The following is a 230686-nucleotide window of genomic DNA, read 5'->3' as shown; positions in this document are numbered from 1 at the left end:
TGTAAAGGAGAAATTAACCTTCTTTAAAAAACCTGCAGACTTATTTACCTATAATCACCTTGCTATAGATTTTGATTTCAATTTGCTGACTGAAGGAAGAACTTCACAGGAACTTTCATCTACCAACGGATTTTTAGGTGATAAAAAAGACCTTTTCATTGAAGAAGGAGCTCAGATAGAATTTTCTACAATCAATACCAAAACAGGAAAAATCTATATCGGGAAAAATGCTGAGGTGATGGAAGGCTGTAATCTCCGTGGACCGATTTCACTGGGAGAAGATTCTAAATTTAACCTGGGATCAAAAATTTATGGAGCTACGACTGTTGGCCCGCATTGTAAAGTGGGCGGAGAGGTGAATAATATCATCATATTCGGGTACTCAAGTAAAGGGCACGAAGGTTTTGTAGGAAATTCTGTGATCGGCGAATGGTGTAATTTCGGAGCGGATACGAATTCTTCCAACCTTAAGAACAACTACAGCCAGGTCAAACTGTGGAGCTACAGAACGAAAGCTTTTGAAGACACAGGGCTTCAGTTTGCCGGACTGATCATGGGAGATCACTCTAAAACAGCAATCAATACCCAATTGAATACCGGAACAGTAATAGGGGTCGCTTCTAATATATTTAAGCCAGGTTTTCCGCCAAACCTTGTGGAGAATTTCTCATGGGGCGGAAGTAAAGATGATGAACGATTCAAGCTGGATAAAGCCTACGAAGTAGCAGAAAGAGCAATGGCAAGAAGAAAAGTTGCTTTAACAGATGAAGATAAAGCTATACTGAAACATATTTTTAATACATATTAATATTGAAAGCCTCCACGTCGGAGGCTTTTATGTTATCAGATACTCATGATGTGAGAACTTGTTTATTTTTACACAGATGGTTATGCTTTACTATTTATGTCTTAGCTCCATGGAATCTAAAAAATATGTGCCATCTGTGAAATCCGCGGGACAGCAAAAATGTCCTTTCAGTTGATCTCAAAGGTTTGATCTATTTGAGAATTCTAAATTTACTTTGTTGAAAAGCAGCAGAAAAGCTATAGGTTTTAAATTATCTTTCAGAAAAAAAGAAAAAAAATGTAATTTTATAAAAATCATATAAACTCCTTTGTAAATGGGTTTTATGAGTATACAGAAGACACAGAATTAGAAAAAACATCACTTTTTTTATAATCTAGTGTAATAAAATAAAGATTTTAATTGTCTTACTAATAGAAACAAAACTCATGACCCAAGAAACTTTCAAGAATACGGTGTTTATTCTCAAAGACGAGATGTATCGTTTTGCGAAAAGATTCGTTATGAGCAGTGATGAGGCAGAAGATGTGGTGCAGGATCTGATGATAAAATTCTGGCAGAAGAAAGAGGAACTGGAGAAGTTTGGAAATTTAAAGTCCTATGCTTTGAAATCTGTCCGGAATGAGTGTCTGAATCGGCTGAAGCACCATGATGTGAAGTTGGGATTTGCAGATTTGCAGCTTCACCGCTCAGAATTGTACAGCATGGACATCAATAATCTGAAGGAGCATATTATAGGGTTTATCAACCAGCTCCCGGAAAAACAGAAAATGGTGATCCATCTGAAAGATGTAGAAGAATATGAGGTCTCGGAAATTTCCGAAATGCTGGAAATGGAAGAAAACGCAGTAAGAGTAAACCTGATGCGGGCGAGACAAAAAGTAAAAGAACAAATATCACAACTGATGAGCTATGAACAAAGATCAATTTCAGAATAAATACGATGAGATCTTCCGTGAAATAAAGGAAGAGAAAATGGACTGGAGTTTTGAAGATTTTCTTCAGAAAGCAGAAGGTGGAGCTGATGACTCTGAAACCAACGAAGCATCTGTCATTCCGCTCCAAAAGAATAAGCCTTCTTTTCCGAAATGGTTCTGGATGGCAGCCGGATTAGTGCTTCTTTTCAGTATTGGTTTTTTCTTTAATGATTACCGTACAGGGGTTATAGAAAGAGAAAAGCTGGTGAAAGATGAGGTTTTGAAACAGAAATCTGAGTTTATTGAAGAAAATAATGACCATCAGGAGCAGGTAGCGGTTAACCATACCGATTCTATTTCCGGGGCCAGAAAAGATTCTATTTTCCAGGAGAATTCAGTAGCGGAAAAGGATGTGCTGGATGAGATATTGCCAAAAAGAGGAAGACTGAAAAAAGAAACAAAACCGAAGTTTGTTAGTAACTCTTCATTCAAAAATAATAAAGCTTTAAAAGATTCTACCGGATATAAGGATTCTTATGTCATAGTCAACGGTAAAAGGATTGATAATGTAGATGAAGCTATTAATGTAACTAAATATTCATTCCAGATATTTGCCAATAACGTTAGTGAAAAGTTAGCACAGCCTACAGTAGTAGACGACGATTATTAACAACAACAATAGATTATGCTCCTGATCAGGCAACAATAATCAGCTTAAGAAAATAAAAATTGACTCATGAAAAAAATATTTATAGTATTCGCACTCGCTTTTTCCCACTTCTTTACGGTGTATGGGCAACGGGATAAGTTCGACATGCTTTTTGACAGGTATCAGGAGGTAGAAGGAGTAACCTCTATTAAAATTGCAAAGCCAATGTTCAGTATGCTGAGCAGCCTTAATATTGATGATTCCCAGCTGGATCAGATCAAACCTCTGCTTTCGAAAATTAACGGATTGAAAATCCTTATTACAGAAAATCCGGAAAATATTAATACAACGGAAGGGCGCAAAGTTCAGGATAATCTTTCCAGGCTCAGCAAAGATGTTTCCGTGTATTTAAAAAACCTTAATTACAATGAGATCATGTCTGTCAATAATTCCGGATCAAAGATAAAATTTCTTTCTTCTGATGCAAAAGACGGAATGCTGAATGATCTCCTGCTTAGCATTGATGGAGGAAAAGGAGAAAATATCCTGGTTATGCTGGATGGAAAACTTTCTATGGATGATGTGAATAAGATTATTAATTCCAGTGAAACCCAAACCAATACCAGGACCAATACGAGGACCAGCCTTACCTCTGAAAACAATTCCTCTTATCTTAACGGGGAAGCAAGAAATGTAGGCGAGTTCTCAGGAATTCAGGTAAGTGACGGAGTGAATGTGGTTTTCAAACAGGAAAGTCCTACCAATGTAAAGGTAATCGCTGATTCCGATAAACTTCAATATATCATTACAAAAGTGGAAAATGGAGTTTTGAAAGTCTACGTAGACAATAAGAAAACAAAGAATTTAAAGTTTAAAAACCTAAGCGTTAACATTTCCTCTCCAAGAATGGACAATATTAAAGCTTCTTCAGGAGCTAACTTTAATGTAGTGAACGCCATAAAAGAAAATAACCTGGTTATTGATGCATCATCCGGAGCTAATGTGAAAGGTGACTTTAAAATCTCCAACACACTGGATGTTGGAACTTCATCAGGAGCAGTGATAAGAGCAGGAATTACAGCAGGAAATATCATGATAAAAGCATCCAGCGGCTCCAATACAGCCTTTGAAGGAAAAGCGGATTCCGGAATAATAGATATCAGCAGCGGTGCCCTTTGTAAAGCTGACGATCTGAGACTTGATAACCTTGAAGTGGAAGCTACGTCCGGGGCAAACCTTTCGGTAAATGTTTCCACAAAACTGAAAGTAAAAGCTTCTTCAGGAGGAATGGTTAAATATAGAGGGAGACCTGAAATAGAATCCAATATCAGTAAAATGACCGGAGGTAATCTGAAGCCTATCGATTAAAAAAATGATAACCATGAAAACTTTAAAAAACATTTTTTTAGGAATCTTTACATTGCTTATACTTCAGTCCTGTATTGTTTCAGGAAGACCCAATATGGATTTCTTTAAGCAGTCCGGGTATGATTTTAAAGGAGCAAAATTTGCGAGTTTCAACGTACCGGTATTTATGGCAAAACCTTTTATTAAAAAAGCTTTGAGAGAAGATGGTGAAAGTGAAGAAGTCATTGCTCTGGTTAAAAAGGTCTCAAAAATAAAAGTAATGACCGTAGATAACGGGAGTAAAGAAATGCTGAATGAATATTCCAGGTATCTGAATGACAATAACTTTGAAGAATGGGCAACCATAAAGCATAACGGTGAAAATGTCAATGTAAGGGTAAAACAGAATGGGGAAACCATTAAAAACATGATGATTACTGTCAATTCAGATAAAGAACTGGTTTTCGTGGATGTGAAGGGAAGCTTTACAGCAGACGACATTTCAAAAGTAATTAATGCCGCTACAGATAAGTAACCCCCTACTCATCAGTATGCATCATTAAAGATAAAAACAAGTAGTTTCATACTATACTAATTATTTTGTACAGGAAAGGCCGTTCTTAAAAAGAGCGGTTTTTTCATTTAAGTTATTGATTATTAAATTTTATTTAAACTATTGAAAAGGATTTTCATATCTCGTTAAAATAGCCTAATTTTGCAAAGAAAGTAAAGATGTCTATTCATAACAAAATTGTAGAGACAGCCATCACTTTCGATGACGTTCTTCTAGTCCCTTCTTATTCAGAAGTTTTACCTAACCAGGTATCCCTAAAATCAAGACTTACCGACAAAATCACGCTGAATGTTCCGATAGTTTCTGCTGCGATGGACACAGTTACCGAAGGAGATCTGGCTATTGCTTTGGCAAGAGTAGGAGGTTTGGGTTTTATCCACAAAAACATGACGATTGCTGAGCAGGCTGCACAGGTAAACCGTGTAAAACGTTCAGAAAACGGAATGATTTCTGATCCTGTTACCCTTTCAAAAGATCATACACTGGCTGAAGCTAAGGAAACTATGGCCAAATATAAAATTTCCGGCCTTCCTGTAGTAGATGCAGATAATGTACTGATCGGAATCATTACCAACAGAGATGTTAAATATCAGGAAAACCTTGACATGAAGGTTGAAGAGATCATGACCAAAGAAAATCTGATCACTTCTGATAAAAATACCAATCTTGAGCAGGCTAAAGAAATTCTTCTTAAGAGCAGAGTAGAGAAGCTTCCGATTGTAGATAAAGACAATAAGCTGGTAGGATTAATTACCATTAAAGATATTGACAACCAGCTGGAATATCCGAATTCCAATAAAGACCACAAAGGGCGTCTTATTGTAGGAGCAGGTGTTGGTGTTGGAGAAGATACAATGGACAGAATTGCAGCATTGGTAAAGGCCGGTGTGGATATCGTAGCTATTGACTCTGCCCACGGACACTCCAAAGGTGTTTTGGATAAAATATCAGAAATCAGAAAAGCATATCCGGATTTAGATATCGTAGGAGGAAATATCGTAACTGCGGAAGCGGCAAAAGATCTTATTGAAGCTGGAGCTAACATTCTTAAGGTAGGAGTAGGGCCCGGTTCCATCTGTACCACAAGAGTTGTAGCCGGAGTAGGGGTTCCCCAGTTATCTGCTATCTACAACGTATACGAATATGCAGCATCCAAAAACGTAACAGTAATTGCTGACGGAGGGATCAAACTTTCCGGGGATATTGTAAAGGCGATTGCAAGTGGAGCAGGAGCTGTGATGCTGGGATCTCTTTTAGCAGGAACTGATGAAGCTCCGGGAGAAGAAATTATTTTCCAGGGAAGAAAATTCAAATCTTACCAGGGAATGGGAAGTCTTTCTGCCATGAAGAGAGGAGGAAAAGAAAGATATTTCCAGAGTGAAGCTAAAAAGTTTGTTCCGGAAGGAATTGAAGGAAGAGTACCACACAAAGGTAAACTGGAAGATGTGATTTTCCAGCTTACCGGAGGCTTGAGAGCCGGTATGGGATACTGCGGAGCTAAGGATATCGAAGCTTTACAGAAAGACACCAAAATGGTTATGATCACAGGAAGCGGTTTGAAGGAATCTCACCCACATGATGTGATTATCACCCAGGAGGCTCCTAATTATTCTTTTTAGAATTATTTAATCTATATAAAATGCCATACAGACTGTATGGCATTTTTATTTTATGGCGAAGTGTGGAATTGTTTAGGCTTTTAAATATTATTATGAGTAGGTTGATAACAAAGATTATATTGTTTTATCATAATAAAAAAGGTGAAATAATATAGATTATTTTTTTTTTCTTGCAAATTTGAGAAAAATAAATAATTTCTGTAACAAATGTTTTTTATTGCTACTAATAGAAAACATTTGGGCTAATCTTTTTATTACAATAAAGAGATTGATAAAATTAAAATTAAAATATTTGAAGTTATGAAGAAAACTTTCCTTTATGGAGCAATGCTATTCTCACTTTCATTAACTGCACAACAACAGCAACAAGTGCAGAGAATCTGTGGTTTTGATCAGGAATTACAACTGCAGGAGAGAACGATTCCCGGGGTAAGACAGATTTTTGATAAAGTTATCAAAAATATCGAAGCCAAAAGAAAGGCAAATCCTTTATCAGCTGCTAAAGGAATGGTGAATGGTGCCTATGAAATACCTGTTGTAGTTCATGTGATTGAAGGTAATAATCCAACGTACACTAGAACGGACACTCAGATTCAGCAATGGCTGGATAAAGCTAACCAGATGTATGCAGGAACTTATGCCTGGCCCGCTAATGGAGTACCGGCAGATTTTGGAACATCAGCAGTGTTCCCTATCAGATTGGTATTGGCTAAAAGAGATCCGAACTGTAATGCGACTAATGGTATTGTGAGGTATAATGGAAGTACCTTAAGTGGATATAATACATCCGGAATGGCTTCTCAAACAGCGAATGGTGCTTCTAGAGCTGCCATTAAAGGTTTGGCTCCGCACTGGCCTGAAGCTTCTTATTTTAATATTTATTTAATTACCACATTTGATGGAAGCGCAACTCCTAACGCAGGCTTGATGGGATTTGCTGCATTCCCGAATAATCTTGATGCTAATTACGAATCATTTATGAAAACCGGGGTTGTAACTAACCCTCACGATACAACATTTGCTCATGAATTTGGACATGCAATGGGATTGTACCACACTTTCGAAGGTGGTAGATATGATGCTGTTCCTGCAGACTCGGATTATTGTCCACCTACTACCGGAGTTTGTGATGAGGATGATGATCAGGTTTGTGATACCGAAAGATCAGGAAGTGGTTATTCTGCATGGCCTGTTCCTTCTAATTCAGCAATTAATTCATGTACCGGTTCAAACTATCAAGGTGTACAGTATAATATGATGAATTATTCCAATTCTGTTGCTCAGAAATTTACAGCAGGGCAAGGGGATAGGATTAATGCTTCTTTTATGTTATTCAGAAGTAGTCTGACAACTTCAAAAGCGGGTACAGCTCTGCCTTCTACTCCTGCGCCGTCGGTTGTTCCCGTTGCAGCTTGTACACCGGCAGGTATAGCAAATCCAGGGGATTATTTAGCAGGTCCTGTTTCTGTTAAGTTAGGACAAATAGATAATGCATCTCCCGGATATTGGCAGGCACATGCATTGTATTATATAGATTATACTACAAAGGCATGCTCCATGAATATATACACACCATTGGTTGTTAATCAACAGCAGACTGTCAGTGTTGGAATTTTTGGAAACCCCCAGTCGGTACGTGTGTGGATAGACTATAATAATAATGGTACTTTTGAAGCCAATGAACTTGTGGCTTCTGGAGATGATGTGGCAATTGGTGCTGATGATAATGGTACATTTACAGGTACATTTACGCCTCCGGCTACTGCGACATTAAACACTCCATTAAGAATGAGAGTTATGGCAGATGCTGAAAGTACATTTACGCCGTGTGGCCAGCTTGGGTATGGTCAGGCAGAAGATTATTCTGTAATGTTGGTAACTAATCTTGCTACAAGTGAAGTTAAAGCAGACAATAATGATCTTGTGATCTATCCTAATCCGGTTGCAACGGGTGATAAAGTATTTATCAAAGCTAAAAATGGTAAGAATTTAAAAGTTTCTATTTCTGATATGTCAGGAAGATTGGTGGCAAGCCCATCTGTCTCTGACGAAGGAAACGGCATCTACAAAATCAACCAACAGCTTGAAAAAGGGGTTTATATGGTTCAGATTTCCAACGGGAAAGATAGCAAGACTTCTAAACTGATCATTAAATAAAATTTGATCATACAAAATATAAAATATAATGCCTCCGGTAATGGAGGCATTTTTTATTATGATTGGATCAGCTGATCTTAATATATTTAAACCTTCGCTTGATCACATTGTTCAGGAATCTTCCCTTCGATTGGGCTTCCCTGAATTTTTCAGAGATGGATAACGGAACCTTAAGATAATCATAAACAGCTCCGGACTGATACACAATTCTTAATGTCTCAGTCTCAGGAAAATAAATATAACTGTTGACCACACTCGAAGGCATGGAATACATCCTGCAAAAAATATTCCTAAAAAATAGCCCGCAGAGAGATTCCGAAGGCTATATCAATAATCAAGTAATGCTATAAGACATTATAATTTCTATTTTTTCACGAATTTAAATTCATGAAATTCAGAATTTCTAGTAATAATTTTTAAAACATATACCCCTGCAGCAAGTTCAGAAACATCAATTTTTTGATCAAATGGCTCAGATCTTACCAGCTGTCCATCCAAATTATAAATTTGTGTCGTCTGTCCGGAGTCTATTCCCGAAATACGTATAATATCTGAGACTGGGTTCGGGAAAATCTGAATTTTAGATTTTATGACGTCCGATGTTCCCAGTGGCGAACTCTGTACATCCCCTGTCATTGTGGAATTGGCGGCAGTAAGGTTGCCTCCGCATTGTCCAGCCGTTACAGCAGAATTTTCCACCCATGTTCCAAACGTGTTGCTTGGCGGTCTTATGCTGCTGCTGCTTCCTGTTGAATTATAATAAATCAGCGAAGGAGTGGTAAAGGTTCCGTTTCCTTCATCAGCCAAAAACTCCCATCTGGTAAGGGTATTATTCCATTGAATCTTAAATTCGCAAGTTCCCAGCCCTCCGCATGGCTGACCGTCAACTGGTGTTGTAATGTAAATGTTTTTGTTGAATGCATCAGTTCCGGTTTTCGTGAATATAAAATTCTGGTTGTCAAATAGATTATGACATCCATTGAAAGTAATGGTCTGTGCAGCCATCGTACTTCCAAGAGCTATAGCTAATAAGTATAAAATTCTCATAACTTATTAATTAAAAGATGGATAAATACCCTGTAAAGCTATGATGCATCTCATCGTAACAAAGGGAGGTCTGTTTTCATGAGGTTGAGATCCCCCGGCTGGATTCACCATGGTAGCCTTCATTGTTGTATTTGCATTGCTGTCAGAATATTCCTTGTCTAAAAGTTTAGTATCTGCAGGAAGATTCCCTGTAGGGGTATTCTGATTACCTTCTGCGGTTACAGCATTTACGGTATGACTATGAATAGGCATCTGTTGCTGTGTCAGTGTAACAGTTTCACTGCCACCAATTTCCCCTATTAAATAATTCTGCGAAATGCCTGGTCCCTGTCCTTGGGAAACTAAAACTCTTCCTCTCATATCAGGCAGCGCAAAATTAGTGGTTCCGTTTCCTCCATAAGTGGTTCCCAATAAGGAAAAAAGAGCCTGGTTTTGAGCTATAGGCAGAAGTTGTCCATTGCAGTCTGCCCATCCGTTTGGTGCCCTGTTGTAGGGTACAAAAACGATCTGTCCAAGGAAAGGTTCATACTGTGCCTTTAAAGTAGAAATGAATGCAACGCTTATGAAAAGCGTGAATGCTAAAATTGAGTTTTTCATGATGATTAGTTTAGTAGAGTAAAATTATAAAATATTCGGATAAAATAATCATATATAGAAAAAACCTCTCAGAATTGACTGAAAGGTAAGATGTTATTAATTTTAATTTATATTATTCTGGATTTTTTCTCTACTGGCCTAGCATCTTATGATATGCTGCAATATGCAGATGTCCTTCTTCTTTGATGCTTACCTCAAGTTTATGTTTTTTTGCGGTCAGGTAGATTTCTTTAGGCAGCATACTCCCTTTTTTGCTGAGTTCAATGCTCATATCTTTCAGAAGATCCAAATGAAGGAGCAAATCTTCCCTCGTTTTTGCAGCGAGATCCTGCATCAGCCTTTCAATTTTTTTATCCGTAATATCATGCTGCATACGATGTGGATAATCCTCCAGACTGTATGTTGCCTGATATTCTTCATCAAATCCGTATTTTCTGATATAATCGGTGGCCAGTACGGTAGCCTGTTCCCTGTCATGGCTTCTTCCTATACTTGCATTATTTTCTCCAAAGACAATTTCTTCGGCAATGCCACCGGCCAGATAGATTTTAATTCTGCCGAGAATACTTTCCTTCGTATCATGGATCTGGTGTGGAAAGGTAAATCCTGCAGCATAACTGCTGGCTACTTTGCTTTTCAGCTGCAATGGAGCAAAGCCTGTATAGAGCATATAAGAAACGGCATGGCCGCATTCATGAACACTGATGTTGGCTACTGCATCCTGCTGGCTGGATTGGCGTATACTGTCGATTCTTCCGGTATAAGGAATTTCAATAGTACGTTTTCCTATTTTACCTGTGATTGTTTTCTGCTTCGTCAGATAATCAATCTCAATAGTTTTGTCATCATTAATGATGGCTTCAAATAGAAATTTGCTGAGGTTTGTATCCAGAATATCGACTACACTGCTGAATACCGGACGTACTCCCTGCACAGGGAAAACGCCGTTTCTATAGATCAGCTCATTGATGCTTCTGCTGATTTTTAAGCTGATGCCAAATTTTGATTTAGTCTTGCTTTTAAGATTATTTATTTCCCTCTGGATAAGTTGTTCAAAATCTTCTGTCTTTAATGAAAAATAAATCAGATGTATATTTCCAAACCTGGCCACCTGCTCCGGGCGGAATTTCCTCGACAGGGCATTCTTTATATCAACAACAGTTATTTTCTTTGTGAATGCATGATATATATTTGCATCTATATCCGCTTCGCTGGTTTCACGGGACATCTGAAAAGCTTCATCCAGGTTACCGCTGATGATGATCAGCATTTTACTGTAATCCACCGGCTCATAGATCTTTTTCTCTTTCTGCTTCTTCAGAATCAGCTTAATCATATCTTCCTCTTTCATATCGATAATGCTCATCACATCATCTTCCATGCTGAGGTACTTTTTCAGTTCCTTGGCGTCCCAGAGGTTCAAATAAGGATTTTCATCCATTTCCGTTTCGCCGTTCATTTTTCGCCGTTCATTTTCTTTTTTACGCAAAAGGTAGGAGAACAGATAATGTTCAAGATCATCCCGTTCTCTTTTGCTTAATTTTCCGTCACTTAAAAGTTCCCAGAAATCGGTAAACTTTGTCTGTGGTACCGGAGTGCCGTCGGGATCGATCGTATTAAAACGCTGGATCTCATCAAAAAGAACAATGCTGGGTTTTTCATCACTGAGGCGGTTGCTCTGTAAAATATCGGATACGCTTTTGCTCCATGAAGTCTCATCACTGTTGCTGAGCTCTATTTCTACAAAACGGTTTTGAAACTCAAGGAACCGGACTGTCTTTCGCACAAGGTCCGTCTTTCCTACACCCGTCATTCCCCACAGATTGATCACTACGGGACGGGTTAAGATTTCAGGCATCAGATACCAGATCTGGATGTATTCCATTAAATCATCAATGATCTTATCAATTCCGATGAATTCTTTTTTCAGGAATGCTTTACAGCTATCCAGCTTTTTCTTTTTCTTTTTGATCTCTTCTTTATCAATAATCATGCGTGAAAAATACGCTATTTTTTTAAATTATCCTTAAAATCATCAATTCTGAAATCAGTCAGTGCATTTCCCTTCTCAATCTTTTCTTTAGAATAAAGCCTGAAATCATTTTCTGTTTTTTCTAACAGATAATCATAAGGTCCGACATGAGAAATCAGTTTTACCAGTACCGGAGAGATCTCAAGACAGATAAAAAGTCCCATGATAAAAGCTGCTGCCAGACCTATAATTGCTGAGTTTTTGCCCAATTCATCCAAAGCCTGGAGTCTTGCTGCAAAACCATTGAATTTATCCTCAAAAGTTTCAGAAGATTTTCTTTCTGTTTCCAGGTTGGTATAAACTTTAGAAATCTCTTTGTCTAAGTATTCCACTCTGGGTGCGTTTTGCTTCTGAAAATTCTCCAGATCCAGACGACGTTGTTCTTTCAGTTCCTGTTTACGCTTTGCGTTGGGGCCATAACCCTCTTTTCCACTTGTAAGTCCGGACTGTTTTCCAAGAATTTCTTTTTCAAGCTCTACAGCCGCTGAATCATAAGCTTTCTGATACTGTACGGTTTTTTCTGCAATCTGTTTTTTTTCAGTTTCAAAAGGGCCGCTCTGTTTCAGGATTCTGCCGCTCATTTCGCCCTCAAGCTGTTTTTTATTTCTTTGAATGATGGTATTGAGCTGCTTGTTGACCTCTTTTTCAAAAATTTTAAGCTCCAGAGGTTTAGAAATAATAATTCCTAGAAATGTTGCTAAAACAAGACGGGGAATAGCCATTAAAATCTGATTCCACCATGTTCCTGTTTTTTTGATTGATGAAACAATATAACGGTCCAGGTTGAAAATCATAAGTCCCCACAGGATTCCGAAACCCACTGAAGTCCATACATTATCAAATACAGTATACATGGCATAGCCTGCAGATAGGGTAGCAAAAACCGCAGTGAATAATACGATCCCTCCGATGCCTGAAAATTTATTCCATTCACTCGGAGTCTTTTTTAAAATATGAATGTTTCCTCCGGAGCATACCATCAGAAACTTCTGGAACCAGTTTATTTTATGATTCGCTTGATTTATAGTTTGTTGGTTTGTTTTCATTAGTGAAAATTTATACAAATGTAGCACTAAAAATCATACCAATGTAAAAGATAGTATTATGTTTTGCCAAGTAATTGGATGTTTTTGTTTAATTAATTGATTTACATTGTATTAATTGTTGTTAAATAAAAGCTTTTCAATAATCACTCTAAAATATCATCTCTATGATTTTAATACGTCACATTCTGTCGCTTTCCCGTAATATTTTTGCATTATACAAATGATAAAATTCACATTAAATCTCCGTAACGAGATTTGAAAGGCCGTTGAAAAATGTTAAATTCGCAGCCTCAATCAAACTAACCGTAAAACTCGATATACGAACAGATGAAGAAACTCTACTCCGGTGCATGCGTTCTATGCACTCTCTTTGGGTTGTCGGCCCAGGAAGTATTATGGCAAAAAGACATCAAATCCTCGACGCAGGATTTTCTAAGCCAGGTTACCACAACCATAGATCAACAGTATCTGATCACGGGAAGCAGTATTCAAAGCAGTATGCTTCAGGCTGAAGGCAGTAAGCAGAATAACGGCTACGATTTCCATTTAGTCAAATTAAGCCAACAAGGCGAAGAGGTTTGGGAGAAATACATTTCAGGAAATAACCACGACTATCTTTCCGCAACTGTTTCTACACAAGATGGTGGGTTTTTGATTTCAGGTACTTCTTATTCAGGAAAAGGTCTGGATAAAAAAGAAGACTCAAAAGGCGGCTCCGACATTTGGCTCATACGCCTCAATGAATTCGGAGACGAACTCTGGCAGAAAACTTTAGGATCAGCATCCGATGAAGAAGCAAGATCAGTTATTCAGACCACAGATCTTGGCTTTTTTGTAGCCGGGAATGTCACCCTTCGACAGGCTCAGGGTACTACTAAAGGCTATGGCTCCAAAGACGTTTGGGTTGTAAAACTCGATAAGAACGGGAAAGAACTTTCTCAGTCAATTTTAGGCGGAAAAGGACTGGATGAAGTGGAGAAAATGATTCCTACCAAAGACGGTGGAGCTTTGTTGGGAATCTATTCCAGAAGCAACTTAGGGGGTTCTAAGAAGACCGAAAATTTTGGCGAAGGAGATTATTGGGTGATCAAGCTTGACAAAACTGGAAAAGCAGAATGGGAAAAGAACTATGGAGGAAAAGGAGATGATCATTTGAGAACTCTTGCTTTAACTTCAAATGGATACGTCATTGGTGGCGAATCCAGATCCGAGAGATCAGGAAACAAAACGGTTGGAATACAAGAAGGAACCGATCTGTGGCTAATCTCTTTAAACGAAAGAGGTGAAGAAATCTGGCAGAAATCCTACAATTTCGGAAACCGTGATATTCTGATGGGAACAAGTGCTATTCAGAGTCAGGATCGGGGAGCCAGGAACCAAGATCTGACCAAAGGAATTTTACTTGGAGGTTACACTCAGGCAGAGGGAAGAATTGAGGCAGATGATGAAACCTTCTGGATGTTGTATCTGGATCAGGATGGCAATGAACAGTGGAGAAAATACGTGAAGGGAGACAAGAGGCAAAGAGAGGAGAGACTTTCAGATATTAAGCTGAACAGGGATGGCTCCATTATTCTGGCTGGAACCAGTGCAGAGGAACTTGGAAAAGAGAACTGGAAGATTGTAAAGCTGGGAGATAAGCAGCTTGATCAGCTCATAGAAAAGCAGGATATCAAGATTTATCCTAATCCAGTATCAGATTATGCTTATGTGGAAATAGGCTATGAGTTCAAAGAAGCGGATATTATGCTGTATGATATGGGAGGAAGACAGCTTCAATCCTTAAAAACTAAGAATAAGGTGACGAAGATTAATACTCAGAATTTAATTCAGGGGGCTTATCTGGTGACAATAAAAACGGATAACAATAAAACGGCCAATGCCAAATTAATAAAGAAATAGTATGAGAAAAATATACATATCATTAACATTACTTCAATTTTCAATAGCTTTCTCACAGCAAGCCTTGGACAAGGTACAGATAAAATCTCCTCAATCCTATGCATTTGAGAAATATGGTAATGTCCCGATTAATTTACACACAGGAACTTTAGATTTAAAGATTCCTCTCTATTCTATTCCTACAAATGGAGGGAAAAATATAGATGTTTTTGTTTCTTACGACTCATCAGGTTTTTTACCTCACAAGAAATCTGATTATGCAGGAATGGGCTGGTCATTGCTTGCCGGAGGAAGAATTACCCGGACATTAAACAGATTCCCCGACGAATATCAGGGAAATCCTACCTCGTTAAACACGGGACCTTTCGATACTGGTGCTGATTTACATGGTTTTTTAACTGGAGTCCGTCTAAATCCTTACAGCAATACACAAGTTTACAACCTTGACAGTGGAGCCGGTGGACTTAATGGATTAGATTGGAGACTAGGAACCTCTCAAAATGGTTACGAGGGTGAGCCTGATATTTTCAATTTTAATGCATTGGGCTTAAGTGGAAAATTTATAGTGGGAAATGATGGAAATGTATTGGTTGAATCCAATGATCCCAATATTAAAGTAGATTTGACAGGATTTGTTTCCTACGGAGGTAAAGAGTTTTGTAAACCACCGAACCAAACTATTACTATTACAGATGGGCAGGGAAACAAGTATTATTTCGGTGGTGACTTTTCGAAATACGAGATTAGTTACTCATTGTCCCATCCAGGGATGGATAAAGAAAACTGGTATCTTGGGTTTCCTTATATAAGTTCCTTTAGTCTCTCTAAAGTGGAACTTGTTAATGGACAAACGATTACCTTTGGTTATGTCCAGGACACATTAGTTAATGATTTTTGTAGTTTAACAACAGATGATTCCAATGTTTTGGCTAATTCCAAAGTATTAAACTTCGAAGGCTATTTTCAGGATGGAGCACGAAGTCTCGAATGGAAAAACTGCCCTGGCGGAATTGCAGGTTGTGGTTCTAACAATAGCAGTATGGAGTCTTATACAGAAAGCTTTGCTTTAACAAAACGTTCATTGCTTGAAAGCATAACATACGGAAGTCACCAGATAAAAATCAATTATAAGGATATTGGTTACCCAATTGAACATTATGACGGACCCTCCAATACACTTTATTTTAACGAATATGTAGTTGATAATATCCAGCTTTTTGATAATAGCCGCTTGATCAAGAATAATGTATTTGCTTATGATAATTTTGGGGGAGTAAATAAAAGACCTTTCTTAAAAACCATTACAGAGCCAACAAGTAGTATGGTATATAGTTTTGAATATTATAACACTGACAACCTGCCAAAATATGTTACAAAAGGACTAGACCACTGGGGATATTGGAATGGGAATGACAACAATATGAATTTGTCACCTTTTGATACATATAATGCCATCACAGGAGATTACACATTGAACAATACATATAGAGATACTAATATTCAGAAATATAATGTAGCATTATTAAGTAAAATTACATATCCCACAAAGGGCTATTCTGTATTTGAATATGAACCCAACTATTATGGGAAAAGAATAGAAAGAAACTCAGCAAGTGCTTTTTTACCCGCATTAACTAGTAATGCAGGGGTTAGCGGTGGGGCAAGAATTCATAGGCAATATGATTATTCTGAAAATGGAGGGATAGTCAACAATAAAGAGTACAGGTATACTACTGCATTAAATGGAAATGCTTCTTCAGGAATATTAACAAACTGGCCAAGATATATTTACTATATGGAGTTCACAAGCCCAACTTATACTGAAAAATTATATATCCGATCTAGTTCCAATGTACAACAAAACAGTTTAGATAGTTATAATGTAGGCTATCAAAGAGTTTTTGAAATAAATGCGGGCAAGGGCTATACAGAGTATAACTTTACCAATTATGAAGATTACCCAGATAGCTTAAATCCTGATGCTGGTAATTTAAAAAAATACAATACAATCAATCAGGTATCACCTGAAAATTTGTATAAAAATTTCAGGAATTTATATGGAATTGATCGAAGCATTTTAAGAGGTCAATTGAAAACCGAAACGATATATCCTGAGAGCTCTTTAAATCCTTTAAGAAAAACAGAATATGTTTATAATGATAATATTGATTATAATCCTAACAATATAAAGGATAATAACAACTATGTCACTTTTAACCATCTTTCTGGGGTTTGGGTACAGGGGTATAAAAAATATATGAATTCGTCAGCAATTAAAAAGAAAGTAGTTACTGATTTCCTAAATAATGTTCAGGTAAAAAGTACTACTGAATATTTTTATGATAGCGTTAAGCATTTAAACCGTACTAAAGAAAATAATATAACATCTGATAATACTGAAATATCCCAAAATTACTCGTATGCTCAAGATGTCAATAACAGCTTAATGGAATCTAGAAATATGACTGGAATTTCTGTAATTACAGAAACGAAAGAGAATAATAAAACTATTGGTAAAACTGAGACTATTTATCCTACTTCAATACCTACAACACAGGCTGGGAATTTAATGTTACCATTAGCTCAAAAAACATTTGATCTCCAAGCCATTACTAATATAGCTACTCAAGTTACTTATGACAGCTATGATTCTAAAGGAAATATACAGCAATATACCACTAAAGATGGCATTTCAACAACCATTATTTGGGGTTACAACAAAACCCAGCCTATTGCAAAAATAGTAGGAGCAACTTACAGTCAGGTAGAAAACTTGATCTCAGGTATTGTTACTGCTTCCGATACGGATGCCCAGGCAGCACCAAATAATGATGAAACATTGCTCTTATCTGCATTAGATGCCTTCAGAAATAATCCAGCTTTATCAGGTTACCAGATCAGTACCTATACTTACGATCCACTAATTGGGGTAAGAAGCATCACACCACCGTCTGGAATCAAAGAGTTTTACAAGTATGACACTGCTAACCGTTTGGAAAAAATGATTGATGTCAATGGAAAAGTATTGAAAGAATACAAATACAATTACAAAAACTAACACAGACATGAAAAAAATAATCATTCCCATCGGGCTGTTGCTGATCACTCATTCAGTGCAGGCCCAGCTTACCCAGGGAGAAAACTATATCCAATCCAAAACCTATTTGGACTACAACGGAACCACACCAACAAAGTCTTCCGAAACCGTCCAGTATTTTGATGGATTGGGAAGGCCCAAACAGATTGTTAACGTAAAAGCGTCGCCTCTTGGAAGAGATGTGGTTACCCATATTGAATACGATCAGTTTGGAAGACAGGTAAAAGACTACTTACCGGTTCCTCAAGCAGGCACCCTGAATGGTGCTATCGTTCCTACCCCTCTGGTCAATGCTGCCCAGCCCGGGATTTATGGATCAGAAAAGATCTATGCTGAGAAAATACTAGAAAACTCTCCATTAGATCGAATCCAGCAACAAGTTCAGGTGGGTAACGACTGGACCGCTAAACCTGTTAAATTTGATTATGATACCAATATTGGAGAAGATTATGTAAGAAAATACGAAACCTCGACCACGTGGGTTGAAGGCAGGACCCAAACTTCTGTTCAGCTCCTTCAATATTTCCAGCCTTCCCAATTATACAAAAACATGGTAACTGATGAAGACGGCAACAAAACCATAGAATTCAAAAACGGTAAAGGACAGGTTTTACTCGTTAGAAAAGTATTGAATGCTACACAGAACACAGACACCTATTATGTTTATAATGAGTATGATCAGCTGGCATTTGTGATACCTCCTTTGGCATCAGCTCCCACTGTAGAATCTGCTACAATGGAAAACCTGTACTATCAATACCGTTATGATGGCAAGGGCAGACTAGTAGAAAAAAAACTTCCAGGAAAGGGCTGGGAATATATGGTGTATGATAAAGCTGATAGATTGATTCTTACTCAGGATGCTGTAATGGATGCACAAAATAAGTGGCTCATGACCAAATATGATACATTTGGAAGAGTGATCCTTACAGGAATTATTTCAGCAGGAGAAAGAGCTGCTTTACAGAATTTAATTAAAGACTTAGTAATTATTGAATCCAGACATGCCACAGGTTTTGCTAAAAGTGGGATGACGGTTTACTACAGCAATAATTATTTTCCTTCAGATATCCAGTCTATATTGAGCGTTAATTATTATGATACCTATCCTCCCGGAGCCTCCGCAGTCACCAATGTATTTGCACAGGAGCTTTTGACTGATAACCCGGCCAATTCGCGAACGACTAAAGGAATGCTTACCGCTTCCTATGTCAAAAATATAGAAGATGACAAATGGACAAAGAACTTTATCTGGTATGATACCAAAGGAAGAAATATAGGCTCAAGAAGTAACAACCATTTGGGAGGATATACTGTCGTTAATCATAAGCTCGATTTTGCGGGAATCGTCCTTCAGACCAATACCTATCACAGAAGACTTATCACGGATCCTGAAAAGGGCATTGTGGAAAAATTCACTTATGATTCCCAGAACAGGCTTCTGACGCATACCCATCAGATAGGAAGCAACCCTGTTGAATATCTGGCTCAGAATAAGTATAATGAACTCTCTCAGCTGGAAAATAAAAAAGTCGGAGGTACAAATGTTGCATCACCACTTCAAAGTATAGATTACAAGTACAACATCAGAGGCTGGATGACTAAGATTAATGATCCAGCAAACTTGGGAACTGATATTTTTGGTTATAAAATCAAATACAATCAGGTTGAAGGATTGGAAACGCCCAATACCGATTTTCCTGATTTGAAAGTAATGCCGAGGTATAATGGGAATATCGCCGAGGTAGACTGGAGAACTGCTACTGCACCTAATGATCACCTGAGAAGATACGGCTATGTTTACGATAGCTTAAATAGGCTTTCAGCAGGTTTTTATCAGAAAGACAGCAATCCTTCTGCGAAAGAATATTTTGAGAAAATAGAATATGACCTGAACGGTAATATTACTAGTTTAAAAAGATCTTCTGAATTGATGGAGGGAAATACTGCCGCAAATTTTCTTAACAACCTTAATTACACCTATCAGGGAAATAGACTTACATCTGTTAAGGATCTTGTACCATCTATTGGCGGATATAAAGGAGGTACTATGCAGTATGATGCAAATGGAAATATGACGGGTAATCCCGATAAAAACAAAATGATTATTACGTATAATTTCCTAAATCTACCAAGCAGTATTACGGAAACAATATTTTTTAATTCTACCAATGACACCTATTATACTTATAGAGCTGACGGAACAAAAGTTTCGAAGAGATATATACAAATGGGTGCGGAAAAGAATACGGACTATTTAGATGGTTTTCAATATAATAATCTGGAATCATTTGGCTCAACAGTTCCTACGGTTCCAACATTAAAGTTTGTACCGACACCAGAGGGTTATTTTGATTTTGAAAAAAATAAGTATATTTATAATTATATTGATCATTTAGGAAATGTAAGATTGAGCTACTTTAATAATGGTACAGGCCTGGAAGTAGTTGAAGAGAACAATTACTATCCATTTGGATTAAAGCATAGCAGCTATAACAGTTTACCTGGGAATTACAGTTACCAGTATAAGTACAATGGCAAGGAGCTTCAGGAGACAGGAATGTATGATTATGGAGCGAGGTTTTATATGCCAGATCTTGGAAGATGGGGTGTTGTGGATCCGCTCGCGGAAAAGCATCCTGAACTCAATCCAATGATGTATGCTGCAAATAATCCTGTTAAATTTATAGATCCTGATGGTAGAGATTGGGGGATAAGAGTAGATCACGAAAAGCATACCATTACAATAGAAGGTAATTATTATTATCAAAATCAAGATAGTTATGATAAAAACAAAGGAGCTTTAGCTGAATGGAATAAATTAGGAGGAGCATATACTACAGCAGACGGCATAGAATATACAGTAAATTTTGATTTAAAAGGAAGTGTTGCTGATGAAGGTCAAAAAGCTGATGAATTAGCTGCTGCTGATCCTATAGGAAATTCAGTAAAAGAATTGTCTGATACTGGCTATAATAACTGGTTTAGCGCTATAGCTGGAGCTGACGCTGCTAAAGAACATGCAGAAAATCAGGGAGGTGGAGGAACGAAAGGTGGAAAATATATTGCTAATAAAAGTTCTGTTGCAAATAATAAAACTAGAGCTCACGAAATGGGGCATACCTTAGGACAGGGGGAGAATGATGGTGGTGTAATGAACTATGCCGATAGTTATGATAAAATGTCCAATCCTAACTATTCTAATACCAGTTCAATACTTAAAGACGCTTATAAGCAAGTTAAATCTGGGCATAATTTGAATGGTAATGGTGCTTCGGCTTCAGGAACGATAGGTAAATCTCAATTTAGGATAATTGTTACAGGAGATTATACTGGAAAAGGAAGTTTTTTAAAACCTAAAAGCTTAAAAGAAAAATAAAAATGTACAATAAAATTTATTTCATATTATCTCTATTCTGCTCAATTTTTTCTTTTGCACAGGATATAGAAGTTGTCAAAATAATATATAATGCTGATTTTAAATTTTTAAATATAAATCATAAAAAAACAGTAAATCATGATGAAATAGATACATCTAAAAATATATCATTAATTACATTAAATATTAATGTTAAAAATTTATCAAAATGTAGCAATAGTAAATGTTATACAAAGATAGTTAACGATACAATGGTCAGCGGTGATTTTATTTTGCCAAGTTCACTCGATATAAAAAACAAACTAGGAAATGTAAAACCTTATATGAATGATTATCTGAACAAGCTGGTTTTTAGTCAAGAAGTATTAAAGAAAAAATCAAACTATATTTTATATGAAAATAAGCTTAAAAATGTGATTATTATTGTTTTGCAAATGACAAAATCTTATTATAATGCCCATACAACTAATTTGGAATTATGTGGAAGTCCTAATGATAAGATTGTGTTATATAGGTATTTGAACGGAAATGATGAGTATGAAATTGAGAACGGAACATTGTGATTGAAAGCCTAAAAAACTAGCTGGCGCGAGCGAGATGTTCGCACCCATAAATAGCCACTGTGAAAACAGTGGTTTTATTTTAAAATTTACTTGCAAATACATGATTACTTCACCCTCCCCGGGTTCTGCTTCAAAAAACTGTCCCATCCGCTGTAGGATTTTGTATCCGCAATAGTTCCGGAGTTAAAATGGTGGCAGACTGCAACGGCTAAACCATCCGAGGCATCTAAATATTTGGTGGGAAATTCTTTCAGTTTTAAAAGATTCTGAAGCATTCCGGCTACCTGTTCTTTGCTGGCATTTCCGTTCCCGGTGATGGCCATCTTGATCTTTTTAGGAGAATATTCCGTGATGGGAATATTTCTGTACAGGCTTGCGGCCATTGCAACGCCTTGTGCGCGGCCGAGTTTAAGCATACTCTGTACGTTTTTCCCATAAAATGGGGCTTCCAGAGCTACTTCATCAGGATGATATTCATCGATCAGAGCCAATGTCTTATCAAAGATATATTTCAGTTTGGTTTCGTGGTTAGGATACTTTTTCAGGATCAGTTCGTGGATGGAAATCATTTCCATTTTACTTTTGGTCACGGAAATAATGCCGAAACCCATAATCGCTGTTCCGGGATCAATCCCTAAAATTATCTTCTCTGAAATCATGGTTCAAAGATAGGGTTTATAAATCTTTTTTACTGAATTGTGATAAAGTTTGATGGGTCCTTATTTTAATTGCTTCTCAGCAATAGGAATCCATTTTCCGTCATGACGGAGAAGCAGGATTTTTTCGACTAAGAATTTAGTTTTGTATTCTTTATTTTTATAAATCTCCCATGCTTTCAGATAGTTATCAAAACTAAGATTTCTGTAACCAACCGTCATGTGAGGGGTAAAAGATTTCTTACCAAAGCTGAAATGCTGCCTGATCCTCTGGTGGAGTAAATTTAAATTTTCGTTGGCTTCAGGCTGGACAAAAATGACCGCATTTTTTGGATTAGGAAAACTTCCGAAACCATTCAGTATGATTTCAAAGGGAGGAATGTCCGTATCTATCTTCTGAAAAGCAGCATGAATGTCACTTTCCAGCTCCTGATCTCTGTCAAAAGGTGATAATAAAGTAATATGTGCATCATTCGTTAATGCTTTTGAATTGTCGTAATTCATAGCAAGATCTTGTTTGAACACCTTTACTTCATCAATGGTATCCAGCGGAGGGTAGATAGCGATGAAATACATTTTTTTCATACAGCAAAATAAATATTTTTTAGCAAAATTTAATACATAAGAAAATTATGCATAAATTTGAAAGGTATAAAAACAAGATTTTTGAAAAAGAACAGTCTTTACAAAGGAACACTCCAAAACATTATTTTGAAACTGCTTTCGAAAGAAGTGAAAATGTATGGCTATCAGATAACCCAACGTGCAAAAGAACTTACAGAAGGTGAACTTGAGATGACCGAAGGTGCTTTGTATCCAATCCTTCACAAATTGGAAAATGAAGGGATGATCATCTCAGAAATCCAAAAGATCAACGGTAGAGACCGTAAATATTATCTCCTGACAGAAAAGGGAAAGAAACACCAGGCAGTTCAGGAAAACGAAATGAAAAGCTATTTGCTCAACCTCAATACCATTTTTAACATATGATGACCAAAACACAGGAAAATCAGGTGACAGATTATCTTATTTTTCAGCAGCTCCCGCTTGATATTTTAGTGGAAGTGAAAGACCATATGATCTCCCAGATTGCAGACATCCAGCTCCGTAAAAATCTGAATTTTGAGGATGCATTTCTGAGCGTAAAAAAATCATGGGACGGAGAATTTAAAATGGTAAGTTACTTTCTGTTTTCTCCTGTAGAGATTCCATTAATTGTAAAAAAGATCGTTAAAGAAAAATTTAATATACTCCTGAAAAAATCTCTTATAATAGGTCTTGTTTTCTTTGGAATTAACCTGCTGCTGATTTATTTTTCAAAAAATCAGGAAGAATACGCCATATTTTTCAGGCTGCTGAATGGACTGTTTTTATTGATGGTAGGGCTGGTATGGTTATTAAACATTAAAATCTGGAAATATATGCGGACGGATTTTAAATATAAAGGAAAATGTTTTTACACCTCATACCAGCAGAATACAGGTTTGATGGCAATATGTACAATTTCTATGTTGCAGATTGTTGGGAAAACCGGGCATTATGCTTACCAGTTTTTCAGAACGCAAAATACATCCGAAATAGCCGGAACAATTATTACACTGCTTATTCCCTTTGTCCTGCAGACCTTTGTAATTTTTACCCTATTCAATTTTTTTGAACATAAGAAGACCCTGAAAAGGATGCAGAATTTTCTTCAGCCCGCTGACAATTGATATTCGAGGCAGCTACCAGTCCAATAGTAACTTCCTGCCCCTCTTTCGGCTTCCGGTACCTCAATCTTAATTTTCTTATCCGAATTCTGGTTAAATAAATTAGTGTTTTGCTTTGAGCTGTAGCAAAGTATTCTCAAGATTGTCCGTAATCTTTTTAACTTCCACATGAGGCCTGAAAGTTGAACTTTTCCCCTTTTCTTCATCCGCAATATTGGATAAAATAATAACAGATGTTTTGGTTTGCGGGTAATAAATATTCAGAGAAGGAGAGCCCTTTACATAGCCGCTGTGAAAATAACTTTCAGGGCTTCCGATATTGATCATAATGCCATAGCCATAGCCCATCTTTCCTAAAATGGCATGATGCCTTTCCGAGCTTTTGGAAACAAACTGCTTTAAAGTTTCAGCTTTGAGGATTTTTCCGCTATAAATAGCATTATTCCAGAGGTGGAGATCCTCTATGGTTGAAAGAATGCCGCCCGCCGGAGTTCCTATATCTTTTCCTCCCAATCTTTTGGGCATATTCGGAACGGCCGCAGATTTTGCAGCATTTCCCAAATAAGCACCTGCAAAATTCTTACCCTCAAAGATATTTCCTGTGGAAGAATTTTTCATCCCCGCTTTTTTGAAAAGTTCCATAACATTTTCATCGTATGACTTTCCTGAAACAGCTTCTACAATTTGTCCAAGTGCATTAAAACCGTCATTGGAATAGAAAAAATCCGAACCGCTTTTAAACATCAGCTTTCCTCCGAAAGTATTTAATCCCGAAGTATGATTTAAAAGCTGATGAATAGTGATATTCTCATATTCTTTGGTCTGAAATGTTTTTAGATATTTGGATGCTTTATCACTAACATTCAGCTTTCCCTGTTCCATCTGGAGAAGAATAAGAGTAGCTGTAAACTGTTTGCTTACAGACCCAATAGCAAAAACCGTATTGCTGTCGATCTTTACTTTATTCCTGAAATCTGAATAGCCGTTTTCTTTCCTGTACAGCTGCAGCGAATCTTTAAATACGGCAATACTTCCGTTGAAATTATATTTTTTAAATACAGAATCAATCTGCTGCTCTAAAAGTGTTTTTTGAAAAACTGTGATTGTGGAATCAATAATTACATTTTTGTCAACCGGTTTTTTTAGAGTTTCAGTTTTGCATGAAAACAAAAAGCAGAAAAGCAGAAGGAAGGAAAAATTTTTTATCACAGGTGTTTTATATTAAAAGTTACTGACTAGGACTGATACATATTTAAATGTAAGAAAATCCTTTGAAGTCTCAAAGAGAAGCAAAATTTGTGCTAAGCTAAGGTCGTTCGTGGGCAATAGCTGTAATTTTATAATAATTACAAAAGATCAGAGCTTCTTTTGTCTCAGGAAACCACTGAAAAGATGTTGAAATGGTATAAATGTTAGAAAATAACAGGAAAATTAGGCCTGGGGATTAAATTGCAGGTATAAATAATATTCTATTTCAGAATCAGATCACAGAACCAGAAAACATATTCGCCGGCTTCCTCTTCCGGGCCGGCTTTCGGCTTAGGATAGGTTTTCTTTACAGTTTCGCCGATTTCAAAGGAAACAGGAGTTTTAAAGATAGGCCCATCAAAAGTAAACGTATGGAATTCTCCGTTTTCTCCACATGGATCAACATTTTCAGGAAGATTATTGATGAAATCCTGGTCGATAATTCTTCCTGCAAAACTTTTGTCCAGATAAGTTTCATTCACACATGTCACAATCGTTTTGAAGCCAAGATCAAGAAATTCGTGGATGAGGTCGGTTGTATTTTGCTTCCAAAGTGGAAATACAGCTTCCATTCCTATTGAATTCAGCTGGTCTTCACGGTATTTTCGGAGGTCTTCCAGGAAAATATCCCCAAAAACAGACTGCGTGATACCCATAGCCTGAATGTCTGACATCGTTTTACCCATAATTTCACGGTATTCTTCCATAGACGGCTCTTTGGGAAGCTCCATTTTAATCAAAGGCAGCCCTATACTTTCCGCCTGCTTTTCCAGAAGCGATACATGAACACCATGCATGGAAATTCTCTGGAATTCTTTATTAATGCTGGTCAGCAGTGTAGTGACTTCAGAACGGTTTTCCTGTAAGGTTTTATAAAGGGCAAGAGCAGAATCTTTTCCGCTGCTCCAGTTGAATACGGCTTTTGGCTTCATATCGCAAACATAGTAAATATTGAAGATAAAAACCTGTCGGAAATTATAAATGCAGTAGTAACTTCTTCTCCGATCCGGCTCCTGATCTTAATTTCTTCTGCGGTATGATAAGACAACTCCGTATTGAAGATTATAAGTTTTCCCAAGAAGTTCTTCAGCATAGGCTTCTGATAAAAAATAAGACTCTATATCGGAATCATTTTTATTTTTATCATAATCCTCATAAGAAATTTCCTCACCGTCTAAGAAATATAGGGTATTTCTCTTATCCGGGTCAAAATCTATATTTTGAGCTTTGTCAATATTTAAGTTTAATGGACTGTCTTCTTTTGAACGTCTGCTGTTGGCAAATAAAAACAGCTTACTTTTATTGGATTCATCCTCGAAAACATAGATGTTTTTGAAGCTGATGTCTTCTTCAGAAATTCCGATTTCACCGGAAAAATAGGAATAAGTGGAATATTTTTTTGAAAGAGTAAGAATACTTGTTTTTTTATACTTCCGTGCTATTTCTTTGTTTCCTGAAATGTTAAATTTCACTGTTTTTGTTTTAGGTCTGTAAAATTCTCTGTCTTTATCCGGAGTATCCTGTGAGTCGGATGGTGCGGCATAAATGATCACACCAATTTCTAATGTTCTAAGAGTGTCTCTTGTTTTGGATTGTCCATTGAGACTGGAAGTGAACATTGCGGCAATGAATATTCCGCTGGCAATTTTACGAAATGGAAGTTGAAAAAGCGGGTAATTTATTTTTGTTTTTTCTTCATCAATATATAATCTGCTCTTCTGTATTTTTCCACATACAGATGGATTGGAACTTAGTAATATATGGATTTCTTCATCCGTTTTGCCGGTAAGATCATACACTTTTTTTGAGCATAGGTCACAAAATTTCCCTCCCGGAGCCTGCTGCATTTTGTCCCAGTTTTCACTGCATGGATTTGAAATCTGAAATTCTTTTTTCATCATCGTCAACTTTAGATTAAAAATACAAAAAAACCTCAAAGAAATTTCCTTGAGGTTTAATTTATAATTTAAAACAGTAGTAAAAACTGTCTGCCCGACACGGGCCTACATATTTCTTCTGTACTTACCGCCCACTTCAAACAGAGCATTGGTAATCTGTCCGAGAGAACAGTATTTCACGGCATCCATCATTACGGCAAACAAGTTTTGCTGGTTGATGGCTGCATACTGCAATTGTTTTAAAGCTTCTGCAGATCTGTCTTCATTAGATTTCTGGAAATTATGTAAAGTTTCGATCTGAACCTGCTTTTCTTCCTCAGTAGAACGGATGACTTCTCCCGGACGAACCGTTGGAGAACCGTCTTTTCCTAAGAAAGTATTTACACCGATGATAGGGTATTCTCCGGTGTGCTTCAGCCACTCATAGTGCATCGATTCCTCCTGGATCTTGGAACGCTGGTACATAGTCTCCATGGCGCCAAGCACACCGCCTCTTTCCGTAATTCTGTCGAATTCCGCATAAACTGCTTCTTCCACAAGATCCGTCAGTTCTTCAATAATAAATGAACCCTGAAGTGGATTTTCATTTTTAGCCAATCCTAATTCTTTATTAATGATCAGCTGAATCGCCATTGCTCTTCTTACAGACTGCTCAGTCGGTGTTGTAATAGCCTCGTCGTAAGCGTTGGTGTGAAGAGAATTACAGTTATCATAGATTGCATAAAGTGCCTGAAGCGTTGTTCTGATATCATTGAAATCAATTTCCTGCGCGTGAAGCGAACGGCCTGAAGTCTGGATATGGTATTTCAGCATCTGGCTTCTTTCATCTGCACCGTATTTCAGCTTCATAGCTTTTGCCCAGATTCTTCTTGCTACACGGCCGATCACTGAATATTCAGGGTCGATACCGTTGGAGAAAAAGAATGATAAATTTGGGGCAAAATCATTGATATCCATTCCTCTTGACAAATAATATTCCACATACGTGAAACCGTTTGCCAACGTAAATGCCAGCTGGGAAACCGGATTCGCGCCTGCTTCTGCAATGTGATATCCTGAAATAGAAACAGAGTAGAAGTTTCTTACTTTTTCCGTGATAAAATATTCCTGAACATCACCCATCAAACGAAGGGCAAATTCAGTAGAGAAGATACAGGTGTTCTGAGCCTGATCTTCTTTTAAAATATCAGCCTGAACCGTTCCGCGAACTGTTGCGATCGTTTTAGCTTTAATTTCAGCATAAGCATCAGCTGGAATAACTTCATCTCCTGTGATCCCCAATAACTTTAATCCTAAACCATTGTTGGAAGGAGGAAGTTCTCCGTTATATTTTGGTCTTTCTAAACCTTTGTCATCAAATTTTGCCTTTAAAACAGCTTCTAGTTTAGATTCTAAACCCTTTTCAGCAATATATTTTTCAACATTCTGGTCAATGGCTGCATTCATAAAGAAAGCCAGCAGCATTGGAGCAGGACCGTTAATGGTCATGGAAACAGAAGTCATTGCATTCACCAGATCAAATCCGGAATACAATTTTTTAGCATCATCTAAAGTTGCGATAGAAACTCCCGCATTCCCGATTTTACCATAAATATCCGGTGGTAAAGCTGGATCCTGTCCATATAAAGTTACAGAGTCAAACGCTGTGGATAAACGTTTTGCATCCATTTCCGCAGAAACGTAATGGAATCGTCTGTTGGTTCTTTCAGGACCTCCTTCTCCGGCGAACATTCTTGTAGGATCTTCTCCGGTTCTTTTGAAAGGATAAATTCCTGCGGTGTAAGGGAATGCTCCCGGAAGATTTTCCTGTCCCTTCCATTGGATCAGATCACCCCAGTCCGTGTATTTGGGTAAAGCAATCTTCGGAATTCTTAAGTGAGATAAAGATTCCGTTGAAGTTTCCACCTTAATTTCCTTTCCTCTTACGAAATAAGAATAAAATTCTTCATGGAAAGCCTTTTTTGTATCATCCCAGGTTTTCAGGAAGTCAATGTTTTCCTGCTGAAGATCTTTTTCCGCTTTTTGGTATTCTGCATCTAAAGTTTCATTGCTAAGGAATTTTTTCACCCCTTCAATGTGATACATTTTTCTTGCTAATTCAGCCTGTTTCGCAACATTAGCATCGTATTGTCTGTTATTTTCAACAATTTCAGATAAATAACGAACTCTTTTTGGAGGAATGATCGTTACTTCGTCTGTAATTTCCTGCTCAATAAAACCTTGCAGGTTTAAACCTGAAAATTTATCATTTACTTTTTCAACCAACCTGTTGTATAGCTCAGTGGTTCCGTGGTCATTAAATTGGGATGCTTTTGTCGCATAAACCGGCATATCATCCAACGGACTTTCCCACAATAAATGGTTTCTCTGGAACTGTTTTCTAACTGCCTGAAGCGCATCTAAAGCGCCACGTTTGTCAGATTTATTTAAAGCCACCAAATCAGCATAATCCAACATGTCGATCTTTTCCAGCTGTGTAGACGCTCCATATTCAGGTGTCATCACGTACATTGAAACATCGGCAAAGTCAGAGACTTCCGAACCGGACTGTCCGATACCTGATGTTTCCAGAATGATCACATCAGGATGAGCCAGCTTCAAGACATTCAGTGCAGAATGAATGAACGGTGAAACGGAAACGTTGTTTTCTCTGGTCGCCATTGAACGCATATAAACTCTAGGGTCATTGATCGCATTCATACGGATTCTGTCTCCCAAAAGGGCGCCTCCTGTTTTCTTTTTAGAAGGGTCAATGGAAATAATGGCAATTTTTTTATCAGGATTTGAACGGATAAAACGTCTTACCAGTTCATCTGTTAATGAAGATTTTCCTGCTCCACCAGTACCTGTGATACCGATGATCGGGATATTTAGATCTTTTGATTTTTCGTCAATCGCTTTTACCAGCTCAGGTTTTTCCTCAGAAAAGTTTTCAACGGCAGAAATAACTTTAGCAATGCTTGTGGAATTTTCAAAACTGATTGAATCCAGATCACCGGCTGTTATATCTTTTCCTGTTGCGAAGTCAGACCTTTTCACCAGATCATCGATCATTCCCTGTAAGCCGAGTTCACGACCGTCATCCGGAGAATAAATTCTGTCGATTCCGTAAGACATAATATCTTCAATTTCTTCCGGCAGGATTACACCGCCACCGCCACCGAAAATTTTGATCTGCGGAGAGTTTTTTTCTCTTAAAAGGTCGTAGATATATTTAAAATATTCATTGTGTCCGCCTTGGTATGAGGTTAGTGCAATGGCATTGGCATCTTCCTGGATTGCTGTATTAACAACTTCCTCAGCTGATTTGTCGTGGCCAAGGTGAATCACTTCACATCCTGTTCCCTGGATCACACGGCGCATGATATTGATCGCAGCATCGTGTCCGTCAAATAATGACGCGGCTGTTACAATTCTCACTTTGTTGGTTGGAGTATATTTTTGGGTTTCCATAAAAAATCTAGAAAATTTCTGAATTTCCAAATATAATAATAAAATAAGAACCTTTTGGTTTTGTTTAATGATTTGATTTTAAGGAAGTTGTTTGTAAGTGGCAGGTTGTTATTTTCCCAACTTAACAATCATTCGTTTAATAATCACAAGTAAATTCTTTATTTTTGCACCATAATATATATAGTATGAAAAAGGCTTTGATGTACTTTGCTTTAGGAACTGTTCTTAGTTTCCTTATCAATTATTTTTTTTACAGTTCGGATAATATCGGTCTTGATATATATTATGCCCTGTCCTTTGGAATAGCATGGGGAATTGCTTATTACCTGGATACACCCAATTTTACACTGCCACAAAAATTAGGTATTTCCTTTGTTGCAATGGGCATTTTGGTGTTAATTGGAACATTCCTGTTCAATCTTGAGCTTGCCATTCCGTCTATCCTGAAGTTTTCTACGGTTTTTGTAGCATATTACTTAATTGCTAGTTTCAGAGCGAACAAATCTTTGCGCAGTTAATGCATTAGTAAGAAGCTGACAACTCCTAAGCCCATTAATAAGAACGTAAATAAAACGGTGTTGATAAAGAACAAAATGGCACCTACTAAAATAGTCAGGGCAGGATGCGTGCGGTAGGTCTTATAATGCGCGACAAAAAAATAACATCCTGCATAAACAATAGCACCTGTAGTGAGTAACCATTTCATAATAATGAGAAAGCTGTTTGTTTCATCAAAATAGCTGAACACCTTATTCAGTACAAAAAGAAGGAGGGTGAGCAGTAATAAAAAAGAAAAGTAATGGAGGGTAAAAACACCATGATCAAAATACCACCACTTTTTTTTACTGTGAAATATCCAAAGCAGAAAAGCAAACAAAGGAAGGTATATGAAGAGGGCTTTTGGCAGATTGTGAACTGAGCTCTTAATGAACATATTAGTAATCTCATTAGGAGAATGACCTTTTTCTTCCAGCTCAAAGATCTTAGCCACGAAAGGACGGAAAGTCTGATATTTGTGCCCGTTCTTTTGCTCTTTCTTATCAAAATCCTCCATAGACTGTAAGCCTAAAGATTTTGTAATGCTCTTATTCTCTTTAAATATATTTTCAACATCTACATCATCCTGAGCTGTACTTTTAACCTGGCTGGAATCTATTGCACGTGTCAGCATTCCACCGGTAAGGGAATCTGCCTTTATGATTTCCGGAGACTGTAAAGCCTCGTTTACAGCTTTATTCTTAGCGGCTTCTTTTTGAATCTCTTTATTGATTTCTTTTGCCTGGCGGGAATTTTCCTTTCCGAAGTTCAGATCTGTTATCTGAAATGAAATAAAGAGAAAGGTAACAAAACTGATAAAGATGTAAAGTTTTACCGGAGGGACAAACTGCTGTCTTTTTCCTTCCAGATAAATCTTTGTAAGTCTTCCCGGCTTAAAAAGCAGATTTTTCATGGTCCCCCAGAACTGGCCGTCATAATGTGTGAAATCTTCAAAAAAATGAGTGAATAAATAGTAAAAAGGATGGCGGCTTTCGATATTTTGCTGTCCGCAGTGTGGGCAGAATCTTTCTTCAACATGATGCCCGCAGTTGAGGCAGTTTTTGTCTTCTCTGATTTTTCCGTGGCTCATGGATACTAGGACTATGGTTTGGACGCAAATATAAATATTTCGCCACATAAAATAATCATATCAATAAGTTTTTAGGATAACCTTTAATATAAAATTAATAAAGTAAGAGTTTAATGAATAAACTCTTTACTTTATCATCAGTGTTTTTAGAATCTTCGAAATGTTTTTTTCATCGGCCAATCATTTTACAAGTTCTGTGCCAAATAAAGCAGTTTAATAATATGAATTCTGAGATAGGGCAGATTAAATAAAATATGTTTTTGGGTTACAAAAATAATTTGTACCTTTGCACACCCTTTTAGGGGAAAATTATGTTTAATCTTTAACTAAAACGTGTGAATACATTAAGTTACAAAACTGTTTCAGCGAACAAAGCTACTGCTAATAAAGAATGGGTTGTGGTAGACGCTGAAGGACAGCCGTTAGGAAGACTAGCTTCTACGGTTGCAAAGATTTTGAGAGGTAAGCACAAAACGAACTTTACACCTCACGTAGATTGTGGTGATAACGTGATCGTTTTGAATGCTGGGAAAATTACGCTTTCCGGAAATAAGTGGGCTGATAAGACTTACATCTGGCATACAGGTTACCCTGGTGGACAGAAGTCTATGACTGCGGCTGAACTTCAGAAGAAAGATTCTTTAAAAGTGTTGGAAAAATCTGTGAAAGGTATGTTGCCAAAGAACAGATTAGGATCTGCTTTATTGAAGAACCTTTATCTGTATGAAGGAACTGAGCACAAACATGAAGCTCAACAGCCTAAAACAATTAATGTTAACGAATTTAAATAATTAATTATGTCTATAGTTCACAAAATCGGAAGAAGAAAAACTTCTGTAGCAAGAGTTTATGTAAGACCAGGTTCTGGTGTTATTACAGTAAACGGTAAAGATGCTGCAACTTATTTCTCTACAGACGTGATGGTTTACAAGTTGAACCAACCGTTTATCCTTTCTGAAACTGTTGGTCAGTATGACGTTACCGTAAATGTTTTCGGTGGTGGTAATACAGGTCAGGCAGAAGCTATCAGATTAGGTATTTCAAGAGCTTTATGTGAAATCAATGCTGAATTCAGATTAGCTTTGAAGCCAGCTGGTTTACTTACAAGAGACGCAAGAATGGTGGAAAGAAAGAAGCCAGGTCAGAAAAAAGCAAGAAAGAGATTCCAGTTCTCAAAACGTTAAGAACTGCGGCAGGCTTAAAGCAATATGCAATAAGCTATTTGAAAAACTTATTAAACTTTTTAACTCGCTTGAAGCTTGCAGCTTAATGCCTAAAGCCTAAAGCAAATTGCCCGTTACGTTTAGCATCCAAACACTTCTCCCATCTAAAGAAGTTGTTGATTGTTTAAAAGACGGAAAGTAAACTAACAAAAACAGAAAACATGGCAAAAGCAAATGTAAAAGACCTTCTAGAGGCTGGCGTACACTTCGGTCACATGACCAGAAAGTGGAATCCAAATATGGCTCCATACATTTTTATGGAGAAAAACGGTATTCACATTGTAGACTTACATAAAACAGCAGTTAAATTAGACGAAGCTTGTAGTGCTTTAGAAAAATTAACTTCTGCAGGTAAAAAAGTTCTTTTCGTAGCTACTAAAAAGCAGGCGAAAGAAGTAGTTGCAAAACATGCTGCTGAACTTAATATGCCTTATATTACAGAAAGATGGCCTGGTGGTATGTTAACGAACTTCGTTACAATCAGAAAGGCTGTAAAGAAAATGAACCATATCGACAAAATGAAAAAAGACGGTACGTTCGAAACTTTATCTAAAAAAGAAAGATTACAGGTTGACAGACAAAGAGCTAACCTAGAGAAAAACTTAGGTTCTATCTCTGACATGGTTCGTCTTCCTTCTGCGATCTTCGTTGTAGATATCATGAGAGAACATATCGCTGTAACTGAAGCTAAGAAATTAGGTATTCCAGTTTTCGGTATTGTTGATACAAACTCTGATCCTAGAAAAGTAGACTTCGTTATCCCAGGAAACGATGATGCTTCTAAATCTATCGATATGATCTTGAACATTGTTTCTGATTCTATCAAAGAAGGACAGTCTCAAAGAAAAGCTGATAAAGAAAAATCTAAAGAAGAAGGAGAAAAAGTGTCTGCTGAAACAGATACTGATTTCGATGCTGAATAATTAAAGATTTTCTTTAATATAGGAAAAACGCTGGATTTTTGTCCAGCGTTTTTTTTCATATCTCGATATAATAAAACCCCGCTCAATTGAACGGGGTTTATTTAATTGCTGATCTTTATAGCGTAAGAAGTTGTGATGTACTTTGTAGAATCATAAGAGGAATTACAGAGCATTCCGGAGAGTCTGTAATTTTTGTTTTTAGGGACCATTGTGTAGCCCACTTTACCTGAACCTATCGGAATCTTTTTAAAGAAGCCACTGCTGCTTACAGTAAGAACCATATTGCAGGGTGATTTATTTTCTACTGAAATAGAAGTGCTGGGGTTGGAAGGAGAATCCTCATTAAGAAGATCATTTAAAACGGCTGCCGTTTCAGGTTTATAGGTTTTAATCAGCTCAGCATATTCCCTTTCTGTATTTACTGCGGAATTCCCAATGCTTCCGGAGGCTGACGGATAAGAGGTTCTTATAGGATAGCTGCTATAACTTGAACTACAGCTTACAAGGCTCAGTGAAATGATGGAGAAAGCGGCTAGCTTTTTCATACAGTTTAATTTTTTTGTCTTTTCTTTTTTGAAGGTTTTGCCGGTGCTGCTTCCATTTGATCTTTTGCTGTATCTTTATTTACATCAGATCTGGGTGTACCAGGATTTTCAATTACTACAAATATACTTTTTTTTATGTCTTTCTGAGAGGAGTATCTTACATCACAGACATTACTGTTCAAGGTATAAGAACCCTTATTGAGAATGATAAAATTCTCACCATGTGCAGGAACTGCCAGGTTATAGAAATTTTTCCCTTCGATTCTCAGGATGATATTGCAGTCCGAATTATTTCTAAACAGAAGTACAGCCTCTTTACTGGTAATATCTTCATCAAACATAGCATTCAGAAGCTTTACCGTTTTGTCTTTGTGCTGATCGGAGGTTTCGGCGATGAGCCTTTTAAACTCTTCCGCGTCATTAGAGTTTGAATTTCTCAAAAACCTGTTCGGGATATCAGTCATTATTGGCCTTGCTTCCATAGGTTTTGCGGTTTTAGCACCTTTTGTCCATTCCGAATTCTTTAAGGCAATAAGTTTAGGCTTCAGCACAGCTCTTTTAGGATCATCAGGGTGTGCATTCTTAAGATACTCTTCAATTTCCTTGATGTTTACGCTTTTTAAGACGTCTTTGTGTTTTTTCTGCGCCGAAACAGTGCCCGAAGCAAGGATCAGGAAGATGAGGGTCGTTAAAATTTTTTTCATCAATTTGTTGTGTTATTCCATTAGCTTATGCGGAATTTTATATAGGTTATTGTTTTGCCTTTAGCTGAGAAAAGCTCTTCGTAATAGGTTTTTATGTCTCTGAGATGTTCCGTGTTCGGATCATATTCAGGAGCACCATAAATGTCGTGGTGGGCTGTAATGATTTCATAGCCGGCGCCCTGCAAATAGCCCAGTGTATAGCCATGCAGGAATTCCGAATCCGTTTTCAGATGGATAATTCCACCAGGTTTCAGGAATTTTTTGTAGCGTTCTAAAAAGTCGGGATGAGTAAGCCTGTGCTTTGTACGTTTGTATTTAATCTGAGGATCAGGGAACGTGATCCAGATTTCATCAACTTCATTTTCTGCAAAAAAATGATCTACAAGTTCAATCTGTGTTCTGAGAAAAGCTACATTATTCATTCCGCTATCCACAGCTTCCTTGGCTCCGAACCAGAACCTCGCTCCTTTAATATCTATCCCGATAAAATTTTTCTCAGGGAAAGTTTTAGCAAGTCCTACAGAATATTCTCCTTTTCCACAGCCCAATTCAAGTACAATCGGATGATCATTCTTAAAGAAATCCTTTCTCCAGTTTCCTTTAAGCGGAAAACCGTTGAGTGCATCCTCTCTTGTAGGTTGGATAACATTTGGTAAAATCTTGTTTTCAGCGAATCTTGCTAATTTATTTTTGCCCATCGAGTTATTTATAAAATCCTGCAAAAATAGCAATTTTTACATAGATTACCTTGCCTTTTAGACATAAAGACAGGTTTCGACAGATTTTGGAAATGCTTACTGGGTTGCAGAACTTCCCAAAGTAACCATTATAGCCTTTTCGATTGTTTTTTGAGATGCATACTGGGCACCACAAACGAGACTTGTGAAAAGATACTGGCCCTTATCTATAACAATTGTACTGTCGTCATGGGCAGGAACAGCGAGCCTGTATTTGGTGGTTCCAACGCCGTCCATTCTTACAATGATATTACAGTCAGAATTGTTTTTGATCAGAACTATACTTGTTTTGCTGTTTGGATCGTTGTCGAACAGTGAGTTTAATATTTTTACCGTTTTATTTTTATGCTCCACAGGATTTACAGCCATCAACATATTAAATTCCTCTGCTTCGGCGTTCGGGACCGCAACATTCGCGGATGTATTAACAACGAAAGCATTTTGAGTAGTACTTGGTGTATAGACCACTGTAGACTGTTTGGCTGCAAGTTCTGCCTTATATTTGGCGATCTGTTTCTGCTTGATAATGGCGTTCATTTCGTCAAAACTGATCTTTGTAGACGGTCTTCTTTTCAGCAGGGCAAGCATTTCCTGCATGTCTTTTACTTTTTGGTCTGCAGGATGGGCATCTTTAATGTATTGCGTCATCATTTCCATCACCCTGGGTTTCAGTACAGACCGGCGGGGATCATCAGGATGGGCATCTCTGAGAAAAGCATTGATCTCATAGATATTTTTACTTTTTAAAATATTGGAATAGTCTTTCCCTCTTTTCTGGGCAGACAGGTTAAAAAACAGAACAGAAACAAATAGTAAAAGTAATTTTTTCATTAACAAATATTAAGTTAAAAGCTGATGTTCTTTCTTAATTTGTGTTTCGGTCAATTAGTTTATTACAATAACGGGATACTGTTGTTTTTATTTTAGACGCGTCATTGTGAGATAAAATTAAACATATTTTTAAATAAAAAAAGAAATGTATACCATAAATTATAAAACAGTAAACATTTCTTAAAATTTAAACACCTATTTAATTACTTCCTGAAGATTAGAAGTCTTAAGTCTTTTCTGATAAATAGGCAGATATTTTTCGATAGGAATTTTTACCGCTTCAAAATTACCGGAAAGGACATACGCTTCAATATTTTCTGAAGTATAAACAAACTGAAGGAAATTATCGATAAGGTTGTCAGGAATTTTGAATTTGGCAAAATAATCTTTACCAAGATAATTCTTAATCTGAGCCACAGAATTATTCATCCTTTCATAGGCCATATAACGCTGTTTTTTCTTTCTGTCTCCCGAAAGAATATCATAGATGCTTTCCAGGCTGAAAGTGAGTCCGCCGTCTCTTAATCCGGCAACCGGAAGTTCAGGAGAGGTTCCGTCCCCTTTTGGCTCAGGCAGGCCAATCACTTTTTTGATGGCCAGTCCTTTATCTTCTTTTCTTATGGAATTTACGTCATATCTAAGATTCCCCGTAGGCTTGAATCTGCTCAGTACAATCTCCTGAATCTCGTAATAAGCAATTTTTAATTCAATTAAATTTTTCTGCTGAATCATCTGGGGGGTAAGCTTTACATCCTTTCGTTCTGTAACGATAGAGGTGAAACGGATCACATCTCCCGGAACGGCAGGTATATTATAAGTACCGTTATAATCGGTAAGTACCGTTTTCTGAGTATTCAGATTGGTTACGTAAACCTGGTTGAGATACAAGATTGAGTTGTCTCTTAAAAATACCTCTCCGGAATATATCTGTGCATTGATTTTTGCCAGAAAAACCAGCAGCAAAAGGGTAATTAGCTTCTTCATATAATTAGGGCAAAATTACGTAGAAATACAGCAATTTATACCTATTAAGATAGTGATTACAGGTTAAAGTTATATTAAACTTTAATCCTTAATTGTTAATGAATGTTATAAATGAGCGTGAATCAAAACGATATCATGAAATTTAAACTGAAATCATTTTCATTACTTACGTTTTAACAGCAGCCAGCTCGTGTATTTTATAGGAATAGAGGTTCCAAATTCCGTCCAGGATATAAAATACCAGTAGGTAGCTGTTGGTACGGGCCTTCCGCCCATGTTTCCGTCCCAGGTATACCGGTTGCTCGGGCTTCCTCTGAATATTTCGGCCCCGTAGCGGTCAAATATCCTGAATTCCAGGTTTGTGTTGCTCATTAAAGCAGAATAGTTTATTTCATCATTGTGTCCGTCACCGTTAGGAGTAATGGTATTGATGAGATTGATGATGGCAAATGCCTTGTCTACTTCACCACACAGCTTAGAGTCTCTTACGAAGACTTTATGGGCTCCTCTTGTTACGTTGTTGAAAACATTTGAGCTCTGCCAGCTTACTCCGTCCAGAGAATATTCATATGGAGGGACACCGCCGCTTACGCCAACCGTTACTGTAGATCCGTTGATTTCAAGAGAGGTAATAACCGGAAGAGGTGATTCTATAACGTTGACAAATTGTTTGTAAACACAACCATTGAATGTAAGCTCTACCCAGTAGTTTCCCACAGAAACATTGGAAATAGAAGGAGAAGTCGCTCCCGTACTCCAGAGGTACTTTTCAAATCCGGGACCTGCATCTAATGTAGTAGTAGCTTTTATGCAGATAATCTTGTCTTTTAAGATATCAGATTTCTTAGGGGCTTTGATGGTGATTTTAATAGATCCTACTTCAGGACAGACTCCATTTTTCTCAAATCTGATATAAAAGGTCTGGGTACCTGTAGTATTAACGGTTGCTGATATAGGATTAGTGTCATTCTGGGCATCAGCTAAACTTCCATGGAAAGTATAGGTCACATTCGGGTCTGCTGTAAACTGCGGAATAAACTGTGCGAGATCAATCACTTTTGTGCCGTCAAGATCATCATCACAAATGCTTGTTACGGCTGTATGTGTTAATAAAGGAATACGGGCTCCTATGCTAAACTGTAAGGGTTTTACAACGACAGCACAGCCGTCCGGAGATTCCACTCTGATGTAAATGGTTGTTGTAGCTGTATAGCTCCAGTTATTAGGAAGGGTATTGTTGTTACCTGCATTAGCGTCAGCAAGAGATGCATAATATCTTACATTGGTAAAGTAGCCGGGATTATTCAGTACAATACCGGTTATGCTGGATAAGGTAACAGTGACGGTTCCGTCCATATTGTCATCACAGAAAACACCGTTATAATTGTTCGGTACAATAGCTACGTTATATAAAGAAAGGGTGATCTGGGCAATACTTTTACATCCCAGGTTATTTTTTACCACAGCGTATACAATGGTGCCGTCCGGGGCGGTATAGGCATTCGGCGAGGTGATAAGAGCTCCCGGGTTTTCTGTCTGCGCATCAGCCAGGGTAGGGTAATAGGTAATAGTTACCGGTGAGTTGTTGGTTACATTGGCGGAAGTAAGATTAAAAGTTCCCTGATTATTAATATTACAGGCGTGTAATGTAGCATTTGTTACGATAAGAGCCAGAACATTAACGGTGACGGTTACTGTTTCACAGTCCGTAAACACAGGATCATTTCCGCAGAAAGTATAGGTAAAAGTATCTGTCCCCGTACTTCCGGGAGTATTGACAGTATAGGTAATGATACCGGTTACAGGATCAATTACGGCTGTTCCCAGTGTAGGCGCATTCACAATGGCGACTGTAGAAGGTACAGGTGTCTGTGCAGAGCTGCTGAAGGTAGGGGTTATCGTTTTTGTGCTGCAGACATTGTAGGTTGCTGTGCTTAGTTTGGTGCAGTTCAGTACTTTAAACTGTTCTGTCACCAGGGGTGCACATTTTCCCATTGTCACAGAACAGGTGTAATAGCCAGACTGTGTGGGGCTAATGGATGCTCCCGTAGCTCCGGGAATAAGAGTTCCGTTTACATACCACTGATAAGTATCATAAATTACAGGATCCACTGTAAGCACGATGCCTGGAGCACAGGTTCCTCCCGAGCTTAAAATAACAGGCTGTGTAGGAAAGCCTGCAAAAAAACCTCCATAGCCTACAGCATTACTTCCTGCATTAATTCCCGCGGTGATTGCCTTGTCTGAAACTATCGTGATTGTCCCGGTAACATTGGGAATGCCATATGTAACCCAGTTGGCTGTGCCTGTCATGTTGAATGGCCCTGTTGTTGCCGGTGGAACAGCACCGTTTACCGTGACATTGGCTCCTTTTTCTGTAATAAGATTCAGCTTTGTGGGAATATTAAGGATTCCCGAAGGGTTGGCCGTTGAATGAACGAAGTTCTCATCAATAAACCCCAATTCATTAATCTGTTTGGGAAGATAGCAGTTGAGTGCCGGAATAAAATTGAATCCGCCGGTAGCTACTTCGCTTCCTGAAACAGAATCCCCGGCAAGTATCTGGTAGACATAGGCATTTTTGGATGTTTTAAGGTAAAGGTTATAATGGACGCCTGCCTGTAGCTTAAACTTTGAATCGGGAATAATAAAATACTGTCCTGCATTTATAGTAGCAAGGGGAGGAATTTCATCGTTGACAAAAATCTGCGTATTGTTCTCAGTAGCAATGACAATGGCTCCTTCCATATTGGACCCAATTCTGCCGTTTCCTTTTACCAAAGCAAACTCAGTTCCAAGCCTTTCGACAGGAACGGCCTGATCCATTAAAATATCAGAGCTTGAAGGGTAGTTTCCGGCATACTGACCGTTGAAATTTCCATTGGTCATATTGACGGGTTTATTGGAAGTGATCTTAGCTCCAATGAAACCGTCAGTATTTATTGTACCTACCCCGTCTATAATGTATGACTGCCCTTTATTAAGGGTAAAGGTCATTGTAGGATTTGTGACTCCGGTGGTGCCGTTCGAAAACTGTACCGTTGGTTTATATCCACTGACTGTAACTGTTGTATTGTCCTCTGTAGCAAGAACGCTGGCCATAAAATTTAAGATAGGATTACTGACCGTAATAGGAGCGTTTGCAACATAAAAGTTTTTTCCTGTAGAAGGTATTCCTTTCGAAGTAATAATTTCAGCATGGTTGAACACGGAAAACCTGAGGTTGGCATAAAAAGGAAATTCTGCTTTTAGATATAGTCCTTTCGTAGTAGGAGTAAACAGATCTGCCTGAAGGGTAGTGATGATGTATTTCCTTAGTACGTCAAATTTCTGGGGATTGTTTTTACTGATGGTTACCGTACCGATAAGTACATTGTTATTGTAAATCTCTACCGGGAAAGGAGTTGTTCTGTTTGTAGATAAATATATTTTCTGATATGGATTAGGACCTATACTTCTATCCATCATTGGTGCAAACCAATGTTCCCTGTCCAACTGTGCGAAGGCAAAGGCGAAAAAGTAAAATATAAACAAAAAAGATAAATTTTTTTTCATTCAGCAGAGGGAGTTTAACACAAATTTAATAATAAAATGGATTTATACGTCGAAAAAGTAATAAAAAAACCGCAGTGCTAAAACTGCGGTTTAAAAAGTTATATTTTTTAGTGATTACTCTCTGCTTTTAACAAGAATCCAGCCTGTGTATTTTACAGCGGTTTGCTTACCTGCAGGCTCATTCCAGTGAATTTCAAACCAATAGTTTCCGGTAGGAACTCTTTTGCTTCCTCCCAAAGTTCCGTTCCATTTATAACCGTTTGATTTATCTCCCTGGAATATTTTACTTCCATACCGGTCAAAAATTGTGAACTCCAGATTCTTTTTGCCTGATAATAATGAATAATCGAGAACGTCATTTACTCCGTCTTCATTAGGAGTAATGGCATTAATCAGATTAGGAATCGTAATTTCTACTTTTATAGGATCACAGTTATAGCTGTCTTTTACATATACTGCAGGTGTTCCTCTTGCCACATCTGTGAATATATTGGAATCCTGCCATTGGATATTATCCAGAGAGTACTGATAGGGAGGGGTTCCCCCTATTGCATACACAGTAACTGTGGTATTTGAAATATCAATGTTGGAAACGACCGGCTGTTCGGAAGCATATACCTTCACAGTCTGAAGCGTTACACAGTCACCCGTTTTCAATTTCACCCAATACGTTCCTACACCGACATTCTGGATAGCCTGTGTTGTAGCACCTGTACTCCATTCGTAACCATTGAAACCAGGACCGGCATCCAGCGTGGTTTTGTCTTCTATACAAATAATCTTATCAGCAAGAACAGTTGATTTTACAGGGGGAAGGACGGTAAGTGAAACCTCTGCAATTCTGTAGCAGCCGTTTGCATTGATTACTTTTACGTAGGCAACTCCGGTAGGAGCGATATAGTTGGCCGGGTTTAAGATTTCATTTGTACTGTTATCAGCATCTGTAGGAGAAGGATAATATTTCTTGGTCACTCCAAGCTGTACAGTTACTGAAGCATTAGTAAGGTTAAATAATCCTGTCGCTGGATTTGCTTCCAGATAGCATGTTCTTAAAGAAGCATTATTGACAACAGGGCTCTCAGAAACTGTTAAGTTTAATGTTACCTCCTCGCAGTCTGTAAAGTCAGGGTTGTTCCCACAAAATTTGTAAACGAATGAGTCCGGTCCTACATACGTATAGGCAGGAGCATAGCTGATGACCCCTGTGGCAGGATCAACTACTGCGTTTCCATTAGTTGGTGGTGTAACGATCATTACACTACCCGGAACTACAGACTGAGTAGAATTTGTAAATGTTGGAACAATCAGCTTAACACCGTCGCACACCGTTTCGTTCAGTGTAGTTTCCGTAAGGCATGTGAAAACTTTATACACGGGAGTGGTTATGGGAGGACATGAGCCCACTGTGATTTTTACAGTATAATTACCTGATTGTGTCGGAATATAAGAATTGGATACCGCTCCGGTAATCGGAGTATTATTCCTGTACCACTGATAAGAATCAAAGCTGTCATCCACTTCCAGTACAATTCCCGGAATACAGTCACCGGTCTGTTTGGCAATAACCGGAATAGAGGAGAATCCTGCAAAATATCCACCATAGCCTACCACGCCACTACCTCCGGAGATTCCCGCCGTTACAGCTTTTGAAGAGGTGATTGTTACATTTCCTGTAACATTAGGCACGGAATAAGATACCCATGATGAAGTTCCTGATACCGGATATGGTCCCTGGGCAGCAGGAGGCGTAGCTCCGTTCACAGTAACTGCAGCCCCTGTTTCTGTCAGGATATTTAATTTAACATTATTGGTTGTAGGCGGAAGGATATTAATATTTCCTATTTCATCAATTTTTCTCGGAAGGTAGCAGTTCAAAGGTGGAATATAATTGAACCCGATTGTTGCGTTACTCGTTGCAACACCTGCCAATAGCTGGTATACATAAACATTTTTCGTTGTTTTAATGTACATATTGTAGTGGTTATTACCCTGATTGATATAATTGGTATTGGATAACTTATTCACTCTGTAGCTTTCCCCTTCACTCAGTGTGATTACCGGTGTTGCGCCATTGTTGATGAACACCTGTGTACCGCCTTCTGTAGCAACAATCAGGGCATCTTCCATTCTTTCACTGATATCTCCGTTTCCTTTTACAAGAACGAATTCATTTCCCAGTCTGTCTGTAGGAACGGATTGGTCCATAACGATATCTGCCCCATCAAAAAAGCCTCCCGGCGGAATAATGGCAAACTGTCCGTTGAAATTACCGTTGGTTACAGAAATAGGTTTATCCGCCTCTATTTTGGCACCGATAAAACCTTCTTTATTCCCGGCCTTATCACCAATACCTTCAATAATATAGGACTGGCCTTTATTGAGGGTGAATGTCAGAGTAGGGTTGGTTACACCTGTCCATCCATTGGTAAATATAACGTCGGGGGAGTAGTCCGAAACAGTAACCGTAGTATTATCCTCTGTAGCCATCACACCGGTAGTGAAATTCAGTGCAACTATAGGGTTTTCTATGGGCGAAACTACCGCATAAAACTTTTTACCGATCCCTGCTTTTCCTTTAGATGTAAGGATTTCGCCATGACTGCTTACTGAAAATCTTAAGGTGGCAAAATAAGGTTTGGTTCCTTTTGTATATATTCCTTTGCTTACCGGAACGAAAAGCTCAGAAGTATTACTGGTAATAATGCTGCCTAAAGGAATGATAAATGTCTGGGGAGCTCCTTTGGAAACCGTTACTGTTCCCAGCAGGGTATTATTACTGTAGATTTCCACAGGAAATGGAGTGGTAGAATCTGTGGAGAAATATAAAGCCTGCTGCGGGCTGACAACGTTTGTACTCCGTGCCGCCATCGGGGCAAACCAATGCTCCGTATCTCTTTGCGCAAAAAGTGAATTAGCTGTTATACACAGCAATAGAAAAGTTAGTAAAAATTTTTTCATGTATATGGGAATTAGGATTGCCGCAAAAATAAGAGAATATTCCAAGTGGAATTATATAATATGTAAAAAATATTCATTTTTAATCAAAAAAAACCGCGATTTGACTCGCGGTTAATTATTTATTGTTTAAAAATGGTCTATTCTATGTTTTTAACTAAAATCCATCCTGTATAGTGGATAGGAGTTTTTTCTTTATTGGTTTCATTCCAGTTGATATGATACCAATAGGTTCCTGTTACCAGTTTTTTGTCATAATGTTTTCCATCCCATTTGTAATTATTGAATTTGTTTCCGGTAAATATCATATTTCCGTATCGGTCATAAATTACAAAAGAGAGGTTCTCCTTATAAGCTAAATCGCTATAGTCAATAAAGTCATTTTTATTGTCACCGTTAGGCGTAATGGCATTTAATAAATTAGGAACCGTTACTTCCACTGATGTAGGATCACAATTGTAAGTATCTTTCACATAGAAAGTATGCTGCCCTCTTGTAAGTCCCGTGAATACGTTAGAATCCTGCCAGTTAGTTGGCGAATCTACCGCATATTTATATGGAGCTTTTCCTCCGTTTACTACTACTGTTGCTGTAGTGTTAGAAATTTCGATCTTGGTAATTACCGGATCTTCAGCTTTTCTCACTCTTACAACCTGTGGCAGTAAGCATCCGTTTTTGCCCAGAACTACAGTATATTCTCCAATACCTACATTTTGAATAGAAGGTGTTGTAGCTCCTGTACTCCATAGATAAGAGTCATATCCAGGACCTGCATCCAGATTTGTTTTGCCGTCTGCACAGATATACTGGTCAACAAGAATTGGTGATTTTTTTATAGGAAGAGCTATCAGCTGAATTTTTGCATTCGCTGTACATCCTTCGTTAGTGGTAACTTTTACATATACAAATCCTCCGGCAGACGGATAGTTCTGAGGGAGTGTGATCTCGTTAGTTCCTGCAGTAAGATCGGCCAATGTAGGATAGTATTTTTTAACGACTGCATTATAGTCAGTAACGCTGGCTTTTGTAAGATCAAAATAAGCATATGGATCTACATCATATTGGCATGCCTTAAGTATTGCATCTCTCACTACGAATGGGACTACAGTAAGGTTTAAGGTAACCTGCTCACAGTCTATAAATTCAGTAGCATTACCACAGAATTTATAAACGATCTGATCTGCACCATAATAGTTGGCGGTAGGAGTATAGGTGATCGTTCCGTTTGAATTTACTACAGCTGTACCATGTGCCGGTGGAGTAATAATTACCAGTGTGCCTGGTACAGGCGTCTGTGTTGAAGATGTGAACGCCGGTGTAATTACCTTTGTAGAACATGCATTCAGTGTTTGTGTAGTCAGTTTTAAACAGGTAAATACCTTATAAATTGGGGTAGTAACAGGGGGACATGTACCCATTGTTACTTTTACCGTATAGTTTCCGGAAGTTGTAGGGGAGAATGTATTGCTTGTTGCCCCCGCGATAGCTGTTCCGTTCAGGAACCACTGGTAGCCTTCATAAGTATCATCCACTTCAAGTACAATACCGGGAGCACATTCTCCGGAACGCTTGGTAATTACCGGGATTGAAGAGAATCCCGCAAAATATCCGCCATATCCTACAGCTCCACTTCCTGCAGAAATACCTGCGGTAACTGCTTTTGTGGAAATAACGGTAACGTTCCCTGAAATATTTGGAATAGAATAAGATACCCATGCTGTAGTCCCTGTTGCAGGGAAAGGGCCTTGTGTAGTTGGAGGGACAGTTCCATTTACGGTTACAGTTGCTCCGGTCTCAGTAAGTATGTTCAGTTTCACGTTTTTCGTGCCACTGGAAAAAGTTTCAGGGAGTTCGTTGATTAATCCTATTTCATCGATTTTTTTTGGCAGGAAACAGTTCAAAGGCGGGATATAATTGAATCCTTCTGTGGCCGTACTGTTTGGAAGACCAGCCAGAAGCTGATAAACATATGCATTTTTAGAGGTTTTGATGTGCATATTGAAATGGGAACTTCCCTGATCAATGTATGGGAATACATAGGTATTGTTTGGTCCCTGGCCTACTCTTACCCATTCTCCTTCATTCAGGGTTTGGATAGGAGTGGTAGATCCGTTAAGAAAAACCTGAGTGTCATTTTCAGTTGCAATAATCATTGCATCTTCATCCCCGTCATTGTTATCTCCGTTTCCTTTTACAAGAACGAATTCATTTCCCAGTCTGTCTACAGGAACGGATTGGTCCATAATAATATCAGAACCGCCGGAACCCGCACTTGGAGGCAGTGCAAACTGACCATTAAAATTTCCGTTTGTAAGTGATATAGGTTTGTCGGATTCTATTTTGGCACCGATAAAGCCAGTGGCATTAGCACCCGTATTGTCCCGGCCTTCGATGATATATGCCTGTCCTTTATTAAGGGTAAATGTCATTGTTGGATTTGTGGTTCCGGTAGTACCGTTGGTAAACTGAAGGCCTGCATTATAGCCTGAAACTGTAACGTGAGTATTGTCTTCAGTCGCTAAAACCCCTGCAGTGAAATTTACATATGTAATAGACTGACCGGTCATTGGGGTAGAAGCAGCATAGAATTTCTTACCGATTCCTGCTTTTCCCTTTGAAGTTAATATTTCTCCATGGCTGGTAACACTAAATCTGAAATTTACATAATATGGTTTTGTTCCTTTAGTATAAATTCCTTTACCAATGGGGGTGAACATTTCAGTTGGAGCCGAAGTGATCATTTTATCCGTTTCAAGCTCATATGTTTTAGGATCACCTTTCATGATGGTTACTGTTCCAAGCAGTGCCCCATTGCTGTAAATTTCTACAGGGAAAGGCGTTACAGAGTCTGTAGAAAAATATAAAGCCTGTTTAGGACTGAGCAAAGCGGAGGGTTTTGCTGCCATAGGCGCAAACCAATGCTCCGTGTCTCTTTGTGCAAAGAGCGTGTTAACTGATAAAAGAACTAATACTAAGCTGAGTAGAAATCTTTTCATGTGTCTGGAATTAGGATTTCTACAAATTTAAAATAATATTTGAAATAGTGTTAAATAAATATAACAAAAGTTAAAAATTAATCATGATTTTTAATTAAAAGCTATCCGCAATATAAAACTGGTAATTTTGTATCAGCCCCTGTCCAGGTGATCACATACCAATAATTTGTGAAAGATTTCTTGTGTTTACTTTCCGTTTCCTATATAGCTCTTATCAGCTGATCTGGTATGAATACATAAAAAAGACCGGTGAAATTCACCGGTTTTTTTTATGTGTTTGAAAGATGATTAAGTTAAACTTACTCTTACAAATCCTGTTACTTTAAGGTCTGAGTTTACAGACTTTACATAGTCAGCCACAGAAATACTTCCGTCTTTAATGAAAGACTGGTGTACCAATGTGTTGTCTTTGTAGAATTTCTGCATTTTACCTTTAAGGATATTGTCGATGATGTTCTCCGGCTTACCTTCTTTTACAAGAAGTTCTCTTTCGATTTCTAATTCTTTATCGATAGTCTCTTGAGAAACTCTCGTTTCGTCCAAAGCGATAGGGTTCATCGCAGCAACCTGCATAGAAACAGCTTTAGCAACTTCGTCAGCTCCGTCTACTTTAGCAGAAAGTGCAGTGATAGCAGCAATTTTGTTTCCAGCGTGGATGTAAGCTCCTAAGAATGGTCCTTCGATTCTTTCGAAAGCTCCGATCTCAATCTTCTCACCGATAACACCTGTCTGCTCAATTAATTTTTCAGCAACAGTCATTCCGTGGAAATCTGTAGCTAAAAGCTCTTCTTTAGTAGCTGCGAAGATAGCCATTTCAGCAAATTCGTAAGCCAGCTCAATGAAAGCTTCATTTTTTGCAACGAAGTCAGTTTCGCAGTTTAGAGAGATTACTACACCTAAAGTGTTGTCCTCATTTACTCTAGCGATTACCGCACCTTCAGAAGATTCTCTGTCAGCTCTGTTAGCAGCGACTTTCTGTCCTTTTTTTCTAAGGATATCTACCGCTTTTTCGAAGTCTCCTTCTGCTTCAACTAGAGCTTTCTTGCAGTCCATCATACCTGCACCTGTTTGGTTTCTTAATTTCGCTACGTCTGCAGCAACTGGTGTATAAGACATAATATCTATTATTTTTTTATTTAAGATTAGTATTAATTTTTAGCTTAATTTTAAAGCAGTGCAAAGATAATGATTTTAATGATAAACTAAAAAATGACTTTTCACGTTATTGATATATTTAATATTATTTTAAAGACTTGATTAATGAAAAAAATCCTTCTACTTATATTTTTATGCATTTTTACCTTAGGTTTCTCCCAAAAAAAGAAGAAATCGAAATCCAAAGCAGTTGTAGAAAAAGAAACGGTAATTATCTACACAGAGCAGGATGCCGAAGCTTCTAAAGAGGCAAGAGTGATCGCCGGTTTCCTGAAGCAGAATCCCGGGCACGCCAAAACAGATTATTTTAAAAGAAAACTGATTGAAATGATTATGGCCGATAATTCTCCTGAAGCCAAGCCTACCATTAAACCGATCAGTAAAGAGAAAATAGAAAAAATTGTTCAGAATAATGAGCTCAACAGTGGTAAGGTGATAGCCACCAATAAAACATCTGCTGAAAATAAGAACACGGATAAGGTAAATGATGCTATAAATGCTTTGAAAGAAGAGAGACTGGCAAGCGTTGGTTCCACAAGTTCTGCCAAAACTGCAGGGGTTGCCAAATCGGAACCTAGTGAAGCCCATAAAAAAACAGCAGCAATGCTTACCCACATTTTTAATAATGATATGAATAAGAATGAGGCTTATGTCAATATCAAGAACAGATCAAGCTGTAACCTGATCGTAAAGATAAGCGGGAAAAAATATTATAATCTGACAGTTCCGGCAAAAGGACAGAATTTTATTCTGATAGATAAAGGAGAATATGTACTGACTACCATGGTGTGTGATGCAAAATATTCTTCGATCAAGAAGGTAACACAGGATATTGAAATTGCCCTTAATGTAGCTGATTAATAAGTAAAAAAGAAACTAAACTATAAACAAAAACGGTTAAGAAATTTCTTAACCGTTTTTTTATTTTATCCTTTAAACTGTCCCATCGCAATGAATTTCTCCTGCCTTTGGGTTTCAAGCTCCTGTCCTGAGAATTTTGAAAAAGCTTTGATATTCTGTAAAATCGAATGTTTCAGATTCAGATAAGCTGTTTCCGGATCATATTGAGCTCCACCAAGGGGTTCTTCAATAATACCGTCAATGAATTTTTCTCTTAAAGCATCTTTCGGGGTAAGATTCAGTGCGTTGGCCGCATCTTCTTTGTGATCCCAGTTTCTCCATAAGATAGAAGAACAGCTTTCGGGTGCAATTACGGTGTACCAGGTATTTTCAAGCATGTATACTTTGTTTCCGACACCTATTCCCAAAGCTCCGCCACTTGCTCCTTCACCGATGATGTAAGTGAAAATAGGAGTTTTAAGCTGAACCATTTCGAAAATGTTTCTGGCAATTGCTTCACCCTGTCCTCTTTCTTCAGCTTCTAATCCTGGATAAGCACCCGGTGTATCTACTAAAGTCACTACAGGGATTTTGAATTTTTCAGCAAGCTTCATCAGTCGTAAAGCTTTTCTGTATCCTTCAGGATTCGGCATTCCGAATCTTCTGTACTGTCTTTCTTTGGTGGTTCTCCCTTTCTGGGTTCCTATGATCATTACTCTCTGACCATCCAATGTAGCTAAACCGCCAATCATTGCAGGGTCGTCTGCGAAATTTCTGTCTCCGTGAAGTTCCAGAAAACTTCCTTTATCTACCATTCCGTTGATATAGTCAATTGTATAGGGACGATCCGGATGACGGGATAATTGTACTCTCTGCCAAGGGGTAAGATTTTCGTAGATTTCTTTTTTCTTTTCCAAAATCTTATCCTCAATCTGGCTGCATGCTAATTTTACATCAACACCACTTTCTTCTCCTACTAAAGAACAGGTCTGAAGTTGATCCATCAGATCTTTTATAGGAAGTTCGAAACTTAAATATTCCATTTCTTGAAGTAAATTAAATCTTTCAAATTTATGAAAAATTATGAAAAACTATTTAAAATTATTGATAGCATTGTTTATTCGGGAGATACTTTCCTCTTTTCCAATCAGTTCCATGATATCCGGAACATCAGGACCTTTCAGTTCTCCTACCAGTGCCAAACGCAGCGGCATCATCACTTTTCCCATCCCCAGGCCTTTATTTTCCACGAAATCGTGGACTGCCTGCTTCAGGATTTCCGAGCTAAATTCAGTAGCAGCAAGATTTTCTGCTAATTCACCTAAAACAGCTGATGTTTCTTCGTTCCAGGCTTTTTTTGATGCTTTTTCCTCATAAGAAACCGGAGCTTCGAAGAAAAATTTTCCGTTTTCATAAATATCTTTAGGGAAGGTAGCTCTTTCTTTCATCAAACCGATGATCTTTACTAATTTTTCATCAGAAACACCGGACAGGTTACAATCTGTATCCTTTAGCATCTGAAGAAGCTCATGGTCAGATTTCATCTGGATATACTGATGATTAAACCATTCGGATTTTTCTTTGCTGAATCTGGCACCAGCCTTATGTACCTTATGCAGATCGAATTCTTTGCCCATTTCTTCCAGTGACAGGATTTCTTTATCATCTGCAGGAGACCAGCCCAGTAATGCCACCATATTGATGAATGCATCGGGAAGATATCCGTTTTCTCTGTATCCTTTGGAAATGGCTCCTGTTGAAGGATCTTTGAAGTCCAGCGGGAATACAGGAAATCCAAACTTGTCGCCGTCTCTTTTGCTTAATTTTCCGGAAAGCCCTTTCTTTAAAAACTGTTTTACAGAAGCAGTTAATGGACTGTCTTTATCGTTCTCGCCCAGCATTGATTTAAATCTCGGGCTTTTTACTTCTGCAAAGTATGATTTAATAAGTTCCGCTGATTCATCAAAAGAAAACTGGCTGTTTTTCAAGACGAATTCTTCTGCAAAAGATTTTGTGATGCTGTCAATATTATCTTTATTGATTAAAGTCGATACATCAGGCTTCAGAATTAGGGACAGGTGGGCAAACTGAGGTGCTTCCCAGCCCATAGCCTCGTATAATAAAGTGTGAAGACCTAAAGACGGCAGCCATTCTTCACCACGGATGACGTGGGAAATTTCCATTTCGTGGTCATCGATGATGTTGGCAAAATGGTAAGTCGGCATTCCGTCATTCTTCACAAGAACTTTATCGTCCAGTGTATTGGTATTCACAGCAGAATTCCCACGGATGATGTCCTGAAGGTTTAACGTTCTGTCAACCGGCATTTTGAATCTTACCACATAAGGTGTTTTTTCGTCCAGTAATTTCTGAACTTCCTCTTCAGAAAGGGCGATACTGTTTCTCAGCCGGTTCCTGGTTTTGTTGTCGTAAGAGAAAACATCTCCTTTAGCTTCAAACTCTGTACGGATGGCATCCAGTTCTTCAGGAGTGTCAAAAGCGATATAGGCATAATCTGTTTTCAGGATCTGCTCTGTGTACCTGTCATAGATATCCCTTCTTTCAGACTGTCTGTAAGGTGCAAATTTTCCTCCTTTCTTAGGGCTTTCATCTGGAATGATTCCGCACCATTCTAACGCTTCTTCGATATAGTCTTCAGCTCCTTCCACATATCTGGCCGTATCTGTATCTTCGATCCGAAGGACAAATTCGCCACCCTGGTTTTTAGCAAAAAGATAATCATATAATGCGGTTCTTACGCCTCCCAAATGCAAAGGTCCGGTAGGACTTGGAGCAAAACGAACTCTTACTTTCTCCATTTCAATAAAAATTTTGGTGCAAATTTACTTAAAATTACCTGAGTTAGGGTTAAGAAAATTAAGATTAAAGGACTGGAAGCAGGAAGAGGGAGGCCAGAAGTTATTATAAGTGAATAATTTCTTACAGTTATTGTAAAATTCGATTAAATAATTTAACAAAATAGTGTACCATGTTCTTTGGGAGTATCAATAACTCCAATTTTCCAGCTTCAGGCTTCATTCTCTTTATTTATTTTTTAGCATCAGGAGTTTGAAGAATAAGACAGGATTTTTGTACTTAATTCTGTACTTTTCTTTTTTCCATTCCGTTTGCAGTCTTTCTTTCTCAGTTTCAGAATCTGTCTCTGATAAAAGGATTTCGTATTTGAAATGAATAAGCTTAAGCCTGTATTTTTTATAAAGCTTCTGATCTGCTTTTATGTAATCAATGTATTTATGGGTCACTTTTTCATAAGAGTCTTTCATCAGCTTCCAGTTTCTGGAAAGGCTGGTGGAAAGTATTCTGTAGTAGAATAGTTTCTTGTCGATAAACCCGATTTTATAGCCTTTGGATGTCAGCCTCAGATTCATATCCCAGTCTTCAGTATTGATGTTTTCATCAAACGGATATTCCACGAGAAGGTTTCTTTTTGCAAATGTTCCCACGTTGGCCGTTTTATTTTCCGAAACATTTTCATGGAAAAAGTTATTGAGGGTATCTCTGATCTGCTTTTTCTCTTTCGGAGTATAGGCATCTGTCATTTTCTCTTCCGACTGGTAATATTTATAACCGTCCGAAAGGATAAAGTCTACCGGGTTTTTCTCGATATATGATACTTTTTCTGCAAGATGATCTTCAGTAAACCAGTCATCTCCCGAAAGTATGGAGATATACTCTCCTGAAGCATGGGAAATTGCTGTATTAATGTTTTTTGCTACGCCGAAGCTTTCCGTATTTCTGATGGTTTTGTAAGGCTTGTCAAACGTTGAAAGTGCCTGTTCTGCATTGTGAAATGTTTTGTCTTTCGAAGCATTATCCAAAAGAATAATTTCATAATTGGGGTAGGTCTGCGAAATGGCGGACAAGCATGCCTGTTCTATGAACTTTTCATGGTTCATGGTGATGATGATAAGGCTTACAAGCGGCGGATTATTCATTGTTTAAAGATACTGATTTTAGATAGGATGAGTTTAATTACCGTAAATGGTAAAATATTTTGTCTTTTTGATTGCTTTTTTTTGCTTCATAAGTTCAAGGGTTATTGAACTGACGAAAAAGCCCTCTTTATAGTAATGCAGGAGATTATTATCTACTGCTACTGTGTTTGTTTTTAATTTTTGAAGATCTGTTTTCCAGCTCGGGTATTCAATATCCATTTCCCATGACGCACGGTTTGGAAAACTTGCGTTGATAATATCCAAAAGAGGAGAGGCGGGTAAGAATATAACATCTTTATGTACTTTATGTATTTGCTGTGCTTCCAAAATATAGGAATATTCTTTTTCAGAAACCAACAGCCCTGAAACTGCCGGAACGTTTTTAATAAAAACATGTTTAGATGTAAGACTTTCCGAATGATAAGGGTATTTGCCTCGATATATTGAAAAAACCATTAATACGATTCCCCATAAAAGCATGAAAAACCTGTCTTGCTTTTCTATGAACTTGTAAAGAAGAATTAAAATAAAAAAAACAGGGGTATTATATCCCCAGGATATAGAAGAACACCAACCGAGAAACAGTAATAAAAATATCAATTTATTGTGCCGTTCATACTTTAGGAATAAGATAAATAAGATGACATACAAAACATAAGTTCCCTTGAACTGTCCGTCATTAAAAAAAGGATATATGATAAAGACAGGCAATAGAACCACCAATGCTATTTCATACACTTTTCTATTAATGTTTATAAAATAGATCAGAACCAGTGAAAGGATATAAAGTATGGTGTGAAATTTTTTTTCAAAAGAAAAGTAAGGAGCTATACAGCCTTCATAAATATAAGATGGTGATGCCGGTTGTAAAACCTGTTCTATAAATAAGTTGAAATTTTCAATAATCCGATACTGAAACAGTACCGCAATTAAGAATAAAAAAGAAGGAATAAAGACGTATAGATCTTTTTTTGTAATCACAAATTTTTTAAACAGATCAAAAAGGATAATGACTGATGCACCCAGTCCGAAAATAACAAAAGATTGCTTGGTAAGTGAAGCGAATGCAATAAAAAGGAGTGAGCTCAGATACCATTTTTTTTTATAAAACAGCAAAGCAAGCACAGCAAATAAAATTCCATCTATAGTATGCCACGGCATGATAGGGAAGGTGTGAAGAAAACATAACACCAAAAATACGGTAGTCAGTAAATTCTTCTTGTCAAAGATAAGCTTCTGTATGATATAGCAGATGATAAAGCTTTCTATAATAACAAGAATTCTGGAAATTAAAATTAAATAATCAAACTGTAGCGGAATAAACTTGAGAAGGTAATCCCAAAAGATAACTCCGAAAAAGGGACGGATAAAATCGTAGTCTTTATAAATAATCTGCCCTGTTTTTAATCTTCCCACTGCAGATAACTGAAATCCCAAATCAGCCTGATTGATAGAGTAAACACTTATGAAAGCAAAGTACAGACCTGATAAAAATAACATTCCATAAAAGAAAATCTGATTTTTATTAAAATTAGGTACCGAATCCATATTTGTCACATATTTTAGTTGCAATAAGTACTTTTATTTATTTCATGAATTCAGTTTAAATACAGTATTTCCCAATGGTCGAGAGTATACTTATTATAAACTTTTTCAGGTGGTTTTTCGTATGGAGTATGAAAAAATATTTTTATGTTACTGAATCTTTTATTCACCACCGGAATATTGTGAGGATTATGAAATCGCAGGCTTTGATGGTTGGATCATCCGTGATGATTTTTTTGCCATGACTTCAAAATATCCTTAAATTACGTCTGGTCAGAGAACCTCGGGTAAAAAATAACTTCACTAGTCTTGTACTAGGCATTCAGCACATGATGAGGTGATTTTTTCTTCCGAACTTTAAAGCTTAATGTTTTGTTTTTTTGCAGGGTTTCCAAACCAGGTTTCTCCGGCAGGTACATCCTTTGTTACAACACTTCCTGCACCTATGATTGCATTCTCATGAATGGTAATTCCTGGAAGTATTGTTGCATTTGCTCCAATAGAGGCTCCTTTTTTGACAATGGTTTTCAGTAAAGTGAAATTTTTATTTTTTGATACAGGGTGTTTATCATTGGTGAAAGTAACATTAGGTCCAATAAAAACATCATCCTCAATAGAAATTCCATCCCATATTTGTACTCCCGGCTTTATAGTGACATTATTTCCAATATAAACATTGTTTTCTATGAAAACATTATAGTTGATATTGCAATTTTCACCTATTACGGCATCGGCAAGCACAACGCAATATTGCCATATCATTGTATTTTTACCAATAGATTTGCTTAGTACTTCTGCAGTAGGATGTATATTTATCATGAGTCTAACATTTGTTTTAATTCATTTGAGAAAATTTCGGGATCCAACTTATAATCTTCATGAAAATCTTTACTGGTCTGAGGATAGATATAAAAGTGTAAATCGAGTCCTATTTCTTTTGCTAATGTAGAGAAAATAGCGAAATCTCCCCATACGGAACTAATCCAAAGTAATCCTTTGGCTCCAGGATTTGCAAAAAGTATATTGGTCCATGCTGCTCCTGTTGGCCCTATGATATAATCAGCGTTGTTTACCAGGTAGATCTGCTCGTGAATATTAAGGTCTTCAAAGAAAACTTCTTCAAACCCATATTTTTTTGCTGTTTCGAAAATTTCATGATCATTATATTTTCTATACTGAGATTTTCTTGAAATAAATACCTTCTTAATAGGTTCGATACCGACTTTGCTCAGATCCAGATTATCAAAGGCTATTTTTCTAAGATACTGCAGGGAAGATTTTGATAATTTTGCAAATCCGGCTTCATACTTTTCGCCCGGCATAATATTCGGGATGGCATAATTGATGCTCGTGATATGCCACAGCTTTTTGAACTGGTAATAATTTTTATTGTTGCTTAGAAATACAATTTTATAATCCTTAAGGAAGAACATAAGCAGCTCTTTCAGGTTTTCAACCTTCTGAACATCTTCGTCTATGATAATAAGTTTATTCTTTGCATCAGGAATATACTGGAAAAACTCAACTTTGGACAGGATATCTACCAGAAAATGATAATAATTAAACGTAAAAGTTCCACCCAGGAAAATAGCCTCTTCATCATAATACACATTCTTATAATTCTTTACTTTTGCAAGAGTCATAGAGTGTTGTATTAAATTGGTGGTATTGTATACGTACGTAATCCTGTCATCATCATGCCATCTTTCGTAAAAGATTTTATCTTTTTTCAGGTTTAAAAAATAGGTGGAATTAGGAATACAAAGTACATTTTGAAGGGCAAAAATCTCTATGGTATTTTTAGGTGCTTTTACAGAAGCCTGAGGAGCATAAAAGGTTTTAGGGAGAAAAATTTCTACCTCTTGTTTCTCACTGATCTTAATTCTTTCCGTACAGTATTCAGACGGGATAGAATCCAGCGGCAAAAAATCGGTAACAAGCCTTTTTGCTTTTCTGAAAAAAGACTTGATATAATATTTTTTTCTAAGTGCTTTAAGCTGTTCTTCTAAATTTTCAATTTGTTCCTTCGCATTCATATTAAAACTTGGCTCTTTCGTTATTTCAGAGATTACAGTTCGTATTTTTCTATAATTTCTGTATAATAACTTATGGTTTCATCCACCATCATATCAATGCCGAATTTAGATTCTATTAGCTTCCGTGCATTGACTGATATTTTGTTTCTCAGCTCATCGTCTTCAAAAATAAGACTTATCTTTTTGTAGAAGTTTCCTTCCTCAGCAATCAGACCATTTACCGGCTCCTCTATAATTTCTTTAAAGGAATCTATTGCAGAACAGACAACAGGTTTCTGCATGGCCATTACCTCGAGCAAAGATAAGCTAAAATTTTCACCTTTGGAGGGGAAGCACACTACCTCTGCTTTGCTGATAAGCTGTACAATTTCCTTACCCGATTTATTGCCATAGAAATGAACCGAATTCCGGGTCTCAGCATCAGGAATGTTCTCATTAATATACACAGGATAATGATTAGGTTTCCCTATAAAATGAAGCGATGCTTCCGGATGATCTTTTTTAAGCCTGACAAAAGAATTAATCAGAGTTTCTGCACCTTTTTCAAAAGAAACATTTCCTAAAAAGAATACAGATTTGGGAATAATTTCTGCATTTTCTACAGGTTTGTAAAATGCTTCATCGATGCCGTTGTAAATAAGTTTAGGATTTTTTATGCCGAACAGGTTCTTATTGATCTTCTCATTATACCTGGATATCGTAATAATGTTTTCCGAGCTTTTAAAAGCTGCTTTTTCACAGAAGATTCTTCCTTTATGTACTTTTTTGTAGCCGAAGTATTTTTCCAGAACAGACCATGAACCGTGGCATCTGATCACATAAGGAATTTCTTTAGGGATAGAAAGGGCGAGGCCGTCAAAGTCATGAGTTTCTGCAATATCAAAATGAAGGTTATTCTTTGTGATCCAGGCATTTATCTGATCAGAAATGTTTTTTTTCTCAGATAGATAGAGTTTAAAATGAATCTGCTCAAGAATTTTCAGTTTTCCGGTAAAAGACCTTAATAGTTCAAGAAGAGGATTGGCTTTGAAAATATCTTTTATTGAATGGACCTTTACACCGTCTTCCTCTACATCAAATGCATATTTTGAGATCAAAAAAACATGTACTGAGATTCCTCTCTTAACAAGTTCTGTACATAAATTTTTATAAAAAGTGCCTGTCCCGCCTACTTTTGGGGTGTGGGAAGATTTGTATTCCCGGGTTACAATAAGTACATTTTTTAATTCTTTCATGAATTCAGTTTAAATACAGTGTTTACCCAATGGTCAAGAGTATACTTATTATAAACTTCTTCAGGCAGCTTTTCGTATGGTGTAGTGAAAAAATCTTTTTTCAGATTACTGAACTTCTTATCCAGTACCAGAATATTATTGGGATTATAAAAATCATACGTTTTAATCGTAGGATTATCCGTAATAATTTTCTTTTCCAGAGCCATGGCTTCAAATATTCTGAAGCTGAGTCCGGTCTGGTCGGCCCGCATCAGGTCGAGGATCGCTTTAGTGTTCTTATAATAGGCAGGAAGTACGTGATGAGGGATCTTTTTTCTGCCGAATTTTAAGATATCAATATTCTTCTTATCAATGATCTGGTTCAGTTTATTCTTCCAGCCCTTTTTACCGACCATATAGACCTCGAATTTTATTTTCAGCGGATGTATGCGGTTGATTAAAAGATTCAGGGCAGAAAGCCTTTTTTGATCATAAGACGTGATGTAGAACAGATCCAGCTTCGGTCGCTGTTTGGCTGCCGGGATATGGTCCAGGTAATTATAATTGGTAATCTTTTCGAATCCGAAGTTTTTTACATCTTCATCATCAAAAGAAAATATCGTGTCAAAATAATGCAGAAGATGGGTAGCCGGATTTCGCGCCATGCTGTCATACAGATAGGCAATGTTCCGGTCGGTATATTCCCTGATCTTCTGATGGATACTTTCGTCAATAGCCTCAGGATTGATGACCAGGATCTGGTCCTGTCTTCCTATTTTTTCCAGAGACTCCAGTATGAAACTTTGTCTTTTGTGATATTTCGGGTTTTTACCCAGAAAAATCTTGCTGAACGTGTTTTTTATACGCTCTCCGGTATTTTTGTGGGTAAAGGCTCCGATGTTGATGTGGCATGCTTCAATGCCTTTAGCACTCAGTTTTTCCACTATGTGCTCATCATAATTCCAGAAATCGAAGCTGATTAAACAAATTTTCATACTGCAAAAATAAAAATTTCATATTTAAATTTATATTTTTGATGAAAAGCCTGACCAGAATGCAAAAGAAAATTCTTATTGATGTCGAAAGATTAAAGTACCCGAAGTCGGGAATTGCCAACGTATGTGTTTCATTAATAAGGGGTCTGGATGAGAAAACCTCTGATTTTGAGTATACCTTTTACGGTCCAAAAAAAAATATTCCGCAGACGAAAAAAAACTTTAATATTATCGACTGGAAGTTCTGGCAGAAGAAATTTTCTATAAATACCCGATCTTTCTCCCTGATCCATACCACTCACCAGCTTTCCAAGTATTTTCATGCCGTAAAAAAAGAGCAGAAAAAAGTAGTAACGCTTCACGATCTTAATTTTCTTCACGATGGAAGCCTCGAAAGAAAAGTGAAAAAAGATACAAAACTGGTTCAGAAAAATATAGGTAATGCAGATGCCATCGTTTGTATCTCAGAATTTGTAAAAGAAGATTTTCTTAAGAACAGGAAACTTTTTACTTTAAAAAATGAGGTTAAAATAAAAGTGATTTATAACGGACTGATTTTTCCCGGAACAACAGAATTTTACTCTAAGAACAGCTATCGTTTCATCGGGAAGAAATATATTTTAAATATAGGAGTACTTTTCCCTAAAAAAAATCAGGATGTACTTCTGGATCTTGTTTCAAAAAATGACAGAGACCTTGTATTGGTAACTTCATCTGCAAAATCTGCCTACAAAGAGAAGTTTTTAGAGAAAATAAAAACTCTGGGACTGGAAGATAAAGTGCACATTCTGGAAAATGTAGATAATAACGAAAAATATTTTCTTCTTCAGCATTGCGAATCGTATTGTCATCCCTCATTGGCAGAAGGTTTTGGCATTCCTCCCGTTGAAGCTATGTATTTTGGAAAGCCTGTTTTTTTAAGCAAATTAACGAGTCTGCCTGAAATAGGAGGAGATCTGGCTTTTTATTTTGATGACTTTTCAGCGGAGCATATGCAGCAGGTTTATGCATCCGGAATGCAGGCTTACGGCTCCGGCACGGATGAATATGCTTTACAGCTAAAGCAGAGAGCCCTAAAATTCGGATATCTTGAAATGGCAGGAGCTTATGATAAGCTTTACAGTGAACTTCTGAATTAAAGTTTAATTTTTCCTAATCTTAATTTCCACTTAAATACATCGAAACTGTCACCTCCTTTGATATCAATCCTTTTGATCTCAAATTTATTTTTCCATGGATAGTAGTCGATATTGTTACCTATACGTACAGCAGAAATAATTCCTGCCTTTTCGAGTATGGAGAAAAATTCTTTTTTTTGTGCTCCTTTCTTAGGAAATTTCCCGTAAGGGTAGGCGAGTACCTTGGTAAAAGGGATTGCTTTTTCCTCCAGGGTACGGATGTTTTCATGAATATCATCCGCTGCTTCCTGTAGTGAGATCTCAGAAAAGTTCTTATGGGAGTGGCTGTGAAGTGCAATTTCAACGATTCCGGGATTCAGGGACCTGATCTCATCAAATGTCATGAGCTGACGGTTTTCATCCGTTTCACTTTCCTGGATAAGTTTGGTTGGAATGAAGATGGTAGCTTTCAAGCAGTATTTTTCCAGCAGAGGAACCAGATATTGAAGATTGTTGAGGTAGCCATCATCAAAAGTGAGAATGAGCTTGTGTTTCAGCTGACTGTTAGCCTTCAGGTCATTAAAAAATAAAGTGTTATAATTATTTTTAATGTACTTAAACTGCTTTTCCAGATCTTCTGCTGAAACGGTCAGCAAATCTTTGCCGGAAATTTTTTTCTCCGGAAGAACTTTATGATACATAAGAATGCGAACACTTTCTGTTCCTGAGAATCCGAATGTTCTTTTGATAAATCTGAGCATGGCTATTGTCTATAAACCGTATGTCTTTTTGTGATGATGTTATAAAATTATTTTACGGGTTATATAATTCTATTGTTTATTAACTGACTAACTGAATAATGTATAAGTCTACAAAAACAGATATCTGTTACCAAAATTTAAAATTAATTAAATATTGAACGCATTAGCTTAAAAATACATTAAAATAAAATTTAAACTGCCGGATAATTAAACATAAAATTAAGCAAGAAATATCAGATAAACATAGTAAGTGGATAAATAGGGAATATCCGGCTATTTATAACCAAAGTATACCAAAAGAACAGCCGGCTGCAATACAATTGAGCCGGCTGTTTTTTATTAATCCGAAGAAATTATTTGAATTTATGGATCTCGTTAATTTTTATGTACTTAAGAAAGGTGTAAAATGCACCGGTGATCGAGATATAAAATCCGGCAACACCATCCAGAAAGCCCAGCTTAAAAAAATAGGTTTTCATAAAGTCATAAAATGGGGAAAATATGATTTTAAAAAGGGATACTGATTTTCCGTTCAACACTTTTTTTTCAGCCATCAGCTGTGTGTAATTATTGATTTTTTCAATATGATGGGCAATGCTTTTATACGTGTAGTGATTGATATTTCCGGGGAGTTTTCCCTTTTTATCCTGTGTAATAAAGCATTCATGCACCAGATCATCAGAATATTTTCCGTGTCCTTTTTTAAAGAATCTTTCTCTCCACACATTACCCCAGCCGCCATATTGTATGGTTTTCTTCAGCAGAATGTTGTTGAAATGAATCTCATAGACGTTATAGGAAGGATTGGAATTTGTCAAAATTTCTTTAATAGCATTTACAGCCGTTTCATCCGGAACTTCATCGGAATCCAAAAACAGGATCCATTCTCCGGAAGCTTCGGACAGGGTATAGTTTTTCTGACAGCCGAAGCCATAGAATTTTTTTCTGATAAATTTTACCTTCGGAAACCCGGTACAGATTTCCTCAGTTTTGTCTGTGGAAAAAGAATCAACGACTATTATCTCATCAGCGATCTCGTAGACGCTGCTGATACTTTTTTCAATGACTCTTTCCCCATTTAAAACAATATAACAGACTGATAACTTCATTAATGAAATTCTGTAATAGTTTTTTCAATGATTTTTACGCAGTCTAAAAGCTGCTCTTCTGTAATAACCAAAGGTGGTGCCAGTCTGATGATATTTCCGTGGGTAGGTTTGGCCAGAAGTCCATTTTCCTTTAACTGGAGACAAAGGTTCCATGCAGTGGAGCTGTCCGGAGTATCATTAATTAAAATGGCATTCAAAAGGCCTTTTCCTCTTACTTTGGTGATAAGACTGTTTTTTTCGATGATCTTTTCAATCTCGGTTCTGAAAAGTTGCCCCAGCTGTTCCGCTCTTTCGGAAAGTTTCTCATCGGCAACCACATCCAGTGCTGCTACGGCCACGGCACATGCGATAGGATTTCCTCCGAATGTGGAACCATGCTGTCCCGGTTTGATAACATTCATGATGCTCTCATTGGCCAATACTGCAGAAACAGGATACATTCCTCCGGAAAGGGCTTTTCCTAAGATAAGGATATCAGGCTGTACATTTTCATGGTGGCAGGCAATCAGCTGTCCTGTTCTTGCGATACCGGTCTGTACTTCATCTGCAATGAACAGTACATTATGTTTTTTACATAATTCAGAAGCGTTTTTCAGGAAACCTTCATCCGGAACATAGACACCGGCTTCACCCTGGATAGGTTCCACTAAAAATGCAGCGATATTTCCTGCTTCCCTGTTCAGTACTTCTTCTAATGCTGCAGTATCATTATAAGGGATTTTTATGAATCCTGGTGTGAAAGGTCCATAGTTCTGGTTGGCATCAGGATCATTGGAGAAAGAAACAATTGTAGTTGTTCTTCCGTGGAAATTATTTTCGCATACAATGATCTTGGCTGCATTTTCTGAAATTCCTTTTACTTCATAGCTCCATTTTCTGGCTAATTTTACGGCAGTTTCTACAGCTTCAGCCCCGGAATTCATAGGAAGCACCTTATCAAATCCGAAAAGGGAAGTGATTTTTTGCTCATACTCGCCTAATTTTGAATTATAAAATGCTCTTGATGTCAGAGCCAGTTTCTGAGCCTGATCTACTAAAGCTGCTACAATTTTAGGGTGGGAATGTCCTTGGTTCACAGCAGAATATGCCGAAAGAAAATCATAATATTTCTTGCCTTCCACGTCCCATACAAAAACACCTTCGCCACGGTCAAGAACCACTGGAAGAGGGTGATAGTTATGGGCTCCATGCTTGTCTTCAAGGTCAATAAAATACTGTGAGTTTTTTGCTGTTGCTGCTGTTGACATATGTTTCGGTTTTCGACAAATTTAAGCATTATTAATGAGATGCATCAACAAAAACGCAATACAGTATACCTGAGGATTTAAAGTGTATTTTAAGACTATTCTGTGCTGTTTCAGAGAATATTTCTTTTTCTGTTCAGGTCGTGTAGGTTTTATATCTTTCAGGAATGATTTGCATTATTTTTAGAATGCTGCTTTTATCATACTTCCACTATTATACATATTGCAATCTTTTTACAGAGACATTCCGGACTAACAAAATTCTGCTTTTAAATCACCTGCTCCAAATCCTGTGTAAGAAGAGAAGCAGCAAAAAAAGACAGAACAGTATCCCTTATTTAGGTTACCATTCTGTCTGATGTTTTTTTGATGTAGAAATTATATTCTTAAGAAGTAGGCCATTCTGCTCTGTAAGAAGAATTACCCAGATCAATATGCTCAGCACTTACTACGAAGCTGATATACATACTGTTTTCATCTACCGCGTCAAAATCTACTTCGTGCTGGATTACATATCCGTTTTCCCATTTCAAAGTAGTCAGTGTTCCTTCTTCGTGAGACTTGTTGAATGTAACCTCTCCAGTTGTAGGCTTGTATTTTCCGTTAAGAAGACTTTCCAGAATATCTGATTTTTCTGTAGCCTCCACTGTAATTTTGATAAGTGCATTAGAAGGATCTGATGCCACTCTTCCTGATACGTCTGTAGAACGGGATACACTGTAGTTAAGTTTTAATAACTTCTGTCCTTCACCGCCGTTGAATTTTAGAATTCCTCTTGAATTTCTTTCTGCCATGATTAATAAATTTTAAATGTTAATATTGTGTGATTGGATATCTTATGTCACCAAATTTAGAAGTAATTATATTATCAGGAAAAAAATTTTGAAAGAATCTTAAAAAGTGTCGTAATTCTTCGACTAACAACTGTTAGGTAAATTTGTTTATTGGTAATCAGCGGCTTATTAATTTTCAATAAGCAGAAGGGTTGAAAGGGTTTTTGAAATGCAGATCAATATTTTTTCAAAAAAATGAGGTTTGCAAAATCAGATATAAAAAAACTGCCTCAAAAATGAGGCAGTTAAAAATTTATATATCAATAATCTTAGTGATTATCATATTTTCTGTCCATTACAAAATCTTCCATGAATTTTGTCGTATAGTTTCCGGACAGATAATCTTCATTATCCATCAGCTGTCTGTGGAACGGAATAGTTGTTTTTACTCCTTCAATATAGAATTCTTCCAGGGCACGCTTCATTTTAGCGATAGCTTCCTCACGGGTCTGAGCCGTAGTGATAAGCTTTGCGATCATTGAGTCATAGTTGGAAGGAATTGTGTATCCTGAATATACGTGAGTATCTACCCTGATTCCGTGTCCTCCAGGAATATTTAAGCCTGTGATTTTTCCCGGAGAAGGTCTGAAGTCTGCATAAGGATCTTCAGCATTGATTCTGCACTCAATTGAGTGTAATTTCGGGTAGTAATTGATTCCTGAAATAGGCGTTCCTGCAGCAAGAAGGATCTGCTCCCTGATCAGGTCATAATCAATTACCTGCTCAGTGATAGGATGCTCTACCTGGATTCTTGTATTCATCTCCATGAAATAGAAGTTTCTGTGCTTGTCTACAAGGAATTCAATAGTTCCAACTCCCTCATATCCAATGAATTCTGCCGCTTTTACAGCAGCTTCACCCATTTTCTCACGAAGTTCGTCTGTCATGAACGGAGAAGGAGTTTCTTCGGTCAGTTTCTGATTTCTTCTCTGTACAGAGCAGTCTCTTTCAGAAAGGTGACATGCCTTTCCGTACTGATCACCGGCTACCTGGATTTCAATGTGTCTTGGCTCTTCAATCAGTTTTTCCATATACATTCCTCCGTTTCCAAAGGCTGCTACAGCTTCCTGAATGGCAGATTCCCAGTGATCTTTAAGGTCTTCAGCTTTCCATACGGCTCTCATTCCTTTTCCACCACCACCTGCAGTAGCCTTGATCATCACAGGATATCCTGTTTCTTCAGCCACTTTTACAGCATGCTCGTAAGATTCAATTAATCCGTCAGAACCAGGTACACATGGTACTCCTGCTGCTTTCATCGTTGCTTTGGCATTGGCTTTGTCACCCATTCTTTCAATCTGTTCAGGAGAAGCACCAATAAACTTGATGTTGTTTTTCTGGCAGATTCTGGAGAAATTGGCATTTTCAGACAGGAATCCGTAACCTGGGTGAATGGCGTCAGCATTAGTAATTTCTGCTGCAGCAATAATGTTAGGGATTTTAAGGTAAGAGTCCTTACTCATAGCAGGACCTATACAAACCGCTTCATCAGCGAATCTTACGTGAAGACTGTCTTTGTCAGCAGTAGAGTATACTGCAACGGTTTTGATCCCCATTTCTTTGCATGTACGTAAAATACGCATTGCAATTTCGCCACGATTGGCTATTAATATTTTTTTGAACATCTTCTTCAATTTGAAAATTAGATAATTTGAAAATTAGATAATGTTATTTTGAATGCAGAATTAAGTCTAACATCTAATGTCTAACATCTAACTTCTAAATTAAGATGGATCTACTAAGAATAAAGGCTGGTCATATTCTACCGGAGTAGCATCGTCTACCAGGATTTTCACGATTTTTCCGCTGATCTCAGAATCGATCTGGTTGAATAACTTCATTGCTTCGATTACGCAAACTACTTTTCCTGCAGAAACTTCGTCACCAACATTGACAAATACATCTTTATCCGGTGAAGGTTTTCTGTAGAAAGTACCGATCATAGGAGATTTGATAGCCACATATTTGCTGTCATCAGATGCCACTTCTGCTTTTTCAGCAGGAGCCGCTGCCGGAGCTGCTACAGGAGCAGGAGCCGCTGCAGCCTGAGGAGCTGTATGGTAAACTGCAGGTTGTGCATAAACCGCATCGCTACCAGCTAATGGAGTTTTAATAGTGATTTCGAAATCTTTAGTTTTGTATTTTACTTCTGAAACTTCAGCTTTAGATACAAACTTGATAAGATTTTGTATGTCTTTAATGTCCATAAATTTGATATTTGATTTTGTCCCAAAGATACCAAAAAAACACAAAAAACAACAAAAAACCGCCTAATTTTATCAAAATTGGGCGGTTTTTGTATTAAAATGAGGCTTTTTCAGTGAAAAGCGACTCTTAGTTTTCTTCTGTAGTTGCTACTTCTTTTTCCAATACTACTTTACCTCTGTAGTAAAGTTTTCCTTCATGCCAGTGAGCTCTGTGGTAAAGGTGAAGTTCACCAGTTGTTGCATCTTTCGCTAATTGAGGAACTACTGCTTTATAATGAGTTCTTCTCTTATCTCTTCTTGTGGACGACTGTCTTCTCTTAGGATGTGCCATTTTGAATAACTTTTTTAATTGATGAGCGATGAGATTCATCATCTCATCATATTTAAATTATTTTATTTAATTATTGTCTTTTAACTTTCTCAAAGCGTCCCATCTGGGGTCGCTTCCATGATCTTCCTCTTCGGGTTCCTCAATATCTTTTGGACTGAACCTGTTCAGAATTTCCAGATCTTCATCGCTCACATTCGGTGAAATTTTTTTCATCGGTATAGAAAGCTGTACATTTTCATAGATCAGCTGTGCTACATTGAAAGCGTGATCTGAGGCTGGGATGGTAATGACGTCTTCATTGCTGTCATCATATTCTTCACCAAAATGTACTAAAATTCCGATCTCGTTTTCAATAGGGTAGTCGAATTCATCATTTGTGATATCACAAATAAGCTCTACTGTTCCATGTACTCTGATCTCAAATTCTAAAAATGTAGTATGCTTTTCAAGAAAGACATCAGCTACTATTTTAGGATTTGTAAATTCCTGTTCAGTGTCAAATAATTGAAAGAACGTTTTATCTATCTCAAATTTGAACACGTGCTTCCCGTTTTTAAGTCCGGAAAAGCTTACGTCATAGTTTCTTAACTTGTCCATAAAATGAGTGTGCAAAAATATGCAATTTTTTTATAATAACAAATAAAATCCATAACAAATTAATTTAAAATTTGTTTTAACAATTTATCCTTCGTTTTCATCAGGAAGATCCTCATCTACCCCGTTATCAACAACCATTTTTCTCGGCTGCATACGGTTGCTCATCAGGTCGTTATATTCACTTCTGTTCTTGAAAATTTTAATAGCAGTGAAGATCGCTTCCGTAAAGCTCTGCTCATCTGCAATGTTTTTTCCGGCAATATCATAGGCAACTCCGTGGTCCGGTGAAGTCCTGATAAACGGAAGTCCTGCTGTATAATTCACACCCTCCTCATAGGCTAATGTTTTGAACGGGGCCAGTCCCTGGTCGTGGTACATGGCTAAAACAGCATCAAAACTTTTATATTTATTTGGCTGGAAAAAGCTGTCTGCGGGATAAGGTCCAAACGCTAATATTCCATTATCGGAAAGTTCTTTTATCGCCGGCTCTATGATCTCGACCTCTTCTTTTCCGATCAGGCCTCCGTCTCCTGCATGAGGGTTCAGTCCCAGTACTGCAATTTTCGGTTTCTGTATGCAGAAATCTTCTATGAGTGTCTGGTTCAGGGCTCTGATCTGTTTTTTTATTTTTTCTTTTGAAATATTTTCTGCAACGCTCACAATCGGGATATGATGGGTGGAGACAGCTACTTTCAGATCTTCTGTAATGAGGAACATCAGTCCTTTTTTACTGAATTTTTCCTCAAAATATCCTGTGTGTCCTGCGTGTTTAAAACCCATTTTTACCATTTCATCCTTATTGATAGGAGCCGTAACAAGAACGTCAATTTCTCCTTTCATTAAGGCTTCGGTAGCCTGTTCCAGAGAATCAATAGCCATTTTGGTAGATTCTTCTGTAGGAACACCCAATTCAACATTCACATTGTCCTTGGTGAGGTTCACCATATTCAGTTTTCCTGCCTGAGCCTGCGATGCTTCATTGATGTAGTTGAAATTCAGATTCAGCTTGAAAATATTTTTCTGGAAGGTAAATAACTTTCCCGAGCCAAAAATCACCGGCGTGAAAAAATCCGTAATGGTTTTGTCACTCAGGGACTTCATGATGATCTCCGGACCGATGCCGTTAAAATCACCGATTGAAATTCCTACTCGTACTTTATGGTTTTTTGGGCTCATTTTGATTATCTTTGAAGATTATAATTTACAAATTTAGCAAAAAATAATATGTTCACAGGAATTATTGAAGCAGTTGGCGTTATTGAAAAGATTGAAGAAAAAGGAAGTAACATAGATTTTACATTATCATGCCCTTTTACAGGCGAACTGAAAATAGACCAAAGCCTTGCCCATAACGGGTGCTGCCTTACAGTTGTTGAAATTAAAGATGATCAATATGTGGTAACGGCAATCAACGAAACACTGGAAAAAACCAATCTCGGAAAATGGAATGTAGGTACCGTGGTAAATCTGGAGCGGTGCATGAAGATGGATGGAAGGTTAGATGGGCATATTGTGCAGGGACACGTTGACAAAACAGGTGAAGTTGCAGGAATTGAAAATAAAGACGGGAGCTATTTCATTACCATTAAATATGAAGATGACGGTAGTTTTGTAACGGTTCCGCAGGGTTCTATTACGGTGAACGGGATAAGCCTTACGGTAGCAAAAAGTGAAGATACACAGTTTTCCGTAGCGATTATTCCATATACCTGGGAGTTTACCAATATGCAGTATTTGAAAATCGGAGATAAAGTTAATTTAGAATTTGACATTATTGGTAAGTATATTGCTAGGTTAATTAAAAAGTAGGATGCCAGTAAGTAAATACAGAGGATACAGCTTAAGGAACCGGGTGTTTTTCGGATTCTTACTCGTATGTTTTTTAAGTGTTGTTGCTACATCACTGGTTCCCTATTTTGTATTGAGGAATAATTCCCTGCAGCAGAGTAATATTGATATGCAGGAGAAGACCAATGCGGTGATGAGATATCTGGACTATGCAGTCAGCCGTACCCTTGTGGAAACAGAAGATCTGCCACAGGTCCTGGGAAATAAGATTTTTGAAATAGCAGATATCAATCAGCACGATATTGTGATCTATGATCTGAAGGGAAGTTATCTTCTCTCCAATAAAGATGAAAGTCTTATTGACCAGAAAACCATCCCGCTTAATATTGTCAATAAAATCCTGGCCACCGATTCCAGAGTTGACATTAAGGGCTATGATAAAACAAAAGATGCAGGGCGTACTTCGTCTTATCTCCTGTTAAAAAATAATGAGCTCGAACCTATAGGGATTGTATACATTCCTTTGTATCACAACGAATCTGCTTATCTTGATGTTCTTCATCAATACGTAAAATATATCTTATTGGTGGATATTTTCCTGATCCTGTTCAGTATCTGGATAAGCTGGGTAACATCTAACAGCCTGGCAAAAAATATCACTAAATTTTCTGATATGATCACCCGTATTACATTATTTGAAAATGAAATGCGGCCTATCAGGTACTATAAAAACGATGAGCTTAATGCCTTGGCAAGAGCTTACAACAGAATGATCCTGCAGATTCAGGACCAGAAAGAAAGGTTGCGTTTCAAGGCCTCTGAAGAAGCCTGGAGAGAAATGGCCAAACAGGTTGCGCATGAGGTGAAAAACCCTCTTACCCCAATGAAGCTTACCATTCAGAATTTTGAGAGAAAATTTGATCCTGAAGATCCGAACATTAGAGAAAGAGTAAAGCAGATGAGTAAAACCATGGTAGATCAAATCGATCTGATTGCTACGGTGGCCTCAGCTTTCTCAGAATTTGCAAAACTTCCTGAAAAAAATAACGAGGTCATCAATCTTAATACCGAAGTAGAAGATATTCTGCGTGTTTTCAATGATGACAGTATTTTTATGCACTCCAATAAAGGGAATATTATGATCAATATGGACAGGATTTACCTTTCCAGGATCATTACCAATCTTGTCACCAATGCAAAACAGGCCCAAAGCGATGAACGTAAACTGATCATTAATGTAGATGTGGAACAGCATCAGAGAAGGGTCATGATTTCCGTGCAGGATAACGGAATCGGAATTCCTGAAAATATGTATGAAAGAATATTTGAGCCTAATTTTACTTCTAAAAACAGCGGGATGGGGCTTGGGCTTTCTATGGTAAGAAAAATGATCGAAGACTACAAAGGGGAGATTGCGGTGAAATCAGAAGTAGGAAAAGGATCTACCTTTACCATTACACTACCTACGAACTTATAGTGAGGCCTTTTAAATTTAAATATTTTGAAATTCAACAGTCAAAAGAAGTCTTCCGTGTCGGAACAGACGGGGTTTTGCTGGGGATTTTGGCTGATGTGGAGAATGCTTTGGAAGTATTGGAGGTGGGAACCGGAACCGGCCTGATTTCTTTAATGCTTGCCCAGAGAAATGATCATGCCTCTTTTCTTGGACTCGATATCAATGCAGACGCAGCTTTGCTGACTAAAACGAATTTTGAACATTCTCCTTTTCATTCAAGGCTGAAGAATATCCATCAGGATCTTAAAACCTTTGAAACAGAAAATAAATTTGATCTTATTGTTTCAAATCCTCCTTACTTCGAAGAATCCGGATCTGACAAAGATAAAATAGCGCGTCAGACTGTAGAGCTGAATTTCCAGCAGCTTGTTTCTGCTTCTGCAAAACTTCTGTCTGATCACGGTGTTTTATCGGTTATCATTCCTGTTGAGTCCGGCAACATTTTTATTGAGGTAGCAGCTGAAAATCAACTGTTCTTAAAACGGAAAGTTGCTATTAAAGGGATTGAAAATTCAAAAACGAAAAGATTAGTTCTTGAATTTTCATTTGCAGAGAAGGTGATCGAGGAATCTGATTTTGTCATAGAAAAAAGTCCGAGACAATACTCGGACCAATATCTTGAACTCACGAAGGAGTTTCATGTCTTTAAAAATAGAAGTTAGAAGCTGGAGATTAGAAGTTAGATAATCCAGATCAGCAATCTTTCGATCTCTATTTTTATAACTTAATTTACTCAAATAGTTCTGCAGTATCCAGTACAGAAACTTTTCCGTCTTCACATCTGATCGCTTCTCCAGGGAAATTCTGGATCATATGGTAATCATGGGTTGCCATAACTACAGCAGCTCCGTTTTCAAGGGCTACCTGCTTCAGAAGTGTCATGATTTCATTGGATGTTTCCGGATCAAGATTTCCTGTAGGCTCATCTGCTAAGATAAGATCCGGATGATTCAGCAGAGCTCTTGCAATAGCAATACGTTGCTGCTCTCCCCCTGAAAGTTCATGCGGCATTTTGTGCTTCTTGCTTTTCATGTTTACACTTCCCAAAACTTCGTTGATGCGGTCTTCCATTTTTATTTTATCGCTCCATCCTGTTGCTTCAAGAACGAATTTTAGGTTTTTCTCAACCGTTCTGTCAGAAAGAAGCTGGAAATCCTGGAAGACAATTCCTAGTTTTCTTCTCAGGTTAGGAATGTCTGATGGCTTCAGTTTGGCAAGTTCAAAACCTACCACAGCTCCATGCCCTGATGCTAAAGGAATGTGTCCGTAAAGCGTTTTAAGAAGTGAGCTTTTTCCGGAACCTGTTTTTCCGATAAGGTAACAGAATCTGCCTTTTTTGATGTTAAGATTTACATCAGAAAGAACAGTGAAGTTTTTTTGCGCAATTTTTGCGTGCTGTAAGCTTATAATATTATCTCCGGAGATATGTGTATGCGGCATAATTCAATTTTATGGTGCTATTTCTAAAATATTTTTTCAGATCTTAAAAATAGAAAAAAGAAGCTTAAAAACCCTAAACTTTAGGAAATTTTAACAACAAAAAATGCCTGAAAAACTTCTTTTCAAGCATGATCTGTATATGATAATTCGAGATATTATCTCTTAGCGCGGGCTGCACTAACAGTTAAACTCTTTCTGCCTTTAGCTCTTCTTGCTGCCAAAACTCTTCTTCCATTTGGCGTAGACATTCTTTCTCTGAAACCGTGTTTGTTTCTTTTCTTTCTTTCTGATGGCTGGAATGTTCTTTTACTCATTACTATATATTTAAATCGTAATTAATCTATTAATTTTCAGGTTGCAAAGATATAGAAATTTTTAAAAGTTACAAATTTTACTCATCTTTTTTTAGAAATTATTTGAAATGTTTTTTATTCCAATATTGACAAACATCGCTAAGAAACGAAATTTCGTGCAAAGAAATAATATTGAGATGATTTATTTAAAAGCTCTATCTTTGAAAACTCAAATTTAAAGAAAAATAAACACACGATGTTTACACCAGCAGAACTTTTAGATATCAGTACATTACTTACGCCTGAAAACAAAATAATTATTCTTACCCACTATAACCCGGATGGCGATGCCATAGGATCCAGTCTGGGGTTAAAGCATTATCTTGGGGCTAAAGGAATTCCGGCTGAAGTAATTGTTCCCAATGATTTTCCGAAATTTCTGAAATGGATGCCGGAATCTAAAAAGGTGGTTATCGGGGAATATAAAAGGAAGTATGCATTTGATCTGATCAGTGGTGCAGACGTTATTTTCTGTCTTGACTTTAATTCTCCTTCAAGAATAGGACTGCTGGGCGAATGGCTGATTAAATCCAAGGCTAAGAAGATCCTCATCGATCATCACCAGCAACCGGAAAACTTTGATTTTGTGTATTCCGATACAGTAATTCCTGCTACTTCACAGATGATTTATCATTTTATTGAAGCAATGGAAGATGAAAAGCTGGTCAACCAGGATATTGCAGAATGCCTTTACACTGGGATCATGACAGATACAGGCGGTTTCCGTTTCCGTTCCACAAGCGCAACGACACACAGGATTATTGCCAATCTGATAGAAAAAGGAGCTGATCCGTCCATAATAACTTCAAATACATGGGATACCAACACCGTTTCCCGTCTTCATCTGCTTGCTCTTGTGCTGGGAAGAATAGAAGTGGTGAATGATGGCAAAGTAGCAGTGCTTTCCCTTACAAGAAACGAGTTGAAGGAATTTGGTTTCCAGAAAGGAGATACGGAAGGTTTTGTAAACTATGGACTGAGCATTGCAGGAGTAAAAATGGCAGCTTTCTTTATGGAAGACCTGTATGATGATTTTATCAAGATCTCTTTCAGAAGTAAGGATGATGTGGATGTGAATCAGTTTTCCAGAAAATATTTCAGTGGCGGCGGACACATCAATGCAGCAGGTGGAAAATCTAATGAATCTCTCCCGGATACCATTGAAACATTTAAGAAAAGACTGGAGCAGGAGGAAATGTAAGCAAATTAGTATACAGCATTGATTCAGTAAGTAAACTCTGCTACGCTCAAACCCTAAAACTCCTATACTCTTATATACTCAAACCTTTAGTATATCCCTTGCTTCGAGTTCTTCACAGGTATACTCGTAAACTTCCTGAAACATAACATCGAGGTTTTTCTTACTGAATAAGCTGAATTTCGTCATTTTAGGAGGGTCTAAGAAAATGTCACAGGATTTTGCCTTGGAGTAGACCGATTTTGCAATCGCTAAGTGGAGGATCCTGTCAAATTCCTTCATAAGGCTCATTTTCTTTAATGCATCGTAGCTTATTGAATTGACATGGGAGGCAATTAAAAAATCACATTTGTCAATAATAGGTTCTATAGGAAGATTGTCTAAAACACCTCCGTCAACATATATTTTTTCTCCTATTCTTACGGGAGGCAAAATGAATGGGACGCTTGATGAGGCCAGGAGCGGTCCGAAAAGCTCACCTTCCGAAAAGAAATCCACAATTCCGTGGGTCATTTCCGTAGCAGTAACGTAAACAGGGATTTTTAAGATTTTAAAATCATTTTCAGGAAAATGATCATAAAAAAGTTTTAAGATGAAACTTGAGCTGAAAATACCGTTTTTAGAAAGTTTCAGGTAAGACCTTGAAAAGAATGTCGTATGTTTTACAATATCCATCATCTCATCCGGTGACTTTCCAAAGGAATAAAATGCTCCCACAATAGATCCGGCACTGGTTCCTGAAATGATTTGTGGCTTCAGATTATATTCTTCCAGCGCTTTCAGTACTGCGATATGGGCAATTCCACGCATTCCTCCACCGGAAAGCGTAAGGCCGATGACCGGCGGTTTCTTTTTTTTGAAGGAGAATAAACCCATTGAAAATAATTATTCCTTACTAAGATACAAGAAATTTGAATATAAACCGGTTAAGGCAATCATTGCAGGACTATTTACAGGACTAATTTTTTGGGAAGGTTATGAAGAAGTTCCGTATTGATAATTTCTGCGCAGATACCGGGTTTTTCCCAGTGCCCGTTGTGTCCGCAGTCCAGGATATAGGATTTAATATTGGTTCTGTCCGGAAGATGCCTGATCATCGTATCTGTTTTCACAGCGTTGTCGTGTTTTCCTGCCAATACCAGTATTTTTGCTTCCAGGTTTTCCATGACACTTTTTTTGTCCGTTCTTTCCACCATGCCTTTTACACAGGCAAGGGCTCCTATATTGTTGGTAGAAAGCGCAGTTTCGAGCGCGGTTTCAATTTTGCCTTCCAGGATATCTCTTTCATTGGGATTGAAAAGATTCGGAATTCCGGCCCGTGCATAATGGGCAAAAGCATCTTTTATGATTCTGTAGCTTTTAATCCGCTGCTGTTTTTTTTCTTCATCGTCAGGAAAATAAGTGGAAAAGAATAAGGTCAGGCTTTTAAGAGTCTCAGGATATTTTTCGGCAAAAGCCAGTGAAGTATATCCTCCCATGGAATGTCCCAGAAGATGTACTTTATCCAGCTTCTCATGATCCAAAACTTTTTTCACTTCATCAGCCATCAGCTCCATAGTGTGAACTTCGGCCAGGATATCAGATTGTCCATGGCCCGGCAGATCTATTTTCAACAGTGAAAAACCTCTGGAAAGATGCGGCTCCATATCACTCCATATAGAAAGGTTTTCCATAAAGCCGTGAAGCAGTACCAGAATCTCTTTTCCATTTCCTTTTCTTTCAAAGTTCAGCATAATCTTAGTTGTTTCTTCAAATTTAAATAAAAAGAGCATTATAAAAATGCTCTTCTATTCTATTGGGTTAATTCGGTATAAATTTTCTTCTCCCATGGTTTTATATCTGTAATACCGTATCTTTCTTTTTTAGAAATCGCGATATTATCCAGAATATCTACGAAGTTTTTATAGTTGGCTTCATCGGTGGGTTTTACAATGACTGTAAAGTTTTCAGGCACCGGAGCGTTTTTATAAGCTTCAGAAATGATCTTGGAAATTTTTACCCCGCTGAAATCGGTTTCTTTCAGGTTTGCTGTATTCAGATCCTTGTCATTGCTTTGGTGATAAAATACCCTGTTGTTTTTCCCGAGAATAAAGGTAACCTGGTTTTTATCTCCAATATGAGGAATGTTTATTGGATTTGGATTGGGATCTTTCGCCGGAAGTCCCAGATCCATTACATTGGGTTTTGTAAAATTGGTGGTAAACATAAAGAAGGTGATCAATAGAAATCCTAAGTCTACCATCGGAGTCATATCCACCCGGATTAATTTTTTTCTTTGTTTGCTTCCTCCCTGCTTTTCTTGTGCAATTACTTCAGCCATAATTAATATTTTTAAATGTTAAACGGTTTTGGTGAAAAAGTAAAGTGTTGATACTTATTTGGAGGAATCTATACAAAGTTTATACCTAAAATTAATAAATAGCAATAAAATTTAAAATTTACAGGTTATTTGATATAGAAAAAGCTTGAAGTGTTTTATCTTGATAATGATTTGTGATTTTTTAAGATAATGATTGCTAAGTATTGTATACAAAAAAGCCTTATCAATTTTTTGATAAGGCTTTTGTTATGTTTAGATAAATATTACTTCGTCGTTTTGTAATAATTAACCCCGCATTCTAAGAATTTTTTGAAATCCTCTTTCGGCATATATCCTGATACCGGAGTGTTGATCACTTTTCCGTCCGGTGTTATCAGAACATAATGCGGCTGGGAATTGTTGTTGAAATTCACCTGCTGGAATAAGCTCCATCGGTCACCGATCGTTTTTACTTTTTTGATTTGTCCGTCTCCAAGATCAATTTTTGTTTTCTGATCTTCAGGAAGCTCTTCCTTATCATCTACATACAGAGAAGCTAGTACAACATCATTTTGTAAAATAGGAAGGATATCCGGTTCGCTCCAAACGAATTCCTCCATTTTTCGGCAGTTTTCACAGCCATAACCGGTGAAGTCGATCAGGATTGGTTTGTTTTCCTTTTTAGCCAGTTCAATAGCATTAAAGAAATCATGCTCTGGGTGCATTCCCAGAATGCCGTCTTTTTCGTCATGAAGATAACTTACATTCAATGGAGGCAGAATTCCGCTTAACAGCTGTAGTTTTGGACGTTCCGCCGGAATTAATCCCTGGATCAGATAGATCACAAAACCTATTCCTAAAGCACCCAATATCTTTCTTGTAATGGAAATTTTCGGTTTTTTATCATCGTGCGGAAATCTTATGATCCCGAATAAATAAAGGGCCAGTCCCAATGCAATTACGATCCAGATGGCAATGAAAAGCTCTCTTTTTAATAAGAATGTTTTGGAAACCAAATCTGCCTTGGATAGGAATTTTAAAGCCAAAGCCAATTCTACAAAACCAAGAACTACTTTCACGGTATTCATCCATCCTCCTGATTTTGGAAGACTCTGTAAAGCCTGCGGGAATAAAGCCAGCAATCCAAAAACGATGGCCCATGCCAGTCCGAATCCTGCCAGTGCAAAGGTAAGCAGCATAGGAACGTTGGTAGATCCTGTCACTGCACTTCCCAGTAAGCTTCCCAGAATAGGTCCGGTACATGAGAAAGAAACGATAACCAGTGTGAGTGCCATAAAGAAAATACCGATGATTCCTCCTGCTTCTTCTGCTTTCGAAGATTTATTGGCAATTGAGCTCGGAAGCGTGATATCATAATATCCGAAGAAACTTCCTGCGAAGAAGATGAATATGATAAAGAAGGCAATATTCAGCCATACGCTTGTAGATATTTCATTGAAGATATTCCCGGCAATTCCGTCGATCAGATGGAAAGGAAGGCTCAGAAGAACAAAGATAAGAAGAATGAAAAATCCGTAAATCAGGGCATCTCTTTTCCCTTTTGCCTTATTCTTATTCCCTTTCGTAAAGAAAGAAACCGTCAGCGGGATCATAGGGAAAACACATGGTGTCAATAAGGCTATTAAGCCACCTACAAATCCTAAGAACAAATAGGTCCAGTAATTTTCACCAACCTGTTCCACAGCAGTTCCGCAATCCGTCAAAGGTTTCTGGAAATCAATTGTTGCTATTTTTAACTGTTTTGGGTCCAGTTTTGAAGCTTCTGCTACTGTTACTTCTCCTTTTACAGGAGCTGCAGCAACTGTTTCTATGGCTTTTACCGAATCTTTTGTAGCTTCAGTTTTTTCCTCCACCGTTTCTTCGGTAGCTCCTTTTGGTGTTACTTTCTGATTGAATTCTAAAGTATTCGGTGCCAGACAAACCCTGTCGTCACAAGTCTGATAAGTAATCTCAGAAGTAACGTCTGCAGGTTTTGTGGGATCTTTTAATTTAAATTTCTGCTTGAAACCGGCTGAATTGGAGTAAAAAACAATCGTCCCTCCAAAAGCTTCTGAAAATTCCTCGTGCTTTTTGCCGACTTCAGTAAACTTTCCGATCAGTTCAATGTTTTTCCCTGAAACTTTATATTCAGTAGGAATTCCCGTGTCTTCAGGAAGATCTTTGGAATAAATATGCCAGCCGCTTTCCATTGTAGCATTTAAAACTGCTTCGTATTGGTTGTTCCCTAAGTCGTTCACAGTGAACTTGAACTTTACAGGGTTTTTGATCTGTGCATTAATTCCTGCCGCTAAAAAAAGCAGCACTACTAAAAACCAGTTTCTAAATTTCATTTTTCTTTTCATTAAAAATTTTGAGAATACTTTCCGCTTTCTCATCACTTGCATATCGTCTGTCCTGTCTGAGGGGTACAATTCCAAGTACGGAATTGTTGCTGTCACACAGTATCCAAATTTTTGGCCTCGCTAAAATAGATAATTTTTCGTCCCTAAAAAACTTAGAAACTTTCTTTTTGCCTGAAAAACCGGCCGGGTAGAATTCATCGCCATCCTGTTGTTTTCTTAAACGCAATGGAAACTGAAGTTTTGCAGCATTAAAATTCCACTCAAAACTGTTATTGATTCCGTCAATATTTTCAATTGTGTCTTCAAGGCAGATGCTCATCAGGTCTCCTGAGAAATCAAAACTTTCAATCAAAAGGATTTCATCTTTTGTGTCCTTCTCCTTGTTCTTATTTACGAGAATTAGCTCATTCCGGTTGATGATGAGGTGATAATTTTTTGAAAAAAAAGAGCTTCCGTTTTCTGCAGTGAAAATCTTCGAAATTTCTTCCTCTTGATCAAATCCGTACTTCTTTAAAATTTCAAACTGTACAAAAGTGCTTTCCTGACCCAGCTTTTCTTTGGATAAGATTTTGTGTTCAGGGTTAAATACCGTAAGTTTATTTTCGATTTCCCCGATCTGTTTTTCTGCAAAATCTCTGGTTTGATTCAGATAAGAAGAACTTTTTTTGAAATTTTCCAGGAAATGTTCATTCGTTTCTAAAAGCCTGGGAACGATCTCATTTCTGATCTTGTTTCTTAGATAATCACTTTTTTTATTCGAAAGATCTTCCCGGAAATCAATTCTGTTTTCCTCAGCATACTCATAAATTTCTTTTTTTGAAAAGTTGAGAAGAGGCCGGATTATATTGTTTTTATTTGCCGGAATTCCACTCATTCCACTGATGCCGGCAGCTTTGGAAAGATTAATGATAAAAGTTTCCAGCTGGTCATTCAGATGATGGGCGGTAACAAGAAATTCAAGATTTTCTTGTGCCTGAATTTCCCTGAAAAAGCGATAACGGATTTCCCTTGCCCAAAGCTGGATAGAATTTTCAGGTTTATTGTCTTTTTCCGAAACTTCATACAGGTGAAAACGAATATGATTTTTCTCACAAAAATCCTGAACCGTTTTTTGATCCAGATATGAATCCTCACCCCGGAGTTTATAGTTGATATGAGCAATCTGGAAATTAAGCCCCAAACCCTTAAAAAGAGAGGCCAGGACCATGGAATCAGCACCCCCGCTTACAGCCAGGAGATAGCTGTGAGTTTCCGGATTCCGGACAAGGTTTTCAAGCTGATTTTTAAAACTAAATTTTTCCAAAAGGTATGTTGAAGATTTCTTTTATGCAAAGATAATCCATAAAATTCAATTCAATTTTCCTAACTTTGATTCGTCTAAAAATGATTACATATGAAGATTATTAAAATTTTAGGAGTAACTGTAATGGCGTTGGGACTGACCTCTTGTGTCAGCAAAAAGCAGTATGATGCATTAAGCTCCAATTATAAGCAGTGTATTGAAAATATCGGGGAAAGACAAAGAGAGATCCAGGATTTGAAGTCTCAGAATTCTGCATTGTCAGGTGAGAATAATCTTTTAAAAAGCCAGCATGACGCTTTGAAATCCTCTCTGGATGCATGTCTTTCAAATACGGGGAAAAGCTCAGCTAATATTGATAAACTGGTTGGTGAGATCAATGCTTCCAATTCATATATCAAACAGCTGATCTCAAACAATGCTAAAAATGACAGTCTGAATATGGCATTGTCCAACAAGCTTAAAAGATCTCTTGATAATGTTGCGGATGATGATGTGCAGGTGAAAGTGCTGAAAGGAGTGGTAATGATCTCACTTTCTGATAAAATGTTATACAAAACAGGAGATTACAACGTACTGCCTGCTGCTCAGGAAGTATTAGGAAAAGTAGCTAAAGTAATTAATGATTATGATAAATATTCTGTATTGATTGAAGGTAATACAGATAATGCACCTTTAAGCTCACCAAACCTGCCAAGAGACAACTGGGATCTTTCTGCATTGAGAGGTACGGCAGTTGCGAAGGTTCTTCAGACGCAGTTCGGGGTAGATCCGGCAAGAATTACTGCGGGAGGACGTTCCGAATATAATCCTAAAGCAACCAATATGAGTGTTTCTGGACGAGCGGAAAACAGAAGAACGGAAATCATCATTATGCCTAAGCTTGATGAATTCATGAAATTAATGGATATTGCTCCTAAGAAGTAATTGAAACATACCCATAAAAAAATCCCGAAGTCATTCGGGATTTTTTTTTAATCAAATTAATTCTTCTTTTTTCAATAATGAAATAATTCGTTGAAAAAATGAATTGGATATTTCTGTTTTAGTTTTTTTGGACGAAGAATCCGCACTGCCATTTGGCCTTGCGGTCTTCCGATTCTCTGTGTTAATTAGTTTTTCCCCTGCATTCATTGTTTTGCCTTAGTGTTTTTACCCCTTGTTCTCTGCAAATGTAAAACTATCTTTCAGGCAAACATATCCGTATTTTCACGGTATTTTTAATGGGTTTTTTACGGAGGGACGGATGAAAAAATGCCGGTCAGTAATAATTTTTTCTTTATATTTAAGTACTTTTGAATAATATAAAAGAATTGCAGTATGAGCTTTTTTGAAGAAAAAAATCCTGAAATGGACAGGTATCTGGAAACACATGCTTCCTCGGAACCTGAAATTCTGAAAAAACTGAGAAGAGAGACCTATCAGAAAACCACACAGCCGCATATGATATCAGGTTATCAGCAGGGAAGGCTTTTAACCATTATCTCCCAAATGATCCAGCCGAAAAATGTACTGGAAATAGGAACTTTTACAGGATATGCCACACTCTGCCTGACAGCAGGACTTGCTGAAGATGGGAAAATTACCACACTGGATGTGAATAAAGACCTCGCTTATCTCCCGAAAAAATATTTTGAAGAAAGTGAATATGCCGGACAGATCGATTTTAAGCTTCAGGATGCCAAAGAATTCCTAAGAGAGACGGATGAGATTTTTGATCTTGTCTTTATAGATGCTGATAAAGAAAATTACGCAGAATATTTCAGACTGATCAAGCCCAGAACAAAAACAGGTTCGGTAGTGATGTTTGATAACGTTTTATGGTACGGAAAAGTACTGGAGGAGAATCCGAAACAGAGATCTACACAGGTTATCAAAGAACTCAATGATTTGATCGCAAAAGACGATGATTTTGAAAATCTTATTTTACCTTTGCGTGACGGAGTAAACTTCCTGCGAAGAAAATAATTAAAAAAATAATTAAAGATTAAGAAATTTAGAGATCATGTAATTTCTAAATCTCTGAATTTCCTAATTTCTAAATTAATAAAATGAATAAAGGAATTTGTAATGTTACTGTAGCACCGGTTCGTGCAGAGAATTCTGACAAAGCGGAAATTGTTACGGAAATACTGTTTGGAGAAAGTGCTGATATCCTGGAAGTAAATAAAAACTGGACCAGAATAAAAATGCACTATGACGACTATGAAGGATGGATGGATACCAAACAGCTGAGACCTGTAACAGAGGAAGAACTGGCAAAAAGAAAGGTTACCGTAGTGACTGAAGATTTTTCTTCGGTGCTGATGAATGACGGAAAAACCCTTCTCTCGATGGGTTCCGAGGTAGAATTTCCTGTAGTGGCTTCAAGAAGAAGCCATGACCTTCGTGAAAGTATAGCTTTAGCTGCCAGGGAATTTCTTAACGTACCTTATTTATGGGGTGGAAAGAGCTTTTTTGCTGTAGACTGTTCCGGTTTTACACAGCTTGTCTATAAAATTCATGATATTAAACTGCCGAGAGACACCTATCAGCAGGCAGAAGTAGGTGAACCTTTGAGTTTTGTGGAAGAGAGCCAGCCTGGTGATTTAGCTTTCTTTGAAAACCCTGAAGGTAAAATTATTCACGTAGGAATTATGCTTGAGAATCAGAAGATTATTCATGCTTCGGGAAAAGTAAGAATCGATATCCTGGATTCTACGGGGATCTTTAATAAAGAAATGAATAAGCATACCCATAAGCTGAGAGTGATTAAAAATGTACTTTAATCTTAAATACAGTCTGAATGGAGAATATTATTTTCACAGCTTTTGATATTTTTAATTTCGGATTGGTGGTTTTTTTCTGGTGGTTTACCCTGAAACATTACAAAACACTTCCTAAAAGAATTCCCGTACATTTCGATTTTGACGGAAAGGCTGATAATTTTGGCCATAAAGCCTATTCTTTTTTTACACCGCTACTGGGAACGTTTTTCTATTTCCTGTTTGCCTATACCTTAAGGCATCCTGAAACAGCCAATTTTCCTGTAGAAATCACAGACCAGAATAAAGATGTCCAGTTCCTGATTATGGAAACATTTTTGAGGTGGTTGTTCGCACTGATCATGCTTATTTTCATGAATGGGCAGGATTATATGTTCAGATATGCTTTTGATGAAAATGTAAAGCCAAAAGTACCGTTATCTACAGCTATTTTATCAGTAATAGGAAGCTTAATCATTGTTTTAATTTTTGTAGGAATATCCAAATGATACAATCTAAACAGAATTCGGAACATTATATCTGGGGAAATGGCTGTGACAGCTGGGTCCTGAATGATTCCCACAATCTTTCCGTAAAACAGGAAAAAATGCCCGCCGGAACTGCTGAAAAACTCCATCTGCATAAAACAGCAGAGCAGGTCTTTTACATTCTGAAAGGTGAAGCCGTGCTCTACATCAATAATAAAAAGTTTCCGGTAAAGGCAGGAGAAAGTATTTCCATTCAGCCTGAATCAGAACATTTTATTTCCAATGAATCCGATGATGAAGTGGAGTTTCTTGTCATCTCCAGTCCCTCTACCCATAACGACCGAATTGAAATTGAAAAATAATTAAATGTCTTTCCTATACAATATATTTATCAGCCTGCTCATCTTCGGAATGAAAGTTTTTTCTTGGTTTAATGATAAAACTAAAAAAGGAGTTGAAGGGAGAAAACAATCTTTAGACAAAGTAAAAAAGGTATTTTCACCTTCAGATAAGGTGATTTGGATGCATGCGGCCAGCCTTGGTGAATATGAACAGGGGCTTCCTGTTTTGGAAAAGCTCAAAGAGAATTTTCCCGGTCATAAAATTCTTATTACTTTCTTTTCGCCTTCAGGCTATGAAAATGTTGTAAAAAGAAAACATATTGCAGATGTAGTCTGCTATCTTCCGTTTGATAAAAAAAGTACGGTAAAAGAGTTCATTTCCCAATTTGATACAAAATTATTTTTTACGGTCAAGTATGACTACTGGTATCACCTTCTGGCAGAGCTTAAAGAGCATGGAGCTAAGATTTATGTGATTTCTGCCTTGTTTTATGAAAGCCAGGCTTTCTTCACATCTTATGGAAAATGGTTTGTAAAGCAGCTCAAAAAAGATGTGGACTGGTTTTTCCACCAGACCACCTTTTCTTTTGCACTAGCCAAGAGTATTGGATTGGTTAATTCTTCAGTAACAGGAGATACAAGATTTGACAGGGTAAAACAGCTCCGGACAAGGGATAATCATGTTGAATTCATTGCGGATTTTATAGGCGAACATCAATCTGTTGTATTCGGAAGCTCATGGCATGCTGAAGAAAAGATTGCCGCCACAGTTTTCAGAATGAATGCCGGTTTGAAACTGATTATTGCCCCTCATGATCTGAAAAGAGTGGAGCATTTAAAAAAACTTTTCCCTGAAGCATTATTATACAGTGAAATACGGAATTCAGTGCTTCCGGTTCCCAAATATCAGATTTTAATCATCGACAGCATCGGTTTGTTGTCAAAACTATATTCTTATGCAGATGTGGCAGTGGTAGGCGGAGGTTTTCATGATGCCGGTCTGCATAATATTTTGGAAGCAGCTACGTTTGGGACTCCTGTGATTTTTGGAGACCATTATAAAAAGAATCCTGAGGCAGACGATCTTATTGCAGCCGGCGGAGGAAAATCTTTTTCAGAAGAATATGCGGCAGCGGATTTTGTATTGTTTCTTCTTAATAATGAAGAAGAGTTACGGGAAATGTCCGGAAATGCAAGGAAATTTATAAAAGAAAAACCTGATGCAACAAATCTTATTCTGCAGAAGATTTTATCTTAATCTTGATTCAGGTTTGAGGGCTGGAGTGTTGTAGAGTTTGAGGGGCGGAGTGTTTGGAAGTGTTGTTGATCCCAAATCTCATATCTACCCAAAATTTACCATTTAACTTACTTAGGAAGTTGACTATTGAGATTTCCTAATTTTAATCTTAAGAATAGTCTCGTGTCTGATGTCTGAAATCATTATTTCTCACATTATCTTAAAAATCCCTGGCTTTTAATATCTTTCATAATCTGCTCTATGTTTTCCGGAATTTTTTCGGCCTCAAGCCAGTTGATGTCCAAACCATTGTTGATACAAAGCTTCTGCAGATAATGATTTTCTGAAATTTTACTTTGTGTTTCTCTCAGAAGCTCCTCAATTTCCATCCAGTAATCTTCATCCAGCTTTTTTGTTAGCACCAATGCCTTGAATACTTTATTAATGATATAAATATACAGCTTGTAAACATTATCAAACCGCTGTCTGCTGAAATCACTGTTAGAATCCAGGATTCTGTTCACCAATAAAAGATTCAGCGAAACTTCCCCGAATTTATCCGTTGTAATTTTAATGTGTTCCGTTATTTCTGCACTCAGCTTTCGGATAATGGTAAGGAAATATTTGGCATTTCCAACATATTTTGAGGCCAGAAGAACCTGTTCTGCAACATTCACTTCCATTGCATTTCTCTTATCATCTGTAGTTTCCTGATCGATCAGTTCAAAATACAGCTTTTTAGACAAAAGCTTATCCTTTCTCAGCAATCGAAAAATAAGCCGGTCTTTTTCCACGTTGGAAAAAGCACTTAAGGCAGCTTTAAACTCTTTTGAATATTCCATTAATTGAAAATTTTAGAATATTTCAGAAATCCGTTTATGGCCCAATTGGCTGTATAGTAGAAAGATTTTACAGTAGAAAACCCCATAAAGTCTTTGTAGACCAGATACTGGTCCTTAATGATATTTTTTTTCTTTCGGGAAACACTGTTCTCACGCATCCTGTACTTAGCGAGTGTTTTATTGATAGGCATTCCTTCAGGAATTACTTTTAACAGATTCAGCCACATTACGTGATCTTCACGCTTGCTTTTTATTGGAAATAAAAATTTCCCGACCCTTTTGGTGTCGTACATGGTAGAAACCGGGGCCAGCCTGCAGGTTTTCAGAAGATTGGAGAAGGTTACCACCTTATCTGCCATAAAGTCTTTTAAAACAGGTTGTAACTGCTCATTACACCTTGAATAATTGCAGTAGACCAGTTCTGCATTGTTTTCCTGCATATAATCTGTCATCGTCTCCAGATATTCAGGATACCAGAAATCATCAGAATCCAGAAAAGCAATATACCGCCCTGTAGCCCTTTCCAGGCTATTGTTCCTGGCATTTCCGGCACCGCCGTTTTTCCCGAGGACCTGTAATTTTATCCTGGGATCATTATATTTTCTTATGATTTCTACGGTATTGTCTTTGGAAAGATCATCCGTGATCAGCCATTCCCAGTTGTCATAGGTCTGGTTTAAAACAGATTGTATCGTTTCTTCGATGAATTCGGCAGAATTGTAACAGGGAGTGATGATGGAGACCAGGTCTTTCATTTGCATTTTTACTGGGGTAAAATTATAAAAATTTTTTCTCATAAAGATGCCACGATGCAATTCCTACTCCGATAACGACCAGCATGCACAAAAAGCTCATGAAAAAAGGATTGTAGTTGGCAAACAGTCCAAGCGTAGCAAATACCCTGATAATAGGAAAGTGGAAGATATAAATACCATAAGTGAAATCTCCATATTTACCAAAATTGTTCAGAAATTTGAATGAATAGGCGATATACAGTACAATAATACTGATCATAATAGGGGAGAACAGCTTGATATGAAGGATAAGATCTATCCAAACCGTAATGATCGCAATAATGAACAGTACGTTTTTATATTGAATGAATTTCTCAAAATGAAAATAAATCAGCATTCCTCCAATGAAATAGCAAAGTGATCCGGGCAATTGTCTGGATATGGCTGCTCTACCCGTCATTTCAAAATAATTGAGGAATATCAGAGAAAGAAAGTACAGTACAATTAAACTTACATTCCTGTATTTATTGTTTTTTCCGAATAATAAGAAGATCAGCGGGACTGCAAAGTAAAAAGCCATTTCAATCTTAAGGGTCCATAAAGCTCCGTTTACAGCTTCGTTACCAAACACGCCCGGAAGGGAAGGGGCCATGAAGTTCATGAATATAGAATTCCAGAAGAAATATTTATAGACCTGTATATTGCCGAAGTAATCAGAAAAAGACAGGGTGCTTACAAGGCTCAGAAGGGTGGTGCAAAGAAATACAACCAGTAAATAGGCAGGAACAATCCTGTTGAATCTTTTTTTGGCGTAGCTTTTCAGGCTGGAAGACCTCTCGTAGCTCCTGGCGATAAGGAATCCACTGACAATGAAAAACGAAAAAACGGCAACTTCTACAGGACTGTGTGTTAAAAAAGTAAGCTGACTGGAGTCACTAAGAGCTCCCAAATGTCCTACAAAGACAATGAAAGCAAGGAGAACACGGATGAAGTCAAAATTATTTTTCGTTATACTCTGCATTTTTGTTTCTTTCTGCAAAAATAGTTTTTTTAATAGATAGAGGGAAACTGAGATTCAATATTTGTTAAATAATGGCTGTTTCAAGGGTTAAGACTCTAAATTTTTCAGAAATATACTTTATCGAAATTATTTTTCACAAAAAATGAGGTTATAAATCAAAAAAATTATAATTTTAGCCCTTGAAAATTTTATATATGAAGAAATTAGCATTACTATTTGCAGGTTTATCATTATTTGTAGCTACAGGATGTAATGATGATGGCGATAATGAGATGGAATATCCTCTTGTAGGTGTCTGGCAGCCGCTGAAAGAAGTGGTTACCACAGTAGAAACCGGTGAGGACCCTGTTTCAGACCTTATTACCTATACCGATTGCCAGAAAGAAGGCAGATGGAGATTCAATTCTGAAGCGACAGGAAAAGTAACCACGAATGGAGAGATCGGTACTACACCGCAGTGTACTATTTTATCTGATCAGAATTTTACTTATACGTATGATAGAAGTGCGAAAACAATAGTGATCAAATTCCAGGGAATTGTGGAACCGTCCAACGGAAAAATAATTACCCTCGATGATACAACCCTGAACTTATCCCTAAGAGAAGAGACGCAGGATCCAACTGTATATAAAACAAGGACGTATACCATGAGAAGAATTCCTCAGTAAATATACTTCCATACCTAAATATAGATCTCATCCCCGGATGGGATTTTTTGTTGAAGGAAATTCTTGAATTGATCAAAAATTAAAATTTTCATTTCTTTTAAAATCATTATTTTTGTGAAAATTAGAATGGGAGCTGGAAAAAATCTAACATCTAATATCTAACATCTAATATCTATAATAAAGTGTTTTACGATCATCAGCAGATAGAAAAAAAGTGGCAGAAGTACTGGGAGGACAATCAGACCTACAAAACCTCTAATAACACAGACAAACCTAAATTTTATGTTCTCGATATGTTTCCGTATCCATCCGGGGCAGGGCTTCACGTGGGGCATCCGCTTGGATATATCGCATCAGATATTTATGCGAGATATAAAAGACATCAGGGGTTTAATGTTCTCCATCCGGTAGGGTACGATAGCTTCGGTCTTCCTGCTGAGCAGTATGCAATCCAGACGGGACAGCATCCGGCGATTACAACTGAGGAGAATATCAACAGATATGAAGAGCAGCTGAAAAAGATCGGTTTTTCATTCGACTGGAGCAGGGAAGTGAGAACTTCAGATGCATCCTATTATAAATGGACGCAGTGGATCTTTATCGAGCTGTATCATTCATGGTACAATAAGAATACAGATAAAGCAGAGCCTATCCGGACTTTAATTCAGCATTTTGAAGAAAAAGGAACCGAAGGATTAAATGCCAATCAAAACGACGAATTAAATTTCACGGCAGAAGAATGGAAAGATTCTTCAGACCTGGATAAAGAAGATATTTTACTTAACTACCGTTTGGCTTACAGAGCAGAGACTACCGTAAACTGGTGTCCGGCATTAGGAACCGTATTGGCGAATGATGAGGTAAAAGACGGAAAATCTGAAAGAGGAGGATTCCCTGTATTCCAAAAGAAAATGATGCAGTGGAGCATGAGAATTTCTGCCTACTCTGAAAGGTTGTTGCAGGGGCTTCAGACATTAGACTGGCCGCAGCCTCTTAAAGATGCCCAGGAATACTGGATCGGAAAATCCCAGGGAGCACAGGTTCAGTTTCAGGTAGAAGGTCATGACGAAATCGTTGAGGTATTTACAACAAGACCTGACACTATTTTCGGAGCTACATTTATGGTGCTGGCTCCTGAAAATCCTTTGGTAGATACTATTACTACAGCAGCTCAGAAAATAGAAGTAGATACTTATATAGAAGAAACTTCCAAAAAAACTGAAAGAGACAGGATGTCTGACGTGAAGAATGTAAGCGGGGCCTTTACGGGAGCTTATGCCATCAATCCTTTCAGTGGCGAGAAAATGCCGGTTTATATTTCAGATTACGTATTGATGGGTTACGGAACAGGTGCTGTAATGGCTGTTCCTGCGCATGACGAACGTGATCACAGATTCGCAAAGAAATTCAACCTTGCTATTAAAAAGGTAGTGGATACCGATGAAGATGTTCAGGAGAAATCTTTCGATTCTAAAGATTCAGTTTGTGTGAATTCTGATTTCTTGAACGGATTGAATTATAATGACGCCAAATCAAAAATAATTTCTGAAATCGAAAACAAAGGAATTGGTCACGGAACGACAAATTACAGACAACGTGACGCCATTTTCTCAAGACAGCGTTATTGGGGTGAGCCGGTTCCTGTATATTATAAGGATGGAATGCCTTACACACTTCCCGTTTCTGCTTTACCGCTGGAACTTCCGGAGGTTGAAAAATATTTGCCGACTGAAGACGGAGATCCCCCATTAGGAAATGCAAAAGAATTTGCCTGGGACGAAGCCAATCAGAAAGTGGTTTCTACAGATCTTATCGATGATACAACCATTTTCCCTTTGGAATTATCTACTATGCCAGGCTGGGCGGGAAGCTCATGGTATTTCCTTAGATATATGGATCCGAATGATCAGGAGGTTTTTGTTAAAAAAGAACTGGCAGATTATTGGGGACAGGTAGATTTATACATCGGAGGTAGCGAGCATGCAACCGGCCACTTATTATATTCCCGTTTTTGGAACATGTTCCTAAAAGACAGAGGATATATTAATCAGGATGAGCCTTTCCAGAAACTGATCAATCAGGGGATGATTTTGGGGATGAGTGCATTTGTAAATTGGCAAAAAGTAGAATTTGAATTTGATATTAATTATAAGGATATTAATGGAGAAATTATTTCAACTGAAAATATTAGTATTGATAAAATATTTGTAATAGAAACAGATTTAATTCACGACGAAGTTTCTTTTGATAAAGAATTGAGAAAGTTTAATTCTGAAGTCATGGATAAATTAATTTCTTCTAGAGAGACAAATTCCTTCGATTTAGTTTGTACTAAACAAATAAATGGAAATATAATGACGACACATGTTGATATTTCTTTATTAAAAGGGACAACAAATGAATTAGATATTGAAAAATTTAAGAATTGGAGAGGAATGTTTGATGATGCCTCTTTTGTAACTGGCGAAGAAGGAAAGTATATATGTGTTCGTGAAGTTGAAAAAATGTCCAAGTCAAAATACAATGTTGTAAACCCTGACGATATCTGTGAAGAATACGGAGCAGACGGATTAAGATTATATGAAATGTTCTTAGGTCCTTTGGAGCAGTCCAAGCCTTGGAATACACAAGGCTTAAGTGGAGTCTACGGTTTCCTTAAGAAATTCTGGAACCTGTATTTCAACGGTGACACATTTGAAGTTTCCGATGAAGAGCCTACAAAAGCAGAATACAAAGTTTTACATACCTTAATAAAGAAGGTGGTTTATGATATTGAGAACTTCTCATTCAATACCTCCGTGTCTTCATTTATGATTGCTGTAAATGAGCTGCAAAAAATAAAATGCAACAAACGCAATATTTTAGAACCATTAGCCGTTATCATCTCTCCGTACGCCCCGCACATCTGTGAAGAGCTTTGGAGTTTATTAGGGAATAAGGAATCTGTGGAATTTGAAAAATTCCCTATATTGAACGAAGAATACCTGGTAGAAGATGAAATTGAATATCCGGTAAGTGTAAATGGTAGAATGAAGTTCAAAATTTCACTTTCTGCTCAGTTATCAGCGAAGGAAGTAGAAGATTTGGTGATTTCGGATGAAAGGATGCAACCGATTTTGGAAGGTAAAACTCCTAAAAAAATCATCGTCGTGCATCACCGTATTGTGAATATCGTAATTTAAAAAAAAGTTAACATTGGCAAATTAAAAAAAATGCGGGTCTTATTTTTTTAAATTTCTAACTCAAATGTTAAAATTGAGGAAAATAAATAAAATAATTTAAAATAATTATTATATCGAAATCGTATTAAATTTTCTTTATCAGAAAAATGCAAAATGTTTATTTAAGACTCTTGCATTTTAATTAATTTTGCCTTTAATTTACACCCTGTAAAATTTTAAAACAATATAATTTAGTTAAATATGGAAATGAATGTTTCAAAAAATGATGAGCAAGTAGTTGCTAGAAAAGCAGGAGGTTTAAACCCGGCTGTTATTATTCCTATTTTATTCGTTATAGGAGTTTGTATTTATTTATTTGTTCTTGGGAACCCAGGAAACTTTAAAGACGCAGAAAAGCTAGGTAGCGGATCTGTAGCTTTCTCAAGTGTTGAAGGAAAAGACATTCACCCGGAATCGTTTTTAGGTATTATCTACAAAGGAGGGGTTATCGTACCAATCTTGATTACTTTCATGATTACAGTAATCGTTTTCTCTTTTGAAAGATATTTCGTACTAGGTAAAGCTGCTGGAAAAGGAAACTTAGACAACTTCGTAGTACAGGTAAGAAGCTTATTGAATCAAAACAAAATTGATGAAGCTTTAGAAGAGTGTGACAGACAGCAAGGATCTGTAGGTAACGTAGTGAAAGAAGGTCTTACTACTTACAAAGCACTTTCTCACGATACTACTTTAAATAAAGAGCAAAAAATGGTAGCTCTTAACAAAGCTATCGAAGAGGCTACAACTCTTGAAATGCCAATGCTTGAAAAGAACATGATGATTCTTTCTACTTTAGGTACTGTAGCAACACTAATCGCACTTTTAGGAACTGTAATCGGGATGATCAAAGCATTCTTCGCATTAGGTTCAGGTGGTGGTACTCCGGATGCTGCTGCACTTTCTACAGGTATCTCTGAAGCCTTGATCAACACGGCATTAGGTATTGGTACTTCAGCTATCGCGATTATCCTTTATAACTTCTTTACATCTAAAATTGACGGATTAACTTATAAGATCGACGAGATCGCTATGAGCATCCAGCAGTCTTTCGCTGAATTCAACTAATAATTGAATTTGTAGCAAGGAATTTGCATTCCAATTAAAAGAAGTTTAATTTAAAATAATTCAAAAACAATGGCGAGAGTCAAACCAAAAAGACATGGTGTAGTGACGGATATGACGGCAATGTGCGACGTTGCCTTCCTGCTACTTACATTCTTTATCTTGACCACTCAGTTTAAAAAACCTGACGTGGAGCAGATTAAACCGCCATCTTCAATATCAGAGAAGTTACTTCCTGATGCAAGTTTGATGACCATCAACGCTACTCCGGACGGAAAATTCTATTTCCAGCCCGTAGACAACGCATCAGAGAGATTACAGCTTTTAGACAAAATGGGGCAAAAGTATAATATGACTTTTAGCAACCAGCAAAAAGCGTCATTTCAGAAAGTACAAGCAATTGGGGTTCCTATGAGCCAACTGAAAGGCTATCTCGATATGTCAGATGAGGAACAGAAAAGTTTCAAGAGTCCTACAGGGATTCCTATGGACAGTACAAATAAGCAGTTAGTAGACTGGGTACAGCAGAGTTTAAGCGTAAATCCTGATTACAAATTAGCAATCAAGGGTGATGTTACTACTGAGTATCCTAAAGTTAAAAGCCTATTTGAAGGTTTAAGAGATATTGATTTTCTTAAATTCTGGTTGATTACATCACAAGAAGGTAAACCATAATAATATCATTTAGAAATGGCAGAAGTACAAGTACAGGAAAAAGGCGGCAAGGGCGGCAAGGTCCGTTCCAAGAAGCAGAATACCAGAGTAGATATGACTCCGATGGTGGACTTGGGTTTTCTATTGATTACCTTCTTTATGTTCACAACCACATTTAGTAAACCGAACGTTATGGATTTGGGTCTTCCGGCTAAGCCGAAAGAAAAACAAACACCACCTCCAACAGAAATTAAACTTTCTAACTCAATTTCTGTCTTATTAGGAAAGAACAATAGAGTTTTTTGGCACCAGCAGGATGCTACTTCCTTGAATGACCAGACTCTTATGGAAACTACTCTTGATAGAGAAGGAATTAGAAAAGTAATTCAGCAGGCAAAATCTAGAGCTGCAGATCAAACGAAATTTACCGTGATCATTAAGCCGACTGACGATGCTGTATATAAGAACTTTGTAGATATTCTTGACGAAATGGCCATTACCAAAAGCGAGCAGTACGGGGTAACCGATGTGAAGCCTTGGGAAAAAGCCATCTATAACAAGAAAGTTGGAAATAATGGAGCTGCGGCTGCACCGGCTACAAAGTAATTTAACCATAAAATTGTATATCTATGGCAGATGAAAATGTATACAATCAGAATCTTACTTTAGACGAGATTGTATTTGAAAATAGAAACAAGGAATATGGTGCCTATGATCTTAGACATCAGTATCCAAGACTTCTGACAAAATCTTTTATTGTCGGAACGGCATTATTCCTGGTTGCGGCTTTATCTCCTTTTATTTATCTTACCATTAAGAGACTTACTGCACCACCTAAACAAGAAGTGAAGGCGGATTTAGTAAACATTATTGAAGATGAGCCAATTATTGAGCAGCCAAAAGAAGAAGAACCACCTCCACCACCTCCTCCAAAAGAGGAAGAGAAAATTGAGGTGATTCAGAACGTGGTTCCGGAGCCTGTAAAAGCTCCAAAGATTGAAACACCACCGCCGCCAATTTCTAAGCAGTTAGAAACAACGACGGGTCTGAACAATCAGGAGGGGGTAAAAGCTCCGGCTTATACACCACCGCCACCGCCACCATCTACAGGTACTAAAGCTAGTACAGCGGAAGTAAAAACAAATAACCCTAATGAGATCTACAAAGATGTAGACCAGTCTGCAGAATATCCTGGAGGTATGGGAGCATTAAGAAAGTTCCTTGGGGAAAATTTTGATACTTCTTTAATGGAAGGAGGTGAAGGTACACTTAAAGCCAAACTGAAATTCGTTGTAGAAAAGGACGGAACTGTTTCTGCTGTTACTATTGAAGAGAAATCTCCAAATAGCGACTTCAACAATGAAGCAATTCGTGTAGTTAAGAAACTTAAAAAATGGACTCCTGCGAAAAGAAACGGGGAGAGCGTAAGATCTTACTATAGCGTACCATTTACTATGAACTTTGAATAGGACTTATTTATTCAACTTATAAATAAAAAGAGAAGCATATGCTTCTCTTTTTATTTTTTTTGGTATTTTTGTTACATGATGTTCAACTGGTTGTCCTTAGTTACAGGATTATTTTATATCGTATTGGGAATTGTAGTTATTGTCTACAAATTTTTCTTCACGGTTTTAGAGCCTGCCATTGCCTATGCAATGGGTGCAGTGCTTATTCTTTATGGAATTTTCAGAATCTATAGAGCAATTTCAAGAATTAAAGATTCAGGAAATGAGAAATAATTTAAAAATTGTGTTGCTTTCTATGATGAGCATCGCTGCTGTGAGCTGCAAAAAAGAGGATAAATCTCCTTCCTATCATAAAGGAGATCTTACCATACTTACGGATGAATCTTTTAAAAGCGTTACCGAAGCATTGGCAGACGGATATATGATTAATTATCCGGAAACCCATATTAAGATTGTAACTCAGAAAGAAGACTTGGCCTTCCTTGATCTGTTAAAAGATAAGGCAAGAATAACCGTAATGTCCAGAGATCTGTCTCCTGAAGAGAAAAAAGCTTATGAAGAGCAGGTAGATCTGAAGTTTCTTCCTGCCAGATTCGCTGCAGATGCAGTGGTATTTGTTGTTCCCAAAGATTCTCCGAAGGAGAGTATTTCAATGGATGAAATCAAAAGTGGATTAGAATCTGATGCTAAAAATTTCGTTTTTGACGGAACCAATTCAAGCAACCTGAACTTTGTTGCACAGAAACTGAAAAAACAGCCGAAAGACCTGAAGTTTTCCATTATTCCCGGAAACCAGAATATTGTAGAAGAATTGGGGAAATATCCGGACAAAATTGGAGTTATAGGACTAAATACTTTCAGTCGTCCTTATGATAAAACTTCTGAAAAGTTAAGAGATATGGTGAAAATCCTTCCCATAGAGGATAAAGGAAAACTGTACTCTGCTGATAATGAAGGCCTTAGAGAAATGAAATATCCTTTTACACGTGTTCTTTATTTTTTAACAAACGAGGGTAACTTTAATATAGCTAACGGATTTATAAGATATTCATGCACACAGCTTGGCCAGATGATTGTAGAAAAAGAAGGTCTGCAGCCCTATAATATATACAAAAGGGAGGTACAGATGCGTTAAAAAATATTAAATAATATGATCCCCTCAATAAAAATATTATTTTGGTCTGAAAATTGTGGAGCTTAAACTCAAAATATAGAAAATATAAAAATGAAAGATATAATGATTATGAATGTAAAGAAAATTGCTTTTGGAGCTGCCGTAGTATTTTTTTCCGGTTTAGCCACTGCACAGACATTGCAGGATGGTATCAACAGTATAGACAGTGATAAATACGCACAGGCTAAAACCAATTTTACAGAAATGGTTGCCAAAGCACCAACAGCAGAAAATTACTTCTATTTAGGAAATACTTACTTAAAGCAGGGAGAACCTGATTATGCTAAAGCAATTGAAAGCTTTAACAAAGGTTTAGCTGCTGATAACAAAAGTTACCTTAACAAAATCGGTTTGGCTACTGTAAAGCTGGGTAAAGGAGATAAAAGTGCAATTGCAGAAATTCAGAAAATTGTAGCGGATTCAAGAGAGAAAGATGCTGAAGTATTATTCAGAGCGGCAGAAGCTTTAACTTTGTTCGAGAAAAACAATGCTCCTGATGCAGCAATTCAGTTCCTGACAAAGGCAGTTGAAAAAGCAGAGAAAAAAGGAGTTCCTGCTCACTACTATTATACCCTTGGAGATGCCTACAGAATAAAAAGAGCTCCGGGTGAAGCTATGTCGGCTTACGATAAAGCTCTTCCTTTAGCTAAAAACAAAGCATCTGTTTATACAAGAATGGCTACGTTATGGATGGCTGCACAGCAATGGCAGCAAGCTAAGCAGAGTATTGACAAAGCAATAGGTGTAGATCCTACTTATGCTCCTGCATACAAAGCTTTAGCTTCTTACGATATCAGATATCAGCAAAATGCAAAAGCAACACAAGACCTTATCAATTATACAAAATATGCTGATGAGGATCCATATACACAGTTAGAAATTGCTAAATTATATTTCACAAACGAAGATTATGCAAACTCTAAAACAGTTTTAGATAAGATTTTTGATAAAATTGATGACCCGATCAAATTTAAATTAAGAGCTTATCAGTCTTATGCAGATGGAAATTATACTGAAGCAAAACAGAACATGGATACTTTTGTATCTCAGGCTGAAAAAACAAGAGTACAGCCGGCTGACCAGGGTCTTCAGGGACTTATCGCAGCTGGATTGGCAAAAACTGAAAAAGATGCAGCTAAAAAATCAGCTTTAACTACAGAAGCACAGCAAAAAATTGCTATTGCCAAAGCAGCTAAGGATGAAACAATGAAGTGGGATATGGAACTTGCAAACATTGTCGGAGGAGGAGCTTCTCAGGCTGAAGCAGAAAAAGGACCTACGACTCCTGAAATTGAAGCATTGAAGAAAAAAGTTGCGGCCAATAAAGAAGATTCAGATTCTCTGTTTAAGTTGGCAACAGCTTACCAGGATGCTAAAAACTGGAATGGGGCCATACTTACATGGCAAAAAATGAGTACCCTTCTTCCTGATTGGGCTCCGGCTTATTACAGTCAGGGGTATTCCTATCAGCAGGCAGGAAATAACGATGCTGCGAAAATTGCATATGAAAAATTCATCAGCACAGTAAAACCTGCAGATCAGGAAGCCAACAAGCAGACTTTAGCCTATGCTTACTTTGCAGTAGCATATATGAATAAAGATACTGATGTTGCAAAAGCTAAAGATTATATAGCTAAATCTTTACAGCTTGATCCTACTTACCAGGATGCTGTAAAATTAAATGCAGAAATCAATAAGTAATTTAAAATTTAAATTATACATATTAAAACTTCCCATTCTCAATGTTTGGGAAGTTTTTATTTTAAATCTTATCTTTGAAAATATGAAACGCCCGGGTTAAAAATTCGAAAATGCGAGTAAAATTATTGGGCGTTCCATCTGACAGATTAAAAAATAAAAGAACAGATGAAAACAGATATACTTGCTTTTGGAGCACACCCTGATGATGTAGAGCTGGGATGTGGCGGAACTATTGCCAAAATGATTTCGGAAGGTAAAACATGTGCCATTGTAGATCTTACAAGAGGAGAACTTGGTACCCGGGGAACTGATGAAACCCGGAAAATAGAAGCCGGAAACTCTGCCAGGATCCTTGGAGTGTCCGCCAGAGAAAATCTGGGCATGAAAGATGGCTTTTTAGTGAACTCTGAAGAATATCAGATAGAGATCGTAAAAATGATCCGCAAATACCGCCCTGAAATCGTCTTAGCCAATGCTATTGATGACAGACATCCGGATCATGCAAAAGGAGCGAAATTAGTATCCGATGCGTGCTTTTTATCCGGCTTAAGAAAAATTGAAACTGTTTTAGAAGGAGAAAATCAGGAAGTATGGAGACCAAAGCATATTTTTCATTATATCCAGTGGAAAGATATCAAGCCGGAGTTTGTAATTGATATATCAGAACACCTTGATAAAAAAATTGAAGCTTGTATGGCCTTCAAGACTCAGTTCTATGATCCTGCTTCCAATGAACCGGTTACCCCGATTGCAACAAAAGATTTTTTTGAAAGTCTGACCTACCGTGCTCAGGATTTGGGACGTTTATCGGGAGTAGCTTATGCTGAGGGATTTACGTCTGAGAAGCTTATTGCGATGAAAAATTTTGACGGAATTGTTTGGTAATTAAAAAATCTTCCCTATATTTGCACTCACAAAACGGTGATTGTAGCTCAGTTGGTTAGAGCGTCGGATTGTGGTTCCGAAGGTCGGGGGTTCGAGACCCCTCATTCACCCAAGAAAAGTACACTTTTTGAAGTGTACTTTTTTATTTTATACTATTTTGGTCACCAATTTTAGTCTTTAAAAATGGCGAAATGCTTCTTATTTATTTTAAGATTTTGGAGTGTGTTTAAGCCTAAGGTTATTTATCGGGGAAATTTATAGTTTGGATATAAAAAAAGCATCTTTTTCAGATGCTTGTGTTTTTAGAATATTCTTTTTTTTAAACTTCGTCGTCAGAATCAATTGTGAATGATTTGCTTTTGAAGTCTTTGTCATGCTTTTCTGATATTACATCCTCACCCTTTTCATTAATGATGAAATCTGTGGATTCATTAAACATCTCCTGGAAACTTTTGAAATCCTCTTTATAAAGATAAATTTTGTGTTTCTCGAATGTAGCTTCTCCATTCTCCCCGAAATTCTTTTTACTTTCGGTAATCGTAAGATAATAATCTCCTGCTTTCGTCTCGCGCACATCAAAGAAATAAGTTCTTCTTCCTGCTTTTAACACCTTCGTGAAAATTTCATTTTCATGGCGTTCCTTGTATTCACTCATTGTTAGATATTTTTTAATCTTGTTAAGAACAAATATAAAAGAATTCTTTTAATCACAAAATTTTTTTTATGATTTATTTAACAATTGAGAACGAAACCGCTATGCGGTTACAGAATTGGTAATTTCGGTGAGGTTGATGATTTTATCTGCTCTCTGAGCGCTAGACTCTCTGTGTGTGATAATTATGGATGTAGCATTACTGATTTTCTTATCGATATTTTCAAGGATATTCTGCTCGGTTTCCGTGTCCAGAGCAGACAGAGAATCATCAAAAATAATGATATTTGGGTCCTTAATTAAGGCTCTGGCAATACATATTCTTTGCTTCTGACCTCCCGAAAGCATCACACCGCGTTCACCTACAAGTGTTTTATACTGTTCTTTAAATCCAACAATATTTTTATCAACGTCTGCAATTTTAGCATATTCCACCACTTTTTCATGGGATGGATGATCGATGGCAAAACCTATATTGTTTTCTATAGAATCGGAGAACAAATAGCTTTCCTGAGGAATATATCCAATAAAGTTTCTGTAATTGGTAAGATTATGCTCCTTCAGGTTTTTACCGTCAACTAAAATTTCTCCTTCAGTAGGATCAATCAGTCGACAAAGCAGAAGGGCAATGGTAGATTTTCCGCTTCCTGTTTTACCCATAATAGCAAGAGATTCTCCGGCTTTGATCTTAAAGCTTAAGTTATCTAATGCTTTAATCCCTGTATTCGGATAAACATACGAAACATTTCTGAACTCGATATCCCCTTTAATAGGATAGTTCTCAAAGTTGGTATTAATGACTTCAGATTTTTTATCCAGAAATTCATTAATTCTCTGCATCGAAGCTTCAGCTCTCTGGTTGACGGAAGTAACCCAGCCTACCATTGAGAATGGCCAGATCAGAATATTGATGTACATAAAGAAATCAGCAATTTTACCGACACTTAGTTGTCCTGCAATGTATTTCTGTCCACCAATTAAAATAACGGCCACATTCAGCAATCCGATTACAAATAAAATAATGGTAAAGAAATAAGCTTCTGTTTTTGCTAAGTCGAGTGCTTTATTTTGATAGTCCGTTACTTTTATACCGTAGTTTTTCTTAATGTAGCTTTCTTTGGCAAAAAACTTCACCACCCGGATTCCTGAAAAGCTATCCTGCACGAAAGTGGAAATCGCAGATTGGCTTTTCTGCATAATCTTCGACTTCTGATTGATAATCGAGCTTACCTTAAATATAATATAAGATAAAATGGGTAGCGGCAATAACGTCCATAACGTCATGGAAGCATCCGTTTTCACCATATAGATGCTGGTGATTAAAAGAAGGATGATAAGATTGACCACATACATAACACCCGGACCAAGATACATTCTTACTGCAACAACATCTTCACTTAACCGGTTCATAAGGTCTCCGATGGTGGTCTGTTTGTAATCCGTAAGAGAAAGGTCCTGATAATGTCTGTAAATCTTATTTTTCAGTTCATATTCAATTCTTCTTGAAGCTACAATGATCGTCTGACGCATCATGAAGGTGAAAAAACCTGTCAAAAGTGAGCAGCCCACAATAATGGCAACATACACCAAAACCTGCTTATTGAAGCCGAGATTTCCGCCTTTTGTAAGTTCGTCTACAGATTTCCCTACAAACTGGACTTTATAGATATTGAAGAAATTACTGGCAATGATAAATAACAACCCCCAAAACAATAATATTTTGTGCTTCCAAAAGTAAGGGTTTAATGTTTTAAGCGCTTTCATAAAGTTTTACAAATTTACAAAAATGTAGGCACACTACGAATTTCATCAATTTTAATTTTTGTATCTTTGCACCCATAAAAAGCTCTTTGAATGTTAGGAAGACGACAAATCCGTGAAAAAGTAGTACAGACAGTGTATTCATACTATCAGAATCCTTTAAAATTTGATGTTTTAGAGAAAAACATGTTCTCTGGAATAGAGAAAATCTATAATCTCTATATTTATCAGCTTAATTTTTTGGTTGCTCTGAAAGAATTGGCAGAAACCCAGATCGAAATTGGGAAGAACAAATATCTTAAAACTGATGCTGAAATTAACCCTAACCAGAAATTCATCAATAATCAGGTACTGATCAAACTGGAGGAAAATCCTGAGAGATTATTTTTCACAGGTCAGCACAAACAGTTGAAATGGGATATGCATGATGATATATTGGTGAAAACTTTTCAGAGAATTACAGCAGGAAAACGTTATCAGGATTTCATGAAAGAAGAAGGATATTCTTTTGAAGAAGATCAGAAGTTTATCGGGAAACTGTTTTTAAGATATATCGCTGAGAATGATGATTTTCAGGAATACCTTAGTGATAAAGAACTTTCATGGTATGATGATATTCACATCGCCAATTCAATGGTACAGAAAACGATCGGTTTCCTGAAAGAAGATGAAGAAAGCAGAACTTTAATTAAAATGATTAAAGATGAAGAGGATAAAATTTTCGCCGGAAAACTTCTCAGAGATACCCTGAACAACTGGGAAGCTAATGAGAAAACATTAAGCGAAAGGTTGGAAAACTGGGATCTGGAAAGAGTTTCTTTAATGGATAAAGTAATTTTGTCGACTGCTATTTCGGAACTGGATAATTTTCCTTTTACACCTTCAAGAGTTATTATCAATGAATATATTGAAATTGCAAAAGTATTTGCAACAGACCGTTCCAATATCTTCATTAATGGAATTTTGGATAAATATTGTAAAGATCAAAATAGAATTTAACATGAAAAAGACGTTATCAATTATCGCTTTGTCTATTATAGGCCTTGGTTTGGTTTCCTGCAAAAAAGAAAACCAGCAAGCTGCTGCCGGTGCAGAAGCTGCTAATATTACAGATTCTACAGCTGGTGCAACGAATTTGGCTCCTACCAATTCAGCGACAGCTCCTGCAGCAGTGAATACAGCAGATGCAGCCCCGGTTTCTAACCAGCCATTAACATCAGTTGCCCTATCTGAAAACAACTTCGATTTTGGAAAAATCAAAAAAGGAGATAAAGTAGAGCACGTTTACGAAATTACCAATACGGGAAAAAATCCTTTGGTGATCTCTGAAGTAAAACCTGGATGCGGATGTACAGCTCCTGATTTTACAAAAGAACCTATTCTTCCTGGTAAGAAAGGAAAAATCACTTTGCATTTTGATTCTTCAAGCTTTGACGGAAACGTTCAGAAGTATGCAGATGTATTTGCAAACGTAGATAAGGCTCCTATCAAATTAACGTTCACAGCGAACATTCAACCGTAATTATAAAATATGTTGACAATCTTTTTACAGGCACAGCCACAAGGATCTTCATCAATGATGCTGATCATGATGGGGGTGATGTTTGTGGGGTTTTATTTCTTAATGATAAGACCACAGATGAGAAAACAGAAGCAGGAGAAAAGCTTTCAGGAAACTTTAAAAGTGGGAACGAGAGTAGTTCTTACTTCAGGTCTTCACGGAAGAATTGCTCAGGTTCAGGATGACGGATTCGTTATCGAAACTTTATCCGGAAAACTGAAATTCGAAAAAGCTGCTGTTTCCAGAGAATTTACTGAAGCACGTTTTGGAGACAAAGCGAAAGCTGCTGCTGAGAAAACGGCGGAGAAAAAAGAAATCGATACTGAAAAGAAATAATTTTTTTAGTTTGAAAATATCGCTCGGCGCGGTGAACAAAGTTCACCGCGCCGAGTTTTTTATAGAGATACCTAAATCATAAGCTTAATCAGTGGCGCAGCCACATCTCTTTGTCCACCTCAAAACTATTGTATGTCACTTGGAAACTTACTTTTAAGATTTATCTCTCGCAGATTACACTGATTGCGCCATTATATTCATTAGACTATAATGCATGCTAAGAATAAGCTTTAAATGAAAAAAACAGGTTTAACCGTTCAAATTAGCGATATCTGTGAAGTCATTTGTGCAATTAGTGTTTAAAAAAATCCCCAGTCATTAAAATTGATTTTTCAAACTCCCAAAATAAAATATCTTTGCAGAATGAATCAAAACACAAATAAAACCGTTCTCATTTTAGGTGCCAATTCAGATGTAGCCAAGCAATGTATCAAACAGTACACAGAAAAAGGATTTTCTGTAATCGCAGCTTCGCGGGATATGGTTTCACTGGAAAGGTTTGTTTCAGATAACCAGATTCATCCTTCAAAAGTCACCATTCTTTATTTTGATGCGGTAGATTTTAATTCCCACCAGAAATTCTATGATGAACTTCCGGTAAAACCTCATATTGCAGTGTATGCAGCAGGTTTTTTGGTGGACAATCAGAAAGCCCTGAAAGATTTTAAAGGGACACAGCAAATGATGATGGTCAATTATATGGGAGCTGTTTCCATTCTGAATATTATTGCGATGGACCGGAGCAATACCAATCTGGAAAGAATCATCGGATTATCTTCACTGTCGGGTGTAAGAGGCAGGAAGAGTAATTTTGTGTATGGAAGTACAAAAGCTGCTTTTACCCAATATTTAGCGGGATTACGCCAGGAATTGGCATCAAGAAAGGTTATTGTTAATGCTTTGGTGATTGGTTATATCAGAACTAAGATCAATGAAGGTCTTCAGCTCAATGAATCTCTGATCATGGAGCCGGATTATGTGGCAAAACATATTGTGAATGCCGGAAATTATTTCACCATTGTCCCGAATTTTAAATGGAAGATGATTTATATTATTTTGAAAATATTGCCGGAGAGTTTGGTGGCGAAACTTCCATAGATTATTTATTTTCAATAATCACCTTTGAAAGGCCTAGGCTTTTCATTAAACTATTGTAATTATTAAGTAATTGAATATTATTCCCATATTGGGAAAGCCTTAATTTTCCTCTATTATCTTCGATTAAAAAAGAATTGCCACTATTACCAAATTCTTTATCAATGAATTTAAATTTCATTAAATTATTGAAGTAAGTTATTAAACTTAATTGTTGTGAATCTGATAAAATAAAATTACGGGTCGTATTTTTAGTTTGGATAAGTGAGCCTGAGCTATCCATATTACCACAAGTGACTTTATATTTTATATAGGTTAATCCAATTTTTCTTTCTAAACGATAGACTTTGATGAATTCTTCATGGCCTCCCCATTCACCACAATCTGTAAATCGAGATTTTATAAATATTGTATCCTCATTATTGTAACTAAATATATTTTCAAATGAATATTTAGATTGTCCCGAATTATTTTTTTCAGAAATTTCTTTATTAGTACAACCTATAAAAGATAGCAGACAAATTAAATAAATGATTTTCATTGGCCTTAGTTAATACTCAAAATTAATCATTATTTTGAAGTAATTCCAACGCCTTCATCATATCAATTCCTTTCCCCAAAACAGGTTTAAATAAATCATCTTTTTCTTTAATTCTATCCAAAGCATTATGAATAGTAAAATCCGTCGGTTTCATACCGGGCTTCACTTCCTCCCAATCCAAAGGCATTGAGACAGAAGCTCCTTCTTTAGGACGTAAGCTGTAAGCACTTGCCAATGTCTGTCCAGTCCTGTTCTGCAGATAATCCAGATATATTTTATTGTCATCCCTTTTCTGTAAGCTTCTTTCTAATGTGGTGATTTCCGGAAGCTGTGTATGAACCTGCTTCATCAAAATATGGGCAAAATCTTTCACCTGGTCAAAATCATATTTTCCGCCCATCGGGATATAGACGTGAATTCCTGTGCTTCCCGAAGTTTTGCAATATCCTTTGATTTTAACTGAATTTAAAACCTCGTTCACCTGAAGAGCCGTTTCAATGACATCATCAAATGTATTTTTCTTTGACGGATCCAGATCCAGCACCAAATAATCAGGATGTTCAAGATCGGGGAGGGCACTGTTCCACGGGTTTAAATCAATACAGCCTAAATTATTCAGGTAAGCTAACGTAGCTTTATCATTACAGTATACATAATCAATATACTTATCATTGGATTCCGAATAAACTTCCGTGGTTTTGATCCAGTCCGGCATATTGTCCCCTGCATCTTTCTGATAAAAGCCCTGTTCTTCAATTCCGTTGGGAAAGCGATTAAGAGATAAGGGGCGGTTTTTCAGATAAGGAAGAATATATTCCGCGACCGACTGATAATATTCTATCACATCACCTTTCGTAATGTCATCTTTCGGAAAATAAATTTTATCCTGATTGGTCAGTTTTACTGTATGTCTGTTTAAAGTAATCTCCTTTTCCTTTTCAGTGGATTTGGTACTCTTTTTAGGCGTAACTTTAGCTTTCATTTCTTTAGGATTTTCATTAATCTGACTTATTTTATTGGTCGAATCACTTATTTCTTCGGGGTTTTTGTCCTCACGGAGGGCAATAAAAACAGGATGCCGGTAAATGCCGTCTTTGGTAATTTCAGAGAATTTTATTTCACAGACCAATTCAGGTTTTGTCCAGGTGACGGGCATATTTGTTTTAGGTTTCTTATCAAACGGGGACGTTTTTACAATCAGTTTTTTTAATTTTTCATGCATCTGGCTTAAGGATTCTTTATTAAAACCTGTTCCTGTATGTCCGCAATACACCAAATTCCCATCCATATATTTTCCAAGGATCAGTGCTCCGAAGCTTTTCCTGGATCCTCTGGGTTCCGTAAATCCACAAATAATGGCTTCCTCCGTATTGGTGAATTTTATTTTAAGCCAGTCATTGGTTCTGTGATTTTCAGTATATAAACTGTTGGCTTTTTTTGCAATCATTCCTTCTAGCTGCATTTTCTTCATCTGGTTGAAAAAATCAACACCTTTTTCGGGAATATGATCACAATATTTGATCACATCGGTTTCAGCTAAGGCTTCTTTTAAAAGTTCTTTTCTCTGTAAAAGCGGAAGTTCTTCTGTAGAATGGCCGTTCAGCCACAAAAGGTCAAATACCTGATAGGTTAAAGCAAGATTAGGATTATCGCCAATTTGCTGTAAGAGTTGGAAGCTTGGCTTTCCATGCTCATCATAGGCTACAATTTCTCCGTCAAGAATCATTTTGTACTTCTGATGTTCAAAATCTTTTGAAACTTTTTCAAACTTTGATAAAAAAGAAATTCCATTCCGGGAATAAAACAGGGGAGATTTATCGCTGAGATCAGCAATTGCTCTGTAGCCGTCCCATTTTATTTCAAAAACCCAACCTTCATCATCAAAGGCACTTTCAAAAGATTTTGCCAGCATAGGTCTGATGAAATTCTCTAATTTTTTTTCGTCAACTAAAGAATTAAATCTTTGAAATCTTGGCTTACTTTCAGAAGTTATGACTTCCTTTTGTTGCTTTTTAGGCTTTTTTTTTCCTCTAAAAATTTTGTTACCGCAGAGTTTTTAGATGTATTTTCTTCTGCATCATAATCTTCTTCTGCAAATTCATCTTTATGTTTAATTAAAAGCCAGGCGTTATTTTCAGCATTTTTCATTTTAACCAAGGCAAATTCGCCTTTCAGTTTTTTTCCGTGCAGAATAAATTTTATTGAACCGGCTTTTAACTCCTTTAATAATTCTTTTTCGTCAGAAAGTTTGCTTGTGTCATCCAACGGTTCATAGGTTCCGCTGTCCCAGACTTCAACCTGTCCGGCCCCATAATTTCCTTCGGGAATGTTGCCTTCAAAATCTTTATAATCGTAAGGATGATCTTCAACTTCCATGGCCAGGCGTTTGTCTTTTGGATCCAGTGACGGGCCCTTTGGAACTGCCCAACTTTTCAGAACGCCTTCCATTTCTAAACGGAAATCATAATGAAGACGGGATGCAGCATGCCTTTGAACCACAAAAATAAGCTTGTCTTTACTCTTTTTTGTTTTGCCTTTAGGTTCGCTGGTTTCATCGAATCTGCGTTTGTCGTTGTAATCTTTCAGAGCCATTATGATGCGTTTTTAGATTTGGAATTTTGTAAACTGGCTTTTAACTGAGCCATGAGATCAATGACCTTACCTTCTTTTGCAGGTTCTGCTTTTTTGGCTTTTACACCTTTACCTTTTGCTTTCTGCTTAATAATTTTCAGTAAGGATTCAGAATAAGTATCCTCATACATTTGGGGATCAAATTCTTGTGAAAGCTGTTCTATAAGACTTACTGCCATTTTTAATTCGGCAGGTTTCGGAGCTTTTTTGGCCGGAATTTTTAAATCTTTATAATCCCTGATTTCCTGGGCAAAACGTAATCGGTTTAAAACCAAAACCTCACCATTGTAAGGCCGGATCATTCCGATTGCTTCACTTTCGCGGAGTACAAAAGTACCCACACCCACCATTTTTGTTTGTGATAAAGCTTTTAATAGAAGCCTGTAAGCATTTTCCCCGTTTTTTTGAGGTTCAAGAAAATAAGGATTTTCAAAATAAACGCTGTCAACCTCAACTTCTTTTACGAATTGATCTATAGAAAGTATTTTGCTCTTTTCAGGGCTTGCCGCTTCGTAATCTTCATCTTCGAGAATGATGTATTGATCATCCAGGAGATAACCTTTTACGATGTTTTCCCACTTGACTTCTTTGCCTGTTTTTTCATTAACTCTTTTGAATTTGATGTTCGAAAAATCAGTTTTATCGAGCATATCCAAATCCAGTTTGCTGGTTTCTGTGGCGGAGTAGATTTTAACTGGGATATTGACTAAACCGAATCCAATGGCGCCGTTCCAAATTGCTTTCATTGTCTTACGTTTTTAAAAATCAATCAATTAACATGCCGAGGAACCGTGATGTGGTACATTTTACAGGCTTTGTTACCAAATATCAGCGGGTTGTAATGATCATTTCTGTACCCTTATACTTTTCCAAAATAGCACTCCTGTACTTATCTTCTACCGGACCGGGAAGAGGTCAGATATTGAAAGTAAAAGAATTAGAGTTTGTGAAATAAAAAAGGTGAAGAAAATTTCTCCACCCTTTTTAGTATTAATTAATGTAGAATTTTTCTACTTGATTATTTTCCATATTTAAAATAAGAAGCCCTTTATTTTCACGATTGAGCTGTCCGAGTAAACTTCCGTTATTATTCCATACAGTAGATTTTCCGGCACATTCATAACCGCCTGATTCCCCGGTAAAATTTGCCATCAAAACATGCATATGATATTTTTTTGCGATATTGGAAAGCTTAACAAGATCATCATCGATGCCATTTACAGAATTAAGGACACTCGCAGTATATACATTCGATCCGGCCTGATAAGCTTCCTGGGAATGCTCCGGATCAGATAGATCATAGCATATGGCTAAAGAAATCTTATTCTGCAATATATTCAGCTGGCAGAAACCTTCACTTCGTGAAAAAATACTTGTCTCCGTTGAAAAAAGATTGCGTTTTGAATAAATATCTCTTCTTTTTCCCGGCTGGAATATGATAGAGCTAATCAATAATTTGTCATCTGCTTTCGTGGGCATGCCGACAATTATGGTGATGTTATTTTCATCTGCCGTTTTCTGAAAAATATCTAAAACAGGATCTTCATAATGAATTGAAAGCTGTTGTGCCAATTCAGGCTCGTAGCCGGTAACTGAAATTTCAGGAAAGATGATCAGATCAACATCATTATTAATAGCAAGGTTAATTAGTGTTTTATGATTTTCGATATTAGCATTAATATCTCCTTTGATTGGTTTGATTTGGGCAGCTGCGATTTTCATTTTTTTCTCGTTAAAGATGATTTTACCTATTTAAACCCGAAACAGGCATTTTTTTACAAATTCTACGATCATGGGATTGGGTTCATTTTCTGTAGAAGTAAGTGCCGGTTGAAATAATGTTCCTACAAAAAAAGGATGGGACTTTATTTCAAATGAACGATAATTCCCATCTTCAGAAATTGAAGTTAAAGACAATCCTTTGTCTTTTAATATATTAACATATTTTTCATTAATGCCGTAACTACAGTTGTATTTACCAATAATAGTATCCTGGTTAATTGTTCGATAAAGAAAACTATTTGTATCAATAATTTTCAGATTCTCCTGTTCGCCTCTTAACGAACATGAAAGTTTTTTAATCAATGAGTCTTTTGCATCCGGATTTGTTTCTTCATGATCTGCATTTTCAATATCGCAGACGTTTCTGGCAAACTCAATAATCATATGTTGGAATCCTCCACAATTGCCAAAAGTAGGAATACTGTTTTCCCGGGTAAACTGTATGGCATTCAGGACATTTTCCATATCGCGGTATGGGCTTCCCGGAGCAATCCATAACCCTAAATACCTGTGCTTTTCAAAAACGGTTTGAATATTGAAAATATCAGTAGGAATCCAATCAAACTGAATTTCTTGATTTAGTTTTTTTTGAATACTTCTTGTACTATCATTAAGTGCATTAAGTGTGAAATGGGAAGGGTTAAAGTCTCCCAGAATAGCAATTTTTGGTATCATAAGTGTGTATATTAATAAAAAAGCAGAGACAAAATCTCTGCTTTACATTATGCTTTTAAATTCAACTGTATTTCCAGTTCATCCAGCTGTGCCTCAGCGATGGATGCAGGGGCATCAATCATCACGTCGCGGCCTGAATTATTTTTAGGGAATGCGATATAATCCCTGATGACTTCGTTTCCGTCAAGAATCGCCACCAAACGGTCAAATCCGAAAGCCAGACCACCATGAGGCGGAGCTCCGTATCTGAAGGCGTTCATTAAGAATCCAAACTGAGCTTCTGCTTCTTCTTTTGAGAATCCTAAAAGGTCAAACATTTTTGACTGTAAATCTTTATCAAAAATTCTGATAGAACCGCCACCGATTTCGTTTCCGTTCAAAACCATATCATAGGCATTCGCTCTTGTTTTTCCAGGATCAGTTTCCAATAAATGAATATCTTCCGGCTTAGGAGAAGTGAAAGGGTGGTGCATCGCATGATAGCGTCCGCTTTCTTCGTCAAATTCCAATAACGGGAAATCAACAACCCAAAGTGGCGCGAATACGTTTCCTTTTCTTAGTCCCAAACGGTTTCCAAGCTCCATTCTCAAAGCAGAAAGCTGTGCTCTTACCTTATTCTCATTTCCGGATAAGATCAGCATTAGGTCACCTTCTTTAGCTCCGAATTTTTCGATGATCTTTGCCAGATCTTCCTCATTGTAGAATTTGTTGACAGAAGATGTTTTTACGCCGTCATTCTGGAATTTAGCCCAAACCATTCCGGATGCTCCGATCTGTGGACGTTTTACCCAGTCTACCAGTTCATCGATCTGCTTTCTTGTATAGTCAGCACATCCTTCAACATTAATCCCTACAACCAATTCAGCGTCATCAAATATTTTGAAATCTTTTCCTTTTACAAGTTCATTAAGTTCCACGAACTCCATTCCGAAACGGATATCCGGTTTATCGTTTCCGTATTTTCTCATCGCATCTGCGAACGTCATTCTCGGGAACGCTCCGAATTCCTGTCCTGTAATATCTTTGATCAATGTTTTTGTCATTCCTTCAAAGACATTCATGATATCTTCCTGTTCTACAAAAGCCATCTCACAGTCGATTTGTGTAAATTCCGGCTGTCTGTCCGCTCTTAAATCTTCGTCACGGAAACATTTTACGATCTGGAAGTACTTATCCATTCCACCTACCATCAAAAGCTGCTTGAACGTCTGTGGTGATTGTGGAAGGGCATAAAACTGCCCCGGATTCATCCTGCTCGGAACGACAAAGTCTCTTGCACCTTCCGGAGTAGATTTGATTAAAACCGGAGTTTCAACCTCAATGAATCCTTCGTCTGAAAGATAGTTTCTTACCTTCTGCGCCATTTTGTGACGGAAGATCAGTTTATCTCTTACGGGAGCTCTTCTGATATCCAGGTAACGGTATTTCATTCTTAATTCTTCACCGCCATCCGTTTCATCTTCAATAGTGAAAGGCGGAAGCTGGGATTCATTAAGAACCACTAATTTTTCAACCAAAATTTCAATTTCTCCTGTTGGAATATTGGGGTTTTTACTTACTCTTTCTATTACTTTTCCTGTAACCTGAATGACGAATTCACGTCCCAGCTTTTTAGCATTTTCCATCAATTCCGCTGTAGAACGGTCCTGGTCAAAAACCAATTGGGTAATTCCGTAACGATCTCGAAGATCTATCCAAATCATAAATCCTTTGTCACGGATAGTCTGTACCCATCCGGAAAGTGTAACTTCTTCATTAAGATTTTTCAGAGATAATTCTCCGTTCGTGTGTGATCGAAACATAATTATTTGTTTAAGGTTCAATGTTTAAGGTATATGGTTTAGCTTTCTGATCATGAAGTTTTCTACCATAATTTCCGGATGCAAAGATAAGATTTTTTGCAGGTTCTCTAAACAAAAAAAACTTCCTTTCGGAAGTCTTGTATATTATTTGAGGGCTTTGTAATTAATTATTGGCAGCTCCTTTCTGTATCAACAGCTGTACGGTTTGCTCTTTGTTTCCTAATTTAGCTAAAGCAAGAGGCGTTTTTCCGTTACATTCTTTATTAATATCTGCCTGGTTGTCCAAAAGGAATTTAACAATATTATTTCTGCCGTAAAGCGAACTGAAACCTAATGCGCTGAAAGTCTCATCTTTAAGCGGAAAGCATTTGTTATAATCTGCTTTTGAAAAATTCTTTTTAAATGAAGCAACATTATCAGATTGAATAGACTGCATCTGAGCTTTGCTGAGTGTCTGAGTCTGAGCGGAAAGCATATTGGCAGACGCTGAGATTACAAGTAGAAAAGCAGTAGAGATTATTTTTTTCATAAGATTCATTTTAAGAATATACAAATCTAAATTATTTTTTTGATATAGGTAACTAAATTTTTATAAGAATTGAATTTGTATTTTTGGAAATCAGATAATTATTGATTAGAAAATGACAAAATATATAGACTTTTTGAAAAAAGCCTTTAGTGGCGAAGAAGTGGATTACACAAAAATAACGATAAGAAGTGCTGTGCTTTTACTGGCTGTTCCTATGATGTTGGAAATGGCTATGGAATCTGTTTTTGCCTTAGTGGATCTGTACTTTGTGGGACATTTGAAAGAAAGCGGTTATGCCATCCAGAGTGTTGGTTTAACGGAATCTGTGCTTTCAGTAATGTATTCTATTGCCATAGGAATGAGTATGGCTGCAACAGCTTTGGTGGCCCGGAGAATCGGAGAAAAAAATCCGGAACAGGCTTCCAGAAGTGCAGCGCAGGTTTTATTCGTTTCATTTATTATTACTGCGATCCTCAGTTTGTTTGGAGTAATATATGCAGAGGAAATTTTGATTCTCATGGGTTCAAAGCCTGAAGCAGCGGCTTATGGAAAAGATTTTACCAGGATCATGATGGGAAGCAGTGTGATCATTATGCTTTTGTTTTTGATCAACGGGATTTTCAGGGGAGCAGGAAATGCAGCTATTGCCATGAAATCGCTGTGGATCGCCAATATTGTGAATATTATTCTCTGTCCTGTTCTTATTAAAGGTTTTGGGCCTGTTCCTGCGATGGGGCTCACCGGAGCGGCTTTAGCAACTACGATAGGTAGAAGCATCGGGGTGGTTTATCAATTGTACCATCTTCTGGTTGCTGATACCCAGATCCGTATCGTACTGTCTTATTTTACTCCTGATTTTAAGCAGATAAAATCCATTGTGAAAATTGCTACTCCCGGGATTTTCCAGTTTGTGATTGCTTCGTGCAGCTGGATCTTCCTTGCCCAGTTAGTTGCCACTACGGGAGGAGAGAATGCTTCTGCAGGATATCAGACGGCTCTGAGGCTGATGATGTTTTTTATGCTTCCCGCCTGGGGACTGAGTAACGCAGCCTCTACGCTGGTGGGACAGAATATGGGTGCCAATGAAATGCTGAGAGCGGAACAGTCTGTGATGAAAACCGTAAAATATAATGTGATCTTTATGCTGGCAGTAAGTCTGATATTTTTCCTCCTTGGAGATTTTCTTGTGGGATTTTTTACACAGGAGACAGAGATTAAGGATTTTGCCAAAAATGCATTACACATTATGAGTGTCGGGTTTATCTTTTATGGAATTGGAATGGTACTCATCAATGCTTTTAATGGAGCCGGTGATACATGGACACCCACTTGGGTAAACTTTTTCGGATTCTGGCTGTTTCAGATTCCGCTGGCCTATTTTCTTTCCAAACATTTCGGGATGGGTCCTAAAGGGGTATTCATCTCTATTCCTGTTGCAGAAACATTAATTACCATTGTTGCTTTTATTTTGTTTAAAAAAGGAAAATGGAAGATGGTGAAAGTATAAATTTTTGATTTTCCTTTCCGGAAACGAAATTTGCTTGTCTTATGTTAGATTTATAAAAATTTTAACAGCCTTAATTTTTTGATGTATACCATATTTTCTAATTTAGTATCTACCAAAAAATATTTATCACTATGGGAAAAGGAGACAAAAAATCAAGAAGAGGGAAGATCAATGCCGGAAGCTATGGTAAAAGAAGACCCAGAAAAGCTTCAAAGTCCATTGGTTCTTCTGAAACTAAAGCGAAGAGCTGAAAAAATAAAAAGGCTGAAGATTAATCTTCAGCCTTTTTTCAATATACAAAATTAAATTATTTTCCTCCTAAAAGGTTACCAAGAATGTTTCCTAGTCCGCCTCCTTGCTGTTGCTGTCCGCCACCGCCAAGTACGCTTCCTAAGATATCATTAAGTGGATTTCCTCCGGACTGAGCTTGTCCACCACCCAGAACGCTTCCCAAAATGTCATTCAAAGGACTGGATTGCTGAGTCTGAGCCTGGTTAGATGCATTTCCAAGAATTCCGCCTAAAAGATCTCCTAAACCTCCGGCGCCTACATTATTCTGCTGTTTCTCTTTACCGATATACCCCATAATTACCGGAGCAAGCATCGCTAAAATAGGTCCGATTTTATCAATTGAGATTCCTGTATTTTGAGAAAGCTGGTTTTCGACAGTGCTTTTTTGCCCGCCAAAAACATGATCAAGGATAGATCCTCCTTCAGCCTGTCTGGCTTCAGCTTGTGAAGCATCGTCTAGAATACTTCCGTCGTGGTCTTTATCTAATGCATTATTTAAAGCTTCTGCTTCGTTAGCGTCCTGCGATTTGTTTCTAAGGTAAGAAATAACCAAAGGTGCAGCTACTGCCAGTAAAGCGATAATCTGATTTCTGCTGATCCCGAATTTGTTTTCTGCCTGTTCAGCAACCTGATTGCTGGTGCTACCTGTAAGTAGGTCAATTAAACTCATGTTTGTGTTTATTTTAAAATATTAAGTAAATCAAAGATATCAAAAAATGTGATTCACGAGATTTTTTAGCTCACAATTATTGTTAAAGTTTTTTGATCTCTTCCTCCGTATATCCTTTGCTTTTCATCAGTTTAATATATTCAATGGCGCTTAAAGTCATCCAGTTAATAGGTTCCGGAGCTGTCTTTTTATCAATGGTGAATTCAAGAATGCCGACATTGTCATTCATCCATGGAAGCATATAGTAATCCAGGCCGCCTTTATACTTTTTGAAGTTGTGGAAGGTCTTTCCTTTTTCTGTCTGGAAAATGGCTTTATAAGTAAGCAGATATCCTAAGGGAATAAGCAGGCAGACCCATGACATTTTTTTGAGAGCAGCATATTTCGGATGCGACAGTCCGTAGCCCACAGACAGTGCAAAAATAATATTGAAAGGAAGGAAGAAGACATAATTATCCGAAACTGCATAAAAAGTTGCAAAGCCATATACACACAACGATCCCGCAAGAAAAACAAAGAACATTTTTCTATCAGATTTGTATAAAAACACAGCACCCATTACTCCGAAAAAAGTAAATACATTGAAATTATAGATGAGGTAAGCAAAAGACTGGAAAAAATCTTTAACATACTGCAAAAAGGTTTTGCTGAAAGATTCTTCCACCCAGTTGCCCTGATCCGAGCTATATGGTGATTTGAAAGAAAGTCCCTGAGATATGTTCAGAATAAATAATGAAGCGAACAACAGTGCAAACACCAACAGGGAAGGATAGAAATATTTTTTTTCACTTTTAAAATAAAAAAGGAAAAGCAAAAAAGCAGGGATCAGTAAAATATTCTGGATATGTACCCAAAGACTGATGCCTAGAAATATACCCGCCCATAGAATATATTGTTTTTTGTTTTCTATAAAAGTCTTGATAATCGAGAAGAAAAAAAGACCTATCCATAAGGTGTTGTACGTATATACTTCTACAATCTCTGCATTTCGCCAGAATGAGAAGCTAAAACCAAAAACAAAAGCTGCCGTAAGAGAAGCCCATTCTGTTTTCGTAATACTTTTAACGGTAAGATAGATCACGGAAACGGTTGCAGCTCCGGAAAGAACCACCAATAAACGGCTTGCCCCGATTCCATTAAGACCGGTTATATTTTTAATTAAAATGACCGTATTAATATATAAAAAATGAGTGGTTGCCGTAGCAGTTGTCATGAATTTACCCTTCTCGGCATCCAGCACAAAACCAACGCAATCTGCAAAAGGAATTTTTGTAAAGCTTCCGGAGTAGTAAATTACCAGAAAAATAAAGAATAAAAATAAGGCAGATAAATATTTCCTCATGTTAATTCTTTACAATAGGAACATTGGAACAGGCTTCACCGAACATCAGGGATTTAACCATGGGTTTCAGTTGTTCAACCAGTTCTATGTATGCATTTTCAGGAATTTCTTTATCAGAGCAGCCCTTTACCAGAACTCTTTTACCTCTCATATCTTCAAAATCGTAAGTCTGGACAGCATTGTGCATCAAAATCACTTCCAGATCTTCACGGTTTCCGAAGACGATCTTTTTAGCAACATCTGTAAGTTTAGCGGTTAACACGAAATAAGCCCACAGCGGTACAATAGTATCTACAGAATTGTAAATATATATATAAGCGTCTTTATACTCATCAGTATTGATGGCATCTACCTTTTCTCTGAAATCTTTTTCTTTCAGAATCATTTCCTGGAAAAGGAAATCTTTAAGGTCAATACCCTTTCTTATTCCCTTAGGAACCAGAGTAGATAGGTCGAAATTCACAAGGCCGCTTTCAGCAACTTTATTTCGGATTTCAAATTCTTCTGACATTTTTTATCATTATCTTTGGACAAATTTACAAATTAAGATCAAGCAAAACTTAATTTGTTCTCTATCCTTACTATAGAAATGAAGTATTATATTATTGCAGGAGAAGCGTCCGGCGATCTGCATGGAAGCAACTTAATGAAAGCTCTTAAACAGAAAGATCCGCAGGCAGAAATACGTTTCTGGGGAGGCGATCTCATGAAAGCACAGGGAGGAACATTGGTAAAACATTACCGTGACCTGGCATTTATGGGTTTTCTGGAAGTTGCTATGAATTTAAAAACCATCCTCAACAATATCAAATTCTGTAAAGAAGATATCAGAAAAAACAAACCTGATATCCTTATTCTGATTGACTATCCCGGATTTAATTTAAGAATTGCAAAATTTGCAAAAGAACTCGGGATCAAAGTGGGCTATTATATTTCTCCACAACTCTGGGCATGGAAAGAAGGCAGGGTAGAGATCATTAAAAAATATGTAGACGAAATGATGGTTATCCTTCCTTTTGAAGAGGATTTTTACAAAGGGCATGGTGTTCATTCCCACTTTGTAGGGCATCCGCTTCTTGATGCAATAGAAGGATTAGATGATATTAATGTTGAAAAATTTAAAAAAGAAAATGATCTTAATGATAAAGAAATCATTGCACTTCTTCCCGGTTCCAGGAAACAGGAAGTGGAAAAAATGCTTGAAAAAATGCTTTCCGTGAGACCGTATTTCAAAAATTACCAGTTTGTGATTGCCGGTGCACCAAGCCTTCCGAAAGAATTCTATCAAAAATATGTGGATGATAATGTTCATTTTGTTTCCAACAGAACATACGATCTGCTGAGATGCTCGAAAGCCGCCCTGGTAACTTCGGGAACAGCAACACTGGAAACAGCTTTGCTTAATGTTCCGGAAGTGGTGTGCTACCGCGGAAGCAAAATCTCTTACGCCATTGCAAAGAGACTCGTTAAAAACATTAAATATATTTCTCTGGTTAATCTGATCATGGATAGAGAAGTTGTAAAGGAGTTAATCCAGGCCGATCTCAATACCAAAAACCTTGTAGAAGAGCTCAATAAAATGATAGAAGGTGAAAAAAGAAACCAGGTTTTGGCAGATTACAGTCTTTTACGAGAAAAGCTAGGCGGAAAAGGAGCCAGTGAAAAAGCTGCTGAGGTAATTTTAAGTATTTAATAGCTCTTCTAATTTTATAGATTTAAATTTTTATCAAATGAATTTTTTTAAAAGCATTCTGGTTTTAATTTTATTGACCTGCATTTCACCGAAAAGTTTTGCTCAGGACAGCAAGTCCAGAGATAAATTTCAGATTTTCTATTATGGATGGTACGGAAATCCTGAAATAGATGGAAAGTATTCTCATTGGAATCATGATATCTTACCCCACTGGAGCAATCCCAAATGGAACAACTTAGGAAACTACAAAGGCGCAGACGATATTGGCGCTAATTTCTATCCCGCTTTGGGAAATTACAGCTCCAATGATCCGGCCATTATTAAAAAGCACATGAAAATGATCCAGGACTCCGGTGTTGGAGTGGTTGTTTTAAGCTGGCTGGGAAAAGATTCATTTGTTGATAAAAGTATTGCCCAATATCTGGACATAGCTGACCAGTTTAATCTGAAGGTTGCTTTTCATATAGAGCCGTTTTATAAAAATGTAACCGAGCTTAGAGAACAGCTTTCTTATCTGGTGAAGACCTATTCCCATCATCATGCCTTTTACAGAAAAGATGGAAAGCCATTGTACTATGTTTACGACAGTTATAAAATTTCACCGTCAGAATGGTCAGAACTTCTTTCTGAAAATGGCAGAAAGACAGTTCGGAACACAGAGTTGGATGGACTTTATATAGGTTTATGGGTTGAGAAAGAACATTCAGATTTTTTTGACAAAGCCGGCTTTGATGGCTTTTATACTTATTTTGCCAGCGAAGGTTTTGTTTTCGGAAGCACAACTTCCAACTGGAGCTATCTTTCCCAATTTGCAAAGGACCACAGCCTTATTTTTATCCCATGTGTAGGCCCGGGGTATTCCGACACCAGAATAAGGCCCTGGAATGAAGCCAATTTCAAAAGCAGGGGAAATGGAAAATATTATGAAAGAATGTTCGATGCTGCCAAAAAAGTAAATCCGGACTTTATCGGGATCACTTCTTTCAACGAATGGCATGAAGGAACGCAGATAGAACCTGCAATTCCTAAAAAATCAGAAAATTTCAAATATGAAGACTATGGAAAAGATTCCTGGTTCTATATAAAAGAAACCAAACGGTTGACGGACCATTTTTTTAACGGAAAATAATTCGGAAAATTACATTTTTACGAAACTATTTATTTACAAAAGAAAATAGGGCGTTGAAAATTTAAATTAAAAATAAAAACTGCTGTCATATGCAGTTTTTTTATTACAAAGCTATCTTTTGCAGATGGCTTTTATTTTTTCATTTAAAACCTGAATTTATAGTAAATAATCAAGCCGTATATTGTTCATTTAATGGGAAGTAAGGTCTTGGTTCTGCAAAATTTGTGTTATGTAATAATCAAATAAATTAATTACTTTTTGATTGTAAATATCGTACAGTTGAATAAGCAGCCACTTCTCATTTTATCCGTCTGTTTTATCCTTGGAATCTTTCTTCAGGATAAAGTGGGGCTGGATAAAACTATAATTTATGTGGTTTCCGCGAGCTGTTTATCAATTTTCCTTTTGTGTTTTCTGAATTTTTATTTTCTCCATAAAATAAAAGCAATACTGCTGGGATTGATGTTTTTCGGAGCCGGGATAATCCTTCATTTTTTCAATACTTTTTCGTCCGGTAACCTCTCTGTTCCTCAAAACACAACAGTATTCTTTAAGATCTCCAAAAAACTGAATTCTACAGAAAAGAATAAAAAATATGAAGCCGTTATCCGTGCCGGAAAAGAAAATTTCAATGCCATTGTGTATATTCCGAAAACAAATAAAGAACTTGATTTTAAGCACTACTATAAAGCCGATGCTTACCTATCGAAACCAAGATCTCCGGAGTACGATTTTCAGTTTGATTATGCAAAGTATTTAAAAAGGAAAAATATTGAATATCAGTGCTCTATTTCCAAAAATATTTATTCGGCAGAGAGAACAGATTTAAGTCTCAATGAACAGATTCAGCAGCGCAGATTAGCAACACTCCAAAAGATTGACAATGTTGAAATGTCTTCCAGGACCCGGGAATTCTTAAAAGGAATTATTCTGGCAGACAGAACAGAAATGGATCCTGAGACGGTAGAGGATTTCAACAGGTCCGGAATGGTTCATTTACTGGCTATTTCAGGAACACATATTGTCGTCATTTTCGGGATGTTCTACTTTTTATTGATGCGGTTCAGCCCGTTACGGTTCAGGAAGTATGCTATAATGTCCAGTATTGCCTTTATCTGGATGTTTGCTGTATTTATTAGTTTCGGAAATTCTGTGATACGGTCGTGCATTATGCTGACGGTATATTTTGTTTATGTCCTTCTTCAGAGAAAACCGGATTTGCTTCATTCCCTTTCTTTATCAGCAATGATTATTTTAGTTGTTGATACACAGCAGCTTTTCGACGTCGGTTTTCAGCTCAGCTTTCTGGCTGTGTTGGGGATTTTTTGGCTGAATCAGCCACTTTTGAAATATTTTCCACGGCAGAATGGTTATTTTAAAAAGTTAATCTGCAATACCATTACCATTTCTCTTTCTGCACAACTGGCGACACTTCCGCTGGTTCTCTATTATTTTCATCAGTTCTCATTGGTTTCTGTTCCTGCCAATATTCTGATCGTTCCGTTTTCAGAAATATTAATTGTATTTTCTTTTTTAATGACGGTATTCGTGGGACTGAAGATCGATTTTACGTGGATCAATTTTATATATGACGGATCTATCCAGATTTTATTGAACCTTATTCACTGGTTTTCAGATATGGATATGTTATTTTACTCCAATATAGCGATGAATATTGCTGAAGCTTTAACTTTATTCCTTGTTGTGTATATGCTGAGACCAATGCTTTTAAATATCAATCTTAAAAATTTAATCAGGGTAGCCGCGGTGATTTTAGCTTTTTTTATAATCAGAACAGGGTTTAGTATTTTTTATAATCAGAAAGAAGAAATACTCCTTCATAATTTTAATAAAACTAAAGTATTATCAGTAAAGAAAGGAAATAAGGCGTGTTTCTGGATAGCAGAAAGTTCCGACAAAAAGAAAATTTTTAAATTTATAGCCGGCCCTTACTGTTCTTCCAGACGCATTCAGACTCTGCAAATAAAAACCTTTCCCGAAACGGCAGAAAAGGTAGTTTATAATGGCAAAATTTATGATTTGAAATAATAAACAGCACTTTTCGTTTTTTCCTTTAAATAATGTGATAGAATCTTATTTAGAAAGATTACAAACTGTCTAATTGTGAGATTTCTCACTTTTTGATATAGTTAACATTTCTTAATTTTGTGGAAAATCAAATGTAAACTTATATGGCAGGTTTAACGAGTTCTACGATAGGTAGAAAATATGCAATGGCATTGTCGGCTATGTTTTTGCTGATATTTCTGGTGATGCACCTTTCTGTAAACCTTTTGTCGGTTTTTGGTGAGGATGCGTACAACAATGCTTCGCAATTCATGGGGTACAATCCTCTTATTCAATTTGTAATGCAGCCAATTTTGATATTTGCTGTCGTTTTCCATTTTGTAATGGGATTTGTTTTGGAAATTAAAAACCAAAAAGCACGCCCTGTGAAATACAATTCAAACAATCCTTCTCACAATTCTACGTGGATGTCCAGAAATATGATTATTTCCGGTGCTGTGATTCTGGCTTTTGTTTTTCTTCATTTGTATGACTTTTGGCTTCACGAAATGAATTACAAATATGTTGACGGACTGCCGATCGAGGAAACACGTTTCTGGGGAGACCTGCACGCCAAGTTTGCAGATCTTTGGAGAGTAGTTTTATATGTAATTTCTTTTATTTTACTGGGATTGCATTTAGCTCACGGTTTCCAGTCTTCTTTCCAGTCTATTGGTGCAAGACATCCGAAATATACTCCGGTAATCAAAGCTTTTGGAAAATGGTACTCAATCCTTATTCCTGTAGGCTTTATTTTTATTGCAATTTATCACTTCGTAACTCAATAATATCAGTATACCAATTATGAGTAAATTAGATTCAAAAATTCCGGCTGGTCCTTTAAAGGATAAATGGAAGCATCATAAAGACCATATGAACCTTGTTGCACCCAACAACAGAGATAAAATTGATATTATAGTTGTAGGTACAGGTTTGGCAGGTGGTTCTGCAGCAGCTACTTTAGCTGAGCAGGGATATAATGTAAAAGCGTTCTGCTACCAGGATTCTCCAAGAAGAGCACACTCAATTGCAGCTCAGGGAGGTATCAATGCCGCTAAAAACTATCAGGGTGATGGTGACTCTACCTACAGATTATTCTATGACACCATCAAAGGTGGTGACTACAGAGCAAGAGAGGCCAACGTTTACAGATTAGCTGAGGTTTCTGCCAATATTATCGACCAGTGCGTTTCGCAGGGTGTTCCTTTCGGGAGAGATTACGGCGGCCAGTTAGATAACCGTTCATTTGGTGGGGTTCAGGTAAAAAGAACATTCTACGCAAAAGGACAAACGGGGCAGCAGTTATTGTTAGGTGCCTATTCTGCAATGAGCCGTCAGATCGGTAAAGGGAGAATCAAGATGTACAACCGTCATGAAATGATGGAGTTGGTAATTGTAGATGGAAAGGCGAGAGGAATTATCGCAAGAAACCTTGTAACGGGAGAGATTGAAAGACATTCTGCTCACGCGGTTGTTATTGCATCAGGAGGTTACGGAAACGTCTATTTCCTTTCTACCAACGCAATGGGATCCAACGTTTCTGCGGCTTGGAAAATCCACAAAAAAGGAGCATACTTTGCCAACCCTTGCTATGTACAGATCCACCCGACTTGTATTCCGGTTCACGGAACACAGCAGTCTAAACTGACTCTGATGTCTGAATCATTAAGAAACTCAGGAAGAATCTGGGTTCCTAAGAAAATTGAAGATTCAGTAGCCATCAGAGAAGGTAAATTAAGACCGGAAAATATTAAAGAAGAAGATAGAGACTATTATTTAGAGAGAAGGTATCCTGCATTTGGAAACTTAGTGCCTAGAGACGTTGCGTCCAGAGCTGGTAAAGAAAGATGTGATGCTGGTTTCGGAATCGAGAATAATGATACTAAAGAAGGTGTTTACTTAGATTTCTCTACAGAGATCATCAAAAAAGGTAAAGAGGCTGCTATTGAAAAGCATATTCACAATCCTACAGATCAGCAGATCTATGATTTAGGAAAAGCTTGGATTGAGGAGAAATACGGTAACCTTTTCGTGATGTATGAAAAAATTACGGCTGATGATCCTTACAAAACTCCAATGAAGATTTATCCTGCTGTTCACTACACAATGGGTGGGGTTTGGGTTGATTATAACCTTCAGTCTACTATTCCCGGATGTTTCGTAATCGGTGAAGCTAACTTCTCAGATCACGGAGCTAACAGGTTGGGAGCTTCTGCTTTGATGCAAGGCTTGGCAGACGGATATTTCGTACTTCCTTACACCATTGCAGATTATCTTTCTGCAGATATCAGAACAGGGACAATTCCTACAACTTCTGGTGAATTTGATCAGGCTGAAAAAGAAATTAAAGACAAAGTAAACTTCTTCTTAAATAATAAAGGAACCCATTCAGTAGATCATTTCCACAAAAAATTAGGACACATCATGTGGAATAAGGTGGGAATGGGAAGAACTCCTGAGGGTTTGAAAGAAGCTATCGATGAAATTGCTCAGGTGAAAAAAGAATTCTGGAGCGATGTAAAGGTTCCTGGTGATGCTGATGGAATGAACACTGAACTTGAAAAAGCTTTCAGAGTGGCAGATTTCATCGAATTAGGACAATTAATGGCAATCGATGCATTACACAGAAACGAATCTTGTGGAGGACATTTCAGAGAAGACCATGCTACTCCTGAAGGTGAAGCTGAAAGAGATGATGTTAACTTCAAATATGTAGCAGCTTGGGAATATCAAACAGATGATATCACAACTGAAGTTCTGCATAAAGAAGATCTGATCTACGAAAACATTGAAGTTAAAGCAAGAAGTTACAAATAATCTCCAACCTATAAATATAACATTATGAGTGCAAAAAAAGGCCTTCATCTTACCTTAAAAATTTGGAGACAAAAAAATAGCAAAACGAAAGGTCAGTTCGAGACCTATAAAATATCGGATGTTTCTACAGATTCTTCTTTCTTGGAAATGTTAGATATTTTGAACGAGAATATTATTAACGAGGGAAAAGAACCCATCGCTTTCGACCACGATTGTCGTGAAGGAATCTGCGGTATGTGCTCTCTTTACATCAATGGTAGAGCTCACGGTCCGGATACAGGAATTACAACGTGTCAGCTTCACATGAGAATGTTCAAAGACGGTGAAACCATCGTTATTGAACCTTGGAGAAGTGCAGCTTTCCCAGTGATCAAAGACTTAATGGTAGACAGAAGCGCATTCGACAGAGTAATGGCTGCCGGAGGATTTATTTCTGTGAACACTTCAGGTAATACATTAGATGCGAATGCTATTCCGGTTCCTAAAGAAGATGCAGACAAAGCAATGGATGCTGCAGCATGTATCGGATGCGGAGCTTGTGTGGCTACCTGTAAAAACGGATCTGCAATGCTATTCGTTGGAGCTAAAGTTTCTCAGTATGCTCTTTTACCTCAAGGTAGAGTAGAAGCGAAGCGAAGAGTTCTGAACATGGTGAAAGCTATGGACGAAGAAGGATTCGGGAACTGTTCAAATACTGGAGCTTGCGAAGTTGAATGTCCGAAAGGAATTTCTCTTGAAAACATTGCCAGAATGAACAGAGAATATATGGCTGCTATGGTAGATCAGGGATAGAACCTATTCAAATACATAAAAAAATCGTCTTCGCTATGGAGACGATTTTTTTTTATACCTATACTTTAGCTGTTAAAATTTGTTAAGGTGTAGATAGGATCAGATATTCTTTAATTTAATAAGTCTATATTTGGTGAGCACTTGGTGTATGGGAAAGGATTGTTTCTTTTCCGGGAAAATTTTACAGAACCAAAAGGGCCTTAAGTATCCATTTTACAGGTTCTCATAAAATTTTCAAAAAAAATAAATAGTGTTAATTAACAAACCGTAAAAAACGTATTTTTGCGTAATATTAAAATCGAAATGAAAAAATATCTTTTATTGTTTATCATCACAGCCTTTGTGATGTCTTGTTCAAAAAAAGTTGAAGTTAAAGGAAAAATTACCGGAAGTTCACCACTCGAAAGAATTGAATTTGTTGAAGCTTCAGGTGTGGCAACCCTTCCACTTGTTAATATTGGTTTAGATAAAAATGGAAACTTTACAGGAAGCTTCGAAGCTCCTAAAGATGGGATGTACGTAATCAACTATGCAGGGAGACAGAACCTGATTTATCTTGAAGGCGGACAGAACCTGAATATTTCCGGAAATGCAATGACCTTTCCAAATGAGTTCGTCGTTACAGGAGATGCTAAGAAAAATAATGATTTCCTTCAGGCCAGCCAAAAGTTCTTGGGTGAGTATGGAAGCAAAATCAATATCCAGCAGCTAATGTCAGGAGACGAAAAAACATTCTTAAAAGGAGCTCAGAAAATTGAAGCAGACATCAATAAAAATGTAGAAGATCTTGCTCAGAAAAATAATCCAAGCAAAGGTATCTTGGAATGGAAAAAGAATGATGTGAAAGTAACTATCCTTAACCTTCTTGCCAACTACGAAATGTCACAGCGCCAGATGTCGGGAAATCCATCATTTAAAGTATCAAAAGCATTCCAGGATTATGAAATAAAACTGGAAGGCAATAAAGATGTAATGGTGAAGACTATTCCATTATACAGACAGTATCTTCTTGTAAAAATGAGCCCTGACTTTCAGAAATATGCTGAAGCAAAGACCAAAGGAAAAACAGACCTTATTACTTCTGAAGTATTCGCACAGTTCCTGAAAGACAGAAAAGAAGTTTCGCAGACTGCTAAGGATTATCTGTTAGCGTTTGTAGTAGCTCAGGATATTCATCCGGGCGCTCCTGCAAAGAATACAGAAAAAGTTAAGAAAATCATTGATACAGATATTACAGATGCCGGTATCAAAGCAGATTTAGTTAAAATGCAGGTGGCAATCAATGGAGTTAAAATAGGAGAGGCTGCACCGGAAGCGTCACTGGTAAAAGCAGACGGCAAATCTTATCAGCTTTCTGAAAATAAAGGAAAACCATACATGCTGTTCTTCTATGCATCGTGGAATCCTTATATCAGTGAAGGTACAGTGCCGGTACTAAAAGAAGTTGTGAATTTCTATAAATCTAAAATGAACTTTGTTTTTGTAAATGTAGATGATACCAAAGACCAGTTTGTAAAAACCAGCAGTTCATTATTAAAAGGGATTCCGGGAACAAATGTTTATGGAGAAAAAGGTTTGGAATCCGATATTGCTAAAAAATATGGAGTTTACGGATTTAAACTGCCTTGCTTTGTGATCGTGGATAAAGACGGTAAAATTGCAAGCAGATCTTTTGTAAACCTTGGCGAACAGGAAGTAGTAACGGTCCTGGATAAACTTACAGGTCTTTCTGCACCAAAAGTGCAGCCTAATATTCAGATGCAGCCGGGAGCGATGGATCCTTCAGCGCAGCCTGTAAATCCTCAGCCTGCCCCAACAAAATAATAAACTTTAATATAGATGGAAACCTTATCTTCGGATAAGGTTTTTTTTATTGTATTTTTGCGGAATCAAACCGGAAGATTGTTTTCGGTGTATTAGAAAAAATAGAAATAGAATTTAGGATGAGTCGGAGGGTTCGTCCGGCCATAAAAGAAATTGAGTTTTAGGGATGAGAAAGAAGAAAGATATAATTCTTGAAAATATTAAACTGTTTGGTGCGGGAGCAAAAGGTGTTGCCATAGGAAAAACCGAAGAAGGAAAAACCGTACTGATTTCCGGAGCAGTTCCCGGAGATGTAGTCAATGCCAGAGTAAAAAAATCTAAATCCAAATACTATGAGGCTGAAACCATAGAAATTCTGGAGAAGTCTCCATTCAGAGTAGATCCCAAATGTATTCATTTCGGAACATGCGGCGGATGCAAGTGGCAGAACATGAGTTACGAAAAACAGCTCGATTTCAAGCAGCAGGAAGTCTATAATAATATTAAAAGAATCGGCGGAATTGATGATTTTGAAACCGTTCCGATCTTAGGCGCGGAAGAACAGTATTTCTACAGAAATAAAATGGAGTTTTCCTTTTCCAATGCGAGATGGCTTACCCAATACGAAATAAGTTCTGAAGAGAACTTTGGGAGCAAGGACGCATTAGGTTTCCATATTCCCGGAATGTGGAGTAAGATTCTGGATCTTAAAGAATGTTTCCTGCAGGAAGATCCGTCCAATGCCATACGTCTGGCTGTAAAAAATTATGGTGTAGACAACGGGTTAGCCTTTTTTGATGTAAGAAATCAGGAAGGCTTTTTGAGGACCTTAATGATGAGGCAGAACTCTAAAGGTGAATGGATGGTACTATTCCAGCTTTACAGAGAAGAAAAAGAAAACAGAGAAAAGCTTTTTCAGTTCTTGCTGGAGAAATTCCCACAGATCAAAACCTTGGTGTATGCCATCAACCCAAAGCAGAATGATTCTATTTACGATCTGGATATCAATATTTATTCCGGAGAAGGCTTCCTGATGGAAGAAATGGATGGACTGAAGTTTAAAATAGGTCCTAAATCATTCTTTCAGACCAATTACAAACAAGCTTTGGAGCTTTACAGAAAAACATTAGAATTTGCGGATTTAAAAGGTGATGAAGTAGTGTATGATTTGTACACAGGAACAGGAACTATCGCTCAATATGTTGCCAGAAATGCAAAACACGTTATAGGCATAGAATCTGTTCAGGAGGCCATTGATGCAGCCATTGAGCATGCCGAATTAAATGGTCTTACCAATACAACATTCTATTGTGGAGATATGAAAAATGTCTTTAACGATGAATTTTTAGAAAATCATCCGAAAGCAGATGTTTTAATTACCGATCCGCCAAGAGACGGGATGCACCAGAAAGTGGTAGAACAGATATTGAAACTTGCTCCGGAAAAAGTAGTCTATGTAAGCTGTAACTCAGCAACACAGGCAAGAGACCTTGCTCTGATGAAAGAACACTATACTTTGGTGAAAATCCTGCCGGTAGATATGTTCCCGCAAACCCACCACGTAGAAAACATAGCGTTGCTGATTAAAAAATAAATTTATTTAAATTTGATTTCAAATCTTAATATGAAACGTAAGTTCCATCTGACCAAAATAAAAAATAAAAATATGCAGATGAAATATTTTAAATTTCTCATCATGATCTGCTTCGTTGGAATGCTCTTTTCCTGTGGTGGAGATGACGATATCTGCGAAAGCGGTGAAGGGACACCCAGGATAAAAGTGGCATTCAAGTCTCTTGAGTCTGGTAAAGCAGTTATTTTGGATTCATTATATGTAGCCGTAGATTACGGTTCCGGTAAAGTACAGCTGGGTAAAGCTGAGAAAATAGATTCAAGGCTTATCCCGTTAAGAGTGGATGATTCACCTTATACAGATGTTTATTTCAGGCTTGCAGATAAAGGGACAGAATCTCACGTTCGCGTTAAGTATACCACGAAAAGTACATACGTTTCTCCGGGTTGCGGAATCAAAAAAACGTATGAGAATTTAAACTCAGAATTAATACAATCCAATCCTGTACAAAAGCTCGAAGCAGGACAAAACCAAATTGAGAATGAAGACAAGACTAATCTTTTCCTTCTTTTTTAGCATAATAGGAATAGCCGGGTTCGCCCAGGAAAAAAAGGAAACCCAGGAAGCCAAAAAAGTTCAGGAGAAATACAAACCGAATTTTATGGTGGGTTTTGATGTTCTTAATACAGGTATTTCCTTTTTCTCGGATAGAATGCTTTACCAGGGTTTTATTTCATCAAAAGTGAAAGGAAATATTCATGCAATTGCAGAAGCCGGTTTTGAGAAAAATGTATATCAAAAAAATGGTTACGATGCCAAGGCAAGCGGTCCCTTTGTAAAGCTCGGCGCTTTTTACATGCTGGCAAAAGACCTTGAAAATGAATTCAACGGTTTTTATGCAGGAGGTAAAATAGGAGGGGCGTTCTACAATCAGGAGTATATGGCAGTTCCGGTCCGCGGATTTGGTGGCAGTGCTTCATCTGTGTCATTTCCTTCTTCATCACAAACCTCTGCATGGGTAGAAGGAACTTTGGGAGGAAGAGTACAGCTGTTTGAATCTAATTTTTATATAGATATCAATCTTCAGCCGAGATATTTGGTATACACTTCCAAACAGGATGATATTACCCCGATGATCGTTCCCGGATTTGGTAAAAGTTCGGCTAAATTCAATATGGGCTTTGCCTGGAATATTGCCTATAAATTTTAGAATAAAACAAGTTTATTAATGTTTGTAAAGACCTTGTATAAATGATACTTTCTAAAATATTGAATTTGTATAAAAGTGGAGTAAATTAGTTATAATTCCTATATAATTATAAAAAGCACCAGAGATATCTCTGGTGCTTTTTTTATTCCTTTTTTATGTTTTTACACCCTATGTTTTAAATGAGTTTTGAAAAAAAATAAAATAAATCAATTATTTTTTGGTTTATTTGTTAATGTATGGTTATTTTTGAGAAATTTAAAAAATAATCTTTTTTATGAAAAAAATCATTACTGCTTTATTTTGTAGCTTGATAGGCGGGTCTGCTTTGGCACAGTGGACACCCACCAGCTATGAGAGAGGAAAGGAAAAGTTCTCTCTGGTACGTAATTATTATAAGTTAGATCTTAATAAGATTAAGGGCCAGCTTAAAAACGCTCAGGAAACAGGCCCAAATGCAAAACCTGTCGAAATTTCTTTACCAACACTGAATGGTAAAATTGAAAAATTTGCAGTATACAGCTCCCCGGTTGTTGTACCATCACTAGCTGATAAATATCAACTGGGATCTTATGTGGGAGTTGGTATTAATGATCCTTCTAAATACCTGAGATTCTCTTTATCAAACAATGACTTCCAGTCGATGATTATAAAAGATGGAAATTATGAGTTTATAGAGCCACAAAATGCAGATAAAACGGTATATGGAGTTCATCCTAAGACAAAACCAACAGCAGGAAAGAGTTTTGTTTGTAGTACTGAAGAGGGTTCAGCTGCTATAAATCAAATCAACCAGATGTATGAAAATGGTAAAACATTTACCAATCAGCCAACTGATTTCTCAAAAATGTCCGATAAGAAGTACAGAACTATGAGACTGGTAATGTCGGTAACGGGTGAGTATACTGCTTTTCACGGAGGAACTGTTGCTGGTGCACTTACGGCTATTAACGCAACATTAACGAGAGTGAATGGTGTGTTTGAAAAAGATTTTGCACTCCATCTGATTTTACAGGAATTTCCAAATGTAATTTATACTGATGCGGCTACGGACCCTTATTCGGTAGCATCCACTGGAGCAGGCGGTGCCTGGAATTTGGAATTACAGCAAACATTAACAGCAAACGTAGGAAATGCTGCTTATGATATCGGACACTTATTCGGAGCTTCTGGTGGTGGCGGTAATGCAGGATGTATTGGTTGTGTTTGTGTAAACCCTGCAACAAATACTACTAAAGCTAAAGGTTCAGGATATACGTCACCTGCAGATGGTATTCCTCAAGGTGATAATTTTGACATTGATTATGTAGCTCACGAGATGGGTCACCAATTAGGGGCTAACCATACATTCTCTCATACTCTTGAAGGATCTGGGGTAAATGTTGAGCCAGGATCAGGATCTACCATTATGGGATATGCGGGTATTACAGGAGCAAATACTGATGTTCAGCCACACTCTGATGCTTATTTCCATATTGCAAGTATCAAGCAGGTTCAGGCAAATCTGATTAGTAAAACTTGTGATATAGAAACATCTATTGCAAACAATGCACCGGTAATTGCTGCCTTACCTACATATAACATTCCTAAAGGAACTGCATTCGTATTAACAGCTTCCGCTACAGACGCTGAAAACAATCCTATGACTTATACATGGGAAGAGGTTGATAATGCAAGTACTACGATTAATAAAACTAATTTGGGGACTACCACTACTGGGGCTTCATTCAGATCTCTATCACCAACAACAAACCCAACAAGATATTTCCCTAAATTGTCTTCCGTATTGGCAGGAGTTTTAAATAACTCAAATAATGGATGGGAGTCGGTTTCTATGGTTCCTAGAACTAGTAAATATGCTGTGACGGTAAGAGATAATAATCCTGATCCTGCTCAGCAGCAAACTCAGTTTGCAGAACAAACTATTGTTGTAGGCAATGACGGACCGTTTAAAATCAATACTCAATATGCCGCATCTAATGCAGCTACTACAGTTGAATGGGATGTAGCAAATACTACAGCTGCACCATACAGTGTAGCAAATGTGAAAATCGATTACACTACAGACCCTAATGGTGCAACGTGGACAACATTATTAGCTACTACTGCTAATGATGGCTCCGAAAGTATAACTTTCCCTTCTGCATTGAACGGGCAGACAATTAAATTAAGAATCTCTTCTATTGGGAATGTATTCTATGCTATTAAATCAGTTTTGGTTACTACTTTTGCTGCATGTGATGGTTCTGCTCCGACTGGAGTTGCTGTTAGCAATGTGACTACAAGTGCTGCAAGTGTAAGCTGGGCTCCTATTACTGGTGCAACTTATATTGTTCGTTATAAAAAAGTATCAGAAGCTACCTGGCAACAAACCACAACGTCAAGCAGCAATATAACGTTATCGAATCTTCTTGATGGTACCGCTTATGAAGTTCAGGTAGCTGCTGTTTGTTCAGGAACTCCTGGAGCTTACTCTGCTTCATCAAACTTTACAACACCTGGGCTTACTTATTGTACAGTATCTTCTGATGATGACACTGACGATCATATTGCAAACGTTACTCTGGCAAACTTAAATAATACTTCTTCTGCTAGTTTATACACGGATTATTCTACTAACCCGTCATTACAGGTAAATTTAGTAGCAGGTACTTCATATACTCTGTCAGTGGCGAAAGGATGGTTAAGCGGTACCGGACCATATCCTGGGGTAACTTCAGCTTGGATTGACTTTAACAGAAATGGAAATTTTGAAGATTCAGAAAGAATTCTGACTTCTACAACAACTAGTGCAAGTCCTGTTACGGCTACATTCACGGTGCCTGCAACCGCAGTTACAGGTTTAGGCCTTAGGATGCGTGTGGGAATGTTGTATACTTCTACAGCCAATCAATATATTGCAAATGCTTGTGGTGCATATGGTACCTATGGAGAGTTTGAAGATTATAATGTTGTAGTTACAGCTGTTTTAGGGACAAAAGATATTGCTAATCCTCAGGACGGGATTCAATTATATCCTAACCCAGCCAGCGACATTTTGAATGTAACTAAAGTTTCAGATAAAGCGGCCTATAAAATTTACAATACTGCCGGTCAACTGGTAGGAAGTGGAAATATTAATGATGGAAAAATCAATGTTTCATCTTTAGTAAAAGGAGGATATGTCATTACAATTGATCAAAAAGAAAAAGATCAGTTCAGGTCCAAATTTATTAAGAAATAACAGTAATTAATCATAATATAAAATCCTCAGGCTCTCCTGAGGATTTTATGTTTTTATAGGCAGAATGTATTATTATTGTGAAATTTTTACAAAAAAATATTTGAATGAATACATTAATAATGAAAAAATTATTAGATTTGTGTAATTGTTAAAAATATTAGCGTATGAATTAAAAAACTATTTTTTTTCAATACAGATTATCTGTAAATGGATGTTTCAAAAGCACATTTGAACACCAACAATACGAAACCCTATACTTATTACTATTGTTATTATAACTAAATTTAAAAAATATGAGTGGATTTTTACTCTGTAAAATGGGCAGGCCTTTTAGGCTGCTCATAACATTGCTTTGTATGGTCTTCGGACTGTTTTCACAGGCACAAACAATTACCATTGGTGCAGGAACAGCTACTCAGAGATATCCTTTGGGAGTTTACTATGGGTATCAAAGAGATGCATCACTTTATACTGCAACAGAAATTAACCTGCCTGCGGGCGGAAATGTACAGACAGTTGCATGGAATGCTACAACAGCAACAACAGCAACTTTCCCGGTAAAGATTTATTTAAAATCTGTTCCGGCTGCTACAACCACTATTACATCACAAACTTGGTCTGCAACAACTGCCGGCGCTACTTTAGTGTATAGCGGAACGATCAATAATATTACTGCAGGATGGAATACATTCACCCTACAGTCTCCTTTTTATTATAACGGTACCGAAAATCTGATGGTATTGGTTGAGACCGATTATGGCGGTACAGGTACTGGAAGTACATCAGGAAGTGCTTTTGCTTATTCCAGTGCTACGTCAAGACACATGTATATTGAAACGGATAATTCACCTCCTGCAACTGATACAGGAAATGTTAACTCCAACAGGCCTAATGTTCGATTGACTTTTGGAGCTCCTCCTTCGTGTTTGCCTCCTTCCGGACTAACTTTAGGAACGGTAACACCAACAAGTGCAGCAATCAGCTGGACTGCTCCTTCATCTGTACCTGCAGGAGGATATGATGTATACTACAGTACATCTCCTACAGCCCCAACGGCTGCAACTGTGCCTTCGCAGACGATTACTACAGGAACAAGCGCAACACTTTCCCCATTAACAGCCAATACTGCTTATTATGTGTGGGTTAGATCAAGATGTAGTACATCAGACCAGAGTTCATGGATAGGACCTGTGAATGTGTTTACAGGATATTGTACGCCTTCAGGGGGTTCTAGTTCAACTTCATATTACCTGAAAACGATTACCACAACAGGAGGAATTACGAATTTAAATTATTCTGCTAATTCCTATACAGCGTATGTTAATAATTCAGCCACAGTTTTTTCAGGGTTACCAACCAATACGATAACCATGAATCTGAACAGTGGAACCAGCACTTATAATTATTATGTTTGGGTTGACTGGAATAATAATATGAACTTTAATGATCCAGGTGAAACCATTCTGGCAACTCCTGGTTATGTTACAAACGGAACAGCATCAATTGTAATACCCGGAACACAGGCTCCCGGTAATTACAGAGTAAGAACATCAACATCGTTTATTGGAGCCAATACTTCATGTGGACCTGCAGCGTGGGGTAATTTTGTAGACTTTACATTAAACGTTATCGCTTTACAACCATGTACTACTTCGCCTCCAGCTAATATTGCAGTGTCCAATGTTACACCAACTACGGCTCTTGTAAGCTGGTTACCTTCAATAGGTGCTACTTATGTGCTAAGATATAAAGCTGTAACTGCACCAACATGGAATACAGTAAATATTACTACTCCTCTTGCGAGCAGCTATCCGATAAACAATCTTACAGAACAGACTCAATATGAAGTTCAGATTGCTACAATCTGTGGCGGAACACAAGGACCATTCTCTACGAGTACTACCTTTACGACTCCTGCTATTTCTTATTGTGCTTCGAATTCTACAAGTACCACTATTGATGGTTATATCAGTAAAGTTGTTGTTACTCCGAATGCTGCAATACCAATGACCAGTACTTCAGATTTCAGTAATTATACAGATTACACTACAGATCCTGCGAGACTTATTACTTTAGTAAGAGGCTTAGGAGCTAATACGGTTACTATTGAAAAAACCTGGCCGGGAACGCAATGGTCGTTCGGAACAGGAGTATGGATTGACTTTAACAGAAACGGTGTGTTTGAAACCTCAGAACAGGTATTGAATTCACCTAGTAGCACGACCACTCCTGTTACTGCAACTTTCACTGTACCGAATGTTGCTGGGGGAGTTTACACGGGAAATCTTAATACACGTATGCGTGTAGCATTAAGAGAAAGCGCTACAGCTGCTCCTTGTGGAACTTTCACCTGGGGTGAAGTAGAAGATTATGCTGTGAAACTTATTGATCAGCCTCCTTGTACTACTGCGCCGCCTACCAACATTACCGTTACAAACCTTACCGCTTCTACAGCTACGGTTTATTGGATGGGTGCTGCGAATGCTACTTATACCATCAGATGGAAGTTAGCTACTGCGGGAACATTTACAATTCCACCTGTAACTTTGGCACCTGGAGTAAATAGTTATACTATTCCTGGTCTTGCTGAACAGACTAAATATGATGTACAGGTTTCTACTACATGTGGAACTTCTACAGGACCATATTCTACAACAGTACAGTTTACAACACCACCGCTTTCATACTGTCCGATGACAGGTACAGGAACTAACGACCACATTTCTAATGTAACCGTTACATCTTCTAATCTTGGAGTTCCGGTGATGAGTAATACTACTGTACAGAATAACTATACAAGCTATACAACACCTGCAACATTAATTACTCTTGATGCAGGATCTGCAAATAATAAAATCTCTGTAGCAAAAGGATGGACAGGCTCAACAAGCAATGATGCAGTATCGGTTTGGATAGACTACAACAGAAACGGAGTTTTTGAAGCCTCAGAACAGATCATAAGCTCTGTAGCAAGTACTGCGACTCCTATTACCGCAACCTTTGCTGTTCCGGCAGCAGCTTATACAGGTCCGCTTACAACTACCATGAGAGTAGTGCTTAAACGTACCAGTGCTCCGGTACTGTGTCAAAATGCAGTCAATGGGGAGGTTGAAGACTATGCGGTAAGAATAAGACCATGTAGTAATGGTATTCCTAATCAGCCTGGAATTACAGCGACTCATAATTCTGCTACACTTACTTTCTCAGGAGTACCGAATACCGTTACTTATCTTGTAAGATATAGAACTCAGGGACCTCCTCCGGGAGCGTGGACAGAAGTATATGCTTCAACATTGTTAAATAATATTCCACTTGTATTGAACGGTTTAACTCCGGCTACAATCTATGAAGTGCAGGTAGCTGCTGTTTGTGGAGATGTCGCAGGTACATTTACACCGATCAAAACATTCGTAACAAGATGTGATCCTACACCTCCGAACGTTACAGTGAGCAATATTACAACTAACTCTGCATTGATCGCGTGGGCGCCACTTGCAGCGAGCTCTACGTATACATTGGAATGGAGAAAAGTAGGAGCTCCTACCTGGAACCAGGTTCCAAACATTGCTCCTCCTACGAACACTTATTTGCTGACAAATTTAGATCCATATACAAAATATGAAGTAAGAGTTGCAAATAAATGTGTTGGAGAAAATACTCTTAACCCGTATTCAAATCCGAAAGTATTTACTACGGAAAGAACATGCGAGCTTCCTCCTCCGGGATTAACTATAACTCAGCTTACCCCTACATCGGCTGAGGTTACATGGGAAGGTTTCCCTGGAGCAACTTATGTCCTGAGATATAGAAAAGTAGGTATTCCGAGCTGGACAAATGTTCCTTTAACAACGAATACTTATACTATAACAGGATTACTGGAAGAAACGAAATATGAAATGCAGGTTGTAAACATTTGTAGCGGTACGCCGGGTACATACACGCCTCCATACTATTTCACGACACCTACAGTGACTTACTGCCAGATGGGTTCTCAAAATGCTGTTAATGAACATATTTCCAAAGTTACGGTAGTTCCGAATGGAAGACCTAAAATGGAAAATGCTTCAGGACCTTCTAGCTATACAAATTATACAGGAGTACCTGATACATTCATAGAAATGGTTCAGGGATCTACAGGAAATCAGATCACGATTGAGAAAAAATGGAACGGAACCAACCATGATGAAGGAATCGCAGTATGGATCGATTTCAACAGAAACGGATACTTTGATCTTGATGAGAGAGTATTTACATCACCTCCGAATACTACAAGTCCTGTGACAGGAACATTCAGCGTACCTGTAGATGCCTATATAAGCATGACAAACTATAAGTACGTAGTAATGAGAGTGGCAATGATGAGAGACGGAATTCCTGTGAACTGTACTAATTTTGCCAACGGGGAAGTAGAAGATTACTCTGTAAGAATCTCTAAACCGGGAGTGCCGAATTCTCTTAACCAGACTGATATCATGATTTACCCTAACCCGGTAAGCTCAGTATTGCATGTGAAAAATATAAGCAAGAAAGCTAAATATAAGATCTACAATTCTGCAGGACAGGTTATCGGCGACGGTATTCTGCTTAACAACCAGGTTAATGTCGGTAAGTTGATCAACGGTATTTATGTAATAGATATCGAAGACAATGGAGTAACAGTTCAAAAGAAATTTATTAAAGAATAATTATTTAAATTTCAAATATAAATAAGCCCTCAGAAATGAGGGCTTATTTTATTGATCAGGGTGGTGATTTTATCAGATCTATTAACTAACCAGATTCGTGATTTGTGTTTTCTTTATTGTTAAAATATCATCAGAGATTTCTTTCAGATCCTCCAAATAATGGCTGATGATAAAAATTATCTTTTCAGATTTTAGCTTTTGAATTAATTCATAAATAAATTTCCTGTTTTCCTTATCCAAAGAAGAAGTGGGCTCATCCAGGATTAAAAACTGCGGATCATGATATAAAGCACGCATCCAGCCAAGTAATTGTTTCTGTCCGCCAGACAAATTTATCCCTTCTTCACCTACTAAAGTTAAAAGAGCCTGAGGTAAAGAGTTAATAAAATGATCAAAACCAAGAGAAATTAATTTCCTTAGCTTATGCTCGTCAACTTGTTCTTCAAGAATAATGTTTTCCAAAATGTTCCCATTGAAAAGTTGTATGTTTTGTGGGACAATGCCGGTTAAACTCCGCCAATTAGTTATAGAAATATCTTTTAAACAGATGTTTTTATTGATAATAATCTCTCCATTTTCAGGGAGATAATTTTTTTGTAATATTTCTGTCAGTGTGGTTTTTCCGCTTCCACTTTCTCCGAGAAGACACGTTATATTTCCCTTTTGAAGAGAAAAAGAGATTTGATTTAAGAGCCTGCTTCTTCCATTAAACCTGAAGTCCATATGGTCAATGTCAATCGATTTAATCTCTGTAATTTCCAGACCTTCCATTTTTTCTTTTTCTAATGAAGAATATTCAAACATTCTGTCAAAGGCTACTTTGGCTTCCTGTATTGGAATGGTTATCAATGCCAGATTAGTGATTGAAGAGAGCAGTGAACTGGAAATTCCTATAACTGCCATTAATTCTCCGGTTTTAATTTCCCCTTTCAAAACATTATAGGAAGAAAAACCAAGAATGATAATAAGAAAAGAAACCAAAACCACTCCTGAATATAATGCAATGGTTAAGTTAAGTTTTCCAAGCTCAAAAATCTTTGCCTGGAAAAAACCAAATAGAGTTTCATTTCTCTTGATGAACATATGCTGCTTGGAGAAGCCTTTAATAACTTCTATTCCTCTTATACTGTCAATATAATTTGCCTCGTTTATACTATAGGACTGCATAACGTTCCTTTGGGCATCAATAATTTTTTTATTAAAACTGAAGATGATATAGAAGATTACAGGTGAAATAATGATGCATACCATAGCCAGTTTCCAGGAATAGAAGAAAAGAAAGCCTGTAGATATTAAAATGCCCAGAACATCGACGGCAGTATTGGTAATAAGCTGTTTTATGACAGTTTGTATTCTTTGTGTATCATTAAGCCTTGCGACAAAATCACCCACCTTCCTGCTGTCGAAAAACATTTTTGGAAGATAAAGAAGAGAAGAGTAGAAGTTTTTATTAATCCTTTCATTAAATGATTTACTTTGCTTAATAATATATAGTTCCCTCAACGCCTGAATAATTACCTTCGCAAAAAGGAGAAATCCGAGGAATGAAATACTTAACAATAAAACGGATATTTTTTTCTTTGGCAGGATATCGTCAATTAATTTCTGTGAAAAAATAGACATTGACATACCCAATAGTGAGAAAATAAGACCTAGAAAAATAATGGTATAAATGGCCTCTTGATCTTCTTTGATAAGATTTTTGAGCCATTTTTTTTTCTCTGTATCGGTTTGTTCTTTTTTTTGAAACTGTGTATTAGGCTTTAGAGTAAGGCAGGTTTTAGACTGCCATACTTCTTCCAGATATTCCCTTGTCCAGTATTCTAAACCTTTTGCAGGATCTCCGATAAGAAATTGATGATTTTCAGAAAGATTGTAGTAATAGCATATAACATAATGTTCAAATTTTTGATCTATAATAGTATGTAAAATAACAGGTTCTCCATGTTCAATAAGGGCATCTATATCGGCTTCACATCCTTCTGCCTCAAAACCTATAGAATTAGCACATTGATGCAATCCTAAAAGTGTAGTTCCTGTTTTGCCTGTTCCGCTTTTTTCACGGAGAGTTTCTAATGAAATATGGCCCCCATAATACTGGACCAGGGATTGTAAACATCCAACTCCGCAATCGGTTAAGTCCTTTTGGAGAGAGAATGTTTTTTTTATGTGTCTATTTTCTTTCATCAGGATTGGTTATGATTTTTTCTAGTTTTATGGCTCCCGAATTTCTTCTAATAAGATGGTTGTTTTTGTCATATACTAAGAAATAAGGGACACTGTTCATCCCCAGTCTTTGATAAAGTATTGCCATTTCATCATGACACCAAATGATATTTCCCTGACTGCTCAAATTATATTTTTCTGCAAATTCTTTGATCTCATTTAATGGTTCACTGGCAACCCAAATCCACTGTATGTTTTTATAAATGTGATAATTTTTAGATAACTCATCTGCTTCTGCCTGACAAAAATGACAGCCGGGATTGAAATATATTATGACTTTGGTCTGTCCACTGGCCAAATTGTGTTGGTTGAAAGAATTCCCAGCAATAGTTTTAAGACTAAATGCCGGAACATTCTTCAATGCATCTATTTTTTCTTTCTTTTTCTGAAAGTTTAAAAATAAATATGCCATTATCCCAATCAGCAGAATTGGAAAAATAACAGCTGATATTTTTAAAAGTTTATTGTTTTTCATATATTAATACTGGGCGTTTAGGATAAAAAATGAAACCACACCCATCCAGAGGAGCAGGCCAATCCCATACGTAATTGTTGTTAAACCGAAAGATTTTGGAAAACTGATTTTTTGTTCTGAAAATTCCCAAATTCCCCAGGCGAGAATTCCCCAATAGAATAACTCAAATAGATTAACTAATTGTAAAGGATAAGCCAACCATTTCTCAGTTGAAATGTATTCTTTTACATTTAATAAAGAGATAGGATAATAAGTTTGCAGATTTTCCAGAGTATAATTTGTATCGATCCAATAAAAATTAACAAACTTATAAAACCCTGCTATGATAAATACAACTTCTGCTATTAAAACAAGGGTTATTAAATCTGAAAATTTTACTTTTTCTAGTCCAGGTAAATCAAAGAGTTTAATAAAATTAAGGCAGAAAGCAACCAGTAAAACTTTAACTCCGATAAGTAAAGGAATCAGTACGTAAGATAGCCACCACCATTTTTTTTGACTTTCCATATAGTTTTGCACAGCTTCGTTGGGATAGCCCTTGGCAAGAAAATCTATGATTTTGGAATTTGTTGTAATGAAACTCTTGTCTAAAAAAGTCAGTAGAAAATAGCATAAGACAATGCTTATGAAAAGTATGAGATTTTTCATTCAATTATGTTTGGGGTTAAAAATATTGATAAAAAAGCTTGAGGAATTTTGTAAATGAAAGAATATTAATTTATCGCTCATGCTAATTCTTTGCATTTCAGATAAAACTAAAGGAAATCAAAAAATCTAGATTCTTCGCTTTGATAAATTTCAGCCTTTAAATAAATTAAATTTTTAATGACTTTGATACTGTTATTATTGAAAAAGGATTATATTTTCTTTGAAAATCTGTGGAGAAATATTATCGTATAAAGTAAGAGATATTAGAAAAGATAATGTTACAACGATATTGAAATTACTTTTATAAAAACCGTAAAAACAAAAAAGGGAAATTAAAAAAGTAACAAATAAAATTTCTTCATTTGTAGAAAATGGAAGAGAATATCTACCAAAAATGATTTTGGGTTTTTATTTTAATCTTTACTATAAAATTCATCCTACTTTAATCTTAAAACTAGGAGGATATTCCTCCTAGTTAAGTTTTAATTATACAGTTTTTGTAACTGCCACAGCATTAGTTTTATATTTTTCAAATTTTATCATTATTATTTCTTTTAGTCAGTACTTCTATTAAAATTACCAGAAAAAATAATATTACACCTATTAGCTTTTCAATAGAATTAAATTTCATTTCAAAGAAAAAATACTTAAATATCAAATAGATAATTACGATTAATAAAATAAAATTTGCGAATGTTTTGTATTTTGTTTCTTTAATAATTTTATTCATAATAACTAAAATTTTAGATTCATAATAAAAATTGACATGATATAAAAACATGTATTAAAACTAATTAATCTTTGTGACATTCATTTTCAAAGAACATTGCTCCTGCTGCCGCTGTTAAATACCATTGACCTGACGCAATACTAGCGCCAATAGCTGCTGCATTTAAAGCACAAGACCATCGGAATTCTCCGCCCTGCAAATTTTCCATTTGCGAAACATTTAATTTTTTCATTTGTTAAATTTTAAATTTAGTAAATGTTTTTTGTCATATAAACCCTGACATGGGCTTTTTTGCTGATCAGCGGGTATTTTTATTTTTTATACTGTACACATACAAAAAATAAAACTTTTGTGTTTTTACCTGAAGCAAAGATGCAAAATGACAAAACACCAAAAAAGTAAATGAATCTTAGATTTATAAATTTATAGCTATAGATTTATAAATGTTTGGATTTTAATCTTTTGATAATGAGTTAATTATGTGTTATTGTAGGGTGTTTGACTTCTCAATTTCTTTGATGTAAACGGATAGCGTGATGCCCGTTTTTTTCTTAAAAGCCAAAGAAAAAGACTGCTCATTATTATAACCTAATTCTTCTGCAATAGCCAATAATTTATAAGAACGGAATTTTTTATCTTTTATAAGCCTGTTTAGAGCATAGTCAATACGCAGATCGTTGATATAAGCTGCAAAGTTTTTCCCTTTCTGGCTGTTGATGACCTCTGATAAATAGGTAGTATTGGTTTTTATACTTTTTGCTAAGCTGGAAGATGTAATACCTTTCTTTAAAAAAAGCTCTTTAGCTTCGAAAATTTCCAGTTCTTTTAAAATAAATTGTGTGATATCTTCTGGAGTTGTTTTAGCTGTTTTATCTTCAGTTGCTTTATCTCCAGTTTCGACTTGTACAATAGCAGGAGATGGACTTGTAATTAGTTGAGTTACCGGAGGTGTTTCAATATTTTTCATCTCAATGGAATTGATGAGGTCCTGCGCAATTTTTCTATGCTGCTTCTCTGTTTTCTTAGATCTGTAATATAAGAATGAGAGTAGCAGAAGTATTATCAATAGAAAACCAACAGATACATTTAGAATTGTTTTTCTGTTCTTTAACTCATTGATAATGCTTTCTTTTTCCTGCAAAAGATTGGGCGTATCATATTTCTTAGGAAGCTCTGTGGATAAATATTGGAACTGTTCATCAAGTTTTTTGTCAACTTTTAAAAATCTATCAATGTAATAGATTTGTTTTTCCTTATCGTTTTTTTCTTTATAATAGTCTATAAGATAGGTGTATACTTCACGGAGTTCAGGAAATGTAATATTAGTTTTTTTTACATTAGAATCTAAAACGACAAAATATTCGACTGCTTTTTCCTTGTTCGCCAATCCGTCAAAAGCTTTACCTAAATTAAAAAGTGTATAATTTGCATTCTCATCATTGATATTGGAGAAATATTTATAAGCTTTTGATAATTCCGCTATGGCAGCTTTATATTTTTTTTGTTTAAGATTAGAATACCCAGAATAATAAGAATATTGGCTAACTATATATTGGTTTTTGTCTGTGAATGGTGATCTTTGACCTTCTTCAATTAAAATATTGGCAGAATCCAATTTATTAAGTTCAATATAGCAATATATAAGACTTATACGCATTTGATTATGTTGAGATTCATCCGTAATGTTGTTACCATTGTATAAATAATATCTGAACGTTTTAGCAGCTTCTGCATTTTTACCTATATAACTATTTAAATATGCAATATTTATATTAGCATATGCGGCAAGCTTTTGATCTTTCTGCTCTTTGGCATATTGTAATCCTAAAATATAATTATCTAAAGCAATTTTTAGATTGTCATATTTATAATAAAGGTTTCCTTTCATTAAATAAGTCTGAGAGGGATATATTGTTCCTTTTAGATTTTTCGTAATTGTAGCTGCACTATCCAGGTATTTTAGTGCATTGGAAAAATTTTCATTAAAATGAACAAGGATATAGCCGTCAGCTATTTGAAGAGTGTTTTTTTCATTTTTAGCCTTCTGCAGATAATATTGAGCTAGAATTTTAGCTTTATTGGTTTTAATATTATCATTATAGTTGTAAAATTTGTTTTTCAGTTCCGAGTAACTGAATTTATTTAAGGTGTCAACCTTATCTTGAGCAAAAAAATAATTGGTAAATAAAAAAATAATAGAAAATATAAATCTCATCATTTGTAAATAAACTACAAAAATATCATTTCTGTAAGAATATTTTATAAAATAATAATTGCTCCCATAAAGAGAGCAATTATTTAACGATTTATCGTCATCAAAGTTTCTTCTGAAACTTTATATTCACCTTTTTGGTATGTATCTTTACTTGATAGTAAAACTTCATAAGTATAAATTCCTTTTGGTAAATTAAATGTACACTCTTTCTCGTCTTTTTGTATTACGAGTTCTTTTTTTATTTCCTCATCTTCTATTTTTCCATTAAATTTTACGGTAATTTTCTCATCCATTTTATTTTTGAAACAAAAACTGTCTACAGTTTTGGCATTAGGATCTGCTTGTTTTGTACCATTTCCTCTTAAAGCCATATAACCTTGCACGAGAATATTACCTATTGCTAACCCTTTATCTAAACCTGACATTGTGGTTTGAGATTTTAATTGTGAAGAAAAAAGAATGATGAAGAAAACAAGGATATGTCTAAACTTCACATTTTTAATTATTTGAATGAGTTTATTTTTTTTGAAAATTCTTGATAATCAATTTTCCCTACCTTTTTATACACTATCTTACTACTTTTAATGATGTATGTTATTGGAATTTCAGTAGAGGATACATTAATAAATGAGGCATTCATATCATTTTCATTTACATTCAGACTAGTGAGTATAGAGTTTTTATATAAATAATTCTCAAGTGTAACGTCTTTAAAATCAAATTTTTGTGAGTCAATAAATTTTTTAAGTTTTATAGAATCGTTATCTAATGAAAAGGATAAGAAAGCAATTGAAGAGCTATTATCGATTTGACTTTTAATTTCATTGAGTTGAGGCATTTCTTCTAGACAAGGTTTACACCAAGTTGCCCAAATATTAAGAACAATTAATTTTTTATTTGAGTAATAATTTTTATAAAAAGGGCTGTTTTGAAATGAATATTCTATTTTTTCTTTTTTTATTTCATGTATTGTCTTCACCTTCATATTTTTAATTATGTTAGTGTTTTTGTTTATTAAAAAAATTCCACTAACTATACAAATTAAAACTATTGTTATTATAAAAATCTTTTTTCTCATAAGTCTTTTTTTTAAAGAAAGTGTGTAGCACACACTTTCTTATTGAAATTCTATTTTACTTGCTCCAAATTAACTATAGTTCCATAGCCATTTTCATCCTTTACTATTTTGTAAGTTCCTCTTGTAGCGGTTAATTTTATATCGTCATATGCTTCACTACTTGATTCAAGTATTGTTATTTCTTCTGCATCTGCAAATCTTTTATCTTTCATTAATGCATTAAGATCCATTCCACCAAAACTAAGATCTTCTTGACTATTCTTACTTATTGATCCACCACATACCATAGCAATGTAATGTGTACATCCTGCACATATAGTCACATCTGTTTCAATTTCTAACAACTTTATAGAAACTTTTACATGAAAAGTTTTGCAGCCATATTTCAATACAAAGGGAAATAACGAATTTTGGTTACTCGTTAATAAATTTTGCATTGCAAAATTTGGAGACGGATTTCTTTCATCTAACCTATTAGTGGTTTTTAAATTAGCAAAGCTAAAACTTCCAATTAACATAGCTAATACACATACGAATTTAAATAAATTTTTCATAAATTTTTCATTTTTTAAAAATTGTCAATTATTTTTTACACTTAAGTTTCTCGAGAACTTGATAGCAAAGATGTAGATGATAAATTATTGTACAAAACATTAGCTCCATAGATTTATAAATCTATAGTATAAATTTATAAAAATATAGCACTTATAATATTGATATTGTATTACTTATGGTTAATTGAGGATTGATGTGTTTTTTTCGATTTCTTTAATGTAAATAGAAAGAGTAATACCTGTTTTTTTCTTAAATGCCAGAGAAAATGCCTGATCATTATTATATCCTAATTCTTCTGAAATCACTGACAATTTGTAGGAACGGAATTTTTTATCTTTTACCAATCGGTTTAATGCATAGTTAATACGCAAATCGTTGATATAAGCTGCAAAGTTTTTCCCTTTCTGGGTATTGATGACCTCTGATAGATAGGTAGTATTGGTTTTTATACTTTTTGCCAAGCTGGAAGATGTAATGCCTTTCTTTAAAAAAAGCTCTTTAGCTTCGAAAATTTCCAGTTCTTTTAAAATAAATTGTGTGATATCTTCTGGAGTTGTTTTAGCTGTTTTATCTTCTGTTGTCTTATCCTCTGTTTCGATTTGTACAATAGCAGGAGATGGACTTGTAATTAATTGAGCTACCGGAGGCGTTTCAAGATTTTTCATCTCAATGGAATTGATTAGGTCCTGCGCAATTTTTCTGTGTTTCTTTTCCGCTTTTTTATATTTAAGATAAATATTTATGAATAACAAAAGAACTATTATTAAAATACCGAGAGAAATGTAAAAAAGCATTTTTTTCTTTTTTAATTCATTGGTAATATCTTGTTTTTCTTGTAACAATTTAGGCGTGTCATATCTTCTAGGGAGTTCTCGGGAAATATATCTAAACTGAGAATCTAATGTATGATCGACTTTTAAAAGTCTTTCAACATAATATAATTGTTTTTCTTTATCCTTTGTTCCTCTATAGTAATCAATAAGATAGGTGTATACTTCTCTAAGTTCTGGAAAAACATAATTTGTTTTGAGAACCATAGAATCAATTTTAGTGAAATTTTCTATTGCTTTATTCTTTTCTTGTAATCCAGCATAGGCCTTTCCTAGATTTAAAAGTGTGTAGTTTTGATTTCTTTTGCTTGGGTCATTTGTTGAAAAAAAATACTTTTTGCAATTCAGCAAATTTTCGACAGATTCCTTATATTTTTTTAATTTTAAATCATAATAGCCCAATAAGCTTAGGTTTTGGTGGTAGACATAAGCATCCTTGCTTTTTTTAGAAGATTGTAAACCTTCTTGTATTAGTGTGTATGCAGAATCCATTTTATTAATTTCTATATAAGCATCTGCCAGATTTAATTTAAGATTATTACGCTCATCCTCATTGAGATAATCAACATTATATAAATAATATTTAAGAGTTTTGGCCGTTTCTCCATGTTTCCCAATATAATTATTCAAATAGGCAATGCTAATATCAGCAATGGCAATTTGTCTTTTATTTCTTTTCTCTTTTGCATATTTTAAACCTAATACATAATTATTCAATGCTGCTTGAAGATTGTCAGATTTAAAATATAGGTTTCCTCTTAATAGATAAGTTCGGGCAGGATAATAATCTTCTTTGGAGTTTTTTGTGATAACCTGTAAGCTATCAAGATACTTTAATGCATTCGGTAAAGTTTCATCAAAGTGTAGCATCACATAACCTTCAGCTATTTGAACATTATTTTTTTCGGATTTAGCTTTTTGCAGATAATGTTTTGCAATATTTCTTTTAAGATTGATATCTCCGTTATTACTGTTGTAGAATTCGCTTTCCAATTCCTCGTAAGTATTTTCTTTTAAAATACTTTTTTTGATATTTTCAGCATAATTTGTTTGTGAGCAAAACAAATTATATCCAATAATTGTAAACAGCAAAAGATATTTTATTTTCATTGTATTGTAAATAAACTACAAAAATATCATTTCTGTAAGAATATTTATAAAATAATAATTGCTCCCATAAAGAGAACAATTTTTAGATTTTATTCAGTCAGAAGAATCTTCGGAAGAGAGAAAGGCTATTATTTCCAATATTGAGGAAAGCAGTGCTATTTTTCAAAATATCATATCCTATAATGAAAATGATTCCTTAGGAATATCTTTACAGGATTTTTTTCAAAGTATTTTTCATATGAATATCAACAGGCTTTTTGTTTCCAATCAAAGACTATTTGAAATGATAATGTATGATTATTTGCTAAGATACTATAAAACCTGTGTCTATAGGGATTAGTTAGAATACCTTCACTAAAATATAGCAAGCAGTTATTTTAAACTTAAAAAAGCCTCGTTAGAATTTTTCTAACGAGGCTTTTTTTATTCAATACTAAAGATGACCTGTTCGGTCTGTTCTTTAAGATCCTCCAGATTGGTGTTGTTATAGATAATGCAGTCTGCGAGTTTTATCTTATCTTTTTCAGGCATCTGCTTTTCCATGACAGATTCTACTTCACGGTAGGTTTTTCCATCCCTGTCCATTACTCTTTTGGCTCTGATATTATCTTCAGCAGTGACCAGAAGAGATTTGTAACACTGCCGGTTCAGCTTTAATTCAAATAATAAGGCCGTTTCTTTAAAAACCAGATATTTAGTCTGTTTCTTAAGCCATTCTTCAAAATCAATACGTACCGCAGGATGAATAATCTCATTTAACTCATGAAGCAGTTCCTTATTACTGAAAACCTTTTCTGCGACAAATTTTCTGTCATACAGTCCGTTCACATCATAAGCTTCATTGCCCAGTAAATCTATTATTTTTACCTTTAAATCCTCACTTTCATTCACAATGGCTTTCGCTCTATCATCGGAATAGTAAACCGGAAATCCAAAGTCTTCTATAAAATGGGCAACAGTAGTTTTTCCTGAGCCTATACCACCGGTAAGTCCGATCACCTTGGGTACCGGTGCCGGTTCCGGTTCTGCTTTCTGTGTTTCTGAATGTAAATCCTCCATAATCAAAAATTAATATCCAAAAACATCATTAAAACTGTGAATCTCGTCTAATCTCACTCCTTTTTCAGTCATTTTAAGACTTGCCAGTTCATTATGGGCATCATGCTCAAAGAACAGAAGATATTCATTATCTACACACTGCTTCAGGAACTTTCCTTTCTCTTCCAATGTCAGAAGAGGCCTTGTGTCGTATCCCATTACATAAACCTGGTTAATGTGTCCTGCAGTAGGAATAAGATCCGCCGCAAAAACAATTGTTTTTTCCTGATATTGAATCACCGGAAGCATCTGTTTTTCCGTATGTCCGTCTACAAAGATCACATCCATTTTCAGATCAGGAGCAAAACCGTAATTTCCTGTAGCAGGAAGGGGCAAAAAGTTAAGCTGTCCGCTTTCCTGCATCGGAAGAATATTCTCCTTCAGAAAGCTGGCTTTTTCTCTTGCGTTCGGTTCTGTAGCCCATTGCCAGTGGTTTTCATTCGTCCAGAACTGAGCGTTTTTAAAAGCCGGTCTGTATCCCGTTCTGTCATCATTCCATTCAATAGCCCCTCCGCAATGATCAAAGTGCAGATGCGTAAGGAATACATCCGTAATATCCTCTTTTACAAAACCGAATTTCTTTAAATTCTTATCAAGATTATCATCTCCCCAAAGCGAATAATGGCCGAAGAATTTATCATCTTGTTTATTTCCGAGACCGCAGTCTACAAGAATCAGTTTCTTGCCGTCTTCTATAAGCAGGGATCTTGTCCCCAGTTCAATCAGGTTTTTTTCGTCTGCAGGATTGGTTTTTTCCCACAGACTCTTTGGGACGACTCCAAACATGGCACCGCCGTCCAGTTTAAATTTTCCACATTGTATTGGATATAGCTTCATATATATTTTTGATTATTATTTCTTTATTAATTTCATTTTCTCAGCAATTTTTCTTCCATTCTCATCCGAGTGTTCAAGTTCAGAGATAATATTCTGATAATCATGATCCTTTCTGTTCTGAGAAAGCTTTTGTTTGATAAATATTTCTGTCGGAATTATTTTCAGCCCGAAGGCACCCTTCATTTCCTTTTCCACAAATTCCCTTCCCATATCCTTTACCATGACAGGACACTTCTGGAAACTTTCATATTTTGAGGTTAATTTGTCAAAATGCCGGTAAAGCTCGTCATGATTCATAAGCTGTACTTTTCCATAGATCTGAACAGCTTCATAATTCCATGTTGAAACGTTCATATGATCATACCAGCTGCTCGAAATATAAGTATGGGCACCCAGGAAGTCACAGAGAACTTCATCCCCGTCCTTTAATATTTTTGCCTGAGGGTTGGCTCTTGATATATGAGTTTCCACATATACATTTTCAGGATCATTCTCATTCAGCATCATTATAGAATGCGTAGCTCTTATTTTTTCAACGGAAGAAATAAGTAAGGCAAACGCATTGTCCCTGATGATTTCCCTCATCAGATTATGATCTTCGCTTCTGTATAATTTTGGAATAAACATAGACTTTTAAAATAATTCTCCCGGATTTTTCGGACGTGATATTTTTAAATGCTGATAAGCTTTGTCGGTGACTTCTCTTCCTCTTGGTGTTCTGATGATAAATCCTTCCTGGATCAGAAAAGGCTCATACACCTCTTCCAGGGTTTCCGGATTTTCAGCAATTGAAGTAGCAAGAGCGGAAATTCCAACAGGTTTTCCCTTAAAATTTTCGATCATAACCCGCATGATCTTGTTATCCATTTCATCAAGGCCAAACTCGTCTACATTAAGAGAATTCAATGCGTACTTTGTAATATTGATTTCAATTTCTCCGTTTCCTTTGATTTCGGCAAAATCACGTACCCTTCTTAGCAAAGCATTGGCAATCCTTGGTGTTCCGCGACTTCTTCTGGCAATCTCTATCGCTGCATCTTCATAAATCTTACTTCCCAAAACCCTTGAGCTTCGCTGAATAATCATCGATAAAAGTTCAACCGAATAATATTCAAGCCTGCTTTGAATTCCAAATCTTGCCAGCATTGGCTTCGTCAGCATTCCGCTTCTTGTGGTTGCTCCTACCAGCGTGAAAGGATTAAGACTGATCTGGACACTTCTTGCATTGGGCCCGCTTTCCAGCATAATATCTATCTTATAATCTTCCATGGCAGAATACAGGTATTCTTCTACAACAGGTGACAGACGGTGGATCTCATCAATAAAAAGAACATCGTTTTCCTCCAGATTCGTCAGCAAGCCGGCCAAACTTCCCGGCTTATCCAAAACAGGACCGGAAGTGATCTTGCAGTTAACGCCAAGCTCATTGGCAATGATATTGGCCAAAGTTGTTTTACCCAGACCCGGCGGACCATGCAGAAGAACATGATCAAGAGCACCGCCACGTCTTTTGGCAGCACTTACAAAAACTTCCAGGTTTTCCAAAGTTTTTCTCTGTCCGGCAAAGTCCTTAAAACTCTGCGGACGGATCTGCTCCTCCTGCATAAGCTCTTCATGTGAGTAGTTTTCTTTATCTGGATGTAAAAAGTCTGGCATTAATTCATTTCATTTACCTCAAAGATAGGAAATTTAGACTAAGGTTAAGGATTAGATTGAGAAAATTCAGGAGTCAAAAAAGGATAATTGTAAGGCTGGGTTAAAGGCAAAGGTAAATACAATAGCTGAGGCTAAAGGTGATTTTGATTCAGCACATTGAGATATTTTAAGTATTTTTGAGAGGAAAATTTAATTGTAAACAAGCTGTAGCTTTAATCTTAAACAAATGAAATTAATAGGACCTTTCAAGCAGATCATTACGTTGGCAGACCTTCCGTTAAGAGGAAAAATATCCGATGAGCAAATTGATATTATTACAGACGGAGGAATTTTGGTAGATAATGGCTTGATTCAGAAAGTTGGAAACTTTAAGATGTTAAAGACTGAAAACCCGAACACAGAAACAGAACTTGTAAAAGGAGAACAGGTTGCTCTTCCGGGATTTGTAGATTCCCATACCCATATCTGCTTTGGAGGAAACCGCGCCAATGACTTTGCCATGCGTAATGCAGGGAAAACCTACCTTGAAATAGCAGAAAGCGGCGGCGGTATCTGGAGCTCTGTTCAGCATACAAGAAATGCTTCAGAAGAAGAACTATTAAAAACATTGGTTGAAAGGATCAGTTTTCTGGTTTCACTAGGAATTACGACTATTGAAATAAAAAGTGGCTACGGATTAGATGTGGAAAATGAACTGAAAATGCTCAGGATTATTAAAAAAGCACAGAATCAGACAAAAGCCAGGTTGGTTCCCACATGTCTTTCCGCTCACCTGAAGCCCAGAGATTTTAATGGGACCAATCAGGAATATTTAGAATATATTCTTACAGAAATTTTACCGAAAGTAAAAGAAGAAGGACTTGCAGAGCGTGTAGATATATTTATAGAAAAATCTGCGTTCCAGCCTGAAGAGAGCAGGGATTTTCTACTTAAAACTAAAGATTTAGGTTTTGATATTACGGTTCATGCAGACCAGTTTACACCGGGAAGTTCCCGAATTGCAGTAGAAGTAGGAGCAAGATCCGCAGATCACCTGGAAGCTACTATTGATGAAGATATTGAATTTTTAGCACAATCAGATACAGTTGCTACTGCATTGCCGGGAGCAAGCTTAGGATTGGGTGAAAAATTTACACCAGCCAGGAAATTACTGGATGCCGGAGCTATTGTAGCTATTGCAAGCGACTGGAATCCCGGATCTGCACCAATGGGAAATTTAATTACCCAGGCTTCTATTTTGGCAACATTTGAGAAATTAACAACTGCTGAGGTGTTGGCAGGAATGACATTCCGTGCTGCTTATGCATTGGGTCTTGAAGATATAGGAAAACTGGAAACTGGAAAAAAAGCAGATTTTGTAACGTTTAAAACCGATAATTTTCAAAACATTCTTTACAATCAGGGAAGCCTGAATGCTGAAAATGTTTACATCAGCGGAAACCTTAGTCATTAGCTTATGGGCATTTTTGATAAGATCTTAGGCAAAAAACAGCCGGAAAAAGAAATCAAAACCTATAAGGATTTTTGGGACTGGTTTTTGATAAAAGAACAATCTTTTTTTGAAGTTGTAAAAAGCAGAGAACATATTGAAGAACAGTTTTTTGATATTATATCTCCTGAACTTACTAAGATAAATGACGGTTACTATTTCCTCTCAGGAATGCATGATGAAGAGACGGCAGAGCTCATCATTACAGTAGAAGGTGACGTGAAAAAAATAATTTTTGCTGAAGAACTTATTGCTGCCGCCCCTAAGATTGATCATTGGAAGTTTACAGCCCTTAAACCGGAAACGGATATTGAGAATATTGGATTGAGAATGGGAGATCTGGAATTTTCAAAAAACAATATCTACTTTTACTCCAATGAAATAGAAGGTTATCCGGATGAGATTGATCTGGCCTTTGTATATGATGATTTAAATGAGGAAAACAAAGAATTGGCCACAACAGGAATCTGTATTTTTCTGGATAACTTCCTGGGTGAATTGAATTTTGCCACGCAAATTGACACTTTCAGCGTTATAGGTAAAAACGAAGCAGAGCAGGAACTGATTCCGATAGAAAAACTAAGAGAATTTCTTCTCTGGAGAGAAAGAGAATTTACAGAAAAGTATAAAGATTCGCAGATTTTAGAAAATGAAGACCAGTTTTCTCTTCTCGAAGCCACTTTAGAAAATGGAATGCCGCTTATGGCTACGGTGAATGCTTCTTTATTAAAATATGATGCAAAAGCTTCCTATCCTTGGATCTCGGTCCTGAACATTTCTTACGATGGAAAGAACAATAACGGTTTTCCGGAGGAAGCCGATTACAATACAATGAATACCATTGAAGATTATGCGATAGAGCATCTTCGCCCAAAAGATGGTCATTTGTATATCGGCAGGGAAACGGCAGACAATGGCAAAAGCATTTACTTTGCAAGCAAGGATTTCAGACAGCCTTCTAAAGTTTTTGATCAGATCATAAAAGACAGTCCTCAATATAAAATTTCACTGGAAATTTATAAAGATAAGTACTGGCAGAGTTTTGAACACTACAATGTAAATTAAAGAATATTCATTTTTTTGTATGGCAAATTAAGCGGAATACAGCCTTAGACTTTTATTTTTTATTTAAGTTTTCTTATATTGTGACCTCATTACTGTTGATTCATTGTATAAAACAGTAATTTTCTATAGTTCTTAAGTACATCCCTGATAAGGAAAATAACGCAGTCATATTATTCTTTGAGTACTTCTGCCGGGGCTATGCCTGTCTGTCAATATTAATACGAAAAATAAATCTGATGAAGTTTAAAAACGTACAATCTACTTTCAACAAAGGAGTTACAATTCCAAGTCTTATTTTTATTATTGGAACCTGTTTTCTTTCTGCTCTGTATCCTAAGCCTACAGAAAGTATCCTGAATGAGATCAAACAGTTTATATTTGTTAATCTGAACTGGGTGTATGTATGGGCGGTTACTCTTTTTGTGGTCTTTTTAGTTTACCTGCTGTTCAGTAAATATGCCAACATAAAGCTAGGAGCCAACGACAGTAAACCGGAATACTCCTTTTTTTCCTGGATTTCCATGCTGTTTGCAGCAGGAATGGGAATCGGGCTGATTTATTTTAGTGTGGCAGAACCTATGCAGCACTATTCTTCCGAAGTTTTTGCCGATAATCATTATGTAAACAGGGCAAAGCAGGCACAATTGTATACTTTTTTTCACTGGGGAATTCACGCCTGGGCTATTTACGGAGTTGTAGGCCTTTCCTTGTCGTATTTCGCATACCGATACAGGCTGCCGCTTTCCTTACGAAGCTGTTTTTATCCATTACTGAAGGATAAGATTAACGGTAAGTGGGGAAATGCAATTGATGTTTTTGCATTATGCTGTACATTTTTCGGATTGACTACTACCTTAGGATTTGGAGTGGTACAGATCAGTTCAGGATTGAATATACTCCATATCACTGCGGAAAACAGTTTTACCAATCAGGTGATTATTGTGATCAGCCTTATTGCTCTTTCTGTAATTTCAGCGATTAGCGGAGTGGATAAAGGAGTAAAGATTTTAAGCAATATCAATGTAATGAGCGTCATTGTACTCTTACTTTTTGTGCTGATATTGGGACCGACGGTATATCTGATAGGAAGCTTTACCGATGGATTGGGAAACTATATCAATAACTTTTTCAATCTTACCTTTAACACCCATGTTTACGAAAAAAATGCATTGCCATGGTTCTATGACTGGACTATTTTATACTGGGCATGGTGGATTTCATGGTCGCCATATGTAGGATTATTTATCGCCCGAATTTCCAAAGGAAGAACCATCAGGGAATTTATTCTTGCCGTTTTAGTACTTCCTACATTATTCAATTTTATCTGGATGTCTGTGTTTGGAAACAGTGCCATCTGGTTCGATCTGAATGTTGCTAACGGAAAATTAAGTGAACTGGCATCCGACCCTGATGCACTGATGTTCCGGTTTTTAGAATATATGCCCTTATCAACTCTGACTGGATTCTTCGTTATTGCCATCATTATTATTTTCTTTGTAACATCTGCCGATTCGGGGATATTTGTGATGAACAGCATTGCTACTAAAAATGCTAAAAAATCTCCTAAATGGCAGATTGTATTCTGGGGGATTTTACTCGCTGTACTTTCCCTTTTGTTATTAAACGCCGGGGGATTAAAAGCGCTTCAAAGTATGACTTTAATTACAGCATTACCCTTTTCCATCATAGTTCTTTTATTTATAGTGAGCCTGATGAAGGGGCTGATCATTGATCAGAAATATTATGACACCAATTTTTCTGCATCTACCGTTCCCTGGTCAGGCGAGTTTTGGAAAGAGCGTTTAAAAAATATTGTTTCATTTAAAGATAATTCGTCAGTAGATCATTTTATTAAGGTCAAAACAAAAGAAGCCTTTACAGATCTGCAGCAGGAATTTGCAGCCAACGGAATTGAAGCAAAAATAAATCATTATGAAAATCCTGCCAGAATAGAAATAGAGATTCACCAGGGAGTCGTCAATAATTTTATTTATGGGGTTGAAAATAAAGTGAAAACCGTTTCCGAATACATGATCAATGAAGAGAACCTTCCCGATCTGGAGGACAATAAAACCCACTATCCAAGATCCTATTTCGGAGATGGGAGAGAAGGATATGATGTGCAGTACTTTACAAAAAATGAACTGATTTCTGATGTACTCAAGCATTATGAACGATTCCTGGAAATTGTTTCAGAAGAGCGCAATGAGATGTTTATAAGCAGTAATGCCAATCAGAAAAAAGAATGATTTAAGATCAGCATCTTACAGGAATGACGGATGTCATGGAGCATTTTTGAAATTGAACACAGGAGCGTTTTAATATCTAAACAATATTATTTAGATTTACTGGATAAAACGCAGTAATTAAAATTTAATTTAGATCTATGTTTCAGGATACTTGGCAAGGCAGATTAGACGGGGAAGAACCTCTTTTCCACAGGATATTTCAAAGAGTTAAAGAAGAACATAATTACGACAATATTAAACCCGAAGATTTTGTTCTGCATGGTTTTGCCGTAGATGAAGGCGTGAGAAGAAACAAAGGGCGGCAGGGTGCCAAAGATGCCCCTGATGTGATCCGAAAAAATATGTCTAATTTTCCTGTGATCCGGCCGGATTTTTCCCTTCTTGATTTCGGAAACATCACCTGTGAAGACGGCGATCTTGAAAGTACCCAGAACAGCCTTGCGAAAAGTGTTTCGAAGGTTTTGCTGAAAGGAGGTAAGTCACTTGTTTTAGGTGGCGGCCATGAAGTAACCTATGCCCACTATTTAGGCGTAAAAACCGCTTTTCCGGAACAGAAAATCGGGATCATCAATATAGATGCCCATTTTGATAACAGGCAACCGGAAAGAGGAATAGGAGCAAGCTCCGGAACCGGCTTCTGGCAGATTGCACAGGAAGGACCGATCAACTCGCTTCATATCGGGATCCAGAGAAATTCAAATACCCTTAAGCTTTTTGATACAGCTCACCAGTATGGAATGAAATATATCCTTGCCGATGAAATCTTTTTTGAGAATCTTCCTTCCATTTATCAGCGCATCGATGAGCTGATGGAGAATGTGGATTTTGTTTACCTTACCATCTGTATGGATGTTTTCAATGCATCGATCGCTCCAGGAGTTTCCGCTTCAGCTTACAATGGGATCTTTGCAGATACCCCTTTCATGAATTTCTACAGGCACATTTTAAAAAGTAAAAAGCTGATAGCACTGGATGCGGCAGAAGTCAATCCCTCCCTTGATATTCAGGACAGGACGGCCCGTTTGGCTGCATGTCTTGTGAATGAATGGTTTATGATCTGAGGATAAATTATATTATTTCGATAGAGAAAAATCATTACTTTATTTAGCCTTAAGGAATAGAATTTGTTACTTTCACACTGCTTTTAGAATAAAGGCATTAATAAATTCATTTTTTGAATTTAAAACAGAAATTAGATTATGGAACAGTTAATTGAAAATAAGCTTATTCAAGCAGATAAGACATTTTCAGAATGGAGAAAAGTACCGTTTGAAGAAAAGCAGAAGCTGATCGCAAAAGCGGCAGAAATTTTAAAGAACAATTCAGAAAAATTCGGAAGGATTATTACGGCTGAAATGAATAAACCTATTTCAGAATCAATTGCTGAGGTTGAAAAGTGTGCCTTAATGATGAATTATTATGCAGATGCTGAAAATATTTTAAAGCCCGAAAAAGTTGAATCTGAATTTTCTTATTCTGAAGTTCATTATGTCCCGAAAGGTGTTATTTTAGGAGTAATGCCCTGGAATTTTCCTTTCTGGCAGGTGTTGAGGTTTGCTGTTCCTGCAATTTTGGCCGGAAATACGGTAGTTCTGAAACACGCTTCAATTTGTTTCGGAAGTGGGAATGCCATTGTAGAGGTTCTTTTAGAGGCCGGTTTTCCGGAAGGTGTTTTCCAGAACCTGGAAGTAGGGCATAAAGCAGTAAAAGAAATTCTTGAGCACGATGCTGTAAAAGGAGTGAGCCTTACAGGCAGCGGAAAAGCTGGCGGAGAAGTAGCTTCAATTGCTGGTTTGAATATCAAAAAATCCTTATTGGAATTAGGAGGAAGCGATGCCTTCATTATTTTCGATGATGCAGATTTAGATGAAGCGGCAAAAGCAGGAGTAAAATCCAGACTTCAAAATTGCGGACAAACCTGTACTGCTGCTAAAAGATTTATTATTGATGAAAAAATTGAAGATGAATTTTTGCCTAAATTCATTGAAGAATATAAAACATATGAAGTGGGAGATCCTTTACAGAAGGAAACTAAATTAGCGGGAATGGCAAGACCGGACCTGGCTGATGAATTAGAAGCCCAGTTCAACCGGGCATTGGAAAATGGAGCTGAGATTATTATTCCTTTGGAAAGAATTTCTGAAAATGAGTTTAAGCCCGGTTTAATCCGTGTTCAGGAAGGAAATCCTATTTTAAAAGAAGAGCTTTTTGGACCTCTTGGAATGGTGATGATCGCTAAAAGTGATGAAGAAGCTTTAAAAATGGCTAATGATATTCCTTTTGGACTCTCAAATTCCGTTTGGACAGCAAATAAAGAACGTCAGTTATTTTTCATCGAAAACCTGGAATCAGGAACGGTAAATATCAACAGGATGACAAGCTCTGATCCGCGTTTTCCATTTGGCGGGAGCAAGGCTTCAGGATATGGAACGGAGTTGTCATTGCTGGCTTTAAAAGAGTTTGTAACGGCAAGAACGATCGTGGGAAATTGATTTGTATAATGTAGTTTGATGTATAAAGTACAAAGTATTTATGTACACCAATAGTTAACTATATAAAAAATCCCGGAAATGTCTATTTCCGGGATTTTTTTGTATGATGGTCAAAAAGTAATTTTGCTTATTGCTTATTGCTTATTGCTTATTGCTTATTGCTTATTGCCCTAAACTGTTGTCAGTCTCAATGTATTCGTCTTTCCGCCCTCATAAGATGGAGTAGCATTGATGTTGATCACAAAGTCTCCGCTTTCAATATAACCATGGTTGTGCGTCAGCATATTGACCTGGATGATGGTCTCATCGGTAGATTTTTTCATGTCATAATAAAAGGCATGAACTCCCCAAAGAAGGTTCAGCATAGTGATTACTCTTCGGTTTCCGCTGTATACGATGATATGTGAATTCGGTCTGTGTGCCGCCAGCTGAAAGGCTGTATATCCTGAATGCGTAAGGGTAACAATAGCAGAAACATTGGTCGTTTTAGCAATTCTTACCGCTGCAAGACATACCCTGTTGGTAATAAATCTTTCGTCAATACAGTTATAATCTTTTTCGATTGGCTCATTTTTATGCTGATAGAAATGAGTTTTCTCGATGTTCTGTACAATTTTTGACATGTTTTCAACCACCTGAACCGGATATCTTCCTACAGAAGTTTCTCCAGAAAGCATTACCGCATCCGCACCGTCCAATACAGAGTTGGCAACGTCATTTACTTCCGCTCTTGTTGGTGTAAGGCTATTGATCATTGTTTCCATCATCTGTGTGGCAATAATGACCGGTTTTGAGTAGAATCTTGCTTTCTCTACCAGGTTTTTCTGGATAGCAGGAACTTCTTCCATCGGAACTTCCACACCAAGGTCACCACGGGCAACCATCAGTCCATCACATTCCAATAGGATTTCGTCAATATTTTTAACCCCTTCAGGCTTTTCGATCTTAGCAATAATCGGAGTTTTGAATTTTCCGTTTGGATGGCTGTCGATCAGCTTTTTCAGGTCGATAATGTCTTGCGCATGTCGTACAAAAGAAAGTGCGATCCAGTCAACCTCCATGTCAAGCATAAAATTGGCATCCTGAACGTCTTTTTCTGTAAGAGCAGGAAGTGAAACGTTGGTATTCGGCAGGTTTACCCCCTTTTTAGAGCTCAAAGGTCCCCCTTGAATAGTCTTTGCTTTTACGGTATCTATTTCGTTGGTTTCAATAACCTCCAGCATCAGCTTTCCGTCATCAATAAGGATTCTTTCCCCAACTTTTACATCCTGAGGAAACTGCTGATACGTCATGTAAACCTTAGTGGAATCACCTTCTATTTTCTCATTCGTAAACGTAAGAATATCGCCGGGGTTCAGGTAAGAACCTTCCTTTACGACACCTACTCTCAGTTTCGGACCCTGAAGGTCTCCAAGGATACCAACAGAAAAACCGTATTCCTGATTAAGCTCTCTGATAATTTCAATATTATTTCGAACTAATTCGTAATCTGCATGTGAAAAATTTATTCTGAAAATATCAACACCCGCTTTCATTAGTCCTAACATTACCTCCTTCGACGATGAAGCAGGTCCTAGTGTTGCAATAATTTTTGTCTTCTTTAAATACTTATTCATAATACTGGATAATTTGATAAAGTTCTTCTTCAGAACCTAGTGTATAGTCTTGTATCGGAAATACAAGATTTTCCGGGAGCAAAATTACGGAAAAATCAGGAATTTGTTCCGAAGTATGCAGAATATATTCTACATCTACCTGATTATTTAATAAAAATTTAATGTTTTCTTCTTCTGTAAAGAGCTCAGTCTGCAGTTTTTTTTGCTTACTTTCTGAAGACCGGTTTGAAATAAATGTAAAACATGTCTTTGTAAACCTGTGGTAGGCTTCAAATCTCGGGAAATAATAATCATAATAAGCCCCGTGAATGATCACATCTTTCTTTCTGGAAAAAGTAAGGCCGTTGATTTGATTTATTTTGTAGAAAAACTCATGAGCAGGTATATCCTTTGCTAATCTTACCAATCCTATGGCAATATCTTCAAATTCTATATCATCAAGATCATAAAGTTTTTGAATTTCCAAGTATGTTTTCTTTTTTATTTAAAATATAAAATGCTCTTTGTGCTGCCTTTTCTTCTGCTTTCTTTTTGGAAGTTTCCGTCGCATTCGCGATCTTTTCTTCTCCCAGCCAGACATGGCACCTGAATACCACTGCTTTATTGGCCTGGACCTCTTCGCAGGTTTCGTATTTTATATTTACTTTTTTCTTCTGGCTCCATTCGAGCAGAAGACCTTTATAGCTTACAATTTTATTCTCAAGCTTGTTAATTTCTCCGGGAGTCAATAATCTTTCCAGGATGATCTTTTTACAGCCATCGTAATGAAAGTCCAGATAAACAGCACCAATAAGCGCCTCAAATAAATTTCCGGAAATGTTTTCTCCCAATGCTGCGGATCCCTGCTTCTGCAAAAGATCGATAAGCTTCAGGTCTTCCCCTAGTTTATTAAGATTCTTCCTATTAACAATTTTAGATTTCATCTGTGTCAGATATCCTTCATTAGCCTGAGGATAGGTCTGGAACAGATGACAGGAAATAATTGTACCCAAAACAGAATCTCCCAAAAATTCAAGCCTTTCGTAATTACTGTCTTGATTTTTAGAAGAACTTTTTAAAGAAAAAGCTTCACGGTAAAGAGCTATATTCTGAACCTCTGCACCCAGCATTTTTTTTAGCTCGGTACTAAGGAAGTAATCTCTCTCCGTTAATTTTCTTTTTCTTTGTTTGAGAAGGAATTTAGAAAAGTATTTCTGTAACTCCATTCATTGAATTTAGATTTTCTTAAATAGAACGCAAGCGTTATGCCCGCCAAATCCAAAAGTATTGCTCATGGCTACTTTCACATCTTTCTTAACAGCGGTGTTGAATGTGAAATTCAGTCTGCTGTCAATATTTTCATCATCAGTAAAATGGTTGATGGTAGGCGGAACAATACCATGAATAATAGTTCCTAATGCAGCGATAGCTTCAATTACTCCGGCAGCTCCCAGAAGGTGACCGGTCATTGATTTTGTAGAATTAATCTGAATATCAAAAGCGTGCTCGCCCAGTAATTTTGAAATTGCGTTGGATTCTGCAATATCTCCTAATGGAGTAGAGGTACCATGCATGTTGATATGGTCTACTTCATCAGCAGTTAAGCCTGCGTCCTCCAAACAGTTTTTCATTACCAGATAAGCTCCTAATCCTTCAGGGTGCGGGGCAGTCATGTGGTGTGCATCTGCACTCATACCGCCACCTAATAATTCTGCATAAATTGTAGCACCACGTTTTACCGCGTGCTCATATTCTTCAAGGATGATACATCCTGCTCCTTCGCCTAATACAAAGCCATCTCTGTCTTTATCAAAAGGTCTTGAAGCTGTTGTAGGATCATCATTTCTTGTAGAAAGCGCCATCATCGCATTGAATCCACCGACACCACTTGCTGTTACGGCTGCTTCAGAGCCTCCGCATACAATAACATCTGCTTTTCCAAGCTGGATAATCATCTTGGAGTCAATTAAAGCATTGGCTGAAGATGCACAGGCAGATACCGTAGTATAATTCGGCCCGTGAAAACCATACTCTATTGAAATATGTCCAGGAGTGATATCCGCAATCATTTTAGGAATAAAGAATGGGTTGAATCTTGGAATTTCCGTATTTGCCCATCCTAAAACCTCAGTTTCGAAAGTTTCCAAACCTCCTATTCCTGACCCCCAGATTACACCGACTCTGTTTTTATCTACATTGTCTTCCATAATCCTGGAGTGTGCTACCGCTTCTCTTGCGGCTACCAGCCCAAGCTGAGTATTCCGGTCCATTTTTTTAGCTTCTTTCTTATCGAAATGCTGTAATGGATCGAAGCCTTTCACCTCGCAAGCGAATTTAGTTTTAAAGTTTGTGGCATCAAAAAGAGTAATCGGAGCAGCACCGCTCTCACCTTTAAGAAGATTTTCCCAGTATTCTTTTGCATTATTTCCAATCGGTGTTATTGCGCCAAAACCGGTTACAACTACTCTTTTTAATTCCATAAACTTTTAAAATTTTCTTTTTTGTTGAAGAATATTATTTATTTACTACTTCTTCGATGTAAGCGATAGCGTGCCCTACAGTAGTAATTTTTTCAGCCTGGTCATCAGGGATTTGAATATTGAATTCTTTTTCAAATTCCATGATTAACTCAACTGTATCCAATGAGTCAGCTCCTAAATCGTTAGTGAAGCTAGCTTCAGGAGTTACTTCTGTTTCTTCAACGTCAAGCTTATCAGCGATGATAGCTTTTACTCTTGATGCAATGTCTGACATAGTAAATTATTTTTTTAATTGTTAGATGGTGCAAATATATAAAATTCTTCACGATAAAACATTTTTTTAGTCTTTTTTGTGGGTAGACTATACTTATTTTATAGTGAGAAGTTTTAGTGTTTTCGTTTTCAGCTATTTAAGTTTACTATGTAATTCATAAGTGAAATTATTATGATTCCGGATAAAACCACGCAAAAAAAGATTGGCGACAGATAGCTTATGCGGTATAGGTAATCCGTCTAAAGAATAAATGATGGGTCTCAGAAATTTATTTATTTGTGGGATGAGTTGGTAAGGGATCATTTTTAATTTTAACTGAAACGATTTGAATTCTGAGCTTTTTAGCAAAGTTTAATTGAGCTGTCTAGCAAAATGGTTCCTTTGGAATTGTAGGAACTTTGTCTTGTAAATAAAAATAAACAGTATGAAATGTATAAACAACGCTTACATTAATGGCGAATTTATTGACTTAAACGGAACAGAGGTATTTGATCTTATCAATCCTTCCAATTATGAAAAAATTGGAGAGGTCGTTTTAGGAGATGAGAAGGACACCCAAAAAGCAATTGCAGCAGCAAAAGAAGCTTTTAGAACATTTTCAAAAACTAAAACAGAAGAACGTATTGAAATTCTGAAGAATTTAAAGAAGACTGTAGAAAAACGGAAAAATGAGCTTATAGAAACAATGATTATGGAATATGGCGGAACCCGGCAGTTCTGTACAGCTGGTTTTCAAAATATGGTCGGAGCCTTCGAATGTATGATAGAAACACTCCATCATTTTGAATTTGAGAGGAAGGTGGGCAACACTCTTGTACAAATGACACCTGTAGGAGTGGTTGGCATTATTACACCATGGAATTCCAGTAACGGTTTTATATGCAGTAAATTTGCAACGGCGGTTGCGGCAGGCTGTACCGTAGTTGTAAAACCCAGCGAAATGAGTGCACTTCAGACGCAGCTTATTATAGAATGTTTTCATGATGCAGGCTTACCGAAAGGGATTTTCAATGTGGTGAACGGATTGGGCAATGTAGTAGGTAACGAAATCGTTAATCACCCTGATGTTGCTAAAATATCTTTTACAGGTTCTACCCGTACAGGTAAGATGATCGCCAGGGGAGCTGTAGACAGTATGAAAAGGGTTACTTTAGAGCTTGGCGGAAAATCTCCTAATATTATTTTGGATGATGCAGATTTTAGCCAGGCAATTCCCCAGGCTGTTTTTGGCGCTTATATGAACAGTGGACAGGCCTGTATTGCTCCTACCCGTTTGCTGGTGCCCCAGTCAAGATTGGAAGAGGTTAATGAAATTGCGAAAGAAGCAATACATCAGGTTGTAGTAGGAAATCCTGCGAATGAAAATACCAATGTAGGTCCCATGGTTTCTGAAAAGCAATACGAACGTGTACAAAATTATATTAAGCTGGGCCTGGAAGAGGGTGCTCATTTATTAACCGGCGGTATTGGAAAGCCGGAAGGACTTGAAAACGGGAATTTCGTAAAAGCGACTATTTTTACCAATGTCCGAAACGATATGCGTATTGCACAGGAAGAAATTTTCGGACCTGTACTTTCTATCATATCCTACCAAAATGAAGAAGAAGCTATCGAAATTGCCAATGATACTCCTTATGGATTAGCGGCCTATGTTACTTCTTCTGATGAGAACCGTGCTTTAAAAGTAGCATCTCAGATTGAAGCGGGAAGGGTGTGTATTAATGGCTTTAAGCATAATCCTTTGGCACCATTCGGAGGATTCAAACAGTCAGGAATCGGAAGGGAATTTGGAGCATTCGGTCTGGAAGAATATTTAGAACCGAAATCAATTTTGGTTTAAGTCCGTTAAAAATATTATATTGACCAGTCAAGTCGAATTTTTGGCTTGACTTTAATACGAAGAAAATGTCCGGAAATATTGATTACATAAATTATTCCTGCTATTTTACGGTTTTTCGGGAAGGAGAGCAATTTACTTCTTATAATGTTCTATCGATGGTTATTTCGGGAGAAATGGAACTTAATGACGGTGTTAATAAGAAAATATTCCGAAGCGGAGATGTATATCTTGTCCGTAAAAATCAATTGCTGAAATTCCTGAAAAAGCCGGGTGAGGAAGCGGAGTTTAAATCTTTATCTGTCAGATTTGATGATGAAATGCTCAAACAAATGAGCGAGGAAGAGCATTTTGTTCTTCCCGAAAGGCTAAAAACTCCTGCTTTTATTAATGTATCGGCAACAAAGCATCTGAAATATTTTATGGAATCCCTTCTTCAGTATCAGGATATGCTGGAAAACAAATCTCCCGAGCTCGCTTTATTGAAACAGAAGGAAGCTTTAATTCTTTTATTTGAACATGATCAGTCATTGAAAAATATTCTTTACGATATTTCCCATCCGTATAAGATTGATCTCGAAGTTTTTATGCTTAAAAATTATCACTTTAATGTAAAGCTGGACCGTTTTGCTTATCTCACGGGAAGGAGTCTGGCGACCTTTAAACGGGACTTTGAAAAAATATTCAGGACTACCCCGCGAAAATGGCTGCTTGAAAAAAGACTTCAGGAAGCACATTATCTTCTGGAAAAAGGAAAAAAAGCAACAGATATTTATCTGGATCTTGGTTTTGAAGACCTTTCCCATTTTTCATTTGCTTTTAAGAAGCAGTATGGTTTGCCGCCGAGCAGGGTTTTGTTATAAATGCTGCTTATAATGGTTGTAATGGAAACGCTGATGAAAAAACTACACAAAGGTGTTATTTCTTAAGACAATAGAGTCCGCTACTTTTGAATGTAATAATTATAATTAAAATTTTTATATCATGAACATTCAAGAATTAGTATTTAACAGCCTTAATGAAGCATTACCGGAAGATGTAATGAACTTAATTAACGATACGGCGGTGATTGAAAATGTATTTCCTGTAAACCACGGAGAAATTTTTAACGGACAAATCTTAAAGGCAGATGAAATTATTTGCCAGCCAGATGCAACCTTAACTTTTACCAATGCAAATCTGCCATTCTGGGTAATTTATTGTAATAAACTGAAATTAAAGAATAACAGTTTTCCGATAAAAATAGAGATTGATCAGACTATTAACGGGAAAAACGGAGGCAATGGGCTAAAAGGTATAGATGGGGCTAATGGAATAGGAGAAGTTGACAGACAGGGACAGCCGGGATCGGCCGGTCAGGCCGGTTTAACGGGTGAAGATGGAGAATTCTTAAAAAATCCTGATTTGTATATTATTGCCAAAGAAATCATCTGCATAGATACTCTTCAACATATTGAAGACTCAAAGTTTGTTTTAGATTTTGATGGAATCGGTGGAGGAGACGGTGGTAATGGTGGCAATGGTGGCAATGGAGGTAACGGATCTAATGGTAAAGAAGGGGCGACGTCTGCATTTGATTGCAAAACAGGTCCGGGCCGGGGCGGGAATGGTGCTGAATCCGGAAGAGGCGGACAGGGCGGAAAAGGTGGAGATGGCAGTAATGCTTCTGATATTTATTTTGTTTCAACAGCAGTATTTACGGAAGTATTTGTTAATGCATCAAAGTTTTACATAAGAGGTGGTAACGGAGGTGTGGGTGGTAATGGTGGCAAAGCAGGAAAGCCGGGATACGGAGGTAATGGAGGTCCTGGAAACGGATGGTGCGGACGTGGTTCAGATGGTTCAGATGGAGTTTATCCGGAGCCAAGAACACTAGGAGATGGTCGGGATGGAGGAGATGGCGCCAAAGGAAATGTATTTAAAGTTACACTTAGTTCTTTCTAAGTCACAATAGTCTATGTTATTCAAAATTACTTTTAAAATAAAAACCATATTATTAAAAAGATAATTTAAAAACTTTGGAGTTTTTTGCTTTGAAGATTAGTGGAATATTCTATAGTATATGTGTCATTTAAATGTAATTTCAGACCTGCCATACTAATGCTAATTTATCCTGATTAATATATGGTAAAATAAAATAAAATTAAAAAGTGCTTGTTTTCAATAAATTATGTGTACATTTGTAAAATAATCAGGCTCCTGCCGACGCTTCTTCTGAAACTTTTGAGTTTACTCTTTCTTCTCAGTCTTCGCTTTTACAGCCGCTAATTTTTGTCATCAATATAACAGGTGAAGTACCTTTTTTAAACTTGAATTTTCAGGCTTCTAAAAATATCAACATCCATTTTTTGTTCACAAATCGATTTATTATTGTTTTGATAAGTATCAATGCAGTAATGGCAAAAGCCAAATAATAATACAATAATTTTTAATACATTACAATGCAACAAGGAACAGTAAAATTCTTTAACGATGCTAAAGGATTTGGTTTTATTACACCATCAAATGGTGGTCAGGATGTTTTCGTACATACATCAGGTTTAATTAATGATATTCGTGAAAACGATGTCGTAACATTCGATTTAGAAAACGGAAAAAAAGGCGTTAACGCAGTTAACGTGCGAGTAGCATAATTTAAAAAAGGGTTAAACTCTTCTTTAAATAAAAAGCAGCAGATAGCATTTATGTTATCTGCTTTTTTTTTAATAATTATTATCATCTGCTAAATTATATATAAAGCATTTAATATTCATTACCGTTCTAATTCAATTATTTATTCGACTCAAAAAGAAAAAACCGCCTATATTAGGCGGTTTTCAGTGGAGTTGGAGGGAGTACTAGTATTGCGATCCTATAATCCTCAAAAAACACAGTTATATTGTGAAAATATACTTATATAAAGGGTTTTTGGCTTATTTCTATTTTTCTTAATCTTGTCTTTGATTGCAAGTATTTTTATTTAATTGCATTTTTTAGTACAAAATTAGTACAACCATTCATGCGAATTTATAACTTTGTATCATAAGTATAAACTATGGCAAGAGTTATTTTTATCTACCGTTCCAAAAAAGCAAATTCGTTTCTAACATCAAGACTTATTTTAGGGAAGTTCTCAAAGGATGAGAAAGAAAATAATGAGAAGATATTTGATTGTAGGACTAAAGTCGAAGTACCTAAAGATTATTGGGAAAACTACCTAAGACAGAAAAAAGAGAAAAACGGAAAATTATATAAAGCAAATCATAAAAGTATCAGAGATGCTAAATTATATAATTTTGATTTGGAAATAAAAACAGAACTCAACAATATTAAAAACTTTGTTATTGATGCGGTTGGTAAAATCAAAGAAGAATCCATTACCAAAGAATGGTTTGAGAATATAATTGATAACTACTATAATCGAGATAATCTAAATACGGAGATAACCAATGAAATTGTAAAATTTGTTGATTATTATATTGAGGAAAAAGAAAATGAGATTACTGAATCAACCGTAAAAAAATTAAAGGTTGTCAAGCACAAACTCGAAAGGTTTCAGAAAGAGAAAAAAAGGATAATCCTTATCTCTGAAATCAACGAGAACTTTAAAAATGAGTTTATAGAGTACTGTAAAAAAGAGAGCTATGCTATTGGAACTATCCAAAGAGATTTGGTATTTATCACAACTTTTTGTAGATATGCTTATGAGAAAGGACTCGAGATTGATAGAAATATAAATAAGGTGAAGATAAAAGTTAAAAAAGAAAATAAGCCTCTTTATTTAACAGTTAAAGAATTGGAACAAATCAAAAAAGTTGAATTAAATGAAAGTCTGGATAATGTCAGAGATTGGTTACTTATTTCCTGCCATACAGGGCAAAGGGTTTCGGATTTCATGAAATTCACAACCGATATGATAAGAAAAGAAGAGGGTAATCATTTGTTAGAGTTTAGACAACAAAAAACCAATAAATTAATGACAATAGCCATTTTTCCAGAAGTAGAAGAAATCCTAAATAAGAGAAGTTGGCAATTTCCTAAGCCGTTATCAGACCAAAAATACAATGATTATTTAAAAGAGGTTTGTAAAAAAGCGGGATTAACAGAAAAAATTCAAAGAAATAAAAAAATAGAAACTGAACCTAATAGTGGTAAGTATAGAAATAAAGAAGGTATTTATGAAAAATGGGAGTTAGTTTCTTCCCATATAGGGAGGCGTTCATTTGCAACTAATTATTACGGAACTAATATTCCTACAAACTATCTTATGAATATGACAGGACATAGTACAGAAACTATTTTCTTAGAGTATATAGGGAAAAGCAATAAAGATTTTGCAATGGGAATTTTTAATTATCTTAAAAAGGATTAATAATTATATTATGTCAGAAGAAAACTACGAACCATCAGAAAGATTGAAAGAATGGACAGCTGAATCCTCAATGATGAAACATTTATCACCAATGTTCGAAAGGATGAAAAATTTAGCAGATAAACAAGATGAAGCACTTTCTATTATAGACTTAAAGATTACCGAGAATAAATTACGTAATGAAAGAATAGAGAAGTTGGAGTTGCAAATTGAAGAAATAAAAAAAGAAGGCGGAAATGTTTCAGATGAAGTTGTCTTGGATAACCCTTATCCGCAAATTTTTATAGATACTGAAGCATATCAGTTTTTTCAATTATTGCATGAAAAGTATAAAGTAAGTGAACATTTATTGGCTGATTATAGTTTTATTTATAGAATGATGTATAAGGAGAATTTAATATTTGAAAATTTCAGAACTGTAGATTTTATAAAATGGCTTTCTAGTGAAAATTATCTTATAGATGAATTGGAGAAAATTAAAACATTGAAAAATTGTGAAACTAAAGAAAAGATTTTGCTTTATAATACCTTAAAATCAATTATATACGGATAACGTTCCGTAAAAAGAACACTGTCGTTCTACACCTTTAAATAGCCATATAATAGCTTTGTGAAAAAATTACTCAGTTATGAAAAATGGTTTTTTACAACTTATCCAAACGACTCCAAATGAGTTATCGGATTTACTGCAAGAGGGAATTAAAATTCAATTAGAGGACTTTAAGAAAAGCCTTAATCTACAAAATCAAGATGAATTATTGACATACGAGGAAACTTGTAAGTTTTTAAAAATAAATCATAGTACACTTTGGAGATGGGGTAAGAGTGGCAAAATTCCATGTTACTCAATTCATAATAAAAGATACTTTAAACGTTCAGAAATTATGGAATGTCTAACAAAATTAAAACAATGATTATGTTAGATAATGAAAACACAGGCCATAATCTTTTTCCTATTGATGTCTTTCCTCAACCTTTTAAAGAATTAACCCTTGAATTAGATAAATCATTAAATTATCCTATTGATTATACTGCATCTGCAATTCTGGTTGCTACTTCAGCAGTAATGGGAACGAGTGTCAAAGTTAACGTACGACCTTTATGGTCTGAATTTGCATCACTTTACTGTTGCATAGTCGGAAAGGCAGGAGCCAATAAATCACATCCAATAAGTACTATTTTTGATCCATTAAGGCGTATAGACAGCATTAACCATAAAGTTTTTGAAACTCAACGTAAAAAATTTAATGAATATGAAAGTCTTACAAAAACGGAAAAGAAAAATGTTCCAAAGGTAGAAGAACCGATACTAAAGAAGCTTATTCTTACAAATTGCACTCCTGAAGCCTTATTTAAAAGATTGAATGAAAACCCTAGAGGTTGTACTGTAATTAGTGATGAATTGCCAACTTTTTTAGATGGTATTAATAATTATTCTAAGAGCGATCAGCAAAGTAATTTTCTTACAACATGGAGTAATAAACCTACAACAATTGACAGAATTAGTCAACCAATCCCACTATTTATAGAAACTCCATTTTTATCTATTATTGGTGGGGTACAACCAAGAATGTTGGGAAAATTATTTACCTCACAAAAATTGGATAATGGATTTTATCAAAGATTTTTATTTGCTTATCCTGATAATGTTCATAAACAACCAATTAACGATAATGAGATGGATGAAAATTTATTTAATGATTACGCTCAATTTATTACGGATTATATTGATAATTCAAATATTATTGAAAACAAAGGGATATTAAATACCAAAATATTGGAGTGGAGTGATGAAGCTAAAGACTTTTGGTTAGGATGGAATAAAAACAATTGCGATTTAGTAAATGAACATCACGATAGTATAAAAGGTGAAATATTGTCAAAATACGATAATCATTTTATACGTTTAGCTTTGATACTACAAATAATGGAAAATCCTAAGAGTAACAGTATAGGATTGAAAGCAGTTGAAGGGGCAAAAAAATTATGTAATTATTATATTAATTGCTCTTTTAAAGTTCTTCAAATCATCCAAAACCCAACAACTTATTTGAAATCTTTGACAGAGAATAAAAGAAATTTTTATGAAGCTTTAAATAATAAGTTTGCTACTGCAGATGCCACTAAATTATGCATGTCATATAATATTGGAACAAGACAAGCTAAAGAATTCTTAAAAGATGAAATTTTATTTAAAAGACTTCAACATGGTTTTTATGAGAAAAAAATTGTAAAAACTACATAAGCACTTTGCACTTTCAACATTATGTGCATTTTGGAAAACTTAAAGTGTTAAAAGTGCTGAAAATGCAAAGTGCTAAAAAAATTTAATTCATCGAAAAATTCAAATTAATTAAAAAAATAAAATTATGAAAACTATTAAAGTAATCCGCGACACCAATTTAAAAGACTTTGAAACAGAAATCAATAAACATTTTTCAAATGGCTGGATGTTAAAAGGAAACCTCTGTATTGATAGTGATAATTTCCTTGTTCAGATGCTCCAAAAGAAAATAAAAAAATAACAACAATTACAAAAAATATAACAAAATTGAAATCCGTGCAAAGTAAAAATTATAGGCAGTGCACAACGTACTGCACGGTCCTAATTTTTTGCTTACAGTAACTTGTCGACTGTTACATGAGAAACATTCATTGTAGTGTTAACATTCATACATAGACATTAAGGCATAGTGGCTAACAACAATGCGAGACAAGGCATAATAATATATGTGGCAAGACAAACAAAGACTATATAATACTCTAAAGACATAGGTGTCAGCCATGACAATATATAAAAACATAGAGATTTGTACGTTAGCATATATTAATACACTTCCCTTATGAGAGAGCATACATGCCTGAAGATAGGTAAACATTTACATATCACAAATGCATACACACGTTAAAGCATTAAATCTAAAATGAAAAAATCAAGTAGGCAGGGTACTCTATTGAGATCCTAGCTAGCTATTGTATTAGACAGTGGCATTATACTGCACACGTTCAAAAGATCTTTACTGCGGACTAAAAAATAATTCTCTTTGACATAATTACTATATATTTGCAATATGAAATAAAACTAAAAAATAACAACATATTAGCGTCCCTATTTTAGTTAGCTAAACCGACCAAGTTAAAAATAACAAATACAAGGGAATTCAGGATGCACACGTTAAGGCGTGGGCTTTCTATTCTTTGTATTGCGTTCTTGGTCGGACGTTGCTAACTGATGGAAATGTCCCACGCTGATTATTTATATTAACATCCAATTCGGGATATTGTGGATATAAATAAATTACAAATGCAAAAAACAGTTAGCAAACCGATCAATTCAAAGCCCAACAAAGCAGTAATTTTTATTCTCCTTATTTTTATTGCCTTAATTTTTTTCCTTGTAAAACTCATATTCGGAGGCGGTTCAAGTGCCACTATCGGCAACTACACAAAAGAAGATTTGCCTGAAAATTTTGAGTACACAATTATCAAAGATGAAAGTAATCCCAACATTGAAAAAAATCAACTCCAAGTAGAAATTAACCAAAAGCTCACAGAAGGACAATTGGCAACTTTAGCTGAAGAACTTTACAATAGTAAAGATAAACAAAGACGTTTTTATATTTTCTACAATTTAAAAGATAATGAGAATAGTATTGTAGCATGGGCAACAAGCCATTTTGATCCTGAATTAGAGGTTTCCATTAATGGCTCTACTAACACAGAAGATAATCAAATGCTATTTAAAGCGCAAAAAGTCGAGGGCGATATTATTGGAATTTTTAACGAAAAAGATTATACATTCTCTCTATATACCATTTATGAGCATAACGGAAAAACATTTATTAGAACTACCTTTAAAGATGGAGAATTTATGGATAATGAAGTTGAAAAAATAAATTCTAAAAATGGAATAAGATATAATTACAAAGAAGATGTGAGTCAAGGAGAATATTTTGTTTTGAATAATGATGTTCTTGAATTTTATAATAATGATAATAAAAAGTTTACTCAGGCAGTAAGATGGAATAAGTATTAAACTAGAAGTTTTAGTCCTAACAATATGAAATTTTGTATAATTAAATTTAATTTTATGAGTTGAAATACTTTACATCATATTTTTTTTATAAATTTCATTTTTGGTAAAAAATGATAGAAAAATTAAAAAAGTATTATACAAAAGCTATAAGGACTTCTCTTTTGGCGCAAGATTTAATTAGTAAGAACTGGATTCATTTATTTTCTGTTATTGAATTGCAAAATAAAGATGAATATCCATATAGTATTCCAAATGATGAATGGAAAAAAAATTTTGTTAGGGCTAAAAAATCTAAATTAGGAGATTATAATTTCTATATTGTTATTGATGAAATAAATTCAGTGGACGATGCTATTAGTATCTTTAATGCTCCTTTTGGAAACTATAAAATCAATGATGAAAAAATATATTTTACAAACTCATCTTTTATTCCTGAGCCTACAGGAAAATATCCTTTAATTCTATCTCCAAATTTTTATGGAGATGGCCTAGTATCTATATTACCCAAAAGGAAGTCGGGTATATTAGTATGGTGTCAAATTGATTTTGAACGTAGAGTTGAAAATCAATTTATATCATCAAACATCTCAAAAGAGATGTTGGCTTTACAAAGTTTAACACTTGACTGGTTAGGTTTCGATATTGTTCAAAAAAGAGAACATTTAGGAAATATATATTTATCTGCACCCAACCCCTATTTTACAGATATTGATATTAGTCTTTCTTTGAATCCTGTCGGGATTTTTTATAAAATATATCAAAGGAAAAGTTTATTTGAACCTATTATTTTTAGAATCATAGACAAACATGGTGACGCTATAGCTTTGGATAAAACTTTTAAAATTGAAAACACAATTGGATTAATAGAGCTTCCGCATGAGCCTAATCTGTTTGAGTTAAGAGTTTATAATCAAGATAATGATTTGATAGCTGTGCATGAACCAGCAACATTTTTAAAAAGTATTAAATTTAATACTTTAATAAAAAATAGTGATTTTCATGTAAAAGTCGAAACAGAAAAAGGGAGTGAGGAATTTACAATAGAAAAATTTTCTGATGTCAATCCTTTTTCTATCGGAAATTCCGAAAAATTGAATTCTGAATATTATTTTAAGGATGCAGAAAATAAAAGGCAACATATACGAGATGAAAAATCTAAAGAATTCATATTTTACCCGGGTGCCAAAAGTGATCTTGAAAAAAATGAGCTAAAGGAAAAAGCAAAATTTTCAATTAGAGAAATCCTAAATAACGCTAAAGATAGTTGTTATATTTGTGATCCTTATTTTTCTGAAATGGATATTATTGATTATGCTTTTCATATTAAAAATTCTAATGTACAAATTAATATTCTAAATAGTAAACAGTTTATCTCAAAAATAAAAGCTAAAAAAATAGCGGAAATAATTAAAAATTACAACGACAAACCATTCACTGATATTGTAGTTCGCACCCTTAGAGGTGAAAGTATTATGCATGACAGATTTATTGTTGTTGACAAATATATTTGGTTTATTGGGAGCTCTTTTAATGAAATTGGAAATAGAGCAACTTGTATTGCAAAAATACCCAAAGCTTCTGGAACATTAATCATTAAAGAAATTGAAAAATGGTTTCATTCAGAGGAATATTCTCAGAATATAGTTGATTATGCAAATGAGCTGACTAATGAGTAAGGATTTTTCAACAGATCCAGTTAATTCTGCTTTAAGAATGCACGAATGTGGACAAAATGAATATTGGTTTTATCATAAAGGTTCTTACCCTTCGGATGCTCCTTTATTATATCAACACTTGATTAATAATGCGAATAGTGAGATTATTATTTGGGATCCTTATTTTAATGTGAAGTCTCCAGGTAATGATCAAGATATTTTTATCAATCTAAAAAATGATATTACGATTAAAATATTAACATCGAAAGGATTAGATGGTCCTGAGACATATCTTACTGAAGTAAAAAATGCATTAAAAATTGTAATTCCACCAATTAAAGATTGCAGATTTGGGTTAAGAGTTATAAATAGAGGGGATATATCAAACCAAGGAGATCGTTATTTTCATGATCGCTTTTTAATAATTGATGATTCTGAAGTATACTTAGTAGGAAGCTCAGTAGGTTATCATATTAAGTCTGAACAATCAACAGGAATATTTAGAGTCGAAAATGATAATACAAAAAAATTTATTATATCAATATTTAAACAGTATTGGAATCTTTCTATGAGACATCAGATTCCATTAACATTTCTACACTAATAATTATGGATAAAGAAATCTTTTATAAATATGATTTTTATACTCTAGAACAAAAATATATTGAGTATGAATTTGTGGAATCTTTAGATCGAGAATTATGTTTACATGATCTTATAGAGCCATTTATTAAGATAAATATAGAATTTTTACTAACATCTGATGATAATAAGAAAGAGTTTTCTAACATCAATTTTTCTCAAATTGAAACTTCTTTAAATAAAATATTATCTCAAAATTTTTTTTATAAACAATATTATGAATCAAATTCAGAAAAGAATTTATTTCAAAGCGTATTTAATAAGTTTGTTTGTAGAATTTTTGATAAGGATGGTTTTAATGATGAGAAATATATAATACAAAATTATATTCATACTTGGTTAGAGAAAAGGTTGGCTTTAGCTGTAGTTAAAGATTCACGATTTAATTCGGTTAAAATATTATTAGATGTAATTGAAAAAACCGAAATGTTATTTAGTTTTAGAAATTATTTAATAGAAAATGTTTCGAAAGATTGGATTAAAAATGAAGAGCAATGGACAGATGTGAAAGTAAACTCTGAAAATATTTGGAATATTATAAGAACTTTCGATAAAACACTTTTAGATAGACAACATATCATAGCTGATAACATATATGATAAGACTTGGGAACATATATATACAACAACGAGAAATTCAGATTATATTAGTCTTAATCGAGAATATAGTTTCAAATCACAATTACTTTTTAAAAAAAACATTTCATTATGGATTAAGCTTTGGGATAACTTACAATTAACAATGATTCAAGATTGTATCTTTCAAACTTTACATCCTTTTGATCCGAAAAAATATTTAGAATTATTACATATTCTAAAATCTAAAAAAGTTAATATAGGATCAGATTTAAATATTCTCCTTTTAATTTTTGCAAGAAATTTTTTTGAAAAATCCCGCAAACTTACAGAACAATTAGCATTTTATGAAAATATAGATAGAATTACACCAACAAATGAATTTCTTTTTGTACAAGGTCAAAAGTGTTATAAAGAATGGCTATTAGAAAGACCTAAATACTATGAAGAATTTATAAAAACTTTAGTAGATCAAACTAAAAGCTCCGAGATTCAAGATTGGATTTTTAGCTATAAACCAAATGTTAATGATAGTCAGTTGGGCAAATTGTATAATGAAGAATTAGAATTACTAACAAATACATATAAATTACATTTTAAGCATAAAGAAGATTTTGATCAAGATTCTCTTAATCTACAAAAATTCAATTTTTATGTGGATTTAATTAAAGATAATGAGTCAAATTTGTTTGGTTCTAACTTGCTTAAAAGTATTTTAAGTTTTGTAAATTCAGATAAATTCTTTTGGGATAAATCTTATTCAGAAATTTATTTAAAGTCGATGAAAGGAATAGGCTTTTTAGTTAGTTTAGATAATAATCCAGTATTAAGGTCGCAAAGCATAATAAGACAGTTTAAAATAACCCATCAAGGATGGAACCCAAAAGGAATTGATTTTAATTCTATTATGAAGGAGACTTTTATTTATTGTGGAATTGCATTCCTTTTTGAATATAAGGAAAGCTTTAAAGATGTCGTACCTGAAAATTTTTTCAAGGAGTTTTTAGATATATTATTACTCCAAAATAAGTATTCACAGGTTGATAATTCTGAGTACTATCAGCAGCCATTACATTTAATGTTACTTGTTAGTTCTCAGGTAATGCCAGAACTTAAAGAATATGCGGAACAAGAATTAATTGTAAATTATGATGATTTATTTTCATTATTATCAATATTGGTTAGTAATAAAGATTTGATCTCAAATCAATCAAAAAAGCTTTTAGAGGATAAATTAAAAATAGAATTCATTTTCGAAAAAAGGAAACTAAATAATAAAAATATGAAGGAAAAAGTTCAAAAGATAGAATATATAGTTAAACAATTAAATGTAATTCTTTAAGTAATTTTTTTATTAAATTATAATATATTGAAAAGAGAGTTTTACTTAAAAGAAATAATAGAGGAGTTTGGGATTTTAAAGAATAAAATTGAAATGCTTTCTCAATCAAATTTACAAGATATAAATATAATTTCTGAGTATCATATACAAGAAATATTAAATATCTTATTTGATTTACAACTTAGTAATTCAAATGAATATAAACGGAATTTTAAAGCTATTGATTTACAAGACTCAATCAATTCTATTGCTATACAAGTAACTGCTAATTCTAGAAAAAGTAAAGTCCAAGAAACATTAGATAAATTTTTTGAAGATGGATTAGATTCAGATTTTGAAACATTGATTATATTTATTTTAGGTAAAAAGCAGCTATCATATAAAGATTTGAAAGTTAAAGAAGGTTTTCTTTTTATTCCAGATGAACATATTTTAGATTTTTCTAAGATTATATCAAAGCTTTCTTTTACTCCAATAGGTAAGTTAGAGAAAATTAGAAATATCTTAAAAGATGATAGGTTTGTTCCTAAAAGGAAAATAGATGATGTAACAATTTTTAAAAAGAAACAAATTATTCGAAAGAATATTGTAAAATTTTTAATTCATACATCGAATGATATTTCAGATGCAATATTCTATTATTATGATCCCTCGTACAAATTTAAATATGAAAAGATAATCATCAGATCTATAACGGATCAGGCTTATCCTTTCTTTGATGATCCTAGAACTAAGCAAAGAGCGGATTGGTATAAGGTATTTAGTTTCGATCTCAATGAAAATTTCTTAGAAGTTCAAATTCAATATTACGATAAAATTGTTGTGAATAAAATGGGAGAGTGGAATTATCTTGGAGATAGAGAAGAAGGTTCGATTTCTAATGATTTAAAAATTATCAGAACTGATGTAATAGAAAGAATTCCTCTTGAAAACATTATTGAAATAGATTTAACCGAAGAGGACCCAATTATTTTTGTTGATTTTCAAAACGGAAAGGCTTACAGAGAACAAATACCTTTTATACGAGGTTACTACAAAAATGATAGTGATTATAGAAAAACTTATTATTTTGAATTACATAAACAAGATATTAATTTATAGAAGATTGATTTAAAAGTTCTTTATAATGTCAACACTATCTTCGCAAGTCCTATCTTTGAATAATAATAGCAAATTTTAAAAAATGGATAATAATGATAATCTATATAGGATTCTATCGGACAAGTTATTCAGTATATTTTATGTAGATGATCTGAAATATGGAAGACAACAAGAGAATGGTAGTTATAAATTAATTAAAGAACGTATAACACCGGTAACAATAGAAGATATGTTAAGAAACCAAAAAAGTTTATTAACTTATCAAGAGTTGCATATAGTTGATACTGCATTTATAAAATGGATTTGTATTGATTTGGACATTTCTAAAAAGGAGATAGACGAAAATAAAATTAATCCAAGTAATTTAAAAGATGTCAAAACTGCGGCCGAAATAGTTGTAGAATTTTTAAATGAGAAAAATATACCTCATTTGGTTGAGTTTTCAGGTAGAAGAGGATTTCACATTTGGATTTTTTTTGAAAGACTTGTTACTAAAAGTGACGGCTATAACTTAATAAATTACATTTATTTTAATGTTAAAGATAAATTTGCTAATGATATAGCTGTAGATAAATTTCCAAAAGTTCCTTTTGTTAATAAATATTCAAAAGGTGTAGGTTCAGGAATAAAACTCCCTCTTTCTCAAAATAAAGGTAGTAATAAATTGTCTTTTTTTGTAAATATAAATGAAGAGTTTGATTTTGATGCTGATAATTGGTTAAGTATTCCAAATGAAAAATTTTTACAGAAACAATTCGAGATATTATCTCAAGCTCAGCCCGCATCAATTGAAATTATTGAATCGGTTTTAAGTGATTTTACAAAGTCAGATAATTTGTCAAAAAACTCATACTATAGAGTAAGAAAAACTTCTAATGTTGCAAACAATTTGTCTTTAGAAGACATAATAAGTTCTTTAAGTCAGTGTGAACATTTAAAATTGATTTTTAATGATTTTGAAAAAGGTTTAAATAATAAAGAGAGAAGTATTTTAGTTGGCTTACTAGGGCAATTACGGACTCAAGAAAATATTAATTTTGGTCAAGAATTACTTCTAGAAATTTTCTCTAGAGTTAGAGATTTTAATAAAGAAATTACTCTAAAAAAGATTGAAACGCTTAAATATCTAAAACCTATAACCTGTAAAAGCCTAGGTAGATGCTCTTCCTGCTTTCAATGCAAAATGGTATCCCCAGTTGAATTAATTGCAGGTGTTTCATTAGAAAAAATCTCTGATTATCGAATTGAAAATATTGATTTTAATCTTTTTGATAAAATTAGAAAGTCACTATATCAATATTCATTAAAAAATGATGAAGTGCCTTTGTTTCCTCAATTGGAAACAATTAATACAATTGATTTTGAAATTGTAAGGAAAAATATCGAAGAAATATATAAAGGAACTTACATTGTTGCAACTGATAAATATGAGTTTGAAAGAAAAGAAAATTCCAAAATTCGTAAATTATTTAATATAGATCCACTAAATAATATAATTTCAATATACTTTACTTTTGTTTTAAACACCTTGTATTATAGTGAAATTTCGGGTAATTCTTATGGATATGAATTTTCTAGTAGCTTTTATAAAAATAATATTTTCACTAATTGGTTTATTAATTGGGCAAAATATACTAGAAAAATAGAAAGTATCTTGTTTAATGTTGAATATTCAAATTATTATTTAATAAAGTTAGATATAAAGAGTTTCTATGATAAAATTGATCTTCAAAGATTAAAAATAAAATTGTTTGAAGAAGCACCTCTGTCTATTAAAAATAAATTAAAAGAGTTACCTAACGAAGATATTTTTAAATATAGAAATATAATAACTTATCTAATTGATCTTTCAGTTAAAACAACTGAAAATTCAAAAGTTGGATTGCCTCAAGGTCCTGTATTTGCAAGGTATTTAGCCGAATTATATTTAGGTAGTTTGGATACCTTAGTTGAAGATACATTTATATTAGATCAAAGGAGAGAATTTTATTATCGTTTTGTTGACGATATTTTCATTTTTGTAGAAAATGAGGACAGAGCCACTAAACTTTTTCAAAATATACATGAGTGGCTATCAATAAATGGATTACAATATAATGATAGCAAAACTAAAATAGTAAATGTTCGCAGTTATGCAGATTCTGGAGAATATCAAAAATTTAAGGATGATATAAAATATGATATAAATAATGCGAACAAGAATAAAAATGTCCTATCCCAAACAGAAATTCAAGAAGCTATCTCTAAACTTGAAATTTTAACAGATGATGTTAAATTTGGCTTGAAAGATAATCTCAGATTTTTTTATAGCCAATTTGATAATGATAGACGTTTAATTAGCATAAAAAAGAAACTTGCAAAGAAGATACCATTTACAGATAATGGTAGAGGAGCCTTATATTTTTTATTTTATAATAATCTTATTTCTAATTTTCCCGATGAGTTTTGGTCATTAGTAGAAAATGCAAATAAATTAAGAGGGTTATCTCTAAGTCATTTTTTAAATTCAATCTTATTATATAAAGATGATTTATCTTCACATACAGAGCAGATTACAGTATTAATAGAGAATGTATATGATAGAAAAGATTTAAATGAAGCAGATAAATTATTAATTGCTGTTTTATGCTTAAAAACTAATAATATCATAACATTAAATTATCCTGAAAAAATTATGTTTTCCGCTTTAGCACTACCTGACCTCAAGTTAGATCTTTCACATTGGGATTTGATGGTTAAAAAATTGGAATCGTTTAATGATATTGCTTTATTATCTGAAGTAAATAAAATAATATTAGAACAAACGCAAACAACAGATTTTTTAAATGTTTTTGCGGAGTATTTATTTCTAAGATTTTCTGAATGGAAAAAAAACGATCACGATTTTCTCAAGAATGAAAATGCCTTAAAAACATATTATCAAGTAATATCTTTTTTAACATTATTTGAAAAAGCAGAAAGTAATAATAATCTTATTACGTCTTGGAAATTGTTATTAGAGGTTTCAGTTCAACAAGGGGAATATAAAGATAAAAAACATCAATTTTTATGGGTAGATAAAGTATCCGACTTACGGTACGAAGACTTTTCTAACAATAGTTATTCACTTATACTTTCAAATAAAAAAGGTTCAAAAATAGGTGAATATTTTTGTTTAAATGAATTCTTAGAACAGTATAGAAATCTACTTATTATGATGCTCTTTAAAAAAGATAGCATTAATGATTATACTCATTTTAAGAAAGATGTGTTGGAAGAAATTGACGATGATCAATCATTATTTTATGACTGGATAAAAGATATGACTGCGTTATTATATCCGGGTACTAATGATATTAGTTTGAGAAATATAGCACTAAACGGACTAATTGTATTGAAAAATGGTAATAAAATTTTTGTAAAAAAGGTTTACGAAAGTATAGATATTAAAAAATATGACTATTTAGATATTGATTCTTCTTTTGAAGGAGCAAAAGAAATTGAATATACGATTCCAGCTGAAAACCTGAATATGATGCTAGCTGGTTCTAACTTTTGCATGTTTATTAAGAATTTAAGATCTGTGATAGACGTTCATATAAATTTTAATTCAAAATATAATACATTTCCAGTTTTTTATAAACCATATGAAAGTTTATCAAATTTGCCAGCTATTCCATTTTATTCTGATTATAAAAGAATAATTGATCTTACAGGATCGATAGCTGATCTAAATATTACTAGTTATTGGCAAACTTTAGAAGAAATAATTTCTAGGCTAGATACAATTAATTTGGTGCAAGATAATTCAAAATTCAACTTTACACTAAATGAGTTGAATACTAGATTCTATCCAACATCTTCTTTACTTGAAATGAATGATGAATCTAAAATTAGATTTATTCAAAGATTTGTTGATAATATTATAACTGATGAATTAACAATATTTCAATACCAGTCAGTTTGGAGTACTACAATATTTGAATTATGCACAACATTTAATAATGGACTAAAAGATATTATTAACTATCTAAAAGTTCATTTTGATTGTTATAAAGATGACAGTTTAGAGTTAGATTTATTGTTTTCCATTAATGAAAAATTAAAAATTAAAGACAATAATCTTTTTGAGCTATATCAAACCATAATAAGCTCTTTAGAGATTTTTACTGAGCAAGTACCGGATAATAATATTAATTTTCCAGAAATTGTAAAAGAAAGTTATTTAAAGAAAATATTTCTAGACTCTAAATCAGAAAATTGTATTGAGATTTCAAAATTTATTAAAAACAATATAAGAATAGAAGATAAGGAACATCCTATTTCACGCGAAATTACCTATAAAATATATTTAAATGATATATTATCAGAAATTGAAAAAATATATCTATATAATCATGAATATGATATTTTTCAAGAAGAAAGTTTAGAGGAAATTTCTAATATTTTAAGGGTTAAAGGAACTTCGCAATATCTTTACAGGGAAGAAAATATATTGTATTTATATGTTATTCAAAATGAGATAGCTAAATGCTATGACAGAATTACTAAAAGAAAAATGTTATATAATAGTGTTTTTGTTGAAAATAAAGAACAACTAAATGTAGATGCATTTATTAGTTTATTTCCTAAAAATAATAATTTGGAAAGTATAGTCTCAATTGTTGAAACAAATCCAAATTTTCAGGAGTTAAAGAAGATGTTTACATGTCATTTAAAAAGTCCATCGGAATTCTTGTATAGAATATCTAATTGGTTGTCTTTATTCAATGAAGAGAGTATAGCAGGAAGTCAATTGAAACACTATATGGATGAGAATAATTTAAATTTGGATTATTTATATGGTGCAATATTAGAAGTATTATATCGTCATAATTATATTTCTGAAGATCATATCAAATTCTTTCAAGAAACTTTAAGTGTATATTTAGAAGATGAACGAAAAACTATAATTGTTCCTATTAAAAATCCTTTTGATGATGAAAATGGTCTTAAAAGGTTACTTGATAAATGTAATTTCGAAAGTAGAACTTTTGATTGGTTGTCCAATTTTAATGAACTTTGTGAGGAAGATATACCAGAAAACATAATTTTTGTAACAGATATATCTCTTACAGGTTATCAAACAATCAAGGCTCTTGAATACTATTTAAAGAATGATTATCAAAATAATGATGATTTGAACTCTTATTTTACAAGTAAAGAGGGTAATAGAAAGTCTCCTCAAGAAGAAAGGTATTTTAAATTTAGTAATGTGGATTCGTGTAAAAATTTTTATAATAATATTTCTCATTGCCAGAATATAGTATTCTTTTCAGCTTTAAATACTGTTGATTTTGAATGTAACATTCTAAAGTTCTTTAAAGACATAAATTCAAATATTTCATTTTTAAAACATGGTAATTCTTTATTAAAAGAAGAATATATCTATAAGAAATTAGAATATAATACAGATGAAAAAAAAATATTTGAAGTCTTAATAAATGATACTGATCTACTATCTAGGTTGTTTGTATTGAACAAGTTTTATAAAAGTGATTTGGAAGAAGAAAATAATATAATTTTAAGAATTAGCTCGCTACCGGCAAAGCATATAAAATTATTTACTCTATTACCATTAAAGGGAAAACCTTTGCTAGATTACATTCGAAATTGGAAAAACAAAAAATTGAAGTAAACCACGATATATTATGAAAAGCAATATTTTAATATTAAAAAAAGGTATTTAGTACAGATTTAGTACAATATTAAATAAAAACCCGTTATTAATTAGTTAATAACGGGTTTTATGTGGAGTTGGAGGGATTCGAACCCTCGTCCAAACAAGCAATACATAAGATTTCTACATGCTTATTCTACCATTGATTTTCGACTGGAGGCAGAGGGCAGACACCCAACTTCCAGTTTATCTTCTGAAGTTTTCGAGTTTCAGCCGAAGCATCTGAAACCTTATTCCTGCATTCCTATATCCCAGAATCAAACGCCGCAGAACAGAGCATTTGTGAGATATCTTGCTTCCTTACTATCTTCAGGAAAACGCTTGATCTACTATACTTCGATATTAAGCTGCAAGAGCGAACTCTTCGTTGCCAGTTAAAGTTGTGTAGCAAGGGATTAAAGAGATCGCGCTACGGTTCTCTGCATGCTTACTTACCCATTGATCTTGCTGTCGAAACCAGTCAACCCCATGAATAAAGTAACTGCAAAGATATGAATTTTTGTTTACATATAGTTCATAATATGACATACTTTTCAGATAACTCCAGTATATTTATATTGCTGTTATTAGTAATATAACGGATAATAGAGGGGACTCAAAATTTAAAAAATAGTATACTTGTCCACATTATTGTATCTGATTGTGGATAACTTATAATGTGTTTTTTAAAGAAAGTGGAGTTAAATTTTGCAGTTTAATAAAAAATGTCTAGTTTTGCAATCCAAAATGAGATGTAAAATATGTTAATAATTCCAGTAAAAGATGGGGAATCCATCGACAGAGCTTTAAAAAAATATAAAAGAAAATTTGATAAAACGGGTACAGTTCGTCAATTGAGATCTAGACAAGCGTTTATTAAGCCTTCTGTAACTTTAAGACAAGCTAGACTAAAGGCCGCTTACAAACAAAGAGGACTTAGCAAGGAAGAGCAGGCTTAAGATTTTTCTTAACCACATACTAAATTCACTTCTTAAATACGTATATTTGAGAAGTGAATTTTTGTTTTTATACCTTATGTAATGTTAGATAAGTATTTAGAATATTTACAGTTCGAAAAGAGGTATTCACCTCACACAATTACAAGTTACAGAAAAGATCTTGAAGACTTTTCCCATTTCTATCTCAAAACAGAAGCTTCCGAAGATATTTCCAAAGCTGATAAAAAAGTAATCAGGAATTTTATCGTCGAATTAAGTGAAAACAATATTTCAAAAAGAAGCATCAACAGAAAACTTTCATCCCTCAGAAGTTTTTATTTATTCCTTTTAAAGCTTGGTGAGATTAAAGTCTCCCCTACGGAAAGTATATCTTCCCTGAAGTTTTATGCTGAAAAACAGATTCCTATCTCGCAGGAGGAAATGCAGGTGCTCAGTGACAGTGTTCTGACTGATCAACCCGATATCCTGGAAAAATGTATTATAGAAGTATTATACCAGACCGGAATGCGTAAAGCTGAACTTTGTGGCCTGATGTTTGAACATGTCAATACAGAAGAAAATGAGCTTAAGGTGATAGGAAAAGGAAATAAAGAACGTTTTATCCCTATTTCCAAAGGCCTCTCTGATCTGCTTAAAAGTTATTTGGAAATAAGGAAACCTCACAACGAATATAAAACCTATTTTTTCATTAATAAAAAGGGTAAAAAACTCAATGAAAAATTTGTTTATGTGGTAGTTAATAAGTACCTTAGTCTTGTAACAACGAAAGAAAAAAGAAGTCCTCACATCCTTCGGCATAGCTTTGCTACACACGTTTTGGATAATGGGGCGGAGATCTCCAAAGTAAAAAAAATATTAGGGCATTCCAGTCTTGCAAGTACTCAGGTCTATACGAATGCCAATATTGAACAATTGAAAAAAGTGTTTAATCAGGCCCACCCTCGGGCATCTAAAAAAGAAGAATTATGAAGATCACAGTTCAATCAATTGGTTTAACTCCACACGAACCATTAGAATCACACATTGACAAAAAAGTAAGCAAATTAGAAACATTTTACGATAAGATTCATGAGTGTAAGGTGTTCTTAAAAGTTGAAAATACCTCCGATAGAAGTAACAAAACTGCGGAACTTATTTTGGCTGTTCCAGGCGATGATATCGTTGTAAAAAAGACGTCTGAAACTTTTGAAGAAAGCTTGGACCTATGTGTTGATACTGCTAAAAAGCTATTAATCAAGAAAAAAGAAATGGCGTAGTAAAAAAAGTTTAAAAAAGTTATAGAAAAGTTTGAGAATTCAAAAAATCCGTTCTATATTTGCACTCGCAAAAAGGAACAGCGATCTTTTGAATTCTTTTTTATATTGCCTCCATAGCTCAGTTGGCCAGAGCACGTGATTTGTAATCTCGGGGTCGTGGGTTCGAATCCCTCTGGAGGCTCTTTTAATATAAACATGAGGGGAGATTCCAGAGTGGCTAAATGGGACTGACTGTAACTCAGTTGCTTCGGCTTCGTAGGTTCGAATCCTGCTCTCCCCACATTTATATTAATAAAAATTCTTGCAGATTTAAAAGGATTTTCCTAGATTTGCACAGCGTTACCAATAGTTTTGGAAACAAAATTGCGGAAGTAGCTCAGTTGGTAGAGCGTCAGCCTTCCAAGCTGAATGTCGCGGGTTCGACCCCCGTCTTCCGCTCAGAATAATATCACTCTGAAAGAGGGTGATTTTTTTTTAACTGCTGAAAAGCGTAGAGTAGATTTTCTCTAAAGCATTCAGTTTACATTTTAAAATTGCCTCCATAGCTCAGTTGGCCAGAGCACGTGATTTGTAATCTCGGGGTCGTGGGTTCGAATCCCTCTGGAGGCTCTTTTAATATAAACATGAGGGGAGATTCCAGAGTGGCTAAATGGGACTGACTGTAACTCAGTTGCTTCGGCTTCGTAGGTTCGAATCCTGCTCTCCCCACATTTATATTAATAAAAATTCTTGCAGATTTAAAAGGATTTTCCTAGATTTGCACAGCGTTACCAATAGTTTTGGAAACAAAATTGCGGAAGTAGCTCAGTTGGTAGAGCGTCAGCCTTCCAAGCTGAATGTCGCGGGTTCGACCCCCGTCTTCCGCTCAAAGAAAATCATGCTGGTTAGTATGATTTTTTTGCTTCAATGCCGACTTAGCTCAGCGGTAGAGTGCTTCCTTGGTAAGGAAGAGGTCACGGGTTCAAGTCCCGTAGTTGGCTCTCTATTTTCCCGAATCTCTTTCGGGATTTTTTTTGCCCAAAATCCAGTTTTTAAGATGAGTTTATGGTATATTTTCCAGAACTTTTTAGCAATAAAATGATCCTATATTGTTTCTTTTTTTGCGAAAATTTACCTTAAAATTTAATTAAATCTGTCTGTCAGCATTCAATAGATAATACAGGAACATAAAAATTTCGTTAAATTCGTATAAAATAAGATTTTAATGAATATTCTTTTATTGGAAGACGACCTCATTCTTTCAGCAGAACTTTGTAGGTTTCTTGAATCAAACAGCTTTACCTGTGATAAGATCTATGATGGTGAAACCTTTCTCCGTCAGATCAAGAACAACACCTATGACCTGTATCTGCTCGATATCAATGTTCCCAAGATAAACGGGCTGGATGTTTGCCAGACTATCCGTTCTTTCGATAAAAATACACCCATCATCATCATTTCAGCTTACGGAGATATTTCCGATAAAAAAGATGCGTTTACCAGACTGGCAGATGATTATCTGGTAAAACCTTTCCAGTTTGAAGAGCTGCTGTTGAGGATCAATTCCCTGTTGAGAAGAAAATCTCCGTCTGATGCTGCAGATCAGGATATCATAAGAGTGGATGACCTTATCATCAATAAAACCGAACAGAAAGTCTATAGAGCGGGTAACGAGATCGCCCTTACCCTGAAAGAATTTCAGCTTCTGGTTTATCTTGCCGAAGCACAGGGAAGAACTGTTTCCAAGCAGCAGATAACAGAGCATGTCTGGGAACATAATTTCAATACGAATACCAATACGGTAGAAGTCTACATCAATTTTTTGAGAAAAAAGATAGACAAAGATTTTAAACTTAAACTTATCCACACCCGTTCCGGTTTCGGATATTACCTAAGTCCATTATAAATGTCTTTAAAAAGAAAGATAGCATTAACGATCAGTATCGCCTTTTCCCTGCTTTTTGCAATGGTAATGGCGGTGATCTACCTTTCTTTTAATGATTTTAGGAGAGATGAATTCAAAGAAAGATTCAGGCAGCGTCTCGAATTTACTTCGCACTTCATTTCAAAATCCAGAAATTTTGAAGAGGAGGCTCCTATCTTTTTTAATGAAAATTCAGATAATATCCTCCTTAATGAAACGATCTTAATCTTCAATAGTGATAAAGAGTTGATCTATAGCACGATTAAAGACCGGAATGTTACCTGGGACAGTAATCTTCTCAAAGATCTGGACGAAAAGAAGATTATATACACCGAAAAAACAGTCCCTGAGATTTATGCGGCACTCCGGAACATTAATGGTAAAAATTATTATATCCTTACCAGTGCTTTTGATTCCAACGGAAAATCCAAGCTTGAATATCTGAAATACCTTCTGATTACGGCCTATGTGATGAGTACCCTTCTGATAGGCTTTTTCAGTTATTATTTTATGGGCCAGTTCCTGCGGCCGTTAGAAGATTTGAATAAAGAGATTTCAGAGGTTACCGCCCATAAACTAACCACACAAATTCCTGTTCAGGAGTCTGATGACGAGATCAACGTTCTGGCGAAATCCTTTAATACTATGATTGCAAGACTGGATGATGTCTTTCAGTCGCAGAAAGATTTTACAGCCAGTGCATCCCATGAGATCAGGACGCCCATTACAAGAATGGCATTTCAGTTGGAAAACCTGATCACATTTGAAGAACATTCTCCCGAAACCCTTATTTCTTTGAAACAGATCCAGAGGGATGTGTATCAGTTGTCAGATCTTACCAATTCCCTTTTGCTGCTTACAAAATTCGACAAAGAGAATATCCAGAGTATTTATGAAGAAGTAAGGATTGATGAAGTTATTTTTGAAGCCTTTGAAGCTGTAGAAAAAAGCTATCCTGCGTTGAAACTGGATTTCCTGATCTCTGAAGACACTTCGGAAAATGGACTGCTTACCATCAGTGGAATTCAATCTCTGTTAGTGATTGTCTTTATCAATCTCTTTAAAAATGCAGCCGTATATTCTGATAATGCTGAAGTGGATGTTTTGATAACGGAAACCAATGATCAGCTTACGGTTGATGTCATTTCTCATGGAGATACCATTCCTGAAGAAGAGCAGACAAAACTATTTGAAGCTTTTATGAGAGGAAACAACTCTCAAAATATTTCCGGTTCAGGTCTTGGCCTTCGAATTGTTAAACGGATCCTGGAATATCACAACGCAAAGATCAAATATTCTTCTCCGGCTGACAGTACTAATAAATTCAGCATCATCTTTAATAAACAGCTTTAGCCGTACTTTTTTATAATCTGTAGTTTGTAAAAATACATACCTGTTCTTATTCCCGACCTTTATACTCTTTAATTATTTTAGTTTCACCTAATGAGTCAAAGAAAGTTAGTTTTTCAAACAATTTTCTCATGAACGTCGCATTCCTAAACCAAATTTAATTTTTTTTTAAGGCTTCTTTAAGGCTCTTTTAATCGTGTAAAGGCAATTTTGCATCATAAAAAAGATAGAATGAACAAAATTGCAGGGCTGTTTATTGCCATTTCCTCATTCATGACAGGGCAGCAGCAGATGTCACTTCTGGAGTGTGAAGAGGCTTTTCAGAAAAACAATTTCCAGCTTCTTGCAGAGCAATATAACATCAATATGGCCGATGCAGATATTCTGCAGGCTAAAATTTGGGAACTGCCACAGCTAAGCGGTCAGATCAATGCCTACAATCCGGAAGGCAAAAAAGCTTTTGATATAGGCCATGCCAAAGGAGCGGAGATCACCCAGCTGATCTATATGGGTGGGAAAAAGAAAAATGAAATTGCTTTTGCAAAATCAAACAAAGAACTCGCCCAACTTCAGTTTTCACAGCTTTTAGTGGATCTGAGAGCTCAGCTTCGTGCTGCTTATTTCAACTTATATTATGAAAAGCAGAAACTCGACAATACGAATAAGCAGTTGGCATATATGAATGATCTGTTAAATGCTTACAAAGTACAGTCTGCCAAAGGAAATGTTTCCCTTAAAGACGAAGTAAGATTGCAGAGCCTTGTGATCCAGCTTAATAATGATAAACTGGGAATTAACAAAAACATCCTTGAATTTGAACAGAATTTAAAAGTGCTGACCGGAATTTCCGATGAAATAGAGCCGCAGCTTTCTGACGCTGATGCAAAAGAAATTCTTGCTGCACAGCCATTCGGAGACGAAGATGAACTAAAAGGAAAAGCGCTGGAAAATAATTCTGACTATCAATATTTCTTAAAATTAATTGACAACAGCAAATTATATGCACAGTGGCAGAAATCTCTGAATGTCCCGGATCTTAATGTAGGGGCAGGATGGGACCAGAACGGCGGAACATTTAAAAATGAGGTTAATCTTATGATTGGAATTCCATTGCCATTATGGAAATCCAATCAGGGAAATGTGGAAAAAGCTAATTATGCCATTCAGCAGAACCAAAAAAATGCAGATTACCAGAAGCTGAATCTTGAAACTAAAGTTCAGGCAGCCTATAAAACATGGAAAAGCCAGTATGATCAGCTTGCAGAGATCAAAACCACAGATCTTAACAATATGGAACTGGTCTATGACGGAATGCTGAAAAATTTCAGAAAAGGGAACATCAGCCTTATAGAATTTACAGATTTCATGGACAGTTACAGAGAAACGGCTCTCCAGCTCTTTGATATGAAGAATGAAATTATACAGTCGGCAGAACAGCTTAATCAATTAGTACAAACGAAAATCTTCTATTAAACATGAAAAAATATATAACCCTAACAATGGTGGCTTTGTCAATCTTGTCTTGCTCAAAAAAAGAGGAAGAAGCAAAGCCGCAGGCAAAAAAAGGTTTCGAATTGAGCAACACAATGCTGAAGTCAATTTCTTTAGCAAAAGTTGAGAAAAAAAACATAGAAGACGATTATAATTTTTACGGAAAAATATCTGCAGATAAAAACAGCTATATCGATGTTTATCCGCTGGTTGGAGGAAATGTTTTAAGTGTAAATGTAGAGTTGGGAGACCATGTGACGAAAGGGCAGGTTCTGGCGACTATCAGGAGTACGGAGTTGGCGGAAGTTCAGAAAGATGTAAGCGATGCGAAAACGGATCTGGTTGTTGCTCAAAACAATCTTCGCGTTGCCAGGGAAATGTATGAAGGTAAACTGAACACTGAAAGAGATGTGTTGGAGGCCAAAAGTCAATTGCAGAAGGCTCAGGACCAAATGCAGAGAGCAGGTGCGGTGAGTACGGTTTATAATGTGAAGAAGGGAAATATTTACAGTGTTGTAGCTCCGATCAGCGGTTACATCGTTCAGAAGAATATCAATAAAGATATGCAGTTGAGAAGCGACAGAAGCGATAATATTTTCGATGTTGCCAATACGACGAACGTTTGGGCGATCATGAACGTTAACGAATCAGATATTGAAAAAATCAGTCTCGGAATGAAAGCGCAGGTTTCCACATTGTCATATCCGGATAAAGTTTTTGACGGAAAAATTGATAAAATATTTAAAATTATTGATCCGCAAACCAATGCGATGCAGGCAAGAGTTGTTTTAGATAATGCAAACGGGTTATTAATTCCTGAAAGTAAGGCTACCATAAAAGTGACAAGCTCAGAAAATAATACGGCTCTCACGGTTCCTTCCAAAGCTGTGATTTTTGATGATAACAGAAGTTTTGTAGTGATCTATAAATCAAGAACAGATGTTAAGGTTAAAGAGATAAAGGTTTTGAAGCAGGCCGGAGATATCACTTATGTTTCCGAAGGTTTGTCTGAAGGAGAAGAAGTAATCACTAACAACCAGCTTTTAATTTACCGCTCTCTGAATAATTAAAATTGGTTTTGAACCATTAAGAATTATTTGAATGCAGAGTTAAGAAGTAAGTTTAATTAAGAAAAACATCCAAGATATTTTTTTAAGTATTCCATCTTATTCAATTCGTTTGCGAATTTTTTAATAATTCTTAACTCCTTAAAGAAAAACTTAATGGTTCAAAAAAGTTCAACAACTAAACATTTAGTTATTAGTCTGATATCTGAAGTCTAACATCTCATTTCTATTATGAATAAATTCATTAAAAATATAATTGCTTTCTCGTTAAAAAATAAAGCATTTACCTTTATCTGGGTGGCTATTCTGGCCGTTGCAGGATTTATCAGTTTCAAAAATATGCCTATTGAAGCTTTCCCGGATGTCACCAATACCCAGATTGTTATTATAACCCAATGGAATGGGCGCAGCGCGGAAGAAGTGGAACGTTTCGTGACTACGCCTATCGAATTGGCTATGAGCCCGGTTCAGAAGAAAACAAGCGTGAGAAGTACCACAATGTTTGGTCTCTCTATTGTTAAAATTCTTTTCGACGATGGGGTGGATGATACTTTCGCCAGAAATCAGGTCAATAACCAATTAAGAACCGTAAGCCTTCCTGATGAGGTGGATCCGGAAGTTCAGCCACCCTACGGGCCTACCGGGGAGATTTTCAGATATACCCTGGAAAGTAAAACAAAAGATTCAAGAGAACTGCTGACCCTGCAGAACTGGGTGATCGACCGTGCGTTGAGAGGTGTTCCGGGAGTTGCAGATATCAATGTTTTCGGAGGCCAGGATAAGGTTTTTGAGCTAAGCATTGATCCGAGAGCTTTGGATAAATACAATCTGACGCCGCTTCAGGTGTATGATGCGGTGACGAAAAGTAATTTAAATGTCGGAGGTGATGTCATTGAGAAAAATGGCCAGGCTTATGTGGTAAGAGGAATCGGTTTGGTGAAATCCATTAATGATATCGGGAATATTACGATCCAGAATGACAGCGGAAATCCTGTTTTGGTTAAAAATGTTGCCGAAGTTCACGAAAGTTCAATGCCAAGAGTGGGACAGGCCGGATTGAATAATCATGAAGATACTGTTGAAGGAATTGTCGTAATGAGAAAAGGGGAGAACCCGAGGGATGTTCTGGTCGGAGTGAAAGCCAAAATCAAAGAGCTTAATGAAAAGGTTCTTCCGAAAGATGTTAAGATGGTAACTTTTTACGACCGTGACAATCTGATGGATTTCACAACACATACGGTCATGCATAACCTGATCGAAGGGATTATTCTTGTTACGGTGATTGTTCTGATCTTTATGGCGGACTGGAGAACAACCCTCATTGTTTCCATCATTATTCCGCTGTCCCTTTTATTTGCATTTTTATGCCTGAAACTTGCAGGAATGAGTGCCAACCTGCTTTCACTGGGTGCAGTAGATTTCGGGATTATTATAGACGGAGCCGTCGTCATGGTAGAAGGGCTTTTTGTGATGCTCGATCATAAGGCGCTTAAATACGGAACAGAAAAATTCAATAAACTATCAAAAGGAGGCTGGATCAAGCAGACCGGAACAGGTTTAGGCAAAGCCATTTTCTTTTCAAAATTAATCATCATTACATCATTAATCCCCATTTTCTCATTCCAGAAAGTGGAAGGGAAGATGTTCTCGCCTTTGGCATTTACCTTAGGATTTGCTTTGATAGGGGCATTGATATTCACCCTGACATTGGTTCCCGTTCTTTCCCATATCTTATTAAACAAGAATGTAAAAGAAAAAAATAACCCGTTTGTGAATTTCTGGGACAGCATTGTTCTGAAAGGGTTCAACTATACTTTTAAACATAAAAGAATGAGTTTAATTGTTGCTATATCATTCATGATGGTTACATTATTCTCAGGAAAATTCTTAGGAACTGAATTCCTGCCGCAGCTGAACGAAGGTTCGCTTTGGATCACCGCAGAAATGCCGATGAGTTCGTCATTAAAAGAATCTCTGAAAACCGCAGACCTTTTAAAGAAAGACATTATGAGCTTTCCCGAAGTTACGGATGTTCTGGCTCAAACCGGAAGAAGTAATGACGGAACAGACCCGAACGGATTTGGATTTGTGCAGTTTGCCGTCAATCTTCAACCTAAAGATGAATGGAAACGGAAGATTAGCTATGAAGAACTGATTGAGGAAATAGATAAAAAACTGAGAAGCTACCAGGGAATTACCTTCAATTATTCCCAGCCTATATCAGATAACGTAGCAGAAGCTGTAGCAGGTTTCAAAGCAGAAAACGGAATCAAAATTTATGGTGACAATCTGGAAACCCTGGATAAATTGGCTGATGAGGTTTTAAAGCAGATCAAAGACATAGACGGAGTAAAAGATCCCGGGATCATCAAAAATATTGGTCAGCCCGAGGTAAGTGTCGTGCTGGACCGGGATAAAATGGCGGCCTACGGAGTAATGCCTGACGATGCACAGTCGGTACTGGAAATGGCTTTTGGAGGAAAAACGGCTTCGGAAATGTTTGACGGCGAAAGAAAATTCCCGATCCGTCTGCGCTACTCCCAGGAATACAGAAAAGATGAAAATGATATTGCTTCCTTAATGGTTCCTACACAGGACGGGGCAAAGATTCCGCTGAAAGAGATCAGTACCATCGTAAAAGATAACGGGGCTGCATTTATTTACAGGGATGATATTAAAAGATATATCGGGGTGAAATTCTCAATCCGTGATCGTGATTTAGGAAGTACCATTGCGGATGCACAGAAAAAAGTGGCCCATATTGATCTTCCGGACGGTTATTCCATTGGCTGGACAGGCCAGTTTGAAAACCAGCAGAGGGCTTCACACCGATTGGCTCAGGTTGTTCCGATCAGTATTCTGGGTATTTTCTTCTTGCTGTTCATCCTTTTTGGAAACATGAAAGATTCACTGCTGGTGTTGGCGAATGTGCCTTTTGCTTTGATAGGAGGAATTATTGCTCTTCATCTTACCCGGATGAACTTCGGGATCTCAGCAGGAGTCGGGATGATCGCTTTGCTCGGTATCTGTATCCAGAACGGAGTTATACTCATCACGGAGTTCCATCAGAATGTCAAAAACGGATTGTCTTTAGATAATGCGATCCTCAGTGGAGTGAAATCAAGAACACGTCCCGTTATCATGACTGCTTTGATGGCTTCCATAGGATTAATGCCTGCTGCATTATCTACAGGGATTGGCTCGGAATCCCAGAAACCTTTAGCAATTGTAATTATCGGAGGATTAATTACAGCGACTGTATTAACCTTGTTGATCTTTCCGATTATCTTCTGGATCTTCAATAGAACGAAGAAGTCCCAACAGATTTAAATTTCTTCTATCTATATATATGTTAATTGAAGCGCGGAAAACTATGTTTTCCGCGCTTCTTGGTATCGAAATAATTATTATGAGTCTCTTTAAAATCCTAATCCTACTGCAAAAGCTTTTACAGCATTAGGGTAATCGGAAACAGCTGTTGCAGCTCCTGAAGAAATATTGACAGTATATAGTTTCGTTGAGGTTCCCACTGTTGACATTAAATACGCTTTTTGGCTTGCGCTTCCGATATCAAAACCGCTGGCATTGGTAATATTAATCCCTAAGGAACCTGTTTCCACTAAAGTTCCATTGTTAGGGGGAGTTTGCTGATATAATTTATCTGTACTATGATCGATCACGAATAGAGTAGTAGTGGTAGTTCCTGCAAAATTATTGCTATAGGCCGCTCCACTGATCATAGCTGTAACAGGAGTGATGGCATTATCTACTGCAGTAATACTTCCGGTTACAGGATCCAGGCGAAGATTTTGCCCAGCGTTACTTACCACTCTTATTTTGTCAACTGCAGGGTTAAAATCAAATCCAAAATCAGTTCCTGTAAGTAAAGTGATAAAAGGTGAGCTTCCTACTGCTGTGGCAGCACCTGTTCCTAAATTAATGGTATAAATTCTGCTCGAACTTCCCAAAGCATACAATTGTCCGTTCAAAGGGCGAAAATCTATGCCTAAAATGTTTTCTCCGGATTGTAATCCTGCGACTGTTTTAGAAACAGGCATCGGGCTGTTCGGATTAAATATCTGAAGGTTATTCGAATAATCAATAGCATATGCTACAGCTTCTGTAGGAATTGCAAGATCAACAACAGTCTGTTGAAGAGATCCTATAAAAGTTGCTTTACCGCTGTTCAGATCCAAAATATGAAGTTTATCACTTAAAGCGACTAATGCTGTACTGTTATCATATTTAATATCAAAAGCGGCCTGTCCGGAGAACGTTGTTCCCAGATTTCCGACTTCCACCAAGGTTCCGTTATTTGGAGGATCCTGTTTGAATAATTTCCCGGAAACAGGATCAATATCATATAAAACAGTAGAGGAAGCTCCGGCTTTACTGTTGTTATAAGCCACTCCTGTAATGGCAGGGGTTCCTGTCCCTATTATATTGGTATCGGTAGCTGCCACAGCTCCGGTTTCAGGATGCAGTCTCAAATTTTGTCCGGAATTACTTACCAGGCGGATTCTGTCTACCGTCGGATTAAAATCAATAGAAGCTATACTTCCGGAAATTGCAGGTGTGAAAGCCGTAGAGCCCACCATTCTGGCAGATGCAGAAGATGTATTGATAATGTATAATTTGCTGGCGTTCGATAAAGCGTATAATTCTCCGGTGGCCGGTCTGAAATCTATACTCATCAGTTTTTCACCCGGTCCAATTCCTGTGATGGCTGTTTTGCTTCCAAATACTTTGGGATTATTGGCATTAAAAGATACAAGCTCATTCATTCCTGTGAGCCCGTAAGCCATAAGATCAGGTCCGGTCACATTATTTTCCGTCATCACCGGATCATCAGAACTGTTGCATGAAAAAAAAGTGATCATGGTCATCAGCGTTAAAAAGAGGTATAATGTTGTTCTCATAATAGTATTTTAAATGGTTTATAAGAATATACGAGAAAACATTGCGGGCGGTTTTTTATCTTGGCAATTTTATGAGATTTAAAAAAAAATTAGGATCTATACTATTCATAATTAACCAGATACTTTATCTTGTTAAATAAAAACGTTTATAATGATTTTTTTCAATCCGGAAATTTGTGTAAATTTGCAGTCTCATACATTGAAATATAAGGTTTGTGCTTCTTTGATTTGAATATTAAAACTTTTTTAAATAAAAAGGTTTTGGTATTTAAAAAATCATTATATTTGCACACCGAAAATTGAAAAATAATAAAATAAATAATTTTAAATCATGGCAAAGGAAACGTTTAATCGTAACAAACCACACTTGAACATTGGTACTATTGGTCACGTTGACCATGGTAAAACTACTCTTACAGCTGCAATTTCTGCTGTACTAGCTAGCAAAGGTCTTGCTGAGAAAAAAGACTTCTCTGCAATTGACTCCGCTCCAGAAGAAAAAGAAAGAGGTATTACTATCAATACTGCTCACATCGAATACGAAACTGAAAAAAGACACTATGCTCACGTTGACTGTCCAGGTCACGCGGATTACGTAAAGAACATGGTAACTGGTGCTGCTCAAATGGACGGAGCTATCGTAGTATGTGCTGCAACTGACGGTCCAATGCCTCAGACTAGAGAACATATCCTACTTTGCCGTCAGGTAAATGTACCTAGAATTGTTGTTTTCATGAACAAAGTTGACATGGTGGATGATGCTGAGTTATTAGAGCTTGTTGAAATGGAGCTTAGAGACTTATTATCTACTTACGATTTTGACGGAGATAACTCTCCAGTAATTCAAGGTTCTGCATTAGGTGCTCTTACAGCAGCTACAGCAGCTACTCCTGATACTGAAGACAAGTGGTTCAAGAGCGTTGAAGAATTAATGGATGCTGTTGACAACTGGATTGAGCAGCCGCCAAGAGATACTGATAAGCCATTCTTGATGCCAATTGAAGACGTATTCTCTATTACAGGTAGAGGTACTGTTGCAACTGGTAGAATCGAAGCTGGTATTATCAATACAGGTGATCCTGTTGATATCATCGGTATGGGTGAAGAAAAATTAACTTCTACTATTACAGGAGTTGAGATGTTCAGAAAAATCCTTGACAGAGGTGAAGCTGGTGATAACGTAGGTCTATTGTTGAGAGGTATTGAAAAAACTGACATCAAGAGAGGTATGGTAATCGCTAAGAAAGATTCTGTGAAGCCACACAAAAAATTCAAAGCATCAGTTTATATCCTTTCTAAAGAAGAAGGTGGACGTCACACTCCATTCCACAACAAATACCGTCCTCAGTTCTATGTAAGAACTACTGACGTTACAGGTGAGATCTTCTTACCAGAAGGTGTAGAAATGGTAATGCCTGGTGATAACTTAGAGATCACTGTAGAATTGTTACAGCCAATCGCTCTTAACGTAGGTCTTAGATTTGCGATCAGAGAAGGAGGTAGAACAGTTGGTTCAGGTCAGGTTACTGAAATCTTAGACTAATCATCTTAAAATAAATAAAGCTTCCGGAAGGAAACTCTCGGAAGCTTTTTATCTACGGGCATCGTCCAATGGTAGGATACCGGTCTCCAAAACCGTTGATCAGGGTTCGAATCCTTGTGCCCGTGCAAATATTAATTATGAGTTCATTTGTCGATTTTTTAAAAGGTTCTTATAACGAATTCAGACATAAAGTTGAATGGCCAAAGTGGGCTGATCTTCAGTCTTCTACTATTGTGGTAACTATTGCTACAGTGATTTTGGCATTATTTACCTTTGGAGTTGATGAATTGTTTTCAAAAGCAATCAGCAACATAATTGGAATGCTAATTAACGTGTTCAACTAAAAAAGTATTTTCCCATAATGAGCGAATTGAAATGGTATGTGCTGAAAGCAATCAGCGGACAGGAAAATAAAGTGAAAAACTATATTGAGACAGAAATCAAGCGTTTAGGGTTTGAGCAGTACGTTACTCAGGTGGTTATTCCTATGGAAAAGGTTATTCAGATCAGAAACGGAAAAAAAGTTCCTAAAGAGAAGCCTTATTATCCTGGATACTTAATGATCGAAGCTGATCTGATGGGAGAAATTCCTCACGTAATTAAGAATATTCCGGGAGTAATATCTTTCTTAAGCTTAACAAAAGGAGGTGATCCTGTTCCTATGAGAAAATCTGAGGTCAACAGAATGCTGGGAAGAATGGATGAGCTTTCAGAATTTGCAACCGATGTTGAGATTCCATACATTGTAGGTGAAAACGTTAAAGTTATTGACGGGCCTTTCAATGGATTCAACGGGACTGTTGAGAAGATTCTTGAAGACAAGAAGAAAATTGAAGTTTCTGTACTGATCTTCGGTAGAAAAACTCCAATGGAGCTTAGCTATATGCAAGTGGAAAAAGTATAAACGATACTTTTTAAAATATATAAAGACTGCTGAAATAGCAGTCTTTTTTTTGTTGAAAGGAAAAAAAGACTTGTGAAACTATGTCTGTTACAGTTACACCCATTTCTTTGCAGTAAAAAAGCATTTTTCCCGAACCTCTTACTATTCATATTGTAATATATCAATGATTTTGTACATGTCTCCAAGAGAAAAAGGTGAATAAAATACATTTTACTTTCAGACGTAGGCTGTTTGACAGGTAGAGAATTCAAATGAGCCTCTGTATGGCCTGGTTTCCATGTTGTAGTAACTCATTTTTTGCAGCAAAACATTAAAAATATATTTAAAAGTAAAAAATTCAGTTTCTGTGGTTTATTTTCTGGTAAACTGAAATAAAAAAAATAATTATCTAATTCTTTCTAAAAATCAGCACTTTCCATTTGCTAATTCAAAAATATTTCATAATTTTGCAGTCCGAAAAGTAGATTTACTGTATGTGAGTCGGTAATCTGCTGAATAATAAATGCTTCCAAACTCATTAATTATTCAAACTAAAAAAATTAAAAATGGCTAAGAAAGTCTTTAAAATGGTAAAGCTTCAGGTGAAAGGTGGCGCAGCTAACCCTTCTCCACCAGTAGGTCCGGCATTGGGTTCTGCAGGTGTGAACATCATGGAGTTTTGTAAGCAATTTAACGGGAGAACCCAAGATAAGCCAGGGCAAGTTTTACCTGTAGTAATTACAGTATACGAAGACAAATCTTTTGAATTCGTTATTAAAACTCCACCTGCAGCAATTCAGCTAATGGATGCGGCTAAGATCAAAGGAGGTTCCGGAGAACCAAACAGAAACAAAGTAGGTTCTGTATCTTGGGATCAGGTAAAGAAAATCGCTGAGGATAAAATGACTGACCTTAACTGCTTTACAGTGGATTCTGCAGTTTCTATGGTTGCAGGTACTGCTAGATCTATGGGATTAAGAGTAACAGGAACTAAACCAACTTTTAACGCTTAAAACTAATAGAAATGGCAAAATTGACTAAAAAGCAAAAGGAAGCTTTAAGCAAAGTAGAAAAAGGAAGAATCTATAACCTTGAAGAAGGTTCTGCTCTTGTAAAAGAAGTAAACACTACAAAGTTTGATGCTTCTGTAGATATCGCTGTAAGATTGGGTGTAGATCCAAGAAAAGCAAACCAAATGGTAAGAGGTGTTGTATCTCTTCCTCACGGTACTGGTAAAGATGTTAAAGTGTTAGCATTGGTTACACCAGATAAAGAAGCTGAAGCAAAAGAAGCTGGAGCTGACTATGTAGGTCTTGACGAATATTTACAAAAAATAAAAGAAGGTTGGACAGATGTTGACGTTATCGTTACTATGCCAGCTGTTATGGGTAAATTAGGTCCGTTAGGTAGAGTATTAGGTCCAAGAGGTCTTATGCCAAACCCTAAATCAGGAACTGTAACTATGGAAATTGGTAAAGCAGTAACTGAAGTAAAAGCAGGTAAAATTGATTTTAAAGTAGACAAGTATGGTATTATCCATGCCGGTATTGGTAAAGTATCTTTCGATGCTGTTAAAATCAAAGAAAATGCTCAGGAATTAATTTCCACATTGATCAAAATGAAACCAACTGCTGCTAAAGGTACTTATGTGAAGAGCATTTATTTGTCTTCTACAATGAGCCCGGGTATTGCAATTGATAGTAAATCTGTTAACTAATAATAATCCTTAAGACAATGACAAAAGACCAAAAAGTTGTAGCAATACAAGAGATCAAAGATTTGCTTCAGGATGCGAAAGTAGTTTATGTAGCAGATTTAGACGGTTTGAACGCTGCTAAATCTTCTGATTTCAGAAGACAGGCTTTCAAGCAGAATATCAAAGTGAAAGTAGTAAAAAATACACTTTTACAAAAAGCAATGGAGCAGATTGACGGAGTAGATTTCTCTGAAATGTTCCAGACATTCAAAGGAAACTCTGCATTAATGGTTGCTGATACAGCTAACGCTCCGGCAAAATTAATCAAAGACTTCAGAAAAAAAGAAGAGAAGCCGGCATTAAAGTCTGCTTTTGTTCAGGAAACTTTCTATGTTGGTGACAACAATCTTGATGCCTTAGTAAGCATTAAGTCTAGAGAAGAAATGATCGGTGAAATCATCGGATTACTTCAGTCTCCAATTCAAAGAGTTGTTTCTGCTCTTCAAAACAAATCTGAAACAGTAGAAGCTGTTGCTGAAGAAGCTGCACCTGCTGTAGAAGAAACTCCTGCTGCTGAGGCTCCGGAAGCTCCTGCTGCAGAAAGCACTGACGAAACGCCAGCTGCTGAATAATTACACTCAAAAAATTAAATAAATAATCAACAAAAACATTACAACAATGTCAGATTTAAAAAATTTAGCTGAAACGCTAGTAAACCTAACAGTAAAAGACGTAAACGAATTAGCTACTATCCTTAAGGATGAGTACGGAATTGAGCCAGCTGCTGCTGCTGTAGTAGTTGCTGCAGGTGGTGCAGGTGAAGCTGCTGAAGAAAAAACAGAATTCGATGTAATTCTTAAGTCTGCAGGTGCTTCTAAATTGGCTATCGTTAAATTAGTAAAAGATTTAACTGGTGCTGGTCTTAAAGAAGCTAAAGATATCGTAGACGGAGCTCCTGCTGCTATCAAGCAAGGAATTTCTAAAGACGAGGCTGAAGCTCTTAAGAAGCAATTAGAAGAAGCTGGTGCTGAAGTAGAATTGAAATAATTCAATTTACTATAAAATAAGAAGCCCGGACATTACTGTCCGGGCTTTTTTTGTTTTTTATAAATATTTTAAAATCAATATTTTTATCAAAATAATCACTTATCATTGATATAGATATTTTAATATTTAATTATTGTTGCGTATATTATAAAAAATATACTAATTAAATATTTATTATTAATGTAAATATCTATTTTTTATTAAAATTTATTATCAAAAATTTGTTTTTATTGAAAATTTACTATATTTGCACCGGAAAAAAACACATACTTAATTGAAAAGAAATTACTTTATCTTCTATGGCTTTGCTGTAGCATATTGTATTAATATGTTGTTTGCATGGCAGATAGGAAATCTCAGCACCGCATCTTTAACAGTACAGAATTCTACTGTATTAAATTCTCCTTACACAACTGGTAAGTTGAAAAAACATTCACAAAAAGATAAGGTTCCTGTTGTTAGTAATGATTCTATAGAAATGAATAATGCTGATAGCAGGTATTTGAGCTTGCTATGCAGAGAAGCAGAAATTGTACAACAGTATATGCCCCCTATATATTCTGTTGAAGACCTCAAAGTTGAGGGTGGTTTTGATTTTATAATTACGTTTCCGGATAAATTATCTTAATCATACCAAAAGACAGATATCCTTCCAATTGCTTTAACGAAAACAAATTATTAATTAATGGCTTTATCCTTTAAGGTTTTCTGATCAATGCGCAGGTTGGAATTAGTACATATTAAGTTAATACGGAATTTGTTTCCATAGTATCAAAAAACATAAACATAAAAAAACAACAAATATCATTGTAATGAAAAACAAATTATTAACACTTGCGGTTTTATCTTTTACAGGATGCCTTATAAACGCACAGGTTGGTATTAATACAGGCGCTCCCCAGGCTACACTGGATGTGGTTGGGTTCCCGACAAATACCAATAAACCTGATGGAATTATTGCACCAAGGCTTTCACTAAGTCAGCTTGCTGCTAAGACGTACGCTGCAGCTCAGACAGGGGCTTTAGTGTATGTTACATCTATTAATGCTACGCCTGCCGGCTCAACAATTAACGTAACAGCTCCGGGATACTATTATTTTGACGGAACAGTATGGGTGTTTACTACATCATCAGACTGGCATACTGCCGGAAACTCAGGAACAACGGCTGCCACCGGTGCGGTGGGAAGTGTGATTTCTTCCGGAAATTTTTTAGGAACAAAAGATTCTCAGAATTTAGTAATTGCCACGGCTGGTGCTATAAAAGGGATTTTATATACTGACGGTACTTTACGTGGCGGAAATACTACAGCTGCCGGTCCATATGCTTCTTTTGTATGGGGATCGAACAACACATTATCCGATACAGCATTATCTTCCAGTATCGTATTAGGTAGGGACAATACGGTTTCTGCACTTGGAGCCAATACTCCGGGTGTGGCAATAGGATACAATAACTATGCAATTAATGGGGCTAAGGCGATTGGAAACAACAATGGAGTGCGGGTTAGTGATGGTAGTATACAAAATCTGAATGGTGCAAACGCTTTGGCTTTTGGAAATAATAATTATGGGAATGGTTTTTCTTTTGGAAACCAAAATTCCTCAAGTGGATATGCTATAGGAACAGGTAATACAGTAGCATCTAATGGTTACGCTTTTGGTAATGCTAATACGGCAAACGCTACGAGAGCTATGGTATTCGGGATCAGTGGTACAGCAAGTGCTGGTGACCAATCAGTATATACCAATACTTCACATGTCTTTTTCGGACAAGGAAATGCAACAACAACAATTGTAGGTATAAATATGGCTCCTACAGCACCATCAACATCTGGAGCAGCTATTCAGATGAAGGGCATTGCTTCTGCGGCGGCGGCATCTTGTACTTCAGCTGAAGAAGGAGCAATTAGATATAATATTACTATACATGCCCATGAAGGCTGCAATGGTACAATTTGGAAGGCATTCTAATTTGAAATAAACACAAAACTTAATAAAAAACAAAAAACAAAAGAAAAATGGCAAAAAAATTATTCGAGAAATTTGCAGTAATGCTGATGATATTTATGATGTCAGCGGCAGTATTTGCTCAAAAAGGTTATGAGCCTATCCGAGGGATGGGGGTAGAGGCCAAGCCTGTAAACAATTCAGGTATTTGTTTGGCGTGTTATAGCGGGAGTATGAATCCTGTAATAGATGCGAATCTGGACAATAGTGTAAGTATGGGGAACTTTGCTTCTCTGATAAGTGGAAACGGTATATCTGTGAAAAACACAAATACTACTTACCCTGCAGGTTATATTACAGGTTTTAATGTGGACCTGGGAACAAGCTTTATTACAGTAGACCTGTTGAGCTCATTAAGAATCAGTACCTATAAAAATGGAGTACTGCAGGAATCAACAACAAGTACTACATTATTATCAGTACCTGCATTTGGAGGCTCTAAAAACAGAATTTTCCTTCACTTTAAAACAACCAGAGAGTTTGACGAAGTAAGATTGTATCAAACCAATGTACTGTCTATATTCAGTGCAATGAATGTGTATTATGCTTTTGCATTCGATCCTGCTAAAGTTCCTGTTGATAATAATGGAATTTGTGATGATATCATTGCAGGAAGCGGTGTAGACGGAAATGTATCAGGAAGCAGCAGCTTCATTGCTCCGCTTTCTTTTGTTCAGAACAGAGAGAGAATAGGAGACGGAGATAAGAATTCTTACGGATCAATTGTATTGCCGGCTGGACTTCTTGGATCTTATTCAGTAGGAGTATTGGATAAAAATCAGGTTTATCCTGCAGGAAACAAAGCAGGTTTTGTGATCTCTCCTGACGATGAAGGAAAACTTTTAAGTGCAGAGTTCTTAAAGAATATTACAGTAGAAACTTATTTATATGGCCAGCTTCAGGATTCCAGGACATTATCTGATGGTGGTGGTTTAATTAACATTAAAGTTCTGGGCTTTGGTGCCGGAAAACAAAAAGTTTCAGTGACAACCACTAAGCCTTTTAACGAAGTGCGTTTAAAAGTTACACAGACTTTAGGTATTAATCTGGGATCTTTAAAAGTGTATTATGCATTTGAGGAGCCGGCATCTTGTGAATGTAATGATAAAATTCAGACAAGCGGTTCTGCAATTTCCGGGAATATTGTGTCAGGATCCGGTTGGACTTCAGGTCCGGGACTTTTTGGTCTTATTTTGGCGAAAATGGTAGATCCATCAGCTATTGTAGATACCAATACCTCTAATTATGCTACAGCAACTATTCCGGCTGCTTCAATTTTAAGTATTTTCTCTGCGTATGCAACGGTAAGTACTAACAGCTTGCTTCCTGCTAATACGTATGCAGGATTCACATTGGAAAAAGCTGCGAATCTGATCGGGGTAAGTGTTCTTGAAAATATTACAGTAACCCTTTACAATAATAACACACAAACAGATACTTTCACAAGTACCGGTAGCCTGATCAGTGGAAACTTCTTTACTACGGATTCTAATAAGTTTTATGTAGGAGGTAAGGCAACTAAGCCTTTCAACCGTATTAAAGTTACTTTCTATAGTGGTACAGGAGTACGTATTCCTCAGAACTATTATATCTATAACGCATTTGCCAGCAGAGATGATGATAACGATGGAGTGCCAAACTGCTTCGATCAGTGTCCTAATGGTAATGACAGCATTGATAATAACGGTAACGGTATTCCTGATTGTGCAGAAGGATGTACAGCAGTAAATGACAAGTCTCCTTCTATTGATACTGACGGTGACGGAATTGTAGATGCATGTGATTTGGATACTGACAATGACGGTATTTTAGACTCTGTTGAAGATCTTAATGGAAATGGTAAATTTGAAGATGATGATACTGAAGGAAATATTCTTGTTACTGCTGTATTGGGAGACGGTATATCTGCTTATTTAGATTTGGATTCTGATAATGACGGTATCCTTGATTTATTTGAATCAGGTATTCCAACATCAGTAATTAATCAGATTGATACAGACCATAATGGTATTATTGATGCAGGTGTAGCGGTAGGAACCAATGGTATTGCAGATATTTTGGAAACTTCACCGGATTCAGGAGTTCTTAAATATCCTCTGCAAAATACAAATGGAGATAATAAACCAGATTTTGTTGACTTGATGTCTAACGGTACTACTTATGACCTGTATGCTATCGGAAAAGGAAATCTTGATGATCTTGGTGAAGGATTTATTTCCAGAATCAATGATACAGATAAAGATGGTATCCAGGCTGTTGTAGATACGGATCTTGTAAAGAGAGGAGCCCCTAATTCTCCATTATCTCCTTACGCTGCTCAGTTAAAGACTGCTTTGGCAAATTCAGGTAAGGGAATAGCTGATTCTGATGTGACTTCAGTGGCAACTGATATCAGTGTATATCCTAACCCGGTTAAATCAGGTGAAAACCTAAACGTTAAATCTGGAGAAGCTGGAACCTATACCTTGTTCTCTGCTCAGGGGCAGCTGATCAAGTCAGGTCAATTCTCCGGCAATGCTGAAATCAATACAGCTTCACTGCCGGCAGGTGTTTATATTGTGAAAATTGAAACTAAGTCAGCGATGAAATCTTATAAAATCATCGTGAAATAATTTTCAAATTTTATAAAATGAAAGGCTGTCCCTCGGGATGGCCTTTTTTATTCGAAAACTTTTAATACTCTCAAAATGAACACGTTTTATTTGTCTGTATGGATGAAATTTCGTACCTTTGTCCCTCTTTTGGCGCGAATAATTGTTTGTAAATCTATAAAATATTGAAAATCAGCTCTTTCATGGAAAATAATGAAAGGGGTTTCGTGTATATAGGTACTGCGGCCAGTTCTGCCTCAAAAGTAAATGAAAATATTTTGCATTACGCTGTGAAAAGATATACCAGCGTTGCAGTTAGGATTAGATTCTAAGAATAAAGAAACAAAGAATAAAGACAATTTCTAATAGCGCCAAACATTTGAAGTCTTTTATCTTTTCTCTCTCTTCTTTTTCTTTCCTGATATTTTTTAATGAATCAAAATATTTTTTAACCCTTTCTTAAAAGTTTTATGAGTAAAACAACAGCAACTACAAGGGGGAATCAGAGAATTAACTTCTCATCAGCTAAAGGAAAAATTATCACTCCTGACTTCCTGGACATCCAGCTAGAGTCTTTCAGAGATTTTTTCCAGCTTGATACCCTTCCAGAAGACAGAACAGACGAAGGTTTATACAGAACCTTCCAGGAAAACTTCCCGATCACCGATTCTAGAAATCAGTTCGTATTGGAATTCCTTGATTATCTGGTAGATTCTCCACGTTATTCAATTAACGAGTGTGTGGAAAGAGGATTGACGTATTCAGTTCCTCTTAAAGCAAGACTTAAATTGTATTGTACAGACCCTGAGCACGAGGATTTCCAGACTGTGGTTCAGGATGTGTATTTAGGCCCGGTTCCTTATATGACGCCTAGTGGATCTTTCATCATCAATGGTGCAGAGAGAGTTATTGTTACGCAGCTTCACCGTTCACCCGGTGTATTCTTCGGACAGACTTACCACGCAAACGGAACTAAACTGTATTATTCAAGAATTATCCCTTTCAAAGGATCTTGGATGGAATTTACAACCGATATCAACAGCGTGATGTACGCGTATATCGACCGTAAGAAAAAGTTACCATTAACTACCCTGTTAAGAGCCATCGGTTACGAATCTGATAAGGATATCCTTCAGATCTTCGACCTTGCTGAAGAAGTGAAAGTTTCTAAAGCTGCCCTTAAGAAAGTAGAAGGAAGAACATTGGCTGCGAGAGTACTGAACACATGGTTCGAGGATTTCGTAGACGAAGATACAGGTGAAGTAGTTTCTATCGAAAGAAACGAGATCATCCTGGACAGAGAAACTATTCTTGAAAAAGAACATTTAGATCTTATTCTTGATGCTGGTGTGAAATCTATCCTGATTCACAAAGAAAACAGCAATGAATTCTCTATCATCCAGAATACATTACAGAAAGACCCTACAAACTCTGAAAAAGAAGCTGTAGAATATATCTACCGTCAGCTAAGAAATGCAGATCCGCCAGATGAGGAAACAGCAAGAGGAATCATTGAAAAATTATTCTTCTCTGAGCAGAGATACTCATTAGGTGAAGTAGGACGTTACAGGCTAAACAAAAAGTTAGGTCTTAATATTCCGACTACAACTGAAGTTCTTACAAAAGAAGATATCATTGCTATTGTAAGACACTTGATCGAGCTTGTTAACTCTAAAGCTGAGGTTGATGATATTGACCACTTATCAAACAGAAGAATTAAAACTGTTGGTGAGCAATTAGCTGGACAGTTCGGTGTAGGTCTTTCAAGAATTGCAAGAACGATCAAAGAAAGAATGAATGTTAGAGATAACGAAATCTTTACCCCACTTGATCTTGTAAACGCTAAGACATTAACATCAGTAATTAACTCGTTCTTTGGTACCAACCAGCTTTCTCAGTTCATGGACCAGACCAACCCGCTTTCAGAGATCACTCACAAGAGAAGATTATCTGCACTAGGGCCTGGTGGTTTATCAAGAGAAAGAGCAGGTTTCGAGGTTCGTGACGTTCACCATACCCACTACGGAAGAATTTGCCCGATTGAAACTCCGGAAGGACCAAACATCGGTTTGATTTCATCCCTGGGGATCTATGCTAAGATCAATACCTTAGGTTTCATCGAAACTCCATACAGAAAAGTAGAAAACAGTAAAATCGACCTTACTGCAGACCCTATTTATCTGAATGCAGAAGACGAAGAAGATAAAGTAATTGCTCAGGCTAACGTAGAATTGAACGATAACGGAGAATTCTTAACAGACAGAATCATTGCAAGACTGGATGGTGATTACCCGGTAGTTGAGCCATCTCAGGTTAACCTTATCGACGTTGCACCAAACCAGATTTCTGGTATTTCAGCTTCATTGATTCCGTTCCTGGAGCATGATGATGCGAACCGTGCATTGATGGGATCCAACATGATGCGTCAGGCCGTTCCTCTATTGAAGCCACAAGCTCCAATCGTTGGTACAGGTCTGGAACAGCAGGTGGCCAAAGATTCAAGAATCTTGATCAATGCTGAAGGTACAGGTCTTGTAGAATATGTAGATGCTGATAAGATCACCATCAAATATGAAAGAAGTGATGATGAAGATTTAGTACAGTTTGAGTCTGCTACTAAAACATATCACCTTACTAAGTTCAGAAAAACCAACCAGAGTACAACAATTACACTGAGACCAAACGTAAGAGTAGGGGAAACAGTGCATAAAGGACAGGTACTTTGCGACGGTTATGCTACTGAAAACGGAGAACTGGCTCTTGGTAGAAACTTGGTGGTAGCCTTCATGCCTTGGAAAGGATACAACTTTGAGGATGCAATTGTAATCAACGAAAAAGTGGTACGTGAAGACTGGTTTACATCAATCCACGTTGATGAATATTCACTTGAAGTTCGTGATACCAAATTAGGTATGGAAGAACTGACAGCAGATATTCCTAACGTTTCTGAAGAAGCGACTAAAGATCTTGACGAGAACGGTATGATCAGAATCGGTGCAGAAGTGAAGCCTGGTGATATTATGATCGGTAAGATTACTCCAAAAGGGGAATCTGACCCAACTCCGGAAGAGAAACTTCTTAGAGCAATCTTTGGTGACAAAGCCGGTGATGTAAAAGATGCTTCATTAAAAGCAGATTCTTCACTAAGAGGGGTTGTGATCAACAAGAAATTGTTCTCCAGAAATATTAAAGATAAAAAGAAAAGAACTGAAGAAAAACTTAAGCTTGAAGAAATTGAAAACACTTACAAGGCTAAGTTTGATGAGTTAAGAAATACTTTAATTGAAAAATTAAACACGCTGGTAGGCGGTAAAACTTCTCAGGGAGTTACCAATGACCTTGATGAAGAAATCATCGGTAAAGGTGTGAAGTTCACTCATAAATTATTGACTTCAGTTGAAGATTACGTAAACGTAAGCGGTGCAGACTGGACTGTAGATAACGATAAGAATGAATTGGTAAAACAATTGATTCACAACTATAAAATCAAGTTCAATGATATTCAGGGGGTTAAAAACCGTGAGAAATTTGCTATTTCAATCGGGGATGAACTTCCAGCAGGTATCATGAAGTTGGCTAAAGTATATATCGCTAAAAAACGTAAGTTGAATGTAGGGGATAAAATGGCAGGACGTCACGGTAACAAAGGTATCGTTTCAAGAATCGTTCGTGAAGAAGATATGCCGTTCCTTGAAGATGGAACACCGGTAGATATCGTATTGAATCCACTTGGGGTACCTTCCCGTATGAACATCGGACAGATTTATGAAACAGTTCTTGGATGGGCTGGTCAGAAACTGGGTCTGAAGTTCGCTACACCAATTTTCGATGGTGCAAGTCTTGATCAGATCACTGAATATACAGAAAAAGCTGGTCTTCCTAAATTCGGTAACACTCACCTTTATGATGGAGGTACCGGAGAAAGATTTACTCAGCCGGCTACAGTAGGTATTATTTATATGCTGAAACTGGGGCACATGGTTGATGACAAGATGCACGCACGTTCTATTGGTCCTTACTCACTGATTACTCAGCAGCCGTTAGGAGGTAAAGCTCAGTTCGGAGGTCAGAGATTCGGAGAGATGGAGGTTTGGGCTCTTGAAGCATTCGGAGCATCAAATATCCTGAGAGAAATCCTGACTGTGAAGTCGGATGACGTGATCGGTAGAGCAAAAACTTATGAAGCAATTGCAAAAGGTGAATCAATGCCTGAACCAGGTATTCCGGAATCATTCAATGTATTACTTCACGAGCTACAGGGTCTTGGATTAGACGTAAGACTAGAGGAATAATTTTAAATTTTAAATTATAAATGTTGAATGGTAACATTCAAAAATTAATCTAAAATCTAAAATCTAAAATTTAAAATCTAACAAATGTCAAATAAAAATAAATCAAGTAGATTTAATAAAATAACCATCGGTTTAGCTTCACCGGAATCGATTCTTCAGGAATCAAGAGGAGAAGTTTTAAAGCCGGAAACTATTAACTACAGAACGCATAAACCTGAAAGAGATGGTTTGTTCTGTGAAAAAATCTTTGGTCCGGTAAAGGATTACGAATGTGCTTGTGGTAAATACAAGAGAATTCGTTACAAAGGGATCGTTTGTGACCGTTGTGGAGTAGAAGTTACTGAGAAAAAAGTAAGAAGAGAGAGAATCGGACACATCAACCTTGTAGTGCCTATCGCGCACATCTGGTATTTCCGTTCATTGCCGAACAAAATCGGTTACCTTTTAGGAATTCCTTCTAAGAAATTAGATATGATCATCTACTACGAAAGATATGTAGTGATTCAGCAGGGTATTGCTAAAAAATTAGACGGTTCTGATTTCGATAACATGGAGTTCCTTACAGAAGAAGAGTACCTTGACATCATGGAAACTCTTCCTGTGGAAAACCAGTATCTTGATGATTCCGATCCAAACAAATTCATCGCCAGAATGGGTGCTGAAGCTGTTGAAGATCTGTTAAAAAGAATCGATCTTGATGCATTGTCTTTCGATTTAAGACACAAAGCTCACAACGAAGGTTCCAAGCAAAGAAGAACTGAAGCTCTGAAAAGATTGAACGTTGTAGAAGCATTGAGAGGTGCCAATACAAGAATGATCAACAGACCGGAGTGGATGATTATGCGTGTGCTTCCTGTAATACCACCAGAACTGAGACCATTGGTTCCATTGGATGGAGGACGTTTCGCAACTTCCGACTTAAATGACCTTTACAGAAGAGTTATTATCAGAAACAATCGTCTGAAAAGACTATTGGAGATCAAAGCTCCGGAAGTAATCTTGAGAAACGAGAAGCGTATGCTTCAGGAATCAGTAGATTCATTATTCGATAATACAAGAAAATCTTCTGCCGTAAAATCGGAATCAAACAGACCATTGAAATCACTTTCTGATTCATTGAAAGGTAAGCAGGGTCGTTTCCGTCAGAACTTACTAGGGAAAAGGGTAGACTACTCTGCGCGTTCCGTAATTGTTGTAGGTCCAAACTTACAGCTTCACGAATGTGGTATTCCTAAAGATATGGCAGCAGAGCTTTACAAACCGTTCATCATCAGAAAACTGATCGAGAGAGGTATTGTAAAAACTGTGAAATCTGCAAAGAGAATCATCGACAGAAAAGAGCCTGTAGTATATGATATCCTTGAAAACGTGATGAAAGGTCACCCTGTTCTGTTGAACAGAGCACCTACCCTTCACAGACTGGGTATCCAGGCATTCCAGCCTAAGATGATCGAAGGTAAGGCAATTCAGCTTCACCCGTTGGTAACAACAGCATTCAACGCCGATTTCGATGGTGACCAGATGGCGGTACACTTACCGTTAGGCCCAGAAGCGATTCTTGAAGCTCAGTTATTGATGCTGGGTTCTCAGAACATCCTGAACCCTGCAAACGGTTCTCCTATTACCGTACCTTCTCAGGACATGGTTCTTGGTCTTTATTTCATGACCAAAGAATTGAGCTCTACAGAAGATATGAAAGTAAAAGGTGAAGGTCTTGCATTCTATTCTCCTGAAGAAGCGGAAATCGCTTATGCTGAAGGAAGAGTTTCTTTAAATGCTAAAGTAAGATGCAGACTGCCTGTTAAAGAAAACGGAGAATTAGTAACAAGATTGATCGAAACTTCTGTAGGTAGAATCTTATTCAACCAGATTGTTCCTAAACAGTCAGGATATATCAATGAGCTTCTGACTAAGAAATCATTAAGAAACGTTATCGGTAAGATCCTTGCTGATACCGACTTCCCTACAACAGTGAAGTTCCTGGATGCAATGAAAGATTTAGGATATTCAAATGCATTCAAAGGAGGTCTTTCCTTCTCACTTGGAGATATCGTAGTTCCTGTTGAGAAGAAGAAAATGATTGCTCAGTCTATTGAAGCAGTAGATGAAATTAGAGCCAACTATAACATGGGTCTGATTACAGATACAGAACGTTATAACCAGGTAATCGACGTTTGGACCAACACCAACGCCGGATTAACTGAAATGATCATGGGTAGAATGAAAACCGATCAAGGTGGATTCAACTCTGTATATATGATGCTTGATTCTGGTGCGAGGGGTTCCAAAGAACAGATCCGTCAGTTATCAGGGATGAGAGGGTTGATGGCAAAACCGCAGAAAGCTGGTTCTACCGGTGCGGAAATTATTGAAAACCCGATCCTGGCAAACTTTAAAGAAGGTCTTTCCATCCTTGAGTACTTTATCTCTACTCACGGTGCCCGTAAAGGTCTTGCAGATACCGCCCTTAAAACAGCCGATGCCGGTTATCTTACAAGAAGATTGGTAGACGTTGCTCAGGACGTTATCGTTACTGAAGACGACTGTGGTACTTTAAGAGGTACTGAAGTAACTGCACTTAAGAAAAATGACGAGATCGTTGAAAAAATCTCCGAAAGAATCTTAGGTAGAGTTTCTCTTCATAACATCTATGATCCTGAAACAGATGAGTTGATCACTGAGGCAGATCAGGTAATTAATGAAGCATTAGCGAAGAGAATTGAAGCAGCAGGACTGGAGTTTGTTGAAGTTCGTTCTCCGCTTACCTGTGAAACTAAGAAAGGTATCTGTGCGAAATGTTACGGTAGAAACTTAGCGACAGGTAAGATGATCCACATGGGTGAAGCAGTAGGTGTAATTGCTGCACAGTCAATTGGGGAGCCTGGTACTCAGCTTACGTTGAGAACCTTCCACCAAGGGGGTGTATCCACTAACGTTTCAGAAAACCCATCTATTGTTGCAAGAAGAGACGGTATCGTAGAATTGGATGAGGTAAGAACAATTACTTCTGAAGATGAAAACGGTAATACTGCGGAAGTAGTAGTTTCCCGTACAACAGAATTCAGATTGGTTACCGATAATGAGCAGAGAACACCATTAATGATTACTAACGTACCTTACGGTTCCCAGTTAGTCGTTAAATCCGGTGATAAAGTGAAGAAAGGTGATCTTATTGCTAAATGGGATCCATATAACGCGGTAATTATTGCTGAAACTGCTGGTAAAGTAGAATACGAGGATATCATCCAGGGTATTTCATTCCAGCTTGAAATTGACGAACAGACAGGATTCGAAGAGAAAGTAATCTCTGAATCCAGAAATAAGAAAGCCGTACCTACTTTGAAAGTGGTAGATTCTAAAGGAGTTGAGCAAAAAGGTTACAACTTACCGGTAGGAGCCCACTTAATGGTAAACGATGGTGAAAAAATTAAGGCTGGTAAAGTCTTAATCAAAATCCCGAGAAAATCTGCAAAAGCAGGGGATATCACCGGAGGTCTTCCGAGAGTTACCGAATTATTCGAAGCAAGAAACCCTTCAAACCCGGCGGTTGTTACTGAAATCGATGGGGTAGTTTCTTACGGAAAAATCAAGAGAGGTAACCGTGAACTTATTGTTGAGGCTAAGACAGGTGAAAGAAAGATTTACCTTGTAAAACTTTCCAACCAGATCCTTGTTCAGGAGAATGACTTCGTAAGAGCTGGTTCGCCACTTTCTGACGGTTCAATCACTCCGGATGACATCTTAAGAATTAAAGGTCCAACTGCGGTTCAGGAATATTTAGTAAATGAAATTCAGGAAGTTTACCGTCTTCAGGGGGTAAAAATCGACGATAAGCACTTCGAAATCATCGTAAGACAGATGATGACAAAAGTATCTATCGTAGATGGAGGTGATACTCAGTTCCTTGAAGGTGCATTAGAGCATAAGTTTGACTTCCTGGAAGAAAACAACAGAGTATTCGGTCTTAAAGTTGTAACTGAAGCTGGTGATTCTAAAGAATTCAAGCCAGGTCAGATGATTACTGCAAGAGAATTAAGAGATGAAAACTCTAAATTGAAGCGTGAAGACCAGGCCTTGGTTGAAGTAAGAGAAGCACTTCCTGCTACAGCAACACCTGTATTGCAAGGTATTACAAGAGCAGCTCTTCAGACTAAGTCATTCATGTCTGCAGCATCATTCCAGGAAACTACTAAAGTTCTGAACGAAGCAGCTGTTGCCGGTAAAGTAGACTTCTTAAGTGGTCTTAAAGAAAATGTAATTGTAGGACACAGAATTCCTGCAGGTACAGGTCTTAAAGAATACCAGAATGTAATTGTGGGTTCTAAAAAAGAATTTGAAGACCTTAACTAAAATTAATGATTTGAAATTTGAGGTTTGGATTTATTTTTATATTTTCACAATCTCAAATTTCGAATTTAAAAAACATAATTTATAACAATGGACAACAATCAAAATCCTCAAGATGGAAACATCAACATCGAATTAAACGAAATGGTAGCTGCTGGAGTATATGCTAACTTAGCATTGGTAAACCACTCTCCATCTGAATTCGTTGTAGATTTCATCCAATTAATGCCAGGTGTACAGCAGGCTAAAGTAAGATCAAGAATCATTCTTGCTCCACTTCACGCTAAGAGAGTACTTTCTGCTCTTCAACAAAACATCACTAACTACGAGCAGCAATTTGGAGAAATCAAAGAAGTTGAGCCTTTCGTATTAGGTGGGAACAACGTACAAGCTTAAGATTTTTTTTCAAAATAAATCAGAATGCCTCAAATTTATTTGAGGCATTTTTTTTGTTTAAATTCTGACTGAAATCATTTTTTATGATTTCTTGATTCAATATAAAATGTATTCTTTCGATTTCTAAACTGCGGCTCCTTCTGCCTTAATGAGAATATAACTCCCGATCCTGACAAAATAACAACAAGTTAAGCGCGTTGAATATTAGCCAATTTTCAAATAAAACGCAAAAAAAAACAAGGATTTTAATTAAATTATTGAAAATATTTTTAAAAGATACCGAAGATATTTCATTTATTTCAAATAAATATAATAATTTTTTATAAAATATAGAATTTGCTTAAATAAAATATTAAAATATGATTTTATGCTTTTTAAATTAAATTATTTTAATGCTTTGACCTAAAATAATGATTTATCGTTAAAAAATCTCATTAAATTTTGTTTTATTTATATTGGAATTTATTAAATTTATAAAAAAAATATGAAAAAAAAATTATTTTCCGTTGCCGTAATTCTGTTTTTAGGAATTACCGGTATTTCTGCTCAAATTAAAACGAAAGCTGATGTGAAGCAGTTACAGCAACTCTATGCGAAATATGATAAAGATCTAAAAAAAGAGCATAAAAAACAGTATAAACTGGAAAAAACTGCAGGAATCCCGCCTAATGAATATAATGAAGAAGATTACAAGAGGACAATGGATCCGGTTACAGGTGGAACTAATTTTTATAAGCTTGCCAAGCTGAATCAGGAGATTGCTCAAGGAAGATATGCTCCTACAAAGCCACTGTCTTTTATCACTGCAAATGCATCTGGATCTTCTACAGCGAAAATAGTAAATGAACCTTGGATTGAAAGAGGCCCTTACGATGTAGGAGGAAGAACAAAGGCAATTATGTTTGATCCCAATGATCCAACAGGTAAAAGGGTCTTTGCAGGAGGGGTTTCCGGAGGACTTTGGGTAAATCAGGATCCTTCAATCAGTACCAATGAATGGGCTCCGTTAAGCACATTTTGGGCCAATACTTCAGTGGTATGTATTACTTATGATCCGAATAATCCACAAGTTTTATATGTAGGTACCGGAGACACTACAACTAATGATGCCATAGGCTCAGGAATATGGAAGTCTGCAGATGGTGGTACAACCTGGACACAGATTTTTACCATACCGGCAACATATACTAATGGGATCAGAAACGGTAATTTTTATATCAATGATATTAAAGTAAGAAATAATGCCGGTACTTCAGAAGTCTATGCAGGAGTAAGCGGTTCTACTGTAGGAATGTCATTCAATGACGGGACACAGGGAACAGCCCAGGCGGGATTATATAAATCTACGAATGGTGGAACTACATTTACAAAGAATACCAGTTTATTAGCATTAAATACCACAACAGGACTTCCAAGTACCACAGGATATTCTATTCAGCAGATAGAAATTGGAGCGGATAATTCTGTTTGGGTCTCTACTAGAGCTTCAAAAATTGGAAACATCGATTCAGGAGGCAGAATTTTCAAATCGGCAGATGGTAATACTTTTAATCAGGTTTATAATGTTGGAAATACTGTTTCAAGAGTAAACTTTAGTCTTTCCAAAACAGATGCTAATAAAGTGTATGCTGTTATGCAGGGAGCAAACACCACTTCGGAACCGTTACGTATGGCAAGATCTACAGATGGAGGAGCTACGTGGCAGGCAACCAATGATGCCTCACCGGTGGTAACATTGCCTATTGCTAAAGATACCAATATTCCGGCGAATGATTTTACAAGAGGACAATCTTTTGCTGATCTCGTCATTGCAGCAGATCCTCAAAATGACAATACCCTATATGCAGGAGGAATTGATTTGTATAAATCAACCGATGGCGGAGTAAGCTGGACACAGATTTCAAAATGGTCTAACGCCAATAATATGGCTACTTTTCAGGTTTCAACTGTACATGCCGATCAGCACGCAATAGTTTTTAATCCTTTTAACAGCTATGCTACCAATCAGATGATGTTTGGAAATGACGGAGGAATTTTTTTTGTAGCCAATAAAAATGATATTGCTGCACCTACCAGTTTTTCAGTGAGAAATAATAGATATAATGTGACACAGTTTTACAGCGCAATGCTTAATCCTATAAAAACTCCTGCTGATGAAGAGTTATTAGCCGGTTCGCAGGATAATGGTTCATTGTGGCTGTCTGGTGCTCCGCAGGCTAACAACTTCCTTACCAGTCTGTCTGCCGCAGGAGGAGACGGAATGTATACAGAATATGATGATCAGGATAACTATGAAATTGGGAGCTCTCCAAAAAATGGTCATTATTTACTGACAGGTACCAACCGTTATAATCTGATATTAACAAGTGCAAACAGAGATATGGGACATCAGGCTAATGAAATGGCCTTAGACAGAACAAATAATGTATTCTATTCTTACCGTTCTGGGCTGACTCTTTTTAGAGTAACAGGACTTGCTGTTACGCCTAATATTGCGAATTCAACTATTACTGTAGGAACAGCACAAGGCAGCGAGCAGGTATCATGGCTTAAAGTTTCTCCTTATACAGCCGCATCTACCACATTATTTGTAGGAACTAATTTGGGAAGGATCTTTAAAATAACGAATGCCAATACAACCTCTTATGTTTCTACGGCTATAACGTCTCCTGCAACAGGAACAATTTCTGATATAGAATTTGGAGCAAACGAAAGTGAAATGATTGCGACATTATCTAATTATAATGTTACAAGCATATTCTATTCTACCGACGGAGGAACTACATGGCAAAACAAAGAAGGTAATCTTCCTGATATGCCTGTAAGAGCAGTATTGAGAAATCCTGATGATGCCAATGAAGTGATCATAGGAACAGAAATGGGAGTTTGGGGAACAGCCAATTTTCTTTCTGTGTCGCCAACTTGGGCTTCAATTACAGGGAATATTGGTAATGTAAGAATTACCAATTTAGATTACCGACCTTCTACCAGAACCGTATTAGTTTCTACTTTTGGAAGAGGATTATGGACAACTCAGAATACTTTACAGAATCCAACTACTTTAGCGGCCGGAGATGTGAAATCTAAAAAATATGTTACCGGAATATATCCAAATCCTTCAAAAGGTATTTCTCATTTGAGATTTGATAGTTCTAAATACAATACGGTAGATATAAGCATATTTGATGCATCGGGAAGATTGGTATACAGTAAGAAAAATGTGAAGTCTGACGAAGAATTCGGTGAAAGATTAGCACCCGGAAATTACGTTCTGAAGGCTGAAGCCAAAGGAGAAAGAGTATACAGCGGAAACTTCCTGATACTGGGAAAAGTAAATGGTAATGGTGATGATTAAGAATGAATAGTCAATTATTTATAATGATATTTTAGATACTGGCGTTTTCTTGTAAAATGCCAGTATCTTTATTGTATCAGGATCGTGTTTTTTAATGTGATTCATCCCGTTATTTCTTATATCAAAGTGAAATATACAACACACAATATCATGATTTTTTAGTCCAAATAAAATATGTTCTTACGATTTCTAAACTTTAACTTCTTCTGATTTTATAAGAATATAACTCCATATCCTAAAAAAATAACAACTTATCATTAATAAATCTTATTAAATTTTGTGATATTTATATCAAAGTTTATTATATTTATAAAAAAAATATGAAAAAAAGATTATTTTCTATTGCCGTAATTTTATTTTTAGGAATTACCGGTATTTCTGCTCAAAGTAAAACGAAAGCTGATGTGAAGCAGTTACAGCAACTCTATGCGAAATATGATAAAGATCTAAAAAAACAGCATAAACTGGGAAAAGCTGCGGGTATCCCACCTAATCCATATAATGAAGAAGATTACAAGAGGACAATGGATCCGGTTACAGGGCAAACAAATTTTCAAGGACTTGTAAAAGTAAATAAAGACATCACTGCAGGAAAATATGCCCCTACCAAGCGGATGTCTTTTATTTCCGGCAATAGTTCTTCTACAGCGAAAATAGTAAATGAACCTTGGGTCGAAAGAGGCCCTTATAGTGTAGGAGGAAGAACAAGGGCAATTATGTTTGATCCTAATGATCCTGCAGGTAAAAGGGTCTTTGCAGGAGGGGTTTCCGGAGGACTTTGGGTGAATCAGGACCCTTCGATAAGTACCAATGAATGGATGCCGCTAAGTACATTTTGGGCAAATACTTCTGTGGTATGTATTACTTATGATCCGAATAATCCCCAGGTTATTTATGTAGGTACCGGAGAATCTGCAACTGGTGATGCCATAGGCTCAGGAATATGGAAGTCTGCAGATGGTGGTACAACCTGGACACAGATTTTTACCATACCGGCAACATATACTAATGGGATCAGAAACGGTAATTTTTATATCAATGATATTAAAGTAAGAAATAATAATGGTGTTTCAGAAGTATATGCCGGAGTAAGTGGTGCTTATGTAGGGATTTCTTTTAATGACGGATGGCAGGGACTAAGCCAGGCCGGATTATACAAGTCTACGGATGGTGGTACAACATTTACCAAGAACAGCAACTTACTTGCCTTAAATACAACTACCGGTACAACCAGTACTACAGGATATTCTATCCAACAGATAGAAATAGGTGCGGATAATTCAGTATGGGTTTCTACCAGAAGTTCCCGATTCACAAATATAGATTCAGGAGGCAGAATTTTTAAATCAGCAGATGGTAATAATTTTAATCAGGTTTATAATGTTGTAAATGCAGGATCAAGAGTAAACTTTAGTCTTTCAAAAACAGATCCCAATAAAGTGTATGCTCTTATGCAGGGAGCAAACAGTACTTCGGAGCCGGTACGTATTGCAAGATCTACAGATGGAGGAACTACGTGGCAGGCAACCAATGATGCCTCACCAGTGGTAACATTGCCTACTGCTACAGATACCAGTATTCCGGCGAATGATTTTACAAGAGGACAATCTTCATATGATCTAGTTATTGCAGCAGATCCTCAAAATGACAATACCCTATATGCAGGAGGAATTGACCTGTATAAATCAACCAATGGCGGAGTAAGCTGGACACAGATCTCAAAATGGTCCAACAACAATAATATGGCTGCTTTACAGGTTTCAACTGTACATGCCGATCAGCACGCAATAGTTTTTAATCCTTTTAACAGCTATGCTACCAATCAGATGATGTTTGGAAATGACGGAGGAATTTTTTTTGTAGCCAATAAAAATAATATTGCTTCAACTACCGGTTTTTCAGTGAGAAATAGGAGATATAATGTAACACAGTTTTACAGCGCAATGCTTAATCCTATAAAAACCCCAGCTAATGAAGAGTTATTAGCCGGTGCACAGGATAATGGTTCATGGTGGTTGTATGGTGCTCCACAGGCTAACAACTTCCTTACCAGTCAGTCTGCTACAGGAGGAGACGGAATGTATACAGAATATGATGATCAGGATGATTATGAAATTGCAGGCTATGTGTACAATAATCATTACTTACTGACAAACAATACCTATTATCTTATCTCAAGTGCTAATAGAAATGCTTACGGGCATTTTGTAAATGAGATTGCTTTAGACAGAATAAACAATGTTTTCTATTCTTACCGTTCAGGATTAACTCTATTCAGAACAAGTGGACTATCTGCAACAGCAACAACATTTACGAATAATATAGTAACGGTAGGAACAGCACAAAGCGGCGAACAGATTTCCTGGATGAAAGTTTCTCCTTATACAGCTGCATCTACGACATTGTTTGTAGGAACTAATTTGGGAAGGATCTTTAAAATCACCAATGCCGATACAACTTCGTATGTTTCTACGGCTATAACATCTCCTGCTACAGGAACAATTTCTGACATAGAATTTGGATCAAGCGAGAGTGAAATTATTGCGACATTATCTAATTATAATCTTACAAGTATATTCTATTCTACCGACGGAGGAACTACATGGCAAAACAAAGAAGGTGATCTTCCTGATATGCCGGTAAGAACGGTTTTAAGAAATCCTGACGATGCCAATGAAGTAATCGTAGGAACAGAAATGGGAGTATGGGGCACAACCAATTTCCTTTCTGCATCGCCGACCTGGGCTTCCATTAGCGGAAATATTGGAAATATAAGAATTACCAATTTAGATTACCGGCCTGCAACAAGAACAGTTTTGGTGTCTACTTACGGAAGAGGAGCCTGGACTAATCAAAACACAGTAGTTGCATTGGCAACAGGAGATGTAAAATCTAAAAAAGACGGAACAAAATTATATCCGAATCCTTCAAAAGGAATTTCGCATTTACGATTTGATTCTACTAAATACAGTTTTGTAGATATAAGTATTTTTGATGCATCGGGAAGAGTGGTTTACAGTAAGAAAAATGTAAAATCTGATGAAGAATTTGGTCAAAGATTAACTCCTGGAAATTACATCCTGAAAGCTGAATCCAAAGGTGAAGTTATTTACAGTGGAAATTATCTGGTTTTAAGCAAAGTAACTGATGATGGAGAAGATAATTAAAAATGAATAATCAATTATTTATAATCATATTTTGGATACTGGCGTTTTCCTGTAAAGCGCCGGTTTCCTCATTATATCAGGATCGTGTAATTTTAGTTTCCGCAGAAAAAAAAGATTGGTTTGGAGGAAGACCAGGAGTGAGAGGAACGGTTTATAAAGTTATATTAAAATCAAAGAATAACAAAGATAATATCCGTATTAAATCTTTGAAAGCGGAAGGAAATACCATCAATTTTACTCAAACCAATTCTGGCAATTTAATTACTATAAAAGGTAATTTACAAAGTACAGATCAGGCAGATAATTTTGAAACCATGCCTTCAGGATCGCCTGTGGAAAATACAATGCATACTCAAAAATTTAATCCAAAAGAAAATTGGGTAGAATATATGGTAAAAGATTCCAAAAAGCTTTACAAAATAAATATTCCGAAATTTATTTCGGCAGAACCTGATGGAGAATTAATTCCTCAAAGACAATAATTTTCTCATTTTGCACAAAAAACTATTCTTTACATTTTTATTTATTCCTTTAGTAATCGTATTTTTTAATATGATTCATCCTGTTATTTCCTATATTAAAACTGAAGTATACGAAAAAACACAATCTCATATTTTAGAACGTAAATTTAATAAGTCTGAAACGATCTGTTTTTCTGAAAAAGATTTAGTAAAAGCAGAATGGAAAGAGGAGAAAGAATTTATTCTCAATGGCTTTTCTTATGATGTCATCAACATTAATTTTATAAACGGGACTAAATATTTTTATTGTTACCTGGATAAAAAAGACATTGTCCTTAATTCTATATTGAATTTCTCTGCTTTTTTCGTTACCAAGAAAATAGTTGCATGGCGACATTTCGGTGTGCCTTTACAAGGAAAAAAGATAGTAAAAACTTCCAATTCTTTTATTTTTTTTGATGGTGGAGAATTGCGGGTTTTCAACATATTTCATTTAAAACAAAAATCAGAATATTTAAAAAGATTAAAAAGTACATCTTGTTTGTCAATTATAATTCCGCCTCCGGAAGGTGTTTTCAACCTGCTATAAAACATTTAAAAACGACAAATAATTAATTTTTTAATCAATGAAAAAATATATATGCATTGCAGCTTTGCTTAGCTGTGTAATCGCAAATGCCCAACAATCATCAGAAAGCAATATAGAAGAAGTTGCTATCCAGGGAAGAAAAAAAATAAAGCAGGAACGTGCAGAATTTAAAAGACATGCACAATCTGTAGAAACACTTTCGGAAGAAGAATTAAACAGGAACAATCCTGCTGCCATTGAACAGACGTTATCTACAATGTCCGGATTACAAGTTGATAAACGGACTAATTTTGGAGGTCAGAGATTAGTTGTTCGTGGATATGGAAACGATCAGAAGTTTAATAACTGGGGGGTAAAAGCATATTGGAATAATATGCCATTAACAAATGCTGAAGGAATCACCATTTTGGATGATTTGGATTTTGCGTACGTCAATAATGTTGAGGTTATCAAAGGCCCTGCAGCAACAATGTATGGCGGCGGAGTAGGCGGAGTGGTTCGGTTTTATACACGTCCTGATTTTACAAAAGGCATTACAGTTTCCGAAAATGTTTTGGTAGGTGCTTTTAAAACATTTCAGTCCCGTACTCAGCTGAATGTTGCTGATGAAAACTATTCGGTTAACGCAGCTTATGGTCATCTTGAAACTGATGGTTACAGACCGAACGGAAGTGGGTTAAAAAACTTTTTTAACGTAAACGGAACAGTAAAGCTTGGAAAAAATGATCAGTTAAGTTTTTTTGGAAGCCAGGCATATTCTTACGAGCACACTTCGGGACAAATTTCTTATGACGATTATTATGCAGGAATCGATAACGGAAATCCGGCCTATATTCGTAAAAATTCGGGAACAAAAATAAAATCTACCAGAGTAGGGCTTAGCAACTCTGTTAATATTCTTCCGAACCTTAGAAATTACACGACCATATTTTACTATAATGGAAATACAGAAAGTATTTCTGCAGGAGCTTACGGAGTATCAAGCTCACCAAATGTAGGTTTGCGTTCCACATTTACTCTGAAAAATGGATTCAAAGACTTCGAGAACAGGTTGGACTTTGGGGCAGAAATTCAGAATTCAATGTCTACAACTTCAAGCTACCGTTTTACAGGGTCAATTACAAATCCGCTGGAAACTACAGGAATATCGGGAGCTTCTTATTTTAAGTATAATAATAATCAGGCCACTTATTTCGCAATAGATTATTTAACATATAAACCTTGGGGCTTAACTTTACTTGCAGGAGTAAGTGCGAATAAAACTAATTATGACAGAAAGGATTTGTATGCGCTTCCCGGATTAATTGCAGGAAAAAAAGATCAGTCTTTCGGAAAACAGTATGAAACGGCTTATACTCCACATTTTGCTTTACAAAAAGAATGGAAACATCAGATTTTTAATCTAAGCTATAGTGAAGGATACAATGCTCCTACTGCAGGTTCATCTTTTATAAATTATACAAATACCGCTAATAATGATCTGCAGGCGGAACGTGCTAAAATGGTAGATTTCAGTGTACACGGACTTTTATTAGATACCAAGCTGGATTATCAGGTTTCTTTGTTCAGAATTGATTATTCTAATAAATTAACTCAGCTCACAATACCTAATTCTAATAACCAGACCTATTGGGCAAATACAGGAAGTCAGAAAAATAGTGGTCTGGAAGTAAGTGTTGGTTACCTGTACAAAAATGACAACTCATTCCTTAACAAAATCGCTCCCTTTGTGAATCTTTCTTATTACGACGCAAAATATAAAGATTTCAAAACAAGATTATTGGGCGGCGAACAAACTTACGATCATAAAACTGTTGTCGGGGTTCCCAGAAATAAATATGCTGTCGGTTTGGATTTATATACAAAACCTGGCTTTTATCTCGTAAATACTTATAATTATCTGGGCAATGTATACACAGATTTTGAAAATACCAATCTCGTAAAAGATTTTGGCTTACTTAATTCTAAATTAGGATATAAAAAAACTTTTGGAAAATTTGATGTGGATGCTTATATCATGGGAAATAATTTAACCAATCAAATCAATTATACATTCCTGTTCTTAGGAAACAGTATTAATGATTCTGATACAGGAAATGGTTACCCAAAAGGACTCGCCACGGATCTTAACCCTGGTCCAAACAAATCGTATTTCTTTTATGGGCTGAATTTAAAATACAGATTATAATGACTAGTTCTGAAAAATCTGAATAATTAAGCCAGAGCAAATTTCTTTTTATAGATTTATAATGGTCTGTGCATCTGAAGTTAAATAGTGGTTGTATCGCTATTTCAGAACTAAATATGAATTTTAAAAAGACTGTTTCACAAAAGTGGAGCAGTCTTTTTAAAATAATCAATTGTTAAAATAATTTTATTCATTCTTATACTTATATTTTTCTAAATTTGTTTAGATATGATATAACAGATATGATAAATAATCAATTTATTCTCAATAAATTTGGCTTTTTAGGAGATGATTTTTTAAATGAGCTGCATGCCAATGCAGTTATTACTGAAATAAAATCAAAAACAGAAATTATCAGGGAAGGGCAAAAAAATAAATACGTTCCTTTTCTCATTAAGGGTTCTATAAAAGTCTTTACTCTCAATGATGGGAGAGAGCTGATCTATTACTACATAAAACCCAATGACAGCTGCCTGATGACCTTTTCGTCCATCTTTACAGATTATACCAGCAGAGTGTATGCTGTTGCAGAAGAAGAATCCGAAGTTATTCTCATTCCTGTTTCTGTGATCCACGGCTGGCTGATCCGTTTTCCTGAGATCAACAGGGTATTTTATCATGAATATGACAGACGCTTCTCAGATGTTATGAATATGGTAAATGATGCTGTGTTTCACAGACTTGATAAAAGAGTTCTGAACTATATCCGACAGCAGATTTCAGCGACTGGGAGCAGCACTTTAAAAATTACACACCGGGAAATAGCCAACAATTTAGGCACTTCCAGGGAAGTTGTGAGCAGAGTTTTGAAAAAAATTGAAAACGAAGGTGAAATTCTTCAGACCAAAGAAGGGATCAAAATCCTTGTGAATGAAAATGTTAGGCGCGTCTAATATGTGGGGTTTTAATTATTTTGCTTTTATCATTGATAAAAACAATTTTTATGGTGACTTTTATCACACACTTTTAAATCGATAACTCGATAAGTTTGTTATATCATAATTTAATTCAAATTGTATATGACAAAAACTCTCTTATTTTTGTCGGTATTGGTGTCAGGTCTTGTTTCAGCACAGGAAGATCTGCTAAAAGATATTGACACTCTCAAAACAACCACATCAACTTCACAGCCGGCTTTTAAAGCTTTGCAGATCGTCACAGGGCAATCCACAAAGCTCTCTGCTAAAAATGAATGGTACATTGTTGTGGCTCACCGTTTCGGAGATATCAGTACGGGATTTAAAAACTTTTTCGGCCTGGACGATGCCTCTACCAAACTAGGGGTTATTTACGGTGTTACAGACGGTATTTCAGTCAGCCTTTCCAGAGAAACAAATATGAAAACTTTTGAAGGCGCCGTAAAATATAAACTTGTAAATCAGACTGAAAATTTTCCGGCAGATATTGTAGGCTATAATGTGATGGCTTTAAATACAGACCTTGATAAGGACAATTATCCCCATCTAAGATTCGGCGACAGGCTATCTTATCTTACCCAGGCATTAATCTCCAGAAGATTCAATGATAAGTTTTCTTTGCAGCTAAGCCCTTCATATATACATAAAAATCTTTATGATCCGGCTATTGAAGATAAAAACCAGTTCCTGACCGGGTTGGGAGGGCGCTACAAAATTTCCAAAAGAATTTCCATCAACGCAGAATATTTTGTGAATTTTGATAATCACAGTTTCTATAAAAATCCGCTCTCACTGGGGATGGATATAGAAACCGGGGGACATGTTTTCCAGCTTTTATTCAGCAATTCCCAAATCAATTCGGATATAGGATATCTTTCCAATGCCGTAGGAAAGTGGGGAAAGGGGCAGATTTTCTTTGGGTTTAACCTTTACAGAGTTTTTTAAGATGAAAAAGATACTATACCTACTATCATCAGCCACCCTGTTTACTGCCTGTGACAGCAGGACTTATGAGGAGATCTCAGATAATACCCCAATTACAGTGACTGTAAAATACAATTCCGACGTAAAGTCAATTGTTGATAACAACTGTATCGGATGTCATTCTGCAGGAAGTTTTAAGCCTCTTACGACCTATACAGACGTAAAAAACAATATTGATGGTATTCTAGACAGGATACAGAGACCCAACGGAGATCCGGGAAAAATGCCGCAGGGCGGATCCTTATCTCAGACCCAGATTAACACCTTTATAAAATGGAAAGCCGACGGGCTTGCTGAAAATTAAAATATCCGATATGAAAAGACTCATAGTAATAAGCAGTATACTGTTTTTCACAGGCTTTGCTTCAGCCCAGAAATACAGTTCAAAAACAGGCAGTGTAACCTTTGAGGCATCCGTGCCGCTGTTCGAAGATGTATATGCTAAAGATGACAACAATGTGGTTGTTCTGAATACAGATAACGGGGAAATGGCTTCCGTTTCCGCTGTGAAGAACTTTCATTTTAAAACCAAATTAATGGAAGAGCATTTCAATGAAAGCTATGCAGAAACAGCAAAATATCCTAAGGCAACCTTCAAAGGAAAGATTTTGAATTTTGACAAAACCAAACTTACAGCCTCACCACAAAAGTATACCGTTCAGGGAACCCTGAATTTTCATGGTGTAGACAAGGCCGTTTCTTCCGCAGCTTCTGTTTACAGCAAAGATGGGAAGATCTATATGCAGGGAAGCTTTGTGGCAAAACCTGCTGATCACAAGGTGACAATTCCAAAAATGGTCACCAAAAAGATTGCTGAAAGTGTCAATGTAGAATACAATTATGTAATGACAAAACAATGAAAAATATCATCATCATCATTATAAGTATTTTCCTGAGCTTTTCTACCATGTCTGCACAGGAAAAAGTAAAATCAATATTTGATATTGCCAGAAGCGGAACAGTAGCTGAAGTGAAAGAGCTCATGAAGCAGGATCCGGATATCATCAACAAAACCAATGAAAATGGTTTTTCGACACTTATTTTAGCGTGTTACCGGGGAAATACCCCTGTTGCAGAATTTTTGATTACCCACGTTAAAAACATAAACTATGCAAGCGGGGAAGGAACGGCCTTAACGGCTTCTGTCTTTAAAGGAGATAAGAATCTTACCCAAAAATTGCTGGAAAATAAGGCTGACCCGAACATTGCGGATACCAATGGAATAACTCCGCTGATCTACGCTGTTCAGTCCCAGAACAGGGAAATAGTAGAGCTGTTACTAAAGAACAAAGCCAATAAAACATTATCTGATAAACAGGGGAAAACTATTTTTGAATACGCTTTATTTTCAAAAAACCAGGATATTATTAACCTACTAAAAAATTGATCATATGAAACTTAAAATTACATTATTACTAATTGGATTTTTTGCCTTTTCTAATATAAAAAGTCAAACATATTCAACAGGAACTGTATCTCTTTTTTCTAACGGAGGAACAGATTTAACATATTCTGCTAAAATAGATGTAACAAGCACGTTGGTTACAGTTACACTTATAGGCCCATCAACAAGTTGGCTTGGCTTGGCGTTTAATGCTACAGGTATGTCTGATGCAGGCAGAGATGTTATTCTTTTTGATGGTACAAATTTTACTGATAGAAATTTTACTGGAAGTTTTACAGCACCTGCAACAGATGCAACTCAAAACTGGACAGTAACATCTAATACAGTAGTATCAGGAGTGCGGACCGTAATAGGAACAAGAGCTTTAAATACTGGTGATGCTAATGATTATGTATTTAATTTTCCACCAAATAGTCCATTGAATATTGCTTATGCAAGAAGATTAGGCAGTCTTACTGTTGGTTATCATGGTGCAGATAGTTGTGGTACTACTGCAGTTTCTTTTAACACAGTATTAGGCGTAGATGATGTTAATGCATCGGAAAGTAAAAAGACCGTTCTATATCCAAATCCTGCTAAAGAAACGGTTAGTATCAAAAATATAGATAAAATAAAGTCTGTTGATATTTATGAATCGGCAGGAAGAAAAGTAAGATCTGTAAAACCGGAAGGAGAAGACATTAATGTCAGAGATCTGAAGCCGGGAATTTATTATTTTGAGATCACTTTAAAAGACGGAAGTCTGACGTATGAGAAACTGATTAAAGAATAATACATAAAATTATAATTCATCCCAATGCCTCTGATATCCGGAGGCATTTTTTATTTGTCTGCGGCAATATTTGGAATGTTGTATTTCCGTAGTAATAAACGTTTTTTATACCTTTGATAGTTTTTGGATAAAAATAAGCTATGGAGATCGGAAATTTAAAAAATATTGCTACAGATGAGCTTTTATCTGTCTTTAACAGATCCTTTTCAGATTATATTGTTCCCTTCCACCTGTCATTGGAACAGCTTGAATTGAAAATTGCAGCAGATAAAATAGATTTGAATCTGTCTGCAGGTGCATTTGAAGCAGGAAAGCTGTCAGGATTTATCCTTCATGCCGAAAAAGAGGAAAATGGAAAGAGCATAGCATATAATGGAGGTACCGGCATCATCCCGGAATTCAGGGGACAGGGCCTGGTAAGAAAAATGTACGATTATATTCTTTCCATATCCAAAGAACGGAAAATAGACGTGCTAAGTCTTGAAGTGATCGAAGGTAATGATCCTGCTATCAGAGCGTATGAAAATTTAGGCTTTAAAATCGTACGGAAGCTGTTGTGCTTTAACGGAATTATTAATCTTGAAGAAAAGGATCCCAATATTTCAATAAAAGAAATTGGAAACTTTCAATGGGAAAAATTCAAGTCTTTCTGGGATATGGAGCCATCATGGCAAAGCTCGGTAATGGTACTTGAGAATATCCGCCAAAGCTGTGCAATTCTTGGAGCGTATAAAGATGAGCAGCTTAAAGGATATATCGTTTACAATCCTGCTGCTAAAAAAATCTACCAGATTGCTGTTGATAAAAATTCCAGAAGACAGGGGATTGGCACAAAACTTTTGAGCACAATAGAGAAGATGAATGAAGGTCAGGCTATTTCTGTAAACAATGTAGACGATACTTCGGAAAATACTTCTGCCTTTCTACATGCAGCCGGGCTTAAAAATTGGGTGTCCCAGTTTGAAATGAAAAGGGATATTTAAAATTTTAATCTGTTTTAATATACTTTTAATCTGATAAACTTTCCCGGGAGCAGTATAGACCGTAACTTTGCCGAAAATTTTAATAATGAAGCGAGGAATACAAATTTTACTGCTGCTTTTTTCTTTGGTCATCTCTGCCCAACAGACAAATATAGATACCGCTCAGATAGTTATCTCCGGCCGTACCAACAGTGCTGAGGCCCTTACAAAACCTTATGTCATCATGATCTCTACTGATGGCTTTCGGTATGATTACGCTAAAAAATACAATGCTGAAAATCTTCTGAAGCTGGCGGCTAATGGGGTCCAGGCTGACGCAATGATTCCAAGCTATCCAAGCATTACATTTCCCAATCACTGGAGCCTGATCACGGGGCTTTATCCTTCCCATCACGGCCTGATTGATAATTTTTTCTATGACTACAAAAGAAAAGAGCCTTACGCGATGAGCAATAAAAAAAATGCTGAAGACGGCAGCTGGTATGGCGGAACCCCGCTGTGGTCGCTGGCTGAAAAGCAGGGAATGATTTCTGCATCTCTGATGTGGGTAGGTTCTGCAAGCAATGCAGGAGGAATGAGACCTTCCTATTATTATCCGTATCATGAAAAATTTAAACCTTCCGAAAAAGTGGATAAAGTCGTGAACTGGCTGAAGCTTCCTGAAGAAAAAAGACCACATTTTATATCCCTGTATTTTCCGGAAGTTGACGGAAGCGGCCATCATTATGGTCCGGATAGTCCTGAAACAGAGGATGCAGTTCATCTGATTGACAGCGCTATTGGAGAGCTTGTTCAGAAAGTCAATAACCTTGGCCTGAAAAATGTCAACTTTATTTTTGTTTCCGATCACGGGATGATAAAAGTGGATGGTGGAGCTCCACTGGAAATTCCGGCTATGCTTCTTGATAAAAACAGATTCGATTTTTACAATTCCCAGACCTTGCTTAGAGTATATGTCAAAAATCCTGCTGAGGTTAAAGCCGTTTATAAAGAGCTGAAAGCCAATAGAACAGATGATTATGAAGTATATCTGGACAAAAAATTGCCTAAATACCTGCATTTTGCAACCAGAGATGATAAATATGACAGAATCGGGCAGATCCTTCTGATCCCAAAGGCTCCGAAAATATTTTTAGAAAAAGGCAAGAAAACATCCGTAGGGAAACACGGTTATAATCCAAAGATTGTCCCTGAAATGAAGGCTACATTCTATGCCTGGGGCCCTGAATTCAAAAATAATCTGGTAATCAGTGAATTTGCTAATGTTAATGTATACCCTTTGGTAACTGAAATCTTAGGCCTGAAAACGGACCAGCCTGTTGATGGAAAACTGAAGGTTTTAAAAGGAATTTTAAAAGAGAAAAAATAAATCTATCTCGGTTATGGATTGAGTTAAAACAGTTTCGGCGCACCGCAGGTG

193 protein-coding genes, 9 tRNA genes and 1 other RNA gene (1 of these 203 cut by a window edge) are annotated in these 230686 nt (G+C 36.2%); 122 read left to right on the top strand and 81 right to left on the bottom strand.

The features are described 5' to 3' along the window. From AC4IFE_RS09810 to AC4IFE_RS09780, 7 genes are all read left to right on the top strand, one after another. Positions 1-808, top strand: partial view of a GlmU family protein gene (locus AC4IFE_RS09810; RefSeq protein WP_490756695.1) — the 3' portion only. The gene continues 353 nt to the left of window position 1, outside the view; only the last 808 of its 1161 coding nucleotides appear in the window; its start codon lies beyond the left edge, outside the window; its stop codon occupies positions 806-808. Between the two features lie 425 nt (positions 809-1233). After that, a complete protein-coding gene (locus AC4IFE_RS09805; RefSeq protein ID WP_111960876.1) occupies positions 1234-1743 on the top strand; it encodes an RNA polymerase sigma factor in 510 nt (169 codons plus the stop codon). Next, positions 1718-2392, top strand: coding sequence for a hypothetical protein (locus AC4IFE_RS09800; RefSeq protein ID WP_490756694.1), 675 nt, complete (start codon positions 1718-1720; stop codon positions 2390-2392). The genes AC4IFE_RS09805 and AC4IFE_RS09800 overlap by 26 nt, the downstream gene beginning before the upstream one ends. 66 nt (positions 2393-2458) lie before the next feature. Further along, the gene (locus tag AC4IFE_RS09795; RefSeq protein WP_490756692.1) at positions 2459-3739 is read left to right on the top strand and encodes a DUF4252 domain-containing protein; all 1281 of its coding nucleotides are present in this window, start codon (positions 2459-2461) and stop codon (positions 3737-3739) included. Between the two features lie 13 nt (positions 3740-3752). Then, a complete protein-coding gene (locus tag AC4IFE_RS09790; protein WP_490756691.1) occupies positions 3753-4253 on the top strand; it encodes a DUF4252 domain-containing protein in 501 nt (166 codons plus the stop codon). A gap of 197 nt (positions 4254-4450) precedes the next feature. Beyond that, a complete protein-coding gene (guaB, locus tag AC4IFE_RS09785) occupies positions 4451-5911 on the top strand; it encodes an IMP dehydrogenase (protein ID WP_490756690.1) in 1461 nt (486 codons plus the stop codon). Between the two features lie 300 nt (positions 5912-6211). Further along, positions 6212-8068, top strand: a complete 1857-nt coding sequence (locus AC4IFE_RS09780) for a zinc-dependent metalloprotease (protein WP_490756688.1) — start codon at positions 6212-6214, stop codon at positions 8066-8068. Between the two features lie 67 nt (positions 8069-8135). Here the strand turns inward: AC4IFE_RS09780 and AC4IFE_RS09775 are convergent, their stop codons facing one another. The 5 genes from AC4IFE_RS09775 to AC4IFE_RS09755 form a co-directional block, all read right to left on the bottom strand. Beyond that, positions 8136-8342, bottom strand: a complete 207-nt coding sequence (locus AC4IFE_RS09775) for a KTSC domain-containing protein (protein ID WP_490756686.1) — start codon at positions 8340-8342, stop codon at positions 8136-8138. 89 nt (positions 8343-8431) lie between these two features. After that, on the bottom strand, positions 8432-9115 hold the full coding sequence (locus AC4IFE_RS09770; RefSeq protein WP_490756684.1) for a T9SS type A sorting domain-containing protein: 684 nt from the start codon (positions 9113-9115) through the stop codon (positions 8432-8434). Positions 9116-9121: 6 nt separating this feature from the next. Beyond that, a complete protein-coding gene (locus AC4IFE_RS09765; RefSeq protein ID WP_490756683.1) occupies positions 9122-9712 on the bottom strand; it encodes a phage tail protein in 591 nt (196 codons plus the stop codon). Positions 9713-9842: 130 nt separating this feature from the next. Beyond that, positions 9843-11705, bottom strand: a complete 1863-nt coding sequence (locus tag AC4IFE_RS09760; RefSeq protein WP_490756681.1) for an AAA family ATPase — start codon at positions 11703-11705, stop codon at positions 9843-9845. Between the two features lie 14 nt (positions 11706-11719). Continuing rightward, positions 11720-12790: a DUF4407 domain-containing protein gene (locus tag AC4IFE_RS09755; RefSeq protein WP_490756679.1), complete on the bottom strand. Its 1071-nt coding sequence runs from the start codon at positions 12788-12790 to the stop codon at positions 11720-11722. Positions 12791-13117: 327 nt separating this feature from the next. Between AC4IFE_RS09755 and AC4IFE_RS09750 the strand changes: the two genes are divergently transcribed. Genes AC4IFE_RS09750 through AC4IFE_RS09735 form a run of 4 tightly spaced genes read left to right on the top strand, consistent with a single transcriptional unit; the run spans position 13118 to position 21731 of the window. Continuing rightward, the gene (locus tag AC4IFE_RS09750; RefSeq protein WP_490756678.1) at positions 13118-14692 is read left to right on the top strand and encodes a T9SS type A sorting domain-containing protein; all 1575 of its coding nucleotides are present in this window, start codon (positions 13118-13120) and stop codon (positions 14690-14692) included. A 1-nt stretch (position 14693) separates the two neighbouring features. After that, positions 14694-17750 carry an RHS repeat domain-containing protein gene (locus AC4IFE_RS09745; protein ID WP_490756676.1) on the top strand — a complete coding sequence of 1019 codons (3057 nt, stop codon included), beginning with the start codon at positions 14694-14696 and terminating at the stop codon, positions 17748-17750. Between the two features lie 7 nt (positions 17751-17757). Then, positions 17758-21168, top strand: coding sequence for a DUF6443 domain-containing protein (locus tag AC4IFE_RS09740; RefSeq protein ID WP_490756674.1), 3411 nt, complete (start codon positions 17758-17760; stop codon positions 21166-21168). A gap of 2 nt (positions 21169-21170) precedes the next feature. Then, positions 21171-21731: a hypothetical protein gene (locus AC4IFE_RS09735; RefSeq protein ID WP_490756672.1), complete on the top strand. Its 561-nt coding sequence runs from the start codon at positions 21171-21173 to the stop codon at positions 21729-21731. Between the two features lie 104 nt (positions 21732-21835). Here the strand turns inward: AC4IFE_RS09735 and ruvC are convergent, their stop codons facing one another. Together ruvC and AC4IFE_RS09725 are read right to left on the bottom strand one after the other, a co-directional pair. After that, positions 21836-22390: a crossover junction endodeoxyribonuclease RuvC gene (ruvC, locus tag AC4IFE_RS09730; RefSeq protein WP_040997663.1), complete on the bottom strand. Its 555-nt coding sequence runs from the start codon at positions 22388-22390 to the stop codon at positions 21836-21838. A gap of 60 nt (positions 22391-22450) precedes the next feature. Next, positions 22451-22972 carry a 2'-5' RNA ligase family protein gene (locus AC4IFE_RS09725; protein ID WP_490756670.1) on the bottom strand — a complete coding sequence of 174 codons (522 nt, stop codon included), beginning with the start codon at positions 22970-22972 and terminating at the stop codon, positions 22451-22453. Between the two features lie 81 nt (positions 22973-23053). Here AC4IFE_RS09725 and AC4IFE_RS09720 point away from each other — a divergent pair, with 81 nt between their 5' ends. Together AC4IFE_RS09720 and AC4IFE_RS09715 are read left to right on the top strand one after the other, a co-directional pair. Further along, on the top strand, positions 23054-23377 hold the full coding sequence (locus AC4IFE_RS09720; RefSeq protein ID WP_490756668.1) for a PadR family transcriptional regulator: 324 nt from the start codon (positions 23054-23056) through the stop codon (positions 23375-23377). Continuing rightward, complete coding sequence (locus tag AC4IFE_RS09715) at positions 23374-24099, top strand: hypothetical protein (RefSeq protein WP_490756667.1); 726 nt, start codon at positions 23374-23376, stop codon at positions 24097-24099. Before AC4IFE_RS09720 ends, AC4IFE_RS09715 begins: the two co-directional genes overlap by 4 nt. 99 nt (positions 24100-24198) lie before the next feature. Here the strand turns inward: AC4IFE_RS09715 and AC4IFE_RS09710 are convergent, their stop codons facing one another. From AC4IFE_RS09710 to AC4IFE_RS09695, 4 genes are all read right to left on the bottom strand, one after another. Then, positions 24199-25305 carry a serine hydrolase domain-containing protein gene (locus AC4IFE_RS09710; protein ID WP_490756665.1) on the bottom strand — a complete coding sequence of 369 codons (1107 nt, stop codon included), beginning with the start codon at positions 25303-25305 and terminating at the stop codon, positions 24199-24201. Between the two features lie 260 nt (positions 25306-25565). Beyond that, the gene (locus tag AC4IFE_RS09705) at positions 25566-26276 is read right to left on the bottom strand and encodes a Dph6-related ATP pyrophosphatase (RefSeq protein WP_490756664.1); all 711 of its coding nucleotides are present in this window, start codon (positions 26274-26276) and stop codon (positions 25566-25568) included. Positions 26277-26363: 87 nt separating this feature from the next. Then, positions 26364-27242, bottom strand: a complete 879-nt coding sequence (locus tag AC4IFE_RS09700; RefSeq protein WP_490756663.1) for a hypothetical protein — start codon at positions 27240-27242, stop codon at positions 26364-26366. Between the two features lie 105 nt (positions 27243-27347). Continuing rightward, a complete protein-coding gene (locus AC4IFE_RS09695; protein ID WP_490756662.1) occupies positions 27348-30695 on the bottom strand; it encodes a methylmalonyl-CoA mutase family protein in 3348 nt (1115 codons plus the stop codon). 185 nt (positions 30696-30880) lie between these two features. Between AC4IFE_RS09695 and AC4IFE_RS09690 the strand changes: the two genes are divergently transcribed. Continuing rightward, the gene (locus tag AC4IFE_RS09690) at positions 30881-31213 is read left to right on the top strand and encodes a hypothetical protein (protein WP_490756661.1); all 333 of its coding nucleotides are present in this window, start codon (positions 30881-30883) and stop codon (positions 31211-31213) included. Here AC4IFE_RS09690 and AC4IFE_RS09685 read toward each other — a convergent pair. Further along, positions 31210-32322 (bottom strand): DUF3667 domain-containing protein, encoded by a 1113-nt coding sequence (locus tag AC4IFE_RS09685; RefSeq protein WP_490756660.1) that lies wholly within the window; start codon positions 32320-32322, stop codon positions 31210-31212. The genes AC4IFE_RS09690 and AC4IFE_RS09685 overlap by 4 nt on opposite strands. 335 nt (positions 32323-32657) lie before the next feature. Here AC4IFE_RS09685 and rplM point away from each other — a divergent pair, with 335 nt between their 5' ends. The 3 genes from rplM to rpsB all read left to right on the top strand — a co-directional run bounded on the left by rplM (position 32658) and on the right by rpsB (position 34468). Next, positions 32658-33113 (top strand): 50S ribosomal protein L13, encoded by a 456-nt coding sequence (rplM, locus tag AC4IFE_RS09680; RefSeq protein WP_034706094.1) that lies wholly within the window; start codon positions 32658-32660, stop codon positions 33111-33113. A gap of 6 nt (positions 33114-33119) precedes the next feature. Further along, positions 33120-33506 carry a 30S ribosomal protein S9 gene (gene rpsI / locus AC4IFE_RS09675; protein ID WP_045501218.1) on the top strand — a complete coding sequence of 129 codons (387 nt, stop codon included), beginning with the start codon at positions 33120-33122 and terminating at the stop codon, positions 33504-33506. A gap of 200 nt (positions 33507-33706) precedes the next feature. Continuing rightward, on the top strand, positions 33707-34468 hold the full coding sequence (rpsB, locus tag AC4IFE_RS09670) for a 30S ribosomal protein S2 (RefSeq protein ID WP_490756659.1): 762 nt from the start codon (positions 33707-33709) through the stop codon (positions 34466-34468). Positions 34469-34569: 101 nt separating this feature from the next. On the opposite strand, the gene AC4IFE_RS09665 is transcribed toward rpsB, so the two are convergent. The 9 genes from AC4IFE_RS09665 to tsf form a co-directional block, all read right to left on the bottom strand. Next, entirely contained in the window at positions 34570-35013 is a 444-nt protein-coding gene (locus tag AC4IFE_RS09665) for a DUF6759 domain-containing protein (protein WP_490756658.1), read from the bottom strand. 5 nt (positions 35014-35018) lie between these two features. Next, the gene (locus AC4IFE_RS09660; protein WP_490756656.1) at positions 35019-35717 is read right to left on the bottom strand and encodes a DUF6759 domain-containing protein; all 699 of its coding nucleotides are present in this window, start codon (positions 35715-35717) and stop codon (positions 35019-35021) included. A 20-nt stretch (positions 35718-35737) separates the two neighbouring features. Next, positions 35738-36415, bottom strand: coding sequence for a tRNA (guanosine(46)-N7)-methyltransferase TrmB (gene trmB / locus AC4IFE_RS09655; RefSeq protein ID WP_116014551.1), 678 nt, complete (start codon positions 36413-36415; stop codon positions 35738-35740). Between the two features lie 96 nt (positions 36416-36511). After that, positions 36512-37285, bottom strand: coding sequence for a DUF6759 domain-containing protein (locus AC4IFE_RS09650; protein ID WP_490756654.1), 774 nt, complete (start codon positions 37283-37285; stop codon positions 36512-36514). A 195-nt stretch (positions 37286-37480) separates the two neighbouring features. Continuing rightward, positions 37481-38269: a hypothetical protein gene (locus AC4IFE_RS09645; RefSeq protein ID WP_490756652.1), complete on the bottom strand. Its 789-nt coding sequence runs from the start codon at positions 38267-38269 to the stop codon at positions 37481-37483. Positions 38270-38431: 162 nt separating this feature from the next. After that, positions 38432-41824 (bottom strand): T9SS type B sorting domain-containing protein, encoded by a 3393-nt coding sequence (locus AC4IFE_RS09640; RefSeq protein WP_490756651.1) that lies wholly within the window; start codon positions 41822-41824, stop codon positions 38432-38434. A gap of 114 nt (positions 41825-41938) precedes the next feature. Next, positions 41939-44782, bottom strand: a complete 2844-nt coding sequence (locus AC4IFE_RS09635) for a T9SS type B sorting domain-containing protein (protein ID WP_490756649.1) — start codon at positions 44780-44782, stop codon at positions 41939-41941. A 137-nt stretch (positions 44783-44919) separates the two neighbouring features. Beyond that, entirely contained in the window at positions 44920-47775 is a 2856-nt protein-coding gene (locus AC4IFE_RS09630) for a T9SS type B sorting domain-containing protein (RefSeq protein WP_490756648.1), read from the bottom strand. Between the two features lie 288 nt (positions 47776-48063). Beyond that, positions 48064-48891: a translation elongation factor Ts gene (tsf, locus tag AC4IFE_RS09625; protein WP_490756646.1), complete on the bottom strand. Its 828-nt coding sequence runs from the start codon at positions 48889-48891 to the stop codon at positions 48064-48066. Positions 48892-49035: 144 nt separating this feature from the next. On the opposite strand from tsf, the gene AC4IFE_RS09620 reads away from it, so the two are divergent. Beyond that, on the top strand, positions 49036-49791 hold the full coding sequence (locus AC4IFE_RS09620; protein ID WP_490756644.1) for a DUF6759 domain-containing protein: 756 nt from the start codon (positions 49036-49038) through the stop codon (positions 49789-49791). A gap of 65 nt (positions 49792-49856) precedes the next feature. Here AC4IFE_RS09620 and AC4IFE_RS09615 read toward each other — a convergent pair whose 3' ends face one another. From AC4IFE_RS09615 to AC4IFE_RS09580, 8 genes are all read right to left on the bottom strand, one after another. Beyond that, positions 49857-50813: an acetyl-CoA carboxylase carboxyltransferase subunit alpha gene (locus tag AC4IFE_RS09615; RefSeq protein ID WP_490756643.1), complete on the bottom strand. Its 957-nt coding sequence runs from the start codon at positions 50811-50813 to the stop codon at positions 49857-49859. 48 nt (positions 50814-50861) lie between these two features. Then, positions 50862-52589, bottom strand: coding sequence for a glutamate--tRNA ligase (gltX, locus tag AC4IFE_RS09610; protein WP_490756641.1), 1728 nt, complete (start codon positions 52587-52589; stop codon positions 50862-50864). A gap of 225 nt (positions 52590-52814) precedes the next feature. Beyond that, the gene (locus tag AC4IFE_RS09605; RefSeq protein WP_490756640.1) at positions 52815-53726 is read right to left on the bottom strand and encodes a glycosyltransferase family 2 protein; all 912 of its coding nucleotides are present in this window, start codon (positions 53724-53726) and stop codon (positions 52815-52817) included. Between the two features lie 33 nt (positions 53727-53759). Then, entirely contained in the window at positions 53760-55274 is a 1515-nt protein-coding gene (locus AC4IFE_RS09600; RefSeq protein WP_490756638.1) for a hypothetical protein, read from the bottom strand. Between the two features lie 354 nt (positions 55275-55628). Beyond that, complete coding sequence (locus AC4IFE_RS09595) at positions 55629-56090, bottom strand: acyltransferase (RefSeq protein ID WP_490756636.1); 462 nt, start codon at positions 56088-56090, stop codon at positions 55629-55631. Continuing rightward, positions 56087-57307: a glycosyltransferase family 61 protein gene (locus AC4IFE_RS09590; protein WP_490756635.1), complete on the bottom strand. Its 1221-nt coding sequence runs from the start codon at positions 57305-57307 to the stop codon at positions 56087-56089. The genes AC4IFE_RS09595 and AC4IFE_RS09590 overlap by 4 nt, the downstream gene beginning before the upstream one ends. Before the next feature lie 32 nt (positions 57308-57339). Continuing rightward, positions 57340-58542 carry a glycosyltransferase family 4 protein gene (locus AC4IFE_RS09585; RefSeq protein ID WP_490756634.1) on the bottom strand — a complete coding sequence of 401 codons (1203 nt, stop codon included), beginning with the start codon at positions 58540-58542 and terminating at the stop codon, positions 57340-57342. Further along, positions 58539-59516 carry a WaaS/CpsH family glycosyltransferase gene (locus AC4IFE_RS09580; RefSeq protein ID WP_490756633.1) on the bottom strand — a complete coding sequence of 326 codons (978 nt, stop codon included), beginning with the start codon at positions 59514-59516 and terminating at the stop codon, positions 58539-58541. The genes AC4IFE_RS09585 and AC4IFE_RS09580 overlap by 4 nt, the downstream gene beginning before the upstream one ends. Positions 59517-59575: 59 nt before the next feature. Here AC4IFE_RS09580 and AC4IFE_RS09575 point away from each other — a divergent pair, with 59 nt between their 5' ends. Next, positions 59576-60655: a glycosyltransferase family 4 protein gene (locus AC4IFE_RS09575; protein WP_490756631.1), complete on the top strand. Its 1080-nt coding sequence runs from the start codon at positions 59576-59578 to the stop codon at positions 60653-60655. Here AC4IFE_RS09575 and AC4IFE_RS09570 read toward each other — a convergent pair. The 9 genes from AC4IFE_RS09570 to pdxA form a co-directional block, all read right to left on the bottom strand. Then, positions 60652-61395: a polysaccharide deacetylase family protein gene (locus AC4IFE_RS09570; RefSeq protein ID WP_490756629.1), complete on the bottom strand. Its 744-nt coding sequence runs from the start codon at positions 61393-61395 to the stop codon at positions 60652-60654. The genes AC4IFE_RS09575 and AC4IFE_RS09570 overlap by 4 nt on opposite strands. A gap of 353 nt (positions 61396-61748) precedes the next feature. After that, on the bottom strand, positions 61749-62504 hold the full coding sequence (locus AC4IFE_RS09565; RefSeq protein WP_490756627.1) for a glycosyltransferase family 2 protein: 756 nt from the start codon (positions 62502-62504) through the stop codon (positions 61749-61751). Then, a complete protein-coding gene (rocD, locus tag AC4IFE_RS09560; RefSeq protein WP_490756625.1) occupies positions 62504-63751 on the bottom strand; it encodes an ornithine--oxo-acid transaminase in 1248 nt (415 codons plus the stop codon). The genes AC4IFE_RS09565 and rocD overlap by 1 nt, the downstream gene beginning before the upstream one ends. Positions 63752-64134: 383 nt before the next feature. Next, a complete protein-coding gene (gene tssD / locus AC4IFE_RS09555; protein WP_490756623.1) occupies positions 64135-64542 on the bottom strand; it encodes a type VI secretion system tube protein TssD in 408 nt (135 codons plus the stop codon). Between the two features lie 308 nt (positions 64543-64850). Continuing rightward, positions 64851-66206, bottom strand: coding sequence for an acetyl-CoA carboxylase biotin carboxylase subunit (gene accC / locus AC4IFE_RS09550; RefSeq protein ID WP_490756621.1), 1356 nt, complete (start codon positions 66204-66206; stop codon positions 64851-64853). 99 nt (positions 66207-66305) lie between these two features. After that, positions 66306-66788 (bottom strand): acetyl-CoA carboxylase biotin carboxyl carrier protein, encoded by a 483-nt coding sequence (gene accB / locus AC4IFE_RS09545; protein WP_490756620.1) that lies wholly within the window; start codon positions 66786-66788, stop codon positions 66306-66308. Positions 66789-66915: 127 nt separating this feature from the next. Further along, entirely contained in the window at positions 66916-67119 is a 204-nt protein-coding gene (rpmF, locus tag AC4IFE_RS09540; protein WP_007843326.1) for a 50S ribosomal protein L32, read from the bottom strand. Between the two features lie 66 nt (positions 67120-67185). Beyond that, positions 67186-67716, bottom strand: a complete 531-nt coding sequence (locus tag AC4IFE_RS09535; RefSeq protein WP_490756619.1) for a YceD family protein — start codon at positions 67714-67716, stop codon at positions 67186-67188. 84 nt (positions 67717-67800) lie between these two features. Then, positions 67801-68892: a 4-hydroxythreonine-4-phosphate dehydrogenase PdxA gene (gene pdxA / locus AC4IFE_RS09530; protein ID WP_490756618.1), complete on the bottom strand. Its 1092-nt coding sequence runs from the start codon at positions 68890-68892 to the stop codon at positions 67801-67803. 48 nt (positions 68893-68940) lie between these two features. Between pdxA and AC4IFE_RS09525 the strand changes: the two genes are divergently transcribed. Genes AC4IFE_RS09525 through AC4IFE_RS09515 form a run of 3 tightly spaced genes read left to right on the top strand, consistent with a single transcriptional unit; the run spans position 68941 to position 71682 of the window. Beyond that, positions 68941-69525 carry a riboflavin synthase gene (locus AC4IFE_RS09525; RefSeq protein WP_490756616.1) on the top strand — a complete coding sequence of 195 codons (585 nt, stop codon included), beginning with the start codon at positions 68941-68943 and terminating at the stop codon, positions 69523-69525. A gap of 1 nt (position 69526) precedes the next feature. Then, on the top strand, positions 69527-70981 hold the full coding sequence (locus AC4IFE_RS09520) for an ATP-binding protein (protein ID WP_490756615.1): 1455 nt from the start codon (positions 69527-69529) through the stop codon (positions 70979-70981). After that, positions 70981-71682: a tRNA1(Val) (adenine(37)-N6)-methyltransferase gene (locus tag AC4IFE_RS09515; RefSeq protein WP_490756614.1), complete on the top strand. Its 702-nt coding sequence runs from the start codon at positions 70981-70983 to the stop codon at positions 71680-71682. The genes AC4IFE_RS09520 and AC4IFE_RS09515 overlap by 1 nt, the downstream gene beginning before the upstream one ends. A 67-nt stretch (positions 71683-71749) precedes the next feature. Here the strand turns inward: AC4IFE_RS09515 and AC4IFE_RS09510 are convergent, their stop codons facing one another. Together AC4IFE_RS09510 and rpmH are read right to left on the bottom strand one after the other, a co-directional pair. Beyond that, positions 71750-72460, bottom strand: coding sequence for a cell division ATP-binding protein FtsE (locus AC4IFE_RS09510; protein WP_490756613.1), 711 nt, complete (start codon positions 72458-72460; stop codon positions 71750-71752). 155 nt (positions 72461-72615) lie between these two features. Further along, a complete protein-coding gene (rpmH, locus tag AC4IFE_RS09505) occupies positions 72616-72774 on the bottom strand; it encodes a 50S ribosomal protein L34 (protein ID WP_034701860.1) in 159 nt (52 codons plus the stop codon). Positions 72775-73009: 235 nt separating this feature from the next. Between rpmH and AC4IFE_RS09500 the strand changes: the two genes are divergently transcribed. Beyond that, entirely contained in the window at positions 73010-74014 is a 1005-nt protein-coding gene (locus AC4IFE_RS09500; RefSeq protein ID WP_490756610.1) for a DHH family phosphoesterase, read from the top strand. A 78-nt stretch (positions 74015-74092) separates the two neighbouring features. On the opposite strand, the gene AC4IFE_RS09495 is transcribed toward AC4IFE_RS09500, so the two are convergent. From AC4IFE_RS09495 to tilS, 5 genes are all read right to left on the bottom strand, one after another. Then, positions 74093-74887, bottom strand: coding sequence for a patatin-like phospholipase family protein (locus tag AC4IFE_RS09495; protein WP_490756608.1), 795 nt, complete (start codon positions 74885-74887; stop codon positions 74093-74095). 74 nt (positions 74888-74961) lie between these two features. After that, complete coding sequence (locus AC4IFE_RS09490; protein ID WP_490756606.1) at positions 74962-75744, bottom strand: alpha/beta fold hydrolase; 783 nt, start codon at positions 75742-75744, stop codon at positions 74962-74964. Between the two features lie 59 nt (positions 75745-75803). Then, positions 75804-76331, bottom strand: a complete 528-nt coding sequence (locus AC4IFE_RS09485; protein WP_490756605.1) for a biopolymer transporter ExbD — start codon at positions 76329-76331, stop codon at positions 75804-75806. A gap of 263 nt (positions 76332-76594) precedes the next feature. Next, complete coding sequence (locus AC4IFE_RS09480; RefSeq protein ID WP_490756603.1) at positions 76595-78661, bottom strand: protein-disulfide reductase DsbD family protein; 2067 nt, start codon at positions 78659-78661, stop codon at positions 76595-76597. Beyond that, positions 78651-79976, bottom strand: a complete 1326-nt coding sequence (gene tilS, locus AC4IFE_RS09475; RefSeq protein ID WP_490756601.1) for a tRNA lysidine(34) synthetase TilS — start codon at positions 79974-79976, stop codon at positions 78651-78653. Before tilS ends, AC4IFE_RS09480 begins: the two co-directional genes overlap by 11 nt. 90 nt (positions 79977-80066) lie before the next feature. Between tilS and AC4IFE_RS09470 the strand changes: the two genes are divergently transcribed. The 6 genes from AC4IFE_RS09470 to AC4IFE_RS09445 all read left to right on the top strand — a co-directional run bounded on the left by AC4IFE_RS09470 (position 80067) and on the right by AC4IFE_RS09445 (position 84804). Further along, positions 80067-80900: an OmpA family protein gene (locus AC4IFE_RS09470; RefSeq protein ID WP_440628286.1), complete on the top strand. Its 834-nt coding sequence runs from the start codon at positions 80067-80069 to the stop codon at positions 80898-80900. A 393-nt stretch (positions 80901-81293) separates the two neighbouring features. Then, positions 81294-81941 (top strand): O-methyltransferase, encoded by a 648-nt coding sequence (locus tag AC4IFE_RS09465; protein ID WP_490756600.1) that lies wholly within the window; start codon positions 81294-81296, stop codon positions 81939-81941. 83 nt (positions 81942-82024) lie between these two features. Beyond that, positions 82025-82741, top strand: coding sequence for a C40 family peptidase (locus tag AC4IFE_RS09460; RefSeq protein ID WP_490756598.1), 717 nt, complete (start codon positions 82025-82027; stop codon positions 82739-82741). Between the two features lie 17 nt (positions 82742-82758). Next, on the top strand, positions 82759-83226 hold the full coding sequence (locus tag AC4IFE_RS09455; protein WP_490756596.1) for a DUF1648 domain-containing protein: 468 nt from the start codon (positions 82759-82761) through the stop codon (positions 83224-83226). Then, complete coding sequence (locus tag AC4IFE_RS09450) at positions 83223-83567, top strand: cupin domain-containing protein (protein WP_490756595.1); 345 nt, start codon at positions 83223-83225, stop codon at positions 83565-83567. The genes AC4IFE_RS09455 and AC4IFE_RS09450 overlap by 4 nt, the downstream gene beginning before the upstream one ends. A gap of 4 nt (positions 83568-83571) precedes the next feature. Continuing rightward, complete coding sequence (locus AC4IFE_RS09445; RefSeq protein ID WP_490756594.1) at positions 83572-84804, top strand: 3-deoxy-D-manno-octulosonic acid transferase; 1233 nt, start codon at positions 83572-83574, stop codon at positions 84802-84804. Between the two features lie 194 nt (positions 84805-84998). Here AC4IFE_RS09445 and AC4IFE_RS09440 read toward each other — a convergent pair whose 3' ends face one another. The 3 genes from AC4IFE_RS09440 to AC4IFE_RS09430 are packed head-to-tail and all read right to left on the bottom strand — an operon-like array spanning position 84999 to position 87398. Then, positions 84999-85625 carry a deoxyuridine 5'-triphosphate nucleotidohydrolase gene (locus tag AC4IFE_RS09440; RefSeq protein ID WP_490756593.1) on the bottom strand — a complete coding sequence of 209 codons (627 nt, stop codon included), beginning with the start codon at positions 85623-85625 and terminating at the stop codon, positions 84999-85001. Continuing rightward, positions 85625-86380 carry a glycosyltransferase family 2 protein gene (locus AC4IFE_RS09435; protein ID WP_490756591.1) on the bottom strand — a complete coding sequence of 252 codons (756 nt, stop codon included), beginning with the start codon at positions 86378-86380 and terminating at the stop codon, positions 85625-85627. Before AC4IFE_RS09435 ends, AC4IFE_RS09440 begins: the two co-directional genes overlap by 1 nt. A 22-nt stretch (positions 86381-86402) precedes the next feature. Continuing rightward, complete coding sequence (locus tag AC4IFE_RS09430; RefSeq protein ID WP_490756589.1) at positions 86403-87398, bottom strand: acyltransferase family protein; 996 nt, start codon at positions 87396-87398, stop codon at positions 86403-86405. Between the two features lie 176 nt (positions 87399-87574). Here AC4IFE_RS09430 and AC4IFE_RS09425 point away from each other — a divergent pair, with 176 nt between their 5' ends. From AC4IFE_RS09425 to AC4IFE_RS09375, 11 genes are all read left to right on the top strand, one after another. Continuing rightward, the gene (locus tag AC4IFE_RS09425) at positions 87575-88048 is read left to right on the top strand and encodes a lipocalin-like domain-containing protein (protein WP_490756588.1); all 474 of its coding nucleotides are present in this window, start codon (positions 87575-87577) and stop codon (positions 88046-88048) included. A gap of 182 nt (positions 88049-88230) precedes the next feature. Next, a complete protein-coding gene (locus AC4IFE_RS09420) occupies positions 88231-91230 on the top strand; it encodes a leucine--tRNA ligase (RefSeq protein WP_490756586.1) in 3000 nt (999 codons plus the stop codon). A 240-nt stretch (positions 91231-91470) separates the two neighbouring features. Continuing rightward, complete coding sequence (locus tag AC4IFE_RS09415) at positions 91471-92334, top strand: MotA/TolQ/ExbB proton channel family protein (protein ID WP_048502767.1); 864 nt, start codon at positions 91471-91473, stop codon at positions 92332-92334. Positions 92335-92403: 69 nt separating this feature from the next. Then, the gene (locus AC4IFE_RS09410) at positions 92404-93006 is read left to right on the top strand and encodes an ExbD/TolR family protein (RefSeq protein WP_490756585.1); all 603 of its coding nucleotides are present in this window, start codon (positions 92404-92406) and stop codon (positions 93004-93006) included. A gap of 15 nt (positions 93007-93021) precedes the next feature. Beyond that, entirely contained in the window at positions 93022-93591 is a 570-nt protein-coding gene (locus AC4IFE_RS09405; RefSeq protein WP_490756584.1) for an ExbD/TolR family protein, read from the top strand. Between the two features lie 23 nt (positions 93592-93614). After that, on the top strand, positions 93615-94454 hold the full coding sequence (locus AC4IFE_RS09400; protein WP_490756582.1) for an energy transducer TonB: 840 nt from the start codon (positions 93615-93617) through the stop codon (positions 94452-94454). A 75-nt stretch (positions 94455-94529) separates the two neighbouring features. Further along, positions 94530-94727: a DUF308 domain-containing protein gene (locus tag AC4IFE_RS09395; protein WP_490756581.1), complete on the top strand. Its 198-nt coding sequence runs from the start codon at positions 94530-94532 to the stop codon at positions 94725-94727. Then, positions 94717-95589, top strand: coding sequence for a PstS family phosphate ABC transporter substrate-binding protein (locus AC4IFE_RS09390; protein ID WP_490756579.1), 873 nt, complete (start codon positions 94717-94719; stop codon positions 95587-95589). The genes AC4IFE_RS09395 and AC4IFE_RS09390 overlap by 11 nt, the downstream gene beginning before the upstream one ends. A 90-nt stretch (positions 95590-95679) precedes the next feature. Next, positions 95680-97329, top strand: coding sequence for a tetratricopeptide repeat protein (locus AC4IFE_RS09385; protein ID WP_490756577.1), 1650 nt, complete (start codon positions 95680-95682; stop codon positions 97327-97329). Between the two features lie 165 nt (positions 97330-97494). Continuing rightward, complete coding sequence (bshB1, locus tag AC4IFE_RS09380; RefSeq protein WP_490756575.1) at positions 97495-98214, top strand: bacillithiol biosynthesis deacetylase BshB1; 720 nt, start codon at positions 97495-97497, stop codon at positions 98212-98214. 35 nt (positions 98215-98249) lie between these two features. Further along, a tRNA-His gene (locus AC4IFE_RS09375) sits at positions 98250-98325 on the top strand. A 208-nt stretch (positions 98326-98533) separates the two neighbouring features. Here AC4IFE_RS09375 and AC4IFE_RS09370 read toward each other — a convergent pair. Together AC4IFE_RS09370 and AC4IFE_RS09365 are read right to left on the bottom strand one after the other, a co-directional pair. After that, complete coding sequence (locus AC4IFE_RS09370) at positions 98534-98869, bottom strand: DUF3276 family protein (RefSeq protein ID WP_034701927.1); 336 nt, start codon at positions 98867-98869, stop codon at positions 98534-98536. Between the two features lie 99 nt (positions 98870-98968). Continuing rightward, positions 98969-100630 carry an ABC transporter ATP-binding protein gene (locus AC4IFE_RS09365; protein ID WP_490756573.1) on the bottom strand — a complete coding sequence of 554 codons (1662 nt, stop codon included), beginning with the start codon at positions 100628-100630 and terminating at the stop codon, positions 98969-98971. A gap of 90 nt (positions 100631-100720) precedes the next feature. Between AC4IFE_RS09365 and AC4IFE_RS09360 the strand changes: the two genes are divergently transcribed. The 4 genes from AC4IFE_RS09360 to AC4IFE_RS09345 all read left to right on the top strand — a co-directional run bounded on the left by AC4IFE_RS09360 (position 100721) and on the right by AC4IFE_RS09345 (position 103622). Next, entirely contained in the window at positions 100721-101626 is a 906-nt protein-coding gene (locus tag AC4IFE_RS09360; protein ID WP_490756571.1) for a transcription antitermination protein NusB, read from the top strand. A gap of 1 nt (position 101627) precedes the next feature. Further along, complete coding sequence (locus AC4IFE_RS09355; protein ID WP_490756570.1) at positions 101628-102149, top strand: DUF1573 domain-containing protein; 522 nt, start codon at positions 101628-101630, stop codon at positions 102147-102149. Positions 102150-102158: 9 nt separating this feature from the next. Further along, entirely contained in the window at positions 102159-102524 is a 366-nt protein-coding gene (gene yajC, locus AC4IFE_RS09350) for a preprotein translocase subunit YajC (protein ID WP_490756568.1), read from the top strand. Positions 102525-102887: 363 nt separating this feature from the next. Then, the gene (locus AC4IFE_RS09345) at positions 102888-103622 is read left to right on the top strand and encodes an SDR family NAD(P)-dependent oxidoreductase (RefSeq protein WP_490756566.1); all 735 of its coding nucleotides are present in this window, start codon (positions 102888-102890) and stop codon (positions 103620-103622) included. Between the two features lies 1 nt (position 103623). Here the strand turns inward: AC4IFE_RS09345 and AC4IFE_RS09340 are convergent, their stop codons facing one another. From AC4IFE_RS09340 to ku, 4 genes are all read right to left on the bottom strand, one after another. After that, complete coding sequence (locus tag AC4IFE_RS09340) at positions 103624-104160, bottom strand: hypothetical protein (RefSeq protein WP_490756565.1); 537 nt, start codon at positions 104158-104160, stop codon at positions 103624-103626. A 22-nt stretch (positions 104161-104182) separates the two neighbouring features. After that, a complete protein-coding gene (ligD, locus tag AC4IFE_RS09335; RefSeq protein ID WP_490756563.1) occupies positions 104183-106072 on the bottom strand; it encodes a DNA ligase D in 1890 nt (629 codons plus the stop codon). Between the two features lie 77 nt (positions 106073-106149). Beyond that, positions 106150-106752: a DNA polymerase ligase N-terminal domain-containing protein gene (locus tag AC4IFE_RS09330; RefSeq protein WP_490756561.1), complete on the bottom strand. Its 603-nt coding sequence runs from the start codon at positions 106750-106752 to the stop codon at positions 106150-106152. Continuing rightward, positions 106752-107537, bottom strand: coding sequence for a non-homologous end joining protein Ku (gene ku, locus AC4IFE_RS09325; RefSeq protein WP_490756559.1), 786 nt, complete (start codon positions 107535-107537; stop codon positions 106752-106754). The genes AC4IFE_RS09330 and ku overlap by 1 nt, the downstream gene beginning before the upstream one ends. Before the next feature lie 32 nt (positions 107538-107569). On the opposite strand from ku, the gene AC4IFE_RS09320 reads away from it, so the two are divergent. Continuing rightward, positions 107570-107746, top strand: a complete 177-nt coding sequence (locus AC4IFE_RS09320; protein WP_490756557.1) for a hypothetical protein — start codon at positions 107570-107572, stop codon at positions 107744-107746. A 35-nt stretch (positions 107747-107781) separates the two neighbouring features. On the opposite strand, the gene AC4IFE_RS09315 is transcribed toward AC4IFE_RS09320, so the two are convergent. The 4 genes from AC4IFE_RS09315 to AC4IFE_RS09300 form a co-directional block, all read right to left on the bottom strand. Further along, the gene (locus AC4IFE_RS09315; protein ID WP_490756555.1) at positions 107782-108513 is read right to left on the bottom strand and encodes a carbon-nitrogen hydrolase family protein; all 732 of its coding nucleotides are present in this window, start codon (positions 108511-108513) and stop codon (positions 107782-107784) included. Between the two features lie 30 nt (positions 108514-108543). After that, entirely contained in the window at positions 108544-109248 is a 705-nt protein-coding gene (locus AC4IFE_RS09310) for a glutamine amidotransferase-related protein (RefSeq protein ID WP_490756554.1), read from the bottom strand. A gap of 47 nt (positions 109249-109295) precedes the next feature. Continuing rightward, on the bottom strand, positions 109296-111050 hold the full coding sequence (aspS, locus tag AC4IFE_RS09305) for an aspartate--tRNA ligase (RefSeq protein ID WP_490756552.1): 1755 nt from the start codon (positions 111048-111050) through the stop codon (positions 109296-109298). 163 nt (positions 111051-111213) lie between these two features. Beyond that, positions 111214-111579, bottom strand: coding sequence for an ankyrin repeat domain-containing protein (locus AC4IFE_RS09300; protein ID WP_490756551.1), 366 nt, complete (start codon positions 111577-111579; stop codon positions 111214-111216). 112 nt (positions 111580-111691) lie between these two features. Here AC4IFE_RS09300 and AC4IFE_RS09295 point away from each other — a divergent pair, with 112 nt between their 5' ends. Together AC4IFE_RS09295 and AC4IFE_RS09290 are read left to right on the top strand one after the other, a co-directional pair. Continuing rightward, positions 111692-113086, top strand: coding sequence for an MATE family efflux transporter (locus AC4IFE_RS09295; protein WP_490756549.1), 1395 nt, complete (start codon positions 111692-111694; stop codon positions 113084-113086). A gap of 131 nt (positions 113087-113217) precedes the next feature. Next, complete coding sequence (locus AC4IFE_RS09290) at positions 113218-113337, top strand: 30S ribosomal protein THX (RefSeq protein WP_306845390.1); 120 nt, start codon at positions 113218-113220, stop codon at positions 113335-113337. 56 nt (positions 113338-113393) lie between these two features. Here the strand turns inward: AC4IFE_RS09290 and AC4IFE_RS09285 are convergent, their stop codons facing one another. From AC4IFE_RS09285 to AC4IFE_RS09275, 3 genes are all read right to left on the bottom strand, one after another. Then, positions 113394-114047: a DUF937 domain-containing protein gene (locus AC4IFE_RS09285; protein WP_490756546.1), complete on the bottom strand. Its 654-nt coding sequence runs from the start codon at positions 114045-114047 to the stop codon at positions 113394-113396. A gap of 82 nt (positions 114048-114129) precedes the next feature. Then, positions 114130-115389: a protein O-mannosyl-transferase family gene (locus AC4IFE_RS09280; RefSeq protein ID WP_490756545.1), complete on the bottom strand. Its 1260-nt coding sequence runs from the start codon at positions 115387-115389 to the stop codon at positions 114130-114132. Position 115390: 1 nt separating this feature from the next. Next, complete coding sequence (locus AC4IFE_RS09275) at positions 115391-115900, bottom strand: DUF2480 family protein (protein WP_490756544.1); 510 nt, start codon at positions 115898-115900, stop codon at positions 115391-115393. A 78-nt stretch (positions 115901-115978) separates the two neighbouring features. On the opposite strand from AC4IFE_RS09275, the gene lpxB reads away from it, so the two are divergent. From lpxB to AC4IFE_RS09215, 12 genes are all read left to right on the top strand, one after another. Beyond that, positions 115979-117082: a lipid-A-disaccharide synthase gene (lpxB, locus tag AC4IFE_RS09270; protein WP_490756543.1), complete on the top strand. Its 1104-nt coding sequence runs from the start codon at positions 115979-115981 to the stop codon at positions 117080-117082. A gap of 37 nt (positions 117083-117119) precedes the next feature. Next, entirely contained in the window at positions 117120-118211 is a 1092-nt protein-coding gene (locus tag AC4IFE_RS09265) for a glycoside hydrolase family 99 protein (protein ID WP_490756541.1), read from the top strand. 279 nt (positions 118212-118490) lie between these two features. Continuing rightward, positions 118491-120260 (top strand): ComEC/Rec2 family competence protein, encoded by a 1770-nt coding sequence (locus AC4IFE_RS09260; RefSeq protein WP_490756540.1) that lies wholly within the window; start codon positions 118491-118493, stop codon positions 120258-120260. Between the two features lie 143 nt (positions 120261-120403). Beyond that, the gene (locus tag AC4IFE_RS09255; protein WP_490756539.1) at positions 120404-121066 is read left to right on the top strand and encodes a succinate dehydrogenase cytochrome b subunit; all 663 of its coding nucleotides are present in this window, start codon (positions 120404-120406) and stop codon (positions 121064-121066) included. Positions 121067-121082: 16 nt separating this feature from the next. Continuing rightward, on the top strand, positions 121083-123095 hold the full coding sequence (locus tag AC4IFE_RS09250) for a fumarate reductase/succinate dehydrogenase flavoprotein subunit (RefSeq protein WP_490756537.1): 2013 nt from the start codon (positions 121083-121085) through the stop codon (positions 123093-123095). Positions 123096-123119: 24 nt separating this feature from the next. Further along, the gene (locus AC4IFE_RS09245; protein ID WP_116012269.1) at positions 123120-123887 is read left to right on the top strand and encodes a succinate dehydrogenase/fumarate reductase iron-sulfur subunit; all 768 of its coding nucleotides are present in this window, start codon (positions 123120-123122) and stop codon (positions 123885-123887) included. A gap of 303 nt (positions 123888-124190) precedes the next feature. Next, on the top strand, positions 124191-125711 hold the full coding sequence (locus tag AC4IFE_RS09240) for a TlpA family protein disulfide reductase (RefSeq protein WP_490756535.1): 1521 nt from the start codon (positions 124191-124193) through the stop codon (positions 125709-125711). A gap of 166 nt (positions 125712-125877) precedes the next feature. Further along, positions 125878-127284, top strand: coding sequence for a 23S rRNA (uracil(1939)-C(5))-methyltransferase RlmD (gene rlmD / locus AC4IFE_RS09235; protein WP_490756533.1), 1407 nt, complete (start codon positions 125878-125880; stop codon positions 127282-127284). 78 nt (positions 127285-127362) lie between these two features. Next, positions 127363-127839, top strand: coding sequence for a DUF6452 family protein (locus tag AC4IFE_RS09230; RefSeq protein ID WP_490756532.1), 477 nt, complete (start codon positions 127363-127365; stop codon positions 127837-127839). Continuing rightward, the gene (locus tag AC4IFE_RS09225; RefSeq protein WP_490756530.1) at positions 127805-128473 is read left to right on the top strand and encodes a DUF6048 family protein; all 669 of its coding nucleotides are present in this window, start codon (positions 127805-127807) and stop codon (positions 128471-128473) included. The genes AC4IFE_RS09230 and AC4IFE_RS09225 overlap by 35 nt, the downstream gene beginning before the upstream one ends. Positions 128474-128747: 274 nt before the next feature. Beyond that, complete coding sequence (locus AC4IFE_RS09220) at positions 128748-131693, top strand: reprolysin-like metallopeptidase (RefSeq protein ID WP_490756529.1); 2946 nt, start codon at positions 128748-128750, stop codon at positions 131691-131693. Positions 131694-131986: 293 nt separating this feature from the next. Continuing rightward, the gene (locus AC4IFE_RS09215; RefSeq protein WP_490756528.1) at positions 131987-136378 is read left to right on the top strand and encodes a GEVED domain-containing protein; all 4392 of its coding nucleotides are present in this window, start codon (positions 131987-131989) and stop codon (positions 136376-136378) included. A gap of 81 nt (positions 136379-136459) precedes the next feature. Here the strand turns inward: AC4IFE_RS09215 and AC4IFE_RS09210 are convergent, their stop codons facing one another. The 9 genes from AC4IFE_RS09210 to AC4IFE_RS09170 all read right to left on the bottom strand — a co-directional run bounded on the left by AC4IFE_RS09210 (position 136460) and on the right by AC4IFE_RS09170 (position 146245). Further along, positions 136460-138565, bottom strand: coding sequence for a peptidase domain-containing ABC transporter (locus AC4IFE_RS09210; RefSeq protein ID WP_490756527.1), 2106 nt, complete (start codon positions 138563-138565; stop codon positions 136460-136462). After that, positions 138552-139079: a TlpA family protein disulfide reductase gene (locus tag AC4IFE_RS09205; protein WP_490756526.1), complete on the bottom strand. Its 528-nt coding sequence runs from the start codon at positions 139077-139079 to the stop codon at positions 138552-138554. The genes AC4IFE_RS09210 and AC4IFE_RS09205 overlap by 14 nt, the downstream gene beginning before the upstream one ends. 3 nt (positions 139080-139082) lie before the next feature. After that, positions 139083-139727: a hypothetical protein gene (locus AC4IFE_RS09200; RefSeq protein ID WP_490756525.1), complete on the bottom strand. Its 645-nt coding sequence runs from the start codon at positions 139725-139727 to the stop codon at positions 139083-139085. 794 nt (positions 139728-140521) lie between these two features. After that, positions 140522-140689, bottom strand: coding sequence for a hypothetical protein (locus AC4IFE_RS09195; protein ID WP_490756524.1), 168 nt, complete (start codon positions 140687-140689; stop codon positions 140522-140524). A gap of 252 nt (positions 140690-140941) precedes the next feature. Continuing rightward, positions 140942-142675, bottom strand: a complete 1734-nt coding sequence (locus AC4IFE_RS09190; RefSeq protein WP_490756523.1) for a helix-turn-helix domain-containing protein — start codon at positions 142673-142675, stop codon at positions 140942-140944. 80 nt (positions 142676-142755) lie between these two features. Continuing rightward, on the bottom strand, positions 142756-143097 hold the full coding sequence (locus tag AC4IFE_RS09185) for a hypothetical protein (RefSeq protein ID WP_490756521.1): 342 nt from the start codon (positions 143095-143097) through the stop codon (positions 142756-142758). 77 nt (positions 143098-143174) lie between these two features. Further along, positions 143175-143750, bottom strand: coding sequence for a thioredoxin-like domain-containing protein (locus AC4IFE_RS09180; protein ID WP_490756520.1), 576 nt, complete (start codon positions 143748-143750; stop codon positions 143175-143177). Between the two features lie 50 nt (positions 143751-143800). After that, the gene (locus AC4IFE_RS09175; RefSeq protein ID WP_490756519.1) at positions 143801-144304 is read right to left on the bottom strand and encodes a hypothetical protein; all 504 of its coding nucleotides are present in this window, start codon (positions 144302-144304) and stop codon (positions 143801-143803) included. 180 nt (positions 144305-144484) lie between these two features. Continuing rightward, a complete protein-coding gene (locus AC4IFE_RS09170; protein ID WP_490756517.1) occupies positions 144485-146245 on the bottom strand; it encodes a helix-turn-helix domain-containing protein in 1761 nt (586 codons plus the stop codon). A gap of 91 nt (positions 146246-146336) precedes the next feature. Here AC4IFE_RS09170 and AC4IFE_RS09165 point away from each other — a divergent pair, with 91 nt between their 5' ends. Continuing rightward, positions 146337-146585, top strand: a complete 249-nt coding sequence (locus tag AC4IFE_RS09165) for a lantibiotic dehydratase C-terminal domain-containing protein (protein WP_490756731.1) — start codon at positions 146337-146339, stop codon at positions 146583-146585. 83 nt (positions 146586-146668) lie between these two features. On the opposite strand, the gene coaE is transcribed toward AC4IFE_RS09165, so the two are convergent. The 4 genes from coaE to ruvB are packed head-to-tail and all read right to left on the bottom strand — an operon-like array spanning position 146669 to position 149836. Further along, complete coding sequence (gene coaE / locus AC4IFE_RS09160; protein ID WP_490756515.1) at positions 146669-147304, bottom strand: dephospho-CoA kinase; 636 nt, start codon at positions 147302-147304, stop codon at positions 146669-146671. A gap of 9 nt (positions 147305-147313) precedes the next feature. After that, complete coding sequence (locus AC4IFE_RS09155) at positions 147314-148180, bottom strand: MBL fold metallo-hydrolase (protein WP_490756514.1); 867 nt, start codon at positions 148178-148180, stop codon at positions 147314-147316. Between the two features lie 15 nt (positions 148181-148195). Then, a complete protein-coding gene (locus AC4IFE_RS09150; protein WP_490756513.1) occupies positions 148196-148807 on the bottom strand; it encodes an FMN-binding negative transcriptional regulator in 612 nt (203 codons plus the stop codon). A gap of 6 nt (positions 148808-148813) precedes the next feature. After that, on the bottom strand, positions 148814-149836 hold the full coding sequence (ruvB, locus tag AC4IFE_RS09145) for a Holliday junction branch migration DNA helicase RuvB (RefSeq protein WP_111955432.1): 1023 nt from the start codon (positions 149834-149836) through the stop codon (positions 148814-148816). 226 nt (positions 149837-150062) lie between these two features. Between ruvB and hutI the strand changes: the two genes are divergently transcribed. From hutI to AC4IFE_RS09120, 5 genes are all read left to right on the top strand, one after another. Beyond that, a complete protein-coding gene (hutI, locus tag AC4IFE_RS09140; RefSeq protein ID WP_490756512.1) occupies positions 150063-151289 on the top strand; it encodes an imidazolonepropionase in 1227 nt (408 codons plus the stop codon). Between the two features lie 3 nt (positions 151290-151292). Continuing rightward, positions 151293-152390, top strand: a complete 1098-nt coding sequence (locus AC4IFE_RS09135) for a DUF695 domain-containing protein (protein ID WP_490756510.1) — start codon at positions 151293-151295, stop codon at positions 152388-152390. 236 nt (positions 152391-152626) lie between these two features. Continuing rightward, positions 152627-154639, top strand: a complete 2013-nt coding sequence (locus AC4IFE_RS09130) for a BCCT family transporter (RefSeq protein WP_490756509.1) — start codon at positions 152627-152629, stop codon at positions 154637-154639. Between the two features lie 137 nt (positions 154640-154776). Further along, a complete protein-coding gene (gene hutG / locus AC4IFE_RS09125; RefSeq protein ID WP_490756507.1) occupies positions 154777-155700 on the top strand; it encodes a formimidoylglutamase in 924 nt (307 codons plus the stop codon). 138 nt (positions 155701-155838) lie between these two features. Continuing rightward, positions 155839-157131: an aldehyde dehydrogenase family protein gene (locus AC4IFE_RS09120; RefSeq protein ID WP_490756506.1), complete on the top strand. Its 1293-nt coding sequence runs from the start codon at positions 155839-155841 to the stop codon at positions 157129-157131. 170 nt (positions 157132-157301) lie between these two features. Here AC4IFE_RS09120 and pyk read toward each other — a convergent pair whose 3' ends face one another. The 5 genes from pyk to AC4IFE_RS09095 are packed head-to-tail and all read right to left on the bottom strand — an operon-like array spanning position 157302 to position 161480. Next, positions 157302-158747 (bottom strand): pyruvate kinase, encoded by a 1446-nt coding sequence (gene pyk, locus AC4IFE_RS09115; RefSeq protein WP_111955420.1) that lies wholly within the window; start codon positions 158745-158747, stop codon positions 157302-157304. Beyond that, positions 158740-159213: an IPExxxVDY family protein gene (locus tag AC4IFE_RS09110; protein ID WP_490756504.1), complete on the bottom strand. Its 474-nt coding sequence runs from the start codon at positions 159211-159213 to the stop codon at positions 158740-158742. The genes pyk and AC4IFE_RS09110 overlap by 8 nt, the downstream gene beginning before the upstream one ends. Beyond that, positions 159191-159952 (bottom strand): ribonuclease III, encoded by a 762-nt coding sequence (gene rnc, locus AC4IFE_RS09105; RefSeq protein WP_490756502.1) that lies wholly within the window; start codon positions 159950-159952, stop codon positions 159191-159193. The genes AC4IFE_RS09110 and rnc overlap by 23 nt, the downstream gene beginning before the upstream one ends. Positions 159953-159961: 9 nt before the next feature. After that, on the bottom strand, positions 159962-161206 hold the full coding sequence (gene fabF, locus AC4IFE_RS09100; RefSeq protein WP_490756501.1) for a beta-ketoacyl-ACP synthase II: 1245 nt from the start codon (positions 161204-161206) through the stop codon (positions 159962-159964). A 34-nt stretch (positions 161207-161240) separates the two neighbouring features. Beyond that, positions 161241-161480, bottom strand: coding sequence for an acyl carrier protein (locus tag AC4IFE_RS09095; RefSeq protein ID WP_002976354.1), 240 nt, complete (start codon positions 161478-161480; stop codon positions 161241-161243). Positions 161481-161904: 424 nt separating this feature from the next. On the opposite strand from AC4IFE_RS09095, the gene AC4IFE_RS09090 reads away from it, so the two are divergent. The 15 genes from AC4IFE_RS09090 to AC4IFE_RS09020 all read left to right on the top strand — a co-directional run bounded on the left by AC4IFE_RS09090 (position 161905) and on the right by AC4IFE_RS09020 (position 182675). Further along, on the top strand, positions 161905-163320 hold the full coding sequence (locus AC4IFE_RS09090; protein ID WP_490756500.1) for an aldehyde dehydrogenase family protein: 1416 nt from the start codon (positions 161905-161907) through the stop codon (positions 163318-163320). A 65-nt stretch (positions 163321-163385) separates the two neighbouring features. Then, positions 163386-164180 (top strand): helix-turn-helix domain-containing protein, encoded by a 795-nt coding sequence (locus AC4IFE_RS09085; protein ID WP_490756499.1) that lies wholly within the window; start codon positions 163386-163388, stop codon positions 164178-164180. Between the two features lie 121 nt (positions 164181-164301). After that, entirely contained in the window at positions 164302-165261 is a 960-nt protein-coding gene (locus AC4IFE_RS09080) for a hypothetical protein (RefSeq protein ID WP_490756497.1), read from the top strand. 497 nt (positions 165262-165758) lie between these two features. Continuing rightward, complete coding sequence (locus AC4IFE_RS09075; RefSeq protein ID WP_048502705.1) at positions 165759-165950, top strand: cold-shock protein; 192 nt, start codon at positions 165759-165761, stop codon at positions 165948-165950. A gap of 401 nt (positions 165951-166351) precedes the next feature. After that, complete coding sequence (locus AC4IFE_RS09070; protein WP_490756496.1) at positions 166352-167668, top strand: site-specific integrase; 1317 nt, start codon at positions 166352-166354, stop codon at positions 167666-167668. A gap of 10 nt (positions 167669-167678) precedes the next feature. Next, positions 167679-168221 carry a hypothetical protein gene (locus AC4IFE_RS09065; RefSeq protein ID WP_490756495.1) on the top strand — a complete coding sequence of 181 codons (543 nt, stop codon included), beginning with the start codon at positions 167679-167681 and terminating at the stop codon, positions 168219-168221. A gap of 76 nt (positions 168222-168297) precedes the next feature. Then, complete coding sequence (locus tag AC4IFE_RS09060; protein WP_490756494.1) at positions 168298-168582, top strand: helix-turn-helix domain-containing protein; 285 nt, start codon at positions 168298-168300, stop codon at positions 168580-168582. Positions 168583-168584: 2 nt separating this feature from the next. Then, a complete protein-coding gene (locus AC4IFE_RS09055) occupies positions 168585-169913 on the top strand; it encodes a DUF3987 domain-containing protein (RefSeq protein ID WP_490756492.1) in 1329 nt (442 codons plus the stop codon). 124 nt (positions 169914-170037) lie between these two features. Continuing rightward, the gene (locus AC4IFE_RS09050; protein WP_164463065.1) at positions 170038-170193 is read left to right on the top strand and encodes a hypothetical protein; all 156 of its coding nucleotides are present in this window, start codon (positions 170038-170040) and stop codon (positions 170191-170193) included. 779 nt (positions 170194-170972) lie between these two features. After that, positions 170973-171704, top strand: coding sequence for a hypothetical protein (locus AC4IFE_RS09045; protein ID WP_490756490.1), 732 nt, complete (start codon positions 170973-170975; stop codon positions 171702-171704). 110 nt (positions 171705-171814) lie between these two features. Next, positions 171815-173380 (top strand): VPA1262 family N-terminal domain-containing protein, encoded by a 1566-nt coding sequence (locus tag AC4IFE_RS09040; RefSeq protein WP_490756489.1) that lies wholly within the window; start codon positions 171815-171817, stop codon positions 173378-173380. Further along, complete coding sequence (locus tag AC4IFE_RS09035; RefSeq protein WP_490756488.1) at positions 173373-173963, top strand: hypothetical protein; 591 nt, start codon at positions 173373-173375, stop codon at positions 173961-173963. Before AC4IFE_RS09040 ends, AC4IFE_RS09035 begins: the two co-directional genes overlap by 8 nt. 5 nt (positions 173964-173968) lie before the next feature. Continuing rightward, positions 173969-175918, top strand: a complete 1950-nt coding sequence (locus AC4IFE_RS09030) for a hypothetical protein (RefSeq protein ID WP_490756487.1) — start codon at positions 173969-173971, stop codon at positions 175916-175918. A gap of 27 nt (positions 175919-175945) precedes the next feature. After that, positions 175946-177019: an SMEK domain-containing protein gene (locus tag AC4IFE_RS09025; RefSeq protein ID WP_490756485.1), complete on the top strand. Its 1074-nt coding sequence runs from the start codon at positions 175946-175948 to the stop codon at positions 177017-177019. A gap of 82 nt (positions 177020-177101) precedes the next feature. Continuing rightward, positions 177102-182675, top strand: a complete 5574-nt coding sequence (locus tag AC4IFE_RS09020; protein WP_490756484.1) for a TOTE conflict system archaeo-eukaryotic primase domain-containing protein — start codon at positions 177102-177104, stop codon at positions 182673-182675. 111 nt (positions 182676-182786) lie between these two features. Here the strand turns inward: AC4IFE_RS09020 and ssrA are convergent. Further along, positions 182787-183185: a transfer-messenger RNA gene (ssrA, locus tag AC4IFE_RS09015) on the bottom strand. A 272-nt stretch (positions 183186-183457) separates the two neighbouring features. On the opposite strand from ssrA, the gene rpsU reads away from it, so the two are divergent. From rpsU to AC4IFE_RS08940, 15 genes are all read left to right on the top strand, one after another. Further along, complete coding sequence (gene rpsU, locus AC4IFE_RS09010; protein WP_034702010.1) at positions 183458-183655, top strand: 30S ribosomal protein S21; 198 nt, start codon at positions 183458-183460, stop codon at positions 183653-183655. Between the two features lie 81 nt (positions 183656-183736). Continuing rightward, positions 183737-184624: a tyrosine-type recombinase/integrase gene (locus AC4IFE_RS09005; RefSeq protein ID WP_490756482.1), complete on the top strand. Its 888-nt coding sequence runs from the start codon at positions 183737-183739 to the stop codon at positions 184622-184624. Then, complete coding sequence (locus AC4IFE_RS09000; RefSeq protein WP_073329672.1) at positions 184621-184911, top strand: HPF/RaiA family ribosome-associated protein; 291 nt, start codon at positions 184621-184623, stop codon at positions 184909-184911. The genes AC4IFE_RS09005 and AC4IFE_RS09000 overlap by 4 nt, the downstream gene beginning before the upstream one ends. A 107-nt stretch (positions 184912-185018) precedes the next feature. Continuing rightward, positions 185019-185092: transfer RNA gene (locus tag AC4IFE_RS08995), tRNA-Thr, on the top strand. Between the two features lie 18 nt (positions 185093-185110). Then, positions 185111-185191, top strand: a tRNA-Tyr gene (locus tag AC4IFE_RS08990). Between the two features lie 85 nt (positions 185192-185276). Next, positions 185277-185349: transfer RNA gene (locus tag AC4IFE_RS08985), tRNA-Gly, on the top strand. 97 nt (positions 185350-185446) lie between these two features. Beyond that, positions 185447-185520 (top strand) — tRNA-Thr (locus tag AC4IFE_RS08980). Positions 185521-185538: 18 nt separating this feature from the next. Further along, a tRNA-Tyr gene (locus AC4IFE_RS08975) sits at positions 185539-185619 on the top strand. An 85-nt stretch (positions 185620-185704) separates the two neighbouring features. After that, positions 185705-185777 (top strand) — tRNA-Gly (locus AC4IFE_RS08970). 42 nt (positions 185778-185819) lie between these two features. Beyond that, positions 185820-185891 (top strand) — tRNA-Thr (locus tag AC4IFE_RS08965). 224 nt (positions 185892-186115) lie between these two features. Next, positions 186116-186796 carry a response regulator transcription factor gene (locus AC4IFE_RS08960; protein WP_111955376.1) on the top strand — a complete coding sequence of 227 codons (681 nt, stop codon included), beginning with the start codon at positions 186116-186118 and terminating at the stop codon, positions 186794-186796. Then, on the top strand, positions 186797-188167 hold the full coding sequence (locus tag AC4IFE_RS08955) for an ATP-binding protein (RefSeq protein ID WP_490756479.1): 1371 nt from the start codon (positions 186797-186799) through the stop codon (positions 188165-188167). It begins immediately after the preceding gene. A gap of 228 nt (positions 188168-188395) precedes the next feature. Next, a complete protein-coding gene (locus tag AC4IFE_RS08950; protein ID WP_490756477.1) occupies positions 188396-189637 on the top strand; it encodes a TolC family protein in 1242 nt (413 codons plus the stop codon). A gap of 2 nt (positions 189638-189639) precedes the next feature. After that, a complete protein-coding gene (locus tag AC4IFE_RS08945; protein WP_490756475.1) occupies positions 189640-190725 on the top strand; it encodes an efflux RND transporter periplasmic adaptor subunit in 1086 nt (361 codons plus the stop codon). Between the two features lie 228 nt (positions 190726-190953). After that, positions 190954-194052: an efflux RND transporter permease subunit gene (locus tag AC4IFE_RS08940; protein WP_490756473.1), complete on the top strand. Its 3099-nt coding sequence runs from the start codon at positions 190954-190956 to the stop codon at positions 194050-194052. A gap of 89 nt (positions 194053-194141) precedes the next feature. Here the strand turns inward: AC4IFE_RS08940 and AC4IFE_RS08935 are convergent, their stop codons facing one another. Further along, the gene (locus tag AC4IFE_RS08935; RefSeq protein ID WP_490756471.1) at positions 194142-195641 is read right to left on the bottom strand and encodes a DUF4394 domain-containing protein; all 1500 of its coding nucleotides are present in this window, start codon (positions 195639-195641) and stop codon (positions 194142-194144) included. 331 nt (positions 195642-195972) lie between these two features. Between AC4IFE_RS08935 and tuf the strand changes: the two genes are divergently transcribed. The 27 genes from tuf (at position 195973) to AC4IFE_RS08800 (ending at position 230635) form a co-directional block, all read left to right on the top strand. Continuing rightward, positions 195973-197184, top strand: a complete 1212-nt coding sequence (gene tuf / locus AC4IFE_RS08930) for an elongation factor Tu (protein WP_034749673.1) — start codon at positions 195973-195975, stop codon at positions 197182-197184. 54 nt (positions 197185-197238) lie between these two features. Further along, positions 197239-197309 (top strand) — tRNA-Trp (locus AC4IFE_RS08925). Between the two features lie 12 nt (positions 197310-197321). Then, a complete protein-coding gene (gene secE, locus AC4IFE_RS08920; protein ID WP_034702507.1) occupies positions 197322-197528 on the top strand; it encodes a preprotein translocase subunit SecE in 207 nt (68 codons plus the stop codon). A gap of 17 nt (positions 197529-197545) precedes the next feature. After that, the gene (gene nusG, locus AC4IFE_RS08915) at positions 197546-198088 is read left to right on the top strand and encodes a transcription termination/antitermination protein NusG (RefSeq protein WP_040997417.1); all 543 of its coding nucleotides are present in this window, start codon (positions 197546-197548) and stop codon (positions 198086-198088) included. Between the two features lie 545 nt (positions 198089-198633). Continuing rightward, positions 198634-199080: a 50S ribosomal protein L11 gene (gene rplK, locus AC4IFE_RS08910; RefSeq protein WP_062650142.1), complete on the top strand. Its 447-nt coding sequence runs from the start codon at positions 198634-198636 to the stop codon at positions 199078-199080. 11 nt (positions 199081-199091) lie between these two features. Then, positions 199092-199784 carry a 50S ribosomal protein L1 gene (gene rplA, locus AC4IFE_RS08905; protein WP_111955369.1) on the top strand — a complete coding sequence of 231 codons (693 nt, stop codon included), beginning with the start codon at positions 199092-199094 and terminating at the stop codon, positions 199782-199784. A 17-nt stretch (positions 199785-199801) separates the two neighbouring features. Then, positions 199802-200395, top strand: coding sequence for a 50S ribosomal protein L10 (rplJ, locus tag AC4IFE_RS08900; protein WP_490756468.1), 594 nt, complete (start codon positions 199802-199804; stop codon positions 200393-200395). Positions 200396-200441: 46 nt separating this feature from the next. Then, complete coding sequence (rplL, locus tag AC4IFE_RS08895; protein WP_034723387.1) at positions 200442-200810, top strand: 50S ribosomal protein L7/L12; 369 nt, start codon at positions 200442-200444, stop codon at positions 200808-200810. Between the two features lie 274 nt (positions 200811-201084). Next, positions 201085-201438: a hypothetical protein gene (locus AC4IFE_RS08890; protein WP_490756466.1), complete on the top strand. Its 354-nt coding sequence runs from the start codon at positions 201085-201087 to the stop codon at positions 201436-201438. Positions 201439-201622: 184 nt separating this feature from the next. After that, entirely contained in the window at positions 201623-202783 is a 1161-nt protein-coding gene (locus AC4IFE_RS08885) for a phage tail-like protein (RefSeq protein ID WP_490756464.1), read from the top strand. A gap of 47 nt (positions 202784-202830) precedes the next feature. Continuing rightward, entirely contained in the window at positions 202831-205431 is a 2601-nt protein-coding gene (locus tag AC4IFE_RS08880; protein WP_490756462.1) for a T9SS type A sorting domain-containing protein, read from the top strand. A 449-nt stretch (positions 205432-205880) separates the two neighbouring features. Beyond that, on the top strand, positions 205881-209702 hold the full coding sequence (gene rpoB, locus AC4IFE_RS08875; protein WP_490756461.1) for a DNA-directed RNA polymerase subunit beta: 3822 nt from the start codon (positions 205881-205883) through the stop codon (positions 209700-209702). A gap of 84 nt (positions 209703-209786) precedes the next feature. Further along, a complete protein-coding gene (rpoC, locus tag AC4IFE_RS08870) occupies positions 209787-214052 on the top strand; it encodes a DNA-directed RNA polymerase subunit beta' (RefSeq protein WP_490756459.1) in 4266 nt (1421 codons plus the stop codon). Between the two features lie 87 nt (positions 214053-214139). Then, entirely contained in the window at positions 214140-214445 is a 306-nt protein-coding gene (locus tag AC4IFE_RS08865; protein ID WP_034702050.1) for a DUF3467 domain-containing protein, read from the top strand. A 484-nt stretch (positions 214446-214929) separates the two neighbouring features. Beyond that, positions 214930-217800 (top strand): T9SS type A sorting domain-containing protein, encoded by a 2871-nt coding sequence (locus AC4IFE_RS08860; protein ID WP_490756457.1) that lies wholly within the window; start codon positions 214930-214932, stop codon positions 217798-217800. A 320-nt stretch (positions 217801-218120) separates the two neighbouring features. Further along, positions 218121-220967, top strand: coding sequence for a T9SS type A sorting domain-containing protein (locus AC4IFE_RS08855; RefSeq protein WP_490756455.1), 2847 nt, complete (start codon positions 218121-218123; stop codon positions 220965-220967). Between the two features lie 2 nt (positions 220968-220969). After that, positions 220970-221449 (top strand): hypothetical protein, encoded by a 480-nt coding sequence (locus AC4IFE_RS08850; RefSeq protein WP_490756453.1) that lies wholly within the window; start codon positions 220970-220972, stop codon positions 221447-221449. Positions 221450-221459: 10 nt separating this feature from the next. Continuing rightward, a complete protein-coding gene (locus tag AC4IFE_RS08845; protein WP_490756451.1) occupies positions 221460-222017 on the top strand; it encodes a hypothetical protein in 558 nt (185 codons plus the stop codon). Between the two features lie 37 nt (positions 222018-222054). Beyond that, positions 222055-224205, top strand: a complete 2151-nt coding sequence (locus AC4IFE_RS08840) for a TonB-dependent receptor (RefSeq protein WP_490756449.1) — start codon at positions 222055-222057, stop codon at positions 224203-224205. A 242-nt stretch (positions 224206-224447) separates the two neighbouring features. After that, entirely contained in the window at positions 224448-225098 is a 651-nt protein-coding gene (locus tag AC4IFE_RS08835) for a Crp/Fnr family transcriptional regulator (protein WP_490756447.1), read from the top strand. Positions 225099-225224: 126 nt separating this feature from the next. Then, positions 225225-226067: a DUF5777 family beta-barrel protein gene (locus AC4IFE_RS08830; RefSeq protein WP_490756445.1), complete on the top strand. Its 843-nt coding sequence runs from the start codon at positions 225225-225227 to the stop codon at positions 226065-226067. Between the two features lies 1 nt (position 226068). Next, complete coding sequence (locus tag AC4IFE_RS08825) at positions 226069-226410, top strand: c-type cytochrome (RefSeq protein WP_490756443.1); 342 nt, start codon at positions 226069-226071, stop codon at positions 226408-226410. A gap of 10 nt (positions 226411-226420) precedes the next feature. After that, on the top strand, positions 226421-226966 hold the full coding sequence (locus tag AC4IFE_RS08820) for a YceI family protein (protein WP_490756442.1): 546 nt from the start codon (positions 226421-226423) through the stop codon (positions 226964-226966). Continuing rightward, on the top strand, positions 226963-227493 hold the full coding sequence (locus AC4IFE_RS08815; RefSeq protein WP_490756441.1) for an ankyrin repeat domain-containing protein: 531 nt from the start codon (positions 226963-226965) through the stop codon (positions 227491-227493). The genes AC4IFE_RS08820 and AC4IFE_RS08815 overlap by 4 nt, the downstream gene beginning before the upstream one ends. 4 nt (positions 227494-227497) lie before the next feature. After that, the gene (locus AC4IFE_RS08810; RefSeq protein ID WP_490756440.1) at positions 227498-228283 is read left to right on the top strand and encodes a T9SS type A sorting domain-containing protein; all 786 of its coding nucleotides are present in this window, start codon (positions 227498-227500) and stop codon (positions 228281-228283) included. 140 nt (positions 228284-228423) lie between these two features. Next, positions 228424-229266, top strand: a complete 843-nt coding sequence (locus AC4IFE_RS08805; protein WP_490756438.1) for a GNAT family N-acetyltransferase — start codon at positions 228424-228426, stop codon at positions 229264-229266. A gap of 85 nt (positions 229267-229351) precedes the next feature. Further along, positions 229352-230635, top strand: a complete 1284-nt coding sequence (locus AC4IFE_RS08800; RefSeq protein WP_490756437.1) for an alkaline phosphatase family protein — start codon at positions 229352-229354, stop codon at positions 230633-230635. Positions 230636-230686 lie beyond the last annotated feature (51 nt).

Source organism: Chryseobacterium sp. UF-81 (assembly GCF_058245105.1).
Note: the sequence above shows the minus strand (reverse complement) of the source record. Positions and strands in the feature narration are given on the sequence as shown.

Bases quoted from the DNA above. Each gene is read 5' to 3' on its own strand.
- AC4IFE_RS09585 (WP_490756634.1), bottom strand. From the start codon at position 58,542: ATGAAAGAATTAAAAAATGTACTTATTGTAACCCGGGAATACAAATCT.
- hutG (WP_490756507.1), top strand. From the start codon at position 154,777: ATGTTTCAGGATACTTGGCAAGGCAGATTAGACGGGGAAGAACCTCTT.
- AC4IFE_RS08840 (WP_490756449.1), top strand. From the start codon at position 222,055: ATGAAAAAATATATATGCATTGCAGCTTTGCTTAGCTGTGTAATCGCA.
- AC4IFE_RS09230 (WP_490756532.1), top strand. From the start codon at position 127,363: ATGAAATATTTTAAATTTCTCATCATGATCTGCTTCGTTGGAATGCTC.
- AC4IFE_RS09615 (WP_490756643.1), bottom strand. From the start codon at position 50,813: ATGGAATATTTAAGTTTCGAACTTCCTATAAAAGATCTGATGGATCAA.
- AC4IFE_RS09200 (WP_490756525.1), bottom strand. From the start codon at position 139,727: ATGAAAAATCTCATACTTTTCATAAGCATTGTCTTATGCTATTTTCTA.
- rocD (WP_490756625.1), bottom strand. From the start codon at position 63,751: ATGTCAACAGCAGCAACAGCAAAAAACTCACAGTATTTTATTGACCTT.
- tsf (WP_490756646.1), bottom strand. From the start codon at position 48,891: ATGTCTTATACACCAGTTGCTGCAGACGTAGCGAAATTAAGAAACCAA.
- AC4IFE_RS09465 (WP_490756600.1), top strand. From the start codon at position 81,294: ATGAGCTTTTTTGAAGAAAAAAATCCTGAAATGGACAGGTATCTGGAA.
- ruvC (WP_040997663.1), bottom strand. From the start codon at position 22,390: ATGATTTCAGAGAAGATAATTTTAGGGATTGATCCCGGAACAGCGATT.
- AC4IFE_RS09050 (WP_164463065.1), top strand. From the start codon at position 170,038: ATGAAAACTATTAAAGTAATCCGCGACACCAATTTAAAAGACTTTGAA.
- AC4IFE_RS09045 (WP_490756490.1), top strand. From the start codon at position 170,973: ATGCAAAAAACAGTTAGCAAACCGATCAATTCAAAGCCCAACAAAGCA.
- rplK (WP_062650142.1), top strand. From the start codon at position 198,634: ATGGCTAAGAAAGTCTTTAAAATGGTAAAGCTTCAGGTGAAAGGTGGC.
- AC4IFE_RS08960 (WP_111955376.1), top strand. From the start codon at position 186,116: ATGAATATTCTTTTATTGGAAGACGACCTCATTCTTTCAGCAGAACTT.
- AC4IFE_RS09275 (WP_490756544.1), bottom strand. From the start codon at position 115,900: ATGTCAGAAGAATTTGAAATCCGAAATAAAGTTGCTGAAAGCGGCCTT.
- AC4IFE_RS09175 (WP_490756519.1), bottom strand. From the start codon at position 144,304: ATGAAAAATTTATTTAAATTCGTATGTGTATTAGCTATGTTAATTGGA.
- AC4IFE_RS09600 (WP_490756638.1), bottom strand. From the start codon at position 55,274: ATGGATTCGGTACCTAATTTTAATAAAAATCAGATTTTCTTTTATGGA.
- AC4IFE_RS09450 (WP_490756595.1), top strand. From the start codon at position 83,223: ATGATACAATCTAAACAGAATTCGGAACATTATATCTGGGGAAATGGC.
- ruvB (WP_111955432.1), bottom strand. From the start codon at position 149,836: ATGCCAGACTTTTTACATCCAGATAAAGAAAACTACTCACATGAAGAG.
- AC4IFE_RS09060 (WP_490756494.1), top strand. From the start codon at position 168,298: ATGAAAAATGGTTTTTTACAACTTATCCAAACGACTCCAAATGAGTTA.
- gltX (WP_490756641.1), bottom strand. From the start codon at position 52,589: ATGGAGAAAGTAAGAGTTCGTTTTGCTCCAAGTCCTACCGGACCTTTG.
- AC4IFE_RS09640 (WP_490756651.1), bottom strand. From the start codon at position 41,824: ATGAAAAAAAATTTATCTTTTTTGTTTATATTTTACTTTTTCGCCTTT.
- AC4IFE_RS09255 (WP_490756539.1), top strand. From the start codon at position 120,404: ATGGCAGGTTTAACGAGTTCTACGATAGGTAGAAAATATGCAATGGCA.
- AC4IFE_RS09780 (WP_490756688.1), top strand. From the start codon at position 6,212: ATGAAGAAAACTTTCCTTTATGGAGCAATGCTATTCTCACTTTCATTA.
- rpmF (WP_007843326.1), bottom strand. From the start codon at position 67,119: ATGGCACATCCTAAGAGAAGACAGTCGTCCACAAGAAGAGATAAGAGA.
- AC4IFE_RS09765 (WP_490756683.1), bottom strand. From the start codon at position 9,712: ATGAAAAACTCAATTTTAGCATTCACGCTTTTCATAAGCGTTGCATTC.
- AC4IFE_RS09250 (WP_490756537.1), top strand. From the start codon at position 121,083: ATGAGTAAATTAGATTCAAAAATTCCGGCTGGTCCTTTAAAGGATAAA.
- AC4IFE_RS09645 (WP_490756652.1), bottom strand. From the start codon at position 38,269: ATGAAGAAGCTAATTACCCTTTTGCTGCTGGTTTTTCTGGCAAAAATC.
- AC4IFE_RS09740 (WP_490756674.1), top strand. From the start codon at position 17,758: ATGAAAAAAATAATCATTCCCATCGGGCTGTTGCTGATCACTCATTCA.
- fabF (WP_490756501.1), bottom strand. From the start codon at position 161,206: ATGGAATTAAAAAGAGTAGTTGTAACCGGTTTTGGCGCAATAACACCG.
- AC4IFE_RS09285 (WP_490756546.1), bottom strand. From the start codon at position 114,047: ATGAGTTTAATTGACCTACTTACAGGTAGCACCAGCAATCAGGTTGCT.
- AC4IFE_RS09685 (WP_490756660.1), bottom strand. From the start codon at position 32,322: ATGAGCCACGGAAAAATCAGAGAAGACAAAAACTGCCTCAACTGCGGG.
- AC4IFE_RS09510 (WP_490756613.1), bottom strand. From the start codon at position 72,460: ATGCCGCATACACATATCTCCGGAGATAATATTATAAGCTTACAGCAC.
- AC4IFE_RS09170 (WP_490756517.1), bottom strand. From the start codon at position 146,245: ATGAAAATAAAATATCTTTTGCTGTTTACAATTATTGGATATAATTTG.
- AC4IFE_RS09470 (WP_440628286.1), top strand. From the start codon at position 80,067: ATGAAGATTATTAAAATTTTAGGAGTAACTGTAATGGCGTTGGGACTG.
- AC4IFE_RS09130 (WP_490756509.1), top strand. From the start codon at position 152,627: ATGAAGTTTAAAAACGTACAATCTACTTTCAACAAAGGAGTTACAATT.
- AC4IFE_RS08955 (WP_490756479.1), top strand. From the start codon at position 186,797: ATGTCTTTAAAAAGAAAGATAGCATTAACGATCAGTATCGCCTTTTCC.
- rplJ (WP_490756468.1), top strand. From the start codon at position 199,802: ATGACAAAAGACCAAAAAGTTGTAGCAATACAAGAGATCAAAGATTTG.
- AC4IFE_RS09210 (WP_490756527.1), bottom strand. From the start codon at position 138,565: ATGAAAGAAAATAGACACATAAAAAAAACATTCTCTCTCCAAAAGGAC.
- AC4IFE_RS09575 (WP_490756631.1), top strand. From the start codon at position 59,576: ATGCAAAAGAAAATTCTTATTGATGTCGAAAGATTAAAGTACCCGAAG.
- AC4IFE_RS09370 (WP_034701927.1), bottom strand. From the start codon at position 98,869: ATGAGTGAATACAAGGAACGCCATGAAAATGAAATTTTCACGAAGGTG.
- AC4IFE_RS08800 (WP_490756437.1), top strand. From the start codon at position 229,352: ATGAAGCGAGGAATACAAATTTTACTGCTGCTTTTTTCTTTGGTCATC.
- AC4IFE_RS09300 (WP_490756551.1), bottom strand. From the start codon at position 111,579: ATGAAAAAAATAATCTCTACTGCTTTTCTACTTGTAATCTCAGCGTCT.
- lpxB (WP_490756543.1), top strand. From the start codon at position 115,979: ATGAAGTATTATATTATTGCAGGAGAAGCGTCCGGCGATCTGCATGGA.
- AC4IFE_RS09385 (WP_490756577.1), top strand. From the start codon at position 95,680: ATGAAAGATATAATGATTATGAATGTAAAGAAAATTGCTTTTGGAGCT.
- pyk (WP_111955420.1), bottom strand. From the start codon at position 158,747: ATGAATAAGTATTTAAAGAAGACAAAAATTATTGCAACACTAGGACCT.
- pdxA (WP_490756618.1), bottom strand. From the start codon at position 68,892: ATGAGCCCAAAAAACCATAAAGTACGAGTAGGAATTTCAATCGGTGAT.
- AC4IFE_RS09135 (WP_490756510.1), top strand. From the start codon at position 151,293: ATGGGCATTTTTGATAAGATCTTAGGCAAAAAACAGCCGGAAAAAGAA.
- AC4IFE_RS09215 (WP_490756528.1), top strand. From the start codon at position 131,987: ATGAGTGGATTTTTACTCTGTAAAATGGGCAGGCCTTTTAGGCTGCTC.
- AC4IFE_RS09800 (WP_490756694.1), top strand. From the start codon at position 1,718: ATGAACAAAGATCAATTTCAGAATAAATACGATGAGATCTTCCGTGAA.
- AC4IFE_RS09155 (WP_490756514.1), bottom strand. From the start codon at position 148,180: ATGAAGCTATATCCAATACAATGTGGAAAATTTAAACTGGACGGCGGT.
- AC4IFE_RS09400 (WP_490756582.1), top strand. From the start codon at position 93,615: ATGGCAGATGAAAATGTATACAATCAGAATCTTACTTTAGACGAGATT.
- AC4IFE_RS09150 (WP_490756513.1), bottom strand. From the start codon at position 148,807: ATGTTTATTCCAAAATTATACAGAAGCGAAGATCATAATCTGATGAGG.
- AC4IFE_RS09700 (WP_490756663.1), bottom strand. From the start codon at position 27,242: ATGAAAAAAGAATTTCAGATTTCAAATCCATGCAGTGAAAACTGGGAC.
- AC4IFE_RS08810 (WP_490756440.1), top strand. From the start codon at position 227,498: ATGAAACTTAAAATTACATTATTACTAATTGGATTTTTTGCCTTTTCT.
- AC4IFE_RS09705 (WP_490756664.1), bottom strand. From the start codon at position 26,276: ATGAAGCCAAAAGCCGTATTCAACTGGAGCAGCGGAAAAGATTCTGCT.
- AC4IFE_RS08885 (WP_490756464.1), top strand. From the start codon at position 201,623: ATGAAAAACAAATTATTAACACTTGCGGTTTTATCTTTTACAGGATGC.
- AC4IFE_RS09295 (WP_490756549.1), top strand. From the start codon at position 111,692: ATGACAAAATATATAGACTTTTTGAAAAAAGCCTTTAGTGGCGAAGAA.
- AC4IFE_RS09525 (WP_490756616.1), top strand. From the start codon at position 68,941: ATGTTCACAGGAATTATTGAAGCAGTTGGCGTTATTGAAAAGATTGAA.
- AC4IFE_RS09805 (WP_111960876.1), top strand. From the start codon at position 1,234: ATGACCCAAGAAACTTTCAAGAATACGGTGTTTATTCTCAAAGACGAG.
- AC4IFE_RS09395 (WP_490756581.1), top strand. From the start codon at position 94,530: ATGATGTTCAACTGGTTGTCCTTAGTTACAGGATTATTTTATATCGTA.
- AC4IFE_RS09365 (WP_490756573.1), bottom strand. From the start codon at position 100,630: ATGAAAGCGCTTAAAACATTAAACCCTTACTTTTGGAAGCACAAAATA.
- hutI (WP_490756512.1), top strand. From the start codon at position 150,063: ATGAAATTAATAGGACCTTTCAAGCAGATCATTACGTTGGCAGACCTT.
- AC4IFE_RS09485 (WP_490756605.1), bottom strand. From the start codon at position 76,331: ATGGCTGAAGTAATTGCACAAGAAAAGCAGGGAGGAAGCAAACAAAGA.
- guaB (WP_490756690.1), top strand. From the start codon at position 4,451: ATGTCTATTCATAACAAAATTGTAGAGACAGCCATCACTTTCGATGAC.
- AC4IFE_RS09790 (WP_490756691.1), top strand. From the start codon at position 3,753: ATGAAAACTTTAAAAAACATTTTTTTAGGAATCTTTACATTGCTTATA.
- AC4IFE_RS09035 (WP_490756488.1), top strand. From the start codon at position 173,373: ATGAGTAAGGATTTTTCAACAGATCCAGTTAATTCTGCTTTAAGAATG.
- AC4IFE_RS09320 (WP_490756557.1), top strand. From the start codon at position 107,570: ATGCCGAGGAACCGTGATGTGGTACATTTTACAGGCTTTGTTACCAAA.
- AC4IFE_RS08820 (WP_490756442.1), top strand. From the start codon at position 226,421: ATGAAAAGACTCATAGTAATAAGCAGTATACTGTTTTTCACAGGCTTT.
- AC4IFE_RS08850 (WP_490756453.1), top strand. From the start codon at position 220,970: ATGAATAATCAATTATTTATAATCATATTTTGGATACTGGCGTTTTCC.
- AC4IFE_RS09080 (WP_490756497.1), top strand. From the start codon at position 164,302: ATGAACATTCAAGAATTAGTATTTAACAGCCTTAATGAAGCATTACCG.
- trmB (WP_116014551.1), bottom strand. From the start codon at position 36,415: ATGGGCAAAAATAAATTAGCAAGATTCGCTGAAAACAAGATTTTACCA.
- rlmD (WP_490756533.1), top strand. From the start codon at position 125,878: ATGAGAAAGAAGAAAGATATAATTCTTGAAAATATTAAACTGTTTGGT.
- AC4IFE_RS09440 (WP_490756593.1), bottom strand. From the start codon at position 85,625: ATGGAATATTCAAAAGAGTTTAAAGCTGCCTTAAGTGCTTTTTCCAAC.
- bshB1 (WP_490756575.1), top strand. From the start codon at position 97,495: ATGAAAACAGATATACTTGCTTTTGGAGCACACCCTGATGATGTAGAG.
- AC4IFE_RS09410 (WP_490756585.1), top strand. From the start codon at position 92,404: ATGGCGAGAGTCAAACCAAAAAGACATGGTGTAGTGACGGATATGACG.
- AC4IFE_RS09000 (WP_073329672.1), top strand. From the start codon at position 184,621: ATGAAGATCACAGTTCAATCAATTGGTTTAACTCCACACGAACCATTA.
- AC4IFE_RS08805 (WP_490756438.1), top strand. From the start codon at position 228,424: ATGGAGATCGGAAATTTAAAAAATATTGCTACAGATGAGCTTTTATCT.
- ku (WP_490756559.1), bottom strand. From the start codon at position 107,537: ATGAAAGCAATTTGGAACGGCGCCATTGGATTCGGTTTAGTCAATATC.
- AC4IFE_RS09715 (WP_490756667.1), top strand. From the start codon at position 23,374: ATGATGACCAAAACACAGGAAAATCAGGTGACAGATTATCTTATTTTT.
- AC4IFE_RS09745 (WP_490756676.1), top strand. From the start codon at position 14,694: ATGAGAAAAATATACATATCATTAACATTACTTCAATTTTCAATAGCT.
- tssD (WP_490756623.1), bottom strand. From the start codon at position 64,542: ATGGCAGAAAGAAATTCAAGAGGAATTCTAAAATTCAACGGCGGTGAA.
- AC4IFE_RS09345 (WP_490756566.1), top strand. From the start codon at position 102,888: ATGAATCAAAACACAAATAAAACCGTTCTCATTTTAGGTGCCAATTCA.
- AC4IFE_RS09005 (WP_490756482.1), top strand. From the start codon at position 183,737: ATGTTAGATAAGTATTTAGAATATTTACAGTTCGAAAAGAGGTATTCA.
- AC4IFE_RS09435 (WP_490756591.1), bottom strand. From the start codon at position 86,380: ATGAAAGACCTGGTCTCCATCATCACTCCCTGTTACAATTCTGCCGAA.
- AC4IFE_RS09065 (WP_490756495.1), top strand. From the start codon at position 167,679: ATGTCAGAAGAAAACTACGAACCATCAGAAAGATTGAAAGAATGGACA.
- AC4IFE_RS09620 (WP_490756644.1), top strand. From the start codon at position 49,036: ATGAAAAAAATCCTTCTACTTATATTTTTATGCATTTTTACCTTAGGT.
- AC4IFE_RS09070 (WP_490756496.1), top strand. From the start codon at position 166,352: ATGGCAAGAGTTATTTTTATCTACCGTTCCAAAAAAGCAAATTCGTTT.
- AC4IFE_RS09490 (WP_490756606.1), bottom strand. From the start codon at position 75,744: ATGCTGAACTTTGAAAGAAAAGGAAATGGAAAAGAGATTCTGGTACTG.
- rpsB (WP_490756659.1), top strand. From the start codon at position 33,707: ATGGCAAAAGCAAATGTAAAAGACCTTCTAGAGGCTGGCGTACACTTC.
- AC4IFE_RS09030 (WP_490756487.1), top strand. From the start codon at position 173,969: ATGGATAAAGAAATCTTTTATAAATATGATTTTTATACTCTAGAACAA.
- AC4IFE_RS09085 (WP_490756499.1), top strand. From the start codon at position 163,386: ATGTCCGGAAATATTGATTACATAAATTATTCCTGCTATTTTACGGTT.
- yajC (WP_490756568.1), top strand. From the start codon at position 102,159: ATGTTGACAATCTTTTTACAGGCACAGCCACAAGGATCTTCATCAATG.
- aspS (WP_490756552.1), bottom strand. From the start codon at position 111,050: ATGTTTCGATCACACACGAACGGAGAATTATCTCTGAAAAATCTTAAT.
- AC4IFE_RS09415 (WP_048502767.1), top strand. From the start codon at position 91,471: ATGGAAATGAATGTTTCAAAAAATGATGAGCAAGTAGTTGCTAGAAAA.
- AC4IFE_RS08935 (WP_490756471.1), bottom strand. From the start codon at position 195,641: ATGAGAACAACATTATACCTCTTTTTAACGCTGATGACCATGATCACT.
- AC4IFE_RS09750 (WP_490756678.1), top strand. From the start codon at position 13,118: ATGAAGAAACTCTACTCCGGTGCATGCGTTCTATGCACTCTCTTTGGG.
- AC4IFE_RS09535 (WP_490756619.1), bottom strand. From the start codon at position 67,716: ATGGACAAGTTAAGAAACTATGACGTAAGCTTTTCCGGACTTAAAAAC.
- AC4IFE_RS09095 (WP_002976354.1), bottom strand. From the start codon at position 161,480: ATGTCAGACATTGCATCAAGAGTAAAAGCTATCATCGCTGATAAGCTT.
- AC4IFE_RS08865 (WP_034702050.1), top strand. From the start codon at position 214,140: ATGGACAACAATCAAAATCCTCAAGATGGAAACATCAACATCGAATTA.
- AC4IFE_RS09040 (WP_490756489.1), top strand. From the start codon at position 171,815: ATGATAGAAAAATTAAAAAAGTATTATACAAAAGCTATAAGGACTTCT.
- AC4IFE_RS09315 (WP_490756555.1), bottom strand. From the start codon at position 108,513: ATGAAAATCGCAGCTGCCCAAATCAAACCAATCAAAGGAGATATTAAT.
- AC4IFE_RS09390 (WP_490756579.1), top strand. From the start codon at position 94,717: ATGAGAAATAATTTAAAAATTGTGTTGCTTTCTATGATGAGCATCGCT.
- AC4IFE_RS09330 (WP_490756561.1), bottom strand. From the start codon at position 106,752: ATGGCTCTGAAAGATTACAACGACAAACGCAGATTCGATGAAACCAGC.
- AC4IFE_RS08835 (WP_490756447.1), top strand. From the start codon at position 224,448: ATGATAAATAATCAATTTATTCTCAATAAATTTGGCTTTTTAGGAGAT.
- AC4IFE_RS09770 (WP_490756684.1), bottom strand. From the start codon at position 9,115: ATGAGAATTTTATACTTATTAGCTATAGCTCTTGGAAGTACGATGGCT.
- AC4IFE_RS09650 (WP_490756654.1), bottom strand. From the start codon at position 37,285: ATGAAAAAATTACTTTTACTATTTGTTTCTGTTCTGTTTTTTAACCTG.
- AC4IFE_RS09195 (WP_490756524.1), bottom strand. From the start codon at position 140,689: ATGAAAAAATTAAATGTTTCGCAAATGGAAAATTTGCAGGGCGGAGAA.
- AC4IFE_RS09795 (WP_490756692.1), top strand. From the start codon at position 2,459: ATGAAAAAAATATTTATAGTATTCGCACTCGCTTTTTCCCACTTCTTT.
- AC4IFE_RS09755 (WP_490756679.1), bottom strand. From the start codon at position 12,790: ATGAAAACAAACCAACAAACTATAAATCAAGCGAATCATAAAATAAAC.
- AC4IFE_RS09290 (WP_306845390.1), top strand. From the start codon at position 113,218: ATGGGAAAAGGAGACAAAAAATCAAGAAGAGGGAAGATCAATGCCGGA.
- AC4IFE_RS09190 (WP_490756523.1), bottom strand. From the start codon at position 142,675: ATGATGAGATTTATATTTTCTATTATTTTTTTATTTACCAATTATTTT.
- AC4IFE_RS09180 (WP_490756520.1), bottom strand. From the start codon at position 143,750: ATGAGAAAAAAGATTTTTATAATAACAATAGTTTTAATTTGTATAGTT.
- AC4IFE_RS09185 (WP_490756521.1), bottom strand. From the start codon at position 143,097: ATGTCAGGTTTAGATAAAGGGTTAGCAATAGGTAATATTCTCGTGCAA.
- rpsI (WP_045501218.1), top strand. From the start codon at position 33,120: ATGTCTATAGTTCACAAAATCGGAAGAAGAAAAACTTCTGTAGCAAGA.
- AC4IFE_RS09520 (WP_490756615.1), top strand. From the start codon at position 69,527: ATGCCAGTAAGTAAATACAGAGGATACAGCTTAAGGAACCGGGTGTTT.
- accB (WP_490756620.1), bottom strand. From the start codon at position 66,788: ATGGACATTAAAGACATACAAAATCTTATCAAGTTTGTATCTAAAGCT.
- AC4IFE_RS09660 (WP_490756656.1), bottom strand. From the start codon at position 35,717: ATGAAAAAAATTTTAACGACCCTCATCTTCCTGATCCTTGCTTCGGGC.
- AC4IFE_RS09280 (WP_490756545.1), bottom strand. From the start codon at position 115,389: ATGAGGAAATATTTATCTGCCTTATTTTTATTCTTTATTTTTCTGGTA.
- AC4IFE_RS09220 (WP_490756529.1), top strand. From the start codon at position 128,748: ATGAAAAAAATCATTACTGCTTTATTTTGTAGCTTGATAGGCGGGTCT.
- ligD (WP_490756563.1), bottom strand. From the start codon at position 106,072: ATGCTGGCAAAATCTTTTGAAAGTGCCTTTGATGATGAAGGTTGGGTT.
- AC4IFE_RS09595 (WP_490756636.1), bottom strand. From the start codon at position 56,090: ATGATAAATATACATCCTACTGCAGAAGTACTAAGCAAATCTATTGGT.
- rnc (WP_490756502.1), bottom strand. From the start codon at position 159,952: ATGGAGTTACAGAAATACTTTTCTAAATTCCTTCTCAAACAAAGAAAA.
- AC4IFE_RS09340 (WP_490756565.1), bottom strand. From the start codon at position 104,160: ATGAAAATCATTTATTTAATTTGTCTGCTATCTTTTATAGGTTGTACT.
- accC (WP_490756621.1), bottom strand. From the start codon at position 66,206: ATGTTCAAAAAAATATTAATAGCCAATCGTGGCGAAATTGCAATGCGT.
- AC4IFE_RS08940 (WP_490756473.1), top strand. From the start codon at position 190,954: ATGAATAAATTCATTAAAAATATAATTGCTTTCTCGTTAAAAAATAAA.
- coaE (WP_490756515.1), bottom strand. From the start codon at position 147,304: ATGGAGGATTTACATTCAGAAACACAGAAAGCAGAACCGGAACCGGCA.
- AC4IFE_RS09120 (WP_490756506.1), top strand. From the start codon at position 155,839: ATGGAACAGTTAATTGAAAATAAGCTTATTCAAGCAGATAAGACATTT.
- AC4IFE_RS08880 (WP_490756462.1), top strand. From the start codon at position 202,831: ATGGCAAAAAAATTATTCGAGAAATTTGCAGTAATGCTGATGATATTT.
- AC4IFE_RS09565 (WP_490756627.1), bottom strand. From the start codon at position 62,504: ATGAAGTTATCAGTCTGTTATATTGTTTTAAATGGGGAAAGAGTCATT.
- AC4IFE_RS09355 (WP_490756570.1), top strand. From the start codon at position 101,628: ATGAAAAAGACGTTATCAATTATCGCTTTGTCTATTATAGGCCTTGGT.
- AC4IFE_RS09225 (WP_490756530.1), top strand. From the start codon at position 127,805: ATGAAGACAAGACTAATCTTTTCCTTCTTTTTTAGCATAATAGGAATA.
- AC4IFE_RS09310 (WP_490756554.1), bottom strand. From the start codon at position 109,248: ATGATACCAAAAATTGCTATTCTGGGAGACTTTAACCCTTCCCATTTC.
- AC4IFE_RS09725 (WP_490756670.1), bottom strand. From the start codon at position 22,972: ATGAAAAAAATGTATTTCATCGCTATCTACCCTCCGCTGGATACCATT.
- AC4IFE_RS09075 (WP_048502705.1), top strand. From the start codon at position 165,759: ATGCAACAAGGAACAGTAAAATTCTTTAACGATGCTAAAGGATTTGGT.
- AC4IFE_RS08945 (WP_490756475.1), top strand. From the start codon at position 189,640: ATGAAAAAATATATAACCCTAACAATGGTGGCTTTGTCAATCTTGTCT.
- AC4IFE_RS09775 (WP_490756686.1), bottom strand. From the start codon at position 8,342: ATGTATTCCATGCCTTCGAGTGTGGTCAACAGTTATATTTATTTTCCT.
- AC4IFE_RS09570 (WP_490756629.1), bottom strand. From the start codon at position 61,395: ATGCTCAGATTTATCAAAAGAACATTCGGATTCTCAGGAACAGAAAGT.
- AC4IFE_RS09405 (WP_490756584.1), top strand. From the start codon at position 93,022: ATGGCAGAAGTACAAGTACAGGAAAAAGGCGGCAAGGGCGGCAAGGTC.
- AC4IFE_RS08825 (WP_490756443.1), top strand. From the start codon at position 226,069: ATGAAAAAGATACTATACCTACTATCATCAGCCACCCTGTTTACTGCC.
- rplL (WP_034723387.1), top strand. From the start codon at position 200,442: ATGTCAGATTTAAAAAATTTAGCTGAAACGCTAGTAAACCTAACAGTA.
- AC4IFE_RS09635 (WP_490756649.1), bottom strand. From the start codon at position 44,782: ATGAAAAAATTTTTACTAACTTTTCTATTGCTGTGTATAACAGCTAAT.
- AC4IFE_RS09205 (WP_490756526.1), bottom strand. From the start codon at position 139,079: ATGAAAAACAATAAACTTTTAAAAATATCAGCTGTTATTTTTCCAATT.
- AC4IFE_RS08855 (WP_490756455.1), top strand. From the start codon at position 218,121: ATGAAAAAAAGATTATTTTCTATTGCCGTAATTTTATTTTTAGGAATT.
- AC4IFE_RS09245 (WP_116012269.1), top strand. From the start codon at position 123,120: ATGAGTGCAAAAAAAGGCCTTCATCTTACCTTAAAAATTTGGAGACAA.
- nusG (WP_040997417.1), top strand. From the start codon at position 197,546: ATGAGCGAATTGAAATGGTATGTGCTGAAAGCAATCAGCGGACAGGAA.
- AC4IFE_RS08860 (WP_490756457.1), top strand. From the start codon at position 214,930: ATGAAAAAAAAATTATTTTCCGTTGCCGTAATTCTGTTTTTAGGAATT.
- AC4IFE_RS09360 (WP_490756571.1), top strand. From the start codon at position 100,721: ATGTTAGGAAGACGACAAATCCGTGAAAAAGTAGTACAGACAGTGTAT.
- AC4IFE_RS09495 (WP_490756608.1), bottom strand. From the start codon at position 74,887: ATGGGTTTATTCTCCTTCAAAAAAAAGAAACCGCCGGTCATCGGCCTT.
- AC4IFE_RS08815 (WP_490756441.1), top strand. From the start codon at position 226,963: ATGAAAAATATCATCATCATCATTATAAGTATTTTCCTGAGCTTTTCT.
- secE (WP_034702507.1), top strand. From the start codon at position 197,322: ATGAGTTCATTTGTCGATTTTTTAAAAGGTTCTTATAACGAATTCAGA.
- AC4IFE_RS09425 (WP_490756588.1), top strand. From the start codon at position 87,575: ATGAAGAAATTAGCATTACTATTTGCAGGTTTATCATTATTTGTAGCT.
- AC4IFE_RS09760 (WP_490756681.1), bottom strand. From the start codon at position 11,705: ATGATTATTGATAAAGAAGAGATCAAAAAGAAAAAGAAAAAGCTGGAT.
- AC4IFE_RS09090 (WP_490756500.1), top strand. From the start codon at position 161,905: ATGAAATGTATAAACAACGCTTACATTAATGGCGAATTTATTGACTTA.
- rpmH (WP_034701860.1), bottom strand. From the start codon at position 72,774: ATGAGTAAAAGAACATTCCAGCCATCAGAAAGAAAGAAAAGAAACAAA.
- AC4IFE_RS09690 (WP_490756661.1), top strand. From the start codon at position 30,881: ATGAAAAAGGCTTTGATGTACTTTGCTTTAGGAACTGTTCTTAGTTTC.
- AC4IFE_RS09460 (WP_490756598.1), top strand. From the start codon at position 82,025: ATGAATAAAGGAATTTGTAATGTTACTGTAGCACCGGTTCGTGCAGAG.
- AC4IFE_RS09020 (WP_490756484.1), top strand. From the start codon at position 177,102: ATGGATAATAATGATAATCTATATAGGATTCTATCGGACAAGTTATTC.
- rpsU (WP_034702010.1), top strand. From the start codon at position 183,458: ATGTTAATAATTCCAGTAAAAGATGGGGAATCCATCGACAGAGCTTTA.
- rplA (WP_111955369.1), top strand. From the start codon at position 199,092: ATGGCAAAATTGACTAAAAAGCAAAAGGAAGCTTTAAGCAAAGTAGAA.
- tuf (WP_034749673.1), top strand. From the start codon at position 195,973: ATGGCAAAGGAAACGTTTAATCGTAACAAACCACACTTGAACATTGGT.
- rpoB (WP_490756461.1), top strand. From the start codon at position 205,881: ATGAGTAAAACAACAGCAACTACAAGGGGGAATCAGAGAATTAACTTC.
- AC4IFE_RS09665 (WP_490756658.1), bottom strand. From the start codon at position 35,013: ATGAAAAAGCTAGCCGCTTTCTCCATCATTTCACTGAGCCTTGTAAGC.
- AC4IFE_RS09735 (WP_490756672.1), top strand. From the start codon at position 21,171: ATGTACAATAAAATTTATTTCATATTATCTCTATTCTGCTCAATTTTT.
- AC4IFE_RS09480 (WP_490756603.1), bottom strand. From the start codon at position 78,661: ATGAAATTTAGAAACTGGTTTTTAGTAGTGCTGCTTTTTTTAGCGGCA.
- AC4IFE_RS09500 (WP_490756610.1), top strand. From the start codon at position 73,010: ATGTTTACACCAGCAGAACTTTTAGATATCAGTACATTACTTACGCCT.
- AC4IFE_RS09590 (WP_490756635.1), bottom strand. From the start codon at position 57,307: ATGAATGCGAAGGAACAAATTGAAAATTTAGAAGAACAGCTTAAAGCA.
- AC4IFE_RS09580 (WP_490756633.1), bottom strand. From the start codon at position 59,516: ATGAAAATTTGTTTAATCAGCTTCGATTTCTGGAATTATGATGAGCAC.
- AC4IFE_RS08830 (WP_490756445.1), top strand. From the start codon at position 225,225: ATGACAAAAACTCTCTTATTTTTGTCGGTATTGGTGTCAGGTCTTGTT.
- AC4IFE_RS09630 (WP_490756648.1), bottom strand. From the start codon at position 47,775: ATGAAAAGATTTCTACTCAGCTTAGTATTAGTTCTTTTATCAGTTAAC.
- AC4IFE_RS09445 (WP_490756594.1), top strand. From the start codon at position 83,572: ATGTCTTTCCTATACAATATATTTATCAGCCTGCTCATCTTCGGAATG.
- AC4IFE_RS09265 (WP_490756541.1), top strand. From the start codon at position 117,120: ATGAATTTTTTTAAAAGCATTCTGGTTTTAATTTTATTGACCTGCATT.
- AC4IFE_RS09605 (WP_490756640.1), bottom strand. From the start codon at position 53,726: ATGAATAATCCGCCGCTTGTAAGCCTTATCATCATCACCATGAACCAT.
- AC4IFE_RS08950 (WP_490756477.1), top strand. From the start codon at position 188,396: ATGAACAAAATTGCAGGGCTGTTTATTGCCATTTCCTCATTCATGACA.
- AC4IFE_RS09695 (WP_490756662.1), bottom strand. From the start codon at position 30,695: ATGGAAACCCAAAAATATACTCCAACCAACAAAGTGAGAATTGTAACA.
- AC4IFE_RS09055 (WP_490756492.1), top strand. From the start codon at position 168,585: ATGTTAGATAATGAAAACACAGGCCATAATCTTTTTCCTATTGATGTC.
- AC4IFE_RS09455 (WP_490756596.1), top strand. From the start codon at position 82,759: ATGGAGAATATTATTTTCACAGCTTTTGATATTTTTAATTTCGGATTG.
- AC4IFE_RS09240 (WP_490756535.1), top strand. From the start codon at position 124,191: ATGAAAAAATATCTTTTATTGTTTATCATCACAGCCTTTGTGATGTCT.
- rpoC (WP_490756459.1), top strand. From the start codon at position 209,787: ATGTCAAATAAAAATAAATCAAGTAGATTTAATAAAATAACCATCGGT.